Raw genomic sequence first — 230686 nt, forward strand, 5'->3', positions numbered from 1 at the left:
GATCAACTACTCATTAAAACTGACGACCCATGGCATACGATCACGAAGAACAAGAACAACTGGCAACCCTCAAGGCCTGGTGGCAGCGCAATGGCAATCTGACCTCCTGGGTCCTGATCGTGGCGCTGGCAGGCTACAGCGGCTGGGCTGGCTGGCAGTACTACCAGCGCACGCAGGCCGCGCAAGCGGGCCAGTTGTACGACGAACTGCAAAACGCCATCGCCGCCAAGGACACGGCCAAGGTGATGCGCGCGGCCGGGGACATGCAATCGCGTTTCGGCGGCACGGCATATGCGCAGATGAGCTCCCTGTCCGCTGCCAAGGTGGCGTTCGACGCGAATGACCTGAAAACGGCCAAGACCCAGTTGCAATGGGTGGCCGAGCATGGCACGGAAGAGTACAAGGCCATCGCCAAGCTGCGCCTGGCTGGCGTGCTGCTGGACGAAAAAGCCTACGATGAAGCGCTGAAAGTGCTGGCGACGGCTTCCGTGGCGCAATTTGCCGGCGCCGTGGCCGACCGCAAGGGCGACATCCTGGTGGCGCAAAACAAGCTGGCCGATGCGCGCACGGCTTACCTGGCCGCGATAGCCGCGACGGACAAGAACAATCCAGGCCGTCAGCTGATCCAGGTCAAGCTGGAAGCGATCGGCGGTACGGTACCGGAAGACAAGGCCAAGGCTGACAAGGCTGCCGCCTGACAGGAACACTGATGGCGTGGCCGCGCGGCGTTGTGCGCCGCCTGCCTTGCCCTTACAAGTACAAGAAAAAGGTTGGATAACACTTATGCGTGTCACTGAAAAGCTGGTAGCTGCAAGTCTGTTGGCCCTGATGGCCGGTTGCTCGTCCTGGAACCCGTTCGCCTCGAAAGATCCGAAAGTCGAACCGGCCAAGCTGGTCGAGTTAAAATCGAGCATCGCCGTGCGCGACGCGTGGAAGTATTCGATCGGCAAGGCCGGCGTGTACGCGTTTACGCCTGCGCTGGCCGGCAGCAGCCTGTACGTGGTCAATGCCGATGGTGCGCTGGCGCGCCTGGATGCGGCCAGCGGCCGTGAGACGTGGCGCATCAAGGCCGGCAGCGACATCACGTCGAGCGCCGGCAGCGATGGCACGGTCGTCGCAGTGGGCGCCGCCAAGGGCGCCGTGCTGGCGTTCGACGCCGATGGCAAGCAACTGTGGAAAGCGCAGGCGTCCAGCGAAGTATTGACGGCGCCCGTTGTGGGGCAGGGCGTGGTCGTCGTGCGCAGCGTCGACAACCGCATCGTCGGCTTCGACGCCAAGACGGGCGAGCGCAAGTGGACGGTACAGCGCGCCACGCCGGCACTGACCTTGCGCAATGCGCCGGGCATGGTGCTGGGCGGCGCCAACATCTACGTGGCCCAGCCGGGCGGCAAGCTGCTGGCACTGACGGCGGCCACCGGTGTGGTACGCTGGGAGATCGTCGTCAGCGAACCGCGCGGCGCCACCGAACTGGAGCGTGTCTCCGACATCGCCGGTGCGCCGGTGGTGTTCGAAGGCGAAGTATGCGCCGTCACGTACCAGGGCAAGGCGGGCTGCTTCGATGCGGCCACAGGCGTGCCGCGCTGGACCAAGCCGATCTCGTCCGATGTGGGCGTGGCCGTCGACCAGCGTTTCGTGTTTGTTGCCGATGACCAGGGCGGCGTCGTGGCATTCAGCCGCGAAGGCGGCCAGAGCGCCTGGAAGAATGAGGCGCTGGCGCGCCGCCGCCTGTCGACGCCGGCCTCTTACGGCCGCAGCGTCGCCGTCGGTGACTATCAAGGTTACATCCACTTCCTGTCACGGGAAGATGGCGCATTAATAGGTCGTGTCAGCACCGACGGTAGCCCGATTGTTTCGGCTCCCGTTGTTGCCGGTTCGAATTTGATTTTTCAAACCCAATCAGGGACAGTGACCGCTCTCGCGGTCGAGTAATACAATGAAGCCGGTAATTGCACTAGTAGGTCGACCCAATGTTGGGAAATCGACTTTATTCAATCGTCTGACCCGCTCGCGCGATGCGCTGGTGGCGGATTTGCCTGGGTTGACGCGCGATCGTCACTATGGCGAAGGCCGTGTCGGCGAACGTCCCTTCCTGGTCATCGATACGGGTGGTTTCGAACCCGTCGCCAAGGAAGGCATCATGCACCAGATGGCACTGCAGACCAAGCAGGCCGTGGCCGAGGCCGACGTGGTGGTATTCATCGTGGACGGCCGTCAAGGCCTGACCCCGCATGACAAGACCATCGTCGACTTCCTGCGCAAGAGCGGCCGCCCGGTCTTGCTGGTGGTCAACAAAAGCGAAGGCATGCGCTATACGGCCGTCGTGTCCGAATTCTATGAATTGGGCATGGGCGATCCGTATGCGATCTCGTCGGCGCACGGCGACGGCGTCAACGACCTCGTCGAAGTGATGCTGGACCTGGCGTTCGCGCAGCGTCCGGATGAGCCTGAAGAGCTGGAAAAGACCGACCGCGGCATCAAGATCGCCCTCGTCGGCCGTCCGAACGTGGGCAAGTCGACCTTGATCAACACCCTGCTGGGCGAAGAGCGCGTGATCGCCTTCGACATGCCGGGCACGACGCGCGACTCGATCGAAATCCCGTTCGAACGCGATGGCCAGCAATACACCCTGATCGACACGGCCGGTATCCGCCGTCGCGGCAAGGTGTTTGAGGCGATCGAGAAATTCTCGGTGGTGAAAACGCTGCAGTCGATTTCCGAAGCCAACGTGGTCGTGCTGATGCTCGACGCGCAGCAGGATATCTCGGAGCAGGACGCGCACATCGCCGGCTTTATCCTGGAATCGGGCCGCGCGCTGGTCGTGGCAGTGAACAAATGGGATGGCTTGCAATCGCACGAGCGCGATGAAATCAAGATCGATATCGACCGCAAGCTCGATTTCCTGTCGTTCGCGCAGATGCATTTCATTTCGGCGCTGAAGGGCACCAACATCGGTCCATTGATGAAGTCGCTCAACGCCGCGTATGCAGCCGCCATGTGCGACCTGTCGACGCCGAAGCTGACGCGCGCCCTGATCGAGGCCGTGGAGAAGCAGGAGCCGCGCCGCAAGGGTTCGATCCGTCCGAAGCTGCGTTACGCCCACCAGGGCGGCATGAACCCGCCTGTGATCGTTATTCACGGCAATGCGCTCGACGCCGTCGGCGACCCGTACAAACGCTATCTGGAAAAACATTTCCGCGATACGTTTGCCCTGGTCGGCACGCCGCTGCGCATCGAACTGCGCACGGGTAAAAATCCGTTTGCACGCACGCCAAGCAAGTAATGTTTTACATGCTGAATTAAGTGCAGATTAAGGCGCCGCGGAGATAATGCGGCGCCGGCCACCATTTAATGGCTGTTTGCACGGAAATAATAAAGTGTTAATGCGCCATGCGCGACAGCGATCGCGAAAACAGGTTACAGTAGCTATGACGCATCTTTCTTTCTTTGAAAGGTGTGAGAGCACTTGAAATCAAGCGAGTCGCCTCCAATTCTTACACAACAACATAAACAACGGAGCTGTTATGAGCAACAAAGGGCAACTGTTACAAGACCCATTCCTCAATGCATTACGCAAAGAGCATGTTCCTGTCTCGATCTACCTGGTCAATGGCATTAAATTGCAGGGCCATATCGAATCGTTCGATCAATATGTCGTATTGCTGCGCAATACGGTGACACAGATGGTGTACAAGCATGCCATCTCGACAGTGGTGCCGGCCCGTGCCGTCAATCTCAATATTGAATCTGAAGCGGAGTAAAGCGTTGAGCTTGACGGCCCAGCGCCTTTCACCCTCCATCGCCCCCGTCCGCGCCAGCGGCGCTGATGCGTTTGCATCGGCGTCGGCGTCCGCCACAACTCATCAGTTGCCATCATGCGCGCGGCACTAGTCGGGGTTGACTTCGGTCACAGCGACTTCGCCGCCAGCATGGAGGAACTCATGCTGTTGTCGCGTTCGGCTGGCGCCGACCCGATTTCCACCATCACGGCCAAGCGTTCCAGTCCTGATTCCGCGTATTTCGTCGGCAGCGGCAAGGCCGATGAAATTGGCGACGTCGTCGTCAACGATGGCCTGGAAATCGTCATCTTCAACCATGCCCTGTCGCCCGCACAGCAGCGCAATCTGGAAAAGCGCCTGAATGTGCGCGTGCTCGACCGTACCAGCCTGATCCTCGACATCTTCGCGCAGCGCGCCAAGAGCCACGAGGGCAAGCTGCAAGTCGAGCTGGCGCAGCTGCAGCATCTGGCCACGCGCCTGATCCGCGGCTGGACCCACCTTGAGCGGCAAAAGGGCGGTATCGGCTTGCGCGGTCCCGGCGAGACGCAGCTCGAGACCGACCGCCGGCTGATCGGCGACCGCGTCAAGGCCTTGCGCGCCCGTCTGGAAAAGCTGCACAAGCAGCGCGAAACGCAGCGCCGCGCACGCGGCCGCAATCACACATTTTCCGTGTCCCTGGTCGGCTATACCAATGCCGGCAAGTCGACCCTGTTCAATGCCGTGACCAAGGCCGGCGTGTATGTCGCCGACCAGTTGTTCGCCACCCTCGACACCACCTCGCGCCGGGTTTACCTGGGCCAGGAAGTGGGCAATGTGGTGATCTCCGACACGGTCGGCTTCGTGCGCGAATTGCCGCACCAGTTGGTGGCGGCCTTCCGCGCCACGCTCGAAGAAACCATCCATGCCGATTTGCTGCTGCACGTCGTCGACGCCGCGTCGCCGGTGCGCATGGAGCAGATCGAACAGGTCAACCTGGTCTTGAAAGAGATCGGCGCCGATCATATCCCGCAAATCCTCGTGTGGAACAAGATCGATGCGGCCGGGCTGGAGCCTTCGGTGGAACGCGATGAATATGCTACGATCAGTCGCGTGTTCGTCAGTGCGCAGAAGGGCAGCGGGCTCGACCTGCTGCGCGATGCGATTGTCGAGATGGCCAGGAAGGCGCCCGGTTCGGCCCACCTGTACCAGAACGACGCAGCACCGCAGGAAGATCAGTTTGACGGTCAGTACGACCAGCACGATGGCGCCGCCCCGGACCAGGACGAAGAGCCTGGCGAGGACGATAGGATTTCCACCCACTCCCAAGTCGGAACACGATAGTTATGCTTGTCTCCCTACTCAAAAAAACAGGCTTGAAGTTGTCCCTGAACGATCCCCGCTGGGGCAATCGCAAGGACGACGGCAAGAAAGCCCAAGAAGGCAAAAAGCCCGGCGAAGGTCCGCCGGACCTCGATCAGTTGTGGCGCGATTTCAATCAGCGCCTGAACGCCTTTTTCGGACAGAAGAACCGTCCCGACAACGGCGGCAATAACAACGGCGGTGGCGGTGGTCCGCGTCCCGACATGAAGGGCGCCGGCATCACCGCCGGCGTGGTCGGCGTGATCGCCGTCTTCATCTGGCTCGCCAGCGGCGCCTTCATCGTGCAAGAGGGCCAGAGCGGCGTCGTGCTGACGTTTGGCCAATACACGCGCACGGCGCCGGCCGGTCTCAACTGGCGCTGGCCGTATCCGTTCCAGACCGATGAAACCGTCAACGTGTCGCAGGTGCGCACGGTGGAAGTTGGCTATCGCACGTCGCTGCGCAACAAGCAGGCCAGCGAGTCGCTGATGCTGACGGACGATGAAAACATCATCGACATCCAGTTCGCGGTGCAGTACACCTTGAAAGATCCGGTGGAATGGCTGTTCAGCCTGCGCGACCAGGAAGACACCTTGCGCCAGGTCGCCGAAACGGCGATCCGCGAAGTGGTCGGCCGCAGCAAGATGGACTTCGTGCTGTATGAAGGCCGTGAAAAAGTAGCCTTCGACACGCAAAAATTGATGCAGCAGATTCTTGAAGATTACAAGTCAGGCGTGTTGATCAACAACGTGACGATGCAGGCCGTGCAGCCGCCGGAGCAGGTGCAAGCCGCTTTCGACGATGCCGTCAAGGCAGGCCAGGACCGTGAGCGCCAGAAGAATGAAGGCCAGGCTTACGCCAATGACGTCATTCCGAAAGCACGCGGCGCGGCATTCCGCCTGGTGCAGGAAGCCGAGGCCTACCGGGCCATGGTGACCGAGAACTCCGAAGGTAATGCGTCGCGCTTCAAGCAGGTGCTGGTCGAGTACCAGAAGGCGCCGGCCGTCACGCGCGACCGCATGTACCTGGAAACGATGCAGCAAGTGTTCAGCAGTGCCAGCAAGGTCATGGTTGACGCCAAGACCGGCAGCAATCTGCTGTATCTGCCGCTCGACAAGTTGATCGCCCAGCAGGCGGCGTCGGACGCCTCGGCCGCGGCAGCGCGCGCCACAGCGGCCGCACCCGCAGCCAATACCGTAATGCCACAGGAAGCCATGCAGACAGTAGAAGTCAATTCGCGTCGCGACAGCCGCTCTTCGCGTGAACGGGAGAGCCGCTAATGAACCGTATCGTTGCTGCCCTGATCGCGGGCTTTATCGCGATCATGCTCCTTTCCTCGACCGTGTTCGTCGTCGATCAGCGTAAATACGCCATCGTCTTCGCCCTGGGTGAAGTCAAGGACGAGATCAGCAAACCAGGCTTGTACTTCAAGCTGCCGCCGCCGTTCCAGAACGTCATCTACCTGGACAAGCGCATCCTGACGCTCGACACGCCGGAGCCGGAGCGCTTCATCACGGCCGAGAAGAAGAATATTCTCGTCGACGCCTATGTGAAGTGGCGCATCGTCAATCCGAAGACCTATTTCCGCAGCTTTGGCGGTGATGAAAGCCGCGCCCGCAACCGCATGTCGCAAATCGTCAAGGCCGCGCTGAATGATGAAATCACCAAGCGCACGGTGCGCGAAGTGATCTCGGGCGAGCGCGGCAAGGTGATGCAGGCGATCAAGGCCAAGGTGGCGGCCGAGGCCGAGGCCATCGGCGTGGGCATCGTCGACGTGCGCCTGAAGCGCGTCGATTACGTCGAGCAGATCAACAACTCCGTGTACGAGCGTATGAAGTCCGAGCGCGTGCGCGTGGCCAACGAGCTGCGTTCGACCGGTTCGGCCGACTCCGAGAAAATCCGCGCCGACGCCGACAAGCAGCGCACGGTGATCCTGGCCGAAGCGTACCGCGAAGCCGAGAAGATCCGCGGCGAGGGCGATGCCAAGGCGTCGCAAGTGTATGCGGAAGCGTTTGGCCGGAATCCGGAGTTCTACAAGTTTTACCGTAGCCTGGAAGCCTACCGCGCCACGTTCAAGGACAAGGGCGACGTGATGGTGGTCGATCCGAGTTCGGAATTCTTCAAGTACTTCAAGGGTAACGGCACGGCCGCTCCGTCCAAGAAGTAAAACAGCATCGACACTGCCCCCGGCCGCAAGACCGGGTGGCGGCAGCGGGGCCGGCATCGATGCCGGCCCCGTTTTTTTGTGCCCGTCAGGCTGTTGCGGGAAGGCGTAAAATGCGGTGTTTTTAGGGCTGTGCGGCAGCGTTTCGGACAACTTATCCCTAAAGGCCCGTGTTTTCGCGTAAAATATCAGGTTCGGCCTCTTGCCTGGCGCGCCCGCCGCTGCCTCGCATGATGCATTTTTCAACTTTCTTCCGTATCTCGCTCCCTCATGCCGAATTGGCTTTTGCCCGAAAATATTGCCGATGTTTTGCCGTCGGAAGCGCGCAAGATCGAAGAGCTGCGCCGCCTCATGCTGGATAATTTCCGTCTGTACGGATATGAACTGGTGATGCCGCCGCTGCTCGAGTATCTGGAATCGCTGATGACCGGCGCTGGCAAGGATACCGACCTGCGCACGTTCAAACTGGTTGACCAGCTGTCGGGCCGCATGCTCGGCCTGCGCGCCGACATGACGACGCAAGTGGCGCGCATCGACGCGCACCTGCTCAACCGTGCCACCGTCACCCGCCTGTGCTACGCCGGCAGCGTGCTGCATACCCGTCCGTCGGGCCTGCACGCCACCCGCGAGCCGCTGCAGATCGGCGCCGAAATCTATGGCCACGCCGGCCTGGAAGCCGATGCCGAGATCCAGGAACTGGCGCTCGCTTCGCTGGCACTGGCCGGTTTCGACAGCGTCCGCCTGGATTTGTCGCACGTCGGCCTGTTGCGCGCTATCATTGCGCAAGACGCCGCCGCCGAGCGCGACGAAGCTGCGCTGTACGCCTTGCTGCGCGCGAAAGATGCGCCGGGCCTGCGCGCCCTGACCGCATCCTACGATGCCGTCACGCGCGATGCGCTGCTGGCCTTGCCGAACCTGTATGGCGACATCGACGTGCTGGCGCGTGCGCGCGAAGTGCTGCCGCCGCTGCCGGGCGTGCTGAAAGCGCTGGCCGAGCTGGCCGCGCTCGCAGGCTCCGCGCTGGGCCGCGCCGAAGTGGCGATCGACCTGGCCGACCTGCGCGGCTACCAATATGAAAGTGGCGCGATGTTTGCGCTGTATGTACCAGGCTTGCCGAACGCGGTTGCGCGCGGCGGCCGTTATGACCACGTCGGCGAAGCGTTCGGCCGGGCACGTCCCGCGACCGGCTTCTCGCTCGATTTGCGCGAACTGGCGCGCCTGTTGCCGACCGCGGAACGGAAGCATTCGATCCGCGCGCCGTGGGGCAGCGCGCCAGAATTGAAGGAAAAAATCGCCGAGTTGCGCAAGGCGGGCGAGGTCGTGATCCAGAGTATGCCGGGTCACAGTAATGAACAAGACGAGTTCGAGTGCGATCGCGTGCTGGTACTTGCCGATAATGGTAGTAGCTGGATTCTTAAAAACTTAGGTTAAGTGATGTCAAAGAAAATTATGGCAAAGAACGTCGTTGTCATCGGCACCCAATGGGGCGATGAAGGTAAAGGCAAGATCGTCGACTGGTTGACCGATCACGCCCAGGGTGTGGTGCGCTTCCAGGGCGGCCACAATGCAGGTCACACGCTGGTCATCGGCGGCGTCAAAACCGCGCTGCAGCTGATCCCGTCGGGCATCATGCGTCCAGGCGTCGCCTGCTACATCGGCAACGGCGTGGTCGTTTCCGTGCCGGACGTGCTGCGTGAAATCGACAAGCTCGAAGCGGTCGGCGTCGAAGTCGCCTCGCGCCTGAAAGTGTCGGACGCGGCGCCCGTGATCCTGCCGTACCACACCGCGATCGACCTGGCGCGTGAAGCCAAGCGTGGCGATGCGAAGATCGGCACCACCGGCAAGGGCATCGGCCCGGCCTACGAAGACAAAGTGGCGCGCCGCGCGATCCGTATCGCCGACCTGCTGAACGAGAAGCGCTTTGCCGAAAAGCTGGCCGAAAACCTCGATTACCACAACTTCGTGCTGGAAAACTACCTGAAGGCGCCGAAAGTCGACTATCAGAAGACCCTCGACGACGCGCTGGCCTATGTGCCGCGTCTGCGTCCGATGGTCACCGACGTGTCGAGCGCGCTGTACAAGGCGCACAAGGCCGGCGCGAATCTGCTGTTCGAAGGCGCGCAGGGTTCCCTGCTTGACGTCGACCACGGTACGTATCCGTTCGTCACCTCGTCGAACTGCGTGGCCGGCAATGCCGCCGCCGGTTCGGGTGTCGGTCCTGGCATGCTGCACTACATCATGGGCATCACCAAGGCTTACACGACGCGCGTCGGTTCCGGCCCGTTCCCTTCGGAACTGCCAACGGATGCGGGCGTCGGCCACCACCTGGCGCAAGTCGGCCATGAATTCGGCACCGTGACGGGCCGTGCCCGCCGCTGCGGCTGGTTCGACGCCGCCTTGCTGCGCCGCTCCGTGCAGATCAACGGCGTGACGGGCATGTGCCTGACCAAGCTGGACGTGCTGGACGGTATCGAAACGCTGAAACTGTGCACCGGCTACACCATCGACGGCGTCGCCACGGACATCTTCCCATCGGGCGCTGAAGAAGCCGCCCGTTGCGTGCCGGTGTACGAAGAGATGCCAGGCTGGACGGAAAGCACGGTCGGCGCGAAATCGCTGGCAGCCCTGCCAGCAACGGCGCGCGCTTACATCAAGCGCATCGAAGAACTGGTCGGCGTACCGGTGGACATGGTTTCGACCGGTCCGGATCGTGAAGAAACGATCGTGCTGCGTCACCCATTCGAGTAAGCTGCTGGACACAATCCGCCGCAAGGCGGATTTTTTTAATCACGCTAATAATAAGATTCCACTATCATGACTACCCCACAATCGAACGATCAACACCTCTGGGTCAACTGGGAAGAATACCACCGCCTGATCGAGCGCCTGGCGCTCAAGGTCTACGAATCGGGCTGGAAATTCGACCAGGTATTGTGCCTGGCGCGCGGCGGCGTGCGTCCCGGCGACGTGTTCTCGCGCATTTTTGATTTGCCACTGGCCATCCTGTCGACCAGTTCCTACCGCGAAGACGCGGGCACCGTGCGCGGCGACCTCGATATCGCCAAGTACATGACCATGACCAAGGGCCCGCTGGCCGGCCGCATCCTGCTGGTCGACGACCTGGCCGATTCGGGCGTCACCCTGGACAAGGTCACGCGTCACCTGAAGGAAAACTTCCCTGACGTGACCGAAGTCAAATCGGCCGTGATCTGGCTGAAAGGCTGCTCCGTCGTGCGTCCCGACTACTTCCTCGACGAACTGCCGCACAACCCGTGGATCCACCAGCCGTTCGAAGACTACGACGGCCTGCGTCCGCACCAGCTGGCGGCGTGGATCAAGAAGGGCGAAGCAGGCAAGTAATTGCGTGCGCGCTTGCAAAAAAAAGACGATCGTGTATCGTCTTTTTTTTCGTCCAAGGAAATGCGATGACCATACTGACGACGGCGCGCCTGCGCCTGGAACCGATCAACGAGAGCCATTACGAGCGCATGCGCACGCTCAACACCGATCCCGAGGTGATGACCTATTTGAACGCGGGCCAGCCCGAGACGGAAGAGGACACGCGCGCGGCCATCACGCGCACCATGGGCCGCTGGGCAGAGTGGGGCTATTCGTGGTGGGCGATGATACGCCTCGACGATGGTGAACTGGTGGGCATGGCCTGCCTGCAGCACCTCTCCGGCGTCAAGGCCAATCCCCTGGAAATCGGCTGGCGCCTGGCGCGCACCAGCTGGGGCCAGGGCTATGCCAGCGAAGCGGCGGCCGCCATCGTCGCGCATGCGTTCGACGTCGTCGGCGCGCCCGAAGTGGTGGCCGTGGCCCATCCCGACAATGCCGCATCGATCAAGGTCATGACGCGCCTGGGCATGCAGTACGCGGGCATGGAGCGCCATTACGACCTCGATAGCGTCGTCTACCGGCTGCCGCGCCCATGACGGTTACGCGCAAGCCCTTGAAGCTGGGCTGCAGCTACGGCGTGCGCTTTTCGCCCGATGGCACGCGCCTGGCCGTGCTGGGGCGCGACCTGGTGCTGTGGGACGTGGCGGTGCGCCAGAAACTGTGGCGCGGCAAATTCATCGCGCATTGCTCCAGTATGGCATTCTCGCCCGACGGCAGCCGGCTGGCCATCAAGAGCACGACAGGCCAGATGGCCATGGTGGATACCCAGGCGGGGCAGTTGCTGCTGAACTTCCAGAACAAAAAGGATGGCGAAGGCTGCGGCCCTGCGTGGTCGCCATGCGGCCGGTATCTGGCCGACGGCGGCTGGGATGGCTGCTTGCGGGTGCGCGATGCGCAGACGGGCGAAGTACTGTTCAAGCACGAGCACCCCGGCGAAATGCTGCGCGCAACCTACGCCATCGATGGCGCACGGCGTTTGCTGGTCCTGCATGGCGTCAAATCGGTGGAGGAAGGGCAGGCGCAGCCGCCAGACTACTGCAGCGTATGGGACTGGCCCTTGCAGGCGGGAGGCGGGCGCAAGGTGCTGTCGCTGCCCAGCCTGGCGTCGTGCGCGCCATCGCCCGACGGCGAGCGCCTGGCCGTGCTCCATTACGCGGGCGGCGACGAATATCTGTCCGTGCACGCGATGGACGATGGCCGCGTGCTGGCCACGGTGCCCGTGGAGGCGGGCGCTGGCACGGGCGACGCCTTGCGCTGGCTGCCCGACGGCAGCGCGCTGGGACGCATCGGCAAGGGCAAGCTGCTGTTCTACGCCTGGCCCGGGCTTGCCGTCCTGGCGCAGGAAGATGTTACCTATCCCTGCGGGCTGGATTTTGTGCCTGGCTCGCCATTGACCGCCATCGGCTCCTGGGAGTCCGGCATGCTGATGGATCTGAACGTTTACAAGGAAACCGCATGATCACCTGTTACCTGCGTTACATCATCGACCCGTATAAATTGCGGGAATTCGAAGCCTACGGCAAGCTGTGGATACCGCTGGTCGAACGTTTCGGCGGCCAGCACCACGGCTACTTCCTGCCATCCGAGGGCGCCAGCAACGTGGCGCTGGCCATGTTCTCGTTCCCCAGCCTGGCCTTGTACGAGCAGTACCGCAGCGACTCGATGCAGGACACCGAATGCCAGGCCGCCTTCCGCTATGCCGAAGAGACGCGCTGCATCATCAGTTATGAGCGCAGTTTTTTCCGGCCCGTGTTTGCCTGAAACGGCGCGCTTTCCCGCTATCGACCGCTATCGACCGCTATTAAAACCGGATGGGACAAGGCGCCGCCGTCCCTTCGCCGAAACCGGCGTAGCCGGACCGCGCGCTGAGGTTCAGCGACATGCTGCCTTTGTCCGGTAAATAGATGCAGTATTCACCGGTCGCCGTGATGACGCGGTAGATGCGTTTCGGGTCGTTTGGCGCGCTGAACAGCTCGATGCGGGCCGCTTCGAACCACTTCGGCTTGACCGCCGCATGCGCTTCCGCAAATCCCTTTGCCAGGCGCGTCTGCGGCGTATCGGGCGGCGCCACGAACTCCTGCGGATGCTCGGCGCGCAGCTGGCGGTCGATGGCGCCGGCTGCCTGCAGCGCCCGTTGCGCCAGGGGGAGGGCGCCAGTCCTGGGTGCGGCAGGCGCCGGTTCTGCCGGCAGGGCATCGTCTTGCGGCTGGTCCTGCACCGATGCCGTCGCCTCTGGCGGCGACATGCTTGCCGCGCTCGATGGAAGGGCTGGCGCGCGTGCCGGCGCCGGATCGGGCTTGGCGGGTGGAATGAAGCGTTGCATTGGGCGCTGTGGCGGCATCAGCTGCAGCCAGATCCGCTCATCGTGCTCGATTCTCATGTGTGCGGGCCGCGTGGCTACCCAGAACAGCGCCAGGTGCAGCACGATAATCGCGGCGATGTAGCGGCCATGGGAACGCTGGCCGAGAGAAAAATCATGCGCTTGTCCTGCAAGGCCGGTGCGCATCTGTTTCCCGCCTGCCCAGGCCGTCACGCCTCAATCCTCGGCCTGGAATTCGCTGGCAGAGACGAACAGATCCCACGAGGCGATGAACAGCGCTGCCACCACGGGGCCGATGACGAAGCCGTTCAGGCCAAACAGGGCCATGCCGCCCACGGTCGACAGCAGCACCACGTAGTCGGGCATCTTGGTATCCTTGCCGACCAAAATGGGGCGCAGCACGTTGTCGACCAGGCCGATGACGAAGACGCCGAAGGCGGCCAGGCCTGCGCCTTGCCAGATGGCGCCCGTTGCCAGGAAATAGGCGGCCACGGGCGCCCAGACGAGGGCGGCGCCGACGGCCGGCAGCAGCGACAGGAAGGCCATCAGCACGGCCCACAGCAGGGGCGCCGGCACGTCGAGGAACCAGAACGCCAGCCCGCCGAGGGCGCCCTGGGCGATCGCCACGAGGATGTTGCCTTTCACGGTGGCGCGGATCACGGTGGTGAAATTGGTGAACAGGCGCTGCTTGTACTTGCGGCTCAATGGCACGGCGCCCTTGATGCGGGCCGACAGGGTCGAGCCATCGCGCATGAGGAAAAACAGCAGGTACAGCATGATGCACAGGCTGGTGAGAAATTCGAAGGTGTACAGGCCCACGTTGATGGCTTTCACCGCCACCACCTGGCTCACCTGCGTGGCGCCCTCGGCCAGCTTGTCCTGCAGGCTGGCCAGGCTGGTCAGGTTGAAGCGGTCGAGCAAATTGATCAGCCATTGCGGCAGTACCGCCATGATTTTGTTGAAGAACATGGCGACCGTGATCTCGCCCGAGCGCACCATTTCCACGACGCTGGCCGCCTGGTTCACGAGCGACACGGAAATGAGCGACAGCGGCAGGATCACGATGACGATGATCAGCAGCAAGGTCAGCAGCGACGCCAGGCCGGCGCGGCCCTTGGTTTTCCGCAGCAGCCAGCGGTACACGGGGGCGAACAGGATCGCCAGGATGACGCCCCAGAAGATGGCGCCCGCATACGGCGCCAGTATCCAGCCGAAGCCGATGGTGACGATGCTCAGGAGGAGCAGGAACACTTTCTGATGCAGCGTGAGGGTAGGCATGGGCGGTAGCGGAATGATAAGGGTTGAGTTGTCCCATCATAAGCGAGGCGTGGTGCTGCGCGCCATACAATTGTCATGATGCGTGCGCGAGCGCGCCTGGCGCCGGCGGGCTGGCAACGCGGTGGCGGCAATTCCAGTAAGCTGTCGCTCCAGGCGTTCCATCCCGGGCGCCCATGACTTCGATTTCAGGAACGCGCGTGGCCGACAACATTCACTTTTATGAACCTGCACAGGGCCATGGCCTGCCGCATGACCCGTTCAACGCCATCGTGGGGCCGCGGCCCATCGGCTGGATCGCCTCGCGCAGCAGCGGGGGCTTGCTCAATCTGGCGCCGTACAGCTTTTTCAACGCCTTCAATTACCATCCGCCGCTGATCGGTTTTTCCAGCATCGGCCGCAAGGATACCTTGCGCAATATCGAACAGACGGGCGAATTCGTGTGGAACCTGGCGACCCGTCCGCTGGCCGGGGCGATGAATATCAGCTGCGCGCCGGCGCCGCCCGAAGTCGATGAATTCGCGCTGGCCGGCCTGACGCCGGCCGCCTCGCGCATCGTCAACGTGCCGCGCGTGGCGGAAAGTCCCGTCTCTTTCGAATGCCGGCGCACGCAGATCATCGAGCTGCAAGGCGTCAATGGCGACGGTGTCGGCAGCTGGCTGGTGCTGGGGGAAGTGGTGGGCGTGCACATCGCGCGCCACCTGTTGACCGATGGCGTGTACGACACGGCGGCCGCCGCACCGATCTTGCGCGGCGGCGGTCCGGCCGATTATTTCGAGATCGGGCCGGACAGCCTGTTCCACATGCGCCGGCCCGCCTGGCCGTAACATCATGCCGGGAGCGGATGGCGCTCCCTGACGATGCCGCGATAGATCAGCCACGTCGCCACCAGGCTGATGGCGCCGGCGCCGGCCATCCAGTAGCCTGGCGCCGCCTTGTCGCCGGTGCTCTCGATCAGCAAGGTCGATACGAGCGGCGTCATGCCGCCGAACAGCGCGGTGGCCAGGCTGTAGGCCAGCGAAAAGCCCGTTGTCCTGACGCTGGCCGGGATGATTTCCGTCAGCGCGACGATGGTGGCCCCGTTGTAACTGCCGTACAGGAAGGACAGCCACAGCTCCACCATCAGCATGTGGTCGAAGCTGGGATGGGCGACCAGCCAGGACAAGGCCGGATACGCTGTCAATACCGTCAGCGCCGAGCATACGGCCATGATGGGCCAGCGCCCGATGCGGTCGGACAGCGCACCCATGACGGGCAGCCAGATGAAGTTCGACAGGCCGATGCACAAGGTGACGAGCAGGCTTTCCTCGGTGCTCAGTTTGAGCACGTTCTTGCCGAAGGTCGGCGTGTAGACGGTGATCAGGTAGAAGGCGACCGTCGTCAGCACGATCAGCATCGTTCCGGTGACCACCAGCGGCCAGTTGAGGGCGATCGTCCCCAGCATCTGCCGGAACGTCGGATGCGATTTGCGCGTCAGGTAGGCCTCGGTCTCCTGCAGCGAACGGCGGATGTAGAACACCACGGGGATGATCGAGCAGCCGATGAAGAACGGAATGCGCCAGCCCCAGTCCGCGATGAATTCCTTGCTCAAGGTTTCGTTGAGATAGTAGCCGAGCGCGGCGGAAAAAATGATGGCCACCTGCTGGCTGGCCGACTGCCAGCTGACGTAGTATCCCTTGTTGCCGGGCGTCGCCATTTCGGACAGGTAGACGGATACGCCGCCCAGTTCCACGCCGGCGGAAAAGCCTTGCAGCAAACGCCCGATCAGCACGAGGAACGGCGCCAGCAGCCCGATGGTGGCATAGCCAGGCACGAAGGCGATCAGCGCCGTGCCGGATGCCATGATGGCCAGGGTCAGCACCAGGCCCTTGCGGCGGCCGATGCGGTCGATGTAGCTGCCGAGGATGATGGCGCCCAGCGGACGCATGAAAAATCCCGCGCCGAAGGTGGCGAACGTCATCATCAGGGCCGCGTATTCGCTGGTGGCGGGGAAGAAGGCCTTGGCAATGTACGTGGCGTAAAAGCCGAACAGGAAAAAATCGTACATTTCGATGAAGTTCCCGCTCGTCACCCGGATGACGGTGGCGATGCGCGAGGGCGGGCGCACTTGCGCGCGCGGCGGCGCTGCCTCGGCGATGGGTGCGGCGGTGGAGGGAATGGCCATGATTTACCTATTGATGAAAGATGAGTGACGTCGCCTAGTGCGTAGTTGATCCTGACGCCGGTTCCAGCCCGGTCGCTTCGATCGCGCCGGCGTTGGCAGGGGCGGCGAGGAAGCGCAGCAAGGCGCGGCCGGATTCCGGCTCCTTGCCGCCGGGGACCAGCGCCGCCGAAAACTGCGTCATCTTCTGCACTTCCGGCGGCAGCAGGCCGACGATGTCGATGCCTTCGACCGGCAGCAGCTCGCTGCGCTGCTGGCAGCCGAAATCGGCCTGGCCATGGGCGATGATTTCGCCGACGGGGGTGGCGGGAATTTTTGCGGCCTTGCCCTGCATCTGCTCCGAAATATGCAGCTTGTTCATCAGCTGCGTCTCGATGTAGACGCCGCTGGCGCTGTCCGAATAGGCGACCTTGTCCGCCTTCAGGAAGGCGCTGCGCAAGCCTTCGGTGGTGCTGATGTCGGGCTTGGCCGCGCCGCGCCGCACGGCGCAGGCAATCGGCGAATTGGCCAGGACCACCTTGCTGCCGGGGACCAGGCGGCCTTCCTGCATCAGCTTGTCGAGCGCGTCGCCCACCATGATGACGACGTCGATTGGCTCGCCGCGCGCCAGGCGCGCCGGGATCGCATTCTTGGTGGTGCCCATCGACGGTCCCCATTCGGAGACCAGATGGTCGCCGCTGGCGCGCTCGTAGGCGGGCGCCAGATTTTTGTAGGCCTGGGCGAAGCCGCCCGAGCTGACCACGCGGATGTCGGCGGCATGGGCCGCGCCGGCGGCGAGCAGCATGAAGCCGGCCAGTAGGGGGGCGGAGCGCCGCACGAGGGTCTGTTGAAGCATGGTTGTTTCTCCTGTCGTTAAAATTTGTGCATGAGGCCGAGCGTCAGGCCCATGCCTTTGCGGTCGTTGGCCCGCGTTCCCGTGACGCCGGCCGCATCGCCTTGCCACGTGGTGTAGTCCGATTCGAGATACAGGGTCGAGCGCGGCGAGAGCGTTTTTTCCAGGTAGGCGAAAGCGCGCTGGAAGCCGTCGTCGACGTGGCCCGTGGCGCTGCGCCGCACCTTGTAGTAGGCGGTCGTGAGCAGCACGTCCTGCGCCATTTGCCGGCTTACGCCGGCGGACAGCACGCCCTGCCGCACGGATTTGCCGGCGCCCACGTCGGCGCGGTTGACGCCGAGGTTGGCCTTGAACTGCCAGATGTCCACCTTGTAGGCGGCGCCCACGGTGGCGGCGTCGAGGCTGCGGTTGTCGCGATTGCGAAAGCGCATCAGCGCCCCGGAGATGGCCAGCCCCGCCTGCTGGTAGGTCAGGGCGCCGCCCCAGGTCGACAATGGCGACGTGGCGCCCGCCACCTCGCCGAAGGAATAGGCGGCGCGCGCCACCACCGGCCCGAGGCTGGCGCTGGTTTTCACCATGTTGTCGAGCCGGTAGAAGTTGTCGGCATAGCCGCTGCTGCCGTATTGCTGGCCGAACGCATGCCGGCCAAAAGCCGTGTTGCTCAATCCTGTGATGTTGACGTTCGGATTGAATGAGGCATAGCGGATGCCCAGCGGATCCACCGGCGCGATGGCGTCGGCCAGCAAGGTTGCCTGGCGCCCCAGGGTCACGGAGCCCAGCGGCGACTTGAGTCCCACCCACGCTTGCCGGTCGAACAGCTTGTCGGATTTGGCCGCGCTGCCTGTGTCCAGATTCAGCCCGCCCTCGAGACGGTACAGCGCCTGCCAGCCGCCGCCGAGGTCTTCCTGGCCGCGCAGGCCCCAGCGGCTCGTGTTGTTGATGCCGCTGCTGATGGCGGGCGTGGCGCTGCCAGCCGTCGGTGCGTTGGCGGCGGTCAAACCTTTTCCATAACGGATGCCGGCATCCGCGATGCCATACAAAACCGCGCCGCTCTGGCCCAGGCAGGTGCCGCTGGCCGCGAACAATAGCGCGAACGTGGAACAATGTCGCATGGTGTCTCCCTCGGGGTGATGCCTTCTTGGCGAGGCTCAGCATTAAGACCCCATCATCGTTGAAATGGCATAATTTGATAATTGCAATTTTTCCGGGGATTCATGCATGCAGCGCATCAATTACGAACTTCATGATTTGCAGGCCTTCGTGGCCGTGGCCGAGCGCAACAGCTTTCGCCAGGCCGCGGCCGACTTGTTCCTGTCGCAGCCGGCGCTCAGCCGCCGCATTGAAAAACTCGAAGATGCGCTGGGCGTCAAGCTGTTCGAACGCACCACCCGGCGCGTGCAGCTGACCAATGTGGGGCAGGTGTTTTTGGTGAACGTGCGCGATGCGCTCAACGGCCTCGAGGATGCCGTGCTCGGTGTCGCCGACCTGGCCGCGCACCGCACCGGGACGGTGACGTTCGCCTGCGTGCCGTCGGCCGTGTGGCATTTTCTGCCGGACGTGCTCAAGCGCTTCAGCGCGCAGTTTCCAAAAATCCGCGTGCGCGTGCATGACGAAAGCGCGCAGGACGTGCTCAATCTTGTGCTGACAGGCGAGGCGGATTTCGGCATCAGCTTCACGGGCGCGGAAAATCCGGAAATCCATTTCCAGCCTATTTACGTCGAGACCTACGTGCTGGCGATGCGCAACGATCACCGGCTGGCCAAGCGCAAGAAGCTGAGCTGGAAAGACACCGTCGACGAACGCTATATCTCGGTGGCCAAGTCGAGCGGCAACCGCAGCGTGCTCGATGCGGCGCTGGCCGGCGTGGAAAAGCACCCGTGGATCTCGTGCGAGATCAACCACGTGTCAGGCATATTGGCGCTGGTGGAGTCGGGTTTGGGTGTGGCGGCCGTGCCGGGGCTGTCGATTTTGCCGGAGCGGCAAGGCACGGTGGTCGGCGTGCCGCTCGTCAATCCCGCCGTGAAGCGGACGCTGGGCTTGATCAGCCGGCATCAGCACGCGATGCCGCCCGCGTCGCGCACCCTGTTCGACATGATGAGCGCGAGCATCGGCAAGCAGGGACGGCGGGGGTGAGCGCAGTGCTAGGCGTCTGTCTCTCGCTGCGAGCGGCGATAGTCGAGCGGCGTGCTGCCCACCAGTTCCGCAAAGCTGCGGCTGAAATGGGCCTGGTCAAAAAAGCCCAGTTCCTGCGCCAGGCTGGCCAGGTCGGGTGCATCGGGCTGCGCCAGGCGCCAGATCGCTTCCTGCAGGCGGTAGCGCTGGATCACCCACTTCGGCGGCACGCCCACGTAGTTGGCGAACAGGCGCTGCAGCCGGCGTTCGCCGATGCCCATTTTTTCGCACAGCTGCGCCACGCTCGCCGGGCCATTGCGGGCCGCCGCCGCGGCCGTCAGCCTGGCGGCCAGCAGGGCGGCGTCGTCGACTTGCGGCAGCCTGGCCAGCAGCAGCGCCTGTGCCTGCGCCACCATCGCCGTATCGTCGGCTTGCAGCAGCACCAGCGCCTCGGCTTGCGCGGCCGGCATGTCCAGCAGGGCGTCGGCGGCGATGGTCGTGTCGGTGAATGACGACAAGGGCTGGCTGATGAACGGGCGCAGGCCGCCCGGCGAAAAACGCACGCCCAGCACCTTGCCCGCTCCGCTCAATGGCCGGTCGAAGGCGCCGCGCACGACGCCATGGATGGCCGTGCGCCCAAGGTCGAACACCAGGTGGGCGTTCGGGTAGGGCAGCACGCGCTGCGTCTCCGGCGCGCAGTCCCGCCTGTCCCATTCGACCACCCAGAAGTACTCGACGAACGGCGCCAGCGCGCCAGTTGGCGGATAGGTCGCCAGCCGTATGCGGCGCGCCGCCGCCTGCGGGTCGACGATGCCTTTCGGCGCCTGGCCGCGCGTGGCGAGCACATTGCGCGTGCTGTCGGCTTTATCCAATATTTGTCTCCTGCGCGGCACTAGGATGGCTCTCTCGCATCGATTGAAAGGGAATCATGAAATCATACAGTTTGCCGGGCCTGATGCTGGCCGCATGTTGTCTATCGGTGGCGCCGGCCAGCGCCGCCTCATCTGCAGAGGGAGATCATCGCATGCAAGTGCACGCCACGGGAAGTTTCAGCATCACCATGACGCCAGCTGCGGCGCCGCAGCGCGCGGGGCGCACGACTCTGGGCAAGGTGCTGCTCGACAAAGTCTATGCCGGCGATCTGGTCGCCACGGCCAAAGGGGAGATGCTCAGCGCCGTCACCGACACCAAAGGCGCGGCCGGTTATGTCGCCATGGAAGCCATCACGGGCGTCTTGCAGGGCAGGGAAGGCAGCTTCGTGGCGCAGCATGCGGGCACGATGGCCGACGGCCAGCAGACGCTGTCCATCGTCATCGTGCCGCATTCCGGCACGGGGCAGCTGACGGGCATCAGCGGGACGCTGGCCATCCGCATCATCGATGGCCAGCATTTCTACGACATCGACTATTCGCTGCCGGAGTAGGGCGAACCATGGACAGCGGTCCTGTACTCGCTGGTGCGGTCAAGGCTTTTCAAGTAGGTCGGATTAGCGGCAAGGCCGCGTAATCCGACACCGCGACCAGCGCCAACGATGTTGTCGGATTACGGCCCGCAGGGCCTAATCCGACCTACCCAGTATCGATGTCACATTGTCGGTACCCGGTGCGCCGAACAGCTGCTGCTTGAGGATGTGCAGCTGGTCGCGCACTTGCGCCGCCTTTTCGAACTCGAGGTTCTTGGCGTGGTCGACCATCAGTTTTTCCAGGCGCTTGATTTCCTTGCTGACCTGCTTCTCGCTCATGGACTCGAACTTGGCCGCTTCCTGCGCCACTTGCAGGTTTTCGCGCGCTTCCTGCGGGCTGTAGACGCCGTCGATCATTTCGCGGATCGATTTTTTCACGCCGATCGGCACGATGTTGTTGGCTGTGTTGAAGGCGATCTGCTTGTTGCGGCGGCGTTCCGTCTCGTCGATGGCGCGGCGCATGGAGTCCGTGATGCGGTCGCCGTACAGAATCGCCGTGCCGTTCAGGTTACGCGCGGCGCGGCCGATGGTCTGGATCAGGCTGCGCTCGGAGCGCAAAAAGCCTTCCTTGTCCGCGTCGAGGATGGCGACCAGCGATACTTCCGGCAAGTCCAGGCCCTCGCGCAGCAGGTTGATCCCCACCAGCACGTCGAAGGTGCCCAGGCGCAGGTCGCGCAGGATTTCCACGCGCTCCACCGTTTCGATATCGCTGTGCAGGTAGCGCACCTTGATGCCATGGTCGCCCAGGTATTCCGTCAATTGCTCGGACATGCGCTTGGTCAGGGTCGTCACCAGCACGCGCTCGTCCTTCTTGATGCGCTCGACGATTTCCGACATCAGGTCGTCCACCTGGCTGCTGGCCGGGCGCACGATGATCTGCGGGTCGACCAGGCCCGTGGGACGCACGACCTGTTCGACCACCTGGTCGGAATGCGTCTTTTCGTATTCGGCCGGCGTGGCCGAGACGAACACGGTCTGGCGCATCTTCTGCTCGAATTCCTCGAATTTCAAGGGCCGGTTGTCGAGCGCCGACGGTAGGCGGAAGCCATAGTCGACCAGGTTCGTCTTGCGCGAACGGTCGCCGTTGTACATGGCGCTCAGCTGGCCCGTCAGCACGTGCGACTCGTCGAGGAACATCAAGGCGTCGGGCGGCAAATAGTCAACCAGGGTCGGCGGCGGTTCGCCCGGCAGCGCGCCGGACAGGTGGCGCGAGTAGTTCTCGATGCCCTTGGTAAAACCGATTTCGGCCATCATTTCCAGGTCGAAGCGCGTGCGCTGCTCCAGCCGCTGCTCCTCGATCAGCTTATTCTCCTTGCGGAAGAATTCCAGGCGCTCGCGCAGTTCGTCCTTGATGGTTTCCACGGCGCGCAGCACGGTGGAGCGGGGCGTCACATAGTGCGAGCCCGGATACACGGTGAAGCGGGGGATTTTCTGACGCACTCTGCCCGTCAGCGGGTCGAACAGCTGGATCGATTCGATCTCGTCGTCGAACATTTCCAGGCGCACGGCCAGTTCCGCGTGCTCGGCGGGGAAGATGTCGATGGTGTCGCCGCGCACGCGGAAGGTGCCGCGGCCGAAATCGACTTCGTTGCGCGTGTACTGCATCTGGATCAGGCGCGCGATGACGTCGCGCTGGGCGACCCTGTCTTTAACGCGCAACGTCAGGATCATCTGGTGGTATTCGTTCGGGTTACCGATACCGTAGATGGCCGAGACGGTGGCGACGATGATGACGTCGCGCCGCTCCATCAGCGACTTGGTGCACGACAGGCGCATCTGCTCGATATGCTCGTTGATCGACGAGTCCTTTTCGATGAACAGGTCGCGCTGCGGCACGTAGGCTTCGGGCTGGTAGTAATCGTAGTAGCTGACGAAGTATTCGACCGCGTTTTGCGGGAAAAAGTCGCGGAACTCGCTGTACAGCTGCGCGGCCAGGGTCTTGTTGGGCGCGAAGACGATGGCGGGCCGGCCCATGCGCGCGATGACGTTGGCCATGGTGTAGGTCTTGCCCGAACCGGTCACGCCCAGCAGGGTCTGGAAGGCCAGTCCGTCGGCGATCCCCTCGGATAACTGGTCGATCGCCGTGGGCTGATCGCCGGCCGGAGGGAAGGGCTGGTGCAGCTTGAAGGGGGAGTCCGGGAAAGAGATAATTGCGCTTTCCGCCTCGCTGGCGGTAGATAATTCGGGCATGTGAATCAGACCTTTGTTAGAATAGTGCTCTGCTGGCGGCCCTGGCGTTGTATTTTGGGGCGCTGTCTACAACTCCGCTGTGAACCTGCTTCCAATCGAATCCAATCTTATCATGACGAACCCAACTGTTTCTGCCAGTCTGTTTAGCGCCATCGAGATGGCCCCACGCGACCCGATCCTGGGCATCACCGAAGCATTTAACGCGGACCAGAATCCCGCCAAAATCAATCTGGGCGTTGGCGTCTATTATGACGACAACGGTAAAGTGCCTCTGTTAGCTTGCGTACGCAAGGCAGAAGCCATCCTGATCGAACAGGCGGCGCCACGCACCTATCTGCCGATCGAAGGCCTCGCCGCCTACGACAAGGCCGTGCAAGAACTCGTATTTGGCGCCGACAGCGCCGTAATTCAAGAGCGCCGCGCTGTGACCGTGCAAGCCATCGGCGGCACGGGCGCACTGAAGATCGGCGCCGACTTCCTGCAGCGCTTCGCGCCGGGCGCGCAAGTCTACATCAGCGACCCAAGCTGGGAAAACCACCGCGCGCTGTTTGAAAACGCCGGTTTCGTCGTCAATAACTACACCTACTACGATGCCGCCACCCATGGCGTGAACTTCGACGGCATGCTGGCCAGCCTGAACGCCATGCCAGCCGGCTCCATCGTCGTGCTGCACGCCTGCTGCCACAACCCGACCGGCGCCGACCTGAGCGTGGCCCAATGGGATCAGATCATCGCTGTCGTCACTTCGCGCGGCCTGGTGCCGTTCCTGGACATGGCGTATCAAGGCTTCGCCAACGGCATCGCCGAAGACGGCGCCGTGGTGCGCCGCTTCGCCGACGCGGGCGGCCCGCTGCTGGTATCGAACTCGTTCTCGAAATCGTTCTCGCTGTACGGCGAGCGCGTGGGCGCCCTGAGCGTCGTCGCCGCCAGCGCCGACGAAGCGGCCCGTTTGCTGTCGCAGCTGAAGCGCGTCGTGCGCACCAACTACTCGAACCCGCCAGTCCACGGCGGCAAGGTGGTCGCCACCGTCCTGGCCACGCCGGAACTGCGCCAGTTGTGGGAAGAGGAACTGGCGGGCATGCGCGTGCGCATCCGCGAAATGCGCAATGCCTTCGTGGAAAAGCTGAAAGCCAAGGCGCCAGCCCACGACTTCGAATTCGTGCGCCAGCAAATCGGCATGTTCTCGTACTCGGGTCTGACCAAGGAGCAGGTGGCGTCCTTGCGCGAGCAATCGATTTACGCCGTCGACACGGGCCGTATCTGCGTGGCAGCATTGAATTCGCGCAATATCGACATCGTCATTGACGCGATCGCCAAAGTACTTTAATATCTTGCTTCTTCGGCGCTGCATGCAAGTGCGGCGCTGATGGCGGTAGAAAGTCGGCGATGGCCGTGTTTGTGGCGATGCAGTATCAGTCTTGCAAATATGGAACAAGCGACATATAATATTGCCTCTTTTCCCTGATAGCTCAGTTGGTAGAGCGACGGACTGTTAATCCGCAGGTCCCTGGTTCGAGTCCAGGTCGGGGAGCCAGAATTCGAAAGGCCACGTTGAAAAACGTGGCCTTTTTTGTTTTTGCGGCGCCGGCGCGCAGCTTGCGGCAAGATAAGATTTTCCCTATGGAAATCTGGACAGCGCCAGGTTTGGCCTATATAATACGGCCTCTTTTCCCTGATAGCTCAGTTGGTAGAGCGACGGACTGTTAATCCGCAGGTCCCTGGTTCGAGTCCAGGTCGGGGAGCCAGAACACGCAGTAGCAAAAAGCCCAGCCTTTACCGGTTGGGCTTTTTGCATTTCAGGGTCCGTTTATTTACGCATAGTAGGTCACGGTGAGACCGCCCGACATCATTCGACGCGGGCACCTTCGTGATCAGATATTAATACAAGAAATTGCTAGACGACTGGATATCTCACGCAATACTGTCCTGCGCTATCTGTGATCGGAAATCACTGGATCCTCTTGTGCGGGGCGGGATTGGTCAGCGGCTTGGAAAAATACTTGTTACAGCTATCCGATTGACAAGGCTGAGAAGGCTAAGAGCGCCTAACAAAACTTCACCCATAGAAACAAACGGCCCCGAAGCTGGTCAAACCCACCTGACATCGTTTTCGGGAGCCGATCACATGGCCAAAGCACTTCTTCCTGATGGCCTGTGGGCGCTGATCCAGCCTTTACTGCCAGTACATCAGCCTTCCCCAAAGGGAGGACGCCCTCGCATTGACGACCGCGCCGCCTTGACCGGTATCCTGTTCGTCCTCAAGACAGCCTTGCCCTGGGAATATCTTCCTCGTGAATTGGGCTGTGGCAGCGGCATGAGTTGCTGGCGGCGCCTGCATGCATGGCAACAGGCTGGTGTGTGGCAACGCATCCACGAAGCCATGCTGCACCACTTGCGGGAATACGATCAGATTCAATGGGAACGCGCCAGTGTCGACTCGGCCAGCGTGCCATCCCCCCCTCGGCGGACAGCATACCGGCCCCAATCCCACCGACCGCGGCAAGCTCGGATGCAAGCACCATCTGCTCGTCGACCAACGCGGACTGCCTCTGGTAGCGAGCATATCGGGGGCTCAGGTACATGATTCCCGGATGCTGATCCCGCTGCTCGAAACTGTCCCATCCGTATCCGGGCTAGCGGGCCGGCCACGCAAACGTCCGGCCAAACTGCACGCCGACAAGGCATATGCTTCGCGTGCCCATCGGGCCTGGTTGCGCAGCCGTGGCATCGCTCCACGCATAGCCCGCTATGGCATCGAGTCGCGCGAACGCCTGGGTAAATGGCGCTGGGTGGTCGAACGCACACTCGGTTGGCTCCACCGTTTCCGCCGGTTGCGTATCCGCTACGAGCGCCGAGCCGATATCCACCAAGCATTCCTCTCGCTTGCCTGCATACTCATCTGCTGGCGATATATTCAGAGGTTTTGTTAGGCGACCTAAGCCACGTAAATAGCGACGCATTTTGAAGTGGGGCCATGAGAACCTGAAAGAGTTGGGTTGTACAGAGTCATGCGACCGCGTGGTAGCGTTTGCTAGGCAATGAAAGTAGGATCAAACGGATAGGGTTAATTTTGCTAGAAAATCAGCATCGGTGTGACTTGTGCGCAACTTATGGTATTGTTGCGTTACTCTTAGGCAAGGTTCTTGTTAAATGAATTTGTTGCCCTGTGTTACTTAAGCGTCTGGATAATGTGACCATGAATTTTCGCCAAAACACCTCCGAACCATCCGAAATTGTCATTGGTCTCATCGGCCCTATTGGTTGCAATCGCCCCATGATTGCCAAAACGATAGAAAATCTGGCAAAACATTATAGCTACCGAACAGAAGTTGTCTCAATGAGTTCGTTAATAAACGAGCATGTAACAGTCCCGGATCATTGTGGTGATAATTACAAAAGAGTAATTGATCTAATGAATGCAGGAAATGAACTCCGCGGACGCAGTAAGGATAGCTCATTATTGGCAAAGCTTGCGGCCGCAAAGATTGCCGAAAAGAGAGATGGACAGGCCGATAGAAGAGTTATTTACATAATTGATTCGATCAAACGCCCGGAGGAGGTTGAGGAGCTTCGAAATATATATGGGGTAGGTTTTTATTTATTTGCCGCGCATTCGTCAGCTAAGTCGAGACAACTCTATCTTGAAAAGCAATGTTCTGTTCATGAAAGAGAAAAACGAGACGATCTAATAAAGCGGGATAGGGGTGAAGACAATATTGACTACGGGCAAAGCACCAGCGCAGCCTTTCATTTGGCAGACTTTTTCTTCACTGAGAACGGGGATGAGCATAAGGTGTGGAACTCTTTAGAACGTTTCTTCGATATAATTTTTGGAGATCCGTTTAGAACACCAACTTTTCACGAGTATGCAATGTTTATGGCACATGCTGCAGGAATGAAAAGTGCCGATATGTCAAGGCAAGTTGGGGCCGTTATCACTCGGAATAAAGATATTGTTTCTACCGGCGCAAATGAGTGTCCAAGCCCGGAGGGAGGAACCTATTGGCCGACATTTGATGAAAAGACGAATGTAATCGGCGATATTTCAAATGGCCGGGATTATATGAATGGAATAGATCGCAATGCGAAAGAGAAACAAACGATTATTAATTCTTTGAGGAAGGGCCTAAGGGGAGCGGCCCTTGCTCATCTTGAACGAAATATCGAATCTTCCGGCCTAATGGATATAAGTGAATATGGTCGCGTTGTGCATGCTGAAATGGATGCAATTCTAGGATGTGCTCGCCGCGGTATTGGCTGCGACGGGGCAGTAATATTCTGTACAACATTTCCTTGTCATAATTGTGCGAAGCACATCATAGCCAGTGGAATTCGTGATGTAGTTTTTATTGAGCCCTATCCTAAGAGCAAAGCCTATGAGATGCATCCGGATGCTATAAGGAGTCCTGAAGATCAAAAAGATAATAAAGTTTTGTTTCAGCCATTTGTTGGTGTCGGACCAAGGCAGTTCATAAATCTATTTTCTTTAAGTTTAGGTTCTGGACAGAAAATAAAGCGAAAACAAAAGGATGGTTTCGAGAAGGCTGCGTGGCTCAGGAAGAATGCTGTTCCAAGAGTTAAGGCGTTTAGTATTTCATATCTCGAAAAAGAAGAATCGGTAAAGAATGAGGCGGATGAGCTTCTCAAAACGGTGGCGGTGATATAGTTGGCATGACTGTAACCTATATTGAAAAATTACAGAATAATTCAATTTTAAGTTATTGGATTTTATTGTAAACGTGGGACCAGAACACGTAATCGCTAAAAAGCCCAGCCTTCATTGGTTGGGCTTTTAGCATTTCCGGCCCCTGTTTGTTGGCGCGTGGCGCGCCCAGGTCGCCGACTTTTGATTCAGCGCACAGATCGTCAGGCCTCCGGAGCTAATCTTGAGAAATTCAGGCGCCGGCAGGTTGGTCATCGTCTGCACTGCAACTGTATGGGGAGGCTGACATGGATGAGGCTAGAAGTGTTGGGAGGGCAACGATCGTGCTCGTGCACGGCGGTTTTGTCGATGGATCTGGCTGTGAGGGTGTCTACCGGGCATTGTGTGAGGAACGCTGCCACGTTGATATTGTGCAAAATACAACGCTATCGCTGGAGGACTACGTGGTCACGACTCAGCGGGTTATGGCCGCGTCACCGGACCCCGTGGTTTTGATCGGTCATTCGTATGGCGGCGTCGTGGTCACTCAAGCGGGGAGCGATTCCAAGGTCAAGGCATTGGTTTACCTTGCGGCCTTGGTGCCGAATCACGGCGAGGCAGTCGATTCCTTGCTGAAGAATGCCCCGCCTGCTGTGCCGGTGCCGCCAATCTTGCCGCCGCACGATGGCTTTCTGTTGCTCGATCAGAAAAGTTTGCGGCCGCCTTCGCCGCGGATGTGCCCAGGGGCAAGGCCGACTCCATGGCGGCATCGCAAGTGTCCTGGCGAGTGGCCGCCTTGACCGGCGTGGTCGCCACGCCGGCTTGGAGGCACAAGCCAAGCTGATACCTGGTCGCAACCGGGGGACAAGATGATTGCACCGGAGATGCAGCGTGAGATGGCTGAATGCACGGTCTCGAAGGTGGTCGAAGTGGCCGGCAGCCATGCCATTTACATTTCGCAAGCCCATTCGGTGGCGTCGCTGATCCGGAAAGCCGCCGCGAGCATTGCCGGTGTCTAGGCCAGGTTACTGGACCTTGCATCAGGATTTTGTAGTCGCATCCAATGTCTTGATGATGGCTTCTTGAAATTTCACCGGTTCATCCTGGTGTATCTGATGTCCCGACTGTTCAAATACAAACAACCCTTTCCTGGGCGCCTGCAGCTGCTCAAAATAGTCTTGCGTGATGCGGGTGGAGGTCTGGATGTCGTTCTTGCCGACGAAGAAATACACGGGGCAGTCAACGCTCTGCAAGGTCTTGGGCAGATCAGTGTTCATGACCTCGTTCCAGACTGGCGACCAGGTTTTCGACCATTGAAGAAAACCCGTCTTGAAGCCCTCGCTCGTCGCAAATTCCTTGCCATCCTTGTAAAAAAGCCATTTCCTTAGATAAAACATGCTTTCGTCACTTGCAAACGGGAAAGTGATGCTTCCCAGTTCCTGGCTGGCGACGGCATTGTCCTTGAAATGCACTTTCAAGGTTTTCAGCAATTCCTTTTCGCTGGCCAGCTGGCTGATGACGGGATTGACGGCGAAATACGCATGCAGCAGTTCCGGATGCTGTTTGACGATATGAAAGCCGAGCACATTGCCCCAGGAGCTGCCCAGCAAGTATATTTTCTCCTGCTTGAGCTCTTTTTGTAGAAACGTGATGACCTGGTAGGTGTCCTGTTCCATCTGCGCGACGGAAGGCTGGCTAGGCGACGGATTCAGTTTCAGGGTTTTTCCCGCATCGCGCTGATCCCATTGCACCAGCGTAAATCTGTTTTTCAGGATGGCGGTAAAGGCATCCGCATTCTTCATCATCGAACTTCCCGGCCCGCCCGATAAGAAGAGCAGAACAGGTTTTTTTGAGTCATCTGTTTTGATTTCCACAAACTGCTTGATGCCGCCGATGTCCGGTGTCAGCAGCGCGTCGATGGCGAGCGCTTGCGCTTTGCATGCGGAAAATGGCATCAGGGTGAGGAATAGCACTGCCAGTAGCTTAGTCATGGTCTGAGATGGATGGTTGCCTGCGGGTAGGGGGTGTCCATGGACGATATTATCCGAATAACATGTTGCATATATAAAATATGTGCGGCGTGGCGGGCCGCTGCCTGTGTGCTTTTTCGTTTTGCGCTATCCTGAATGCAACCCCATAGGAGAGCTGCCATGTCCTGTTCCATCCCGTTGCGCCATATCGTCCTGTGTGATTTTCTCGAGGACATCACACCGGCCAAGCATGCCGAGCTGGTCTATGAGTTTTCCCAGCTTAAACACCGCATTCCCGGCGTGCTGCAATTCGAATGGGGGCCGAATGTCAGCTCGGAAGGCCTCGATGACGGCTTTACCGATTGCTTTACCTTGACCTTCGATGGCGCCAGCGCGCGCGACGTGTACCTGGCCCATCCGGCCCACCTGGCCTTTGTCGATCTGCTCAAGCCATGGCTGGGACGGGTGCTGGTATTTGACTATCAGCCCAGGGAAAGTCCGGGCTGAGCGGCGTCGCGCATAATTTTTTTGGCGTAAATCTGGACAACTGAAAATTTGCCCTATAGAATGCGGCCTCTTTTCCCTGATAGCTCAGTTGGTAGAGCGACGGACTGTTAATCCGCAGGTCCCTGGTTCGAGTCCAGGTCGGGGAGCCAGAACAAGCAGCAGCACAAAGCCCAGCCTTCACGGTTGGGCTTTTTGCGTTGCTGCCATGGTGTGCGTGACATTTCACGCAGATTTGCCGAAAAGCATCTGCCATACTTGCAGAGTCTGTTTACTGCCTGTGGATGAAAACAACCTTTCCTATGAAGAATCTCTGCGCTCTGGTGCTGATGCTGGCCGCCGGCACGGCCTATGCACCCCTTGCCGGCGGCCAGGGACGCCAGGCGCCAGCCGAAGCGAAGGTCAAACAGCAGATCATCGCCGAGTCGATTGCCGCCTATCCGGGCCGCTGCCCCTGTCCCTACAATGCGGCCAAAAATGGCAGCGCCTGTGGGGCGCGCAGCGCATGGAGTCGGAAGGGCGGTTACGCCCCCATTTGCTATGAACGCGAAATCAGCAACGAGATGGTGCGCAAGTGGCGCGAGGACAATGCCGCTGCGCTGTGACTATTGCCCCGTGCGCAATGCTTCCAGCGCCAGATAACTTGGTTGCACTTGCGCGGCGATGGCGGCCAGGCCGCTTGTCGCGGCCAATGGCGGATCGCCGTGGTAAGCCGTGCCGTATTTCGCATGCACGCCGCCGCGCGCGCGCATCGCTTGCAGCTGTGCCAGCGTGGCGGTGATGCCGAAGCGGGCCAATACATCGCTGAAGAGGATGTCGGGCAATTGCTTGTAGTGAATTAACTGCAGCTGGCCAGCGGCCGCATGGGGCAGGGCGGCGTCGAACAGGCTGGCCAGCACGAGGCCCGTATAGCCATCGAGTTCGCCGGGTTCCAGCTGGTGCGCGGGCAGCGGCAGCTGTGCCGGGTGCAGCATGCCGGGCACCATTTGCGGGCCGCGCTGGCGCTGGTGCGAGGCCAGCACGGCCAGCGGTTCGCGGTAGACGAACAGGCAGGGCGTGCCGGGAAACGCTTGCCGCAGCAAGTCCAGGCTGTGGATGTGCCAGCAGTCGAACTTGATGATGAAATGCGTCTCGTCCCCTGAGCGGCGCTGTCCCAATGCCAGGATGGCCTGGCGCAGCAGGGCGATGCTGTCGCTGCCCGCCATGCCATCGTGATGCAGCCGCAGCAGCGAGTCGATGACGGGCGGTTCGGACATGACGATGCATTGCGGCAGGGACGCCAGCAGCTGGCTCAGCAGGGTTGAGCCGCAGCGCGAGACGTGGAAGATGAAGGCGTCGGGCGCCAGGCCATCGCCCAGCGTGGCCAGCGCCGCCAGCGGCGTGCGGCAGACGCGGCGCTCCTCATGCGGCTGGCACGCCAGGGTATTGACAAAGAAGGCGTCGCTGAAAGCCGTTTCTCCCAAATGGCGCCAGCACATGGCAGCGTCCGCCAATGTTTCGCCGCGCTCCACGTACAGCGGATACCAGCCGCGCAGATCCATGCCTTCGTGCCATGCCACCGGCTCTCCCTTGGCCAGCAAGCGTTCCTGCTGCGCCAGGCCCGGCGCGGCGCTCATGGCGCGCTCCCGTCGGCCAGCGCGGCCAATTCGCTGGCCAGCGCCAGGCTGGCAGGTGAGGGCGACAGTCGCAGCTGGGCGATGACGGCCCGCACATTGCCGTCGTTGATGCTGGGGTCGCCATATTTCGGGGCCGCTTTCGGCACGAAGCCGGCCGAGGCGAACAGCGCTTCGAGCCAGGCATTGGTGACGCAGTCGAGCACGAGGTGGATGCGCGGCGCCGCGCCCTGGTTGTGCACCGCGTGCAGGCAGCTGGCGTCCATGTACCAGGCGTGGCCGGCCGCGAAGTGGACGTTCTCGCCGTCGATGCTGAACACGACCTGCGGCGTAGTGTGGACGGGGGTGTGGATGCGGACCAGGCCATCGGCCAGTGACGTGCCGGCGTCGCGGTGCGCGCGGATGACGGCGCCCGGTGCCAAAGCCATCAGGCGCGCGGCGCGGATCTCGCAGGCGAAGCTGGCCAGCACTTCGCGCAAGCCGGGGCAGCGCGCCAGTTGCGGCGTGTCGGCATAGGCGGCGCCGTCGACGGGCATGATGTCGTCGGCTGCTCCGCCTGCCGAGCGCAGCGGCACGCAGCTCCAGCCGTTTTCATAGGCGCCCGTATTGAAATGGCTGATCCACTCGCCGGCGGCGAACTGGTCGCTGTCGCGCTGCATGCGCGCCACGTCGAAGCGCAGCGGCAGTCGCAGCCAGGTGTTCGGCGGATTCGGCGCCGGCACTATGGCGCGCTCCATTCCAGCTGCTCCTGCACGTCGTTTTCCCCGCGCAATCGAAAGCCCAGCCGCTGGTACAGGGCGCGCGCTGCCGTGTTGCTTTTGTTGACGGCAAGATGGATCCGGCATTGCTGCGCGCCCGCTTGCGTTTGCAGGCCGCGCAGCACGGCGCTGCCGGCACCCTGGCCCTGCGCGGCGGGCAGGATGGCGATGTCGACCAGGTGCAGCACCTGATCCTCGCGGTCGAGGATCAGACGGCCGATGGGCGTGTCGCCGTGCAGCAGCACCAGGTACGCGGCGTGCGGATACGCCTGTCGGTAACCGTGGCTTTGCATGCGCTGCTGCATGGCGATCAGCTGTTCGATGACGGCGGGATCGGCCGGCATCTGGCGCAGGTCGTCGCGCGTGGAACTGTACAGCGCGGCGGCAAAGCCATCGTCGTCGTCGCGCTGGAGGCGCAACTGGTAGGGGGCGGAAAGCGGCAAGTCGTGCATCGGTGCTCCGGCAGGTGGTGGCAAATGCGCAGGCGTATATTTATTTGCTATGCTGCCAATTTTTCCGCGTACTTGCAATCATTTCAAGGAAGCCGCCATGCATTCTGTCTTTATCCTGCCTTATCCGTGGAGTGATGCGTGGAGTTGCGCGTGACTTCGGCGCGTACGGAACTGGCTGCCATCTCGGCCGCGCTGTGCGATCCGCAGCGTTCCCTGGCCAGCCTGGTCGGCGAAACCGTGCAGCTGCGCCAGCTCGTCGAGCGCCATTCGGGCCTGGCCATGGACCGGCAGGATGGCTTGCGCGATGGCGAGAGTTTTCTGCCCAGTGGCTGGGCCATCTCGCCCGTGCAGGCGGGACTGTGCGCGCGCGAGCCCTACCGCAGCGCCGCCTTTATCCAGGGCCTGGCGCTGGCCGTGCGCGAGCGTCTGGCCGTGAGCGGCGGGCGGCCCGTGCGCGTGCTGTATGCAGGCTGCGGCCCGTTTGCGCTGCTGGCCCTGCCGGTGATGGCCGTGCTGGACGCCAGCGAAGTGCAGTTCGCCATCCTCGACGTGCATGCGGAAACCCTGGACTATGCGCGCGAGCTGATCGCCGCCCTGGGCCTCGACAGCCACGTCGCCGAATACCTTTGCGCCGACGCGGCCGCCTATCAAATGCCTGCAGGCGCCATGCCGGACGTGATCGTCAGTGAAACCATGAATACGGCGCTGGGCAAGGAGCCGCAGGTGGCCATCCTGCGCAATCTGCATGCGCAAGCGCCTGCGGCGGCGCTGCTGCCGGCGGCCGTCACGGTGCACCTGGGCCTGGATCGGCGCAGCCCTGGCGAGCCGTGCACGGACTGGGGCCGCGTATTTACCCTTGATGCGGACGCCTTGCGCGCCTGGCAGGGTGAGCCGGGCGACACGCTGCCGGCCGCCAGCATCCGCCTGCCCGACGTGCTGGACGAGGCGCCGCGCTTGCTCACGCGTATCCGCGTGCATGGCGACATCGTTCTGGGCGACCATGCGTGCAGCCTGAACCTGCCACTGGCTTTGCCGGGCAAGCCAAGTCTGGCTGGCGGCAGCGTGCTCGATTTTCAGTACCGCCTGGGCGGCCAGCCGGGACTGGTATTTTCCCTGCGCGAAACGCCCGCATCCACGCAGGCATTGCCCAAGTCAGACTTCCGGTAGTCATACTCCATCAGCAAATAATTCAGTTCTGTAGGATAATTATGGAACCGGTTCCATATATGCGCAAATGCAATGTGGCGCAATCATCGAAGTCAATAAAACAACAAGTCTTGCGGGAGTCTCATGAACCATCCAGGCAGCGAACCATCTGCAACATCCGCTTCACCCCTTCCCCGTATCAGCCGCCGACACGCCCTGATCGGCCTGGCCGCCTTGCTGGCGCAGGCCGGTTTCTGGAGCAATCCCCTGTCGGCCGCCATGCAGGCGCCAGCCAGCGCGCCGGCAACGGGCCTGGCGCCCGCCACCATGCTGTTCTACACCCTGTCGCAAACGATCACGGGCCACCGCGATTTGTCCGCCGCGACGGCGGCGCGCATCGAGCAAGCCATGCGTACGAATGTGCCCGGCTTCGCCGAGCGCTTGCCGCAGCTGGGCGCGCTGCTCGTCACGGGCCAGGAAGCGAAAGCCCTGCTGGCGGCCGCCAGCGCCGCCGATGCCGGCCTGCGCGAACTGGCGCTGGCCATCGTTGCCGCCTGGTACACGGGCACCGTCGCCGGCAACGCGGCGCAGGGCACGAAGTCCATCGTCGTCGCCTACGCCGAGGCCTTGATGTACCGCACGGTGGCCGATGGCCAGGTCGTGCCGACCTATTGCAATTACGGCCCCCTGTGGTGGCTGAAGGCGCCGCCGGCCGTGCGCGTCTCCGCGCCCGTGGAACCGAAACCCGTACCGGCCCCGGCCACCACCGGCACTCCCGAAACTAAAGGCAAGCAAGCAAAATGAAATCACCCCAATTCAAGAGTAATGGCGACGTCGTCGCCGATGTCGTCATCGTCGGCACGGGCGTCGTCGGCGCCATGATGGCCGACCAGCTGGCTGCGCAAGGCCATTCCGTGATCATGCTGGAAGCGGGCCTGCGCATCGAGCGTGGCCAGGCCGTGGAAAACTGGCGCAATATGCCGTTCGAAAACCGCGTCGGTTCCGACTTCCAGGGCCTGTATCCCCAGGCGGAAAACGCGCCCGCACCCCTGTATTTCCCGAAGAATAACTACGTGGAAGTATCCGGCCCCAACGGCAGCAGTTTCCAGCAGGGCTATCTGCGCACGGTGGGCGGCACAACCTGGCACTGGGCCGCGTCGTGCTGGCGCCATTTGCCGTCCGACATGCGCATGAAGAGCGATTACGGGGTAGGGCGCGACTGGTCCATTTCCTACGATGAGCTGGAGCCGTACTATTGCCGCGCCGAGCAGGAAATGGGCGTGGCCGGTCCGAATGACCCGGCGCTGCAATCGCCGAGCGAGCGCAGTGCGCCGTATCCGATGGACATGGTGCCCTGGGGTTATGGCGACAAACGCTTCGCCGAAGTGGTCAACCCGCACGGCTACCGCTCCGTGCCGATTCCGCAAGGCCGTTCGACGCGTCCATGGCAGGGCCGCCCTACCTGCTGCGGCAACAACAATTGCCAGCCGATCTGCCCCATCGGCGCCATGTACAACGGCATCCACCACGTGGAGCGGGCCGAGCTGAAAGGTGCCGGCGTGCTGGCCGAGGCCGTCGTCTACCGCATCGACACGGACCACAACAACAGAGTCACCGCCGTGCACTGGTATGACGCCAAGAAACAGTCGCACATGGCGACCGGCAAGGCTTTCGTGATTGCCTGCAACGGCATCGAAACACCGCGTTTGCTGCTGTTGGCGGCCAATCAGAACAATCCGAACGGCATCGCCAACAGTTCGGATCAAGTGGGCCGCAACATGATGGACCACTCGGGTTTCCACTGTACCTTCCTCGCCAATGAGCCGATCTGGACGGGCCGTGGCCCCGCGCAAAGCAGCTGCCTGGTGGGCCCGCGCGACGGCGCTTTCCGCGCGCAGTATTCGGCAAACAAGATGATCCTGAATAACATCACGCGTGTCGGACCCGCGACGCAGCAATCGTTGAAGCTGGGCCTGGTGGGCAAGGATCTCGATGATGAAATCCGCCGCCGCGCCGCGTTCGGCGTGGACTTGTCGATCAGCCTGGAGCCGCTGCCCGAAGCGCATAACCGCCTGACCCTGAGCAAGACGCGCAAGGATCCGCTGGGCCTGGCCTGTCCCGACATTTACTACGACGTGGGCGACTATGTGCGCGATGGCGCGAAGGCCGCGCATGCGCAGCTCAAGCACATCGGCAAGCTGTTCGGCGCCGTGGAATTCCATATCACCGACAGCCTGAACGCGAATAACCACATCATGGGCGGCGTCATCATGGGTTCGAATCGTCTTGACTCCGTGGTCGACGGCAATTGCCGCGCCCACGATCATGCCAACCTGTGGCTGCCGGGCGGCGGCGCCATGCCGTCGGCCAGCGTCGTCAATACCACCCTCAGCATGGCCGCGCTCGGTTTGCGCGCGGCCGACGACATCGCCCGTACCCTGGCAAGGGAGGCCGCATGATGCGCCGCCTCTTGCTGACGCTGACCCTGGCGGCCGGCTTGCCGCTGGCCGCGCACGCTGTGCCATCTGTTCCGCCCGTCACCCTGACGCCGGACCGCCCGGCCGCCCCCGTGGCCGCCAAGCCCGATGCACGGCTGGAGCGCGGCCGCTATCTGGCCATCGCCGCCGACTGCATGGCGTGCCATACGGCAGCGGGCGGCAAGCCGTATGCGGGCGGCTACGCCATCGACTCGCCGCTGGGCACGATCTACGCGACGAATATTACGCCGTCGAAAACAGGCGGCATCGGCCATTACACGGAAGCCGACTTTGCGCGCGCCCTGCGCGAAGGCGTGCGCGCCGATGGCAGCCACCTGTATCCGGCCATGCCTTACACCAGCTATGCGCAGCTGACGGATGCGGACGTGGGCGACCTGTATTACTACTTCATGCAGGCCGTCAAGCCTGTCGATGCGCCGGCGCGCCAGACAGCGTTGCCGTTCCCGTTCAATGTGCGCCTGTCCATGCTGGGCTGGAACACCTTGTTCCTCGACAATAAGCGCTTCGTGCCGGATCCGGCGAAGAGCGCGCAGATCAACCGGGGCGCTTATTTGGCCGAAGGCCTGGCGCACTGCAGCGCCTGCCACACGCCGCGCAACGCGCTGATGGCGGAAATCGGCAGCCAGACCCTGGCCGGTGCCTCGCTCGGTTCCTGGCATGCGCCGAACATCACGTCCGACAAGGTCAGCGGTATCGGCGCCTGGACGGATGCGGAACTCACGGCTTACCTGAAGACGGGCCACGTGGAAGGCAAGGGGCAGGCGGCGGGCGGCATGGCCGAAGCCATCCAGAACAGCCTGCAGTTTTTGCGTGACGACGACGTGGCCGCCATCGTGGCGTACTTGCGCACGGTGCCGCCCGTGCGCGCGCCGGGCCAGACGAAAGCGGCGTTCAGCCATGGCAGCACCGCCAGCGAAGAGGCCGCATTGCGCGGCATGGCCAGTTCCACCGAGCACCATTCGCTCAACAGCGGCGCCGTGCTGTTTTCCGGCTACTGCGCCAGCTGCCATTCGGCCAGCGGCGCCGGCAGCACGGGACAAAGCTATCCCGCCCTGTTCAACAACACGGCGACGGGCGGCAATACGCCGGCCAACCTGGTGTCGGCCATCTTGTTTGGCGTCGAGCGCAAGATCGAAGGGGAGGAGCACGAAGCGTTCATGCCCCGTTTCGACCAGCGCTCCTACGTGCAACCGTTGACGGACGAGCAGATCGCTTCGATCGCCAATTACGTATTGAAACAGTATGGCAACCCGGATGTGTCCGTCACGCCCGCGTATGTGGCGCAGGCGCGCAGCGGCGGCGAGAAGCCCGTGCTGGCCCGTGCTCAGCCGTTCATGCTGCCGGGCGGCATCGTTGGCATCTTGCTGCTGATCGCGCTCTTCGTGTGGTTGCGCCGGCGCCGCCAACGCAGAGGGTGAACGCTGAAACGGCGGCGAATATGAGCGTTGGGCGCAACTTGCAGTAAAATGCAGGCTGAAAAATGGTTACGAGCAATCGTAGCCATTTTTTATTCTGGCACTATCCTGGCGAGTGTGTTCGCCTTATTTTAAAATTGACAATGTCCCATTCCCTGCATCACCAATTTTTACGTTTCGCCGCCGTTGGCGCTTCCGGCACGGCCGTGCAATACAGCGTGCTGTGGGGCGGCGTGGAATGGGCTGGCATCAGCGCCGCCGCCGCGTCCGGCATCGGCTACATCCTCGGTTCCGTCGTCAACTACCTTCTCAATTACTTTTTCACGTTTAAAAGCGACAAGGGCCATGGCGAGGCGGCCAGCAAGTATTTTGCCTTGCTGGGCATCGGCTGGTGCATTAATACGGGCCTGATGTGGCTGCTCGTGCACCAGCTGGGCTGGTATTACTGGCTGGCGCAGGTGCTGGCGACGGGCATCGGGCTGGTCTGGAATTTCGCGGGCAGCCGCTGGTGGGCCTTCAAGCCGGCCGGCGCAGCGACCAAGTAACTGGTTATTGCAAGAAAAAAAGATGCGTCTTGGCCAAGACCAGGCGCGCGGTTTTACCAAAACAAGGGGTTAATCATGCAGTTCCTGGAACGCTATTTCAAACTGAAGGACAACGGAACCAATGTGCGCACGGAGCTGCTGGCCGGCCTGACCACGTTCCTGACGATGGCCTACATCATCTTCGTCAACCCGTCCATCCTCGGCGACGCGGGCATGCCGAAAGACGCCGTTTTCGTTGCCACCTGCCTGGCGGCCGCCATCGGCACCCTGATCATGGGCCTGTATGCGAACTACCCGATCGCGCTGGCGCCGGGCATGGGCTTGAATGCGTATTTCTCGTACACGGTGGTCAAGGGCATGGGCATGAGCTGGGAAGTGGCGCTGGGCGCCGTTTTCATTTCCGGCTGCCTGTTCATTCTGGTGAGCCTGTTCAAGGTGCGCGAGATGATCATCAACAGCATCCCGCCCGCGCTGCGTACGGCCATCACGGTCGGTATCGGCTTGTTCCTGGCGATCATTTCGCTGAAAAGCGCCGGTATCGTGGTGTCGAACCCGGCCACCATCATCGCCCTGGGCGACTTGCACCAGGCGGCGCCCATCCTGGCCATCCTCGGCTTTTTCATCATCGTCGCGCTGGACCGCCTGAAAGTGCCGGGCGCCATCCTGATCGGCATCCTCGCCATCACCATCGCCAGCTTCTTCTTTGGCGGCAACCAGTTCAACGGCATCGTCTCGGCGCCGCCCGCCATCGAACCGACCCTGTTCAAGCTCGACATCATGGGTGCGCTGTCGATCGGCATCGTCAACGTGGTGCTGGTGTTTTTCCTGGTCGAACTGTTTGACGCGACGGGCACCCTGATGGGCGTGGCCAACCGCGCCGGCCTGCTGAAAGACGGCAAGATGGAGCGCATGAACAAGGCCTTGCTGGCCGATAGCACGGCGATTGCCGCCGGCGCCTGCCTGGGCACGTCGAGCACGACGGCCTTCGTGGAAAGCGCGGCCGGCGTGCAAGCGGGTGGCCGCACGGGCTTGACGGCCGTGGCCGTTGCGCTGCTGTTCCTGGGCAGCCTGTTCTTCGCCCCGCTGGCGCACACGGTGCCGCCGTACGCGACGGCGCCCGCGCTGCTGTACGTGGCCTGCCTGATGCTGCGCGAACTGACCTTCATCGACTGGGATGACAGCACGGAAAGCATTCCCGCCGCCATCACGGCCTTGATGATGCCGTTTACCTATTCCGTGGCCAGCGGCGTCGCCTTCGGTTTCATCACCTATGCCGTCTTGAAGCTGCTGACGGGCAAGGGCAAGCAGGTATCCGTGGTGGCTTACATCATCGCCGCCATCTTCCTGTTCAAGTTTATCTACCTGGGTGAGTAGCGTGGGCGAATAGCGGGTTTGCCGCCGCATCTGACATGTAAAAAGGCAAGGCCGCCCGTGCATCCGCAGGGGCGGCCTTTTTTGATGGCGCCGCCTACATCAGCAGCGCGGCCACCAGATCTTTTTTGGCCTCGCCGGCGCTGCCGTCGAAGCGCAGGGCCGCTTCCACGTGCGCCAGGTGCTCGACCATCAGGCGCGCCGCCAGGTCCGCATCGCCGCTGCGCGCCGCCTCGAGAAAGCGGCCGTGCTCGTCGTACGAGCAGGCGGCGGCATGGCCGGACTGGTACAGCATGGTGATGAGCGAGCTGCGGCCCACCAGTTCGCGCACGATATCGCGCAGCACGGCGTTGCCGGCGATGTCCGCCAGCAAGACGTGGAAATCGCCCAGCAGTTGCGAGCGTAGCGGCGTCGCTTGCGCCAGCGCCAGGCGTTCCGCTTTCAGGTGGCGCTCCAGCATGCGGTAGTCGGCAGGCTTGGCCCGCGCGACGAATTCGCGCGCCAGGGCCGCCTCGATGACGCGCCGCGCGGCAAAGATGTCGCGCGCCTCCGCTTCGGTCGGCTGGCTGACGAAGGCGCCCTTGTCGGGCACCATGCGTATGAGTTTGTCTTTCGAGAGGATGAGCAGGGCGGCGCGGATCTTGGTGCGGCTGACGCCATACAGCCGGCACAGCGCTTCTTCGCGCAGCCGTGTGCCGGGCGGCAATTGGCGCGCCACGATGGCGGCCGCGATATGCTGGGCAATTTCCGCCGAGCTGTCGCCGCTGCCGGGTTTGTCTACCAGGATTGCGCTTGATTCTGTCATGTCGGATGCGAGCAGTAAGCCAGGAGCAAGGTGAGCCTTGCAAGCGCATGTCCGCGCGGCGGCGTGGTGACGCTCCGCTGCCGGCATGCCGTTGTGCGCCTTGCGTGTCGGCAAGGCATGGCTATTCTACTATCTTGCGTGGCGCCGCGCAGACGGGCGCAGCCGCCCGGTGAAGCGTCCTTCCTGGCGGCCTGTTTTGCTGCTCATGCAGATTGAAACTGGACATGAGAAATTTTGACGTATATAATTCGGCCTCCTTTCCCTGATAGCTCAGTTGGTAGAGCGACGGACTGTTAATCCGCAGGTCCCTGGTTCGAGTCCAGGTCGGGGAGCCAGAACAAGCAGCAGCAGAAAGCCCAGCCTTTACCGGTTGGGCTTTTTGCGTTTCGGGACTGGTTTCCGGGGCGTTGGGAGAGCCCTTGTGCGACTGCTATCTCGAGAGTGCGGGAGGCTTTCTATTGGGTCGTTAACCGACCGTTGAACTGTGGAAGGTTAGAAGTCCTTCGCGAAATCTGTGATGATTTTTTGTTGCACTTCAGAACTATCATGTATAGTTTGAAACTTGATTGCTAAACCAACTATTTCCAACATGGATGATAAGAAAGACTTTCTAGTTCTACGCTACTCCTTAGTAGAAGAGCCGCAGCACTCAATTACGGTGGAGCCATTGCCGGGTGTAAAAGGACGAGCTGCGTTGGTAGCACTCCAGGGAGATCGTGAATTTCAACTTAACGGCGTGTATTACGGTTTCTTGGGATTTGCTGATGTCAAATCTAGTCCTAATACATTAATCGAAAGCGAGCGATTCTTTATTGGAAAGGTCGCTAGACTTAAGCAAGCTCACGTTGGAAAGAAAATTCCTGGCGATATCGTGGAAACTCGTGAAGATGATTGGATTCCACTTCTCACGATTTTCGATGTAATTGGTCAGTATATTTTCGTTCGAAAAGACTACCGGTTTGGTACGCCAGAGCAAACCATGCGCGCTTTGCAGGCTGGACTTCGCGAGCCTATTATGGCAAATTTCAACCATCGAGCGTTTGTTGAAGCCTGTACGAGGAAGGAGAAATTTTGGGAGATAGTTGCTGAGCACAAACGTATCTATAAGCTGGAGCTTCGACTAATTTCTCCTAACATCTTAGAAACAAATCTTCGCGCTCGGGACGCACTTGCTGCAATGAAAGACCTTTTCCAACAGGACCAAGTGGTAATCACGCTAAACAATGAATCTGGCGACCTTACGGTACCCAAAATGCCGGTAGCGGATTATTTGGAATACATTGAAGAGGGAGAAGGTGCATGGGCTCTTACAACCGAAGGGCGCCAAGGCGGGAAAAAAACCTATTCGAGTTCTGATAATATTGATACCATTGCGGTAAACGTTCTGGAAGAACGAACGGCATCCGAAGGAAGTCAACTTGGTTTTTCTGAAGTGCCATCGACACGCGACAGCTATGTAAGTGATGCCGAAATGATCGCGGAAATAGTGCAGAAAGTCGGAAAATGAGTCGTGCGGGGTTTTGGAGGCTTCTGCTTGTTTTTTTTGTGATTTATTCTGCAAGTCATGCAGCCATCTATTTTTCCGTTGACCGAATCAATGCTGCAATTGAAGGTGTCTTTATTGCGTTTAACTTCTTGATGCCGACAGTGCTGGCCGCGTCCTGGGGAATATTTACATATGTCGACAATATGTCGAAAGAGTTAACGGACCTCAGGAACGATGTTGACCGTTCGAAATATGTGATCGCGCAGGAAGCGCTTGCCGCTTTAAAGTCAGAAGTGATCTGGAACGCGATGCTAGTTTTTATCTTATTTTTAGCCGATAAAATTATCGCCTCTGCCACGACTGCCCCGAAAATCCTGGAGGTGGTTCCGAACCCATGGCTGGTCGGAACAATTGCCTTGTCAACTCGACTTTCGTTTCTGATTATTGCGGTGGTTGCTGCATTTATTCAAATGCGAGGCTTCGTAACTGCTGTTGAATATCGAACAGTAATTGCGGTCAATCGAAAGTAGTTAGGTAAATATAAGGAAATTTGCTGTTCAGTACTCGACAGTGTAAGCCTTACTTGATTCAGTTTTACAGGAAGCAAAGGGCCACGTGGCAACACGTGGCCCTTTTGTCATGCGCGCATGGTTTCCCATTCACGCCAGTCATCGCTTCAGTGCGTCAGCGACGTGCGCGGTGTTTCCCGGATCAGGGATCGACAAACACGTCGAAACGCACCTTGAGCGGACTGCCCCAGGAAATATCCACCCAGGCGCGGAAGCCGCCGTTATAGGGCGCGATGTTGTACACGGCCATGCGGGCGGCGCCGATGAAACGGTCTTGCGGTGTCGCGGCATACTCGCTGATGTTGACGAAGACGCGCGAATTGGCGTGCACGTTGGCATTGGCGAAGTTGACCGAAGGATTGACGCCATTGGCAGTCCACGTGTAGTAGGTGGTGAAGGCGGCGGCGCTCAGGTTCAAGTCCTGTGCGGCCGCGCCTTTCGCGGCTTGGCCGTCCTGCTCCATTGGCAGGTCGGTGGTTTCCGGGGCCAGGTTGCTGCCGGTGCGGTGTTCTACTTTCATTTCCATGATGTACTCCTGATAGTTTGGACGCCGCGCCTGTCGTCGTGCGGCAAGACGCCCTATCTGTATTGCCGTGACGGCCAGTGTCACGTCCTGGCTGATAAGGTAGCCGCCTGCTCCATGCTGTTGGAGTAATTCATTCTAGGCGTACACAGGAGGCGAAAGCGTGGCGGGCGGCCGGAAAAGCGGCGCTCGCTTGTGCTGGCGCAAACACTTTGCAGACAGGCGGCAATATCTTTTCCAGCAGGCTATTTTTACGGGGCGCCACGCAGGCCGGGCAGGACAATGGCACAATAGGCCCAGCCACCTGCCGATACGCAACCCGTTGCGAGCCTAGCCCATGCCGATACTGAACCTGAGTGCCGAAACCGATATCTATTACGAATTGATCGAGGGCGACCCCGCCAAGCCCTGTCTGGTATTCCTGCACGAGGGACTCGGCTGCTGTGCGATGTGGAAAGATTTTCCCGCGCAGCTATGCCAGGCGACGGGGTGCCGCGGCTTGCTGTATGACCGCCACGGCTATGGGCAGTCGTCGCCGCTGGCGGCGCGCCGCCAGCTCCATTATTTGCACGACTACGCGCTGTGCGAGCTGCCGCAAGTGCTGGCGGCACTGCTGCCGGGACAGGATCATTTTCTCGTCGGCCACTCCGACGGCGGCAGCATCGCACTGATCTATGCGGCGCAGCAGCCGCCGCGCTTGCGCGGCATCATCACCGAAGCGGCGCACGTGTTTGTCGAAGACATCACGCTCGATGGCATCCGCGTGGCGGACGCGGCGTTTGGCGCGGGCAAGCTGCGCGCGCTGGCGAAATACCATGGCGACAAGACGGAATCCATCTTCAAGGCCTGGTCGGACACGTGGCTCAGCTATGGCTTCCAGTTCTGGAACATCGAGTATCTGCTGCCCTCCGTCGAATGCCCGGCGCTGGTGCTGCAGGGCAGCGAGGACCAGTACGGCAGCGCGGCCCAGGTCGACACCATCGTGGCGCAGGCGCTCAACGCCGTGCCTGCCATGGTCGAGCAATGCGGCCATACGCCGCACCAGGAGCAGCCGCAGGCATTGCTGGCGCTGATGGAAGGCTTTTTGCAAGGCCGCATGGACGCGGCCGCGCATCCGAGACACACATGAGTTCCTCAATGGCAGGCGGGATCGCTGTCCCAGCGGCCCGAGCAGATGCGCGAGCGGCACAGCATGCCTTCGATCAGGCCCAGCTGCTTGCAGCGCTGCAAGAGTTCCGCCGTTTCTTCTTCCTGCCTGCGCAGCACCACGTCGCGCGCGGGTGCCGCCGTGCCTTCTTGCCGGTGCGCATGCGCCACCATCGCCGTCAGCAGGGTGACGTCGCTGTCGCCGGGCGCGGCAGCCGGCCTTGTCCCTTGTGGCCGCGCGGCCGTCTGGCGCGCGGGCGGCGGCGTCTTGCGCGGCGCGCTCGCGGCGGCCACCTCGGGCAAGGGCGGTGCCGCCGTATTGACGATGGTGGCCGCCTGCGCCGCCTGCGCCGCCTGCGCCGTCTGTTGCGGCACGGCTGGCGCTGGCATGATGGGCGGAACCATGGCCGTGGCGGGTGCCGGCGGCAGGAGGATGACGTCCGTATCGTAGGCGAGCACGGCCGTGATCAGCACCGTCAGGCACAGCGCGCCAGCGGCCCAGTGCCGCCAGGCGGGGCGCCAGCGCAGCGCTGGCATGGCCGCAGGCGCGGCGACGCCGTGTTCGAGCTGCGACAGGATGCCCTTGCCTTCGATGCGCGCGCCAGCCGCGCCGGCCTTGCTCAACAGGTCGGGACCGCGCGCCTGGCCATCCCCGGTTTTCAGTAAAGACAAAATATCACCTCCGTAGTGGATCAAATTCGACTGACCTTGATGTAAACCGCGCTCATGCGGGCCGCGCACGCCTACGATCTAGCGATACCACCGAGCAATGGATTGCCCGGTCCCGCCGATTTCCGTCACGGAGCGCCCCATGTTCGTCGCCCTGGTCCTGATGTATTTCCTGCTCGCCTGTTTTGCCTGCTGGCTGCTGTTGTTTCCCGGCGGCCGCGCCACCGTGCTGCACACGCTCGTCAACCTGGGCTGGCGCATGCAGCGGCGCGCGCAGCACCTGAAGGGCGGCAGCGGCGCGCAGTGGCAGCGGGTGCAGCGGCACACGGGCTCGGGCATGGCGCGCGCCTGGCAGCTGCTGTGGCGGCACCGTTGGCTGAGCCTGGCAGGCAGCGTGCTGGTGATCGTGCCGCCGCTGCTGGCCTGGCTGTCCAGCGACCGCATCGCCCTGCGCGGCTATGCCGATCAGCAACACGTCATCAACGACCAGGTCAGCGACCTGCTGAAAGGCGAGCAGCTGGTGCCGCCGCCAACCCTGCCGCCGCTGCTGTTTTCCACGGCGGAAGTAACGCAGCTGCGTCCGCTGTTGGGCGGCGCCAGCCGCAACTGGCAATTGCTCGACCACGATTTCGCGCAGCGTTTGCTGCTGGTCTTCAAGATCATGAAAGACGTGCATGGTTATGACATGGTCTTGCTGGAAGGCTATCGCAGCCCCGCGCGCCAGGATCAACTGGCGGCGGCTGGCCCGAACGTGACGAACGCGAAGGCGTTTCAAAGCTATCACCAGTATGGCCTGGCGGCCGATTGCGCATTCATGCATGAAGGAAAGCTCATCATTTCTGAAAAAAATGCCTGGGCCATGCGCGGTTACCGTTTATATGGCGTGACGGCCGAATCGGTGGGCCTGCGCTGGGGCGGACGCTGGACCATGATGGATTTTGGCCACACGGAATTGCCGCAACCGCGCGTGCTGGGCAAGTAAGCCGCGCCAGCCATTCTAGCGCCGCGCGGCGGCTAGATTTTCACCGCTGCAAGCTTGCTTGCGCAGCGTCAAGGGCACACCGGCGCTTGCCGTGCGCTGGCGCCTGGTACTTGTCATATGTCAACAAAGGCGTGCCGCATTGCTGTCAGCATGGGCCGACTCCGCCTCGCTGCGCGGCGGCGTTCCTCCTGCTTTGCGACCTCACCCTGGGCTCATCATGCTGCGAAGAATCTGGCATTTCCTCACCGACAGCCGCAATCTGACCATCCTTGGTTTCGTGGCGCTGGCCGTGTCCCTGTACCTGGGCGCCGAGGTGCTCGAAGTGGCGCTGATCTGGGCGCTGGCCTTGCTGCTGCTGGTATTTCTTACCTGGCTGGGCCTGTGGCTGTGGCGCCGGCGCCGCGCGCGGCGCGATGCGCAGGCGCTGGGCCAGGCCATCCTCAACGAGGCCGAGATCGCCGCCGCGCAAGCGGCCTCGGCGTCCACGGCCAGCGGCACCCAGCAGGGCGAACTTGGCGCCGTGCGCACGGGCATGCTGGCCGCCATCGAGACCATCAAGACATCCAAGCTGGGCCTCAAGTCGGGCGCCGCCGCCCTGTACGAACTGCCGTGGTACATGATCATCGGCAATCCGGCTGCCGGCAAGAGCAGCGCCATCCTGCATTCGGGCCTGCAATTCCCTTTCGCCGACGGCAAGGTCGTGCAAGGCGTGGGCGGCACGCGCAACTGCGACTGGTTTTTCACCACGGACGGCATCGTGCTCGACACGGCAGGGCGCTATTGCGTCGTCGACGAGCACCGCGGCGAGTGGTTCGGCTTTCTCGACCTGCTGAAAAAATACCGGCGCAAGGCGCCCGTCAACGGCATCCTCATCGCCGTCAGCATAGCCGAATTGGGCGGCGATCCTGATGTCGGCATGCAACTGGCGCGCAGCCTGCGCAAGCGCGTGCAGGACGTCATCGAGCGCCTGGAAGTGTTCGCGCCCCTGTACATCGTGTTTACCAAGGCGGACCTGATCGCCGGCTTCACGGAGTTTTTCGCCGATGCCGAACGCAGCGAGCGTGAGCGCGTCTGGGGCGCCACCATGCCCTACCAGCGCAAGCTGCCGACGGCCGATTTGCTGGCGTTTTTCGACCAGAGTTTCGATGAATTGCACGATGGCTTGACGGAGCTGAGCCTGGCCAATATGGCGCACCGGCAACGCAAGACGATGGCGCCGGGCGTGTTCACCTTTCCGCTGGAGTTTGCCGCCATCAAGCCGGCCCTGCGCGCTTTTATTGCCACCCTGTTCGAGGAAAATCCGTTCCAGTTCCAGCCCGTGTTCCGCGGCTTTTACTTTACCAGCGCGCTGCAGGAAGGCGAGCCCGTCAGCGCCTCCTCGCAGCAGGTGGCGCGCCGTTTCGACCTGGCTTTCGCGCCGGCCCCGGCCGTGCTGCCCACAGGCGCGCGCCAGCATGGCTATTTCCTGCTGGAGCTGTTCCGCAAGGTGATTTTTGCCGACAAGCACCTGGTGGCCAACTATGCCAACCGCGCCAGGCTGCGCTTCAAATATGCCGTGTTCTTTGCCGCCACCGTGTCGCTGGGCGCCTGCCTGGGCGGCTGGAGCTGGTCCTACCTGGGCAACCGGCAACTGGTTGCCAACGTCGAGGCCGACTTGAATAAAGTGGTGAAACTGCAGGAGCGGCGCCTGGACTTGCAGTCGCGCCTGGAAGCGCTTGAAATATTGCAGGACCGCATCGAGCAGCTGGAAGCGTACCGCACGCGGCGGCCCTGGTCATTGCGCCTGGGCCTGTACCAGGGAGAGCTGCTTGAACGCAAGCTGCGCGAGGAATATTTCGCCGGCGCGCGCCAGGTCATGCTGACCCCCGTGGCGGGCGCGCTGGAAGCCTTGCTGTTCGAGATGAACGCCAGCGCCGACCAGCTGCAGCCCACGGCGCGCACGCCGCAGACGCCAGCCGCCGCATCCTCTGCGCCACGCAATGTCCAGTACCAGTCGGCCAGCGCGACGAATGTGGAAGACGCATACAACGCGCTGAAAACCTATCTGATGCTGGCCGATAAATCGCATGCGGAAAGCAGTCACCTGAACGACCAGCTGACGCGTTTCTGGCGCGCCTGGCTGGAGGGCAACCGGGGCGCCATGCCGCGCGAACAGATGATACGCAGCGCCGAACGGCTGCTGACGTTTTACCTGGCACAGATCGGCGACCCGTCCTGGCCGCGCATCGAGCAGAAGCTGGCGCTGGTCGACCAGGCGCGCGAGAACCTGCGCCGCGTGGTGCGCGGCATGCCGGCGCGCGAGCGCGTGTATGCCGACGTCAAGGCGCGCGCCTCGACGCGTTTTCCCGGCATGACGGTGGCGCGCATCGTCGGCGAGCAGGATCAGGCGCTGCTGGCGGGCAGTTACGCCGTCTCGGGCGCCTTTACGCGCCAGGCCTGGGAAAAGTTCGTCGAGGGCGCGTTTCGCGACGCCGCCAACCGCGAGCTGCAAAGCGCCGACTGGGTGCTGAAAAGCGCCTCGACCGACGACCTGACCCTGGAGGGCAGTCCGGAGCAGATCGAGAAAAACCTGGTGGCCATGTACAAGGCCGACTATGCGCGCGAGTGGCAGAAATTCGTGCAGGGCGTCGCCGTCGCCGACCTGAAAGGCTTTGACGGCGCCGTGCAGGCGATGAACCGCCTGGGCGACCCGCAGTCGTCGCCGATCGCCAAGCTGCTGACGACGATTTATGAGGAAACCTCGTGGGACAACCCGGCGCTGCAGAACGCCCAATTGCGCAAGGCGGAACGGGGCCTCATCGCCTGGTTCAAGGAAACCGTGCTGCGCCGCGCGCCGTCGCAGCTGACGGCCAATCCCGGCGTCAATGCGCAGCTCGACCCGGCCCGCCTGGACAAGCCCATGGGCCCCGTGGGACGCGAATTTGCCGGCGTGGGCAAGCTGGTGGCGGCCAGGGACAACAATGCCTCGCTGATGCGCGCCTATCTGGAAGCGCTGTCGAAACTGCGCAGCCGTTTGAACCAGTTGAAGAACCAGGGCGACGCGGGACCGGGCGCGCGCCAGTTCATGCAGCAGACCCTGGAGGGCAGCGGTTCGGAGCTGGCCGACGCCCTGAAACTGGTCGACGAGCAGGTGCTCACGGGGATGAGCGACGCGCAAAAGCAGGCGATACGCCCCATCCTCGTGCGCCCGCTGATGCAGACCTTTGCCGTCATCGTCGCGCCGGCCGAACTCGATATCAACAAGACCTGGGCGGCGCAGGTGTATGAACCGTTCCAGAAATCGCTGGCCAACAAATATCCGTTCGCGCCCACGGCGCGCATCGAGGCGAGCAACCTGGAAATCGGCCAGTTCTTCGGCCCGGAAGGACTGGTGGCGAAATTCGTCACGACGTCGATGGGGCCATTGGTGGTGCGGCGCGGCGACGTGCTGGCGCCGCGCACCTGGGCCGACATGGGCATCAGCCTGGCGCCGCAGGTGGTGGCGCGTTTCCCCGGCTGGATCGCGCCGCTGGGCGCGGGCGGCGTGGCGGCCACCTCGACGGCGGCGCAAACCGTCTTCCAGATCCAGCCGTCGCCCGCGCCCGGCACGCTGGAATACACGGTGGAGATCGACGGCCAGCAGCTACGCTACCGCAATACGCCGGCGCAATGGACGAACATGGTGCATCCGGGGCCGCAGGGCGCGGCGGGCGCCCAGGGCGCGCGCATCACGGCCGTCACCTTCGACGGGCGCACGGTGGAACTGTTCAACGAGCCGGGGCAATTCGGCTTGAAGCGCATGATCGACGCGGCGAGCAAGAAGCGCAAGGAGGGCGGCGTGTTCGAACTGCGCTGGGCGCGCGGCGAGGTGGCCGTGGCGGTCGACCTGAAAATCACCAGCAGCGCCGAAACTTCGGGCGCGGGATCCGCCACGGCGCTGCAGGAGCAGGGTTTTCGCGGCATGCAGCTGCCCGAGACCATCGTCGGCATGCCGGGCGCGCCTGTGCCAGTCGTCGCTGCAGTTGCGGCGACCGGAGTGGCGCCATGATGCGCGCGCAACAGCAGGTGCGCCTCGGTTACTTTGGCAAGATCCCCGCGCGCGGCGATTTCATCAAGGCTTGCGACAATCACGCGCTGGTGCAGCTGCTCGACGACTGGCTGGCGCAGGTGATGACGGCCCTGACGGTGGAACCGCGCTGGAAGCTCAATTACGACGCCTTGCCGCCGCTGCGCTTTGCCTTTGTCGGCACGCGCAGCCGGCGCGCCATCGCCGGGCGCCTGGAAGCGAGCAACGACCAGTCGCTGCGGCGCTTTCCCTTCATGGCCATGGGCGCGCTGGAAGTCGATGACGCCGAAGCCTTTGTCGCCTGCAGCCCGCTGGCGCTCGCGCCGCTGTGGCAGCGCGTGGAACAGCTGTCGCACGGCATCGTGGCCAGCGCCGAACCTGGGCCGGCGTTGCTGGCGCTGGCCGGTAACGTGGTCGAAGTCGAACCGGTCGCACCGGATCACGCGGCGCGGCTGGCCGCCTTTTTGCAGGCGCAGACCGTGCATGGCCTGCAAACGCTGCTCGCTTCGCCCGCCTTCCCGGTGACGGTGCGCGAATTGCTGCTGGGCCTGGGCCTGCTGCTGCAGCCGGTGCGCCAGAGCGGCTTGCCGCGTCTGGAAAAAAGCCTGGTGCTGCCGCTGCCGCAGGACGCGCAGCTGCGCGAGCTGGTGGCCAGCTTCTGGCTGCATCTGATCGCGCCTTTCCTGCGCCAGGCCGATTTCGAACTGGCGCTGTTCTTTTCCCACCTCGACGAGGCGCCCGTGCTGGTGATCGGTTTTTGCGGCGCCGACCCGCATGGCTTGCGCGCGCTGATCGATCCGCAGGCCGGCAGCGAACGGCTGATCGTCTTCGACCAGCTGGACTGGGTCGAGGAGCAGCTGGGACACGATGCGGCGCTGCGCCGGTTTTCCGCCTGCCTGCAGCAGGAGCAGCTGTCGCTGCGCTCGGCCTGCGCCATGTTTGCCGATACCTTTGTCTGAAGGATTGCGATGAAGTCACCTATTTTCCTGTTGCTATTCGCTGTGGCCACTGCCTGCCACGCCCAGGCGCAAGCGCCCCAGACGCCGATGCCGGGGCAGATCCTCGTCACGGGTACCCTGGCCGACGAGGCGGGCAAGGCGGCCGTGCTGGCCCGCCTGCGCGAACTGTATGGCGCCGAGCGCGTGGTCGACCAGATCGCCATCGGCAACGTGGCCGTGCCGGCCAACTGGAACGGCTACGTGCACAAGCTGATCGCGCCGAACCTGAAGCTCATTTCACGGGGGCAGATCAGCATCGACGGCAACAACGTCAGCGTGCGCGGCGAAGTGGCGAACGAGGCGCAGCGCCAGCAGATCGCCAGCGACATCGCCACCAGCCTCAATCCCACGTATGTCGTCAACAATGGCTTGCGGGTCAGGGCGGCCGAGGCCGAGCAGGGCTTACTCGATGCGGCGCTGGATAAACGCATCATCGAATTCGACAGCGGCAAGGTTTCCATCACGCCGGCCGGCCTGGCCATTCTCGACGAGATGGCGGCCGCCATGCTCCGGCTGCGGGGCCGCAAGGTGGAGGTGATCGGCCACACGGACGACACGGGCCTGCGCGCCAGCAATGTGGCCCTGAGCCAGGCGCGCGCCGAAGCCGTGCGCGCCTACCTGGCCAGCAAGGGCGTCGCGGCCGATTCGGTGCTGGTGTCGGGCCAGGGACCGGACCGCCCTGTGGCCAGCAACGCCACGGCCGATGGCCGGGCCAGAAACCGGCGCATCGAGTTCAGGATCGCACAGTGATCAGGGTAGTGTGATGGTCAGGTGCGCCGGGCGCGGCGCCAGCTTGACCAGGTCCGCATACGCGGCCAGGGTCGTTTGCGTGCCGCGCGTCAGATGCGTTTTCAGGCCCAGGTAGGCGCAGATGGCCAGCAGGGCGAAAAAGCTCGACAAGGCCCACAGCGGCACGTCGCTGCCGCGTTTGTTGACCACCTGGTCGGGGCGTTCCGCGCGTGGCGCGAAGCCGCGGCTCTTGCCCTTGATGTGGGCGATCTCGTCGCCCAGGCGCGCCGTCAGGTAGCTGAGTTTTTCGCCGCCGTCGATCGCATACTTGCCCTGAAATCCCAGCAATAAACACATGTGGAAGACCTGCAGCGCCTGCACGCGCATGGCGCCCTTGCCGCGCAAGGCGTCGAGGCGATCGAAAAAGTGTTCACCGGCCAGCTGGTCGCCAAAGATCAGCAACTGCAGCGGGCGCCGCTCCCACTGCTTGCGCAGCGTGAAAGGCGAGGCCAGGATGATTTCATCGACGGCCGCGCAGAACGCATACTTGGCCGCCTCGATATCGTCGCCATCGGCGCGGATCTTTTTCGCTTCGCGTTCGAAGTCGTCGAGGAAGGTTGTGATGCGGTCCATGAAGCTTTGCTCGTCGCCGGGCGCCGAGCCGTGCTTCAGCATGAACAGCATATAAAAGCCTTCGTGCATCAGGTCCAGCAGGGCGCTGCCGGCATGCTGGCCGCTGCCTGCGGGAGCGGAACCGCGTTGTCCCAGCAGGGAGGGCGCCGCGCGCCGTTCGATGAGCTGGCTCATGCCGTCACCGCGATCAGTTCCAGCTGCAGGTCGCGTATGCCGGCCGGCACGTAGACGGAAATCGACTGCGCCTTGAGCATCTGTTCATACAGCACGCCGCGGTTTTCAATCGCAAAATAATAGGTGTCGGGGCGCACGGGAATGGCGGCCGGCACTTGCGGCGCATGCGACAGCTTCAGGCCGGGCATGGCCGTGAGCACGCATTTTTCCACGTCGTCGGGCGCGCCCACTTTCACGCGCAGCGGCACCACGTCGACCAGTTCGATGGCGGGCATGGCGGCGCGAATGGCCAGGTACAAGGTGGTGTGCTGGTCGATCTTGCCCGAATCGAGCTTGCCCAGGTAGTACGACGGCTTGTCTTCGAGCAGGGCGATGGAAAAGTATTTCGACGAGATGACGGTGTCGAGCAGTTCGCGGATGATGGCATCGATGGCGTCGAAGCAGGCGCCTGGCTGCGCGTGGTCGTAGGCGGGCAGGCTGGCCAGGGTGTAATGCTTGGAGTAGCTGAGCAGGCCGCCCGCCAGGCCCAGCAGCGCTTCGTACAGGCGCTCCGGATGCAGGGCAGGATGGCGCACATAGTGCATCAGCGCGGCGGCGGCCGTGCTGACCGTGTGCAGCAGCCAGAAAGACGACACGTCGCCCGAGCGGAACTCGATCACGTTGCGGCTCGGCTCGCGGTGGTGGCCGTGCAGCGCGCTCACTTTCGCCTGCAGCGCGTCGAGCAGGTGTTCCAGCACGCCCTGCAGGCGCGGCGCGCCGGCGATCGCCAGGCTGGGCGCCATGAACGAGGGCACGGGCTCGAAGCCGCCCGACACCGTGCGCCGCAGAGCGATCAGCGGCAGGCAGTCGTAGGAGCCGCGCGCCTCGCTGTCGGGAATCAGGCGCACGGTCTTCTTCAGGTAAGCCACGTCGGCCACGGCGGACTCCGTGAACAGGTCGGGCGTGGCGCGCATGGCGTGCGCAAAGCGCGTGGCCGCCGGCGTGCCTGCCGTTGTCGCCTGCGCCGTGTAATTCATGCCTTCGCGGTTGAGGATGGGCAGCGCCGCGTAATACGTCACTTCCTGCACCGCCGGCGGCAGCGCTTCCAGGTCCACCGGCGGGGGCAGGGTATCGCTGCCCGGTGCGCCGTCGCCCAGCGCCTCGAACACTTCGCCATCGCGGAAGATCGCCGACAGGGCGTGCAGGCGCAAGCTGCCCGTCTTCAGCGCCGCCAGGTCCCATTCCATGTGCGCCACGCCCCACAGATAGGGATGCAGCGCGCTGGCCGTGTGATGCAGGCGCGCTTCGTGATATTGATCCTGGCGCTGGAAATGCTGCGGCCGCAGGAACAGGCCCTCTCCCCACAAGACTTTCGCTGCCATGCCCATCTCGTTTCTCCTTATATGTGTGGCGTGTTTGTGTGTGCTACTGGCAGCGCGGGGCCGACAGCGCGGCCATGCCGCTGACGCTCAGCGCGCAGGCGTGCAGGCCGACCGTGATGCCGCCGCGCTCCGCGTCGGCGGCGGCAAAGGTGGCGCGCCAGCGCTGCGCCGCCGGCGCGCGGAACAGGGCCACGACGCCGATGAAATACGCTTCCTTGCTGACCTTCTCCTGGACCTCGTAGCGCTGGCCCGGCACCAGCAGCACTTCCTTCACTTCCATCAGGTCGGCGCCCAGCGCGGCCTTTTCGCGTTGCGCATCGAGAAAGCTGTCGTAGGGCGCCTGTTCGAAGGCGGCATTCTGGCGCAGCTTGTAGATGCGCGCCACCAGCGCCAGCGGCCGTCCGTCCGCATCCGTGTTGAGGCGCTGCGCCGCATGCAGGCGGATGCTGACGTTGCGCGGCGGCTTTTGCGCGTCGGGCAGTTCCGGCGGCGGCTTGGCCACGCCGGCCATCTGCAGCGCCGCGTTGGCGAGGGTGCCGATGGCGCCGCCCGCACAGCCGGCCAGCAGCAGCGGCTGCAGCACCAGCAGCAGTGGCGCGGTGGCGCGGACCAGGCGGCGGAGCGGGGCGTCAGGAGGCATGGGCGATCTTTGCAAGGTGAAGGATGGAAATAAAAGTGTTGCTGTCATTTAATCGCATGCATGGGCGGCCTGCTTGCGTTGGCACAAAGTCCGCCTGCGATCAAGATAAATACTGCGCCAGATCAGGTTTGATGTCGCTGTACGCGGCTGTGATGTGGAACTTCTTCTTTGCTGATTAATCTCAATTTGGCAAAAAAATTGGCGATCAATAATGGCCTCCACCAAGGCGCCGCCCATCTTTCCCAGCGGTAGCGTCCTCCACGTGAAGGAATGCCCCGATGAAGCCAGCCACGATATTGCCCCGTATTGCCTGCCTCGCCAGCGCCTTGCTGCTGTCCGCCTGCGCCACGCCGGACCAGTCGGCACCCAAGAAACCTGCCGCGCCGACCCTGGCGCAAGTGATGAGCGAGGCCGATGCGGCCGCGCGCGCCGGCCAGTACGAACGCGCCATGACCCTGCTTAAGGGCGGCGGTGCCAGCTACCCGGCCGACAAGGCGCCGTGGCTGCAAATGGCGCAGATGAAGTTCGACCGCGCCCAGTACGGCGAGGCCATCGGCCATGCGCTTGAAGCGCTGGAGCGCGACCCGGACGACAAGGTCGCCAACAGCATCGTCGCCGTCAGCGGCTTGCGCCTGTCCGGCAAGGCGCTGGCCGACCTGTCGCGGCAAAACAATCTGAATGGCTCGCTGCGCTCGGAAGCGCAGGACCTGGCCAAGCTGCTGCGCGCGAGCATCGGCGAAGAGGTGCTGGTGCCGCCGGCCAGGCGCCCGCCGGCGGCCGGCAAGCGCGCCGCCAGCGCCAGCTCCGGCACGCCGGCGGCGAAGGGCGCGGCAGCGCCAGCCAGTGCGGCCGACCCGTTCAGCGGCCTGAAATAAGCGAGCATCCCCACCATCCCCTTGCAAAGGAAGCGCCATGCCCAAGTCCGACAGCGTGCAAAAACGCCTGCAAAAGATACGCGCGCCGCGCGTGCAAATGACCTACGACGTCGAGATTGGCGACGCGATTGAAAACAAGGAGCTGCCCTTCGTGGTCGGCGTGCTGGGCGACTTCGGCGGCAATCCGGACAGCGAAAAAAAGCGCCTGAAAGACCGCAAGTTCGTCGCCATCGACCGCGACAATTTCGACGAAGTGCTGGCCGGCGTGGAGCCGGTGGCCCGTTTCGCCGTGCCGAACCGCCTCAGCGAGGCGGGCGGCACGTTCGCCGTCGACCTGCACTTCCGCTCGATGGACGACTTCCGCCCGGAATCGGTGGTGCGCCAGGTCGATCCCTTGCGCAAGCTGCTTGAGGCGCGCACCAAGCTGGCCGACCTGCGCAACAAGCTGGCCGGCAACGACAAGCTGGAAGACTTGCTGACGGAAGTGCTGAACAACACGGACAGCCTGGCCACCCTGAAACCGCAGTTCCCAGCGCAGGAGGATTGAGATGAGCGCCCAGGCAGAAGCCCCAGAAGCCCTTGCGGTATCCACGCCCGACGCGCCGGCTACCACCGACTTGCTCGATCAGATCGTCGAGCAAAGCCGCGTCGCCAAGTCCGGCGCCGAACATGCGCGCGCACGCGATCTGATCTCGGAACTGGTGGCGCAGGTGCTCGACGGCACGGTGCTGATGTCGACCAGCCTGTCGGCGACGCTGGACGGGCGCGTGGCGGAAATCGACCGCCTGATCTCGGCCCAGCTCAGCGAAATCATGCACGCGGCGCCATTCCAGCAGCTCGAACAAAGCTGGACGGGGTTGCGCTACCTGGTCGGCAACTCCGATACGGGCACGCGCCTGCAGATCCGCATGTTCAACGCCACCAAGCGCGAACTGGTGAAGGATTTCCAGGCCGCGCTGGAGTTCGACCAGAGCAGCATGTTCAAGAAAGTGTATGAAGAGGAATTCGGCACCTTCGGCGGCGCGCCATTCGCCGCGCTGCTGGGCGACTTCGCCATCTCGCGCCAGCCGGAAGACATGTATTTCGTCGAGCAGATGTCGCACATCGCCGCCGCCGCGCACGCGCCGTTCATCGCTTCGGCCGCGCCGGAACTGTTTGGCCTGGAAAGCTACGGCGACCTGGGCAAGCCGCGCGACCTGGCCAAGGTGTTCGACACCATCGAGTACGCGAAATGGAAAGCCTTCCGCGAATCCGAGGATGCGCGCTACGTCGGCCTGACCTTGCCCCGTTTCCTGGGCCGGTTGCCCTTCAATCCCGTCGACGGCACCACGGTCGAAGGTTTCAATTTTGTCGAGGACGTCGACGGCAGCGACCATCACAAATACCTGTGGTGTAACGCCGCGTATGCGTTCGGCTGCAAGCTGACGCGCGCCTTTGCCGACTACGGCTGGTGCGCCGCCATCCGTGGCGTGGAGGGCGGCGGTCTGGTGGACGACCTGCCGACCCACACCTTCAAGACGGACGAGGGCGACGTGGCCCTGAAATGCCCGGCCGAAGTGGCGATCACCGACCGCCGCGAAAAGGAATTGTCGGACCTGGGCTTCATCTCGCTGGTGCACTGCAAGAACACGGCGTATGCGGCGTTTTTCGGCGCCCAGTCGGCGCAGAAAAGCCGCAAGTACAACAGCGACGCGGCCAACGCGAACGCGGTACTGTCGTCGCAGCTGCAGTACATCTTCGCCGTTTCGCGCATCGCCCATTACATGAAGGCCATGATGCGCGACAAGATCGGCAGCTTTGCCGCCGCCTCCAACGTGGAAGATTTTTTGAACCGCTGGCTGATGCAGTACGTGCTGCTCGACGATAACGCCAGCCAGGAGCAGAAGGCGCAGTTCCCCCTGCGCGAGGCGTCCGTGCAGGTGCATGAAGTGCCGGGCCGGCCCGGCGTGTACCGCGCCGTGTCGTTCCTGCGGCCGCACTTCCAGCTCGATGAATTATCCGTTTCGCTCCGACTGGTCGCGGAGTTGCCGAAGTCGACCAATTCCTGATTTACCCATCCTTCAACCACAGGAGCACACCATGGCAATCGATGTATATCTGCAGATAGACGGCATCAAGGGCGAGTCCACCGACGACAAGCACAAGGACTGGATCGAGTGCAAATCGGTCAGCTGGAGCGTCGAGCAGCCGAAGTCCGCCACCGCTTCGACGGGCGGCGGCCACACGGCGGAACGCTGCGAGCACAAGGACATCGTCATCTCCAAGCTGGCCGACCTGGCCTCGCCGGTGCTGCTGCAGACCTGCTCGGCCGGCAAGACCATCCCCAAGGCGCGCTTCGAATTCATGCGCGCTGACGGCCAGGGCGAGCGCGTCAAGTACTTTGAAATCGAAATAGAAAATGTCTTGATCGGCGCCGTCACGCCGAACGTGGAAGAGGGCGACATCCTCGGTGAACACGTCGGCTTCAAGTTCTCGAAAGTGAAGTGGAAATACACGCAGCAAAAAGTGACGGGCGGCGCCGGCGGCAATACCTCGGGCGGCTGGGACCTGGCCGCGAACCGCGTGGCCTGATCCATCCTTGCGCGGCGCGCGGCGGACATCCTCCTGCGCGCGCCGCGCCGACTTTTCAGGAGAGCGCATGGACAGTTATGTACCTGGCCTGTTCGACCGCCTGATGGGCGATGGCGGTGCGGCGGGCGGCGTGGCCGTGCGCCTGTCGCTGGAACAATTGAAGGATGCGGTGGCGCGCGACCTGGAAGAGCTGCTCAACACGCGCGTGGCCCTGCCGCCCGGCGCGCTCGACGCCTATCCGGAATGCGCGGCCTCCATCGTCAACTATGGCCTGATCGATTTTGCCGGCATGTGTTTGTCCAGCAGCGATGACCGCGCCCGCATCTGCGCCGCGCTGAAGGCCGCCATCGAACGCCATGAACCGCGATTGCGCAATGTGCGCGCCCGCCTGGAGCGCGAAGCGGGCGCCATCAACCGCGTGGGTTTTGTCATCAGCGGCACGCTGGCCGTGAGATCCGGCGGGGAGACGGTCAATTTCGACGCCGTGCTGCAGCCGTCGTCGCTGCGTTATTCGATCAACCGCAAGGGAGCCGCCGCATGAGCAATAACCTGAAAACCCTGATCGCCAAACTGAATGACACGGCGCGCACGGCCGCCACCCGCGCCGCCGCCATCTGCGTGGGACTGGGCCAGTACGAAGTCGATATCGAACACCTGTTCCTGGCGCTGCTGGAGCGGGAACGCAGCGATTTCGTCACCATCGCGCGCCGCAGTGAAATCAGCCTGACGGCGCTGGAGGCGGACCTGCGGCGCGAGATCGGCGGCTTCCGCACGGGCAGCGCGCGCACGCCCGTCTTCTCTCCCCATTTGCCGCTGCTGTTCGAACATGCCTGGCTGATCGCCTCGCTGGACACGGCGCAGCCGGGACCCATCCGCAGCCGCCACCTGTTATTGGCGCTGCTGACGGAGCCGGAACTGGCGCAGCTTGCGTACCGCGGCTCGAAGCTGTTCGCGCGCTTCAGCGTGGAGCAATTGAAGCACCATCCGGACAAGCTCACGGCCGGCTCCGAAGAGGAAAGCGCGGCAGTGCCGCGGCTTGCCTCCACAGCGGACGACCCGGTGACTGTCCTGGCCAGCAAAACCCCGGCGCTGGACCAGTTCACCACCGACCTGACGCAGCTGGCGCGCGATGGCAAGCTCGATCCCGTGATCGGCCGCGAGGCGGAGATACGCCAGGCCGTCGATATCCTGCTGCGCCGGCGCCAGAACAATCCGATACTCACGGGCGAGGCGGGCGTGGGCAAGACGGCTGTGGTGGAAGGCCTGGCCTTGCGCATCGCCGCCGGCGACGTGCCCGAGGTGCTGCAGGGCGCGCACATCCACGCGCTCGACATGGGCTTGCTGCAAGCCGGCGCCAGCGTAAAAGGCGAATTCGAAAGCCGTCTGAAAAACGTCATCGACGAGGTGACGAAAAGCCCGCACCCGATCATCCTCTTCATCGACGAGGCGCACACGATGATCGGTGCCGGTGGCCAGGCGGGGCAGAACGACGCGGCCAATCTGCTGAAACCGGCGCTGGCGCGCGGCGCCCTGCGCACCATTGCCGCCACCACCTGGAGCGAGTACAAAAAGTATTTTGAAAAGGATGCGGCGCTGGCGCGGCGCTTCCAGGTGGTGAAGGTGGAAGAGCCGAGCGAAGACATCGCCTGCGCCATGCTGCGCGCCATGGCGCCGTTGATGGAGCGCCATTTCGGCATCCGCGTGCGCGACGCCGCCATCGTCGATGCCGTGCGCCTGTCGCACCGCTACATCAGCGGGCGCCAGCTGCCCGACAAGGCCATCAGCGTGCTCGATACGGCGTGCGCCAAGGTGGCGCTGGGCCAGCGCGCCACGCCGGCGCAGCTGGAAAACGCGCACCGGCGCCAGGAACGCATCGGCGCGGAAATCGCCGCGCTGGCCCGCGAGGCGGCCGATGGCGACGTGCCCGACAAAGCCGGCGCCGCGCGTCTGGCGCAGCTGCGGCGCGAGCATGAGGAAGAGCAGGCGGCGGTCGCGGCGCTGGCGCAGCGCTGGGAGCGCGAAAAGGCGCTGGTGGCGCAGATCGGTGACTTGCGCGCGCAGCTGCGCGGCGAGCGGCCGGGCGAGATCGGCGCGGCGCGCCTGCTGGCGCTGAAGGAAGAACTGGCGGCCCTGCAGGGAGAAGCGCCGCTGTCGCCACTGGAAGTCGATGCGCAGGTGGTGGCCGGCATCGTCGCCGGCTGGACCGGCATCCCGCTGGGGAAAATGCTCAAGGATGAAATCCGCACGGTGCTGACCCTCGATGGGGCGCTGCGCGAACGGGTGCTGGGACAGGAGCACGTCATCGAGGCGGTGGCGCAGCGCGTGCGCACGGCGCGCGCCAGCCTGGACGACCCGAACAAGCCGCAAGCCGTGTTCCTGTTCACGGGGCCGTCCGGCACGGGCAAGACGGAAACGGCGCTGGCGCTGGCCGACCTGCTGTATGGCGGCGAGCGCAAGCTCATTACCATCAACATGAGCGAGTACCAGGAGGCGCACAGCGTGGCCGGCCTGAAAGGCTCGCCGCCCGGCTATGTCGGCTACGGCGAAGGCGGCGTGCTGACGGAAGCCGTGCGGCGCCAGCCCTACAGCGTGGTGCTGCTCGATGAAGCGGAAAAAGCCCACCCCGACGTGCTGGAGCTGTTCTTCCAGGTCTTCGACAAGGGCGTGCTCGATGATGCGGAAGGGCGCGAAGTCGATTTTCGCAACACCATCATCATCGCCACCTCGAACCTGGGGTCCGGCGCGATGATGGCCGCCTGCCTGAACCGGGCGGCGCAGGACTTGCCCACGCCGGCCGCGCTGGAAGAACTGGTGCGCCCGCAACTGGTGGCGCACTTCAAGCCGGCCCTGCTGGGGCGCCTGAAGGTGCTGCCTTTCTATCCGCTCAACGACGCGGTGCTGGCCGAGATCATCGCGCTGAAGCTGGCGCGGATAGGCGCGCGCATCGCGCGTAACCACCAGGCGCAGTTCAGCCATGACGCGGGCCTGGTCGACGCCGTGCTGGCGCGCTGCACCGAGGTCGATTCGGGCGCGCGCAATGTCGACCAGATCCTCAACGGCAGCCTGCTGCCGGCGATCGCCGAAGCGGTGCTGGCGCGCATGGCCGCAGGCGAGCCGGTGGCGTCGATACGCGTCAGCGCCAGCAAGCAAGGGCAGTTCAAGTACACGATCCGATAATCCACCTTCCGGAGAGCGCCATGTTCAATCTGGAGCAGTTGCTGCACCCCGTCAGCGCCGTCAGTCCCTGCGGCGAAGACCTCACTTTCAGTCAGGAGCTCGACGCCATCGCGCGCGCGCGCCAGCACGATGATCCCAGCCTGGACCAGGGCGAATGGGTGACGGCGCTGAAGGAAGCCGACTGGCCGTTCGTGGCGACGCGCTGCGAACAGCTGATCGCCACGCGCAGCAAGGATTTGCGCGTGGCCGTGTGGCTGGCCGAGGCGCACGCGAAAACGCGCCACTTCCGTGGCCTGGGCGATGGCTACGCGCTGCTGGCTGGCCTGTGCGAACGTTACTGGGATGGCCTGTACCCGCCGGCGGAAGAGGGCGACCAGGAACAGCGCATCGGCAATGTCTTCTGGCTGCTGTCGCGCACGCCGCAGCTGCTGCGCGAGATCCCGCTGACCGAAGGCACCGACGGCCTGTATTCGCTGCAGGATTTCGATGCGGCGCGCCAGCGCGCGACCGCCAGCCTGGCGCAGGGCGCGGCGGATCAGGGCTGGGGCGATGCGCGTCACGAAGAGGGCACGACCCTGGCGCAGATGGAGGCGGCGCGGCAAAGGAATACGCGCGCCTATTCCGACGGCCTGCTGGCCGATGCGCAGTACTGCATGCAGTCGCTGCTGGCGTTCGAGCGCAGCGTCGATGCGCGTTTTGGCGCCGACGGCCCGAGTTTTCGCGCCGCGCGCGAAGTGCTGGAAAACGCCATCCACTTCATCGCGCCGCTGTCGCCTGGCGCCGACTTTGCCGGCGCGCCGGCCGCCGCTGGCCAGGGCGCCGGCGGCAGCGGGGGCGCCATCGTGCAGCGCCAGCAGGCGCTGGCCCAGCTGCGCCAGGTGGCCGATTTCTTCCGCCGCACGGAGCCGCACAGCCCCGTCGCCTACCTGGCGGACAAGGCGGCCAGCTGGGGCGAGCTGCCGCTGCATCTGTGGTTGCGCGCCGTCGTGAAGGACGCCAGCACCCTGGCGCAGCTCGACGAAATGCTGGGCACGAACAGTGCAAGCGGATGATGGCCTTGGCCCCTTCCATGCTACTCTTCGGGCATGTTCAGAATGCTCATCTTGCCTGCCGCGCTATGCCTGTTCATCGCTGCCAGCGCGCAGGCCGAAGGCGTAACGCCGCTGGTGATTTATGGCGACGACGATTATCCGCCGTACTCCTATGTTGAAAACGGCCAGATGAAAGGCATTTACACGGAGATCGTGCGCGAAGCGATGCAATCGATGCCGCAGTATGCGGTGCAGCTGCGTCCCGTGCCCTGGAAGCGGGGTTTGCTGATGCTGCAGACGGGCGATGCCTTCGCCCTGTATCCGCCGTATTCGTGGCGCAGCGAGCGGCCGTACGTGCGCTATTCCGTGCCGCTGCTGATGGAACAGCTGGTGGTGCTGTGCAACCAGGACGTGCTGGCCAAACGCGCGCTGCGGCAGTGGCCCGCCGATTACGGCGGCCTGCACATCGGCGTGAATGCGGGTTTCCTGCCAGGCGACGCGGGTTTGATGGCATCCTTGCGCGCGGAAAAAATCGTGCTCGACCCTGCCAAGGGCACGCGCACGAATCTGCTCAAGCTGATGCGCGGGCGCATCGATTGCTATGTCAGCGACCGCCTGTCGGCGCAGTGGGAATTGCAGCGCATCCGGCGCGAGGGGGCGCCTGGCACACCGATGCAGGCGATACAGGAAATGGCGCAGCTGGCCAGCCAGCAGGGCCACCTGGGTTTTACGGCGCGCCAGCTTGCCGCCTATCCTTATCGCGATGACTTTATCGAACAATTCAATGCCGCCATCGTGCGCATGCAGCACAGTGGCGCGATCCGCCGCATCGTTGACCGCGCGCTGCAACCCTGATACAACCGGATGGAGAAAAACATGAAAAAACTGTTATTGCTGAGTGTGCTTGTACTGGCCGGCTGCGTGGGCCGTCCCGAGAATATTGTGCCTGTTAGCAACTTCGACACGACCCGCTATCTGGGGAAATGGTATGAGATCGCGCGCCTCGACCATTCGTTCGAACGCGGCCTGAGTCAGGTGACGGCCGATTACAGCCTGCGCCAGGATGGCGGCCTGAAAGTGCTCAACCGCGGCTACAAGGATGCGGACGCCGTCTGGAAGGACGCGGAGGGCAAGGCGTATTTCGTTGACAAGAAAGACGTGGGCTACCTGAAAGTGTCGTTTTTCGGCCCTTTCTATGGTTCCTACATCGTTTTTGATTTGGACCAGCAAGATTACAGCTATTCCATGATCAGCGGTCCCGACAAGTCCTACTTCTGGCTGTTGTCGCGCACGCCAACCATGGATACGGCCTTGCAGCAGCGCCTGATCGGGAAAGCCGCTGGCCTGGGTTTCGATACATCAAAATTGATTTACGTGAAGCAAAACTGACACTGCTTGCCTGCCGCCCGTTCGTGGCGGCATTTCACCTTCCGATTGTTGCTTTTCTGCATGTTATTTCTTGCAATACCATTCTGATTCACTCACAATCTGCTCCAAAGTAGTGCGCTGCGGCGCGCTGCCATTCCGGTGGCGACGTGTCCGTCGCGCCACCGTTCGTGATTGCCGCACGGCAGATGCCTGCTATATTGATACGTAGCAGCAGGTCGGTTTCGTGGCGTCTGTGCATCGTTTTCTTCAGATAGGAATCACGCAATGAAAAACCTCAAAATCGGCGTACGTCTCGGTGGCGGTTTTGCCGCCGTCCTGCTCCTGTTGACCAGCCTGACCGTGGTGGGCATCGTGCAGATGCAAAGCGCCAGCAAGGAAACCGATGCGCTCGTCAACGTCAAGGTGCGCAATGAACGACTGATCGCTGAATGGACCAAGGTCATCGAGGTGAACGCGGCGCGCACGGCGGCCGCCTGGAAAGTGGGCGATCCCGAACACCAGAAGCAGTTTGAAAAGGAAATGGCGGTTTCGTCGGCACGCGCCACGGAAATCCAGAACGATATCGGCAAGAGCGAGCTGAATGCCGAAGAGCAATCGCTGTACCAGGAAGTATTGAGCACGCGCAAGGCCTACACGGAAGTGCGCAAGAATGTGTTCAAGGCCAAGAATGCGGGCGACCTGGAACTGGGCAAGCGCCTGTATGAAGGCGACATGGCCGTCAAGCGCGACATCTACCTGGCGTCGCTGAAGAAGCTGGAACTGCTGGAAGCCAGACTGCTCGATGAAACGGCCGCGCAAATCCGTTCGCGCTACGAAAGCGGCCGTTTGCTGCTGATCTCGCTGGGCGGGGTGGCCATCTTGCTGGGTATCGCCTGCGCGTACTGGATCACGCGCTCGATCACGCGTCCCATCACGCGCGCCGTCGAGGTGGCGGAAGCCGTTTCCGCTGGCGACCTGACCAGCCATATCGTCGTGGAAAGCCGCGATGAGACGGGGCAATTGATGCATGCGCTGAAAAACATGAACGATAAACTGGTCAGTATCGTGGGCCAGGTGCGCGCCGGCACCGAATCGATCAGCACGGCGTCGAGCGAAATCGCCGCCGGCAACCTGGACTTGTCGTCACGCACGGAAGAGCAGGCCAGTTCGCTGGAAGAGACGGCGTCGTCCATGGAAGAGCTGACCTCCACCGTGAAACTCAATGCCGACAATGCGCGCAGCGCCAACCAGCTGGCCATCGACGCTTCGCAGATCGCCAGCAAGGGTGGCGTGGTGGTGTCGGAAGTGGTCAGCACCATGGGTTCGATCAACGATTCCTCGCGCAAGATCGTCGACATCATCAGCGTCATCGACGCCATCGCCTTCCAGACGAATATCCTGGCTCTGAACGCGGCCGTGGAAGCGGCCAGGGCCGGCGAGCAGGGCCGTGGTTTTGCCGTCGTCGCCTCCGAAGTGCGCAACCTGGCGCAGCGCTCCAGCGCGGCGGCCAAAGAAATCAAGGGCTTGATCGACGATTCCGTGCAAAAGGTCGAGGCCGGTTCGCAACTGGTGGACAAGGCTGGCCGCACCATGGATGAAATCGTGCAAAGCATCAGCCACGTGACGCAGATCATGAACCAGATCACGGACGCCAGCGATGAACAGCGCGCCGGCATCGAGCAAGTCAACCAGGCCATTGGCCAGATGGACCAGGTGACGCAGCAAAATGCGGCCCTGGTGGAAGAGGCTGCCGCGGCGGCCGAATCCATGCAGGAACAGGCCGCCAAGCTGGCCGAGGTCGTGGGCGTGTTCAAGCTCGATGCAACGCAACAATATGTATCGGCCAGTGCTGGCCCGTCCGTGACGGCGCCTGCACCAGCTGCGATGCGAGCTGCCATGCGTCCCGCCATTCAGCCTGCCAAGCGACGCGCGCCAGCGCCTGCCGTGACTGCGCCTACGCCGGGCAAGGCGGCGCAAGCGGACGCTACGCGCGCCCGCGCGCCGAAGGCGCCGGTGGCATCGGGCGCCGACGAATGGGAAGAGTTTTAAGCGCAGTTTCCTCCTAGCATGGCGCGGGCGCTACAATCGCGGCTTGAAGACAGCCGTGAACGCGCTCCGCCATGACCACCCGCCGTACCTCCAGCCTTACCCTTAGCTCTACCGCTGCATCGACCTCCCAGGCGGAATCCGCCAAACGCGCGCGCTGCCCAGCCTGCCTGCGCGCCGCATCCAGCTGCATCTGCCGCTGGATCGCCCCCGTTGCCCACGCGGTGGACGTGCTGATCTTGCAGCATCCGCTGGAAGTCCACAATGCCAAGGGCAGCGCCCGCTTGCTGCACCTGAGCTTGCCCAACAGCCGCATGCTGACGGGCGAGCAGTTTGCCCCCGAAACGCTCGCCGGACTGCTGGCCGGCAAGCACAACGTGCTGCTATACCCGGATACGCCCGGCGACCGTTCGCTGGGCATCGCGCCGCCGCCAGCGCTCGACCCCGCCATCTTGCTCGATCCCACCTTATTGCGGCTGGTGGTGCTGGACGCCACCTGGCGCAAGAGCCGCAAGATGCTGTACCTGAATCCCCTGTTGCAACAGCTGCCGCGCCTGCCCCTGCGCGATACGCCCGCTTCCCATTACCTGATCCGCAAGGCGCACGCGCCAGACCAGTTATCGACCCTGGAAGCGACCTGCTATGCCCTGATGCAGTTGGAGCAGGACGCGTGCCGCTTCGTTCCCCTGATCGCGGCATTTGACGGTTTTGTCGCGCAGCAGTTGAGTTATGTCATGCCGCAGGGGGAAAAAGCTTGAAATAGCACCATGGCAGCCCTTGATATTGGCCGCACAGCGGCATAGTATACTGTACGTATATACAGTTGATGGGGCCGTTCATGAAAGCAATCATTCCAGAGCACGATGACAGCTTCGCCGGGCAAGCCATGTTGCCGCCGCAATCGCTGAAAGCGCACAAGGGGCGCGGTGCCGTCTCGAACCTGCAGGGGCGCTACGAGGTGCACGCGCGCGCCGGTTTCGATGATGGCTGGAGCGTGGGCGGCCTGGATGCGGCAGATGGTGAGGCGCCGGCGCCGGCCTGGAAGACGCAGGTCAGCGACGAGCAGGCGCGCAACATCCTGACGCGCAACGCTTCGCCCGATTTGCCATTCAACGTCTCGCTGAATCCATATCGCGGCTGCGAACATGGCTGCATTTATTGCTTTGCCCGCCCCACGCACAGCTATCTGGGCCTGTCGCCGGGCCTGGACTTCGAAAGCCGCATCTACGCCAAGGTGAATGCTCCCGAACTGTTGCGGCGCGAACTGGCCAGGCCGTCGTATGTGCCCGAACCGATCGCCCTGGGCGTCAATACCGACGCGTATCAGCCATGCGAACGCGAACGGCAGCTGACGCGGCGCGTGCTGGAAGTGCTGCACGAGTGCGACCATCCCGTGGCGCTGATCACGAAATCGTCGTTGATCGAGCGCGACATCGACATTCTGGCGCCCATGGCGGCCAAGCGCCTGGCAGCCGTTGCCGTGACTGTCACCACGCTCGACCCGGCCATCGCGCGCACCTTGGAACCGCGCGCGGCCGCCCCGGCGCGGCGGCTGCGCACCATCCGCACCCTGACGGAGGCGGGCATCCCCGTGGGCGTGAGCATCGCGCCCATCATCCCGTTCGTGACGGAGCCGGAAATCGAGCAACTGCTCGAAGCCGTGCGCGATGCGGGCGCCATCCACGCCCATTACGTGGTGCTGCGCCTGCCGTGGGAAGTGAGCCCGCTGTTCCAGCAATGGCTGGAAGCGCATTTCCCGGAACGGGCCCAGCGCGTGATGAACCGGGTGCGCGAAATGCGTGGCGGCAAGGATTACGACAGCGCGTTCGGTGCGCGCATGCGGGGCGAAGGCGTGTGGGCCGACCTCATCCGCCAGCGTTTTGAAAAGGCCGTGCACCGGCTGGGGCTGCACGGCAAGGGCGGCCGCTTCAAGCAGCTCGATTGCACGCAGTTCCGCCGGCCGCTGGTGGTGCCGCCGCTGGGAAACAAGGCAAAAGGCGGGAATGCGGGACAGCTGGATTTGTTCTAGCGCATGGCGTGACCGGACTGCGGTCAATGCAGTTCCCGCTTCCGGCAGAGGGCAGGAGGCGGGAATCTGGCGAGCGGAATCGGTGCTCAGTGGCAGATGGCAAAGGTGCCATTCACGCCTTGCCAATGAATCGCGCCGCGCAGGGCGCAGCAGGCGCTGCAATTATGGGCTGTCGGTCCGCCTATCGGCCCGTGTGTATCGAAGCACTGGCCTTGGCCCGTGTTGGTCGGTCCGCAGGCGGACGGCTGCATGCCGCTGGCTTGTACGTTGGCTTGTGCGTTGATAGGGCCACGCGCGCTGCGCGAAACAGGCGGGCTTTGTAGTGGGAGTCGCATCGCTGTCCTTCCTCAATCGTGGGTGACGCCGGCTGGCTGAACGGGCGACGAGAAACTCATCGCCCGCAGGCATGCCGGGTTTAGCCGGGATGGCTCGATCCTGCTGGCTTGATCAGCAAACGGTGGAGTTGCAAGCCATCAGGCAGAGTTGCTTTGCGGTGCCGCTCAAAGCGCTGCAACCCATTTGGCACAGGGTGCAGGCAATGCCGGAAGGGGCGACACCCTGGCTGATGGCGGAGATGCTGGGGCTGCGTTGTACGGCTTTGGCTTGCAATGGCAGATTGTTCATTTCGAAACTCCTTGTGGTGGCGCCGCCGCGGGCAGCGGCAATGGGTGTGCGTACCGAAGTACGGTGCTGATCGTTTCCCGCCAACGACCGTATGCTGAAGCGCGTGCACGCATCGCTGCGCCCACGTGCCCCGACAATTCAAATGCTGTTGACGTTAGCGTTGCGACCAGTAGCGCACTGCGCCGACGCTGACCGGTATCACGTCGCTGACGTCGACGGCGAAGCGGGCGACCGTGTTGGCTACCTGCAGGTTTTCCGGGTTGAAGAAGGTCATGATGATGTCGTAGCATTCGGAGCCCGGGCGGCAGACAGGGCTCTGTTGCACGACGATGGTATCGAGCTGCATGCCGGTGGTCTTGGCCAGCATTTCCGCCGCTTGCATGGCATTCGTGGCCGAGAAGTTGAGCGCGCGGTCCATGCCCGTGACGCCCAGGTTGCGGAAGTCGTAATAGATGCGGTTCAGGAAGTTTTCCAGGCGCGCACCCGTGTTGCTGCTGTTGATTTCCAGGCTGTCCTGCACCGCCATCAGGCTGTCGATCAGCTGCGGCACATTCCAGCTGAACATGCCCCGGATGGCCGGCTGGATCACGGGCACGACCTGGCCGGACATCAGCCTGGCGGCGCCCGAGATTACGCCGGGAAACGAATTCATGACGACCAGGCCATCGATGGTGCCGACATAGGCCTCGAACAGCAGTTCATAGGTCAGGTCGGCATACGGGCCGACGGGAACGATCGCATAAATCGGCGTGGCGTCCAGGTTGACGGTCCAGGTCAGCGATTGGCGGAAATATGGCTTTGCGCGCAGGAATTCGATCAATTGCTGCGGATCGCCAGGATTGTCCCTGCCTGGTGGCATGGCCTGGACGAAGGAATCGCGGCGCGCTTCACTGCCGAAGTCGATGCCCAGGTTGCCCAGCGCATACACCAGCGTCGGGCCCTTGGCGCTGCCGCCGCCGCAGCCGCAATCGGAGGCATCGATGCCGGAAGCGGCGATGCCTTGTCGCGTCGCGCCGGAAGGGCCCGCGAGGTTGGCCAGGGAGGGGGTTTCCAGCATGGGAATGCTGAGCGGATGCACCTGCGCGGAAGTGTCGGCATTGGCTGGGCTCGCTTCAATCACAGTATCGTCTGACATTTCAATTTTCCCTTTTAATAATAGTTGAGTGGCGCCCGGCACATTCAATGTCCCAGTCAGGAGGCGGCGACAGTCCTGCTCGCCATTGGTGTTGCAACGCGTTGCGCTCTGCAGCAATGCGCTGCAAACTCCACGAGGGTCAGGACGATCCCCATGTTGGTGTTGCCGGCATAGCAGCAAGGCTGCGATGGCCGAGACGATCGGGGTGGCAAAGCTGGTGCCGCTGCTGAGCCGCACGCGCCCTGCGGGAGCGGCGCCGAGGATGTCGGTGCCGGGCGCCATGATGCCGCGCGCGCGATAGGCTTCGCCCCAGTTGCTGTTGGGCATGGGCGCGCCTTGCCGGTCCAGGGCGCCGACCACCAGGGTGTACTCGATGGAGGCGGGAATATGCAGGCAATCGCAGCCGTCATTGCCCGCCGCGGCGATCAGCAGGACGTTGCGTTCATGGCACAGCTGTATGGCTTTTTGCAGCAGGCCATCGGCGCTGCCGCTGTCGGACAGTTCACCGCCGCTGACATTGATGATGTGCGCGCCGTGCTCGACGGCCTGGGTGATGGCGCGGGCCAGGTCGAGCTGCGTGCATTGTGTCAGTGCGCCGTCGGCACGGTCGGCAAAGATGGGCAGGATCAAGCCCCGACAATGGGGGGCCAGGCCCGTGACCGGGCTGCCGGGCTGGCCAAAGATGATGCTGGCGACATGGGTGCCATGTTGCGATGCCCGGCCGCTGCCGCTGGCACCCGTGGCGAGCGTGTCGAGCAGTTGCAGCCTGGCGCCGGCAAAGCAGGGATGGCTGGTATCGACGGGACCGTCGAGCACGGCGATGCAGATGTCGGCACAGCCGGTATTGCCATCTTGCAAGGCAGCCAGGCCGGGCAGCAAGCCATGATTGGCCAGACTGTCGTGGGTGGTGGATACGTCCATAGTCGTTGGCACGGCGGCGCTCCTTGCTGGGTCCTGGAGGGCGTGCGGCTCACCGCTTGAGGTGCTCCGCCCGCCTGCTGCGGCGCCTGTTGCTCTAGCGCCGATAGCATGATCTTTAGCAAGGGGTGTGCCAGAAGGCCAAGTGCTTGATTTTCAAGGTATGGGGCGGATTTGCATTGTCGTGACGCAACAATGATGGCGGATATCGTCCACTCTTTTTGGCCGGGATGGACGAAAACGGCAGGCGGCAAGGACGGGGAGGGGGCGCCCGGGACACAGCACGGCATGGCGTGACGCGGGCGCGTGCGGCGGTTCAGCTATCCTTGCTGTAGCAGGCGCGGCTGGGCCGCAGGCGCATGCGCACGAGGGACACCAGGAAGCTGAAGCCTGCCTGGTTCGGATCGATCACCGGCACATAGGTGTGCAGCGCGTCCTCCAGCAGCGCGCTGACGCGCGCGGCGACGCCGACAAATCCTGTGCAGCCGAGCAGGATGGACTGGGCGCCGTCGTCCTGTATCGCCAGCATGGCGGCCTTGAAAGTTTTTTCGACCACCGTGTCCAGCTTGCCGAGGTCGGCGACGGGACAGTCGATGGAGCGGATCGAGGCGAAGCTGTCCTGCAAGCCGTAAGCCTGCATGTGGCCCCGCTGCATGGCGAGCGTGCTGGGCAGTATCGTCATGATCGACAGGCGCTGGCTGAGGGCCAGCGCCGTAAAGGCGGCGGGCGGGAAGCCGCCGAGGATGGGGATGTCGATCACTTCGCGCGCGGCCTCCACGCCGCACATGTCGAAGTCGCTGAGCCAGATGCCGTCATAGCCTTCGCCTTCGATTTCCCTGGCCAGTTGCACCACCGGATAACCGTTTTGCAGCCAGTCGACGCGGTATTCGATGCAGTCGTGCCCGCTCGAAATATTGCGCACGGACACTTCGACATCGGGCGGCATCACGGGTTCGATGGCGGCGAGCAGGCGCTGGTTGTAGGCGGCCGTGGCCACCGGCGCCACGATACAGATGCGCAGCGGCTTCATGCGGCGCTCCCTGCCGCAGCGCCGGCGTTGCCCGCCAGCGGTACATAGGGTCCCAGGTAGCCGATGGTGTTGAGCAGTTGCATGAAGCTGTCGAGTATCAGGCCGCCCCGTTCCCGCAATGCCGGGTGGGCTTGCAGGCCCAGCAGCGTCACCTTGCGCTGCAGGAGGGCCGGGTTGAGCGTGCCGTCAGGCAGCAGCAAGTCGCCATTCGAATACACGGCCTGGCCATCGCCCTCGACAAAGTAGCTGATGGTGTCGGGCGCCATGCAGAGGGGTGTGCTGCGGCTGCTATCCCAGGCCAGCAGCGATTCGTTCTGGTACAGGACCGTGCATAGCCGTTCACCCGCGCGGATGGTGATCTTGCCCAGGTCGAAGCCATTGCGCGAGTCGACTTCGGCGGCGACGAATGTGCCCTGAGGAAACAATGGCCAGGCACGCATGTCGCATTGCCGCGCAAGATAGTCGACCAGTTCGTCCGCGCTGCGCAAGCGGCCTGCCTGCAGTTCGCGGCCCAGGCGCAGGGCGCGTCCCAGGGTGCCGCGCACGGGCAGCGCCCGGGCCAGTTCCGCCGGCGCCATGATCCACATGGCCAGCCCGCCGAACTGCTTGAAATCGGCCTGCGAGACGATGGGGCGCATCATCTGGTCGATGATCGTTGCCACGTCCTGCTGGTGGGCGCGGGCGCCGTTCACGCCCTGGCTCGGCTGGACGTCGAGTTCCACGCGCAGTCCCGACTGGCTGACGAGGAAGGCCGGGCGCGGATTGATCTGCTCGGCCGCATACGTCAGCTGCGGCAGCGAGGGAACGGCACGGCCGGCGCCATCGGCGTCGATCACCGCCAGCCCCAGGTGGGCGGCGACCAGGCAGGCGACGAGAAACCCCAGCGCCCCGCTCTCGGGCGGCGCCAGGTAGGCCAGGGTGCGGTTTTCCAGCGCCAGGCGCTCCCTGATGGCGATCACGGCATCGACGGGACCTTGCGGAAATTGGGCGCCATTGATCGCCACGGGCGAGCCCAGGTAAGCCACCATGACTGTCTCGCCATCGGTGGCTTCGTCGACGCTGACCACGCGCACTTGGGCGTCCGGATAGTAATCGCCGGCGTGGAATTGGGCCAGCAGGCTGCGCGCGGAAGTGAGCGTGCCGCCACCACCGCTGCCGAAGAAGCAAGCTCCCAGCAGTAGCGATTCAAGGTCATCGTGATTCAGCACATAGCTCATGTTGCGGGTCCTCAGGTTGGCATGGCATGGAAATGGTTTGCGCCAGGGTGGTCTGCAACTGCAGCGCCTGGGCAAACCGGGGGAAAGCCGTGTCACGTTCCACGCCGCGCAAGGCGCGCGTGAGGTGTTCGAGTGCTTCCGGCCGGCGTCCGCGCTGCTGCAGCAGTTGCGCCAGGCGGGTCGCCACCAGCAGGCCGCCGGCCGTCGCGCCCAGCGCCTTGGCGGTCGACAGTGCACTGCCCAGTTCGCGTTCCGCGTTGTCCAGGTCACCCACCGCGATCCACGTCTGCGCATGCATGTCGAGCAGTTCGACCAGGTAGGCCCGTTCGCCATGTTCCAGCGCCAGTTCGATGGCGCCGTGCAGCAGTTGCCGGGCTTGCGATGGCTGGCCTGCCGACAACAGCAGTTCGCCCCGTTTCCAGGCCTGGAATGAATGGAAGAGCATGCCGCCTTCGCACAGCATGTATTGCTGGTAGCCATCGGCGATGCGCTGTTCGGTCTGTACATGGATGTTGCCCGACGCCAATGCGCAGGCATGGAATATCTGGCCCACTCCCAGGTAGAATTGATAGCCATATTCGCTGGCGACGGTTTGCAGGTCCGCCGCCAGGTTTGCCAGCCGGCTCCAGTCCTCGAACATGCAGGCGAGCCATGCGGCGCCCTGCAGTGCGATGGCGCGATGGAAGGGATGCGGGTTGTCGGCGCCGCCGCGCAATGCCAGGTGGTCCATTACCTGGCGCGCGCGCCGGAAGGCGCCGCTCTGGAAGCAGGACAGGCCTTCGAAAGTGCTCGACAGCACGGCGATGTCCAGGCCCTGTCCCCCGGTGTCGGCCGATGCCGCGCCGCATAGCAGGTGTCCGCGCTCCAGGCAGGCCAGCGTTTCGCGGTAATCGCCTAGCCAGAACAGCGTGTTGGCCAGGGCCAGATGGGCCTGCGCCAGCAAGTCCGTGTCACCTATGGCTTGCGCCCGCTGCAGCATGTCTTGCGCCGTAGCCCGGGCCGCCACCAGGTCCAGCGCCATCAGTTGCGAGCTCCAGATGCCGAAGCGCAGGGCGGTGATTTCCACCTCGTCGCCCAGCGCCGCCGCTTCCTGCAATGCCTGCTGGTAGCAGGCGAGCGCTTCGGCGCTTTGCCAGCCGCTGATGCCGCGGTGCGAAATGGCGAGCCAGCGGTGCAGGTCGCAGCTCAGGCGGCGCGCGGTGCAGGGGTGGGCGTCGGCGGCCAGCAAGGTGAGGCCGCGACGCAATACTTCGATGGCCTCCTTGAAACGGGCCGCCTCGATCAGCGCACGTCCCTCCAGCAGGCAGACGCGGGCAAAATTGCTGCGCTCCTCGTCGCCATGCACGCGGCGTTCGATGACCTTGCGGTTGATGCCCAGGTGGCGCGCCGCGATCGTCTTGTTGCCATCGGCAAGGCGCATCGCATAGTCGATCAGCAATTGTTCCGCGGCCTCCAGCTTGTTGTCGCCTTCCAGCCGCATCAGGGCTTCCGCCAGCAGCGTGTGATCCGCGTCTTCCGGCATGCCCGCCGACAGGAAGGCGTCCAGGCTGTGGGCATCGATCAGCGCCGATTCGGCCAGTATCGACAGCCGTTCAACCAGGTTGCGCAGTTCGCGGATATGGCCGGGCCAGGCATGCCGGCCCAGGCGTTCCATGGCGGTGGCGGTAAAGCGGATGGGCCGCTTCTGCAGGCTGGCAAAGTGAGTGGCGAGGGCGGCGACGTCGCCGCGGCGCTGGTCCAGGCCCGGCACGTCGAGTTTCAATACCGCCAGCCGGTAATACAGGTCTTCGCGGAAACGGCCCGCTTGCACCATCGCGGCCAGGTCGCAGTGGGTGGCGGCCACGATGCGGCCGTTGAACGGCTGGATATCACCACCGCCCAGTGGCCGGAAACAGCGTGCTTCGAGTACGCGCAGCAGCTTGCTCTGTACACCTAGCGGCAATTCGCCTATTTCATCGAGAAACAGCGTGCCTTGTCCCGCTTGGGCGAAGAACCCGGTGCGGCTGTTGAGCGCTCCCGTAAATGCGCCCTTGGTATGGCCGAAGAGTTCCGCGTCGATCAGGTGTTCCGGCAGTGCGCCGCAGTTGAGATCGACAAAGGGCGCAGCGGGATCGCCGCTGTGCCGGTGCACGAGCTGGGCGATGATTTCCTTGCCGGAACCGGTTGGGCCACTGATGAGCACCGTGCAGCGGGTCGGCGCCACGGCTTCGACCATGCGCAGCAGGCGTTGGAATATTGGGGAGCTGCCAATGATGTTTAGCCCGCCCCCGGCGTTGCCGCAGTGGACGGGGACATGCACAGGGGCAATAGCGCTTGCTCCGGGAAGCATGCAATGCGGCTGCCTCCCATGCTGTTGCAGCATAGACCTTTCGGACATGGTCGTCTCGCTCCGGTGATTTCGCTCCGATCATGCAGGGCCCTATTTTTTGTTCTGCCCCGCTGCCTGCTGACGCGTACCGTTGCCCCACTCATGCATAAAGGAATCGCGCGTTCCGATTATGGCCGCTAATAAAACGGCGATAGTCGCCAATTGTCACAATGAAAATATATTCATCGCTTGCATCATGCAAGCTGCTTGCCCGCCGTCACTCACTGCGCTGCTGGCGGCGCATCCTTCAATTGCGCCAGATGTTGCTCGATGGCAAAGACGTGCGGGTCGCTCTTGCCCAGCTCGCGCAGGGCGCTGGCCAGGTGCAGCAGGTACTCGCTGTTCGGGCCGCTGGGGCCGGCAGAGCGGGCGATCTGGCGCGCGATGTCCAGTTCCGGGGCGGCGCCGAGGAAAGCGGCGTTTTCCTCGTTGGCGATGTAGACCAAGCCTTCGACCTTGCGGCCATCCTCGAAAGTGATGTCGGTGGCCAGGCGCAAATAGCCGTTCTTTTCGCGGTGGTCGAGGTGGGCGAAGACTTCGGGCGTGATCAGGTAAGCCATGCCGTCGCACACGGCGCCCGCTTGCGGCACAATGGTGGCGACCCGGCCCGGCGCCATCGGCGTGCCCCGGTGGTCGTGCGAGCCTTGCCAGAAGCGCCGCGTCCAGCCGGCGATGCTGGCCGGGCGCCGTTCAATATAGGGAAAGTCCGCCTTGTAGATCAGCGAGCCATAGCCAAACAGCCAGACCTGTGCATGGCCGTCGAATTTGTTCATGCGCTGGTTGATGGCGATGGTGGCGGCGTCGATGGCGGACAGATCGTTCTGGTGAGGCTGGGTCATGGTGCGAGCGGTGAAAGGGCGATGCCCGATTATAAAGCGGCGCCAGCCGTGCCGCCCGCTCCCACGTTCCACTCGTGCGTCTCGACAAAGCGGAACAAAAAGGCCATGAAGCTTTCGGCGGCCGGCGACAGCGACCGCCCCGTCTTCGTGTAGACGAAAAAGCGCCGCGTCAGTTCCGGCTCGTGCAGGGCGCGCATCTGCAATTGATATAGTTTGACCATCGGTTCCGCGTACGGCAGGCAGACCGTGATGCCCAGGTTGGCGCTGACCATGGCCAGCGCCGTTGTCATGAAGGTCACCTCGTTGTAGGGATTGAGCGACAGCTCGCGAAACGCGCCGTGCATGTCGCGCAGCAGGCGTTCCGTGAACTGGCCTTGCAGCGAGATGAACGGATAGTCGCCCACGTCGGCCCAGGTGACGCGCTCTTTCTGCTGCAGCGGGTGCTGCTCGGGGAAGACCAGCACGAAGGGCATTTCGAACAGTACTTGCGCGGCGATTTCCGCCGTCGGGTCGCGCTCGGGGCCGATGCCGAAATCGACTTCGCCACTGAAGACGCGCGCCGACACATTCTCCACGGGGCAGTCGACGAGGCGCAGCTGCACGTCCGGGTGCGCCTGGCGGTAGGCGGCGATCACTTCCGGCAGCAGGGTGCAGGCCATCATCTGCGGCGCGGCGATGCGCACCATGCCGGTCTTCAGGGCCTTGCGCTGGGCGATGCCGGCCATGGCGCCATCGAGATCCTCGATCATCTTTTCAAACAGCGGATACAGCTCGCGGCCTATTTCCGACAACTGCGTCTTGCGCGTGCTGCGCTCGACCACGCGCACGCCCAGCACGCTTTCGAGTTCCTTGATCAAGCCGCTCAAGGCGGACTGCGTCACGTGCAGGTATTCGGCGGCCAGGGTAAAACTGCCGGTCTTGGCCAGCGCCACGAAGGCGCGCATTTGCCGCAGGCTGGGACTCATAAGATAATCCGATAAATCAATGGTTAAAAATTGTTTGTATGATAGCTGGAACTCGATTCTAATGGTGAAAAGCTGAAAAACAGGCCAGCCAACGCGCCCACGGCGCCATCCATTGGAGACAAGCACATGAAGATCAAGCAAATCCACCACGTCGCCTACCGCTGCATCGACGCGAAGAAAACCGTCGAGTGGTACGTCAAGCATTTGAACATGAATTTCGTCCTCGCCATCGCCGAAGACCTGGTGCCGTCGACCAAGGCGCCGGACCCGTACATGCACGTCTTCCTCGACGCGGGGCAGGGCAATGTGCTGGCCTTTTTTGAACTGCCGACGCAGCCGCCGATGGACCGCGACCGCAATACCCCGGCCTGGGTGCAGCACCTGGCGCTGGAAGTGGGCAGCATGGAAGAACTGTTGGCCGCCAAGGAGCGCCTGGTGGCCGGCGGCATCGAGGTGCTGGGCCCCGTCAACCACGCCATCTTCCAGTCGATCTATTTCTTCGACCCGAACGGCCATCGCCTGGAACTGGCGGCCAACGTGGGCACGCCCGAGATGAAGGCCAAACTGGACGCCGTCAAATGGGACATGCTGGAAGAATGGTCGCAGACGCGCCGCGCGCCCAAGCACGCCGCCTGGATGCACGCGCCGGCCGAAGCCTGAGCGCCCCAGACCGGCAACCTCTCTGAAACAACCACCGAACAAGGAACACCATGAAACTCGCAACCCTGAAAAACGGCAGCCGCGACGGCGCCCTGATCCTCGTCAGCCGCGACCTGCGCCAGTACCAGCGCGTGGCCGCCATCGCGCCCACTCTGCAGGCGGCGCTCGACAATTGGGACGCCGTGGCGCCGAAACTGGAGCAGGCGTATGCCGACCTGAACGCGGGCCAGGCGCCGGACGCGCAGCCGTTTGATGCGGCGCTGTGCCACTCGCCGCTGCCGCGCGCCTACCAGTGGGCCGACGGCTCCGCCTACATCAACCACGTGGAACTGGTGCGCAAGGCGCGCAACGCGGAAGTGCCGGCCTCGTTTTATACGGATCCGCTGATGTACCAGGGCGGCTCCGACAGTTTTATTGGCCCGCGCGACCCGATCTTCGCCTTGTCGGAAGAGTGGGGCATCGACCTGGAAGCGGAAGTGGCGGTGATTACGGGCGACGTGGCCATGGGCGCCGGCGTGGACGATGCGGCGCAAGCGATCCGCCTCGTCATGCTGGTCAACGACGTCTCCTTGCGCAACCTGATTCCGGGCGAGCTGGCCAAGGGCTTCGGTTTCTTCCAGTCGAAGGCGGCCAGCGCGTTTTCGCCCGTCGCCGTCACGCCCGATGAACTGGGTGCCGACTGGGCTGGCAGCAAACTGCATTTGCCGCTGCTGGTGGACCTGAACGACAAGCCCTTCGGCAAGCCAAACGCGGGCGAAGACATGACCTTCAACTTTGCCCAGCTGGTCGCGCATGCGGCGAAGACGCGCGAACTGGGCGCCGGCAGCATCATCGGTTCCGGCACCGTATCGAACAAGCAGGGCAACCTGTTTGGTTCCAGCATCGAGAACGGCGGCGTCGGTTACTGCTGCCTGGCCGAAGTGCGCATGTATGAAACCATCGAACACGGCGCGCCGAAAACTGCCTACCTGAAGTTCGGCGACACGGTGCGCATCGAGATGCGCGACGCGGCCGGCGCCAGCATCTTCGGCAGCATCGAGCAGACCGTGGCCCTGTACGCTGGCGCCACACGCGCCTGAGGGGAGGGCGCCCCATGAAGCTGTACACCTACTTTCGCAGTTCGGCCGCCTACCGCGTGCGCATTGCCTTGAATCTCAAAGGCATCGCCTACGACAGCATCCCCGTGCACCTGCTGCAGGATGGCGGCCAGCAGCTGCTGCCAGCCTACCGCGCCGTCAATCCGTCGGCCCTGGTGCCGGCGCTCGATGACGACGGCGCCATCCTGACGCAGTCGCTGGCCATGCTCGAGTATCTGGACGAGACGCGCCCTGACGTGCCACTGCTGCCGCCGGACGCGCTGGGCCGCGCCAGGGTGCGCGCGCTGGCGCTGGCGATCGCCTGCGACGCGCATCCGCTGACGAATCTGCGCGTGCTGAAATACCTGAAAAACACGCTGGGGCTGTCGGACGAGGCCAAGCAGGAGTGGTACCGCCACTGGATGGCCGAGGGACTGGCGGCCGTGGAGGCGCTGCTGGCGCAGGGCGATCCGGCCGGAGCTGGCCTGTTCTGCCATGGCGATAGCCCGACGATGGCCGACTGCTGCCTGGTGCCGCAGGTATTCAATGCGCAGCGCTTCGCCATCGACCTGGCGCCATACCCGCGCGTGGCGCGCATCCATGCCCATTGCGCCGGCTTGCCCGCGTTTGCGGCCGCCCATCCGTCGCAGCAGCCTGACGCCGAATAGATTTTCTAAGCCGCAAGGCAGGAAGCCCCGTCTGGCAACAGGTGGGGCTTTTTTATGCGTGCTTGATTTTTGGTGGCTAATGCCAGCTTGCCGGTAGGCTACAATTTGCGTTTGCCCAAATACTTTACGCGCCATGACTGCAACAACCGTTCCTGCCAGCATCATCGATGCCCTGTCCCTGGCGCATGATTCCTGGCGTCCCATCCTGCTGCGCGGCTTGCACGCCGTGATGGCGGCCGATCCCGCCTACCTGCCGGCACTGGCCATCGACGACTACCTGCCCACGCAGGGCCGGCTGTTCGCCGCCTTTGCCCTGCCGCTGGCGCAGGTGCGCTACGTGCTGGTGGGCGAGGGGCCGTATCCGCGCGCCGACAGCGCCACGGGCGTGTGTTTCATGGATGGCGCCGTCGGCAGTCTGTGGTCGGCCACGGGGCTGTCGAAGCCCGTCAACCGCGCCACTTCGCTGCGCAACTTCATGAAGATGCTGCTGGTGGCCGATGGCCAGCTGCAGGCCGGAGATACTTCCGGCGTGGCCATGGCGCCCGTGGCGGCCGCCGCGCAACTGCCGGGCAGCGGCGTGATCCAGACCTTGCCCGACTTGCAGCGCAAGATGACGGAACAGGGCTTCCTGCTGCTCAACGCGGCGCTGGTGTTCCGTGCCCACGTGCCGCCCGTGCAGGATGCGCGCGGCTGGCTGCCCTTCCTGCAGGTGGTGCTCGAAGCGCTGGCGCGGCAGGGCGGGGCGGCCTTGCCGCAACTGGTGCTGTGGGGCAAGATTGCCGAGCTCATCAAACGTTTGCCGGTGGCGGCGGCCTTGCCGCAGGTGACGGCGGAACATCCGTATAATCTGTCCTTTATCGGCAATCGTGACATGCAGGCCTTGTTTGGCCCGATGCAACTATTGCGTGCTTGAGATTGAATTGACGCCATCTGGCGGAAGTGCGGGGAATATGCAAATCAGTAACGTGGAAGAATTGAAGGCGTGGATCGCGGCGGGCGGCGTGCCCGACTATCTGTATTTCTGGGGACACACGCCGGCGCAGCCGCAGGTGCCCGACAAAAGCTGCTTCAGCCAGTGGTTTCCATCGCCCTTCAGCCTGGCCGGCGTGACGTATGCGACGGCCGAGCACTACATGATGGCGCAAAAGGCGGCCCTGTTTGGCGACACGGCCGTGCAGGCGCGCATCGTGGCGGCCGCGCGGCCGTCGGAAGTGAAAAAACTGGGGCGCGAAGTGGCGAACTTCGATGCCAAAGTATGGGAAGCGGCCCGCGCCGGCATCGTCTTCGATGGCAACTTTGCCAAGTTTTCGCAAAAGGCCGCGCTGCGCAAGTTTCTGCTGGGCACGGGCGAGCGCGTCATCGTCGAAGCCAGTCCCGTCGACCGCATCTGGGGCGTGGGCCTGGCGTCGGACAATCCGCGCATCCTGGACCCCGCCACCTGGGACGGCTTGAACTTGCTCGGTTTTGAACTGATGAAAGTGCGCAGCGCCTTGCGTGCTTGACGAGTACTGTTGTTTTCCTGATGCCGCCGCGCCTGGCGCGGCCGGCCATGCCCCTGCCAGCCCTGTGGTCATCGAGGGGCGCTCTGACAAACCCCGCCGAATTTGTTATACTTGACTAAATCATTCAACTACTCAGGGTTTGAGAAGTTGAAAAGCCGCAATATTTTAAACCAGTTGACCAGAGGATGTATGCGTCTGACTACAAAAGGCCGTTTTGCCGTGACCGCGATGATCGATCTTGCCCTGCGCCAGGGTAAAGGTCCGGTCACCTTGTCCGGCATCAGCCAGCGCCAGTCGATTTCCCTGTCCTACCTGGAACAGCTGTTTGGCAAGCTGCGCCGCCATGAGATCGTCGAATCGATCCGTGGTCCCGGCGGCGGCTACAGCCTGGCGCGCCGTGCCGACAAAGTGACGGTGGCCGACATCATCATCGCCGTCGACGAACCGCTGGACGCCACGCAGTGCGGCGGCAAGGAGCATTGCCACGGCGCCGATGCGGCCACCGGTGCGCGCTGCATGACGCATGAATTGTGGTCCACACTCAACGAAAAAATGGTCGATTATCTGGATTCTGTGTCCTTGCAGGACCTGGTCGACCAGCAGAGACAAAAGATTGCCGAACAAAGCGTGATGGTGATGCACCGTAACCACGCCGCCCTCGGTTGATAATGACAAAAATACCAGTTGCTGATTGCAGGAGTTATTGATGAACGCCCCAGAAAAAAACGTAGGCCAAGTGCACTTTGAAACCGCACCGCATTTCCCGATCTATATGGATTACTCGGCCACGACGCCGATCGATCCACGCGTCGCCGACAAGATGATTCCTTACTTGCGCGAGCAGTTCGGCAATCCGGCATCGCGCAGCCACATGTATGGCTGGACGGCGGAAAAAGCCGTGGAAGAGGCACGCGGCCACGTGGCGGCCCTGGTGAACGCCGATCCGCGCGAAATCATCTGGACTTCCGGCGCGACGGAAAGCAACAACCTGGCCATCAAGGGCGCGGCGCAGTTCTACAAGACCAAGGGCAAGCACATCATCACTGTCAAGACCGAGCACAAATCGGTACTGGACACGGTGCGTGAACTGGAACGCATCGGCTTTGAAGCGACGTATCTGGAACCGCAGGACAACGGCCTGATCACCGTCGAGCAGCTGGCCGCGGCCGTGCGCCCGGACACCATCCTCGTGTCGGTCATGCTGGTGAACAACGAAATCGGCGTGATCCAGCCGATCGACGAGATCGGCGTATTCTGCCGCTCGAAAGGCATCATCTTCCATTGCGACGCCGCGCAAGCGACGGGCAAGGTCGTCATCGACCTGCAAAAGACCAAGGTCGACCTGATGACCTTCACGGCGCACAAAACCTACGGCCCGAAAGGCGTGGGCGCCCTGTACGTCTGCCGCAAGCCGCGCGTGCGCCTGGAAGCGCAGATGCACGGTGGCGGCCATGAGCGCGGCCTGCGCTCGGGCACCCTGCCAACGCACCAGATCGTCGGCATGGGCGAAGCGTTCCGCATCGCCAAGGAAGAAATGGACAGCGAAATTGGCCGCATCCTGGCCTTGCGCGACCGCCTGGCCAAGGGCCTGCAAGAGATCGAAGAAGTCTACATCAACGGCGACATGGATCACCGCGTGCCGCACAACCTGAACGTGAGCTTCAACTACGTCGAAGGCGAGTCGCTGATCATGGCGATCAAGGATATCGCCGTGTCGTCCGGTTCGGCCTGCACCTCGGCCAGCCTGGAACCATCGTACGTGCTGCGCGCCCTGGGCCGCAGCGACGAACTGGCGCACAGCTCGATCCGCTTCACCATCGGCCGCTTCTCGACCGAGGAAGACATCGACTTCGCCGTCAACCTGCTGAAATCGAAAGTACACAAGCTGCGCGAACTGTCGCCGCTGTGGGACATGTTCAAGGATGGAATCGACATCAATTCGATTCAATGGGCAGCCCACTAACCAACACCGTGGCCCCTGTTGACGGGGCCGGCAAGAATATTAAAGGAGCATCAAAATGGCTTACTCGGACAAAGTACTCGATCACTACGAAAACCCGCGCAATGTGGGCGCTTTCGACAAGGGTGATGAAACCATCGGCACCGGCATGGTCGGCGCGCCCGCCTGCGGCGACGTGATGAAACTGCAGATCAAGGTCGGCGCCGATGGCCTGATCGAAGATGCGAAATTCAAGACCTACGGCTGCGGTTCGGCCATCGCGTCGAGCTCGCTGGTGACCGAATGGGTCAAGGGTAAAACCCTGGACCAGGCGCTGGCCATCAAGAACACGCAGATCGCCGAAGAACTGGCCCTGCCGCCAGTGAAGATCCACTGCTCCATCCTGGCGGAAGACGCCATCAAGGCAGCTGTTCTGGATTACCAGACCCGTCACCCGGCAGCAGCTTAAACGTTGGTAGCCCGCCCCAGCCGCAAGGCCGGGGCAGTTACGGAGAAATACATGATCACACTGACCGAAAAAGCGGCGAAACACATCAACCGTTATATCGAACGGCGCGGCAAGGGCATGGGCCTGCGCTTTGGCGTGCGTACCACGGGCTGCTCGGGCCTGGCCTACAAGCTGGAATATGTCGATGAAGTGGCGGCCGAAGACAGCGTTTTTGAGTCGCACGGCGTGAAAGTCTTCGTCGACCCGAAAAGCTTGCCTTACATCGACGGCACGGAACTCGATTTCGCGCGCGAAGGCTTGAACGAAGGTTTCAAGTTCCACAATCCGAACGAAAAAGACGCCTGCGGCTGCGGCGAGTCCTTCAGGATTTAAACAGCTGGCAAGACCCCGGTCGGTGCGCTGTACCCATCGATTGCGGTACAGCGACCACTGACCATTATGCAAAACCACTTCGAATTATTCCAGTTGCCGGCGCAGTTCTCGCTCGACATGAGCGCGCTCGACGCAGCCTACCGCGACGTGCAGGGCAAGGTCCATCCGGACCGCTTCATCAACGCCAGCAGCGCTGAAAAGCGCGTGGCGATGCAATGGGCCACGCGCGCCAATGAAGCCTACCAAACCCTGAAAAGCCCGCAAAAACGCGCGCAATACCTGTGCGAGCTCAATGGCGTCGACCTGCAGACGGAGTCGAACACGGCCATGCCGGTCAGCTTCCTGATGCAGCAGATGGAATGGCGCGAAGAACTGGGCGACGCGCGTGCCGGCAAGGATGCCGACGCGCTCGACGCCCTGGACCGCCAGCTGCGCGGCGAACGCAAGGCCTTGCTGGCCCAGGTGGCGGCCCAGCTCGACGCCGCCGACTATGTGAATGCGGCGCAAAGCGTGCGCGCCCTGATGTTCCTCGACAAATTCGGCGAGGAAGTCCGTTTTACCTATGAGGCGATCGAAGCCTGAGAGTACCTGACATAAGCTACTGCGCGTCGCGCTTTGCGGCCTGCGATGCTCACCGTACTAGAGTACGGTTGCGCTTCTCGGCCACAAATCACTGCCGCTCGCTACGCTTCTGTCAGGTACTCGGGACTGTGGCGAGCGTGTGATTCGCGCGCGTCTTATAATGCGCGACAGGCATCAACCGCATCACGCAAAAAATTAATCGAGGCACGAATACAATGGCACTTCTGCAAATTTCCGAACCAGGCATGTCGACCGCGCCGCACCAGCACCGCCTGGCCGTCGGCATCGATCTGGGCACCACCAATTCCCTGGTCGCCACCGTCCGCAACAGCATCCCCGAGGTGCTCAACGATGAAGACGGGCGCTCCCTGCTGCCGTCCGTCGTGCGCTACCTGCCGAACGGCCACGCCAATATCGGCTACAAGGCCCTGGCCGCGCAAACGACCGACCCGAAGAATACCATCGTGTCCGTGAAACGCTTCATGGGCCGCGGCCTGGCCGACATCGCCTACGCGGAAAACCTGCCCTACGATTTCCAGGATACGCCTGGCATGGTGCAGCTGAAAACCGTGGCCGGCGTGAAAAGCCCCGTCGAAGTGTCGGCGCAAATCCTCGCCACCCTGCGCCAGCGCGCGGAAGACTCGCTCGGCGACGACCTGGTCGGCGCCGTCATCACCGTGCCGGCCTACTTTGACGACGCGCAGCGCCAGGCCACCAAGGATGCGGCGCAGCTGGCCGGCATCAACGTGCTGCGCCTGCTGAGCGAGCCGACGGCCGCCGCCATCGCGTATGGCCTCGATAACGCGTCCGAAGGCGTGTACGCCGTGTACGACCTCGGCGGCGGCACCTTCGACATCTCGATCCTGCGACTGAGCAAGGGTGTCTTCGAAGTGCTGTCCACGGGCGGCGACTCGGCGCTGGGCGGCGACGATTTCGACCGCCGCCTGTTCTGCTGGATCAGCGAGCACGCCAAGCTGGCGCCCCTGTCCGACGAAGACACGGCCATCCTGATGGTGAAAGCGCGCGAGATCAAGGAATTGCTGTCGACCAAGTCGGAAACGACGATCGACGCCAAGCTGAACTCGGACGAAGAGATCCACCTGCGCATCACGGCAGCGGACTTTGCCGCCATGACGCAGCACCTGGTCGCCAAGACCATGAACGCCATCAAGAAAGCCCTGCGCGACGCGAACGTGGATGCGGACGACGTCGACGGCGTGGTGATGGTGGGCGGCGCCACGCGCATGCCGCACGTGCAGCGCGCCGTGAGCGAATTTTTCCACACGACGCCGCACGCGAACATCGACCCGGACAAAGTCGTGGCGCTGGGCGCCGCCATCCAGGCGAACTTGCTGGCCGGCAACCGCGCCGCCGGCGACGACTGGCTGCTGCTGGACGTGATCCCGCTGTCGCTCGGCATCGAAACCATGGGCGGCCTGGTGGAAAAGATCATCCCGCGCAATTCGACGATCCCGTGCGCGCGTGCGCAGGAGTTCACGACGTTTAAAGATGGCCAGACGGCGTTGGCCGTGCACGTGCTGCAGGGCGAACGTGAACTGGTGAGCGACTGCCGCTCGCTGGCGCGTTTTGAATTGCGCGGCATTCCGCCGATGGTGGCGGGCGCCGCGCGCATCCGCATCACGTACCAGGTCGACGCGGACGGCTTGCTGTCCGTCTCGGCGCGCGAGCTGCGCTCGGGCGTGGAAGCGTCGATCAGCGTCAAGCCGGCCTACGGCCTGGGCGACGACGACATCGCGCGCATGCTGCAGGATTCGTACACCTCGGCCGACGTCGACATGGTGGCGCGCGCGCTGCGCGAAGAACAGGTGGAAGCGGAGCGCATCCTGCTGGCCACGCAGTCGGCGTTGGACGAAGACGGCGGCTTGCTCGATGACGCCGAGCGCGTCACCGTCGACGGCTTGATGAACAAGGTGCGCGACGCCATCGTGCAATCGCAAAGCGGCGCCATCGATCACCAGGCCTTGAAGCTGGCGATTGAAGCGTTGGCCGACGGCACCGAGGATTTCGCCTCGCGCCGCATGGACCGCAGCGTGCGCACGGCTCTCACCGGCAAATCGCTGGATCAGGTCGTACAAGACTAATTGAACAGCGCGCCGCCGAAGCTGCGGCCGCGCTCCGAATGACAGACTGAAAGAAGAAACCATGCCACAAATCGTTATCCTGCCGCACGCCAAGCTTTGCCCGGACGGCGCCGTCATCGAAGCCCCTGCCGGCAAGTCCATCTGCGACATCCTGCTGGAAAACGACATCGACATCGAGCACGCCTGCGAAAAATCGTGCGCCTGCACCACTTGCCACGTGCTGGTCCGCGAAGGCATCGAATCGCTGAACGAAGCGACGGAACTGGAAGAAGACATGCTGGACAAGGCCTGGGGCCTGGAAGCCGTGTCGCGCCTGTCGTGCCAGTCCATCGTGGCCGACGCCGACCTCGTCGTCGAAATCCCGAAATACACGATCAACCAGGTCAGCGAAGGCAGTCACTAAGATGAAATGGTCCGACATCACCGCGATTGCCGAAGCCTTGTTCGACACGCATCCGGACATCGATCCCCTGACCGTGCGTTTCACCGACCTGCATAACTGGGTGGTGGAACTGGACGGCTTCGACGATGACCACACGCGCGGCGGCGAAAAAGTGCTCGAAGCGATACAGATGGCGTGGATCGATGAAGCGCGCTAAGGGCGCGGCAGCCGCCGCCACCGCAGTCGCTGCGCCGAAAGACATCATCACGGCCGCCAGCAACATGCCCGAGATCAAGGATGGCCAGTCGGTCGCCTTGCTGCAGGAATTGCACATCCTGACGCGCGACGGCAAGATGAACCAGGACAGCCGCCGCAAGCTCAAGCAGGTGTACCACCTGACGCAGTTCATCGAGCCGTTGCTGCGTGAAGTGCAGCTGGACCACCCTGGCGTCTCGCTGGTCGACCACGGCGCCGGCAAGTCGTATCTGGGCTTTATCCTGTACGACCTGTTCTTCAAGAACGGCAATGACGGTTCGCACATCTACGGCATCGAGACGCGCGAAGAGCTGGTGCAGCGCTCGCAGGAGCTGGCGAAGAAATTCAAATTCCCCGGCATGTCGTTCCTGCCGCTGTCCGTGGCCGAATCGACGGAGTCAAACTTGCTGCCGCAGCAGATCGACATCGTCACGGCCTTGCATGCCTGCAACACGGCCACCGATGACGCGATCCACTTCGCCCTGAAGAAAAAGGCGAAATTCATGGTACTGGTGCCATGCTGCCAGGCGGAAGTCGCGTCCGTGCTGAAGAAGAACAAGGGCAAGAGCCTGGGCAAGAGTGTCTTGACGGAACTGTGGCGCCACCCGCTGCACACGCGCGAATTCGGTAGCCAGATCACCAACGTGCTGCGCTGTTTGCAACTGGAAGCCCATGGCTACCAGGTCAGCGTGACGGAACTGGTGGGCTGGGAGCATTCGATGAAGAATGAACTGATCATCGCCAGCTACAAGAACTTGCCGCGCCAGCGGCCGACGGAGCGCCTGCAGGAAGTGCTGCAGACCTTGGGCCTGGAAGAGATGGGCCACCGTTTCTTTGCCGAGGAATTGGCCAAGGCCACGGCCTGACTTGTTGGATTACGCGTTCCGCTAATCCAGCCTACCATATTCGCCACCGCAGCGCCGGTCGGGTAGGTCGGATTAGCGCGCAAGCGCGTAATCCGACAACTACCAGGCAGTCAGCAACAACGTCAACAAAAGGGGAGGAGCCGGTCGGTTACAATACCGGCTTTCTCCTCCCTTGCTTTTTGCGCCTCCCCATGACCACACCAATCGAAATGCCCACCGTCCGCCTGGCCAAGCGCCTGTCTGAAGACGTACCTTGTTCGCGCCGCGAGGCCGAGCTGTATATCGAGGGCGGCTGGGTGACGGTCGATGGCGTGCTGGTGGAAGAGTCGGGTGCGCGCGTGGCCGACAATCAAACGGTGGTGCTGCTGCCAAATGCAACCCTGGAAGAAATGCCGCCCGTGACGATTCTGCTGCACAAGCCGGCTGGGATCAATGGCGGCGTCGGTAGCGAAGGCAAGCCGGCATTGAGCTGTTTGCGTCCCGAAGAAATTTTCACGCCGGAAAATGTGGCGCCCAGCTCCGTTACGCGCTTTCTCAAGCGTCATCTGATCGGCCTGACCATCACCAATCCGCTCGAGACCATGGCCTCCGGTTTGCTGGTGTTTACGCAGGATTTCCGCGTGGCCCGCAAGCTGGTCGACGAAGCGAAAACGGTGGAGCAGGAATTCATCGTGGAAGTGTCGGGCGCCATCGCCGAGAATGGCCTGGCGCTGCTGAATCACGGCTTGCCCTTCAATGGCAAGCCTTTGCCGCCGATCAAGGTCAGCTGGCAAAATGAAACGCGTTTGCGCTTTGCCCTGAAAAACGTGCAGCCAGGCCAGATCGCCCACATGTGCAAGATGGTGGGACTGGACGTCGTCGCCATGAAACGCTTGCGCATCGGCCGTATTTCGATGGGCGCCATGCCGTCAGGCCAGTGGCGCTATCTGCAAGGCTACGAACGGTTCTAGTAACACCTGAGCAAACCTACTGCGCGTCGCTATTTGCGGCCTGCGATGCTCACTGTACTAGAGTACAGTTGCGCTTCTTAGCCACAACTAGCTTCCGCTCGCTACGGTTTTCTCAGGCGTCGTGAGGCTGGCTGTTTGCTGCGGACTGCATTTGCTCGCGTGGCTTTCTGCAAAGCTTTTCCAGAGCCGTTCGGCGATATTCAGGGCGATGGTATCGGCCTTCTCTTGCAGGGCCGCATTGCCCATGCTTTCCGTCGTGGCGAAGAACAGGGTCAGCCAGCGGCGGAACATGCAGGGCGTCAAATTTTCCATTTGCGCGTGCTGGGCCAGCGGCTTGCCGTGGTAGCGCATAGTGCCGCGCAGCAAACCTGACCAGAAATCGACCAATGTTGCCAGGTGGGCATCCCAATCCTTGACCTCGGCGGCAAAGATGGGGCCCAGCATGGCGTCGTCGCGCGCGGCCGCATAAAAGGTGTGGACGAGGTGTTTGACTTCGTCTTCGCTGCAGACTTCCTCGCGGTAGGGTGCGAAGCGTGTGTGGGGGAAGGGGGCGGTATTATTCATGGCATGCCATGATCGCAGAGCCCCCGTGGCGCTTCAATGACCCAGGTCAAGCCGCATAAAAACTCAGGCGGCGACTTTCTTCGACTTCTTCGCCGGTGCCGGCAATTGCACGATCTGCGTGCCCACCAGCTTGTCGTGCAGGAATTGACCATTGCCCGTGAACAGGGCCGTGCTGGACCAGGCCAGGATGCCCACGCCGATGGCGCCCAGAGCCGTCCAGTGCTGCAGGTCGAAGGCATACGCCGCCACGAGCGCGGGCAGCAGCCACATCCATGACAGGACATAGCGGTAGGCGGCCACGCGCAGCGGCACGTGGGCGTGGCCCGGCAGCACGACTTTCAGGCGCCACGTCTTCATGGCCAGGGTTTGTCCTTCGCGACTCCACTGATGGATGAAATACGCGCCCATGACGAGGAAGGCCAGGCATTGGCGCATGTGTTCCGTCAACGGCGTATGCGCGCCTTGCACGGCCAGTTCAAACAGCAGGAAGGGCAAGAACAGCACGGCCAAGGCCAGCAGCGACTCGTAGACCATGGAAATCAGGCGGCGCTTGATCGTGGGATGGGAAGTGGTGCTGGCGGCAGGCGTACTATTTGACATTGCTTGGCAGTGGGGCAGGCGTGGCAGGTGGCGTGACGGGCACGGCGGCGGCAGGTGGTGTGGTGGCGGCAGGATCGCCTGCCGGCACGGCCGTCGCTGCGGGAGCGGGCGGCAGGACTGGCGCGGCGACGGCAGGCGCTGCCGGCGTGGCAGGCGGCAGTATCACGGGCGGCTTGCTCGTATTTGAATTGATCGCCGGCACTTTGCCCAGCGGTTTTTTCGGCACCAGTTCCGTCGCCAGCTTTTTCTTTTGATCTTCCGGCAATTGCTGGTATTGCTCCCATTGCGCGGTTTTTTGACCCGGATCAATCTTTTTCGTTCGCGTATAGTTTTCGCGCACGAGGCGGCGCTGTTCCGGCGTCAGCTTGACCCATTCGCGCATGCGGTCATGCACGCGCGTTTGCTCGTCTGGTGTCATGGACGCGAAACGGTTGGCGATATCGAGCCATTTCTGCTTGCGCAGCGGTTCCAGCTTGTTCCATTCGCCCGCCAGCGGCTGCAGGGCTTCCTGCTGCGCGCGCGACAGCTTGTTCCACGATGGATTCTCTCCCGCCTTGGGCGTGCCGCCTTTGCCGGTCGTACGGGGCGAGCCGGGCTTGGCGGCCGGGGCCGGCGCCACCACGGGCGCGGCGGCCACGGGAGGGGCGGCGGGAGCGGCATGTTGCTGCGCGCCTACCCAGGCGGCGCCCGCCAGGGCGCAGGCACCCAGGCCGATGCCGCCGGCCAGCCAGCCTTTGCGTACGCTCGTGCGTGCCATTTATTGCTCGCGTTTCGTCAGGTAGGCGTTGAAGCCATGGTCCATATAGGCGGAGAGCGGCAATTCGTCCGACAGCACGGCGGCGTCGATTTCTGCCAGTTCGGCAATATGTTGTTCCTGCTCAAACTGATAGATGCCCACCAGGCCGCCAACGAGCAGCAGCAGCGGGATGATGACGCTCATGCGGCCCAGCCACGACAGCGGTTCGACGAACAGGCTGCTGGCGATGCCGGCGAAGACGTCCTTGCGTACGGCGACGGCGGCGGGCGCGTCCGCCTTCTTGCGCGACAGGGCCAGCTTGCGTGCCGCCGCCAGGCGATCGGTGGCCGATGCGGGCAGGTCGTCGAGTTTTTCGTTCAGTGCATGGCGCACTTTGTAAGCGAAATTGAGATCGTCGGTGTTCATAATTTAATTCCCTTGGCTTTCAGCGATTCGGCGAGCGTGTGGGTAGCTCTAGAGCAATGTGTTTTCACGCTACCTTCGGAGCAACCCATCGCTTCCGCTGTTTCAGCCACATCCATGTCCTGCCAGTAACGCATGAGGAAGGCTTCGCGTTGACGTGAGGGCAGTTTTTGTACCTCTGCATCAATCAAATCAAGCATTTGCGCGCGTTCGACCTGGTCGGCCGACGATTCGGCGGCGCTGGAGCCTTGTTCCGATTCATATGTGTCAAGTATATCAAAATCTTCATGCTCGTCGCCCGAAGGCTTCATGCCGGAAAACAGGCTGACCCAGGTGTTGCGCACTTTTTCTCGGCGGAAATAGTCGAGTATGGTGTTCTGCAGGATGCGCTGGAACAGCATCGGCAGTTCGGCGGCTGGCTTGTCGCCGTACTTTTCGGCCAGCTTGATCATGGCGTCCTGCACGATGTCGAGTGCCGACTCTTCCTTGCGGACCGCGTAGGCGGCCTGCTTGAAGGCGCGCCGCTCGACATTTTCTAGAAAGTCGGATAATTCTTTGTCTGTTGCCATGCGGTATTGGGGATCTTAGCGGCTGCGGGGGCGGTGGGCGAATTGGGGCGGGTATGCTTTTTGCAACCCCGTGCATGCTAGCAAAAAATGTGCGTTTCCGCAGGGTTTTTGCACGGCGTGCGGGCGAAATGGCCTTTCGGCCGACATTTTCCTTGACCATAATGGTGCAACGCGATAACGTATGGGACGCTTTGAACACCCCAAAGCCCTATGGTCAGGTCGCGACCGGCACACAAGGCCATCCGCGGCAAGACGCGCTTTCATTTGTAGGCAGTTTGTTCTAACCCGCGCCACAAGCGCGAGCGGTTCGTACAGGCGCCACAGAAACTCCGGCCAAACGAGTTGCGTTAAGCGTTGTTTTGTAAGGTATCTATGGGTGCCCAAAGAAATGTCGTGACCGCATGAAAAGGGAAGCAGGAGCACTGTCGCGCACGGCGAACTTCGTCAGGAAAGAACATCCGATCAATCTCCAATGGACCTTGAAAGGAATGTTTCATGAATACCGAAGCAGCAGCAGGACCCATTACCGGCGCAGAAATTGTCGTGCGCTGTCTGGCTGAAGAGGGCGTCGAGCACGTCTTTGGATACCCGGGCGGAGCCGTACTCTACATCTACGACGCCATCTTCCAGCAAAACAAATTCCAGCATATCCTGGTACGCCACGAGCAGGCCGCGATCCACGCCGCCGATGCCTATTCGCGCAGCTCGAACAAAGTCGGTGTCGCCATCGTCACGTCCGGTCCGGGCGTCACGAATGCCGTCACGGGCCTGTCCACCGCGTACATGGACTCGATTCCCATGGTGGTGATCTCCGGCCAGGTGCCGAGCCACGCCATCGGACAGGATGCGTTCCAGGAATGCGACACGGTCGGCATCACGCGCCCCGTCGTCAAGCACAACTTCCTCGTCAAGGACGTCAAGGACCTGGCATCGACGATCAAGAAAGCCTTCTTCATCGCCCGTACCGGCCGTCCGGGACCCGTGCTGGTCGATATCCCCAAGGATATCAGCATGCACAAATGCCATTTCGACTATCCGAAGGAAGTCGAAATGCGTTCCTACCGTCCCGTCGACAAGGGCCACTCGGGCCAGATTCGCAAGGCCGTGCAGCTGTTGCTGCAAGCCGAGCGCCCGATGATCTACACGGGCGGCGGCGTCATCCTCGCGCATGCGGCTCCCGAGCTGAACAAGCTGGTCGACCGCCTGGGTTTCCCGTGCACCAACACCTTGATGGGTCTGGGCGGCTACCGCGCCTCGAGCGAGCAGTATGTCGGCATGCCCGGCATGCACGGCACCTATGAAGCGAACATGGCGATGCAGAACTGCGACGTCCTGATCGCCATCGGCGCCCGTTTCGATGACCGCGTGATCGGCAACCCGAAACATTTCGCCTCGCATCCGCGCAAGATCATCCACGTGGACATCGATCCATCGTCGATTTCCAAGCGAGTCAAGGTCGATATCCCCATCGTCGGCAACGTCAAGGACGTGCTGATCGAGTTCCTCGCGCAACTGGACGCGGCCGAAGCCAAGCCGAACGTCAATGCCTTGAGCAACTGGTGGAAGCAGATCGCCGAATGGCGTGGCCGCGAATGCCTGAAATACCCGACTTCCGACCTGGTCATCAAGCCGCAATCGGTGGTGGAAAAGGTATTCCAGATCACCAAGGGCGATGCTTTCATCACATCCGACGTGGGCCAGCACCAGATGTGGGCCGCGCAATACTATGGCTTCGACAAGCCGCGCCGCTGGATCAATTCCGGCGGCCTGGGCACCATGGGTGTCGGCTTGCCATACGCCATGGGCGTGCAGATGGCCAATCCGGACGCCACCGTTGCCTGCATCACGGGTGAAGGTTCGATCCAGATGTGCATCCAGGAATTGGCAACGTGCAAGCAGTATCACCTGACGCCGAAGATCATCATGCTCAACAACCGTTTCCTCGGCATGGTGCGCCAGTGGCAGGAAATCGATTACGGTTCGCGCTATTCCGAGTCATACATGGATTCGCTGCCCGACTTCGAGAAGCTGGCGGAAGCGTACGGCCACGTGGGCATGAAAATTGAAAAACCGGGCGACGTCGACGGCGCCCTGAAAGAGGCGTTTGGCATGAAAGACAGGCTGGTATTCATGAACTTCATTACCGACCAGTCCGAAAACGTGTGGCCCATGGTGAAAGCCGGCAAAGGCCTGTCCGAAATGATGCTCGGCTCGGAGGACCTCTAATCATGCGCCATATTATTTCTGTCTTGCTGGAAAACGAAGCGGGCGCCCTGTCGCGCGTGGTGGGCCTGTTCTCGGCACGCGGGTACAACATCGAAACCTTGACGGTGGCGCCGACGGAAGACTCGACCCTGTCGCGCATGACCATCGTCACCAGCGGCTCGGACGACATCATCGAGCAGATCACCAAGCACCTCAACCGCCTCATCGAAGTGGTGAAAGTGGTGGACCTGACCGAAGGCCAGCATATCGAACGCGAGTTGATGCTGATCAAGGTTCGTGCCGTGGGCAAGGAGCGCGAGGAAATGAAGCGCACCGCCGATATCTTCCGTGGCCGCATCATCGATGTCACCGAAAAGACGTACACGATCGAGCTGACCGGTAACAAGGTCAAGCTCGACGCGTTCATCGATTCGATCGACCGCGCCGCCATCCTGGAAACCGTCCGTACGGGTGGTTCCGGCATCGGCCGCGGCGAACGCATCCTCAAAGTATAAAAATATAAGCAGCTCTACGCGGCCCTGGCGCCGCATTTAAAACAACAACGCATCATCAAATTATAGGAAATACCATGAAAGTTTTTTACGACAAAGACGCTGACCTCTCCTTGATCAAAGGCAAAAACGTTGCCATCATCGGCTACGGTTCGCAAGGCCATGCACACGCCCAAAACCTGAACGATTCGGGCGTCAACGTCACCGTCGGCCTGCGCAAGGGCGGCGCTTCGTGGACCAAGGTCGAGCAAGCCGGCCTGAAAGTAGCGGAAGTCAACGACGCCGTGAAAGCGGCCGACGTCATCATGATCTTGCTGCCAGATGAAAACATCGCCCAGGTCTACAACGAAAACATCGCGCCGTTCGCCAAGCAAGGCGCCGTGCTGGCCTTCGCCCACGGCTTCAACGTGCATTACGGCCAAGTCGTGCCACGCGCCGACCTGGACGTGATCATGGTCGCGCCGAAAGCCCCGGGCCACACCGTGCGCGCCACTTACACCCAGGGTGGCGGCGTGCCCCACCTGATCGCCGTGTACCAGGACAAATCGGGCATCGCCCGCGATATCGCCCTGTCGTACGCTTCGGCCAACGGCGGCGGCCGTGCCGGCATCATCGAAACGAATTTCCGTGAAGAAACCGAAACGGATCTGTTCGGCGAACAGGCCGTGCTGTGCGGCGGCGCCGTGGAACTGATCAAGGCCGGCTTCGAAACCCTGACGGAAGCGGGCTACGCGCCTGAAATGGCGTACTTCGAGTGCTTGCACGAACTGAAGCTGATCGTCGACCTGATCTATGAAGGCGGCATCGCCAACATGAACTACTCGATCTCGAACAACGCTGAATACGGCGAATACGTGACCGGTCCTAAAGTCGTGACGTCGGCCACCAAGGATGCGATGCGTCAATGCCTGAAAGACATTCAGACGGGCGAATACGCGAAGAGCTTCATCCTGGAAAACAAGGCAGGCGCACCGACCCTGATCTCGCGCCGTCGTTTGACGTCCGAGCACCAGATCGAAGAAGTGGGCGCGAAACTGCGCGCCATGATGCCTTGGATCGCCAAGAACAAGATGGTTGACCAGTCGAAAAACTAAGCAGTTATCGTTCCTTGCAAGAAGCCGGCGCAAGCCGGCTTTTTTTATGCGCATCGTTTGGCAGGCAACATCCGTTACAATCAGGCCCATTCAACAATACCGTGCGCATCATGCTTGTTTTTTCTAAAGTTTTTGTCGGGAATCTTCATGTGGTCAAGCGCCCCTTCCTTGTGACCATCAGCTGCTGGTTTCTGATTTTCGGCGCGCTGTCAGCGCTGGTCTCGTCCTACCTCGGCCGCAACGATCCCGCCATGCAGGCTGCAATGGGGCACAGCGTGATTTCCGCCGAGGCGCAATACGCGATTTTGATGTTTAGCATGGGCATTAACCTGGTGGCGGCGCTGGCCATGCTGCAAAGGCAGCGTGGCGCGCGCACCGTGTATCTGGTGTGGGGCGTGATCGACATTGTGATCTGCCTGGCGACCTTGCCGGTCAAAATGCACGTCTTGCCTGGCGCGCTCCTGTTCGCCGTCATCTGCGCCTTGCTGTACAGTCCGAAATCGAATGCCTGGTTTTCGCCACGCAAGGCAGCCAACGATGCCTGCATGACGCCAGCGTGAACACGGAGGTCTTGGCGCGCACGCTTTTCGCCCGCCTCCTGTCTTTTTATATTCCTATATAATCCCGCCCTTCCTTTGCAGTTTCCTGTGGACTGCATCTGTTTCGGTATCTGCCGACCGCAACGCGCATCACCGCTTTTGTAGCACGCCAGGCGCTAAATGATCAGCCGCTTGGCAACCTGAAGGACCCCTATGACTGACCGCATTACCGCCACAGTACCCATGCCGGGCACTGCAGAATCTTCCATTTCCGAACGGCTTCCCGTCCTGGCCTTGCTGGCCCTGGCCATGACGGCGTTTCTCGCCCTCCTGTCGGAAACCTTGCCGGCCGGCTTGCTGCCGCAGATTGCCCGCGACCTGAATATTTCCGAAGTCATGACGGGCCAGCTGGTGACCGTCTACGCCATCGGCTCCATCCTGACGGCGATTCCGCTGACGGCACTGACGAGCGGCTGGCGCCGGCGCAATGTCTTGCTGCTGGCCATCATCGGTTTCTTGATCTTCAATACGGCGACGGCCCTGTCGCCCAACTATATGGTTGCCCTGGCCTCGCGCTTCGTCACCGGCATGGCCGCCGGGCTGGCCTGGGGCTTGATGGCCGGCTACGCGCGCCGCATGGTGAGCGTCGAACAGCAGGGCAGGGCGATGGCCATTGCCATGATCGGCACGCCGCTGGCGCTGTCGCTGGGCGTGCCGCTGGGCACCCTGATGGGCGGCGTGCTGGGCTGGCGCAGCATCTTCGGCATCATGTCGGGCCTGGCTGTGGTGCTGGTCGCGTGGGTGCTGCTGGTCGTACCCGATTATCCGGGGCAAAAGAATGGCGAGCGCCTGTCGATCCGCCAGGTGTTCCTGACGCCGGGCGTGCGGCCGATTCTGGCCGTCATCGTCGCCTGGATGCTGGCGCATAACATTCTGTATACCTATATCGCGCCGTTCCTGGCGCCGTCCGGCTTGCGCCCCCGCGTCGACCTGGTGCTGCTTGTGTATGGCGTGGGTTCCCTGGCAGGCATCTGGCTGGTCAGCCAGCTGATCGACCGCTGGCTGCGCCCGCTCGTGCTGGGCTGCATCGCCGCCTTGGCCCTCGTGATGGTCGCGCTGGGCCTGGCGATGGACTCGCCCACCGTCATCTATGTCAGCATGGCCATCTGGGGCATCACCTTTGGCGGCGCCGGCACCTTGCTGCAGACGGCGTCGGCGGACGCGGCCGGCGACGGCATGGACGTGGCGCAAGCCATGGTGGCCACCATCTGGAACGTGGCCATTGCGGGCGGCGGCCTGGCGGGCGGCTTGCTGCTCGACGGCTATGGCGCGGCTTCGTTCCCGTGGGCCATGCTGGCCTTGCTGATGGTGGCATTGACCATTGCCTGTCGCGCGCATCGCCACAGTTTCAAGCCGGGCCGGCGCAGCGGCGGCACGGTGGTCGGACACTAATAACATTGTTATTTATGATGACAGTGTGTTGAAATGTGAGCAGATGTGACTGGCAAGCGCATTTTGTGACGATTTGTTAATTTGCGCCACGGGAATGAATGAGGCGTTAGAATCTACACAGTTTGACAAGTTTCTCAGGCGAAAGGGATGGCAAAAGCATCCCTTTCGCTGGCTGTCAGCCACATTAACTACTAGGAGTACCCCCATGACCGTGATGAAATCCGTCCTTGTTGCCGCCGCAGCCACCGTTGCCCTGAGCGCGCAAGCCCAATCCTTGCCAACCAACGGCACCCTGGTGGTCGTACCCGCATTTGGCGAAGTCAAGCATGTCAATGACCAGGTGGTCGCTACCCTGGCCGTCGAAGAACAGGACAAGGACAAGGCTGCCGCCGCGTCGCGAGTCAACCAGAAGATGAACAAGGGTATCGCCATCGTCAAGCAGGCCGACCCGTCGGCGGCGCTGAAATCGTACGGCTATTACACCTATCCCGTGTATCCGGAAGAGCGCCCATTGCCGGCTGGCGCCGTGGCCAAGCCGCGCTTGCCTACGGCCTGGCGTGTCGGCCAGTACCTGGAAGTGACGACGGCCAACCTGGCGTCGCTGCCAAAAACCGTGTCGGCGGCGCAAGGCGTGCTGACCCTGAATGGCTTGAATTTCGGCCTGAAGCCGGAAACCATCCGCCTGCTCGATGACCAGCGCATCGCCGCCACGTACAAAAACCTGAACGAGCGCGTGGCCGCCATCGCCAAGGCCATGGGCCGCAACGTCTCCGATGCCGTGCTCGATACGGTGGACTTCGAAGGTTCGGGCAACTACACCACGGAAAACCGTGCTGCCGCCGCACCGATGATGATGCGCAGCGCCAAGATGAGCGAAGACAGTACCGTGGCCGAACCAAGCTTCGAACCAGGCGAAACGACGCTCGACATGCGTGTCGTCGGCAAGGTCAAGTTCAAGTAAGTTCAATAGTGTGGAAGTATTTCCACGTTAGCATGTTTTAAAAATCATGGGGCTGTTGGCCCCATGCTTGTTTTTGCCCCCATATTTTCCAGGAGAACACCATGACCGTCATGAAATCACTGCTGGCCGCAGCCGCCGCTACCATTGCCCTGGGTGTCCAAGCCCAGACCCTGCCCACCTCCGGCACCCTCGTGGTGGTGCCCGCGAATGGCGAAGTGGTGCATGCGAACGACCAGGTGACCATCACCCTGGCCGTCGAAGAGCAGGACAAGGACAAGGCCGCCGCCGCCTCGCGCGTGAACCAGAAGATGAACCAGGGCGCGGCCATCGTCAAGAAGGCCGATCCGCAAGCCGTGCTGAAAACCCAGGGCTACTACACGTACGCCGTGTACCCGGAAACGGCGCCCCTGCCGCCTGGCGTCGCCGCCAAGCCCAGAGTGCCGACCGGCTGGCGAGTGGGCCAGTACCTGCAGGTAACGACGACCAACCTGGCCGCCTTGCCGAAAACTGTTTCCGCGGCGCAAGGCGTGCTGACCCTGAACCGTTTGAACTTCGGCCTGGCGCCCGCCACCATCCGCAAGCTCGACGATCAGCGCATCGCCGCCGCCTACAAAAACCTCAACGAACGCGTGGCCGCCATCGCCGGCGCCATGGGCCGCAACGTCAATGACGCCGTGATCGACACCATCGATTTCGAAGGTTCGGGCAATTACGCGCAGCGCGTCAATGTGACCGGCGCACGCAACATGAGCGCCGACGTTGCAAGCTATGGCGGCAGCCAGGTGGCCGAACCGAGCTTCGAGCCGGGCGAAACGACCCTGAACATGGGCCTGGTGGCGAAGATCAAGTTCAAATAATGCTTGAACAGGCGTCAATATTGCCGGCTTGACGCCGCCGCGCTTTTCTTTGGCGGTGGCTCCTCTATAATGGCAACATCGGCGGGCGCATGCCATGACAGTCATGCACCCGCTATCTGGCACCGATTCCCCCGCAGTACACAAGATATGGAACAACATGGCAAACTTCCCCCGTCGTAGAGGCAAGAACGGCACTCCCGCAACATCCAAAGCGTCCCGCTTCAGCAAATTCGTGCGCCAGCCGGTGAGCGATGGCAGTGGCAAGAAAACCTTGCGCCGCCGCGGCATCTATCTGTTGCCGAATGCCTTCACGACGGCAGCCCTGTTTTGCGGCTTCTACGCCATCGTCATGGCCATGAACCAGAAATTCGAACACGCGGCCTGGGCCATCTTCATCGCCATGATTCTCGATGGCCTCGACGGCCGCATCGCGCGCCTGACGAATACGCAGAGCGAATTTGGCGCCCAGTACGACAGCCTGTCCGACATGGTCTCGTTCGGCGCCGCGCCGGCGCTGGTGATCTATGAATGGTCGCTGCGCGGCATGGGCAAGCTGGGCTGGCTGGCCGCCTTCGTGTATTGCGCCGGCGCCGCCTTGCGCCTGGCCCGCTTCAACACGAACATCGCCGTGGTCGACAAGCGCTTCTTCCAGGGCTTGCCCAGCCCGGCGGCAGCGGCCATGGTGGCCGGCTTCATCTTGCTGATGAACGACCTGGAATTTGCCGGCAACCAGCTGGCCTGGGTCTCGTGGACGATCGCCCTGTTCTCCGGCCTGACGATGGTCACCAACGTGCCGTTCTACAGTTTCAAGGATGTGAATTTCCGCAAGTCCGTGCCTTTCATCGTGGTATTCCTGCTGGCATTGTTCTTTGCGCTCATTTCCATCGACCCGCCGAAAGTGCTGTTCCCGATTTTCGTCGCCTATGGCCTGTCCGGCTACGCCGTGTTTTTCTGGCGCATGGCGAAGGGCAAGCCCGTCAGCATCATCCAGACCGACCCCGAGCATTGATGCGCTGAGTCGGTAGCGTCGCCAGTCTTCAGCCAGCCAGGAGCAGCCATGAACACCAGCAACCGACTCATCATTTTTGACACCACCTTGCGCGACGGCGAGCAATCGCCGGGCGCTTCCATGACGCGCGAGGAAAAGCTGCGCATCGCCAAGCAGCTCGAACGCCTGAAGGTCGACGTGATCGAAGCGGGCTTCGCCGCCGCCTCGCAAGGCGACTTCGAGTCGATACGGGCGATTGCCGGCGCCGTGCGCGAGTCCACCATCTGCTCGCTGTCGCGCGCCAACGACCGCGACATCGCCCGCGCCGCCGAAGCGCTGGCACCTGCCGAGCGCAAGCGCATCCACACGTTTATCGCCACCTCGCCCCTGCACATGCAGATCAAGCTGCGCATGACGCCAGAGCAAGTGCTGACGCAGGCGCAAAACGCCGTGCGCTACGCGCGCCAGTTCACGGACGACATCGAATTCAGCCCCGAAGACGGCAGCCGCTCCGACGAAGATTTTCTGTGCCGCGTGCTGGAAGGCGTGATCGCCGAGGGCGCCACCACCATCAATTTCCCCGATACCGTGGGCTATGCCGTGCCGGAAATCTTTGGCGCCACCATCAAGCGCTTGCGCGAACGCATACCGAACTCCGATAAAGCCATCTGGTCTGTCCATTGTCATAACGACCTGGGCCTGGCGGTGGCCAATTCGCTGGCCGGCGTCATGATCGGCGGCGCGCGGCAGATCGAGTGTACCGTCAATGGCCTCGGCGAGCGGGCCGGCAACACGGCGCTGGAAGAAGTGGTGATGGCGCTGCGCACGCGTGCCGCCTATTACAACCTGACGGTGGGGATCGACACGACGCAGATCGTCGCCGCGTCCAAGATGGTGTCGCAGATCACGGGTTTTGCCGTGCAGCCGAACAAGGCCGTCGTCGGCGCGAACGCCTTTGCGCACGCGTCCGGTATCCACCAGGATGGCATTTTAAAAGCGCGCGAAACGTATGAAATCATGCGCGCCGAAGACGTGGGCTGGACGGCCAACAAGATCGTCCTCGGCAAATTGTCGGGGCGCAATGCCTTCAAGCAGCGCCTGCACGAGCTGGGCATTGCGCTCGAATCCGAGGCGGAAGTCAACGCGGCCTTCCTGCGCTTCAAGGAGCTGGCTGACCGGAAATCCGAGATTTTCGACGAAGACATCATGGCCCTCGTCAGCGAGGAACAGCAGGCGCAGGAGAGTGAGCACTACCGTTTCATTTCCCTGACACAGCAGTCGACGACGGGCGCCGTGCCCCATGCGCGCGTGGAGTTTCTCGTCGGCGGCGTGCAGCGCAGTTGCGAAGGGCAGGGCGACGGCCCCGTCGACGCCACCGTCAACGCCATTGAAAGCGCGGCCGCCAGCGGTGCCGAGCTGGTCTTGTTCTCCGTCAACGCCATCAGCACGGGCACGCAGTCGCAGGGCGAAGTGACGATGCGGCTGTCGCGCGACGGGCGCATCGTCAACGGCGTGGGCGCCGACCCGGATATCATCGTCGCGTCGGCCAAGGCGTATTTCTCGGCATTGAACAAATTACACGCCAAGGATGAGCGGATCGATCCCCAGCCGTGAGGGGGCGCTAACTACCAGAAAAAGCGCCGCTCTTCCTTGGCCGGATCGGGTCCGTTCATCATCATGCGCACGATGCCGTCGTGGTCGAAGTGCACGTGCATCATGGAATCCCACACGCCCGATTCCTTGTAGCGGTAGGACCAGACGTGCAGTTTCGGCAGCGACAGGTAGGAGGTTTCCGTCGGGCGGCCCAGGGTGTGCAGCACGTCTTGCTGCGTCGACACGCCCACCTTGATGCGGGCAAAGCCTGGTGTGTCGAGCACTTGCTCGTAGGAAATCAACTTGTCGTCAGGGCCGAAGCGGGCCATATACGTGTACTGGCCATATGGCCCCGTGGCGTATTCAAGCTCGGGACCGGTGGGCAGTTGATAGATATTGCTTGGCCGCCCCAGGCGCGCTTCCACGGCGGCGCGCGCTTCGCCCGGCTGCGGCGGCGGGACGTTCCAGCTGGCGCAGCCGGCCAGCGCGGCAAACAGCAGCGGTGTTGCTAATTTGAGCAGTTTTTTCATGGTTGACCTCCTGAAATGCAGGAAAACCCTATCATGCACCGAGAAAAGCGCGCACGGCAGGATACAGGCGGGCATTTTTCCGATATACTTGCGCGTCTGGTTGGCAGCATAGGCCAGTATTTTAATAATCGTAGTTCACGGTGGATAGGGTTCAGACTCTGTGCACCGCATGTGAAAGGTTTATCATGACAGTAGAAAACATCAACAAAGCCGCTATCATCGCGGACAACGCACGTGGTCAAAACGACACCGGCTCCCCTGAAGTGCAAGTTGCACTGCTGACAGCTCGCATCAACGAACTGAACGGCCACTTCAAAGCCCACTCGAAAGATCACCACTCCCGCCGCGGCCTGATCATGATGGTCAACCGTCGTAAGAGCCTGTTGTCCTACCTGAAGGCTAAAGACGCTACCCGTTATCGCGACCTGATCGCTAAACTTGGTCTGCGCAAGTAATTTTTGCCGTACAAGGTTTATACAGAAATGCCTGCGCCAGTTCGCTGACGCGGGCATTTTGTCATTTGAATTCCGGATTTATGTCGAGAAGTACAGTATTCTCTACCGATATCATGTTTTAAAAGTAAAGTAGTAAAGGCGGCAACGATGTTTCCGCCGCCTGTGGTGAGGTGAACGACAGCCCCTGAAAATCTGTCGGCAATTAGAAAAGGGATACCCCATGTTTAACAAAGTTACGAAAACCTTCCAGTATGGTCAACACCAAGTGACCCTGGAAACCGGCGAAATCGCACGTCAGGCTTCCGGCGCAGTGCTGGTGTCGATCGAAGATACCGTCGTTCTGGCAACGGTAGTGGCACGCAAAGATGCCAAGCCAGGCCAGGATTTCTTCCCTTTGACGGTTGATTATGTCGAAAAAACCTATGCTGCCGGTAAAATCCCGGGCGGTTTTTTCAAGCGCGAAGGCCGTCCTTCCGAAAAAGAAACACTGACCTCCCGTCTGATCGACCGTCCTATCCGTCCGCTGTTCCCGGAAGGCTACCTGAATGAAGTGCAAGTCATCATTCACGTGCTGTCGGTCAACCCTGAAATCGATCCGGACATCGCCGCCATGATCGGCGCATCGGCCGCCCTGTGCGTATCGGGCGTGCCTTTCAACGGTCCTATCGGCGCCGCGCGCGTCGGTTACGCGAATGGCCAGTACATCCTGAACCCGACCGTTCAGCAACTGAAAACGTCGGAAATGGACCTGGTTGTCGCCGGTACCGAAACGGCCGTGCTGATGGTCGAATCGGAAGCGAAACAGCTGTCCGAAGAAATCATGCTGGGCGCCGTGGTCTTCGGCCACGACCAGATGAAAGTCGTCATCGACGCGATTCACGACCTGGTGCGTGACGGCGGCAAGCCGGAAGTGGAATGGGCGCCTGCGCCGAAAAACGAAGCACTGATCGCCCGCGTCGCGCATTTCGCCAACGCCAAGATCAATGACGCGTATCAAACCAAGGACAAGCAAGAGCGTACGGCCAAGCTGAAAGCAGCGACGTCGGAAGTGATCGCCGACCTGTCGGCCGAAGCGGCTGCCGCCGGCGGCGCGTCCATCGATAGCGCTGAAGTGAACAACATCCTGTTCGACATCGAAGCGAAAATCGTGCGTACGCAAATCCTGGACGGCGAGCCACGCATCGACGGCCGCGACACGCGCACCGTGCGTCCGATCTCGATCCGCACCAGCGTGCTGCCACGCACCCACGGTTCGGCCCTGTTCACGCGCGGCGAAACGCAAGCGCTGGTCGTGGCAACGTTGGGCACCGCCCGCGACAGCCAGAAGATCGATGCGCTGATGGGCGAGTTCACCGATTCGTTCATGCTGCATTACAACATGCCTCCATTCGCCACCGGCGAAACGGGCCGTGTCGGTACGCCTAAACGCCGCGAAATCGGCCACGGCCGCCTGGCCAAGCGCGCGCTGATCGCCGCCCTGCCGGCAGCTGAAGAGTTCAGCTACTCGGTGCGCCTGGTATCGGAAATCACGGAATCGAACGGTTCCTCGTCGATGGCTTCCGTCTGCGGCGGCTGCCTGGCACTGATGGACGCTGGCGTACCGATGAAAGAACACGTGGCAGGTATCGCCATGGGCCTGATCAAGGAAGGCGGCAAGTTTGCCGTGCTGTCCGACATCCTGGGCGACGAAGATCACCTGGGCGACATGGACTTCAAGGTAGCCGGTACCCGCAACGGTATCACGGCGCTGCAGATGGACATCAAGATCATGGGCATCACCAAGGAAATCATGCAAGTGGCACTGGCGCAAGCCAAGGAAGGCCGCGAGCACATCCTGGGCGAAATGCAAAAAGCCATGCCGCACGTCAAAACCGAACTGTCCGATTTCGCACCGCGTCTGATCACCATCAAGATCAACCCGGAAAAAATCCGTGACGTGATCGGCAAGGGCGGCGCCGTGATCCGCGCGCTGACCGAAGAGACGGGCACCCAGATCGACATCAGCGACGAAGGCGTGGTCACCATCGCTTCCGTTGACGCTGCTGCCGGCCAGGAAGCCAAGCGCCGCATCGAAGAACTGACCGCTTCCGTCGAAGTGGGCAAGACCTACGAAGGCACCGTGCTGAAACTGCTGGACTTCGGCGCCATCGTCCAAGTCATGCCAGGCAAGGACGGCCTGCTGCACATCTCGCAGATCGCCAACGAGCGCGTCAACGCCGTGGCCGACTACCTGAAAGAAGGCCAGCTGGTTCGCGTCAAAGTGCTGGAAACGGACGACCGCGGCCGTCTGAAACTGTCGATGAAAGCTGCTGAAGGCAACGAAGCGCCAGCCGCTTAATTTCCTTCAGATTCGCCTGACTGCGGCCTCGGCCGCATGATCAAAACCGCCAGCGCGCAAGCCCTGGCGGTTTTTTTGCGCCTTGTTTGCGCTGTATCGAAGGTGGATGCCGGCGTGTGCATCTGCCTTGATCCAGCGCGTATCGGCCGCCGCCGCGCCTTGTAGATTCGGGAGGGGATATTCCCCTGAACGAGTCTTCCAAGGAGAAGCAGCATGCGCACATTCCGCGGGCTGGCCGCCGCCTTTCTGCTTGCCGTATCGCCCGGTGCCTGGGCGCAGCTGGACAACGCACCGACGCCGGTGCCGCTGCCCATCCCCATCGCAGCCGCGTCCGCGGCCATGCCGGCGCAAGATATCGACGCCTTGCGCGCCGTGCATGCGCGCGAAATCAATGACCTCAGCACCTTCAAGACGGCGGGCTTGCAGCGCGCAGCCATCGATCTCTATCTCGATAGTGGGCCAGGGCAGCAATTCCTGCGCGAGCTGCGCACCGCCGATCCCGCCGCGCCGGCCGAGACGATTTATGCGCGCGCGGTCGAGCAGCTCGCTTCCGGCAGCACCTTGCCCGATGTGCAAGCCATGTCGGCCGCGCTCGTCAAAATCGTGCCGCATGGCCAGAATGTGTCGCCATACTCGCCGTATTTCACCACCAGCGCGCAATTGCAGCTGGCATCCAGCCGCTGCGCCACCCTGGCCGACTGTTTCGGCTTGCCCTTGAAGAGCGAGGCGCCGCTGTATGATGTGTATCAGATCATGCCCAAGGGCACCGTCAACGTGTTTGTCAGTCAGGTGGCGCCGACGCAAGAGTTGGGTGGGCTGGTGCGGCGCAAGGGTGGGGCGCAGCAGTATTTATTACCCAACCGCAGCTTGTGGTCGGCCCCTGTGCTGATCGGTACGATCAAGAATTGAGGAGCGATGATGGATCAACAGAGCCTGCAAGCCCGCGCCGCCGAGCTGGAGCAAGTGCTGGGGCGCCTGGCGGGCGCCGATACGGAAGTGGCCGACCTGCGCAGCGCGCTCGAGCCGCTGCTGGCCCTGGCGGGCAGCGGGGGCTTGAGCGCGCCGCTGCCATGGGGCGATATCCCTGGCGGGCGCTACTTTAACGAAGGCAGTCTGCGCCGCTACCCCGAGCTGGAGCAGGCATTTGCCCGCTTCCGCATTGAGGCCACGGGTGGCGACTCGCCGGCCCTGCGCAAGCTGCGCGGCGAGACTTGATTTATATATGGTATCAATTGTTGTTTATGGGTAATTGACTGTCAGTATTGCTTGACGACAAAATCTTATTCCCCGACCATGGTGCATCCCTCCCGATTTCCCCTTTTTTTTATTGGATGCACCATGTTGTCCTCCCTTAAGGCGCGGCTGATCGCCATCGCCGTTTCCATCGTCGTGCTGGCCATGCTGGCCGTCGCCATCGCCAATTTCTTTACCACGCGCTCCAGCACCCTGGCCGCGCTCGACACGCAGATGCTGCAGTTGTCGCACAGCCACGCGCAAGCCATCGCCGAATGGCTGCGTTCCAAGCAAGCCGTCGTGGGCTCGCTCAAGCAGGGCGCCACGGCGGCCGACCCGCTGCCTGCCCTCAAGGCGGCCGAGCAGGCCGGTACCTTCGACATGGCGTATATCGGCTTTGCCGACAAGCACGCCGTCTTTTCGCAAGAACGCAAGCGCGCCGCCGACTATGATCCCACGGCGCGCCCCTGGTACAAGCTGGCGTCCGAAGTGGGCGGCCCCATCATCACGGCGCCCTACATCGGCGCCAGCACGGGCAAGCTGGTGGTGACGTTTGCCGAGCCGCTGGGCGGCAAGGGCAGCGTGACGGGCGTGATGGCGGCCGACGTGATGATGGATGCGGTGGTGCAAAACGTCGCCTCGATCAAGCCGACGGCGTCCAGCTACGCCTTCCTCGTCGATGGCGGCGGCAAGATCATCGCCCACCCTGACGGCAAGCTGACCTTGAAGCCCCTGGCCGAACTGGACCCTGGCCTGAGCGCGCAGGCGCTGGCCGATATCGAAAAGAGCGGCGATGGCGCCGCCATTCGACTCGGTGAACGTAACGGCATCTTGCATGTAAGTAAAGTGCCGGGCAGCGACTGGCTGCTGGCTACCGTGCTCGACCGCGCTGAAGCGACGCAAGCCCTGAGTTCCATGCTGCGCGCCTCGGCCCTGACGGCCTTGCTGGTGCTGGCCCTGGCCGCCACGGTATTGAGCGTGCTGGTGGCGCGCGCCTTGCGCCGCCTGGGCCTGGTGCGCGATGCGATGGAAGCGATCGCCACGGGCGACGGCGACCTGACCAGCCGCCTCGATGCGGAAGGCTCGGACGAACTGGCGCAGATCGCCAAGGCGTTTAACTTGTTCGTTGAAAAGATCGCCACCGTGCTGGTGCAGATCCGCAGCATCAGCACCCTGGTGCGCAGCGAGTCGGCCGATATTGCCGCCGGTAATGCCGACCTGTCTTCGCGCACGGAAGCGCAGGCGGGCGCGCTGGAAGAAACGGCCAGCTCGATGGATGAGCTGACGTCGACCGTCAAGCAGAATGCGGAAAACGCGCACGCGGCCAATGAGCTGGCTGTGTCTGCCTCGGAAGTGGCGGCCAAGGGCGGCCGCGTGGTGCAGCAGGTGGTGGGCACCATGGCCGGTATCCAGGAAAGCTCGCGCAAGATCGTCGACATCATCGGCGTGATCGACGGCATCGCTTTCCAGACGAATATCCTGGCCTTGAACGCAGCCGTCGAGGCGGCGCGCGCGGGCGAGCAGGGCAGGGGCTTTGCCGTGGTGGCGTCCGAAGTGCGCAACCTGGCGCAACGCTCCGCCGGCGCGGCGAAGGAAATCAAGGAGTTGATTGGCGATTCGGTGGAGAAGGTCGATGCGGGCGGGCGCCTTGTGGATGAGGCGGGCCAGACCATGGATCAGGTGGTGGCGTCGGTGCAGCAATTGACGACCATCATGAGCGAGATCACGGTGGCCAGCCGCGAACAGAGCGCCGGCATCGGCGAGATCAATACGGCCGTCACGCACATGGATACCATGACACAGCAAAACGCTGCCCTCGTCGAGCAAGCGGCCGCCGCCGCGGAAAGCCTGCAGGAGCAGGCCGTGGACCTGGCGCAAGCCGTCGGCATGTTCCGCCTGGGCGATGCGCCTGCTGCGGCATCCTCGCCCGTGACGCGCCTCAAGGCGACGCCAGCCGTTCGTGCCCTTGCGCCGCGTGCGCCGGTCCGCGCGCCGTCGCCGAGCAAGCCTGTCAAGGCGGCCAAGTCCGGCGCCGACGAGTGGGAAGAGTTTTAAGAAGACGGGTAGCGATCTGCGCGTTCATCCGCGTTTTTGTCAGGCCAGCCTGCCAAAAGCGCAGTTCGTCGCAATCGGCGTGTCTGCCGGGGGCGGTATGGCTATAGTCACACCATACCGCAAGCCCACTGCCAGACACCCGAGGAGATTCACATGAACGTCGCTAAAAACATGGAAGTCATCGCCGTTGCCGCCGCCATCCTGCTCGGCGCCAGCTGCTACACCATCGCCCCGGCCCTGCAAGTGGCCAGCTCCACCGTCACCCTGGCCGCGCCAGCGGACAAGGCTGCCATGCACGTGGTGGTGGTCAAGGCCAAGCGCCTGAGCGCTACCGAAAAAGCCCGTTTCGCATAATTGATTGTCAGCAATTTTTGCTGCTGCTACAGTGGTAGCCAATGGCAATGCGCGCGAACCCCACGAGGGTGCCGCGACACATAAAAACAAGATACCGAGGATGCTCTACATGAAAAAGACACTGCAACTGGCGCTGCTGTTCCTGGCGACGTTGGGCCTGGTGCGCGGCGCGGCCGCCGAGACCCGCCTGCTGGAAATGCGCAACGTCGACGCCCGCGTGGTGCGCGTCAAGCTCGATGGCGTGATGGAAGTGCGCATTCGCCAGGGCAACGTGGCGTCCTTGAGCATCACGGCCGACAAGCGCTACATCGCCGATGTCAGCACGGCGCAAAGCGGCGATACCCTGCACATCGAAACGGAAGTGCGTGGCTTCAAGATCGGCCCCTCGTCGATCCGCGCCGACCTGGTCCTGCCGAACTTGCGCGAACTCAGTTCGGAAGGCTTCGGCAGCACGGACATCACGGGTTTCAAGGGCGAGGAACTGACCCTGTCGCTGGAAGGGGCGGGCAGCATCAAGCTGGTGGGCGACTACCGCAAGCTGAATGCCAGCCTGGGCGGCGTGGGCAGCATGCAAATATGGATAGGCAACAATGAGCGGGCCGAACTGGACTTGCAGGGCGCCGGCTCGGTGGTGCTGGGCGGACGCGGGCGCATCCTGAAAGCCAGCCTTGGCGGCCTGGGCAGCCTGAATGCGCAGCAATTCGAAGCCGATGCCGTCAACCTGGAATTGAGCGGCCTCGGCAACGCCACGGTGAACGCCCATACGAATGCCAAGCTGAACTTGAGCGGACTCGGTTCGGTGGTGGTGTATGGCAAGCCGGTCAACCGCGATGTCAGCGTCGAGGGCCTGGGCAAAGTCAGCTGGAAGTAAAAGCATCCTGCCGCAGGCCTTTGGCAGGACAAGAATAAGTAGTCAGACCACATCCCATTCCGATGAAAAAACTGATCATTACATTACTCATGCTGTTGACGATACAGCTACCCGCGCGGGCTGGCTTCGCCGAAGGCGCCAGCGCCTACAACAACAAGAATTACGCGCTAGCCTACAAGGAAATATTGCCGCTGGCCAAGACCGGCAACGCCGATGCCCAGCATTTGCTGGGCTTGATGTATTACATGGGACGGGGCTTGCCGCAGGACTACAAGCAAGCCATGTTCTGGCACCGCAAGGCGGCCGAGCAGGGCAAGGCCGATGCCCAGTATGTCGTGGGCGCCATGTATTACACGGGCAACGCCGTGCTGCAGGACCATAAACAGGCCGTCGGCTGGTTCCGCAAGGCGGCCGAGCAGAACCATGCCGAGGCACAGCAGGTGCTGGGCCTGATGTACCGCTACCACATGGGCGGCGTGCAGCAGGACAACGTCATCGCCTACATGCTGTGGAACCTGGCGGCGGCGAATGGCAACGCGAATGCGGCCGACCAGCGCGCCGCCGTGGTGCGCAAGATGACGCATGAGCAAGTCGAGGAAGGGCAGGCCCTGTCGGCGAAATGGAAGCCCGGCACGCCGCTGCCGCGCCAGTCGAAGACGGGCGGCGCCTAGGGCGGGAGGCTCCCTGCAAGGGTGGACGGCTTGGCGTACAATCGCCGTTTTCCCTTGAAAGAGTCCCGCCATGCGTGCAGTTGCCATCAGCCAGCCAGGTCCCGCCGACGTTTTACAGATCGTCGAGTCTCCCGTTCCCGCCTTCAAAGCCGGAGAGCTGCTGATCAAGGTGCACGCGGCCGGCATCAACCGTCCCGACGTGCTGCAGCGCCTGGGCAAATATGCGCCGCCACCGGGCGCCTCCGACTTGCCGGGCCTGGAAGTGGCGGGCGAAGTCGTCGATGGCGATTTCAGCAACACTGAATTCAAAAAAGGCGACCTCGTCTGCGCGCTGGTACAGGGCGGCGGCTATGCCGAATACTGCGCCGCGCCCGCCGGCCAGTGTCTGCCCTTGCCGCAAGGCTTGACGGCGCTGGAAAGCGCGTCGCTGCCGGAAAACTTCTTTACCGTCTGGAGCAATGTCTTCGACCGCTGCGCGCTGGCCGACGGTGAAACCTTATTGGTGCAGGGCGGCACGTCCGGCATCGGCGTGACGGCCATTCAATTGGCGGCCGCCCTGGGGCATCGCGTCTTCGCCACAGCGGGCAGCGACGAAAAGGCGCGCGCCTGCGAGGCGCTGGGCGCCGAACGGGGCATCAATTACCGCACGGAAGATTTCGTTGCCGTCGTCAAGGAATTGACCGGTGGCAAGGGTGTCGACGTCATCCTCGACATGGTGGGCGGCGACTACCTGCCGCGCGAGATCAGCTGCCTGGCCGACGACGGCCGCATCGGCCTGATCGCCGTGCAGGGCGGCACCAGGGCGGAACTGGACCTGGGCACCTTGCTGCGCCGCCGCCTGACGGTGACGGGTTCCACCTTGCGTCCCCGTTCCGTGGCCTTCAAGGCGGCCATCGCGAACCATTTGCGCACGACCGTCTGGCCGCTGATCGAGGCGGGCAAGATCAAGCCCGTGATCTATAAAACTTTCCCGTTGGAAAAAGCCAACGAGGCGCATGCCCTGATGGAAGCGAGCACGCACGTGGGCAAGATCATGTTGCAAGTTGTTTGAAACGGGGCACTGCCTGTTTGACCGGCATCGGTGCCGGAGTTAGAATGACGGGTTATTAGAATTTAGGCTACTATGCGTCGCAAACTCGTCGTCGGAAATTGGAAAATGAACGGCAGTCGCACCTCGAACGCGGTGTTATTGTCTGAAATAGTTGCTGGCCTGGCTGCCTCTGGCGCCGCCAGCGCCGTCTGTGTGCCTGCGCCGTATCTGGCGCAGTGCCAGGCGCAATTGGCAGGCACGGCTCTCGGCTGGGGTGCGCAGGATGTGTCCGCACATGCCAGCGGCGCCTACACGGGCGAAATCTCGACCGCCATGCTGCAGGATTTCGGCTGCGGCTATGTGGTGATCGGGCATTCCGAACGCCGCGCCTACCATGGCGAGAGCGATGCGCAAGTGGCGGCCAAGACGGTTGCGGCGCTGGCGGCGGGCATCACGCCTATCGTCTGCATCGGCGAAACGCTGGCGCAGCGCGAAGCGGGCCAGACGGACGCCGTCGTGGCGCAGCAGCTGGGCGCCGTGCTGGCGGCGATTTCCGCCGACGACGTGGCGAAACTGGTGCTGGCCTACGAGCCAGTCTGGGCCATCGGCACGGGCAAGACGGCCACGCCGCAAATGGCGCAGGACGTGCATCAGGTATTGCGCGCCCAGCTGGCGGCAAAGAATGCGGTAGCAGCGACCGGCGTGCAAATCCTGTACGGCGGCAGCATGAAGCCGGAGAACGCAAAAGAATTGATGGCGATGCCGGATATCGATGGCGGTCTGATCGGTGGAGCGGCATTGAAGGCGGCGGATTTCCTGGCGATTATTCACGCCGCTGATTGAATTACTTTAAACTAAGAATGGAATTGCAATGAACATGATGTTCAATCTGGTAGTGGTAGTACAGGTTATTTCGGCATTGTCGATTATCGCGCTGGTGTTGTTGCAGCACGGTAAGGGCGCCGACATGGGCGCCGCCTTCGGTTCGGGCGCCTCGGGCAGCCTGTTCGGTGCGACGGGTTCGTCGAACTTCATGTCGAAATCGACGGGCGTTGCCGCCGCGATCTTCTTCGGCGCCACCCTGGCCCTGTCGCTGATGGCGAATCAGCGCGCCACGACGGTCGGTGGCGGCGTGATGGATAAAGTCGTCAAGCCAGTGCCGGTCACCGGCGCGGGCGCGATCCCGACGACGGTGCCTGCGGCTCCGGCCGCCAGTGCTCCGGCAGCGGCGGCACCGGTTGCCAGCACCCCGGCCGGTGCGATTCCTAAGTAATTTTTGTATGAGCTCGATACCTCATCGAGAGTAATTCTCATTACGGGCAGATTATTGCTCAATGTTTCAGCAGCGCGGCAGGAAAAAATCGTGACGCGCTGGAAGATGTAAAAATTTATCGTTTTTATCTGTGTTTTGATGCATTTGTGCATTAACTTTAGCGGCAAAGCAGAGTAGAATACGGGCCTTACCGCCGACGTGGTGAAATTGGTAGACACGCTATCTTGAGGGGGTAGTGGCGCAAGCTGTACGAGTTCGAGTCTCGTCGTCGGCACCAGAAATCAGAAGCCAGCAACGGCGCACGAGCCATGGCTCGTACAAAGTTGCTGGCTTTTTTTACGAGGATGTGTCGTTCGATCCTGGTCTTAGCTTTGATTGGGGTCGTGCGTTAGATACGCTGCAAATGATCGCAGCGTCCTCATTTAACCGATCGTTCAATATAAGCTCATCAATCGTGAACCTCGAAAATTACTTCCCCGTCCTGCTGTTCATTATTATCGGCCTTGGTGTCGGTATCGCTCCCCAGCTCCTGGGGCGCCTGTTAGGCCCTAACAAGCCTGACGCAGCAAAACTCTCCCCGTACGAATGTGGCTTTGAAGCATTCGAAGACGCGCGCATGAAATTTGATGTGCGCTACTATCTGGTCGCAATCCTGTTTATTTTGTTCGATCTGGAAACGGCATTCTTTTTCCCATGGGGCGTTGCAATGCGCGACCTGGGCTGGGCCGGTTTCGTCACGATGATGGTGTTCATCGCTGAATTCGTGGTCGGATTTTGGTACATTTGGAAGAAAGGTGCCCTTGACTGGGAATAAGCCATGGCTATTGAAGGCGTATTAAGCGAAGGTTTCATCACCACCTCGGCCGACAAGCTGATCAACTGGGCGCGCACCGGGTCTATGTTCCCGATGACGTTTGGTCTGGCCTGCTGTGCGGTCGAAATGATGCATGTGGGCGCAGCCCGCTACGATATGGACCGTTTCGGCGTCGTGTTTCGTCCGTCGCCGCGTCAGTCCGACGTCATGATCGTTGCCGGCACCCTGTGCAACAAGATGGCGCCGGCCCTGCGCAAGGTCTACGACCAGATGGCGGAGCCACGCTGGGTCATCTCGATGGGTTCCTGCGCCAATGGCGGCGGGTACTACCATTACTCCTATTCCGTGGTGCGCGGTTGCGACCGCATCGTGCCCGTCGACGTGTATGTGCCTGGCTGTCCTCCGACCGCTGAAGCTTTGCTGTACGGCATCATGCAGTTGCAGAACAAGATCAAGCGTACCAGCACGATCGCACGCTAACCGGGCCGCTTCAGATTATGACAACACATTTAGAAGTATTGCAAAACGCCCTAGGCACTGCCCTGGGCGATCGCGTTAGCACGACGGTTGCACTGGGCGAAGTCACCCTGGTCGTCAAGGCCGAGGATTACCTGGCCGTGATGCTGACCTTGCGCGACGATCCGACCCTGCATTTCGAGCAGCTGCTCGACCTGTGCGGCGTCGACTACTCGACCTATGGCGACGGTAGCTGGGATGGCCTGCGTTTCGCGGCCGTCTCGCACTTGCTGTCGGTTAAGCACAACTGGCGCGTGCGCGTGCGCGTGTTCGCACCGGACGACGACATGCCGCTGCTGCCCTCCGTGGTGAGCATCTGGCGCGCCGTCAACTGGTACGAGCGCGAAGCGTTCGACCTGCTGGGCATCCTCTTCGAAGGCCACAACGACTTGCGCCGCCTGCTGACCGACTACGGTTTCATCGGCCATCCGTTCCGCAAGGATTTCCCCGTCTCCGGCTATGTCGAGATGCGTTACGATCCGGAACAAAAGCGCGTGATTTACCAGCCCGTGACGATCGAGCCGCGGGAAAACGTGCCGCGCGTGATCCGCGAAGAACATTACGGGATGAAATAATGGCTGAGATTAAGAACTACACCCTGAACTTTGGGCCACAGCATCCGGCCGCGCACGGTGTGCTGCGCCTGGTGCTGGAGATGGATGGCGAAGTCATCCAGCGCGCCGACCCGCATATCGGCCTGCTGCACCGCGCCACCGAAAAGCTGGCCGAACAGAAGACCTATTTGCAATCCGTGCCGTACATGGACCGTCTCGACTATGTGTCGATGATGTGCAATGAACATGCGTACGTGATGGCCATCGAAAAGATGCTGGGCCTGGAAGTGCCGCTGCGCGCGCAATACATCCGCGTCATGTTCGACGAGATGACGCGTATCCTGAATCACCTGATGTGGCTCGGTACCCACGCGCTCGACGTTGGCGCCATGGGCCCGTTCCTGTATTGCTTCCGCGACCGCGAAGACTTGTTCGACGCCTACGAGGCAGTGTCGGGCGCGCGCATGCACGCGGCCTACTACCGTCCGGGCGGCGTGTACCGCGACTTGCCGGACGCGATGCCGCAGCACAAGGCCTCGATCATCCGCAACGCCAAGGCGATCGGCAAGCTCAATGAAAACCGCCAGGGTTCTCTGCTGGACTTCATCGAAGACTTCGCGCGCCGTTTCCCGAACTCGGTGGATGAGTACGAAACGCTGTTGACCGATAATCGAATCTGGAAGCAACGGACCGTCGGCATCGGCGTGGTGTCGCCGGAAGATGCGCTGGCCATGGGCTTTACGGGCGCCATGCTGCGCGGCTCGGGCGTGCAGTGGGACTTGCGCAAGAAACAGCCGTACGAAGTGTACGACCTGATGGATTTCGACATTCCTATCGGCACCAACGGCGATTGCTACGACCGCTACCTGGTCCGCGTGGAAGAGCTGCGCCAGTCGAACCGCATCATCAAGCAATGCGTGGAGTGGCTGCGCAACAATGAAGGTCCTGTCATGACCAGCAACCGCAAGGTGGCGCCTCCGGGCCGCGTCGACATGAAGACCAACATGGAGTCCTTGATTCACCACTTCAAGCTGTTTACGGAAGGTTTCCACGTGCCGCCAGGCGAGGCCTACAGCGCCGTGGAACACCCGAAGGGCGAGTTCGGCGTGTACCTGGTGTCCGATGGCGCCAACAAGCCGTACCGCATGAAACTGCGCGCGCCAGACTACGCCCACTTGCAGTCGCTCGACGAAATGGCGCGTGGGCACATGCTTGCCGACGCCGTGACCATCATCGGGACGCAAGACATCGTGTTCGGCAGTATTGACCGCTAAGAGGCAAAAAGTATGTTGTTATCAGAGCAATGCTATAAGAAAATTGACCGCGAGCTGGCCAAGTACCCGGCCGACCAGCGTCAGTCGGCCGTCATGGCCGCGCTGGCCCATGCACAGGATGAACTGGGCTGGCTGGCGCCGGAAACCATGAAGGAACTGGCCGATTACATCGGCATGCCGGCGATTGCCGTGCAGGAAGTGGCCACTTTCTACAATATGTACAACGTGAAACCCGTGGGCAAGCACAAGATCACCGTGTGCACCAACCTGCCATGCGCCCTGTCGGGCGGCGTGCGCGCTGCAGAGTACCTGAAGCAGAAACTGGGCATCGATTTCCGCGAAACCACCGCTGACGGCCAGTTCACCCTGGTTGAAGGCGAGTGCATGGGTGCTTGCGGCGATGCGCCTGTCTTGCTGGTCAGTAATAAAACCATGTGCAGCTGGATGTCGAACGAGAAAATCGACGCCATGCTGGAGGAACTCAAGAAATGACGTCACTCCACAACCGCCATATCGATCCATTGATCCTGAAGGATCTGGATGGCAAGAACTGGCATTTGCAAGATTATGTGAACCGCGGCGGCTACAGCGCCCTGCGGCGTATCCTGGAAGAGAAAATCACGCCGGAACAGATCATCGCCGACCTCAAGGCTTCGTCCTTGCGCGGCCGTGGCGGCGCGGGTTTCCCTACCGGCTTGAAGTGGAGCTTCATGCCGCGCCAGTTCCCGGGCCAGAAATACCTCGTCTGCAATACAGATGAAGGCGAACCGGGCACTTTCAAGGACCGCGACATCATTCGTTACAATCCCCATGCGCTGATCGAAGGCATGGCCATTGGCGCTTATGCGATGGGCATCACCGTGGGCTACAACTATATCCACGGTGAAATCTTCCAGGAATACCTGCGTTTCGAAGAAGCGCTGGAAGAGGCGCGCGCCGCCGGTTTCCTCGGTGACAAGATCATGGGCAGCGAGTTCTCGTTCCAGTTGCACGCGCACCATGGTTATGGCGCCTACATCTGCGGCGAAGAAACGGCCCTGCTCGAATCGCTGGAAGGCAAGAAAGGCCAGCCGCGCTTCAAGCCGCCTTTCCCTGCCTCGTTTGGCCTGTACGGCAAGCCGACGACGATCAACAACACGGAAACCTTCGCGGCCGTGCCATTCGTGCTGAACATCGGTCCAGAGAAATACCTGGCGATGGGCAAGCCGAACAACGGCGGTTCGAAGATCTTCTCGATCTCGGGCGACGTGGAAAAACCGGGCAACTATGAAGTGCCGCTCGGCACCCCGTTTGCGACCCTGCTGGAACTGGCAGGCGGCATGCGCGGTGGCAAAAAGATCAAGGCCGTGATCCCTGGCGGCTCGTCCGCGCCGGTGATCCGCGGCGACATCATGATGCAGACCGACCTGGACTACGACTCGATCGCGAAAGCCGGTTCGATGTTGGGTTCGGGCGCCGTCATCGTGATGGACGAAACACGCTGCATGGTAAAGGCGCTGGAACGCCTGTCCTACTTCTACTTTGAAGAATCGTGCGGCCAGTGTACGCCTTGCCGTGAAGGCACAGGCTGGATGTATCGCATGGTGCACCGCATCGAGCAGGGGCAGGGTCGTCCAGACGACCTGGACATGCTCAACTCGATCGCCGACAACATCCAGGGCCGCACCATTTGCGCGCTGGGCGATGCGGCTGCCATGCCGGTACGGGCCTTCATTAAGAATTTCCGTGAAGAATTTGAATATCATATCGAGCACAAGCATTGCTTAGTGCCCGCATATATCTAAGCTGCGTCAGGTAACGATCACCATGGTTGAAATCGAAATAGACGGCAAAAAAGTCGAAGTCCCTGCTGGTAGCATGGTGATGGACGCCGCCAACAAATTGGGAACCTACATTCCGCACTTCTGCTATCACAAGAAATTGTCGATCGCAGCGAACTGCCGCATGTGCCTGGTCGAAGTGGAAAAGGCGCCCAAGCCTTTGCCCGCTTGTGCGACCCCGGTCAGTGCCGGCATGATCGTGCGCTCCGCCAGCGATAAAGCTGTGCAGGCGCAAAAGTCGGTCATGGAATTCTTGCTGATTAACCACCCGCTCGATTGCCCTATCTGCGATCAGGGCGGCGAATGCCAGTTGCAAGACTTGGCAGTGGGTTACGGCAAGAGCGAATCGCGCTACAAGGAAGACAAGCGCGTCGTCACGCCGAAGGAAGCCGGTCCGCTGGTCTCCATGCAAGAGATGTCGCGTTGCATTCAGTGCACCCGTTGCGTACGCTTTGGCCAGGAAGTGGCCGGCGTGATGGAGCTGGGCATGATCGGCCGCGGCGAACACTCGGAAATCGTGTCCTTCGTCGGCCAGTCCGTCGACTCGGAACTGTCGGGCAACATGATCGACCTGTGCCCGGTTGGCGCACTGACCTCGAAGCCGTTCCGCTACAGCGCCCGTACGTGGGAACTGTCGCGCCGCAAATCGGTCAGCCCGCATGACGGCCTCGGTACGAACCTGATCGTGCAAGTGAAAGCTGGCAAGGTCAAGCGCGTATTGCCGCTGGAAAACGAAGCCGTCAACGAGTGCTGGATCTCGGACAAGGACCGTTTCTCGTACGAAGCGCTGGACAGCGCTGAACGCCTGACTTCCCCGATGCTGAAACAAGGCAACGAGTGGAAAGAAGTCGATTGGCAAACGGCGCTGGAATACGTGGCGCACGGTTTGAAAAACATCAAGCACGAGCATGGCGCTGACGCCATCGCCGCGCTGGCAACACCGCATTCGACCGTCGAAGAGCTGGTACTGCTGCAAAAAGTGGCCAACGGTCTCGGTTCCGAGAACGTCGACTTCCGCCTGCGCCAGACCGACTTCGCGCTGGACGCTGGCGTCAAGCCATGGCTGGGCATGCCGATCAGCGAATTTGGCCAGATCAAGCGCGCCTTCGTCATCGGCTCGTTCCTGCGCAAAGATCACCCATTGCTGGCTACGCGTTTGCGCGCATCCGTCAAGGGCGGCGCCAAGCTGTCGATCCTGCACGCCTCCGACGATGATCAGCTGATCACCATCGCCAACAAGATGATCGTGGCGCCTAGCGATTGGCTGGCGGCCTTGTCGGAAGTGGTCGTCGCTGTTGCTAAAGCGAAAGAAATTACAGCGCCTGCAGGCTTCGAAGCCGTCAATGCTTCGGACGTGGCTGTCGCCATCGCTGCCAGCCTGATGGCTGGCGACAACGGCGCCGTGCTGCTGGGTAACGCGGCAACGCAACACCCGCAAGCGTCGCAACTGCATGCTGCCGCGCAATGGATTGCCGAACAGACGGGCGCCAAGCTCGGTTACCTGACGGAAGCGGCCAACACGGTTGGCGCGCACCTGGTCGCCAAGCCGCGCACCAACGTGCAAGCTGCTTTTGCCGTGCCGAAAAAAGCCTACGTGCTGCTGCACGCCGAGCCGGAACTCGATGCCGCCAATCCACAAGCGGCCCGCGCCGCCTTGGATGGCGCCGACATGGTCGTGGCCATGTCCGCCTTCAAGCACGGCATGGAGTACGCCGATGTCTTGCTGCCGATCGCCCCGTTCGCTGAAACCTCGGGCACCTTCGTGAACTGCGAAGGCCGCGCGCAAAGCTTCAACGGCACCGTGAAACCGCTGGCGGAAACCCGTCCAGCCTGGAAAGTGCTGCGCGTCCTGGGCAACATCCTGGGCCTGGCCGGTTTCGACTATGACACCTCCGAAGCGATCCGCGACGAAGCGTTTGGCGCCGGCGTGACCGATCTGTCGGCACAGCTGAACAACATCGCCAGGAACGCGCCGGAAGCGGCTTCGTACGCACCGGCATCGCCTGCGCTGCAACGCATCGCCGACGTGCCGATCTACTTCGCCGACGCGCTGGTACGCCGCTCCGAACCGCTGCTGCGCACGGTCGATGGCGCCGCGCCGCAAGCGCACCTGTCCCTGACGCTGGCTGAAAAGCTGGGCATCAAGGCGGGCGACAAGGTCAAAGTGGCGCAAGGCTCCGGCAGCGCCATCCTGGTGGCGGCTATTCACGCCGGCCTGCCAGCCAATGTGGTCAAAGTGTCGGCGGCGCATGCCTCGACGGCTGGCCTGGGCGGCATGTTCGGTGACATCACAGTTGAAACAGCAGAGGGGAAAATCTGATGGCTCTGCCTGAATTTGTAAACGTCATCAACAGCAGTGGCCAGGATTTGCTGGGCGGCTCGTGGCCGTTCTTCTGGACCCTGATCAAGATCCTCTGCGTGCTGTTGCCGCTGATGGGCCTGGTTGCCTACCTGACCTTGTGGGAACGCAAGCTGATCGGCTGGATCCAGATCCGCGTCGGCCCGAACCGCGTGGGACCATTGGGCTTGCTGCAGCCGATCGCCGATGCGCTGAAACTCTTGTTCAAAGAGATCATCATCCCGTCCAAGGCCGCCAAAGGCCTGTTCGTCATCGGCCCGATCATGACCATCATGCCGGCCCTGGCCGCCTGGTCGGTCGTGCCGTTCGGTCCGGAAGCCGTGCTGGCCAACGTCAACGCGGGCTTGCTGATGCTGCTGGCGATTACCTCGATGGAAGTCTACGGCATCATCATCGCCGGCTGGGCCTCGAACTCGAAGTACTCGTTCATGGGCGCCATGCGCGCTTCGGCACAGATGATTTCGTATGAAATCCCGATGGGCTTCGTGATGGTCATCGTGCTGATGGTTTCGGGCAGCCTGAACTTCATCGACATCGTCGGCGGCCAGCAAATCGGCTACTTCGCCGACAAGGGCGTGAACTTCCTGTCGTGGAACTGGCTGCCGCTGCTGCCGATGTTCGTCATCTACATGGTGTCGGGCCTGGCTGAAGCCAACCGTCACCCGTTCGACGTCGTCGAAGGCGAGTCGGAAATCGTGGCCGGCCACATGGTCGAGTACTCGGGCATGGCCTACGCCATGTTCATGCTGGCCGAATACGCCAACATGATCCTGATCGGCGCGCTGACTTCGCTCATGTTCCTCGGTGGCTGGTCCGCACCATTTGCTTTCCTCGAGTTCTGGGGTGGTTTCGGCGGCTTCTTCTGGCTGTTCGCGAAAACCTTCTTCATCGTGTCGGTGTTCATCTGGGTGCGCGGTACTTTCCCACGCTACCGTTATGACCAGATCATGCGCCTCGGCTGGAAAGTGTTTATCCCGTTGACGCTGGTCTACCTGGTCTTCGTCGCTGCCTGGATGCAGACATCCTGGAATATTTGGAAGTAAGAGAGTGCATACGAATGGATAAGGTAAAAGATTTCTTCAGCAGCCTCTTATTAGGCGAGCTGATCAAGGGCATGGCGCTGACAGGCAAGTACATGTTTTCGCGCAAGATCACGGTGCAATTCCCGGAAGAGAAGACACCGATCTCGCCGCGTTTCCGTGGCTTGCACGCGCTGCGCCGCTACCCGAACGGCGAGGAACGTTGCATCGCCTGCAAACTGTGCGAAGCGGTTTGCCCGGCGATGGCCATCACGATCGAATCGGAACAGCGTGACGACGGCTCGCGCCGCACCACGCGTTACGATATTGATTTGACCAAGTGCATCTTCTGCGGTTTCTGCGAAGAGTCCTGCCCGGTCGATTCGATCGTCGAGACGCAAATCCTGGAATACCACGGCGAGAAACGCGGGGATTTGTATTACACGAAAGAGATGTTGCTGGCCGTGGGTGATCGTTATGAAAATGACATCGCCGCTGCGCGCGCCGCCGACGCACCTTATCGCTGATGGATGCGCCGTAGCCCTTGGCTGCGGCGCGCCCCTCGTTCATCTGTACGTCTATTGGGTTTTTTATGGACTTTAAAACAATTTTGTTTTACGCCTTCGCGCTGATCTTGATTCTGGCAGCGACGCGCGTCATCACGGCCCGTAATCCGGTCCACGCAGTACTGTTCCTGGTACTGTCCTTCTTCTCCGCAGCGGGCATCTGGATGCTGCTGCAAGCTGAATTCCTGGCCATCGTGCTGGTATTGGTGTACGTCGGCGCCGTGATGGTGCTGTTCCTCTTCGTGGTCATGATGCTCGATATCAATATCGACCGCATGCGCGAAGGCTTCTGGGGCTATCTGCCTTTGTCGGTGACGGTGGGCGTGATCATCGTGCTGGAAATGGCCGCTGTCCTGTGGCACGGTTTCCGCAACTTTGCGCCTAGCATCGCTCCGGTCAACGTCAACCTGGGCGGCACCAAGGAACTGGGTCTGCTGATTTACACGGAATATGTGTTCGCCTTCGAGATCGCCGCCGTCGTGCTGCTGGTGGCCATCGTTGCTGCGGTCGCACTGACCCTGCGCAAACGCAAGGACACCAAGCACTTTGCTCCAGGCGACGCCGTGCGCGTCAAGCGCAACGACCGCCTGAAGATCATCAAGATGGACGCGGTTGTCGAGCGTCCTGCGGCTGAGCCGGAAGTTAAGGAGGCACCATGACATTATCGCTCACACATTTTTTGGTCCTGGGCGCGATCCTGTTCGCAATCTCGATCGTCGGTATTTTCCTGAACCGCAAGAACATCATCGTATTGCTGATGGCAATCGAATTGATGCTGCTGGCGGTGAATATGAATTTCATCGCGTTCTCCCATTTCATGGGCGACGCGGCCGGTCAGATCTTCGTTTTCTTCATCCTGACGGTTGCCGCCGCTGAGTCGGCTATCGGTCTGGCTATTCTGGTGGTGATGTTCCGTAATCTGGATACCATCAACGTCGAAGACCTGGACAGCCTCAAAGGCTGATGTTTTTCAGACTCGATCTCTCGAATAATAACGATTAAGGTTCATCATGGCGGGGCAACTCCTCAACCCTAACCTCCTTCTTGCCGTACCGCTGGCGCCGCTGGCCGGTGCCGCGATTGCAGGTTTGCTTGGCACCCAGTTCCTGGGTAATTTGGTCGGACGCAAGACGTCGCATACCGCGACGATCCTGGGCGTTCTGATTGCACTCATCCTGTCCGTCCACACGCTGCTGGCCGTACTCGATGGCGCGACGTTCAACGGCACCATCTATAACTGGATGACGATCGGCACCCTGAAGATGGAAGTGGGCTTCCAGATCGATTCGCTGTCGGCGATGATGATGTGCGTGGTCACCTTCGTTTCCCTGATGGTGCACATCTACACGATCGGCTACATGAAGGACGACGAAGGCTACAACCGCTTCTTCGCCTACATCTCGCTGTTCACGTTCTCGATGCTGATGCTGGTCATGGCCAACAACTTCCTGCAACTGTTCTTCGGTTGGGAAGCAGTGGGCCTGGTCTCTTACCTCTTGATCGGTTTCTGGTACCAGCGTCCGACGGCCATCGTGGCCAACATGAAGGCGTTCCTGGTCAACCGCGTGGGCGACTTCGGCTTCATCCTGGGCATCGGCCTGCTGCTGGCCTACGCCGGCACCATGAACTACCAGGAAGTGTTCGCCAAGAAAGACGAACTGGCGCTGTTGACGATGCCGGGTACCGACTGGGCCCTGCTGACCGTGGCCTGCATCTGCCTGTTCATCGGCGCGATGGGCAAATCGGCGCAGTTCCCGTTGCACGTGTGGCTGCCTGACTCGATGGAAGGTCCTACCCCGATCTCGGCACTGATTCACGCCGCGACGATGGTGACGGCCGGTATCTTCATGGTCTCGCGCATGTCGCCGCTGTTCGAACTGTCCGACACGGCACTGTCCTTCATCCTGGTGATCGGCTCCATCACGGCGCTGTTCATGGGTTTCCTGGGCATCATCCAGAACGACATCAAGCGCGTCGTCGCTTACTCGACCCTGTCGCAGCTGGGCTACATGACCGTCGCGCTGGGCTCGTCCGCCTACTCCGTGGCCGTGTTCCACCTGATGACGCACGCATTCTTCAAGGCACTGCTGTTCCTGGGCGCCGGTTCCGTCATCATCGGCATGCACCACGACCAGGACATCCGCAACATGGGTGGCCTGCGCAAGTACATGCCTATCACCTGGATCACTTCCCTGATCGGTTCGCTGGCCCTGATCGGCACGCCGCTGTTCTCCGGTTTCTACTCGAAAGACAGCATCATCGAAGCCGTCGAAGCAACGCACATCTGGGGCGCTGGCTTTGCCCAGTTCGCCGTGCTGGCTGGCGTGTTCGTCACCGCCTTCTACTCGTTCCGCATGTACTTCCTCGTCTTCCACGGCAAGGAACGTTTCGGCCAGCCACACGCGCACGGCCACGACGACCATCACGCGCCTGCGGCCAAGCATGATGCCCACGCGCATGACGACCATCACGAAGAGGAAGAGGACGATCACGCGCACCACGGTCTGGAACCTGGCCAGAAGCCGCACGAGTCCCCATTCGTCGTCTGGTTCCCGCTGGTGATGCTGGCGATTCCTTCGCTGATCATCGGTTACCTGACGATCGGCCCGATGCTGCATGGCGATTTCTTCAAGGGCGTGATCTTCGTCGGCGAAAACCATCCAGCAATGGAAGAGTTGTCGCATGAATTCCACGGCGCAATGGCGATGGCGATCCACGGCCTGTCGACGGCACCGTTCTGGCTGGCATTGTCCGGCGTGGTGGCAGCCTACTACTGCTACATGGTCAACCCGCGTGTACCGGCCTGGTTCTTTGCCAAGTTCCACGCGATCCACACCCTGCTGGACAACAAGTACTACATGGACAAGTTCAATGAAGTCGTGTTCGCCGGCGGTGCCCGCTTGCTGGGTAATGGCCTGTGGAACTTCGGTGACAAGAAGCTGATCGATGGCCTGCTGGTCAACGGTAGCGCCAAGGTCGTCGCCTGGCTGTCCTCGCTGTCGCGAGTGCTGCAGACCGGCTACATCTATCACTATGCATTCGTGATGATCCTGGGCGTGCTGGGCTTCCTGATCTATTTCCTGCCATTCTGGCCCGCTAAGTAAGCTGACCTGATAAAAGAATACTGAGAACCATGATGCAGTCTACGATTTCTACACTACCTCCTTACCTGAGTCTGTCGATCTGGGTGCCGATCATTTGCGGCGTCCTGATCCTGGCTCTCGGCCGTGACAGCAAAGCGGGCTTTACCCGCTGGCTGTCGCTGGCTGGCGCCGTGCTCAGCATGCTGTGCACCTTGCCGCTGATCCAGCATTTCGACAACGCCGCACACGGCATGCAATTCGTCGAAAAAGCACCGTGGATAGCAACCTTCAATATCTGGTACTCGCTGGGTATCGACGGCCTGTCCCTGTGGTTCGTGCCACTGACGGCCTTCATCACCGTCATCGTCGTCATTTCGGCGTGGCAAGTGATCGAGAAGCGCATCGCCCAATACATGGGATCGTTTTTGATCCTGTCGGGCCTGATGATCGGCGTGTTCTGCGCGCTGGACGGCTTGCTGTTCTACTTCTTCTTTGAAGCAACCCTGATCCCGATGTTCATCATCATCGGTATCTGGGGCGGCTCGAACCGCGTGTACGCGTCGTTCAAGTTCTTCCTGTACACCTTCTTCGGTTCGCTGCTGACCCTGGTTGCCATCATCTACCTGCGCAATGTGTCGGGCACCTTCGACATCCTGGCCTGGCATGCGTTCAAGCTGACGATGAACGAGCAGATCTTCATCTTCCTGGCCTTCCTGATGGCGTTTGCCGTCAAGGTGCCGATGTTCCCGGTCCACACGTGGTTGCCCGACGTCCACGTGGAAGCGCCTACTGGCGGTTCCGCCGTGCTGGCCGCCATCATGCTGAAACTGGGCGCCTACGGCTTCCTGCGTTTTTCGCTGCCGATCACGCCGGACGCCAGCCACTACCTGTCGGGCTTCATGATCACCCTGTCGCTGATCGCCGTGATCTACATCGGCCTGGTTGCCCTGGTGCAAACCGACATGAAAAAACTGGTCGCCTATTCGTCGATCGCGCACATGGGCTTTGTGACCCTGGGCTTCTTCATGTTCAACGACATCTCGGTGCAGGGCGGTATCGTGCAGATGGTCTCGCACGGCTTCATCTCCGGCGCGATGTTCCTGTGCATCGGCGTGCTGTATGACCGCATGCATACCCGCAACATCGCCGACTACGGCGGCGTGGTGAACCGCATGCCGAAATTTGCCGCCTTCTTCGTGCTGTTCTCGATGGCCAACTGCGGCTTGCCAGCCACGTCCGGCTTCGTCGGCGAATTCATGGTGATCCTGGGCGCGGTGAAATACAACTTCTGGATCGGTCTGCTGGCTGCAACGGCACTGATCTGGGGTGCGGCGTACTCGCTGTGGATGGCCAAGCGCGTGGTGTTCGGCAAGATCAAGAACAAGCATGTGGCCGAACTGACCGACATCAACAAACGTGAATTCTTCATGCTTGCCGTGCTGGCCATCGCCGTGCTCGTGATGGGTCTGTACCCAGCCCCGTTCACCGACACGATGCAAACTTCGGTTGCTGACCTGCTGCAGCATGTCGCCACCAGCAAGTTGCCTTAAATAGAAGACCGATAACATGACTAATGCACCTAATCTGGTACCGCTGTACGCGGAAATCTTTCTGCTGATCGCCACGTCGGCGCTCTTGCTGATCGATATGTTCTTGCCTGCGGCGAAGCGTTCGATCACCTATGCGCTGTCCTTGCTGACCTTGGCCGGCTGCGCCTTGCTGACCGTGGGCGACTTCAACGCGGGCACCACCGTCTACACGTTCCACAACATGTTCGTGTCGGACCCGATGTCGCAGCTGCTGAAACTGTTCTCGTACGCCGCCGTGGCGCTGACCCTGATCTACTCGCGTGCCTATGCCACCGACCGCAACATGCTGTCGGGCAACCTGGGCGGCGAGTTCTACGTGCTGGCCCTGTTTGCACTGCTGGGCCAGATGATCATGATCTCGGCCAACAACTTCCTGATCATCTACCTGGGTCTGGAACTGATGTCGCTGTCGCTGTACGCACTGATCGCTTTGCGCCGTGACAATGCCAAGGCCACGGAAGCGGCCATGAAATACTTCATCCTGGGCGCACTGGCTTCCGGTTTCATGTTGTACGGTATCTCGATGCTGTACGGCGCGTCCGGCACCCTGGACCTGGGCGAACTGCGCGTGGCGCTGGAAAACGGCAAGACCAACGGCACCATCATGGTCTTCGGCCTGGTGTTCCTGGTTGCCGGCCTGGCCTTCAAACTGGGCGTCGTGCCATTCCACATGTGGGTGCCTGACGTGTATCAAGGTTCGCCAACGGCCGTGACCCTGCTGCTGGGCGGCGCGCCGAAACTGGCCGCGTTTGCCATCACCCTGCGTTTGCTGGGCGAGGGCTTGCTGCCAATGGCGCATGACTGGCAGCAAATGCTGCTGGTGCTGGCCGTGATGTCGCTGGCCATCGGTAACTTCACCGCCATCGCGCAGACCAACTTGAAGCGCATGTTGGCGTACTCGACCATCGCGCAAATGGGCTTCGTTCTGCTGGGTCTGCTGTCCGGTACCGTTGACGCACCGAACAACACCCTGAACGCGGCTGGCGCAGCCACCGCCTACGGCGCGTCGATGTACTACGTCATCACCTACGTGTTCACCACGCTGGGTACCTTTGGCGTGATCATGTTGCTGGCACGCAGTGGTTTCGAAGCAGAAGAACTGGCCGACTTCAAGGGCCTGGGCAAACGCAGCCCGATCTTCGCCCTGGTGATGACCCTGTTCATGTTTTCGCTGGCCGGCGTGCCGCCGCTGATGGGCTTCATGGCCAAGTACTCGGTGCTGGCCTCCGTGCTGGCCACGGGCCAGCTGTGGCTGACCATCGCCGCCGTGCTGTTCTCGCTGATCGGTGCCTTCTACTACCTGCGCGTCGTGAAAATGATGTGGTTCGATGAGCCGACGGATACCAATGCACTGGTCGTGCATGGCGACATGCGCGTCGTGCTGGCCCTGAACGGCGTGTTGGTTCTGGCCCTCGGTGCGATGCCTGAAGGCATCCTGGCTGCCTGCGCGACCGCCATCACCAAGACCCTGGCGTCCTGACCGATGGATGTCACCGTCTCGAGCTGGCTGGTGATCGCCCTGGGCATCCTGGGCGCCAACCTGCCTTTCTTGAACGAGAAGCTGTTTGCCGCCGTGCCGCTGAAAAAGGCGGCGCAGGCGGAGCAGGGCTGGCGCAAGCCGCTGGCGCTGCGCCTGCTGGAGATGGTGATTCTGTACTTCATCGTCGGCGCCGTGGCCTTCGCGCTCGAAGCGCGCATCGGCAACGGTTTCCCGCAGACGTGGGAGTTCTATGCCATCACCGGCTGTCTGTTCCTGGTGCTGGCTTTCCCTGGTTTCGTAACACGTTACCTGCGCAAACGCCGCTAGGCAACATCTCCGAAAGCGGCGCCTCTGGCGCCGTTTTTTATTGAATAAAGGAATCCCATGGATACGAATCTGACTGAAACCAAGGTGGACGGCGAGCTCGTCTACCAAGGCGGCTTCCTGCGCGTGCAGCGCGACCGTGTCGCCCTGCCTGACGGCAAGATCACGGCACGCGAATTCGTCCTGCATCCGGGCGCCGTCGTCATCCTGCCGCTGCTCGACGATGGCACGGTGCTGATGGAACGCCAGTACCGCTATCCGCTGGACCGGGTCTTCATTGAATTCCCGGCCGGCAAGATCGACGCGGGCGAATCGCACCTGGCGTGCGCCCAGCGCGAGTTGCTGGAAGAGACGGGCTACACGGCCAGCGACTGGCAATTCGTCTCCACCATCCACAACGCCATCGCGTATTCCGACGAACACCTGGAATTGTTCCTGGCGCGCGGCCTGGTCGCCGGCGAACGCCAGCTCGACGAGGGCGAATTCCTGGAGACATTCACGGCCACCGTGCCGCAGCTGCTGGACTGGGTCAAGGATGGCACGATCACGGACGTGAAAACCGTCATCGGCATCTTCTGGCTCGACAAGATCACCAGCGGCGCCTGGCAAGCGGCTTGATACGGCGCATGCGCACGGTGATTTTTCTGCTGCTGGCGTCGGCCAGCCTGGGCGCGCACGGGGCTGCGCGCACGCCGTTCCAGGTGCGCTGCGAAGACACGATCAGCAAGACGGTGTCCGTGCTGACGGCGCAGCAGAATGGCTATTCCATCGACACGCATCTGCCGTACAAGGCGCTAACGGTGATGAAGGGCACGGCGCGCGCCAATACCTGGGTGCTGGGATTGACGAAGACGGATTCGCGCGTGGCCATCGCCCTGGCTGGCCCCATGCTGCAAGACCCGGGCAGCGGCTATGAATGCGTGGCGCCGCAGATCACCGTGTCCCTGACGTATGCACCCGTGGTGATCTATATCGGCCGCGAGTTTGCGCCCGGCACTTGCGCGTATGATGAGATACTCGCGCACGAGTTGCGGCACATGAAAACCTATATGGAACACTTGCCGCGCGTGGAAAAGACCGTGCGCGCGGCGCTGGCCAAGCGCTTCGAGGCGCGGCCCCTGTATGCGCCCAGCGGCACGGCCAAGGCGGCGCTGGCGCGCGAGATCGACACGGGCTGGTTGCCATACGTCAAGGCTGAAATGCGCAAGGTGGAAGCCTTGCAGGCGGCCATCGATTCTCCGCAAGAATATGCGCGCCTGGGCAAGGCCTGCAAGGGCGAGATCCAGAACATCCTGACGGGCAAGACAGCGTCCGCCAACTAGACAAGGAATGGCATGACAGCAGCACCGAACACCGTCCGCTACTTTGCGCTGATCCCCGCCGCCGGCGTGGGCGCGCGCATGGAAGCGGGCAGTCCCAAGCAATATTTAGCCATCGCCGGCAAACCCATGCTGCGCCACGCGCTCGACGCTTTTCTTGCCAGTCCCCTGATCGCGCACACGTATGTCGTCGTCAGCGCCGACGATGGCGTGATCGACACGGTCGTGCCGGCGCACGGCGTGACTGTACTGCGCTGCGGCGGCGCCACGCGCATGGACAGCATCCTGAATGGCTTGCACGCCATGCACGGCAGCATCGCTGCCCACGACCAGGTGCTGGTGCACGACGCGGCGCGTCCCGGCCTGACGCCGGCGCTGATCGCAAAACTCATCACGGAGGTGGGCGACCACCCGGCCGGCGGCTTGCTGGCCTTGCCCGTGGTCGATACCGTCAAGCGGGCCGGCCCTGCCAGTCTGTCGGCGCAGACGGTGCCGCGCGACGGCCTGTGGCTGGCGCAGACGCCGCAAATGTTCAGCTATGCGCTGCTGCACCAAGCCTTGTCCGAAGCGCCCGATCCGCAAGCGATTACCGATGACGCCAGCGCCGTCGAAGCGCTGGGCCTGGCGCCCAGACTCGTCGAGGGTCATCCGCGCAACCTGAAGGTGACCTTGCCGCGCGACATACACACGGCCGAGCTGTATTTGGCCCATCCTTGAATCCTGAATCGAAAGACCGCATGACGACCATCACCACTCCCGTATTGCCATTTCGCATCGGCCAAGGCTATGACTGCCACGCGCTGGTGGAAAACCGCGACCTGATCATCGGCGGCGTGAAAATCCCCCATCACCTGGGCTTGCTCGGCCACTCCGACGCCGACGTGCTGCTGCACGCGATTACGGACGCCATCTTCGGCGCCGCCGCCCTGGGCGACATCGGCCGTCATTTCCCCGACACGGACGCGCAATTCAAGGGCGCCGATTCGCGCACCCTGCTGCGCGAAGCCGTGCGCCGCGTGCAGGCCACCGGTTATATCATCGGTAATATCGACGCCACCATCATCGCCCAGCGTCCGAAAATGGCGCCGCACATCGCCGCCATGTGCGCCAACGTGGCGGAAGACTTGGGCGTGAGTGTTGGGCAGGTCAACATCAAGGCCAAGACGAATGAAAAACTGGGCTACCTGGGCCGGGAAGAAGGCATCGCGGCAGAAGCCGTGGCCTTGCTGCTGCGGGCCTGATACGCCACCGACCATCGACCACTGACAGGAGAGAGCATGTTCCGGCGACGCCGTATCAGCATTGTGCTTGCATTCGCACTGACCGCCGCGCCATCGGCCTGGGCCGAACTGCAAGCCACGGGCGAGCCGCCCGCCACGAAACAGGGCTGGAAGGCCGAGACCGTCGCGCAGGGCGTGCGCCAGCCGTGGGGTATCGCCTGGCTGGGCGAGGGCCGCGCGCTCGTCACCAGCAAGCAGGGCACTTTGCATCTGCTGAACGGCAAGAAATTCGAGGACGTGGCGCTGGAAGGCATGCCCAAGATATTTACGGGCGGGCAGGGCGGCTTGCTCGATATCGTGATGCACCCGCAAGATGCCAGCAAGCCGAATCCACGTGTCTACATGACGGTGTCGACGGGCACGAATGACGCCAACCGCACGACCCTCGTGCGCGGCGTGTTCGACGGCAAGAAGGTGACGGGCATCCAGACCCTGTTCAAGGTCGCCACGGACAAGAGCGGCGGCCAGCACTTCGGTTCGCGCCTGCTGTGGCTGCCGGACGGCACTTTGCTGATGAGCGTGGCCGATGGCGGTAATCCGCCGCTGCGCATTGGCGACCGCCTGGCGCGCGAACAGGCGCAAAACCTGGCCACGCACCAGGGTTCCATCCTGCGCCTGACGGAAGACGGCAAACCGGCGCCCGGCAATCCGCTGGCGGCCAAGGGCGCCTTGCCGGAGATCTGGTCGTACGGCCACCGCAACGTGCAGGGCATGGCGCTCGATCCCGTTTCCGGCCGCGTGTGGGCCACGGAACACGGTCCGTACGGCGGCGATGAGCTGAACCTGGTGGCCGCGGGCGGCAACTACGGCTGGCCCCTGCAAAGCTATGGCGCCGACTACACGACGCACGAGCCTATCGGCAAGCATGAAGTGGCGGGCATGCTCAATCCGAGCGTGGCCTGGGTGCCATCGCCGGCGCCGTCGGGCCTGGCCGTCTACACGGGCGACAAGATTGCCGCCTGGCGCGGCAGCATCTTCAGCGGCGGCCTGGCGGCCAAGGATATCCGCCGCATCGCCGTCGATGCCAGCGGCAAGGTGACGGGACAGGACCGTCTGGCCATCGGCGCGCGCGTGCGCGACGTGCGCCAGGGGCCGGATGGCTACCTGTATGCGCTGACGGATGAAGACAACGGTCGCCTGTTGCGCATCGTGCCCCAGTAACACGGCAGGCGCCATCTTCGCTTAAGATGGCGCCTTTACTTCCTTCAAGGTGGCGGCATGGCCCGTGATACTTATGCATACCGGCACGTCGCCGTCGAATCGCGCGCGATTCATGGCAAGGTGGAAATCCGCCCCGTGCCGGGCCAGGCCTTCTCTCCCGAACTGGCCGTGCAGTGCTCGCGCCGCCTGATCGACCTGCAACAGTACCCGCTGGGCAGCCGCTTTCTGCTCTTTGCCAAGCTGACGGACCGCCTGGGCGGCACGCCTTTCCTGTATGCGTATCACGGCGATGCGGACGTGGTCATGACGCCAGCCGAAGTGACGAAATTCCTTGGCGAATTCCGTCGCGGCCGCATTTGACATCTACGAGGCCATGCAGGCCGCGCCGGTCTTGACGCTGGCGTGCGGCTTGCCGAAAATGGCGATCGTCAGCGCGCAGCCGAGGGCGAACAGGCCACCGATGACCATTGCGCTGGACACGCCGAGCCGGTCGACGGCCATGCCTCCCAGCAAGGCGCCCGACGCCAGCGACACTTGCACGATGGCGACAAACAGCGCGCTGCTGCCTTCCATCAGTTCCGGCGCGGCCTTGAACATCCACGTCTGCACGGCGATCGGCATGGCGCCGAAACCGAAACCCCACACGGCCACCAGCAGCATGGCGGTGAGCGAGTGGCTGCCGAACGTGGCCAGGGCCAGGGTGGACAAGCCCAGCACGGCGCCCGTCACCATCAGCGCGGCCCGTTCGTAGCGGCCGGCGGCCCAGCCGCCCGCGAGGTTGCCGATGAAGCCGGAAGCGCCGTAGACGAGCAGCATGGCGCTGACCGTGCCGGCCGCCAGGTGCGAGATTTGCGTGAGGAAGGGTGCGATATACGTGTAGGCGGCGAACTGGCCCGTGAAAAGCATGGCCGTGGCGATCAGACCCAGGCGTGCCTTGCGGATGCCGAAAATCATCGGCAACTGGCGCAAGCGGATGGCCTGTGTCGGCGGCAGCTTGGGCAAGAGGAGCAACTGGCCGAGGAAGACCAGCACGGCGATGGCGCTGGCCGCGCCGAAAGCCACTCTCCATCCCACCAGCTCGCCCACCAGTGCACCGGCCGGCACGCCCGCCACCGTGCCCAGCGAGACGCCAGCGAAGATGATGGACATGGCGCGCGATGCATGTTGCGGCGCCACCAGGCGCGGGCCGATGGCGCTGCCGATGGCCCAGAAGCCGCCGACACCGACGCCCAGCATGGCGCGGCCCAGCAGTATCCACGTATACGAGGGGGCCAGCGCCACCAGCAGGTTCGAGGCGACCAGCAGGGCAGTCAGGGCCAGCAGCACGATGCGGCGGTCCAGGCGGCCCGAGCCGACGGTGACGAAGATGGCGGCAAACGCGGCAACGATGCCGGGCGTGGTGATCATCAAGCCCGCCTGGCCCTTGCTGATGGACAGTTCGGCGGCCATGGCCGGCAACAGGCCGACGGGCAGGAATTCGGAGGTAACGAGGGCGAAGGCGCCGATGCCGACCGACAGGACGGCCAGCCATGGCGCCACGGTGGTATCGTCGCCAGTAGCGTGGGAAGGTGTTTGCATGTGAGGTTCCTGAAAAGCCGGAAGGTTTTTAACCGGTCGGTATATAATCAGGGCAGGCAGACATCGTTGTCAATAATTTTTTACCGAACGGTATGAAACAAGATAAAAAAGAGGCGGTAGGCAAGGCAAAAACGGGGCGGCCACGCACCTTCGACGAGGACGCGGCGCTCGATTGCGCCATGAAAGTATTCTGGGAAAAGAGCTATGAAGGCAGTTCCTTGCCGGAATTGACGAAAGCCATGGGTATGAACCGGCCCAGCCTGTATGCCGTCTTTGGCAACAAGGAGCAATTGTTCCACAAGGCGCTCGAGCGCTACAGCGACACGCGCATGCGGTTTTTCGATGCGGCGCTGGAACAGCCGACGGCGCGCCAGGTGGTGGAAGCCTTGCTGACGCAATATGTCGACGCGCAAACCATGCCCGACGGGCCGCACGGCTGCATGGGCGTGAATGCGGCGCTGGCGTGCAGCGACGATGCATTGCCGATCCGCGATGAATTGTTCGCGCGCCGGCTGCGCGGTGAAATCAAACTGCGCGACCGCTTGCGTCGCGCCAGGGAAGAGGGGGATTTGCCGCCCGATTCCTGCCCCGAGCAGCAGGCGCGCTTTGTCGTGACCCTGTCGCAGGGGATGGCCATCCAGGCGGCGGCCGGCGTCTCGCGCGAACAGTTGCAGCAGATGGTGGGTTTGCTTCTGCGCAATTGGCCCTTGTAACTACCCTGTCGGGGCGATGGTCTTGGCCAGGTCGCTGGGCGCCTTGCGCCGCCAGGCGGCCGTCAGGGCGGCGGCCAGCATGTCCAGCTCGGCGTCCGCCAAGCGCACCGTGATGCCGGCCAGGCGTTCGCCCCACCAAAGCTTTTCGCAACCCGATGGCGTGATGACGGTGGCGATATGCGCCGCTTCCGCATCGAGCAGTACATTGATGTGCTCGTCATCGGGCAGGGTGGCGAAGATCTTCCCGCCCACGCGGAAGGCCGGACGGTCGTGGTGTTCTTCCTCGGTGGTGTCGGGAAACGACAGTGCCAGATAGCGTAGTTCTTCCAGGTCGACCATTCCTCTTTCCCCCTGTTCGGATAGATAGCAGCGTGACTACATTTTGCCATGCTGTTTCGCCCCGTGGTGCAGCGGCATGCGAAAAGAAATGCGCAAGATGCGACACGGGTGCGCGCGTTTGTGGTGCTTGCGCGACAGGTCCGGCGACTGCGCCAGAGGCAAATTGCCCTTGCACACAGTCTTGTTCAGCCTGTTGGCGTGTGATTATCATAAAAATATCTTACATGACTAAAAGAAAAATACTTTTCTTCTAGGGAATTTAAGATAGAATAGATTCAACGTTTCACCTGACCCGTCAATTGTCTGGTTTTGTCCCGGGAACCCGAACCCTTTCCAGGACGCTTGCAGTGCCGCCATGGCACGCCGCAAGTCCGCGCTGTTTTGCGGAAGCCACGTCCCCGACCGCTCATCCTTGCAATTCCTGCGCTACGCCGACACGCCTCAATGCAGCGTGTATTCAGCTCAAGCGCCTTCACGCCTGTTGCGCCCGTTGAATACTTACTGACTGGATACTTATCATGAAAAACTTGCCTAAAATCGCCCTGTCCCTGATCGTTGCTGGTGTGTTTGCCCACGCGAACGCCAGCACCATCACCGTGTCCACCGGCTACTCGAACGCCGGCGCGCAAGCTTCCGCCGCCGCTTACCAGTCCGTAGTGAATGCCGCCGTGGCCACGCCGGGCGCCGGCTATGGCACCACGACGATCGCCAGCTATAACAACTTCACGAACAGCAGCCTGTTCGGCAGCGGTTCGAACGTCGCCTTCAAGTCGGTGATCAATTTTGGCGTCAGCGCAGCCGATGCGGGCGCCTGGAGCTTCCGCAGCGGCGTCGATTTCGGCAAGGGCGGGGCCCTTTTCCTCGACGGCGTGGCGCTGGATTTCAAGAGCAGCGACTTGTGGTGGGCTGGTAATTACAATAACAGCAGCCAGTTCCTCGGCGGTTCGGGCACCTTGTCGGCCGGCAACCACACCTTGAGCATCTTTGGCCTGGAAAACTGCTGCGATGGCGGCCAGCAAGTTCAGTTCAAGGCGGGCAACAACAATTTCGCCAGCTTTTCCAGCACCGATGGCCTGGTGTCGGCCGTGCCGGAGCCAAGCACCTATGCCATGCTGCTGATCGGCCTGGGCCTGCTGGGTTTTACGGCGCGCCGCAAGCAGGATGACAAGTTTTAAGCGCACGTTTTAACAGCACTACTCTGCGCGCCTCGCGGCGCACGTAAAAAAGCCCGCCGGTCTGCCAGGACATGGCGGGCTTTTTGCATGGCAGCGTCTCAATCGCCGCTGTCTTCGTCTTCGTCGGCGCCCTTGGCCACCTTGCCCCGCTCGGCGTCGACGGCGCGCTGCAGGCCGACTGCGTCGCGAAAGAAGGCGTCCGTCGTGTGATCCGGGCTGACACGCAGGACCGGAGGGTAAATGACCGACATGTATGTCTCGTCGGCAAGGCGGCCGCTGATCTGCAGGTTGCTCAGCAGGATCAGGGTCGAGCCAATGATCGCCAGCACGACGGCGACGAGGCCGAAGCGGCGCGGATGCTGCGGCTTGATCGTGCGCAAATGGTAGTAGATCATGACGCAGATGATGACGATGAACATGTGCCGTCCGTAGCGCGTCAGCGCTTCCAGCGACAGTGCATACGCCGCCACGTTGCTGCCCAGTTCCCACACTTCCATGGCCAGCAAGCCGCAGCCGATGATGAACAGGTGGCGGCCGAAGCGCGCCACATGGCCGAACAGCCGGTTTGCCACGGCCCAGACCGACGCCCACACGAGGCCGCCGGCCAGCGCGTAGGCGATGATCATCAGGTAGGAAATCGGCTCGAAGGCGTCCGCATCGCTGAGCCAGTTGCTGAAGGCCGCGGAGGCGCCGATCATGGCCAGGCCGGCGACGGCGGGGCGCAAGCCTTCCCAGTCGTGCCGGGTCGTGTCGCCCAGTTCGGGCGCCACCGGATGATCGCTGGCGCGCACGCGCAGGCGCGTGTGGCCGAGGCGCACGATGCTGTTGCCGCTCATGGCCACTTGCAATTGCCGCTGTCCCCGGTGGATCACGCCATTCTGGCTGCCCAGGTCGCGCAGCAGCAGGCCGCCTGCGCCGTCGTCCTCGACGATGGCGTGCGCGGCGGCCGTATGCGCGTCGTCGAGGATGAAGTCGTTGTCGTAGCCACGGCCGATGCGGATCGGCAAGGACTCGATCCGCTGGCGCCGCTGCACTTCGCCATTCTCGGCGAGGATTTCAAGGTAATAGGGCGGCTTCATGGCTTGCGGCTGCTGGTGGTGGAGGGCGCGCGCGACAGCGCTTCGAGGAAGGTGCGCGTGACGCGCATGCCGTTGGCATACGACACGCCGCGCGCGTCGATGCGGCTTTGCAGGCTCATGAGTGGCTCGTCGGTGCTGGTGGCCAGCAGGGCAAAGTCGTACAGCCCCGTAAACTTGCGGTAGGCGCGCACGCACAGCACGGCGCGCAGGGGCAGGGTCTTGTTCTTGACGAATTGTTCGGTGCACTGCGGGCCGGTCAGGTTCACGCTCTTGTAGCTGCCGAAACTTTCATTCTTGAACGAAGCGCTGGCCAGCTCGGAAAAGCGCAGGGCGCCCAGTTCGCTGCTGCGCAAAAATTCGTGGCGCATCGACACTTGCCCCGTCTGCAGGGCGCCGGAAATGAAGATCGCCGATTCCATGGCGCAGCTGGTGTTGTCGAGCATATAGGGCTTGTCGGACTTCACGTTGGAGCGGCCCCAGCAGCGCATCTGGTTGGATTCGCGCACGGGCACGCGGTACGGTCCCATGGCTTTCAGGCTCAAGGGCGTATCGAGCAGGCGCGCCAGCATGACTTCCTGGTGCGCCAGCAGTTGCGCCGTCACCAGGGGCTTGTAGTCTTTCGGCGGCTTGCCTTGCTGCGCCACCTTGGCCAGCAATTGCTGGGCATAGCGGGCGGGCACGAGGAAACTGACGAGTTCGCCATCGAGGCGTTTTGAAACATTGATGCCGGCCACGTCGCCATTCGCCGTGACGCTGGGGCCGCCGCTCATGCCGGAATTGATCGGCCCCGTAAACATCAGCTGGTCGTAGAAGCTGCGCGTGACGACGCCGTTGTACGAGCCTTCCGAAATGGCGAAGCCCAGGTCCAGCGGATTGCCCATCGAATACAGGTACTGGCCCTGGGTCAGCGGCGCCAGCGCTTCCGGCATCTTGAAGAAGCCCGTACCGTGGCGGTTCACGCGCAATACCGCCAGATCGTGCAGCACGTCGACGGCCAGTAATTCCACGTTGCCGCGCTGGCCGCTCGTGTCGACCCACTCGCCCACGTAAGTATCGGGGTCGAGCGCGAACTGGGACACGACATGATAGTTGCTGACCACCAGGTCGCCCGTGCCGATCAAAAAGCCCGAGCCGACGGACGATTGCGTGCGGCCGTTTTTCAGCAGCACGCGCACTTGCAGGATGTCGGCGCGCGCGGCCGTGTACAGCTTTTGCGCGGCCGACGAGGGCGGCGGCAGGGCCGCATGTTCGGTGGCGGCGGGCGCGGCGGTGGCCGGCGGCGGTTTGATGGGGGGAGTCGATGCGGTGGGGGCAGTGGCTGGCGCAGCGGCTGGCGCAGGTACCGGGGCCGCGTGTGCGCCTGCCGCAGCGCACAGGCTGGCCAGCAGGAAGGCGTAGTCAGATAATTTCATGCATCCTTTGTGCGTGAGCCGGAGCGAGGCCGGGCCGGCGCCCGAGTGACACGCCGTTCCGCGCCAGCCCGGGGGACTACAGGGCGCCGTCTTCCAGTGCCGGCGCCGTTTCCGGCGTCATCATGTGACCGAGCTTGCTTTGCTTGGTATTCAGGTAGTGCTGATTGAAGGCGTTGCGGTTGACCAGCAGCGGCACCCGTTCGGCCACCGTGATGCCCAGCGCTTCCATGGCGGCGATTTTGCGCGGATTGTTCGTCATCAGGCGCAGGCTGTGGATGCCGAATTGCGCGAACATGGGTTTGCACAAGGTGTAGTTGCGCGCGTCGGCCTTGAAGCCCAGCTGTTCATTCGCCTGCACCGTGTCGGCGCCCGCTTCCTGCAGGCGGTAGGCGCGGATCTTGTTGATCAGGCCGATGCCGCGTCCTTCCTGACGCAGGTACAGCAAGATGCCGCGGCCTTCCTCGGCGATGCGTTTCAGGGCGCCCTCGAGCTGCGCGCCACAGTCGCAGCGCTGCGAAAACAGCACGTCGCCCGTCAGGCACTCGGAATGCACGCGCGCCAGCACCGGTTCGCCGTTGCCGATATCGCCCAGCACCATGGCCAGGTGTTCCTTGCCCGTCGCGTGCTCGACAAAGGCGTGCAAGGTGAACTGGGCCCACGGCGTCGGCAGTGCGCAGGAAGTCGTGTAATCCAATTCGCCTGTCGCCAGGAGGTCTGCGCCGCTTTGCATGGTTGTGCTCATATAAGTAATTATCAAAAATAAAAGGCGCGCGACACCACTCCGGTGCCGGCGCGCCTTGCCATCATACCAAAAAGCAGGGAAACGTTTTCCCTGGCTGCCATTCGGTCGTTGCAATGTCTGGTGATAAACCTTACTTAGGGGCACTTCCTTCTTTTACAAGGTGAATTGCTGGCTTTGCCTGGCGGATGCCTCCGCCAGGCACGGTCCATCAGCTGCCGATGCGTCCGCCGTCGTTCTTGGTGATCACGATGGTGGCCGAGCGCGGACGCTTGCCGGCGCCATAACCGGCGTTGGCCGGCCACTGGCTCGTGTATTTGGACGGATCGCCGATATTGGCCAGCTTGGTGTTTTCGCCCGGATGCTGGATGTTGATGAACATGGTCTTGCCATCAGGCGTTTCGCTGATGCCCGTGATTTCCGAGCCGACCGGCCCCACCAGGAAGCGCTTGAGCGTGTCGGCCGTGGGTTTCTTGCCGATGAAGGTGTCGACGGCCAGGCTGCCGCCGGCCGCCGTCGCGTAGTTCAGGGTCGACTTGGCGCCGTCGCCGACCTTGCCGGGGATGGCCGCCAGCATCATGCAGTTGGTCACATCCGTGTACGCGCCATCGTCCGTCTGGATCCAGCAGATGCCCGTGTAGGGACTGAAGGCCAGGCCGTCTGGGCTGGAGAAATCCTGGTCGGCCGTCAGGTTCGACAGGTTGATCTTGCTGGCGTCGGCGCCGCTCTCGGCGCCAAACAGGTAGACATCCCACGTAAAGCTGGTGGCCGCGGCCGCGCCCGTGCCTTCCTTGAAGCGGATGATGTGGCCGTTCGGATTGCCGTTTTGCGCGCTGCTGCCCTTCATGTCCGTGTAGGCGCGCGGGTTGGCGCTGTCCGGCGCCAGCTGCGACGAGCCGCTCGGATTGACGGTGCGGTTCGAGTTGTTGGTCAGCGTGTAGTAGATCTCGCCATTGGCCGGGTTGACCGAGCACCATTCCGGGCGGTCCATCTTTGTCGCGCCCACGGCGTCGGCCGCCAGGCGGGCATTGACCAGCACGTCGGCCAGGTCGGCGAACTTGTAGGCGCTGTAGGCCTGGATCTGCGCGTTCGACATGGCCAGCTCGATCCACTGGCCCGTGCCGTCGGCGGCCAGCTTGGCCACGTACAGCTTGCCCGAATCGAGGTATTTGTCGCCGGTGGCGATACGGTCAGCCGGGTTCGCGTCGGCGGCGGCCCAGACGGCCGTCGTGACGAATTTGTAGATGTACTCGTTGCGTGAATCGTCGCCCATGTACACGGCCAGCTGCTGGCCCACGGCCGGCACGCTGAAGGCGGCGCTTTCGTGCGCGTAGCGGCCCAGCGCCGTGCGCTTGCGGATGGCTTTGGTCTTGTCGTACGGGTCCATCTCGACGATGTAGCCCATGCCGTTCAATTCATTGCGGTAGTCGTCGCTGCCGTTGGTCGACGCGCCGATTTTGCTCAGATTCCAGCGCGCGTACTTGTCGTCGCTGCCGCCCGTTTCCCAGCCGTGGCGCGAGGCGCCGCCCTGGCTGCGGCCATAGCGGTTCAGCGACACGACGGATTTGTCGCCGCGCGCCGCATTGTCGGTGGCCGAGCGGGTGAAGTAGCCGGCCCAGTTTTCTTCGCCGGACAGGTAGCTGCCCCAAGGCGACTTGCCCGTGCCGCAATTGTTGATGGTGCCGCGCGTCTTGGTGCCGGTCGGCGAATATTTGGTGACGACGAGGGCGTTGCCGCGCACGGGGCCGGCAAGCTCGATGTCCGTCAGCGGAGTGACGCGGCGGTTGAAGGCGGAATCGTTGACGGTGGCCCAGGCGCTGCCCGTCTTCTTGACTTCCACCACGCTCAGGCCGTGGACGGCCACTTCCTTGTCGACTTCGGCGGCGGGGCGGGGCAGCGAGGTGGTGCCGCCATTGACGTGCAGGAAGTGCGAGGACAGTGTTTCGTCCGTGGTCGCTTCATGGTTCATCGCCAGCAAGCCCCGTTCGGCGCCGGACGCCAGCGGCGCACCGGCGGCGGACAGGCCGTAGTATTCCATGCCGTCGTGGTGGTCGCCGGCGCGGTTGTCGAAATCGGTGTCGCTGCCGTCGTTCTTGTACGCTGGCGTGGCCGCGCGCAGCGAGTCACCCAGCGCGTACAGGGCCGTGGCCGTGTAGCCGGCCGGTACCGACACGACGTCGGCCAGGCTTTTCGGCACGGCCGTGAAGGCCAGCAGTTTTTCGGGTGTTGGGGTTGGCGTTGGCGTCGGCGTGACGGCGATGGCGTCGCTGCCGCCACCGCAGGCGGACAGGCCCATCGAACCCATGACGGCGGTAGCGGCCGTGACGGCGCTGCCGCGCAGCCAGTTACGGCGGCTCAGGCGGGCGTTCAGGATGCTGTTGAAATGGTTGTCGTGGGACGCTTGGCTGTCAATGTCGTTCAGATCGGTGGCGCTGATGGCCAGATCGTTGGGCTTGTTCATGGGCTGCGATGTCCTGTGGTTGCGTGATTTAAAGGCAACCGGATGATAATCAGCTAATGTGACAGCGCCATGTCAGCCTGATGACAAAACAATGACAGGCCGCCGGCCGGCCGGGCGGGCCGCGTCGATGACGGGCCCGTCCGGTCAGGCAGCCTTGGTCTTACCTGGCCTGGCGAAAACCGCGCTCCACCAGCAAGAGCATGCCGCCGAAGATGGACAGGTTCTTCAGGAAGTTCGTCAGCTGGTCCTGGAAGTGGGCCGCATCGGCGCTCCAGAAGGCGTGGAAGATGAGCGTCGTCGGGATCAGGAACAGCGCCAGGGCCAGCGCCGCCCAGCGCGCCTGCCAGCCCGTGATCAAGAGCAAGCCGCCGCCCACTTCCAGCACGATCACGCCCACCAGCAAGATATTGGCGATGGGCAAGCCCTGGCTGGCCATGTAGCCGGCCACACCGGCAAAACCGCCGATTTTCAGCAAGCCCGAGACAAAGAACAGCACGCCAAGGGCGGCACGGCCGAGGGGGAACAATACGTTGCTTCTGTTTTCCATGATTTTCTCTTTCTGTATATTTATTTGTTAATTATTTAGGCAAGTCGAAGACCAGGAACTCTGCGTCCTCTGGTTGGGTAATGATCACAGCCGCTTCCTGCGTCAGTTTCAGCGCATCGCCCGCTTTCAAGGGCGTGCCGTTGACGACCAGGCTGCCGCGGATCAGATGCACATAAGCGAGGCGGCCTTCGTCGAGCGCATGTTCGGCCTGTTCGCCCTCCTGCAGGATGCTGGCGTAGATGGCCGCATCCTGGTGGATCAGCACCGAACCCTGGCGGCCATCGGAAGAGGCGATCAGGCGCAGCTTGCCCCGTTTGCTGTCCGGCGTGAAGTGTTTCTCTTCATAGCTGGGGGGAATGCCCGTCACGTTCGGCTGGATCCAGATCTGCAGGAAGTGCAAGCCATCCGTTGCCGAGTGGTTGAACTCGCTGTGGCGCACGCCGCTGCCGGCGCTCATGCGCTGCACATCGCCGTAGTGCAGGACGGAACCGGTGCCCATGCTGTCCTTGTGTTCCAGCGCGCCGTCGAGCACATACGAAATGATTTCCATGTCGCGGTGGCCGTGCGTGCCGAAACCCTGGCCAGGCGTGACCCGGTCTTCATTGATCACCAGCAGGGGACCAAAGCCCATGTGCAGCGGATCGTGGTAGCTGCCGAAGGAAAAGCTGTGGTGGGAATTGAGCCAGCCGTGGTTGGCGGCGCCGCGTTCTTCGCTATGACGAATCTGTAACATGGTGGACTCCGTTTCTATAAGTTAATGTGCGATAATTTCGAAGGACCGTTGCCTGGCGCTGTGCCGTGGCTTCTTTTCTGCCCTTCGCTGTACGATGAACAAAGTATAGGCCCCCCAGCAGAGAAAGAAAAACGGAAAATCTTGCGACCTATGATCGAAAAAATCGAATGTTAAGACTGAGCCTGGAAGCCCTGCAAATCGTTGACGCCATCGACCGCCGCGGATCGTTCTCGTCGGCCGGCAAGGAATTGCATAAAGTCCCGTCTACCATTTCCTATACGGTGGCCAAGCTGGAAGACGACCTGGGCGTGCAGGTGTTCCAGCGCAATGGCCCGAAAGTCATGCTGACGGCGGCCGGCCAGGAATTGCTGAAAGAAGGCCGTTATCTATTGAAGGCGGCGCAGGACCTCGAGCACCGCGTGCGCAGGGTGGCGTCTGGCTGGGAAACGGAATTGTCCATCGGCATCGATTCCATGTTTTCCGCCGTGGCCCTGGCCGACGACGTGCGCGCCTTTTACGATGTGGCGCAGCAGACGCGTCTGCGCCTGTCGCAAGACACGCTGTCGGGCACGTGGGAAGCGCTGCTGGACCGGCGCGCCGACTTGCTGGTGGGCGCGCCCGGCGACGGGCCGGCCGGCGGCGGCTATATCGCGCAGCCGATCGGCATGCTCGACTTCGTCTTCACCGTGGCGCCCACGCACCCGCTGGCCCAGGTGCAGGAACCGTTGTCGCGCGGCCACCTGCAGCAGCACCGGGCCGTGGTGGTGGCCGATTCGGCGCGCCAGATGGCGCCGCGCACGGTGGGCTTGCTGCTGGGGCAGGATGCCTTGAGCGTGCCGAACATGCAGGTCAAGTTCGATTACCAGGTGCTGGGGCTGGGCTTTGGCTTCCTGCCGGGGCCGTGCGCGCGGGCCGCCATCGCGCGCGGCTTGCTGGTGGAAAAGGCCGTGGAAGAACCGAAACCGTCGGAAACGTTTTATCTGGCCTGGAGAGTGGGCGAGGACGGCGCCGGATTGCGCTGGTGGATGGCGCGCATGCGCGAGCCGGATGTGTTTGCACGCCTGGCGCAGCATCTGCCGGGCCATTCGGCGTAGGTCTTAAAATGTTGACATACGCCAACATTTTTAAGTTACCATATTCGCAGTATTGCAATTGTATTTCTTGCCCGACCTCCACGCCCCACAGTGGGATTTTGATGATTACACACACCGCAGCGCCCCTGATATGTTCCCCTGACCTGGCCCACGAGTGGGGTTGCCATGCTTGAGGCGAAGGTTGCGCTGTGCCTGCGCCTGGCCCAGGATGCCCGTGAACAGGCGGGGCCGCAGCAGGCCGCCACCCTGGCGCGGCTGGAGGAGGAACTGGAGCGGCTGCGCGGCGCCAGCCGCCCCGTGGTGCGCGTGGCGCCCCCCGACGCCTTGCTGGAAATCGATCCCGACGGCTTTTTGATCGGCTGGAACCATGGCGCCGAACAGATGTTCGGCTATTCCGAACTGGAAGCGCTGGGCCAGCACATCCTGTTCCTGTATCCGGAAGACGACGCGGAAGCGAGCGTGCTGGAGTTGCATTTCACCCAGGGCGACGTGGCCACCGATGTGCGCCGGCGCAAGAAGTCGGGCATGGTGACGTGGTTGCGCATGCACCGCCACGTGATCCACGACCAGGCGGGCAAGGCCTGCGGCATGGCCGTGCGCCTGTCGGCCATGAGCGAGCCGCTGTCCGACGTGGACAAGGTGAGGTTGCACGCACGCATCATCGAAGACAGCGAGCAAGCCGTGCTGATCACGGATGCGGAAGAGCGCATCGTCTCGATCAACAGTTCGTTTTCCCGCATCACCGGCTATTCGCCCGCCGAAGCCATCGGCCGCACGCCGGATTTGCTGCGCTCGGGCGTGCACGACCCCGATTTCCGCGCCAAGGTGCGCGCCGCCATGCGCGGGCACGGCTCCTGGCGCGGCGAAATCATCGGCAAGCGCAAGAATGGCGAGCTGTTCCCGCAAGACGTCACCATCAGCGTCGTGCGCGACGAATTTGGCGAAATCAGCCACGTGTTTTCCCTGTTTTCCGATATCTCGGTGCACAAGGATGCGGAAGCGCGCATGCAGCGCATGGCCAATTACGACAGCCTGACGGGCTTGCCCAACCGCTGCTTGCTCAATCAATTGGTCGACCAGGGCCTGGCCGAAGCGAAACGGCAAGGCACGCATGGCGCGCTGATGGTCATCGACATCAGTCGCATCGGTTCCATCAGCGACACCCTGGGCCATGAAGTGGGCGACCAGCTGGTGATCGCCATCGGCCAGCTGTTCCGTGGCGCCCTGCGCGACGCCGACATCCTGGCGCGCGTCGACAACAGCAAGTTCGTCGTGGCGCTCTTGCACATCGAAAAGCGCGAACACGCGGCGAATGTGGCGCAAAAGCTGCTCAACCTGCTCGAGGCGCCGATCAATATCGATGCGCACGCGCTGCACGTGGGCGCCAGCATCGGCATCACCGTGTATCCGGAAGACGGCCTGGAAGCGCCGGCCCTGTTCCGCTTTGCCGACGTGGCCGTGGCCAAGGCGGGGCAGACGATCGAATCGACCTTCCTGTTTTACCGCGAAGACATGAACCGCCGGGCCAAGGAGCATTTGCGCCTGGAAAGCGAAATGCGGCTGGCCCTGGGCGACAAGGAGCTGGAATTGCATTACCAGCCGAAAGTGAGCCTGGCGAGCGGGCGCATCGTCGGCGCGGAAGCCTTGCTGCGCTGGAAGCATCCGATGCGCGGCATGGTCTCGCCCGGCCTTTTCATTCCCGTTGCCGAGGAAACCAGTTTGATCCTGGAGCTGGGCACGTGGGTGCTGGACGAGGCCTGCCGCCAGATCCGCAACTGGGAAGACCGTGGCCTGCACATGCCGGCCATCGCCGTCAACCTGTCGGCGCGCCAGTTCGATGAACAGTTGCCGGCGCGCATAGCGGCCGTGCTGGAACGCTACGGCGTGCGGCCCGACCAGATCATGCTGGAAATCACGGAAAGCCTGCTGATGCGCGGCGCCGACAAGGTGATCGACATCATGAACCAGCTGGTGGCCATGGGCCTGGCGCTGGCGCTGGACGACTTCGGCACCGGCTATTCCAGCCTGGCGTACCTGAAGAAATTCCCCATCAGTACCTTGAAAATCGACCGCTCCTTCGTCATCGGCTTGCCGTTCGAGGAAAACGATTGCGCCATCGCCCGCGCCATCGTCACCATGGCGCAGCAGCTGCGCCAGGAAATCGTCGCCGAAGGGGTGGAAACGGCCGAGCAGATGCGCTTTCTGCGCGAACTCGGCTGCGACCAGCTGCAAGGTTATCTGTTCAGCCCGGCCGTGACGGCGGCCGAGTTCGAGCTGATGCTCGACGAAGGCCGGCAGTTGCGGCTGGAAGAGCTGGCCTGAGCCAGCGATTGTCAGACGGTTAGTCGTCCACGGAAACCCCGGCTCGCATAATACGATTCGGCGCCATTGTGGTAGACGAAGACCTGTTCATAGCGGCGGTCGCAAAACAGGGCGCCGCCCAGCGCGCGGATGCTGTCCGGCGTCGCGATCCAGCTTGACGTTTTCCGGTCGAATGGTTCCAGTTCCTGCAACTGGCGGTACTGCGTTTCCGTCAACAGTGTGACTCCCATCGTTTGCGCCATGGCCATGGCGCTGCCGGCCGGCTTGTTGGCCTTGCGCGCGGCCAGGGCCGCCGCATCGAAACACAGGCTGCGCCGGCCGAGCGGGCTTTCTGCCGAACAATCGCAAAACGTGACGGCGCCCGTGTCGCCGGCGTGCCCGATGACGTCCGGTTCGCCGCCCGTGTCTTCCATTTGCTGCAATACCGCCAGGCTGGCGGGAGCGGCATGCAACCGCGCCAGCACCTTGTCCCACGCCAATCCCGAGTGGCGGTGCATGTGCTGGCTGAAGCGGGTTTGCAAGGTGTGGATCAAGTCATCATGCATGGTGCGCCTCAATGGAAGTTCAATGATATTGCCGATTATAAGACGCGATGTGTGTCGGCGGCGCTCACCCCAGCCTGACCTTTTCCAGCAGATAATCAAGCATCACGCGCACCCTGGCCGGCACTTGCAGGCCCGGTCCCACGAAGACGGCATGCACGAGTTCCCTGTCGCCCGGATTATAATCCTGCAGCACGGGGATCAAATCGCCTCGCTCGATATCGCGCAGCACGTGCTGGCGTGAAAAGCGTCCCAGTCCCATGCCGGCCAGCACCAGCTGGCGCATGCTTTCGCCATCGCTGACACAGGTATTGCCCTGCGGCGCCACCTGCATCGTTCCGCCCGCGCCATCGAGGAAGGGCCAGGTTTCGTTCTGGCAGCGGAAGTTGAAGGCCAGCAGATTGTGCGTGGACAATTCCTGCGGCGTGCGCGGCAGGCCGTGCCGCGCCGCGTAGGCCGGCGAGGCCACGACGACCATCGTGTCTTCGCCCAGTTTGCGCGCCACCAGGTTCGATTCCTTCAGCTTGCCCGTGCGGATGGCGATGTCGGTGCGGTCTTCCAGCAAGTCGACGATGGCGTCGCTGACGACGACGTCGAGCACGATGTCGGGATAGCGCTGCGCGAACTCGGGCAGGATGGGCAGCAGATGGCGCACGCCGAACGGCACGAAACAGTTGATGCGCAAGCGTCCGCGCGGCGCCGCCCCCTGCGATGCTTCGCGCTCGGCGCCATCGATATCGTCGAGGATGCGCTTGCATTGCACGAAGAAAGCGTCGCCCTCGGGCGTCGTGTGCAGCTGGCGCGTGCTGCGCTGGAGCAAGCGGGCGCCGAGCCGCGCTTCCAGGCGGTTGACGAGCTTGCTGACGGCCGATGGCGTCAAGGCCAGGCGGCGCGCGGCGGCGGAAAAGGCGCCCGTTTCCACTACGGCCACAAACACGGCCATCTCGAACGCGCGGTTGATGTCTTGCCTGGCCATTATTGAATCCATTTCACAGGTGTTTCCATTATGAGAGTCTATATCAAAAGCGGAATGCCCGATACACTGGCTGGCTTGAACTCTGCCGGAGAATGTCATGACCACCGCAAGCCCTGTTTCACCTCAAGCCAGCAAGATGCCGCCCGGCGTGCTGGCGCTGGCCGTCGGCGCCTTCGCCATCGGCGTGACCGAATTCATCGTTGTCGGCATCTTGCCCACCATCGCGAAAGATTTGCAGATTTCCATCGAATCGGCCGGCTCGCTGGTCAGCCTGTATGCGCTGGCCTTGGCCATCGGCACGCCGCTGCTGGTGCTGCTGATGTCGCGCCTGCCGCGCAAGGCGGCCTTGCTGGGCCTGATGAGCGTTTTTCTCGCCGGTAACCTGCTGGCCGCCTTTTCGCACACGTTCGAACTGTTGCTGGTGGGGCGAGTCATCACGGCCGTGGCGCACGGCACCTTCTTTGCCATCGGCGCCACCGTGGCGGCCAGCCTGGTCAGCAAGGAACAGGCGGGCAGGGCGATCTCCGTGATGTTTGCCGGCTTGACCCTGGCCATGGTGATCGGCGTGCCGTTCGGCAGTTTTCTGGGCAACCTGATGGGCTGGCGCTTGCCCTTCTTTGCCGTGGTGGTCTTGGCCGCGCTGGGCCTGGGCGCCATGGCGCGCTGGCTGCCGGCCGGTTTGCAGCAGGGCAAGGGCGGCAAGGCCATGACGCAGCTGGCGGCCCTGGGCAGCGGCCCCATTATCACCATGATGGCCGTGACGACGTTTGGCTTTGGCAGCAGCTTTGCCGCCTTCACGTTCATTACGCCCATCCTGACGGATGTGACGGGTTTTTCCGCCACCATGGCCAGCGCCTTGCTGATCGTGTTCGGCATCGCCACCTTTGCCGGCAACATGGCGGGCGGCTACCTGACCAGCCACCTGGGCTGGCAAAAGGCCTTGCGCCTGATGCTGCTGTTGCTGGCCGTCACGCAGGCGGGCGTGGCGCTGAGCATCAGTTCACCCTGGATGATGACGGTGATGCTGTTCGTCTGGGGCGTGTTCGCCTTTGGCCTGTCGCCCGCCCTGCAGGCCGGCATGCTGGCCACGGCCGAGCGCTACACGCCGCAAGCCGTCGATTTCGCCTCTGGCCTGAACATTTCCGCGTTTAACCTGGGCATTTCCTTCGGTTCCATGCTCGGTGCGCTGATGGTGTCGCGCCACATGATGGCGGCGTCACCATGGGCCGGCGTGGCGGCTGCCTTGCTGGCGCTGCTGCCGCTGGCCTGGCTGGCGCGCAAGAATGGCCAGCAGTCAGGCGCGGTAGCGCAGCGCCTCCACGAAGGCTGAAAACGCGGGCGTGGCCTGGCGCCGGTTCGGGTAGTACAGATGGTAGCCCTGGAAGGTGGGGCACCAGTCGGCGAGGATTTCGACCAGGCGGCCATCGGCCAGGTAGGGCGCCAGCAGCGGCTCGGGCACGTAGGCCAGGCCGATGCCGTCGAGCGCCGCATTGAGCACGTGCATGATGCTGTTGAAGACCAGCTGGCCTTCGGCCTTGACGGCAAAGGCTTGCCCATCCTTTTCGAATTCCCACGCGTAGATGGCGCCAGCGGGCCGGTGGCGGATATTCACGCAGGCGAATTCCGTCAGCGCATGCGGCGTCCCGGGCGCTCCATGGCGCGCAAAAAACGCGGGCGAGCCCACCACGGCCAGGCGCCAGTCGGGGCCGATGCGCACGGCGATCATGTCCTTGCTGATGGCTTCGCCCAGGCGGATGCCGGCGTCGAAACGCTGCTCGACAACATTCGTAAAGCCGTAGTCGACCACCAGTTCCAGGGTGATGTCGGGATAGTCGCGCAGGAAGCCTGCCAGCATGGGCCGCAACAGCAATTCGATATGGTCGTCGGTGCAGGTGACGCGGATGGTGCCCCTGGGCTTGTCGCGCAGCGCGCCCAGCGCCTCGACCTCGGCGGCGATCTGCTCGAACAGGGGCGCGATGGCCAGCATGAGCTTTTCACCCGCGTCGGTGGGCGCCACGTTGCGCGTGGTGCGCGCCAGCAGGCGCACGCCCAGCCGTTCTTCCAGGGTGCGGATGGTATGGCTGAGCGCGGACGCGGTGATGCCCAGCCTGGCGGCGGCCCTGGTAAAGCTGCGTTCCCGCGCCACGGCCAGGAAGGCTTGCAGATCGTTGACTTTGTTTTGGCTCATTGCTGAATTTTTCTCATAACTATATCAAGATTGTACCCGCTAATCAAAAGAGCTTGCCTGCGTCAAGATGGTGCCCTGACTTTTAAAGGAGCATGGCATGAAGACAACACGCATGAAAACGACCGCTGGCCGCCGCGAATTCGTCAAGGCCGCCGGCACGGGCATGGCGGCACTGGGCGTCCTGTCCGTCCTGGGCGCACCCATTTTCGCCGTCGCCGCGCCGGCCTTGCCGGCCATGCCCGATGGCGCCGACAATTTCTACCAGAGTAGCAAGGTGACGGTGCAGCCGGTGCGCTTCCGGAACCAGTACCAGATGACGGTTGCCGGCAATCTGTTCCTGCCAGCGCAGCTGGATCGCAGCCATCGGCACGCCGCCATCATCGTTGGCCACCCGATGGGCGCCGTCAAGGAGCAAAGCGCGAACCTGTATGCGACCAAAATGGCCGAGCAGGGCTTCGTCGCCCTGTCGCTGGACCTGTCGTTCTGGGGCGAGAGCGAAGGGCAGCCGCGCAACGCCGTCTCGCCCGACATCTACGCCGAGGATTTCAGCGCGGCCGTCGATTTTCTCGGCGCACAAGCGGTTGTCGACAGCGAACGCATCGCCGCCATCGGCATTTGCGGCAGCGGCAGCTTTGTCATCAGCGCGGCCAAGATCGACCCGCGCATCAAGGCTGTCGCCACGGTGAGCATGTACGACATGGGCAGCGCCAGCCGTCATGGCTTGCGCCGCTCGCAAACGCTGGCGCAGCGCCAGGCGTATATCGCCGCGGCCGCGCGCCAGCGGCAGGTGGAGTTTGCCAGCGGCGCCACCGCGTACACGAGCGGCACCTTGCCCGAGCTGAGCGCCAACCCAAGTGCTATCGAGCGCGAATTCCACGATTTCTACCGCACGCCGCGCGGCGCCTATACCCCGGCCGGCCAGCTGCCCGAGCGCGCCACCCGTCCCACCTTGAGCAGCAACGTGAAATTCATGAATTTCTATCCTTTCATGGATATCGAGACGATCTCGCCCCGTCCGCTGCTGTTCATCACGGGCGACCAGGCGCACTCGAAGGAGTTCAGCGAAGATGCCTACCGGCGCGCCACCGAGCCGAAAGAACTCCATTACGTTGCCGGCGCCGGCCACGTCGACCTGTATGACCGCGTGACCCTGATCCCTTGGGACAAGCTGACGTCGTTCTTCCAGCGCGCCCTGGCGGCATGAGCGCGGTCCGCAGCGAGGCGGCAGAGCCCGCGTTCTGGGGCGGCATCTTTGCCATGACCCTGTGTGTGTTCACCCTGATCGCTTCCGAATTCATGCCCGTCAGCCTGCTCACGCCCATGGCGGCGGATTTGCGCGTCAGCGAAGGCCTGGCCGGCTATGGCATCGCCATCTCGGGCGCTTTCGCCGTGCTGGCCAGCCTGTCCATCGCTACCGTGGCGGCTGCGATGAACCGCAAGACCTTGCTGCTGCTGTTGACGGGCCTGATGTGCGTGTCCGCGCTGGTGGTGGGACTGGCGACGAACTATGCGATGTATATGGCGGGGCGCGCGCTGATCGGCGTGGTGGTGGGCGGCTTCTGGTCGATGTCGGTCGCCGTGGCCATGCGCCTCGTGCCCAGCGATAGCGTGCCCAGGGCGCTGGCCATCTTCAATGGCGGCAATGCGCTGGCGACCGTGGTGGCCGCGCCGCTGGGCAGCTATCTGGGCGCCAGCATCGGCTGGCGCGGCGCCTTCCTGTGCCTGGCGCCGGTGGCGCTGCTGGCGCTGGCCTGGCAGTGGTGCAGCCTGCCATCGATGCCGGCGGCGCCGCGTTCGGCCCGTTCCGGCCAGGTCTTGCGCCTGCTCGAACGCCGCCAGGTCGCCCTGGGCATGCTGGCCGTCGGCGCGTTCTTCATGGGGCAGTTCGTGCTGTTTACCTATGTGCGACCGTTCCTGGAAAACGTCACGCGCGTCGGCGTGCCCACCTTGTCGATGCTGCTGCTGGCGATCGGCGTGGCCGGCTTCATCGGCACGGCGCTGATCGGCGTCGCGCTGCGGCGTGGCCTGTACCGCACGCTGGTCGCCATCCCCTTGCTGATGGCCGCCATCGCGCTGGCCCTGCTGGCGTTCGGCGACGAGCTGGCGCCCGTCTTCGTGCTGCTGGGGCTATGGGGATTGCTGGCGACGGCCGCGCCCACGGGCTGGTGGTCGTGGCTGGCGCAGACCTTGCCTGATGACGCCGAAGCCGGTGGCGGCCTGATGGTGGCCGTCGTCCAGCTGTGCATCGGCTTCGGTTCCACCGTGGGCGGCATCCTGCTCGACGGCTACGGCTTTCGCGCTACCTTCACGGCCAGCGCCGCGCTGCTCGTGCTGGCGGCGCTGCTGGCCTGGCGCACGGCGCGGCTGAGGTGAGCTTATTCCAGCAGCGCGGCAATGGCCAGTGGTGTGGCGCTGGTGAGGACTTGCCCCGCGTCCGGATGCGCGCTGAAACGGTAGGCGAAGACGCGGAAACCGGCCACGGCGTCGCCGGGAAACGCGGGGCCTTCCTGCGCCGCCAGCGGGACCGGCGCGCCATCGCCGCCCTGGTAGCGCACTTGCGCCGCTTCCATCCTCGCATACGAAAACTGCACGCCGGCGCAGCGCTTGCCGTTCGCTCCGCCCGTCGAGCGCAGGTAGGCGAGCAGCTGTTCGCAGGCGGCGCGCAAGTCGGCCGCCGCATACACGCCATCGGGCCGCGTGACGATGGAGACCCAGGCGATTGACGTGATCTGGCCCGGCTTGCGGTTCCAGGCCAGCTCCGCGTTGTCGTCATACGCGGCCCGGGAAAACGGGAAGACGGCCCGGCCCAGCGCATCGAGCGGCAGCGCCAGCTGCGCGCCCTTGCCGTGCAAGGTCAGGCGCAAGCCATCGGTGGACACGCCGGCGTCGCGCGGGCGCAGGCGCAGATGGTTTTGCAGGAATTGCTTGGGCTTGCCGTATTTTTCGAACCAGATCATGTGGCGGTAGGCGTCGCGGTAGGCGATCCAGTCGCCCGCTTCCTGCGCGCAGGCGAACGCGGGCAGCAGTGCCAGGGCGAGAAGCAGGGATCTGAGCATGGAGCTTAAAACCGGTAACCGAGGCCGCTCGACCAGGTGATGACGTTACGGCGTTCGATGAAGGGACTGTGGGCCGGTCCGTTGCCCAGCCGCGTGCCCGTCACGGCGCTGTTGAGCAGCCACTTGCTGCTCAGGGCCCAGTTCCAGTTGACGCCCATGTCGACGGACGCGACACCGCCGGTCGGGCGGTAGTCGCGCGCGCCGCCGGCTGCCGCGCTGACGGCGTACAGCTCGTCCATCACGGCGCCGCTGGCCAGGGACACGCCGGCCGACAAGGTCACAGTGTGATGGGCCGCCAGCGAGGGCAGGGTCTTTTGCAGGCCGAGCTGGCCGCGCCAGCCGTGCGCGCTCGTGTCGTGCATCAGGTTAGCCGTGACGCGCGCCTGGTCGCCCAGGTAATAGCCGTAGAAGCCGCCCACGTCGGGCGAGCCCTTGATCCGCCGCGTGCCGCGCAGGCGCCGGCTGTCTTCCGGAGCGCGCGCATTGCTGGCGGCCAGCAACGGGCCGTATTCCACGCCCGGCGTGGCCGACAGGTGCATGCCCGCCACGCCGCTGGCCGAAACGAACAGGCCGTTGCTCCACTGGACCTGCAGCAGCGGGCGCAGGACGGCGCCGCGCGATGCGCCATCGTCCGCCGCCGAGCTGCCCGTGAGCGCCGCTCCCACGTACATATCCCTGCTCCCATCGGGCATCATCAGCGCGCTGGTGCCGGTGCTCGCTTCCTCGGCCAGCGCCGGGCCGCAGGCGGCCAGCAGCAACAGCAGGGGAGAAAAACAGGGAAAAAAACGGGGAGCGAACTTGTTCATGCCATCCTTTTAAAAGCCGAAGCGCACGCCGAGCGCCAGGCGGTTCATCGTGCTATTGAGTCCTTCGTATCTGACTTTCGGGGCGTGCTCCCATTCGAGCTGCAGCGCCACGTCCTTGCCGATCTGGTAGGCGGCTCCCACGCTCAGGTACAAGCCGGTCTTGCTGGCCGACTCGCCCGGCGGCGCGTTCTTGCCTGCGATGGAGAATTCGGCATGGCTGCGCGCCACGCCAGCCTTGCCGAACAGCGACCAGTCGTCGTTCAGCCGCCACGTGCCGCGCGCCGCCATGTAGGCGGCACTATTGCGTACCTTGAGCTGGTAGCCGGGATCGAGGTCGAAGCTGGTCGCGCCGCCGCTGGCGCGATAGCCGCCTTCCAGCGCCCAGGCCGGCGTCAGTTCGTAGCCGGCAAAGACGCCGAAGGGCACCGCCTTGCTGCTGGGGCCGCGCCGCGCCGTCGCGCCGCCCTCGGCACGCTCGATCTTGCCATCGCTGGAAGGGCTGACGTTGGCGCCCAAGTACAGGCCTTCGGCATGGACCGTCGACGTGGCGGCGATGGCAAACAGGGTGCTGTAGACAATTTTTTTCATGTTCGGATTCCGGTTGAGGTAAGAGCTATCCATGTTAAGCAAACCTCGTGCCGGAATCCGCCCAGGTTTGTCCTTGAATTGTCCTTAATTTGTAGGCCGCATTTGTATAGAAAGTGTACAAATGTGTACCTGATTGTCGAATATGCCACTTGTGCGCCGCGCTCCACTACAATACGCGACAAAATGGCGGCGCGGAGGGGCGATGCAACGTGTAATGCTGGTGGAGGACGATGCGCGGCTTGCCGCGCTGGTCAAGGAATACCTCGATGAATACGACTATGCGGTCGACGTGGTGATGCGCGGCGACCAGGCCGTGGCGCGCTTTCGCGACCTGCAGCCCGACCTGGTCATACTCGACTTGACCTTGCCCGGCGTCGATGGCCTGGTGGTGTGCCGCCAGCTGCGCCAGCTCAGCGCCGTGCCCATCCTGATACTCACCGCGCGCGAAGACACCTTCGACGAAGTATCGGGCCTGGAGCAGGGCGCCGACGACTACGTGAGCAAGCCGGTGCAGCCCCGCGTGCTGCTGGCCCGCCTGCGCGCGCTGCAGCGGCGCGGCAGCGCGGCGGGCGGCAGCGACATCGTCATCGGCCAGTTGCGCGTGTCGCGCGAAAACCGCGCCGTGCACTGGCGCGGGCAGGAAATCGTCATGAACAGCGCTGAATTCAAGTTGTTCGCAATCCTGGCCGACGCCGCTGGCAAGGTCATGTCGCGCAACGAGATCCTCGTGCGCATGCGCGGCATCGAGTTCGATGGCCTCGATCGCAGCATCGACAACTGCATCTCGCGCTTGCGCCGCAAGTTCGATGACGGCGGCGCGGAACGCATCAAGACGGTATGGGGCGAAGGCTATCTGCTCACGCCCTCCGCCTGGGAATGACCCGTCTTTTCTGGCGTTTCGCGCTGCTGGTGGTGCTGGCCATCGCGCTGGCCAGCTGCGTCATTTACTTCACCTTCAGCCGCCTGTTCGGCGATCCGCTCGAACACATCGCGCGCGACCAGGCCGCCGGCCAGATATTCCTGCTGGAGCAGTACATCGACCAGGCGCCCGCCGATGACTGGCTGCCGCGCCTGAACAAGGTGCGCGAAGTATCGGACGTCGCGCTGGAATTGCAGCCCCTGTCCATCGTGCTGCCGGCGCTGCCGACCGAGGCGCGCGCGCAGCTGCTGCGGGGCGCCGTCGTGATGGACGTGGGCGGCAAGGCTTTCTATCGCCGCGTGGACGCCACGGGTGCACGCTATGCCGGCAGCGAGGACGATGTGCTCCACGCGCAAAACCTGCCCATCGACGTTGGCCAGGCGCTGCGCATGGAGGCGATCCGCTTTGCGGTCATCGCGCTGTGCCTGCTGCTGCCGCTGGGCTGGTGGACGCGCGCGCACGGGCGCAGCCTGGCCGCGCTGTCGCGCATGGCCGACGATTTCGGACAGGGCGACCTGGCGGCGCGGGCGCAGGTCAAGCCCGCGTCGAGCATCGCGCCGCTGGCTGGCCGCATCAACGAGATGGCCGAGCGCATCGGCTCGCTGCTGGAAGCGCGCCGGCATTTGCTGCTGTCGGTGTCGCACGAATTGCGCACGCCGATCGCGCGGCTGGAATTCGGCCTGGCGCTGCTGGACGAACGGCATGGGGGACTTGACCCTGCCCTGCGTCGACGCGTCGACGCCATGGGCGCCGATGTCGAGGAATTGAAAACGCTGGTCAACGAATTGCTGGGCCTGATGCAGCTCGATCACGCGCAAGCCTTGCCGCGCCAGCCGTTTGCCGTGGCGCCCTTGCTGCGCGATTGCATGGCGGCCGTCCTGCCGCGGCAAGTGGAAGCGGGCATCGCCGATGACCTGGGCGAATTGCGCGGCGATCCCCGCCTGCTGGCGCGCGCCATCGGCAACCTGCTTGGCAACGCGGCCAAATATGCCACCGCGCGCATCGCGCTGTCGGCCGTGCGCGAAGGCGATGCGCTGCGTATTGTGATCGAGGATGATGGCCCCGGCATTCCCGCCGGCCAGCGCGAACAGGTGTTTGCCCCGTTCTATCGGCTGGCCCGCGAACAGGACCATGCGACCGCCGGCCACGGCCTGGGACTGGCGATTGCCGCCAGGGCCGTCGCGCTGCACGGCGGCGCCATCGCCATCGACGACTCACCGCTGGGCGGCGCCCGCTTCACGATTTATATTCGGGTCTGAGCACCGGCGCAGCGCGTCTCTGGCGCTGCGCCATGTACGAACTGCCCATCGACGCGGCCATGATCATGGCAATCGCCAGCCATTGCCCGGCACCGAGGCGCTCGTCGAGCAGGATGTACGCCAACATGGCGGCCACGGCCGGTTCCATGCTGCTCATGATGCCGAACGCCTGCGGCGTCAGCCGCTTCAGGGCCACCATTTCCAGCGAGATCGGGATGGCGCTGGAAATGAGGGCCACGCCCAGGCCCACGCCCAGCACGACGGGCGAGAGCAGGGCGGCTCCGCTGTGCATCACGCCCACGGGCACGACCACCAGCGCGGCCATGGTCAGGCCCAGCGACACGGAGTGACCCGCATGCAAATGGCTGGCGCGCTTGCCGAAGACGATGTACGAGGCCCAGCAGACGGCCGCGCCCAGGGCGAACAGCACGCCCGTGGGATCGAGGTTGCTGACGTCGTGGCCGAGCGGCAGCAGCAGCGCCAGTCCCGCCACGGCCAGGGCCACCCAGACGAAGTCGAGCGGGCGGCGCGAGGCCAGCAGGGCCACGGCCAGCGGGCCGGAAAATTCGATCGCCACGGCGATGCCGAACGGGATCGTGCGCAAGGCCATGTAGAAGCACAGGTTGGTCAAGCCCAGCGCGGCGCCGTACAGGGCCACCGTGCGCAGGTCGGCGCGGTTCAGCTGCCAGCGCCACGGGCGCCAGAACAGCAACAGCAGCAGGGCGGAAAAGCCCACGCGCACGGCCGTCGTGCCTTGGGCGCCGACCAGCGGAAACAGGCTGTGCTTGGCCCATGAGGTGCCCAGTCCCAGGCAGGTGACGGAGCCGAGGATGGCCAGCAAGGGAATCAGCGAGGAATAGCGGCGTAATGGCATGGTGATAAAAGGCTTGATATCGGAATAGTGAAAGTTTATTGTGTCTGCTCCGAGTTTTGTACTGCAATTTGACCTTCATGACGCAACTTTCGCTCACGCCCTCCATTGCCCTCGACGCCTTCGACCTGGCGATCCTCGACATCCTGCAGCGCGATAACACAACTTCGCAGCGCGAAATCGCCCAGGCCGTGCACTTGTCTGCACCGGCCGTGCAGCGGCGCATCCGCCGCCTGCGCGAGAGCGGCGTGATCCGCAATGAAGTGGCCGTGCTCGACGCGAGCCGCGTGGGCCGCCCACTGATCCTGACGGTGGAAGTGCATTTGCACGACGAGCATCCGCAACGCACGGCCGCCATGCGCGCGCGCATCATGGCCGAGCCTGCCATACAGCAGTGCTACGGCATTACCGGAGAGGCTGATTATTTGTTGATCATTACCGCCAGCAGCATGGCCGAATACGAGGCGCTGACGGAACGCCTGTTCGGCGGCGACGACAATATCCGGCGCTACCGCACGTCGGTGGCCTTGACTTGCCTCAAAATGGGCTTGCACGTGCCGCTGGGCTAGGGGAAGATTTTGCCCAGGCATAAGCGGGACAGGGACGAATGTGGGAGCATGAAAATTGGAAGAACAAGGAATGTCGAATCTGGCCGATCCCGGCCTGCTTGCCGCCTGGCTGGCGGCACGTTCGATAGCGCGCGGCCTGACGCTGCCCGTGCCCGATCACGGCGGATGGCGCGTCGATACGGGCTTGCCGGGCGAAATCCGGCGCCACGTTTTTGCGGGACCTGTTCCAGGCATCAGCGCGCTGGCAGCCGCTATCCACGGTCCGCATATCTTCATCAAGATGTGTGGCGACGGGGAGCAATTGCTGGGGTTGTTACCGCCGCAGTGGCAACTTTGCCCCGGCGGCTATTTCATGACCCATGAAGGCACTCTGCAGGCGCCGGATCTGCCTGCCGGCTACCGCCTGGACGTGGCAACATCACAGGAAATCACGACGGCGCATATTCTGGCCGAAGATGGCGGTATTGCCGCCAGCGGCCATGCCGTCGAATATGCCGGTGTCTTTGTCTTTGACCGCATCGTCACCGAGGCCGGCCACCGGCGCCGGGGTCTGGGGCGGGCGCTGATGGCCGCGCTGGCGGCCAGGCAACGATCGGGCAGCGCGCGCCGGGTGCTGGTGGCAACGGACGATGGGGCGAAATTGTATGCGAGCCTGGGCTGGCATATCGCATCCCCGTATTCGACGGCAACGATCGTTCAGGACGGCATACGGCATCCGCCATCGAGCCGCTAGGGCTGCGCGTCGCGTTCGCGGCAGCTCAATGAGGCGTAATGGCCTTGCGGCAGCCTGGCCTTGATGGCTGCCTCGCTCAATGCATGTTGCATATCGACTGGGTCGGTCAGGGTGCATCGCTGGGCGCTGGCGAACGCTTGCAGCTTCTGCGTGTTGCCGCGCACCTTCACCGTCACGCCGGCGCCGGGGCTGACGCAGCAGCCTATGTATTGCGTGATGTATTCCTCTTCGATGAGCACCAGTTCATGTCCCATGAAGCTGGCCGGCTTCTTCAGCAGGTAGTAATCGGTGTAGTCGAAGCGCTGGTCGGGGCGCTTGCCGATGTAGCCTTCGCGTACGTAAGCCTGGATCGCCTTGCCGGAAGTGCCGGCTCGTTCCGTCGTGCCTTTTTTCAGGTACAGCGCATGCGCCAATTCCGTTTCAAGCGCGGGATCGGCAGCGGCGCTGGCACAGCAGGTCGCCAGCAGAAGAGTGCCCAGCAGGCGGCGGGTGCGGCATTCAGGCATGGGGTGGATTGCTTGCATATATTTGATGCGAATTTGAGGAGAAGGGGAGATGGGGCGCAGTGTAGCCCACGCCGGCCCGTGTGCGTGGCACAATGCGTGATCGGCACGCCACGTGCCACTTATCCCAGGACTTTCATGACCCGCGCCATCCTTGACCAAGCCCAGATTCATTCCGCCGCCCGCCCCTTGATCGGCAGCAAGCACAAGGACATCGTGCGCGAGGTGCAGGCGGCCATCGCCGCGCACCAGGTGGTGGTCGTCGGCATGGCGCTCAATCCGTTTCCCCGCAAGGCGCGCAAGATCCTCGACGTGCTGGGCACGCCCTACCAGTACCTGCAATACGGCAGCTATCTGAACCAGTGGCACCGCCGCAATGCCCTGAAAATGTGGACGGGCTGGCCGACGTTTCCCATGGTCTTTGTCAACGGTGTGCTGATCGGTGGCGCCAGCGAGCTGCACAAGCTCGTGGAAAATGGCGAGTTCAGCGCCATGCTGGCCAAGAAGGTGCGCGAGTTTTAAGACCCGCCTTCTATTCTCCTTACTCGCCCGGCCGCCACGGTGACTTGCGCGTGCGCAGCGGGTCGAGCAAGCTGCGCAAGTCGTTGTGATCGAGTTCGTACATCAGCGCGATTAAACTGCCCAGTTCGCCCGAGGGAAAGCCCTCGCGCGCGAACCAGCCCAGGTAGTGGCCTGGCAAGTCCGCCAGCAAGCGTCCCTGATATTTCCCATATGGCATTTCGCGCGTGACCAGCAGCGCCAGTTTTTCTGAATTCATGGTGGAGACCCCGTGTTGATGCGGCCAGTGTAGCAGAGCATCGCATTGTTGAGTTGTGCGCAATTATATTCTGCCTTGCGAGGTATTTTTCGAAACAAAGAAAACCCCGATACTGGATGCCAACATCTTTTATCGGAGTCTTTCATGCCCATTGCCTTGCTCGCGCTGACCCTCAGCGCATTTGCCATCGGAACCACCGAGTTTGTCATCGTCGGGCTGTTGCCTACCATCGCCGCCGACCTGGGCGTCAACCTGCCGTCGGCAGGCTTGCTGGTCAGCCTGTATGCGCTGGGTGTCGCCGTCGGCGCGCCCGTGCTGACGGCCTTGACGGGCAAGTTTCCCCGCAAGACCTTGCTGCTGTCCCTGATGGTCCTGTTCACCCTGGGTAACTTGCTGGCGTGGAAGTCGCCGGGTTATGAAACCCTCGTCGTTGCCCGCATCCTGACGGGGCTGGCGCATGGCGTATTCTTTTCCATCGGCTCGACCATCGCCACCTCGCTGGTGCCGAAGGACAAGGCTGCCAGCGCGATTGCCATCATGTTTACGGGCTTGACCGTGGCCCTGGTGACGGGCGTGCCGCTGGGTACCTTCATCGGCCAGCATTTCGGCTGGCGCGAAACCTTCCTCGCCGTCTCGGCCCTGGGCCTGGTCGCCTTCATCGGCAGCCTGCTGTACGTGCCGTCGACCATCAAGCACAGCAAGCCTGCATCGTTGCTGCAGCAAGTGCAGGTGCTGGGCCAGCCGCGCCTGTTGCTGGTGTACGCCATGACGGCCGTCGGCTATGGCGGCTCTTTCATCGCCTTTACCTATCTGGCACCTATCCTGCAAGACGTGTCGGGTTTCAGCGCCGGCGCCGTGGGCGTGGTGATGCTGGTGTATGGCGTCTCCGTGGCGTTTGGCAATATCTGGGGCGGCAAGCTGGCCGACAAGAAAGGTCCTGTCAGCGCCCTGAAACTGATCTTCCTGCTGCTGGCGTTGGTTTTGCTGCTGCTGACCTTCACGGCGCCGCATCCCGTGCTCGTCGTCATCACCGTGCTGCTGTGGGGCGCCGTGGCCTTCGGTAACGTGGCTGGCTTGCAAGTGTATGTGGTGCAGCAAGCGGAACACTTCACGCCCCGCGCCGTCGATGTGGCTTCGGGTCTGAACATCGCCGCGTTTAATCTGGGCATCGCCGGCGGCGCCTGGGGCGGCGGCCTGATCGTCGAACACCTGGGCCTCGTGCATACGGGCTGGATCGGCGCGCTCGTCGTGCTCGGTGCGTTCGGCTTGACGGCCTTGAGCGGCCGGCTGGACCGCTTGAATCCCATCCCCGTGCGCACTGGCGGCGAAAAGTCGATCCATGCGGTGGGGCACTAAGCCAGCTTGATCTGCCAGTAAGTTTCTGGCAGAAAACATCAAAACGGGCGAGAATGGCGTTTACTTTCTTCTTGCCCATACTCCCCATGTCCGATACAGCAACGTCACCGCTGCGCCTGCGCGCCGCCATCAATCCGAAACCGCTGGGCGTCGCCCTGTTGCTCATCGTGCTGGGCGCCTGGTATTTGGCGCAAACCGTCGGCGCCACGCTGTCCGCGCTGTATGTGGTGGGCGCCTTGCTCGGCATCACCCTGTATCACGCGGCCTTCGGTTTTACGTCCGCCTGGCGCGTCTTCATCGCCGATGGCCGCGGCGACGGCTTGCGCGCGCAAATGCTGATGCTGGCCGTCGGCGTGGCGCTGTTCTTCCCCGCGCTGTCGGCCGGCACGCTGTTCGGCACGCCCGTCGCGGGCCTGGTCTCTCCCGCCGGCACCTCCGTCATCTTTGGCGCCTTCATCTTCGGCATCGGCATGCAGCTGGGCGGCGGCTGCGCCTCCGGCACCCTGTACACGGTGGGCGGGGGCAGCACGCGCATGCTCATCACCCTGGCCGCCTTCATCGTCGGCTCCGTGATCGGCACGGCGCACATGCCGTTCTGGACGGCGCTGCCGCAGCTCCAGCCCATTTCCCTCGTCACGACCCTGGGCCTGGTGCCCGCGCTGGCGCTGAACTGGATCGTCTTCGCACTGATCGCCGGCATCACGGTCTTGGTTGAAAAGCGCCGCCATGGCAAGCTCGTCGCCACGCCGCTGCGGCCCGCGCAAGCGTCGCCCTGGCTGCATGGCCCGTGGCCGCTGGTGGCGGGCGCCGTTGCTCTCGTCGTGCTGAACTTCGCCACCCTGGCGCTGTCGGGCAAGCCATGGGGCGTGACGTCCGCGTTCGCCCTGTGGGGCGCCAAGGCCGCGTCCGTGGTCGGCATCGACACGGCCAGCTGGGCTTACTGGTCGACCAAGGCCAACGCGGCCGCGCTGGCCGCGCCGTTGACGCAAGACAAGACGTCCGTGATGGACATCGGCATCGTGCTGGGCGCCATGCTGGCGGCGGCGCTGGCCGGCCGCTATGCGCCCGTGTGGCGCATCCCGCGCCGTTCGGTGATCGCCGCCATCGTCGGTGGCTTGCTGCTCGGCTATGGCGCGCGCCTGGCCTACGGCTGCAACATCGGCGCTTATTTCAGCGGCATCGTCTCGGGCAGCTTGCACGGCTGGCTGTGGCTGGTGTGCGCTTTCCTGGGCAACGTCGTCGGCACGCGTTTGCGTCCGTGGTTCGGCCTGGAAGTGGAGCGCGTGAAACGCAGCGGCTGCTGATGCCTGATTGACCGGGGGCATTGCTGTACGCTTTGTTGTATATTGCTGCCCCTGTTCCCCTTTGCCGCCAGCGCAACGCCCATGTCCCCCCTCATCCTGTTTGCCGTCGTCCTCGCGTATTTCCTGATCCTGCTGGGCGTGGCATGGCGCACCTCGCGCCATGCTACCAACGACAGTTTTTTCATCGGCAACAAGGACAGCAACTGGATGCTGGTGGCGTTCGGCATGGTGGGCACGACGCTTACGGGCGTGACTTTCATCAGCGTGCCCGGCGCCGTGGGGAATAACGGTTTCGGCTACATCCAGCTGATGATCGGCTATGTACTCGGTTACCTGGCCATCACCTTCATCTTGCTGCCGCTGTACTACCGGCTGCAGCTGACCTCCATCTACCGCTACCTGGAACTGCGCCTGGGACGGCGTTCCTACCAGAGCGGGGCGGCGTTTTTCATCGTGTCGCGGCTGTTGGGCGCTACGGCGCGGCTGTATCTGGTGGTCAATATCCTGCAGGCGACCATACTCGATAGCCTGGGCGTGCCATTCTGGCTGACGGCCTGCGTCGTGCTGCTGCTGATCCTGCTGTACACGTATGAAGGCGGCGTCAAAACCATCGTCTGGACCGATACCCTGCAGACGGCGTGCATGCTGGCCGGTCTCGTCATTTGCAGCGTGTTTTTGCTGCGCGCCATGGATCTGTCCCTCGTCGACAGCCTCGAACGCATGCGCGCGCAGGGCCTCACGCGCATTTTCACCGTCGACCCGGACAGCCCAGCTTATGTGTGGAAGCACATTCTTGCCGGCATGTTCATCACGATCGCCATGACGGGCATGGACCAGGAAATGATGCAAAAGAATATCTCCGTGCGGACCTTGCGCGACTCGCAAAAGAATATGCTCAGCCTGACCGTGGTGCTGACCGGCGTGCTGCTGCTGTTCCTCTTCCTCGGCGGCTTGCTGCACCTGTATGCGCCGCTGGCCGGCGTGACGGCCACGGGCGATAAATTGTTCCCGGCCGTGGTGCTCGGGCATTTCCCGGCCGTGGTGCAGCTGATTTTCTTCATTGCCCTCATTTCCGCCCTGTTCCCCAGCGTGGATGGGGCGCTCACGGCCTTGACGTCCACCTTCTGCATCGACATCCTCGGCGTGCAGCGCAGGCAGGATTTGACTGCGGCGCAGCAGATGCGCTGGCGCCGCCGCGTGCATCTGGGGTTTGCCGCGCTGTTCCTGATCCTGATCATGGCCTTCAAATGGCTGGACGACCCCAGCATGATCGGCGTGATCCTCAAGCTGGCCAGCTATACCTATGGTCCGCTGCTGGGCTTGTTTGCCTTCGGCTTGCTGAGCCAGCGCGGCGTGCGCGACCGCTGGGTGCCGCTGGTGGCCGTGGCCGGGCCGCTGCTGTGCGCGCTGATCGAGCAGGAGCAGATGCGGCTGTTCGAGCATTACCGCATCGGCCTGGAATTGCTGATCCTGAATGGCGCCCTGGTGCTGGGCGGCCTGTTCCTCATTTCCACGCCGCCAGGGCAGGGCGGCCAAGGCGTGGAATACTTGTCAAAATAAGACGAATCCGAAGACGATCGCGGCCATTTTCAGCTATATTGATTTCCTTTAGGTATATAACCTCACGGAGCATCAATGTCACTCAACCCCTTCCCGCCGCTGCGCCGCGGTTTTGGCGCATTCTGGCGCGCGCTGGACGCCACCCGCCGCGCGGTCATCAATCTGATTTTCCTGCTGATCGTCATCGCCATCCTGATCGCCATTTTCGGCGGCGGCGCCAAGCCCCTGGCGGAAAAGACCACCCTGGTGCTGGACTTGCAAGGCCCGCTGGTCGAGGAAACCCCGGGCGGCGTGCGCGAGGCCGTGCTGGCCAATGTCAGCGGCGAAGTCAAGAAAAACGTGCAGCTGCGCGATGTGCTGGCGGTGCTCGACACGGCGGCCAAGGATAAGAACATCGGCTCCATGGTGATCCTGCTCGACGAATTGCAGGGCGGCGGCCTCGCTTCGCTGCGCGAAGTGGCGGCCGGCGTGGAACGCTTCCGCGCCACGGGCAAGAAAGTCACGGCCTGGGGTTCGAGCTATAACCAGCGCCAGTACCTGGTGGCGGCCAAGGCCGACGAGGTATTCCTGCACCCGATGGGCGGCGTCATGCTGGAAGGCTTTGGCCGCTACCGCAATTACTACCGCGACGCGCTCGATAAAGTGGGCGTGACGGTCAACCTGCTGAAAGTGGGCACGTATAAAAGCGCGGCCGAGCCTTTCATCGCCAACGGCCCGTCCGAAGCGGCGGCCGAAGCGGACCGCTACCTGAACAACGGCCTGTGGACCACCTACACGACCGACGTGGAAAAGGCACGCAAGCTGCCGGCCGGCGCCATCATGCAATCGATCGATGCGCTGCCCGCGCTGCTGACGGCCGCCGGCGGCGACCTGGGCAAGCTGTCGCTGGACGCCAAGCTGGTCGACGGCCTGAAAACGCGTGATGAACTGCGCCAGTTCATGATGGCGCGCGGCGCGAAGAACACGGAAGGCACGAATTTCCGCCAGGTGAACTACACCGATTACCTGGCGCGCTTGCGCCCCGTGCACATCGGCGACGCCGTCGGCGTGGTCATCGCCTCCGGTGAAATCGGCGATGGCATCGCGGCACCGGGCGCCATCGGCGGCCTGTCCACCTCGCGCCTGATCCGCCAGGCACGCGAAGACAAATCGATCAAGGCCATCGTGCTGCGCGTCGATTCGCCGGGCGGCAGCGCCTTCGGCTCGGAACTGATCCGCCGCGAACTGGAACTGACGCGCGCCGCCGGCAAGCCGGTGGTCGTCTCGATGGGTAACGTGGCCGCTTCGGGCGGCTACTGGATCAGCACCTCGTCCGATGAAGTCATCGCCGACGCGGCCACCATCACCGGATCCATCGGCGTGTTCGCGATTCTGCCGACGGCCGACAAGGTGGTGGAAAAGCTGGGCATCCACACGGCCGGCTCGCCGACCACCTGGCTGGCCGACGCGGGCAACCCATTGCGTCCGCTCGACCCGCGCTTTGCGCAAGTGATCCAGGGTTCGATCAACCACGTGTATGGCGACTTCCTGAATCTGGCCGCCAAGGCGCGCAAGACGACGCCGGAAAAGATCAATGAAGTGGCGCAGGGCCGCGTCTGGACGGGCTTGCAGGCGAAAGAGCGCAACCTGGTCGACCGCATCGGCAGCTATGGCGATGCGCTGGCCTCGGCCGCCAAGCGCGCCAATCTGGGCGCCGACTACCGCGTGACGTACCTGGAGCAGGAAACGTCGAACGTGGACCGCCTGATCGGCATGTTCGGCGCCAAGGCCATGGCCTCGCTGGGCCTGGGCGAACACGTGAAGCTGGGCCTGGCCACGACCGGCTTGCCGGCCGACGCGGCGCTGGGCATGGCGCAGGACCTCTCCTGGCTGTCGGGCATCACGCGTGAACATAAACCGTTCATGGCCCTCACGCACTGCCTGTGCGAGGTGCCGTTAGGCGGCAAGTAATCGCAGTAGTGATATGACCTCAAGCCGGCTTCGCCCGGCTTGTTTTCCTTGAGGAGCGCAATATGCCAAGCGACATGAATACACACACTGACAACGCGATCACCATCCGCCCCTGTGCCAAGGGCGATGAGGCAGCGCTGGCGCTGGTGGGACAGGCCACTTTTCTCGAGGCGTTTGCTGGCATCCTCGATGGCGCCGACGTCATCGCCCATTGCCAGCGCCAGCACGACGTGCAGCTGTACCGCGACTGGCTGGCGCTGCCGGCCATGCGGCTCTGGCTGGCCGAGGCCACGCCGGGCGGCGCACCCGTCGGCTATCTGGTGCTCAGCCCCGCCAGCCTGCCGGTGGCAGACCCGCGGCCGAACGACCTGGAAATCAAGCGCATTTACCTGCTGCACCGTTTCCAGGGCCAGCGCGTGGGGCAGCGTTTGATGCAGGCGGCGCTGAACCAAGCGCGCGCCGGCGGAGCGGGGAGGGTGCTGCTGGGCGTGTACGCGGAAAACCACGATGCGCTGGCGTTCTATGCGCGCTGCGGCTTTGCGCAGCTGGGCCGGCGCACCTTCCGTGTGGGCCGCACCGACTACCAGGATGTCATCCTCGGCATGACGCTGTAAGCGCAAACGGCCCGCGTGGCGCCAGGTCAAGCCGGCTGGCGGGAGATTTGTAGCGAGTTTGTATCTGCATGCGAGTCGCCCGCGCGCCGCTGGCGCCGGGGTGCGACGCCCGCCAAGCCTGATTTTTCCACCGTTCCCCCACAGTGACGGCCCACCTGCCGGCCCGCCCGATCCTCCCATGTCTGCCTGGCTGTGTGTAATTGTTTCAAGTAGAAATGAAACAGTTACATGACTATGCTAGAGTCGTTTGACGCTAGGGAGCGATGTTTTTTCAGCTGATTTTCAGCTCTTGACTCCCCCGGCTTTTTACCGAAACAACCCCGAAAAACGGTCGTCCGGCCTGAGTGTGTCCCACCTCGGCCGGCGCCACAGACTCGCCGTGCCAGCGGCCTAGACAAGGATAAGCGATGGATTCGCAGACTACACCCAACACCCCGCGGCGCAGCCGCCGTTCGAAAATCGTCGGCACGGTCATCGCGCTTGCCGTGATGGCGGCGCTGGGGGGCGGTGCCTGGTACCTGACCCACTCGGGCGTCAGCGCGCAGCCTGGCGCCGGTGGCCCTGGCGGACCGGGAGGCCCCGGCGGGCGCCGCGGCGGCCCTTCGACCACCGTCGGCGTGGCCACGGCCGCCAAGTCCGACCTGCCCGTGGTGCTCGATGCGCTGGGTACCGTGACGGCGGCGTCCACGGTGACGGTGCGCCCGCAAGTGTCGGGTATTTTGAAGGAACTGAAATTCAAGGAAGGCGGCATGGTCAAGGCGGGCCAGGTGGTGGCGCAGATCGACCCGGCCCAGTTCGAGATGGCGCTGATGCAGGCCACGGGCCAGCGCCAGCGCGATGAAGCGCAGCTGGAAAACGCGCGCCTGACCCTGAAACGCTATCAGACTTTGCTGGGCCAGGATTCCATCGCGCGCCAGGATGTCGACACGCAGGCCGCCCTGGTGAAGCAGCTGGAAGGCACGGTCATGACGGACCGCGCCGCCGAAGGCACGGCCAAACTCAATCTGGGCTACACCAAGGTGGTCTCGCCGATCAGCGGGCGCGCGGGCCTGAAGGTGGTCGACATCGGCAATCTGGTGAGCACCAGCGACACGGGCGGCGTGGTGGTGGTGACGCAGCTCTCGCCCATCGACGTGGAATTCTCCGTGCCGCAGGATAAAGTGCAAACCATCCAGGAGCGCCTGAACGCGGGTTCGGCCCTGGCGGCGCTGGCGCTGGACCGCACGCGCACGCATACGCTGGACAAGGGCGGCTTGAGCGCGCTGGACAACCAGGTCGACGTGCAGACGGGCACCGTGCGCGCCAAGGCCCGCTACGCGAATGACAAGATGGCGCTGTTCCCCAGCCAGTTCGTCAACGTGCGCCTGGAGCTGGGCAACATCACGGGCGCCGTGCTGGTGCCAGTGACGGCCCTGCGCCACAGTAACAACGGCGACTTCGTCTACGTGCTGAAAGCGGATAAAACCGTCACCGTGCGCATGGTCACGCGCGGCCAGGCCACCACCGACATGGTGGAAATCCGCGCCGGCCTGGAAGCGGGAGAACAGGTCATTACGGAAGGCGCCGACCGCCTGAAGGAAGGCGCGAAAGTCACCTTGGCGGGCGACAAGCCGGCCATGGGCGGCGCCGGTGGCGCCGGAGCGAATGGCGAACGCCGCCACCGCCGCCAGCACGCTGAGGGCGCGGCCAGCGCGCCGGCCGCATCGGCTGCCGCATCGGCACCGGCCAGTGCGCCAGCCGCGGCGCCAGCGAAGGGCGCAGCGCAATGAGTCCATCAACGCCATTCATCCAGCGCCCCGTCGCCACGGCGCTGCTGATGCTGGCCATCGTGCTGGCGGGGCTGGTCGGCTTCAAGTTCCTGCCGCTGGCCGCCTTGCCGCAGGTGGACTTCCCCACCATCCAGGTGCAGACCCTGTACCCGGGCGCCGGTCCCGAAGTCATGGGGCAGACCGTGACGGCGCCGCTGGAGCGCCAGTTCGGGCAGATGTCGGGTTTGCAGCGCATGAGTTCCACCAGCGCGGCCGGCGTTTCCCTCATCACCCTGCAATTCACGCTGGGCCAGACCCTGGACGTGGCTGAGCAGGAAGTGCAGGCGGCCATCAACGCGGGCGGCTCCCTGCTGCCGACCGACTTGCCGGCGCCGCCCGTGTACGCGAAGATCAACCCGGCCGACGCGCCCGTGCTGACCCTGGCCATCACGTCGGACACGATGCCGCTGACGCAGGTGCAAAACATCGTCAACACGCGTCTGGCGCTCAAAATCAGCCAGGTCAACGGCGTGGGCCTCGTCTCGCTGTCGGGCGGCCAGCGTCCGGCCGTGCGCATCCAGGGCGACACCAAATTGCTGGCCTCGTACGGCCTGGGCCTCGACAGCCTGCGCACGGCCATCGCGGCGGCCAACGTCAACAGCGCCAAGGGCAGTTTCGACGGCCCCACGCGTTCGTTCACCATCAACGCCAATGACCAGCTGGTCACGGCGGAAGACTACAAGCGCCTGATCATCACGTATAAAAACGGTGCGCCTGTGCGCCTGTCCGATGTGGCCAATGTTGTCGACAGCGCGGAAAACACGCGCCTGGGCGCCTGGTCGGGCAAGCAGCCGGCCATCATCCTGAACGTGCAGCGCCAGCCCGGCGCCAACGTCATCAAGACGGTCGACGCCATCAAGGCACTGCTGCCCGACCTGCAGGCCAGCCTGCCGGCGGCCATGAAGCTCGACGTGCTGAGCGACCGCACGACGGGCATCCGCGCCTCCGTCGAACACGTGGAACTGGAACTGCTGTTGTCCGTGCTGCTGGTGGTGCTGGTGATCTTCGCCTTTTTGCACAGCGTGCGCGCCACCGTGATCGCCAGCCTGTCCGTGCCGATCTCGCTGATCGGCGCCTGCGGCGTCATGTATTTGCTCGGCTACAGCCTGAACAACCTCTCCTTGATGGCCCTGACGATCGCCACCGGCTTTGTCGTCGATGACGCCATCGTCATGATCGAAAACATCGCCCGCTACATCGAAGAGGGCGAAACGCCGATGGCCGCCGCCCTGAAAGGCGCGTCGCAGATCGGCTTTACCATCATCTCGCTGACCGTGTCACTGATCGCCGTGCTGATTCCCTTGCTGTTCATGGGCGACGTGGTGGGCCGGCTGTTCCGCGAATTTGCCATGACCCTGGCCATCACGATTCTGATTTCCGCCGTGGTGTCCCTGACCCTGGTGCCGATGATGTCGGCGCGCTGGCTGAAAAGCCACGCCGATGAAAAAGTCAGCGCCACGGGCCAGCGCATCCAGGCCTTCCTCGACCGCGTCATCGTGCAGTACGACCATGCGCTGGTGTGGGTATTGAAACGCCAGGGATTGACCCTGCTCGTCGCCCTGGCCACCTTGCTGCTGACGGTGATTTTGTACATCACGATTCCGAAAGGGCTGTTCCCCACGCAGGACACGGGGCAGCTGAAGGCGCGCATCGAAACCTCGCAAGCCGTCTCGTACGAGCGCATGGCCACCTTGCAGCAGGCCGCCGCCAGCGCGCTGCTGGAAGACCCGGCCGTCGATACCCTGAGTTCCCTCGTCGGCGTCGATGCGGCCAACAACACCATGCTGCACACGGGCAGCATGCTGATCAACCTGAAGCGTCCGCGCAGCGGCAGCCAGGACGAGGTCATGGAGCGCCTGCGCAACCGCGTGGCCAAGGTGGCCGGCGTGACCCTGTATCTGCAGCCGACGCAGGATCTCACCATCGATGCGGAATCGGGCCCGACGCAGTACCGCGTCTCGCTCGAAGGGGCCGACACGGCCACCGTCACCGAGTGGGCCGGCAAGCTGGCCGCGCGCATGCGTGAAAAATCGCAGCTGCGCAACGTCGTCACGGATGCGGGCGCCACGGGCGCCGCCGTCACCGTGGCGATTGACCGCGACAGTGCCGCACGCATGTCCGTCACCACGGCCACCGTCGACGACGCGCTGTACAACGCCTTCGGCCAGCGCATCATTTCGACGATTTTCACGGAAACCAACCAGTACCGCGTCATTCTCGAAGCGCAGCCGGGCATCGTCACCACGCCGACCGACCTGTCGGACCTGCAGGTGCGCACGGGGTCCGGCAAGTCGACGCCGCTGTCCGCCTTTGCCAGCGTCAGCGAAAAACAGGCGCCGCTGCAAATCACGCACGTGGCGCAGTATCCGGCCACCACCCTGGGCTTCGATACGACGCAGGGCGTGGCCCTGGGCAGCGCCGTCGACGCCATCCGCCAGGCGGCGAAGGACATCGCCTTGCCGCCATCGGTGACCCTGACCTTCCTCGGCGCGGCCGGCGCGTATGAAAACTCGCTGTCGAACCAGCTGTGGCTCATTCTCGCCGCCGTCGTTTGCGTCTACATCGTGCTGGGCGTGCTGTACGAAAGCTACATCCACCCGCTGACGATTTTGTCGACGCTGCCGTCGGCCGGCGTGGGCGCCTTGCTGGCGCTGATGATCTCGGGGCAGGACCTGGGCGTGATCGGCATCATCGGCATCATCCTGCTGATCGGCATCGTCAAGAAGAACGCCATCATGATGATCGACTTCGCCATCGAGGCCGAACGCGATGAAGGCAAGAGCCCGCAGGAAGCCATCCACCAGGCGGCGCTGCTGCGCTTCCGTCCCATCCTGATGACGACCCTGGCGGCCCTGTTCGCGGCCGTGCCGCTGATGCTGGGCTGGGGCGAGGGCGCCGAGCTGCGCCGTCCGCTGGGCCTGGCCATCTTCGGCGGCCTGATCGTCAGCCAGGTGCTGACCCTGTTTACCACGCCCGTCATCTACCTGGGCTTCGACCGCCTGGGACAGCGTTTCGCGCGCAAGACAGCTGGGGTGAGCCTGGACAAGCCGGCCGATAACGCGGGGAGCGCCGCGTGAACCTGTCCGAACCGTTCGTCAAGCGTCCCATCGCCACCGTGCTGCTGACCATCGGCATCGCGCTGGCCGGTGTCGGCGCCTTCTTCGTGCTGCCCGTCTCGCCGCTGCCGCAGGTCGACTATCCGACCATTTCCGTCAGCGCCAGCCTGCCCGGCGCCAGCCCTGCGACCATGGCCACCTCGGTGGCCACGCCGCTGGAACGGCGCCTCGGCGTGATCTCGGGCGTGAACGAGATGACGTCGTCGTCGGGCACGGGTTCGGCGCGCATCAACCTGCAGTTCGACTTGAACCGCAAGATCGATTCGGCCGCGCGCGAAGTGCAGGCCGCGATTGCCGCCGCGCGTGTGGACTTACCAGCTACCTTGCGCAGCAATCCCACCTACCGCAAGGCCAATCCGTCCGACGCGCCCGTCATCATCCTGGCGCTGACGTCGAAGACGCGCACGCCAGGGCAGATCTACGACGCCGTGTCGAACCTGGTGCAGCAGAAGGTGGCGCAAGTCAAAGGCGTGGGCGACGTGGAACTGGGCGGCGGTTCGCTGCCGGCCGTGCGCGTGGAACTGCTGCCATATCAGCTCAATCACTACAGCGTGTCGATGGAAGACGTGCGCGCGGCCATCCAGGCCAGCAACGCCAACCGCCCGAAAGGGGCGATTTCCGGCGATGAGCGCAGCCTGCAGATCTATTCGGGTGCGACCACCGCTTCGGGCGGGCGCAGCGCCGCCGATTACCGCAGCCTGGTGGTGGCCTGGCGCGACGGCGCCGCCATCCGCCTCGACGACGTGGCCGAGGTGGTCGACGGCGTGGAGAACAACAATACCCTGGGCCTGTTCAATGGCGACCCGGCCGTCATCGTGCTGATCACGCGCCAGCCCGGCGCCAATGTCATCGCCACGGTGGACGGCGTGCGCGCGCTGCTGCCGCAACTGCAGGCGCAGCTGCCGGGCGACATCAAGCTGCAGGTGGCGTCCGACAGCACCAATTCCATCCGCTCCTCGCTGCACGAGATCGAGTTCACCCTGATCCTGTCCATCGTGCTCGTCGTGCTGGTGGTCAGCGCCTTTTTGCGCAGCGTGCGCGCCACCATCATCCCGGCAGTCGCCACCATCGTCTCGCTGTTGGGCACCTTTGGCGTGATGTACATACTGGGCTTTTCCCTGAACAACCTGTCGCTGATGGCGCTCACGGTGGCCACGGGCTTTGTCGTCGACGACGCCATCGTGGTGCTGGAAAACACGCAGCGCCACATCGAGGCGGGCATGGACCGTTTCAAGGCGGCCCTGCTGGGCGCGCGCGAAGTGGGCTTTACGGTGCTGTCGATCAGCCTGTCGCTGGTGGCCGTCTTCATCCCGCTGCTGTTCATGGGCGGGCAGGTGGGGCGGCTGTTCCGCGAGTTTGCCGTGACCCTGTCGGCCGCCGTGATGATTTCGCTGGTCATTTCACTGACCACCACGCCGATGATGTGCGCCTGGCTGCTGAAAAGCGGGCAGCAGCACAAGCCGCCCGGTCTTGTCGCGCGCTGGTTCGAACGCGGTTTCGAGCGCATGCTGAAAGTGTATGAACACTGCCTGGACTGGGCCTTGTCCAGCGCCGCGCTCGTGATGACCATCCTCGTGTTCGTCGTCGGCTTGAACGTGTATTTGTTCGCCGCCGCGCCCAAGGGCTTCTTCCCGCAGCAGGATACGGGCCAGATCAATGGCGGCATGCGCGCCGACCAGAGCATCTCGTTCCAGGCCATGCAGGGCAAATTGCGCCAGCTGGTCGACATCATCAAGGACGATCCCGCCGTCGCCACCGTCGTGGGGTTTACGGGCGGCGGCAGGGCGGGGGGCGGCTTCATGTTCATCGACCTGAAACCGGCCTCGCAGCGCACGGACAAGGGCCAGGCCGTGATCGCGCGCCTGCGCCCGCAACTGGCCAAGGTGACGGGCATCTCGTTGTTCCTCAACCCCGTGCAGGATTTGCGCATGGGCGGGCGCTCCAGCAATTCCACCTACCAGTACACTCTGATCAGCGATAACCAGGCCGATTTGAAGAAATGGGCGGCGAAACTGGCCGACCAGATGAAGCTGCAGCCGGCCCTGATCGACGTGGACACGGACCAGGCGGAAAACGGCGTGGAAACCTTTGTCAGCATCGACAAGGACCGCGCCACGCAGCTGGGCGTGCAAGTCAAGGATATCGACAATGCGCTGTACAACAGCTTTGGCCAGCGCCAGGTGGCGACCATCTACGATGAGCTGAACCAGTACCACGTGATCATGGAAGTGGCGCCGCGCTATGCGCAAAGCCCGGAAGCGCTGCGCTCCGTGTACGTGCCGGCGTCGAATGCGGCGGCCGTCGCGGCCACGGCCATGACAACCACCACCAGCACCGTCACTGCGACGACGTCCAATACGACGGCGGCGCGCGATCCGTCCAGCGGCTCGGCCCTGTCCACGACCCTGGCGCACATGGTGCCGCTGTCGTCGTTCAGCACCTTCGCGGAAAGCTCGACGGCCACCTCGATCAATCACCAGGGCGGCGAACTGGCGACCACCGTGTCGTTCAACCTGGCCGACGGCTATCCGCTCAGCGACGGGCAGGCTGCCGTGGCCCAGGCGGAGTCGGAAATCGGCATGCCCGTCAATGTGCGCGGCAGCTTCCAGGGTTCGGCGAAGAGTGCGCAGGACAGCAACAAGGAGCAGCCGCTGTTGATCCTGGCGGCCATCGTGGTGATCTACATCGTGCTGGGCATTTTGTACGAAAGCCTGATCCACCCGATCACCGTGCTGTCGACTTTGCCCTCGGCAGGCGTGGGCGCCGTGCTGGCCTTGCTGCTGTTCCGCATGGAGTTTTCCATCATCGCCCTGATCGGCGTGTTCCTGTTGATCGGTATCGTCAAGAAAAATGCTATATTGATCATCGACTTCGCGCTGGAGGCCGAGCGTTCGCGCGGCTTGACTGCGGTGGAGGCGGTACGCGAGGCATGTTTGCTGCGTTTCCGCCCCATTCTGATGACCACCCTGGCGGCGGCGCTTGGCGCCTTGCCGCTGGCGATCGGTTTCGGCGAGGGGTCAGAGCTACGCCAGCCCTTGGGGGTCGCCATCATCGGCGGCCTGATTGCCAGCCAGTTACTCACATTGCTGACCACCCCGGTGGTATACATCCTGCTCGACAAGCTGCGCACGCGCAGCGCCGACGAGCAGCAATTGAGCCGCATTCCTGGGCCAGATAACCCGAGCACACAATCATGAAGCAAGTAAAACCTAATCCATCCGCCGTCCCCGTACGCCACTTGCTGTCGCTGGCCACCGCGGCCGCCTTCGTCCTGCTGGCCGGCTGCGCCGTCAGCCCCGCGTATGAAACGCCGACGGCCGCCGCGCCGCAAACGTTCAAGGAGGCGGCCGGCTGGCAGCCTGCCGTACCGGCCGATACCCTGGAGCGGGGGCCGTGGTGGACCCTGTTCGGCGACGCGCAATTGAACCAGCTGGCCGAAGGCATCGACATATCGAACCAGAACGTGGCCGCCGCCATCGCCTCCTACGAGCAGGCGCGCGCGCTGGTGCGCGAACAGCGCGCCTCGCTGTTCCCGACGGTGAACCTGACGGGCAGCGGCGCCCGCTCCGGCGGCGGGGGCGAGCAGCAGACGAACAATAATTTCAAGGCGGCCATCGGCGCCTCGTGGGAACCGGACGTGTGGGGCAAGCTGCGCGCCGGCGTGACGGGGGGCGGACGCCAGTGCCAGCGCCAGCGCGGCGGATCTGGCCGCGGCGCGCCTGTCGGCGCAGGGCGAACTGGCCACCAATTACTTTTCGCTGCGCCAGAGCGATGCGCAGATCGCGCTGCTCACTGCCACGATCGACGGCTACAAGCGCGTGCTCGAGATCACCAGCAACCGCTTCAACTCCGGCATCGCCGCCAAATCCGACCTGCTGCAGGCGCAGACGCAGCTGGCCAATGCGCAGATCGATTTGTCCAGCCAGACGCGTGCGCGCGCGCAGCTCGAACACGCGATCGCGATACTTTTGGGCCGCGCGCCGTCCGACTTCAGCCTGGCCGTGGCGCCATGGACCCTGACCGTGCCCGAGGTGCCGCTGGGCGTGCCATCGACCCTGCTGCAGCGCCGTCCCGACATCGCCGCCGCCGAGCGCCGGGTAGCAGTGGCCAACGAGCAGATCGGCATCGCCCGCTCGGCCTATTACCCGAGCCTGAACCTGACGGGATCGTACGGTTCCGGCGCCAGCCGTGTGGGCGACCTGTTCAATGCATCGTCGAGCCTGTGGTCCTTGGGCGTGTCGGCCGCGCAAACCCTGTTCAATGCGGGCGCCACCACGGCCAGCGTGGATGCGGCCAAGGCGGGGCATGAAGCGGCCGTGGCGCGCTACCGCCAGACGGTATTGAGTGCCTTTGGCGCCGTGGAAGACCAGTTGTCGGCCACGCGCGCGCTGGCCGAACAACTGGCCTTGCGCCAGCAGGCGTCGTCCGCCGCCGACCAGGTCGAGCAGCAGATGCTGAACCGCTACAACGCGGGCCAGGTCGGCTACACGGACGTGGTGACGGCGCAGGTGACGGCCCTGTCGGCGCGCCGTTCGCTGGTGCAGGCGCAGGCGGACCGCCAGACGACGGCCGTGGCCCTGATCCAGTCGCTGGGCGGCGGCTGGCATGCGCCGCAGGCGCAGTAAGGGAGTCGGCAGGCGCAGGAAACTCCCTGCGCCAAATTCGCGTTTTACCGCGCATCTTGAGTGCTAGAATGCAAGATTATCAATTCCCAGCCTGACGCTTTGGCCGTGGCTGGATTCTTGCCGACGATGACACGCAGTAAACACAGCAATGACTCCGTCCCCGAAGTAGCCACCATCGCTTGTCCTGTGGTGGCCATTGGCGCATCCGCCGGCGGGCTCGATCCCATCGTCGCTTTCCTGGCGAACGTGCCGCAGGAAAGCGGGATTGCCTATGTGGTGATTCAGCATCTCGATCCCACGCAAAAGGCCATGCTGCCGGAACTGCTGCAGCGCGCCACCAGCATTCCCGTCACGGAAATCACGCACCAGGCGGAATTGCGGCCGAATCATATCTATGTGATCCCGTCAAATGCCGACCTGGGCTTGTCCAAGGGGCGTTTCGTGCTCAGCGAGCCGGTGCAGCTGCGCGGGCACCGCTTGCCCATCAACACCTTTTTCGAAAACCTTGCCAGCGAACTGGGCGAACTGGCTGTCGGCGTGATCTTTTCCGGCATGGGCAACGACGGCACGCGCGGTTTGCTGGCGATCAAGCAGGCAGGGGGCCTGACCCTGGCCCAGCATCCCGATACGGCCAAGTTCGACATGATGCCGCAAAGCGCGATATCGGCCGAAGTGGTCGACCTCGTCGATTTTCCCGACAAGATGCCGGACAAGATCATCACCTATCTGTTCCGCAGCAGTTTTCTCAGCCTGCCGGGCCATGAGCCGAACGGGCGCAATTCCCTGCAAGAAATTGTCGCCTTGCTGTCCGAACATACGGGCAACAGTTTTACCGATTACAAGATCAACACGGTGCTGCGGCGCATCGAGCGGCGCATGAGCTTGTATCAAATGACGTCGATGGAAGAATACGTGCCGTATTTGCGCGCCAATCCGACCGAGATCGACTTGCTGTTCAAGGAGTTGCTGATCGGCGTGACGAGCTTTTTCCGCGACCCCAAGGTATGGGAATACCTGAAGATGGTGGCCTTGCCGCAAATGCTGGCGGCCCATCCGGACGGACGCGCCTTCAAGGCTTGGGTGCCCGCCTGTTCCACGGGCGAAGAAGCGTATTCGCTGGCCATGGTCTTCCATGAAGTGGTGGCCAGCATCAATCCGCCGTCGAAGTACAGCCTGCAGATCTTTGCCACCGACCTGTCGGCCGACGCCATCGACCGCGCGCGCCAGGGACGTTTTCCGCACAGCATCAGCAGCGATGTGTCGGCCGAGCGCCTCGGACGTTTCTTCTTGCGCGACAAGAATGACTACCACGTCAAAAAAGAGATCCGCAACACCATCATCTTTGCCCAGCAAAACATCATTTCGGACCCGCCGTTCACCAAGCTCGATATCCTGTGCTGCCGCAACTTGTTGATTTATCTCAATGCCAAGTTGCAGCAGCGTTTGATACCCTTGTTTCATTACGCCCTGAACCGCGACGGAATTTTGTTGCTGGGAAGCGCCGACACGCCCGGTCATTTTTCCGACCTGTTTTCGCCCCTGACCACGTCGACCCGGCTGTATCGCCGTCTCGACAACCTGGCGCGCCAGCGCCTGCCCACGTATTTCCCTACCAAGGTATCGTTGGCATCCCCCCCTACACCTAGCGACACGAGAGAAGTCAGCATGACTGGAAAGATTCAATCCCATGTCGAGCAATTATTGCTCCAGAAATATTCGCCTGCCGCCGCGCTGCTGAACCAGGATGGCGACATCCTGTACATCAACGGCCGCACGGGCGCCTTCCTCGAACCGGCGGCCGGCAAGGCCAACTGGAACATCCATGCGATGGCGCGCGAAGGCTTGCGCTATGAGCTGGCCGGTCTCATCAAGCAAGCGCTGCAAAGCGAAAGCGTGGTGCGCCTGAAGGGGCTGGTGGTCAAGGACCATCTGGGGCAGTCGCTGGGCGTGGACTTGAGCGCGGAAGCGCTGAGCCAGCCTGAATCCTTGCGCGGCATGGTCTTCGTCACGTTTTCCAGCGTGCCGCTCGTGGCCGAGGCGCGCCGCGGCCGCTCGCCGAATCCCAAGGTGCTGGAACTGGAGCAGCAACTGGCGCAGGCGCGCAACGAAATTCAGGCCGTGCGCGACGAGATGCAGACGTCGCGCGAGGAACTCAAATCGGCCAACGAGGAGTTGCAGTCAACCAATGAAGAGCTGCAATCGACGAACGAGGAACTGACCACCTCGAAGGAAGAGATGCAGTCGCTCAATGAGGAGCTGTACACGGTCAATGCGGAGCTGCAATCGAAGGTCGATGACTTGTCGCTGGTCAACAGCGACATGAAGAATCTGCTCAACAGTACCGATATCGCCACCATTTTCCTCGACAGCGACCTGCGCATCCGCCGCTTCACGGCGCCGGCCACGCAAATCTACAAGCTGATCCAGACGGACTTGCGCCGTCCGCTCAGCGACATCGTTAACGACCTCGATTATCCGGGCCTGGAAGACGATGCCCTGGAAGTGATCCGCAGCCTCGTATTTTGCGAACGGCAGGTGGAAACCAAGACGGGGCGCTGGTACAACGTGCGCATCATGCCGTACCGCACGATTGAAAATGTGATCGATGGCGTGGTGGTGACCTTCATCAACATCACGGAATCGAAACTGCTGGAAGCCCAGCTGCGCCAGATGCAGTCCGGCGCCGTGGCGGGTGGCCATAGCGGCGAGCACGTGTCATGAACGAACCATTCGACGACGGGAACGTGCCGGCCAGGTTGCGAGAGCAGGCCGAGCAATTGGCGGCGCAGCAGCGCCAGCCCGTGCCGCAGTCGAATGAAGAGGTGATTCGCCAGCTGCATGAGTTGCAGGTCAGCCAGATCGAGCTGGAAATGCAGAGTGCGGCCCTGGCCGAACTGGAGCAGCTGAAGAATGAATATGAAAGCAGCCGCGACCGTTATGCGCAGCTGTATGAGCAGGCGCCCGTCAGCTATTTCTCGCTGGCGCGCGAAGGCGTCATCACGCGTGTCAACGTGGCGGCCTGCGGCTTGTTGCAACGTGACAAGAACCGGCTGCTGGGGCGGCGCTTCGAGCAATTCGTCGCGCCCCAGGCGCAGGGCGGCTTCCGGCTCTTCCTCGACGCCGTCTTCACGGGTGGCGCGCGCCAAGTGCTCGAAGCGCCGCTGTTCGAAGGCGAAGCGGGCGGCATGCGCGGCATGGTGCGCATCGAAGCCAATTACGATGCGGACAGCGCCACGGCGCGCATGCTGGTGACGGACCTGGGCGACGAGCACGTGCGCGAATCGGCCTTGCGGCGCGCGTTTGTGATACTTGACAGCATACGCGAGGGCGTGCTCGTGACGGACAGCGCCAACCGCATCATTTCCGTCAACCCCGCTTTCACCACCATCACCGGCTACCAGGCGGAGGAAGCCATCGGGCGCGATCCGTCCTTCCTCGGCGGCGGCACGCATTTGCCGCATTTTTATGAGGCCATGTGGCGCAGCCTGCACCAGGATGGCAGCTGGTATGGCGAACTGGTGAACCGGCGCAAGAATGGCGAGCGCTTCGTCGAATCGCTGTCGATCACGCCCATGCGCAGCCCGGATGGGGCGATCAGCCATTTTGTCGGCGTGTTTTCCGACATCACCGAGCGCAAGCTGGCCGAGGCGGACTTGCGCGAGCTGCATCGCGAGCTGGACCAGCGGGTGGTCGACCGCACGGCCGAATTGCTGCGCGCCAACCAGCACCTGCAGCTGGAAGTACACCAGCGCGAGCGGGCGCAGGAAGCCTTGCGCGACGCCGAGCGCTTCTTTCACGCCACCATCGATTCCTTGACGGACCGGGTGCTGGTGCTGGACCGGGCGGGGCGCGTCGTGCATGCCAACCAGGCTTGCCTGGCCTTCGTCGGGCAAACGCCGCAGCCGCTGCAATACCTGGAATTTTGCGAGACGGACCCGCGCTGGCAGCGCAGCGCCGGGCGCGAGCTGGCCGCCGGCATCCGTGCCGTGATTGCCGGCAATGCGGACGCGTTTGCGCTCGAGTATGAGTTTGCCACGCGCTCAGGCCCCCGCTGGTCGCAGGCCAGGGTCAGCCGTTTTCTCGGCGAAGGGCCGCTGCGCGTGGTGGTGGCGCACACGGACATTACCGAACGCAAGCTGATGGATGGCGCCCTGCGCCAGTCGCATGCGCAGCTGCGCCAGCTGGCGCTGCACCTGGAAACGGCCAAGGAAGACGAGCGCAAGCGCATCTCGCGCGATATCCACGATGAACTGGGGCAAAACCTGCTGGCGCTGCGCATCGATATTTCCATGCTCAGCGCCCGCACGGAAGGTTCCCATCCGCGCCTGCACCGCCGGGTCGGCGCCGTGCTCAGCAACGTCGACACCACCATCAAGAGCGTGCGCGGCATCATGAACGAGCTGCGCCCGATGGCGCTGGACCTGGGCTTGCAGGCCGCCATCGAGTGGCAGGTGGGCGACTTCCGCAAGCGCAGCGGCGTCGCTTGCCAGTTGCTGATACGCGACGAGGCGCTGTTTTCCGCCATCGGCAGCCAGGTCGAGATCGTGCTGTTCCGCATCGTGCAAGAAGCGCTCAGCAACGTCATGCGCCATGCCCAGGCCAGCCAGGTCGAGATCGAGCTCAGTTCGGATGCCTGCGCCGTGTACGTGGCCATCAGCGACAACGGCATCGGCATCACGCCGCAGCAGCAGCGTAAAAAACAGTGCTTTGGCCTGATCGGCATCGCCGAGCGGGTGACGGCGCTGGGCGGCCAGTTCGAGGTGGGCTTGCCGGCCACGGGCGCCGGTTGCCGGCTGTCCCTGCAGATCCCCTTGCAGGGCACGGGGCGGCCGGCCGGCTGATACAGAAATTGCATCGGGATAATTTTTGCCGGCTCATGCCGCCTGGACAGGCTATACTTTCGCCTGCTTTTTATGGAGGAGCAAATCTTGTTCAAGACAATCGTATTACCAGTCGCCTTGATGGGCGCGTTCGCCGGCGCACACGCTGACGAAGGGCAGTGGCAACCACACCAGCTGCCACAGCTGAAAGCCGAACTGAAACGGGTCGGCATTGAAATTCCTGCGGAAAAACTGGCCGACCTGAGCAAACACCCGATGAGCGCCATCGTGTCGCTGGGCGGCTGCTCGGCTGCTTTCGTTTCCGACGCCGGCCTGGTGGTGACGAACCACCACTGCGCGTATGGCGCCGTGCAGCGCAATTCCACGCCGGAACACAATTACATCACCAACGGCTTCCTGGCCAAGACGCGCGCCGCAGAGCTGCCGGGCGGTCCGAACAGCCTCGTGTATGTGACGGACAAGGTGGAAAACGTCAGCGACCGCGTGCTGAAAGGCTTGACGGCCGACATGAGCGGCCGCGCGCGCCACGAAGCCGTGGAAAAGCGCGTCAAGGACCTGATCGCCGAATGCGAAACGGACAAGATGTACCGCTGCTCCGTGCCCGCCTTCCACCGCGGCCTCGAGTACTACCGCATCCGCCAGATGATGATACGCGACGTGCGCCTGGTCTACGCGCCATCGGACAAGATCGGCAACTTCGGCGGCGACATCGACAACTACGAATGGCCGCGCCACACGGGAGACTACTCGTTCCTGCGCGCCTACGTGGGCAAGGATGGCCGTCCGGCCGACCCGTCGCCCGACAACGTGCCGTACAAATCGAAGGATTTCCTGGTGGTTTCGGCTGAAGGCTTGAAAGCCGGTGACGGCATCTTGCTGGCGGGCTACCCCGGCCGCACCAGCCGCTACAAGCTGCCGGCGGAAATCCGTTTTGCACGCGATACGGCATTCCCCCTGAAAGTGTCCGAACTGCAAGCCGACCTGGCCGTGATGGCCGACGCCACGAATGGCGACGCGGCCGCTGCCGTGCGCTATGCCAGCGTGGTGAAAAGCATCAACAACGTGCTGAAGAAAACCCAGGGCTTGCTCGACGGCTTCGCCCGCAAAGACATCGCCGCCATCAAGGATGTGCAGGATGCCGAGTTCCGCGCCTGGTACGCCAAGCAGCCGAACGTGTCGACTACCCTGCTGGCCGAACTGGACGCGGCCATCGCCAGCGACATGGCCTTGAGCGAAGAAGAGTTCGCCTGGAGCGTGGCCACCAACAGCGACTTGCTGAAAAGCGCGCGCACCCTCTACCGTTTGTCGCTGGAGCGCCAGAAAGCGGACGCCGAGCGCGAATCGGGCTTCCAGCAGCGCGATCTGGCCTTCATCAAGGCCCGCCTGACCCGTCTGGAACAGTCGTACGTCAACAAGGTCGACCAGGCGCGTTTTGAAGCCGGCCTGAAGCGTTACGCGCAACTGGCGGCGAAGAGCCATCCGCAAGGCCTGGACGCGCTGCTGCCGGCCCCAGGCGCCGTGGCGGCCCTGTACCAGCAGACGCAACTGGCTGACACGGCCAAGCGCCTGGCCTGGCTGGAAAAGGACCAGGCCGCCGTTGCCCAGTCCGACGACGCCTTCATGGCGCTGGCCATCAAGCTGCAGCCGGTCGAGGCGGCGCTGGAAGAGCGCCGCAAGGAAATCGACGGCAATCTGGAACGCGTGATTCCGCAATACATGCAAGCCGTGATCGCGTGGAAGAAGTCGCAAGGCAAGCCTGTCTATCCTGACGCGAACTCGACCCTGCGCGTGACGTACGGTACGGTCTCGCCGTACTCGCCGCGCGACGGCCTCAGCAAGGGTCCGTTCACGACCGTGGAAGGCATCGTCGAGAAAGTCACGGGCAAGGCCCCGTTCGAAGCCCCGCAAGCGCTGATCGACGCCGTCAAGCAAAAACGCTACGGCCAGTTCCGCGACCCGGCATTGGGCACGGTTCCCGTCAACTTCCTCACCAGCGCCGACACCACGGGCGGCAATTCCGGCTCGGCCGTGATGAACAAGCGCGGCGAGCTGATCGGCCTGAACTTCGATTCGACGTATGAATCGATCACCAAGGACTGGTACTTCGATACGGCCATCACGCGCGCCATCCACCTCGACATCCGCTACATGCTGTGGGTGATGAAGGAAGTGGACCACGCCGATAATTTGCTCAAGGAAATGACGATCAAGTATCCGAAAGCTGCGAAGAAGTAATCTTTCCCAGCTGGGATAAAAGCCGCATCCGCCGCAGGGCCGATGCGGCTTTTTTACGTTTGGGCAACTAGTTTGAGTTCCATCAAGATGCCAGCGTTCACCATGGTTAGCATGGCTTAGGGGAACTATCCGAAGGAGGCGATATGGATGATGGCGAGCTGGCAGCCGATCTGGCGCGCCTTTTCGGAGCGAACTGGCGAGACCAGGACAGCCGCTTGTTGCGCATGGATTTTCCGCGCGACGATGGCCCGCCCGATACCGCGCTGCTGGTCAACAGTTTGCGCGCACACGAGGAAATGTCACGCGACTTTCGCTTCGACGTCGAACTGCTGTCCGACAATCTCCACGTTCCCCTGACAGCGATGATGGGACGCATGGTCACGATTTCGATGGTGCGCGATGACGGCAGCTTGCGCCATTTTAATGGTTATGTCGGCGAATTTCGCTTGTTGCGCAGCGATGGCGGTTTCGCGTTCTACCAGATGGTGCTGCAACCCTGGCTGGCGTTGTCCAGGCTGCGCATGGACAATGTCTCGTTCCACGAACGCACGGTCATCGACATCAGCGAAACGACCTTCGATCATTATGTGCAGCGCGACTGGCAAAACCGGCTGCATGAGGAAAAAGCGATATTAAGCTGCGCCAACCAGCATAATGAAACCGATTACAACCATCTGCACCGGCGCTGGGAAGACCAGGGACTTCATTATTGGTATGAACATCGCGCCGATGGTCATACGCTATGTCTGGGCGACAATACCTGGCTCAGCGACAGCATCGATCCAGGCGACGGCGATGCCAGTGTCGCCGACGAGATGGTGTTTCGCAGCGGCGCGGGCTCGCTGGAGGGCGACGGCATACGCGATTGGCAGGCAATACGGAAGATCGCTTCAGGCTCGCTCACGCTGGCCAGTTTCAACTACAAGCAGCCGTATGCCAGCCGCGCCAGCGGCCATGCGCTGCACCAGCAGGGCGACGTGTTTGCCCATGAACTGTATCAAAACACCGGCTATGGCTATGCCGACATGGGCGACGGCGAAGCGCTGGCGCAACGCCGCCTGGAGGAACATAACTGCCAGGCGCAATACTTCGAAGCTGGCGGCAATCACCGCTGCGCCCAGGCCGGGCGCAGTTTCACGCTGGGCGGACACTTCAGTGGCGAGCAAGCCATGGCCGCCAGAGGGGAAGCGGCGCGCCCGGACGTCCGCTCGCGCGAATACCTGATCCTGTCGGTCGATCATATCGCCAGCAACAATTACCAGACTGGGACGGGCGCGAAGTCGCAGTATGAAAACCGTTTTAGCTGCATCCGCAAGAGCATCCGCTGGTATCCGGGGCGGCAGTTCAACAGCACGCCTTGTGCCTTGCCCGGCGTGCAGACGGCGATCGTCACCGGGCCGGCAGGCGAAACCATCCATACCGACGCGCTGGGCCGGGTGAAGGTGCAATTCCACTGGGACCGGCTGGGCAAGTTCGACGCGGGCAGTTCGCCATGGATCAGGGTCATGACGCCATGGGCGGGCCAGGCGTTCGGCCAGATCGCGTTGCCGCGCATCGGCCAGGAAGTACTGATCCAGTTTCTCGACGGCAATATCGACCGGCCCGTCATTGTCGGCGCGGTGTACAACGGCAAGCATGCGCCGCCGTGGAATTTGCCGGGGCAATGCGTACTGGGTGGCTGGCGCAGCGCCGAGCTGATGCCTGGCGGCGGCTACGGCGTGCGCGGCAACCAGCTGGTGCTCGACGACACGCACCTGCGCATCCAGGCGCAACTGAAAAGCGATCACCAGCACAGCCAATTGTCGCTCGGCTGTATCAGCCGCATTGAAGACGCCAGCGGGCGCAAGGATGCGCGTGGCGAGGGCTGGGAACTGGCGTCAGACGCCTGGGGCGTGGCGCGCGCCGGCCGCGGCATGTTGCTGACCACCGAAGCGCGCCCTGGCGCCGCCTCGCATATCAAGAGCATGGATGAAACCTTGCGCCGGTTGGCCGAGGCTGCTGAGCGGCACAAGGCGCTTGCCGCCCTGGCGCAGCATTACGGCGCGCAAGAAAGCGCCGCCCAGCAGGGCGCCGCCGCCGATGTGCTGAAAGCCCAGCATGCCGGGATCAAGGGCGGTGCCGGCAGTGGCGAAAGCGCATTTCCCGAATTGTCAAAGCCGCATCTGGTGCTGGCCAGTCCGGCCGGCATCGAAACGACGACCGCGCAATCGACGCACATCGCCAGCGCCGAGCACACCGCACTGACGGCCGGGTGCGACCTGTCGCTGGCGGCCGGCGGCGGCCTGTTCGCCAGCATCGGCGCAGCGCTGCGCCTGTTCGTCCACAAGGCTGGCATGAAACTGATCGCCGCAGCTGGCCCGGTACAGATCGCGGCGCAAACCGATGCGGTCGATATCGTCGCCAACAAGGTGCTGGAATTGATCAGCCAGGCCGACTGGGTGAATATTCGCGGCCGCAAAGGCGTGCGCCTGCATGGCGCCGATTGCATGCTTGAAATTAGCGACAAGGTACAGTTTTTTACCGCGTCGCCGACGCTGTTCCATGGAAACCTGGAAACGCTGGCGCCCAAGAACCGGCCGCAACCGGAGCTGGAACCCCCCATCGCACCGGTAGCGGGGCAATTGCAGCATACGATACAGGCCCATGCGGATGGCGGCCAGTACGCCAATGTGCCGTACACGCTGTACAACGGGGAAGCCGAAGTCGAGCAAGGCCTGACCGACGAATTCGGCCGCATCCTGATCGCGCACCAGGACGGCACGCCGCGCTACCGTGTCGTCCTTGGCAATGGCGAAGAGTTTTCATTGCAAGCGAGCGCACGCTTCGCCCCGAATGCGGCACCCGACGGCGAACACAAGCTGTCGAACCGCGGTTTGCGCGCGTTCGACGACACCGCTGATGGCCGCGGGGTTCAATGATTCACGACACTGACGGGAGAGCACCATGCCGGAATCGACCAGCCGCATCGAAACCACTCACATCGACGAAGTCGGACGCACTGCGACGAGTTCGCTCCAGTGGCTGCTGGAAAACCGCAACCTGAAGGGCAAGGCCAGCCACCCGATCACGCACAACAACAAGCTGACGCTGTTCATTTGCGGACAGGAAGGGTTCGCCGACATCGCCGCCGAGATCGCCAGGGCGGAAGAGTCCATCGACCTGTGCTGCTGGGGCTTCGATCCGGGCATGGAACTGGTGCGCGGCAACAGCGCCACCTGGCCGCGTGGCGACACGTTTGGCGACTTGCTGATCGCCGCCGCACGGCGTCACGTCAGGGTGCGCCTGCTGATCTGGTATGACCGGCTCGGTTCGCCGATGGTGCACAATATGCCGGGCCATTCGCACGGCACCTCGCCATGGAAAACCGGTGGACAGCGCGCCGACGACATCAGCGCCAGAGCCAGCCTGGCGATGTTGCAGGAGGCAGTCAGGAAAAAACTTGTTTTAAGCAGTGCTTTCAGGGGCGATATCGTCCGGCCCGAGGATATCCCGATGCTGGCGCGTGAAGAATATTGCCACAGCTGGTATGCGGCCGCGTTCCATGGCTTGTTGGAGGGCCTGGAGATTCGCTTGCGGCACGGCGACAGCGCCGCGATCAGCAAGAGTATCGCGACCGAAATCAACCAGCCGCACGGCTTGACGATGGGGGAAATTGAAAAGCCCGGCATGCAATACCTGGGCACGCATCACCAGAAGCCGGTCCTGATCGATTTCTCCCACGAAATGGGATCCAAGGCCCTCGGCTATGTAATGGGCCTGAATTCGGTGACCGATTATTGGGATACGACGGCCCATCTGCTCGACGACACGCGCCGCGAACAGGGCGGTGTCAACGAGCGGCGCGAGTGTTTGCAGGGAATGGCCGCGGACGGCGGGTTCGCCACGCTGAAACCGTACCAGGATTATGCCTGTCGCATCGACGGTGGCAAGGCATTGATCGCGCTGTACAACAATTTCGTGAAGGCATGGGACCGCGCGATCGACGACCGCACGCATCAGGCCGCCGGGGAATGCGTGAGTTGGTATTCGTCATGTAAAAACCCGCCGGCCCAGCTGTTGCGCGAGGCCGGGCCGGACGACTCCACCGTGCAGATCGTCCTGACCCAGCCCGAGGAGCAGGACAAGACGATCAAGGAAACCTATTTTCGAGCCGTGACCCAGGCCAGCCTGGCGGCCGGCTACCTGTATGTGGAAAACCAGTATTTCCAGTATGAAGAATGGGCCCGGCATTTGCTGGCCGAGCGCAAGAAGGTGGTCGCCGCTTGGAAGGCCGGCAGTGCCAAGGCGGGCAAGAGTCTTGAAGATATGCCGGTCATGCACGTGTTCATCGTCATCCCCGTGCCAGAACGCGCGCAGATGGTGCCGCGCACCCACGACACGCTGGCGGCGCTGGGGCAGCACGCTGGCATGACGGGTCAAAACACCATGATCGACGACTACAACAAGCAGCCGAAAACCCGGCGTGTCAGAGGCGGATTCGGCATCACCAACGAGGTTGAAGTCAAGTTGCCCGATGTGGTGCGGCACTCCAACGGCATCAACAAACCCGGCGTGATGACGCTCGAGAGCGAATTCGGGCTGAAGGTATCGGTGGCCATGCTCAATGTCAGCGCGTTTGACAATGACCGCTGGCGTTACCGTGAAATCTACATCCATTCCAAATTGATGCTGGTCGACGACGTGTTCATGACCTTGGGCAGCGCCAACCTGAACCAGCGCAGCATGGCCGTCGACAGCGAAATCAATATCGCCACCATCGACCGCCGCGTGGCCCGCGATTTGCGCAAGCGGGTGTGGCGCATGCATAGCGGGGGATTGGTCGATGGAGGGGGCGGGACGAAGGCGGAGATTGTGGATGCTTACGGGAACTGGGTGAAATTAATGAAAGATAATCGCGGGAAAAAAAATTCGTATTCTGAAAATTCTGCAGATAAAAAAATGACTGGCTTTTTGCTGCCATTGGAAGATAAACGCAGCTCCACGATACGTTTGGGATGAGCATGACAAAGTATAAAAATTTCCCACTTCCCCTGCCTTTTTTTATCTTGGCAGTTTTCCTGATTTTCACTTTAGGCGCCTGCAAAATGTCAAACGACACGAAAGAAGTCCTGCCGCGCAACCAAAGCCTGCCACTTTTTAATCCGCATGTCGCGGATTTTATCTGTGAAGCCGAGGCGAGCAAAGTGCCACCCATCGATGCGCAAGCCGAGGACTGGTTCCTCGAAGCGCGCGCCATGGAAGACCCTGAAATTTTCGTGGAAGACCGCGATTACAAAAAAATCGTCGATCTGACGCGTCAGGCGGCAGAGCGATTGCACTGGAAGGCGATGCTCAATCTGGCCAGCTTGTATGTGGAAGGGCGCGATCCCTTGCATGGGGAGGAGGAAGCGGTGCAACTGGTGGAAAAGGGGATGCGGCTCGGCATACCCGCAGCTTATGACCGGATGGGAACCTATTATGCGAATGGCACGGGCGTCAACGGCGACATCACTCGCGCCTATGCATTCTGGCAAAAGGCTGCTGTCATGGGAAATCCTCAGGCGATGGCATTTTTGGCGGAAAAGTTAAATGTTGGACCCGCCAGTGAAGGGGCAGGCTATTGGTCCAATATTCCGGTAGCGACAAAAATGCTGGAATGTGCATTTGGGCAAGGATATGGTCCCGCAGCATTTGATTTGCATTATTTGTATGTGTCTCCACGGGCTTCCAATGGGAAAATAAATGGCTCGCGTAACGCTGAAACAAAAAATCGTGCATTAATGGTATTGCATGAAGGTGTAAAGTTTGGTTGTGAGGATTGTGCAAATGCCTTGGCAATTGAATTTGGTGCTCCTTTTGATCTTGCCGATATGCTGGCGCCATATGTGGACAAAGCCCGTGGAGCGCGATATCGTATGCTTAGTAACGCCCTCGGTTTCAACCCCAATCGCCGCTTCCCCAACCTCGATAAAATCTTGCCATTGCCTCCGGCCGATCTGCCGCCGTGGGATGGTCAACGAAAGAGCCTGCTCGACGCCGCCATGGGCGTGCTTCCGCTGCCAGCCATCCCAAAGCCAAGCGCCGCCTCGCTTTCAAAAGAACCGTATTTCCTGGCAGCCGACTATGCGCTGCATCCCACCGGCTTGCACAGCGACGCGCCAACCGCGCCATTTTCCGCATATTGGCAACCGGCCCAAGGGCAGGGTTTGACGGAGCCGGCCCGGCTGTTCCGTAAAGGCGAAGAGTTCCGCCATTTCAGCGTGTTCGATGCCGCTGGCAAGACCCGTTACGGCCCAGTGACATGGGAACAGTGTCTGACGATACGGCATAACCAAGGGGCAGTGGAACCGCGCGCGGTGCACGGCTTGCTGCGCGAGGTGGTGCCGCCCGAGCCATGGTTGAGCTGTGCTTGCGGGCAAGCGTGTCCGGTCAGCGGCGTCTGGCAACCGTGGGTAGCGGCCGACCATCCGCTGCAGGCCATCGTCAACCAGTACTGGCGCCAGGCGTGGCTGACCCAGGGCGCACCGTTCCCGCGACCGCGCCGCGACTGGTTGCTCGATTTGCTAGACGACCATGTGACGTGGCATTTGATGGATGCGTCACCCCGTGTCCTGCGGGGCGGGGAACTGGCGCACCTCCTGGTGCTCGAACATCAGCCGGTAGGCCAGGCTAAGCACGTATAATTCCTCGCACTATCCACCGCTATTTTTTTCGACAGGCCCCCATGCCCCAGACTCCCGATTTGCAGCCGGATTGGCAAACGTTTGAAACGGCCTACGACGTCGAAGCAACCTGGTTCAAGCTGGCCAGCGCCTCGCTGGCAGTGCTTGGCGCCTCTGCTTTCAAGGATCAGGCATTTTCAGCCTTTGCCTTCAACGCCGTATCGTTCCCGTCCCTTTCGCTGAGCTTTGACACCGATCCCGATAACAGAAAGCGCGGTGATTACCCGCCGGACTGGTCGAACGAGTGCATGGAAGTCGACGTGCCGGAAATCGGGCGATTATGGGAGGAGGGGCATGCAAGGATCGAAGCTGCGCTGCTCGAACTGGTCGACGCGGCCGATGACGGGCAGCTCGATGCCATCGAGGAAGGCTATCTGCACAGCCTCAGGAAAACCATGGTGCGTCTTGAAACGCACGGCGCTTTCGGGCAGATCAGGACCTGCGCGCGATTCTGGACCGTGGTCACGCAAGTCGACGCCGATACCGATGAAGAGGAGCGGCTGCTTGAGCAGGTGCGGCTGGCGGCCGTGACGAATCCGGCATGACGCGGCAATTGCGGACAGGGACAAAGGCAGGGTAGCCTCCGTCCCGCACCCTGCTGGCCAGCCGGCTAAGCGGCGCCGGCGATTTGTCCCCGCAGCGCTGCCGTGCCGCGCACGCCGAGCATGCGCCACAGGCGCGCCGGCAGTGCGCTGATCGGTTCCAGCTGGGCCGGCACATCGATCCAGCACGCGTACAGCAGGTGGCCGTTCACGCGCATCGGCGGTCCGGCGCGCTCCGTTGAAAAGCCGCCTTGCCGCAGCAGGCGCTCGATGCCGACGGGGGAGACGGAAATAATCCGGCGCGCGCCCAAGGTCGCCGCCGTGGCGATGGCCTTGCGCAGCAGGCGGAACGTGTCTTCGAGGGTATTGCGGTTGTCGTGCAGGTCCATCGACGTGAAGCGGGACAATTCCCAGATCTCGTGATGGCGCGGCGGTGCCTTGCCGGCCATTAGCTGGGGAAATATTTCCCCCAACAAATATTGGCGGTCGGTGGGCAAGAGCCGGGCGCAGCCGTTGATGCGGCCCTCGCCATCGCGCGCGATGACATAGTAGGTATCGTCATGGTCGAACTGGTCCGTCTCCCTGCCATCCTGTGATGGCAAATCCCATCCCAGGGTTTCCACAAACACTTTGTAGCGGTAGTGCTCCAATTCGGACTTCAAAATACTGCAAAGCGTATCGGATTTGGCTGAAAGGAGTTTCATGATTATTGACGGCTGTGACGGGATGGCTATTACAGTGTAAATGCGGCCGATACAAAACTGTAGGGAACCACAGGTAGCGGGGCTGATTTATGTTGCTGGCAGTGCGTTTTGGTGAGAATTTGAAGCAGACTTTGCTATACCATACGCCGACTTGCCGACGTGCCTTTTTATCATGCGCGATGAGTCCGCGGCAAATTCTCCCCCCTGACTAAGGACTTCTATGTTCGCTTACAACGCCCCAAAAACGCGTCTTCCGGCAGCAGAATGGAAACAAGGTGTGATCGAAAATCTGGCTGCTACCCGCACGCCGGATGACATATTCGAAGTGCTGGTGGGTGTGGCCGGCGACCTGGGATTCGATTATTGCGCCTATGGCCTGCAAGGCCGTCTGCCGATGTCCAGGCCCAAGGTGTTTACGGTGAATAATTACCCGGTTTCGTGGCAGCGCCGTTACTCCGAGCAGTCGTACATGCGTTCCGACCCGACGGTCAGCCGCGCCAACCGCTCCTTGCTGCCCATCCTGTGGGGCGGCGAAATGCTGGACGAGAATCGCGAGTTCTGGGAGGACGCCCACGCCCACGGCTTGCGCTACGGCTGGGGCCAATCGTCCTGCGACATGAGCGGCCAGGTTGGCCTGCTGAGTTTTTCCCGCTCCTGCAAACCCTTGACGGAGCGGGAAATCGACGTGCTCTCCTTGCGCGTGGCCTGGCTTGCCAATGTCGTGCATGAACATTTTGCCGACGCCATCGCCGTGCCGGCCAAGGATGCACCCAAAATCCAGCTGACCGAGCGCGAGGCGGAAGTGCTGCGCTGGTGCGCCGATGGCAAGACCTCGGCCGACATCAGCGAGATCCTGAACATTACCGAACGCACCGTGACCTTTCACATCAGCAACTCCCTGCAGAAGCTCGATACCGTCAACAAGACGGCCGCCGTCATCAAGGCGATGGCCTTGCGCCTGCTGTAGCTGACGCTGGCTTCAAGGGGCGGCATCCGGCGGCGCGGCAAAAATCAGCGCGGCATTGGTGCCGCCAAAACCGAACGAATTCGACAGTACATGGCGGATCGGCCTGGCGTATGCCTTGCCGGCCACCAGATCGATGCCTTCGCATTCGGCGGCGCGGTTGTCCAGATTCAAGGTGGGCGGCACGATCTGGTCGCGCAAGGCCAGCACCGACAGGATGGCTTCCACGCTGCCGGAAGCGCCCAGCAGGTGGCCCATGGCCGACTTGGTCGAGGATACCGAGACGCCGCCGTGCAGATGGGCGCCGAACACGTGCCGCAAGGCGGCGATTTCCGCCAGGTCGCCGGCGGGGGTCGACGTCGCGTGCGCATTGATGTAATCGATGGATTCGGGCGCCAGGCGGGCGCGCCGCAGCGCCGCCTGCATGGCGCGTGCCGCGCCGTTGCCGTCTTCCGGCGGCGCCACGGCATGGTAGGCGTCGCCCGACATGCCGTAACCGATCACTTCGGCGTACATCCGCGCGCCGCGCGCACGCGCGTGTTCGTACTCTTCCAGCACCATAACGCCGCTGCCTTCACCCATCACGAAGCCGTCGCGGTCACGGTCCCAGGGCCGGGAGGCGCGCTCCGGTGCATCGTTGAACGCTGTGGAGAGGGCGCGGGCGGCGCAAAAACCCGCCACGCCGAGCTCGCAGATCGTGCCTTCGGTGCCGCCGGCAACCATGACATCGGCATCGTCGAGCGCGATCATGCGCGCCGCATCGCCGATGGCGTGCGCACCCGAGGCGCAGGCGGTGACGGTGGCGTGCGCCGGGCCGCGCAGATGGTGCTGGATGGCGATGTGCCCAGTTGCCAGGTTGATCAGGTTGGACGGGATGAAGAACGGTGACAGGCGCCGCTGGCTGCCATTTTCCAGCGCCCTGGCCGCGCCTTCGATGCCGGGCAGGCCGCCGATGCCGGAACCGATCATGACGCCGCTGCGTTCCTGTTCGGCTAGCTCGGCCGGCGCCCAGCCGGCATCGCGCAGCGCTTCGGTGGCTGCGGCGATGGCGTAGACGATGAACGGATCCATTTTCTTCAGTTCCTTGCGTTCGACCCAGTCCTCCGGCCGAAAACCGCCTTCTTCCCCGGCCGCCGGCAGCTGGCCCGCGATGCGCGCCGGCAGGTGGGCGGCCGGAAAGCGGTCCAGCACGCCGATGCCGCTGTGGCCGGCCAGCAGCCGTTGCCAGGTGCGCTCGGCGCCCACCGCCAGCGGGGTCAGCATGCCGATGCCTGTAACGACCACGCGGCGCAGGCCGAGTGGATGGGGGAGGACGTAGGGGGACGAAGACATCGCAGTCCTTTCAGCAGGTTAATTCGGACAAAGCCGCAATGTATCAGCAATCGCCAGCTCGCCACCCCTGTAGGAAATGACAGGTGGCGCGCCGTTCACTTGGCGCCGCCCGCTTGCAGCTGGCGCTGGCGCGCGAGCAGCATGCACGCCACGCCAGCGAGCAAGACCAGCGCGGCCACCATGATCGGCAGCAAGGTCGACAGGGGCTGCAGGGCCGCCGTGATCAGCGGCGCGACACCCCAGGCCAGGGCATTGATCGAAGAGATCAAGCCCATCAGCTGTCCCTGGCGCTCCGTCAGCGTGCGGTTGGAAGCAATGCTGAGCAGGCAGACATAGGTCGTGGCGACGGCGATCGCCAGCGGGCCGGTCAGCAGCCATAGCACGGCAGGCGCATCGCCCAGGGCCACGGCAGCGACCAGCGGCGGCTGGATGGACAGGCTGATGGGCAGGATGCGCTCCAGCGCAAAGCGGCGGGTGGCCCAGGGCACGATAAACAGCATGGCAAGGGCAAAGCAGGTGGAGTAATACGCCAGCAACTGGGCTTCCTGCCAGGCGTCAAAGCTGTAATGCAGCAGCGCAAACGCGGCCATGTAGTTGAAATACATGTAGTAGCCGAGTAAAAAGATGGCCAGCAGCAGCAAGGGATGGCGCAGCTCGGGACGGCACAGCATCTGCCACAGATTGCGCCACGGATGGGTGTTGTCGGTCGACAAAGCACGGGTATCCGTGTAGCACAGCAGGACAAGCACGGCGCTGGCCAGCGGCAGCAGCGCCGCCCAGAGATAGGGCAGCCACAGCGCCGCGCCCTGCTGGTGCATGATGCCGCCCAGCAGCGGCCCGGCAACGAAGCCGATGCCGTTGGCGGCCGTCACCAGCGCGAGGTTGGCGGCCTTGCTGTCGGTCGTGCTCAGGTCGATGATGGCCGCTTGCGCCACCGGCAGGCTGGCGGCCGTGATGCCGGCCAGCGCCCGCCCGCAGCAGATCAGTACCAGGCTGCCTTGCCAGACGCCAAAGGCGGTCAGCGCCATGCCGCCGGCATTGCCGAGCAAGCACAGCAGAAGTACGGGCTTGCGGCCCTTGCGGTCCGACAGGGCGCCCAGCCAGGGCGAGCCGAGGCACATCATCAGCGGATAGATGGCCAGCAGCAGGCCGTAGACGGCCGAGCGGAAGGCCGGCCCCTGGCTGGCGTCGAACAGCGGCGACGCATCGCCCAGCAGCAGCGGGGTCAGGGTCGGATAGACGATGCCGATGCCGGCGGCATCGGCGAAAATGGTACTGAACAGGGCGAGATAAACCAGTCTGGATTTCATCATGAACTCATCAAAAATGGGCCGGGGTGCGGCTGCACCCCGGCCGGCAAGGCGTTAATCTGTTGCCTGGGCCAGGCGGCGCAGGCTGCTGACGGCAAAGTTGTGCAGCGTGGCGGCGTCGCGTACCTCGCGCAGTTCGAGTTGCGCCAGTTCGCGCAGGAACTCGTCATTGGCGACCTGCCGCGACGCCGCCTGCGCGGGCTGCGGCTCGCCCAGGTCGGCATACAGCGGCAGCAGGCGGAAGAAGGGATCGTCTTCCGCCGTCTCCTGCCTGCTGCGCTCGACCCAGCGCGCGGCAGGCGTGGCCTGCAGCGTGGGGCGCAGGGCCACGGCGAGCGTGTCGAACGCCAAGGGCCCGAGGCTGAGGTTGCGTACCCCCGACGCCGTGCACAACTTGCTGCGCCTTGCCACGTAACTGGCCACCAGCGCCGTGGGCAGCAGCGTGACGGGCATCGGCAGATCCGGGTAGGCGTCCATCTGCAGGCATTTGACGGCCAGCGCGACAAAGTGGTTTTGCGTGTACAGGCGCGTGTCGCTGTCGTCGAACATCAGGGGCAGGCGGTACACCGTGGCCGGATAGCCCAGTGCCATCGCCTGCGTCACTTGCAGCTCGGCCGCCAGCTTGGACTGCTCGTAGCCGGAAGCGATTGCTTCCAGGCTGGAGGCGGCCAGCGGCGCTTCCGGCAAGTCGGCCAGCTCGGTGAACTGGGTCGACATATGATGCACGTGCGCGGCGCCGGCCTGCGCCGCGAACAGCAGCACATTGCGGGTGGCGCCCACGTTGCCGTCGCGCATGGAGCCATAGTCGGCGGCGTGATTCACGTGCGCCGCCGCGTGGATCACCTGGCCGACGCTGGCGCGGCAGGCGGCATAATCGGCGGCCGACATGCCCAGCGACGGCAAGGCCAGGTCGGCCTGCAGCACGCTCAGCCGTTGCGACGGCAAGTCCGCATGGAACAGGCGGCGATAGCGGGCCGCCAGGCGCGCCATGCCGTCGTCGCCACGCAGCGGCAGGACGATGCTGGCCGAACTTTCGTTCAGCAGCGCGTGCAGCAGATGCATGCCGAGGTGGCCGCTGGCGCCGGTCAGCATCACGGCCTTGCCCGGCGTCGCGCCGGCGGGGAACGGCGGCAGATCGCCCATGCGTTCCAGGTCGGCCGCGTAGGCGCGCCGGGGCGGTGCCGTGCCCTCGGCCGCATCGGCCGCCAGCAAGCCGTTGATGGTGGGATTGTTGACGAAACGGCCGAACTGGATGCGCAGTCCCAGCGTGCGTTCCACGGCCAGCACCATGCGCGTGAGCACCAGCGAATCGCCGCCCAGCTGGAAAAAGTTCTCGTCGACGTCCACCACCGGCACTTGCAGCAATTCCTGCCACAGCGCACAGATGCGCTGTTGCAGCGGCGTCAGGGCCGCCGCCGTGGCGGGCAGGCGCTGCTCGCGCTGCTGTGCCAGCCGCTGCGTCAACAGGGCGCTCAGTGCCGCGCGGTCGACCTTGCCGCTGCTGTTGAGCGGGAAGGCGTCGAACTGGAACAGCTGCGATGGCAGCATGTACTCGGGCAGCCGCTGGCGCAGCCGTTGCAGCAGCGCCGCATCGGCTTGCGTGCGGGCGATCACGGCCGCCATGATCTGGCGTGTCGTCGCACCGGGCTGGCCGATTTCCATCACCAGCGCGCACGCATGCTGGACGCCGGGCTGCGCCAGCAGCGCGTGCTCGATCTCGCCCAGTTCGATCAGCTGGCCGCGCAGCTTGACGCGGAAATCATTGCGGCCGATGTAGTCCAGTTCGCCCTCGGCGGTCCATCTGACGATGTCGCCCGTGCGGTAGATGCGCCGCTGCGGCGTCTGCTGCGGATTGCCGTAGAACGGATCGGGCTGGCGCACCGTGCCGATGTAGCCGCGCGCGACGCCGCTGTCGCCCAGGTACAGTTCACCTGCCACGCCAGCCGGCACCGGCCGTCCCAGCTTGTCCAGCACCCAGCAATTGACACCGGGACAGGGTTTGCCGATGAGTGCGCCGCTGCCGTGCGGCAAGGCGCGGCAGGCATGGAAGGTGGCGTAGATGGTGGCTTCGGTCGGGCCATATAGGTTGTGCAGCACCGTTGCCGTGCCCGAGGCCAGCCATTGTTCCACCACGGGCCGCATCAGCGCCTCACCCACGGAGATGACGTGGCGCAGGCTGTGGCAAACGGCCAGCTCGGTGACCAGCAGGTTGAGCAGCGACGGTACCGTGCTCATCATCGTCACGCCGTGCGCCTGGCAGGCGGCCACGTGCGCGCTGCCAGCGGCGCCATGCGGCAGCAGCACCACGGTGCCGCCGCAGATCAGCGGCAGGCAGTACTCCGGGATGGAAATGTCGAACGTCAGCACCGTGCCTTGCAGGAACTTGTCGCCGGGGCCAAAGCTGAAATATTCCGCCATCCACGCCAGGCGCTCGCTCAGGCCCGCATGCTCGACCAGCACGCCCTTGGGCATGCCGGTACTGCCGGAGGTGTACAGCACATACGCCAGGTCGCCGCCGCCGTCCGCATACGGGCTGTTCGGCTCCAGCCGTTCGGCCGGCGGCACCACGACCGCTTGCAGCACCTGCACCGACAGCGCTTGCCCGAGGACGATTTCCAGCACGCCCAGTTGCGCCTGCGCCCGCAGCAGCGCCTGCATCTGCGTGCCGGGGCGTTCGCCAGCCGTCAGCAGCAAGGCGCAGCGCGCCGTCTGCAGCATGTACAGCGAGCGTTGCGGCGGATGCTGGAGGTCCAGCGCGACATAGGCGGCACCGCATTGCCACAGCGCCAGAATCGCGATCACCGATTCCGGGCAGGCCGCGCGCGGCATCATCAGGCCGACCGTGTGCTCCTTGCCGATGCCCAGCGCCGCCAGTTGCGAGGCCAGCTGCTGGACATGGTGCCGCAATTGCGCATAGCTGAGGCTATGCGCGTCCCATTCCAGCGCCACCGCCGCGGGATGGCGTTCGGCCTGCAGCAGGAATTGCTGGTATACCGGCAATGCCCGCGTGCCGGCCGGCGTGGCGGTGGCGAGCGGCGCCGTGCCTGGGCCCTGGCCGCCCAGCAGGCAGTGCTGCTCGGCGACCGACAGCATGGACAGGTGCGCCACGGCGTCGTCGCTGCCGGCCGCCAGCTGCGCCAGCAGCGCCGCATAGTGTGCCGCCATGCGCGCCATGGCGGGCTGGCTGAAGGCGCTGCAGCGGAACTTCAGCAGCATGTCCCAATGCCCCTGGTATTGCGTGATCCAGAGGCTCAGGTCAAACTGCGCCAGCTGTTGCGGGATCGTCAGCGGCGTCAGTCTGGCGGCGCCTGCCTCCAGATGCATTTCCGTGGCGTCGAAGAAATTGAAATAGCTTTGCAGGGGATCGTGGCCCTGCACGGCCGCCTTCAGCCGTTCGTCGCGCATCAGCTGGGCCAGCGGAATATCCTGGAACTCGAGCAGGTCGAACAGGGCGCCCGAGACGCTGCGTTCCAGCGCCGTGCTGTTGCCGTTTTCGTCGATGTCGAGCACCAGCGGCAGCACATTGACGAAGTGGCCGACCGTGTGGCGCCAGCGTTGCTGGGTGCGGCCGTTGAACGCCACGCCGGTGAGCACGCGCTGCTGGCCGCTGTAGCGCGCCAGCAGCAGCAGCCAGGCCGCCAGGCAGACGCTGGCGCGGCGGCTGGCGGGCAGGGCGCGCAGCCGCTGCATCGCTTCGGCGGACAGGGGGATCGCCACGCTGTCGCCCGCGGCCGACGGCGCCGGCGTGCGCTCATACGGCAAATCGAGACGCAGCAGGCTGCCGTCTTGCGCCAGCAGCTGTGGCGCGATGTGGTCTACCGCCCGTGCCACGGCGTCGGCGCCGAGCTGGCGCTGGCTGGCGGCAAAGTCGCGGTACTGCGTCACGGGGCCGGGGCTGTCGGCCGGCGCCAGTCCGCACAGGGCGCCGGCGAGTTGCTGGCCGACGTAAAACATGGCGCTGGCGTCCATCAGCACATGGTTGGAACTCAGTACCAGGTAGCCGGTGCCGTCGTGCGCGCGCAGTAGCGTCACGCGCGTGGCAAAGCTGTCGTGCAGCGAAGGAGACATCGCCAGCATGTCGGCGATGTGCGCCAGCGCCGCCGCCTCATCCTGCACCGGCTGTTGCCGGATGGCGTTGGCCGCCTGGACCGTGGCGGGCGCATGCACGACATAGGCGGGACCCGTCTCCTGGTCGTCGCCATCGACGGTCGCGCGCAGCAATTCGTGCGCGGCGATCAGTGCCTCCCAGCGGGCCTGCAGGGCCGCCATGTCCAGGCCGGTGCCGTCGATGCGCCAGCCGATGGCGCATTGATAGGCGTTGCCCGCATCCTGGCGCTGCTGTTCATACCACAGCGAAAACTGCCCGGGCGACAGGGGAATGCGCGGCGTGGCCGGCCCGGCGTCCGGGACGGTCTCGGGGGCCTGCGCGGCGGCCGCCGGCTGCAGGCCGGCCAGGCGTTGCCGCAGTTCCGCCAGCGTGCCGCCCGCCAGCAGCAGTGCCACGGGGATGCTGTGGCCCAGCTGGCTTTGCAGTTCGCTGCGAATGCGGATCAGGCCCACCGAATCAAGGCCCAGCTGTTCCAGCGTCGCCTGCTCGTCGAGCGTGCTGGCGGCATGTCCTGTTTCGCTGGCGATCAGCTGGGCCAGCAGGTCGCCGTCCGCGTTCGTGCCGGCGCTGGCGCATGGCTGCTCCTGGCTTGCCGCGGCGGCGGGCGCCAGCGCGTACACGGCGTAATGGCCGTCGCGTTCCGGGCCGGCCAGCAGCGCGGCGAGCGTGGCGCAGCCGCGTGCCGGCGCCATCGGTGCCAGCTGGCGCAGCGCGCGCGAACGTTTGCCCTGCGCCAGGCCGCGCATCATGCCCGCGCCGTCCCACGGTCCCCAGTCGATCACGGTGGCGGGCAGGCCATCGTGCCGGCGTTGCGCCGCCAGCAGCTGCAATCCCGCATTCGCGGCCGTATAAGCGAGCTGGCCTGGCGATTCCAGCAGCGCGGCCAGCGACGAGAACAGGACAAAATAGTCGAGTTCCGCATGCCGCGCGGCGTGCCGGTGCAGCAGCCATGCGCCGCCCAGCTTGGCGCCGAGTACTTGCTGCAATTGCGCCGCGTCGATGTCGCCGATGGGGCGGTCATCCAGGCTGCCGGCCAGGTGGAACAGGCCGTGCATGGGCGCGCCGCACGCTTCCAGCGCGGCGCTGGCCGACGCCGTATCGTTCAGGTCCGCCAGCAGCAGTTGCAGCGCCACGCCCTGCGTGGCCAGTTGCGTGAGCCAGGCCTGTTGTTCCTCCGTTGGCGCCGCTCGGATCACGAGGACGAGGCTGCGGCAGCCTGCATGGCGCACCAGGTGCTCGGCCAGATGGCGGCCTATGCCGCCGAAAACGCCGCTGATCCAGTAGGTGCCGTCGGCGCGGCAGCAAGGCTGATCCGGCGCCGTGGGTTGCGCCACGCGCAGCGTGCGCCGTTGCGCCAGGATGCCGGCGCGCAGACGCCACAGGCTGGCGGCGATGCCGCCGTCGGCCAGTCCCGCCGGCTGCGCCCGCACGGCGCAGGCCGCCGCGGCGATGGCTGCGCCATCGGCGTCGCTGTCCAGCCAACTGACGTCAAGCGCCGGCAGTTCGCTGCGCAAATTCGTTGCCAGCGCTTGCGCCAGGGCGCGGCGGGTGTGCGCGGCCTCGCCATCGACGTGCGCGGCCACGTCGGCCAGGCACAGCTGCAAAGGCTGGCCAGGCTGCCGGTCCAGCAGCACTTGCAGCGTTTCGCGCCAGTTGCGTACCCAGTGCGCCAGTGCGGCCGCATCCGCCGGCTGCGGGTGGGCCGGGTCGAGCAATACCAGGATGGTGCGCAGCGGTGCCGTGGCCGATTCCGCGCCATGCAGCTTGCCGTCGGCGTCCCACAGCGCATGGCGGGTATGCACGTCGGCCTCCGCCAGCCATTGCACGCATGCCGCCGGCAAGCTGCTGTTGGCGGCCGCTGCCAGCAGCCATTGCTCGCCGGCGGCGGGCCGGGCCGGCAAGCCTGCGGGCGCCGTGTACGCCACCCAGTCGACCGCGTGCAGCGGCAGGGCGGCAGGCATGGCCGCGGCGCCCAGGGCCGCGCAGCTCACTTCGCTCAAGACGCCGATGCAGCGGCCCTGTCCGGAATACAGCCGCAGTTCGCCATCGAGGAAACCGGCGGGCGCCGGCCGCAGCACGGCCTGGCAAAGGATGCTGGCGTTCCAGGCGGCGCTGGCGTCGAACCAGGCGCTGCCCACCGACACCGGCACGTAGGCCTGCTGCGGGTCGCCGGCGCAGATGCCCAGGGTATGCAGGCAGTTGTCGAGCAGGGCCGCATGCCACAGCGGCAGGCTGGCCGTGGGCGCCTCCGGCGGCAGGATGCGTCCCCACAGTTCGCTATCCGATACCCGGTGGCTGGCCTGCACCCGCTGGAACAGGGGGCCATAGCTGACGCCGCGGGCACGGTAATGGTCATAGAAGGGCGCGGCATCGTCCCACTGCGCCGCCGCTCCCGGGGCGTCCGCGTTGTCGGGCTGTGGCATTGCGTTCCAGCCGGCGCGCACTTCGGCGTGCAGCGCCCGCGCATGGCCGGGCGCGCTGTAGCGCAGCTGATACGACTGCCGTGTATCCGGGCCGCCGATGTCCACCGTCAGCGCGGCAGGGGCGTCGGCCGCCAGCGCCAGCGGCTGATGGATCAGCAGGTCGCGCAGTGTCAATTGCTGCGCAGCGGCATCCGCCGCCTGCGGCAGCCAGCGCTGCGCCAGGCTGAAGGCGCTGGACAGGTAGTACATGCCGGGCAGGACGGCGGCGCCATCGATGACGTGCTGCTGCAGCCAGCTGTCGCCGGCCTGCGGGTCGAGGCTCAGTTCATGGCGTATCGCCAGCGCCGCGACCGGCGGCACTGGCGCCATGGCGGCGTTGCCCCGGGCCGGCAGGCTGGCTTGCCACGACGCCGGCTGGACGTGCTCGCGCTGGAACGGGTACAGCGGCAGTCCGGCTTGCATAGGGTGTTCTGCCTGGACGGCGAATTGCCGCATCGCCTGGCGTGGATCGAGCGCGCCATGTTCGCTCAGGCTGCCCAGCGCGCGCAGCACGGTGGGCACGTCGTCGTGGCGCATGTCCAGGCTGGGCAGGCAGACGATGGCGCGGCCGGCCAGGCGCGCGGCGCTGGCCGTCAACGGGGTCAGCACGGCGCGCGGGCCGATTTCCAGCACCAGGTCCGGCCCGTCCGCCAGCAGGCGGGCAATGGCGTCGGCAAAATTGACGGGCGTCTGAATCTGCTCGCTCCAGTAGCGCAGCTGATCGACGCCTTGCTCCAGCGCGGCCGGGTCGTCGCTGTCGACCGAGCTATAAAAGCGCACGGCGGCGGCCGGCGCGCGCAGCGCTGGCGCGATCGCCGCGCAGGCGGCGGCGAATTGCGCGGCGGCCGGCGCCATCAGCGGCGTGTGGAAGGCGCCCCGCGTGGCCAGCGGCGTGCAAACCAGGCCGGCGTCCGCGGCGGCCTGGGACAGTTGCGCGAGCGCCGTGGCGCAGCCCGCCACCACCACCGATTGCGCGCTATTGCGCACGGCGATCCAGAGCGCCGGTTCGTCGGCGCAGATGCGCGCCAGCAGCGGCGCCAGCTGCTGCGGCGTGGCGGCCACGGCCAGCATGGCCGAGTCGCTGGCGGCGCAGGCCGCTTCCATGGCGTCGGCCCTGGCCAGCAGCATGCGCACGGCCACGTCGAAGTCCATCACGCCGGCCACGCAGGCAGCGGCGTATTCGCCAACGCTGTGGCCCAGCACCGCCACCGGCCGCAAGCCCAGCGCGCGCCAGAATTCGGCCAGCGCATATTCGATCAGGAAGAGCGACAGCTGGGCGCTGCGTTGACGCTCGCGTCCGCTCGGCTGGCGCAGCCCGGCGTCGCCGGCAAACAGGGTGTCGAGGATGTGCGTATCCTCGCCCGCCAGAAGGTCGAGGCGGGCGGCCAGCGGTTCCAGCAGCGAGCGGAACAGGGTATTTTGCTGGTACAGCTGGCGCGCCATGTTGGTGTACTGGCTGCCCTGGCCGGTAAATACCAGTGCGACCCGCGCCGAGGCCGGGCGGGGGCGCAAGGGCGTGTCCAGGCGCCGGAGCAGTTGCGCTGCCAGCTCGGATGCGTTGTTGCCCGCGACTGACAGCCGGGCCTGGTTCCACTGTTGCCGCTGGAACAGCGCAGCGTGGCAGACGGCCGCGGCGGCGGGAGCGTCCGGCTGCGCCAGCCAGCCGGCATAGCCTTGCGCCAGGGCCTGCAGTGCCCCGGTGCTGCGGGCCGACAGCTGCAGCAGCTGCGGGCCGTCGGCCGCGACCTCCGGCCCTGCCAGCGGCGCGTCGGCCGCTTCGCCCAGCAGCACGTGGGCATTGCTGCCGCTCATGCCGAAGGAGCTGACGCCGCCGATGCGGCGGCTGTCGCCGGGCCAGGCCAGCGCTTGCGCGGGCAGCACCGCCTGCGGCAGGGCGCTGGCGACGGCCGCATCGATATCGTGCGCAAAGCAGTGCGGCGCGATGCGGCGCCGATGCAGGCTCAGCGCCATCTTGATGATGCCGGCAATGCCGGCAGCCCCCTCGCAGTGGGCGATGTTGGCCTTGGCGGCGCCGAGGAACAGCGGCGTGTCGCGCCGGCCGAATACCTCGCCCAGCGCGTCCAGTTCGATGCGGTCGCCCAGCGCGGTGCCGGTGCCGTGGGTTTCAATGTGCGACACCTGTGCCGGCGTCAGGCTGGCGCTGTGCAGCGCCTGTTCCATCAGGCGGCGCTGGGCGCTTTTCGATGGCGCAGTGATGCCGTTGCTGCGGCCATCGCTGTTGATGGCGCTACCGAGCACGTGGGCGTACGCGCGCATGCCGCGCGCCGCCGCGTCGGCGGCCGGCAGCAGCACGATGGCGCCGACGCCTTCGCCGCGCGAGAAACCGTCGGCATGGCGGGTGAAGGGCTTGCAGCGGCCGTCGGCCGCCAGCATGCCGGCAGCGGCGAGGTCGGCGCTGTAGTCGTGCGCCAGGATCAGCGACACGCCCGCCACGATGGCCATGCCGCAACGCCCTTCGCGCAGCGCTGAAACGGCCTGGTGCAGCGCCACCAGCGACGACGAGCAGGCCGTGTCGACCACCAGGCTGGGGCCTTCCAGGCCGAAATGGTAGGACAGCCGGCCGGCCGCCATGCTGCCCAGCGCACCGCGGCTGAGGTAGCCGTTGTAGTCGCCGCTGGCCGCCATGCGCCGGCCGAAATCGCTGGTGCTGACGCCGACAAACACCCCGCACGGGTTGCCGCGCAGCGCCGCCGGATCGAGGCCGGCATCCTCGAGCGCGTGGTAGGCGCATTCGAGCAGCAGGCGGTGCTGCGGATCCATGTAGGCGGCCTCCTTGGGCGCGATGCCGAAGCAGCCGGCGTCGAACATCCATGGCGAGCGTTGCAGATAGCCGCCATGGCGGGCGGCGGCGGCCAGGCCGTCGCGGGTGGCGCTGTCGAAGCGCTCGGCTGGCAAGGCGCTGGTGGCGTCGATGCCGTGCATCAGCACATGTTCGAAACCGGCCAGGGTATCGGCCTGGCCGGGCAGTTCGCAAGCCATGCCGACGATGGCGATGTCGCTCGGGGCGGGGAGATTAGTGGCATTCATGGTCTGATCCTTGATGGGAGGAAGTCGCGTTCGCCGGCAGCGCCTGCAGCACGCGCTGGGCCGAGCGCAGCGCGCCTTCGAAAAAGCCCTGGAAGTCGGAATAGGCCTCGCCGCAGATATGCACCTGCGGCGCGCGGCCGTCGTCGCCGAGGGCGAATGCGGCCAGGGTGCGCATCACCTGTTCCGAATCGCGTCCGGGTTTCCAGAAATGCACACCGGCGCCGAACGGCGCCGCGCTCCAGTCGCACAAGCCCCATTCGAGCAGCTGCGGCTCGTCGTCGCGGCCAAAGGTCTGCTGCAAGGTGCGCACCAGGGCTTGCCGCAGGCGCTCGTCGCTGCTGTGCACCGACCGGCCCTTGTGCGGGAAGCGCGCGCCTGGCGTGTCGGTCAGGTTGGCCCAGTAGTGGCACCAGGGGTCGTCGTTGTAGAACATCGCCAGGCCGTAGGCTTCGGGCTGCTCGGGATGCGACTCGAAATGGGCGGCGCGGGTGGTGGCGCCTTCGCCGCTGCCGGGCGGGGTACCGGGCGCCCACCAGGGATCGGCCATCACGCACGAGGCCCAGACGATGGGGAAGCACAGCACGGCGTCCAGGCTGGCCTGCACCGGCGCGGGCAGCGACGGCGCCAGCGCTTCCAGGGCGCTGCGCGGCAGGGCAAGGATCAGGCGCCGCGTGCGCAGCGTCACGCGTTCGCCGTCATGCAGCAACTGCAGATCGAGTGCGCCATCGGCGCGTTCGCCAAAGGCCAGCAACTGGTGGCGCACATGGATCTCGACGCCGGCCGCGCGCACGGCCTGTTCGGCGGCGTCGATCAGCGCCTGCATGCCGCCCTGCGGAATGTACGAGGGGCGCTGCATCAGGCGCATGTCGAGCAGCTGGCAGATCCAGTCGGCGGCGTTGGGATTCTGGTTCTTGAAATTGTAGAACGCGCCTTTTTCGCGGGTGAATTCGACGGCTTCATGGCTCAGCACCTCGCTCAGCACGTTCCACATGCCCTGCTGGTACAGCGGGCGTCCGCCAAACTGCGCCAGGCGCCGGAAGCTGGCCTTTTCCTCAGCGCGGGCCGGACGTTCCAGATGGTCGCTGGCGAGCGGCCATTGCGTGCCGATGACCTGCGCGATGCCATGCCACAGCAGCGCCCAGGCGACGTCGCCGCCGGCGGCCTGCTCGGCCACGGCCCGTTCGGCCGGCGTCAGGCGCGTCAGGTCGGGCCGGATCGCCGAGCAAGCTTCATGCGAGGTGATGGCGCTGGTGGCGATGCCCAGTTGCTGCACAAACTGGTCCATCAAGGGCTGCAGGTCCGGTTCGATGCGCACGGCGCCGAATTCGGCGCGGAACTGGCCGCTCAACATGGGTTCGGTCTGCACGCGGCCACCGACCGCCTCCAGCGCCTCGAACAGCTGGATGCGCAATTGCGGCGCGCTGCGCTTGAGCCGCAGCGCCAGATACAGGCCGCTGATGCCGCCGCCGATGATGCAGATATCGCTGCTGGTTTGCATGCTCATCCTTATGCCCCGGCGTGGGCCAGGGAGGCGGCACTGCTGTCCTGCCGCGCGGCGATGGCTTGCGCCAGCAGTTCCAGCGTGAAGAATTCAAATAGCTCCTCGGCACGCAGGCGCACGCCGAAGTCCGTGCTCACGCGCAGCGCATACACTTGCACGCCGAGCGAATCGAGTCCCAGTTCGGCAAACGGCAGGTCGTGCTCCAGCGCGGCGCCAGGCATGCCCAGAGTGTCGGCCAGGGCCGCCGCCAGCCGCTCTATGCAGGCGCCCGCCTGCGCGGTGTCGCGCGCGGCGTGCGGCAGGGGCGCCGCCACGTTGTCGCTGGCGAACATCGCCTGCAAGGCTTTGCGGTCCGCCTTGCCGCTCAGTGCCTGGCGCGGGATTTCGCGTAGCGGGAGGTATTGCCTGGGCAACCAGGCGGGCGGCAGGGCACGGGCGGCGTGGGCGGCAAGGCGCTCGAGCCAGCGGGCGTCGTCGTCGGCGCCCGCGCCAGGCACCAGCGCCGCGACCAGGCGTGTGCCCGCCAGCAGGGCGGTGACGTCATCCAGCAGGCCGGAATCGAGCAGCGTGGCCTCGATTTCCGCCAGTTCGACGCGCTGGCCGTTGACCTTGACCTGGTCATCGACGCGGCCGATGCAATGCAGCTCGCCGTCGGCGTCGACGCGGCAGACGTCGCCGGTCAGGTAGAGGCGCTGGTACAGCAGCGGCGCTTCCGGCTCCGGCAGCGGATTGGCGATGAATTTGCGCGCCGTTTCGGCCGCATCGTTGACATAGCCGTTGGCCAGCGCGGCGCCACTGATGCACAGCTCGCCTTCGAGGAAGGGACTGAGCCGATGCACCCGGCCTTCCCCGTCGCGCAGGTAAAAGCGCGTGTGCGGCACCGGCTCGCCTATCGGCAGCGAATCGGCGGGCTGGCCGTCGTAGCGCCAGGCGCTGGCCATGATGGTCGCTTCCGTGGGGCCGTAGACGTTGTAGATGCCGGCCGCTGGCAGCAGCGCGCTGGCGCGTGCCGCCAGCGCCGGCCGGAAGACCTCGCCGCCGACGCACATCGCGCGCATCGAGGTGCAGCGCTCCACGCCCGGCGTTTGCAGGATCAGGGTGAGCATGGTGGGCACCGTGGTCATGTGGGTCGCCTGGTGGCGCTCGATGGCGTCGACGATGCGGTCGCCGTCGATGTTGCGCTCGCCGCCGAGGAAGGCGATGCGGGCGCCGACCATCAGCGGGGCCATCAATTCATGCATCGATGGATCGAAGCACGGATGTATGCTTTGCAGCCAGCAGTCGCCGGCCGTGACGTTCAGGTAGCGCACGATCCAGCTGAAATGGTTGTAGGCGGCGGCGTGCGAGACGGCGACGCCCTTGGGCTGGCCCGTCGAGCCGGAGGTGAAGATGATGTACAGCGGCGCCGTCACCGGCACCAGCGGTGCCATGTCGGCGTCGGACAGGTCGCGGGCAGCGAGCTCGGCTTGCGCGCACGGCAGCACGTTCAGCGTGGTCTCGGCCGCCATGCGGCGCTCGCTCAGCGCCGTCAGCAGCAGACGCACGCCGGCCTGTTGCGCGATGCGCTGCAGGCGCTCGGTGGGGCATTCGATATCCACGGGCACGTACACGGCGCCGCACTTGGCTAGCGCCAGCAACAGCAGCGAACGGCTTGGCTCATGCGCGCTGCAGACGGCGACACTGTCCATCGGCCGCACCTGATGCACCGTTTGCAGCAGCCGCGCCAGGCGGTTGGCGCGTGCATTGAGTTCGCCATACGACACGCTGCCGGCGGCCGAGCACAGGGCTGGCAGCGCGGGTGTCAGGCGGGCCTGGCGCTCGACCAGCTGATGGGGATATTCAGGAGTGTAAGGAGTGGTCATGGTTGGATTCTCGGTGCGTTTGTATCAGTTGGGCCAGGCTGCCGGCATGGGGCTCGGCCAGCATGGAAAAATGGTTGCCTGGCACTTCGATGCCGGGCTGGCGGTGCGCCATGGCCGCCGCGTTCCAGCTGGCGATGAAAGGCTGGCGGGCATGCAGGCGCAGGCAACTGGCACCGTCGGCGCCGCCCGGCGTCGGCCGGTAGCGCTGCAGCAGGGCCAGGCAGGCGTGGCGGTTGCTTAACACTTCGTCGATGCGGCCCTTGGGCATGCGCTGCGCGATGCGCGCGGCCAGTTCATCGGCATCCATGTGTCCTGTGACCTGCTGCTCGGTCATCTCGGGATGCAGGGCCAGATACAGGGTCAGCATTTCGTTGCCGGCGTCGCTCTGGCGGTCGCGCGCGGCCATGGCCAGCGACGGATCCAGCAGCACCACCTGGTCGACCTGCTTGCCGACGCTGCGCAATATCGTCGCCATTTCGGCAGCGACGATGGCGCCGAAGGAATGGCCGCCGATGCGGTAGGTCGCCGCGGGCGGGCCGCTCAGCATGCGCCTGACGTAGTGCGCCGCCAGGGCCTGTATGCTTGGCTGGCGGCGCCCGGCCTGGCGCAGGTTGAACGCGAACACGCGGCAATCCAGGCGGGCGGCTAGGGCGGCGAAGGGCGCCGCGCTGCCGTCGGCGCCATGCACCAGGTACAGCGCCGGCTGCGGCTTGGCGGCAGGCGGCAGGCCCAGCGCGCGCGACAGTTCGACCAGCGATTCGGCCTCCAGCGTCTGCGCCAGCGTGGCGGCGGCCTGTTGCCAGGCCTGTTGCAGCGCCTCTCCGCCGGGCGCGCCGCGGATGCTCCAGTCGTCGGAGGGCATCGGATCGCACGGCGCCAGTATCACGCTGCGCTGGGGCGTGCGCACTTCGATCCTGGCCAGCGTCAATGCCTGCGCGGGACGGCCGGGGGCGCTGCCCGCCGCCGGCGCTTCGCAGGCGTCCAGCAGTTGCCGCAGCCAGGCCGACGCGTCGTCGCCGGCCGGCGTCAAGGGCAGTCCCGCCCAGTGCAGCAATATTTGCGTGCGTTGTCCGTAGATGTGCTGGCAGGCGTGCAGCAGGGCCGCCAGCAGGCTGAGTTGCACCGGCAGGCCGTACAGCCGCGCCATGTGCTGGCGCAGTTGTTGCAGGGTGTCGCGTGAAGATGGAGGACTCATGCGGGGATCCAGTGTAGTAGGGGCGGTTGGAGCGGGCCATTGGACTACAGATGGGTTCCCCGTATAACTGGAGGAAATGACAGTTTCGGCGCAGGGGAGAGATTTCTATACTTGTCCGCGATTCGCCCGCCGGCTGCTGCCTGCAGCCCTGACCTTGTCGCCCTATGAGGAATTTAATGGAAACCCCAACCGTCTCCGCCACGCAAGCCATTCTGGACGATGTGCGCGCGTATTTGCAGAGCAAAAGTAATTTGCCGGTCACCGAGGAACACGCCACCACCAAGCTGCTGGCCAAATCCTTTGACGAAGAGGAAATCCGCCATCGCCGTGCCGCATTCGCCACGAATGGCGAGATCGACTGTACTGCCGTGCTGGCCAACTACGAGTTATTGCATGGCATTAAGTACCTGGACCGCCTGATCAACAATAGCGGCCATGCAGTGCCGGCCCGCGCGGCCATCGCCATCTTTCGTGGCGCCGAGATTTGCCTGAATAATCTGGTGGTGCTGGCGCGCCGCATCACGGACGACGTCAAGCGCGGCCACATCGCCGACGCGTCGCTGAAGATCGGCTGGGCCAATCGTTTCCACGAAACCCTGTACAGCCTGTCCCAGTTGCTGGTGCAGGTGGACCAGGGCGGCCAGCAGGGCGACAGCATCAGTATCCGCGATTCGGCCGTCTTCCAGGATTATCTGGTGCAGGCTGCGCGCATGCACGCCATCCTGCGGGCCGAGGCCACCGAGCAGTACAGCGATCTGGGCGACAAGGATCTCGACGATCCGCAGCGTTTTGTCTTCTTCCACAGCTTCGTCAACAGCAATTACGAGTCGATCTGGCTCAGCGCCATGGAGCAGGTGCGCTTGCCCGGCGTGCGGCGCGAGGCGGGCGAGGACGCTGGCGTGTTCTATCAGCGCCTGATTCAAAATGATGAAGTGCGCGAAGCGGTCAACTGCGTCGACCTCAAGGATCCGACCTGCCTGATGCAATTTCGCGCCTATCACCAGATCAGCGAAGTGCTGGTGGGCCTGGTCAATGAAGTGTCCAGCGAGATCATCGTTGCCTTGCTGGGCAACGAGCAAGCCACGTTCGGCACGCATGCGCGCTCGCTGGCGCTGTGCAGCAAGCTGCTGCAAGTGGTGACCGACAACATCCGTCCCATCGTCCGCACGCTCAGCCCGAAAGCGTATTTCGCCATCCGTCCGGCGCTCGGCATCACCAGCGGCTCGCATTCGCACAACTTGCGCAAGGGCTTGTTCCTGACGATTTATCCGTCGCTGGTCAAAGCCCTGCGCCTGCAACTGGCGGCGATGGATGAACAGCTGGCAGGCGACGACGAGCGGCTGCAGCAGATCGTGCTGGCGTTGCTGCAGCAGCACGGCGACCCGCGCGCCGACATACTGCGCCAGGTGGTGTATATGCATCAATACGTGCGCACCTGGCGCGACGAGCACATGCAGTTCGTCAAGACGCAGATCGGCGTCAGCCCCGAGGACATGACGCCTACCGCGTCGATTTCGGGCGCCGAGAACGCCGCGGTGACGGCCAACGGTTTCCGCCAGGCGCACAAGAACGATCCGATTGCCCCGCTGTACCAGGCCCTGCTCGGCAAGCTGCCCGTGCCGCCGCTGCCTATCGTGCAAAAAGGCGGTTTCGACGAATACATGGCGCATTTCACCGCCAATGCGGTCAAGGAAATGTATGCCGACGTGCAGGATCGCGCCCAGCGCAAACGTCCGGCCAGGATGGCCAGTTGAGCCGCCCGCTCGTCGTGGTGAGCGGCGCCGGATCCGGGATCGGCGCGGCGGTGGCGCGGCAGTTCAGCGCCGCCGGCCATCCGCTGCTGCTGATCGGCCGCCGCAAGGCGGCACTGGAGGCGCTGGACTTGCCGCAGTCCATCTGTGCCGCGCTGGACGTGGGCGATGCGCAGGCAGTCCAGGAAGCCGTGCGCCAGGCGGAGCAGCGCCATGGCGCCGTCGACTGCCTGGTCAACAGCGCGGGCATCATGCGGCTGGCCGCGGCCGCCGGGCAGGACGCGGCGGAGTTTGCCGAGATGCTCAATACCAACGTCGTCGGCAGCGTCAACCTGGTTCAGAGTGTGTTGCCAGGCATGCTGCGCCAGCGGCGCGGCACGGTCTTCAATGTCAGCTCGATTGCCGGCCGCCAGGCGTTTCCCATGCATGCCGGCTATTGCGCTTCCAAATTTGCCGTCCACGGCTATACGGCGGCGCTGGGGCTGGATATGGCTGAGCACAACATCCGCGTCAGCACCGTCTCGCCCGGCGTGGTCGATACGCCCCTGTTGCGCAGCACGACCTCGGCGTCCGCCCGCGCCATGTTCGAGGAGTGGCTGGGCACGCTCGACTCCCTGCTGGCTCCGGAAGATGTGGCCGGCATCATCGCGTTTGCCTACCAGCTGCCGCAGAGCGTGTGCATGCGCGAAATATTCGTCACGTCCACGTCGCAGGGATCCTAGCCAGGAATCACACCCATCCGCGCCAGCCGCAGTGCGTGATGACGGTGTGCGCATCGAGCAAGTCGTAATGTACGGAAAACCGGGCGCTGGCGTGCAGGCGCGGCGACAGCGTCTGGTTGATCCGAAACGTCAGGGTGCGCCTGGCCTCGTCGAATGTGGTCAGTGTCACGGCGGTAAAGTCGAAATAGTAGCCGACCATGGGAAAGGCGGCCTTGAAAAAACTTTCCTTGGCGGAAAACACCACCGTCATCAAAAACTCCAGGGCGTTCACACTGTTGATCTGATGCAGCAGGGCCAGCTCGGGCAGGCCGATCGCCGTGCTCAGCAAGGCTTCGCGCATCTCCGCGCCGACCACCGCTTCAATGTCGATGCCGATGGCTTCGTGCCGCTGCGCCGGCAAGGCCACCGCAGCGGCATAGCCGCCGCCGTGGCTGATGCTGCCGACCACGCCGGCTGGCCACAAGGGCTGGCGCGAGGCGCCGGTGCCGATCTGCGCGTCGGCGATGCCGAGGCGCGCCAGCGCGGCGCGCGCTGCCAGCCGGCCGAAAAAATACTCCGCTTGCCGTTTTGGCACGCTGCGCGCGATGGCGGCGGGCAGGGCGATGTCATGCGCATGGAAGGCGGCGCTCTGGAATGGATAGGGCTGGAAATGCAGGACGGTGATCTGCAGCGCAGGCACCATGCCGTCCTCTGCCTGGTGGATGAATGGCAGGGGCAGGGGAACGAGCCCTTGCCGCTGCGCTTCATCGCTGGCCGGCAAGCGCCCGGACAGCATGTCAACGCTCGCTTCTGCACGCTTCATCGTCGCCGTTCTATACATTGAGATGGGCATAGATTACCCGATTCCTGCCATCGTGCAAGGTCATTGCTCACGATGGACGACCCGCTTGCCGCAGCGCGTCGCTGGCAGTGCTGGGCGCCTCCCCCTTCAAGGGTCAGGCATTGTCAGCCTTTGCCTTCAACGCCGGTCCCTTTCGCTGAGCTTTGACACGAACGCGTGCATGGAAGCCGATGTGCCGGCAATTGGCCAGCTGTGCCATGCTTTCGAGCAAATCAGGACTTGCGCGCGATTCCCGACCGTGGTCAAGCAAGTCGATGCCGGTACGCATGAAGAGGAGCGGCTGCTCGATCAGGTGCCTGCCGCAGGCTATATCAGGGCTTGCCAGGCTCTGACTTCCGCGTCCGTCAGCACCGGCCCCCAGCCGCCGCGCAGCGCCGCATCGTGCTGCGCATAGTGCGCAAGCTGCGGCACGGCCACGTCATGCCTGGCACAGATGGCAAGGACGGCTTCCAGCTGCCGCCGGCTGGCCGCAAGATCGTCGCCATACCAGCTACAGGCGCTCGTTTCCAGCACATGCTGAACAAGTTCCTCCAGCGTGCCGAGCAGATGCCCGGGGATGGCCATGCGGATGTCATCGGGCCAGGGATCGCCCATGCCGTTCACGGCCAGTGAAGCAAAGCCGCGTTCCCAGGCCGCAAAATCCCCGGGCGCGAGCTGCGCCACTTTCCACACGTGGCCGGTGAACGCGGACAGGGCGGGATGGTGAAGGGCGTGCTGCTGGCAAAAGCGTTGCAAACAGGTGAGCGCAATGCATTGTCTTGCAATCACGGAGAGCGTGTCTAACGATAAATTGTGCATATATTGTGCATAAATTGACGGCGTTTCAAAAATAATGGCTAGATTCGGCTGACTGCGCGCCGTGCCAACTCCCTGGCGCATGCTGCTTCAGCTTGAATCATTTCTCAAAAACAAGCCAGGACCAGCTCACCCCCGCCTGACGATTCTGCAGTTGCACGGATGGCGCCTGCGTATTCAGCATCACTTTGAGCTGATGCCGCATTGCGAGCTCTGCCGTTTCACTGGCGGATACATCAAAGATGCGACGGCCTTCTGGGGCTGGTCCATGCCTCAGGGACATGACGAGCATTGCGCCGGGCTTGAGTAATATGCTGATATTGCCCATCGCCTCCATTCTTTCTTCCGCTGCCAGATGCATCCAGACGGCCGCGACGACAATCAGGTCATACCTGGTTTGGCGCGCGCCTATCGCAGACAGGGCGGGCAGGCTATCGTTCACCCATTCGATGTTGGCCGGGGCGTGCGCCTTCATGCCCGCTGCGCGGAATGCGGCAACGGGCTCAAGCGCGACCACTGTGTGCCCCAGGCTTGCCAGGCACGCCGCGTCGCCGCCTGTCCCGGCGCCGATGTCGAGCACGCTGCTTGCTCGCGTCGGCAAGAGATGAGCAACGGGGCGGTATTTCTCCAGGAAGGCAACGCTGTCGTATCGGGCGATGAGCTGCCCTGCATTGTCTGCATAGCCTTCGGTGCCCGGGACAGTGGATGGTTCCATGGGATGTTGCATGATCAGCCGGCGCATCTGGCGATGGCCGTCATTGCTGTTCTCCCGCTTGCTGATGCGCCTGCCGCAACGCCTCCACCGGCAACTGGAAAAAGCGCGGCACCATCGCGGGCGATAAATCGTCGCCGCCGTCCGCCATGGCCAGGCGGCCGCTCAGCAGCAGCATCACGTAGCCGTGGCCCAGCGACCAGCCGGCGCTGGCGGCGGCCTTGTCCCAGCGCGCATCGAGGCCTGCTTCGCGCACGGCCGCGCCTGCCGTCTGCAGCACGTACTGGAAGCACGCCTGCGCCGCTTCCAGCAGGGCGGGGAACTGGCGCACGTCCTGGTGCTCGAACATCAGCCTGTAGTGGGCCGGTGCGGCCAGGGCGAATTCGATGTATTGCTGGCCCAGCAGCTGAAAACGCTGTTCGGAGGGCAGGCTGCCCTGCGGCGGCAGTTCTGCTTCCCACTTGGCGATCAGGCTGGCGAAACCGGCTGCCGCCACGTCGGCCAGCAAGGCTTCCTTGCTGGGGAAGTGGCGGTACACGGCGGCGATCGACACGCCCACCGTGCGCGCCAGTTCACGCAGCGAGAGGGTGGCGTCGTGCTGCTGCGCCAGTTGCGCGATGGTGGCGGCGACCAGGGTGTCGCGCAAGTTGCCGTGATGGTAAGTACTTGGACTTGTCATTCTATGTTATCGCTGTTCACATTGTCGTGTATGATGCTCATGTTATCACTGAACACATGGAGAGCATATGCAAGAGATGAACAACGCTGTACGCGCCGTGGCCTTGCCGCCCGGCGCCAGCATCGCCCCCTTGTACCCGGGCAGCCACCTGGCCGACGCGTATGCCGTCGACCTGCCGACCGCGCAGGCGCGCCAGATGGACATGGAAAGCCTGGCGCGCATCCTGCTGGGCAGCCAGCCGGGCTGGGCGCGCAAGCTGATGGTGGTGCGCGACGCCATCGTGGCGCGCTTCGGCATCCGTACGGCCAGGCAGATGGAAGCGCGGCCAGGCAAGCGCATCGGCATCTTCCGCATCTTTGCCGTCAGCGACGATGAAATCATCGTGGGCGAGGATGACAGCCACCTGGACTTCCGCCTGTCGGTGCTGCGCCACCGCGACGCGGGGCCGCATGGCAGCATCACCATGTCCAGCGTCGTGCATTGCCATAATGCGGTGGGGCGCGCCTACATCCTGGTGATCCGGCCTTTCCACAAGCTGATCGTGCAGCGTTCGCTGGCGCGCGCCGTCAAGGGCGGCTTCGCCTAAGCGCACTGAGCAGGCAATCTTGCTTATTCAGGGCTGGTATTGCATACTGCACCACCAGCCTCATCACGATTCCCATGAACGATACGCTTCTCCTGCTGGGTTTTGCCACCACGCCGCTTGAACTGATTTCCTTTGTCCTGGCATTGACAACCGTTGCGCTGAACATCCGCCAGAATCACTGGGCGTGGCTGTTCGCCATCATTTCCTCGGCCGCCTACGGTTTTGTGTTTTTCGAGTCGCGCCTGTATGGCGACATGGCCTTGCAACTGCTGTTCATCAGCGTCTCGTTCTGGGGCTGGTACCAGTGGCTGCATCCGGCCAGCGGCGGCAAGACCTTGCCCGTCACGCGCCTCGATGGCCGCGGCTGGATGGCCTGCGCCATGGGCTGGCTGGTCGGCTTTCTGCTGATCGCCTGGCTGCTGACGACGACGGACACGGACGTGCCCCATGCGGACGGTTTCCTCACGGCAGGCAGCCTGGTGGGGCAATTCCTGCTGTCGCGCAAGAAGCTGGAAAACTGGATCGCCTGGATCATCGTCGACGTGCTGTACGTGTGGCTGTACCTGCACAAGGGCCTGACCCTGACGGCCGTGCTGTATGCCTTCTTTGTCGTGATGGCCATCATTGGCTTGCTGGCGTGGAGAAAGTCGGCACCGGCCGCGCCGAGCGCGATGGTCCTCAAGTGATGGGCCACTGCGTGCGCGTCGCCATCCTGGGCGCGGAATCGTCGGGCAAGTCGACCCTGGCGGCCGCCCTGGCCGAACGCCACGGCAGCGTCTGGGTGCCCGAGTATTTGCGCGAATTTGTCGAGACCGAGGGCAGGGTGCCCGTCGCGGCTGACCAGTTTGGCATTGCGCGAACGCAAGTCGAACGCGAAGCGGCAGCCACTGCGCAAGCGCATAATTTCCTGTTTTGCGACACGACGCCCTTGATGACGGTAGTCTACAGCCGCCATTATTTCCATGGCGCCGATGCGCCGCTGGCGGCGCTGGCCGATGCCACGCAGTACGATCTGACACTGGTGACGGCGCCCGACAGCCCGTGGGTGGCCGATGGCTTGCAGCGCGAGTCGGAAGCCGTGCGCCAGCTGATCTACCGCTACCTGCTCGACGAGCTCGACGCGCGCGGCATCGCCTACCACGTGCTGCACGACAGCCTGGATGCGCGCCTGGAACAGGCAACGCCTTTGCTGCAGCAGGCGCTAGCTGCAGCGCCTGCCATTTCCTTCAATTAAAAGTCGAACTGCGCCGAGACCTTGAATGTGCGGCTGGCGCCCGGATACAGATAGCCGTCCGATTCCGGCGTCACGTCGCGCCAGTAGAACTTGTCGGCCACGTTGTTGACGCTGGCGCGCAGCACGGCGCGCGTGCCGGCGATGCGCGTGGCGTACGCGGCGCCCAGGTTGAACACGTTGTACGACGGCACGAAGGTCGTGTTGCTGTACTCAAACGCTTTCTTGCCCGCATATTCCCAGCTGCCATTCACGCTCAAGCCCGCCACCTGTTGCACGGCGTAGTCCGCATGCACGGCTGCCTTGAAGGCCGGCACGTTGGGCACGCGCTTGCCATCGAGGTCCGCATTGCCCGTGCCTGACTGCTGGCTGTTCAGGGCCGTCACGGACGCGCCCAGGCTCAGGCTGGACGATGCCTTGCCCTGGGCCGACAATTCCAGGCCACGGTGCTGGGCCTGGCCTTCGCGCACGAAGTTGTAGCTGGTCTTGCTGCTGTCGACGTACTGGTTGAATTCCAGGCCCTTGCGGATCTGGAACAGGCTGGCCGCCACCATGAAGTCCGGCGTCACATCCATTTTCACGCCGAGTTCGATCTGCTTCGAACGGCTGGGCGACAATTCCACGTTGGCGTTCTCCGCCTTGCGGTCGGCCGTGCCGCCATGTTCCATGCCCTGCGAATAGGCCGCATACACGGACAGATTGTCGAGCGGGGTGTAGACGAGCGAGACGTTCGGCAGCAGGAAATCGTGCTTGGCGCGGATTTCCGTGTCGGCTTTCAGCACATACTGGTAGCCGTCGACATTGATATGGCGCAATCCGCCATGCAGCTTCCAGTTTTGGGCCAGGCTGACGATATCCTGCACGAAGACGGAGTTTTCCGTATCCTTGCGCACCAGGCGCACGGGGCCTTGCACACCGGTCGACATATCGACGATCTGCGGGCGGTAGATATTGCTCACGCCAGCCCAGTCGTACACGTACAGGCCGGCGCGGTCCTTGCGGCGGAAGGTCGAGACGCCGGCCGTGAATTCATGGCGCAGCGAGCCGGTGGCGAATTTGCCCTGGATCATGGCTTGCGCGCTCAGCGGCTTTTTCGTCTCGCCCAGGCTGCGGTAGTCATACACGTCGTAGTCGCCATTGCCGCAGAAGCCCGGGTACAGGTCTTGCGCGCTGCAGCCGTACGGGAAGGCCGTGTAGTCGTCGCGCTTGAACGAGTGCTGGTTGGCCGACACGGTGGCGTGCCAGTCCTCATTGAAGGCGTACTGGAAGCGCAGGCCCAGGTTGCTGGTGACGGTTTCCACCGGGTGCGTCCACGGTTGCTTGTTGAGCATGGCGTCGGCGCTGATGCCAGTTGGCAAAGTTGTATTGTTCAGCAGCTGGAAGCCGGGCGCCGTCGCCTGCGCCTTGTCCTGGTAGTCGGCATCGAGTTGCAGCAGGGCCTGCGACGAAATCTGCCAGTCGAAGGCGCCGGAAATGAATTTACGGTTGCCGTCCGCGCCCTTGATGTAGGAGCGCAGGCGTTCGGCCGCCACGTTGACCCGGTAGCCGAAGCGCGTGTCTTCCAGGCGTCCGCCCAGGTCGACGGCGCCGTACAGGGTACCCCGTTCGCGCGTTTCCACGGTGACGGTGCGCAATGGCGCGGCGGTCGGGCGTTTGACGATGAAGTCGATCACGCCGCCCGGCGCGGCCACGCCTGCCTGCAAGCCGGCCAGGCCTTTCAGTACTTCGATGCGTTCCTTGTTTTCCAGCGGAATTTGCGTGTCGCCGGGAATGGCCACGCCTTCCTTGCGGTAGCTGGAATTGTTGTCGAGCTTGAAGCCGCGGATGGAAAACTGTTCCGCATAGCCGACGGCGTTGTAGGCGTCATTGATGCTGGTGTCGAGCTTGACGGCATCGCTCAGATTGCGAATTTGCAAGTCCTGCATGTCTTTTTGCGAAATGACGGTGACGGACGCCGGCGTCTGCAGCAGCGGCGCGTCGGAAAAACCGCCGACGGAGGCGCGCCTGGCGGCCGGCGCCTTGCTGGCCGTGACGACGACTTCGGCCATGCTTTGCGCCTGCGGGTCGACGGCTTCGGCGGTGTCATTCGCGGCCAGGGCGGGCGTGGCAAACGCATGCAGGATCGCCAGGGTCAAAACAGAAACGGATAAATTCGGTGTGGACATAGATTGCTCGTGGTTCAAGCCGACTCGGTAAAGAGCACGGCAGGCTGCTTGTTCGGCTGGCGCCAACGCAGGAGCTATCAAAGGAGGGAGGTACTTTGCGCTTTCCTTCGCTGGCATTATCCAGATCAGGTACGAAGGGTATCTCTCACCCGGATGACTGCTCCAGGACCCCTAGCGAAATGACAGCTTAGCATGAACCACGGCCAGCTGTCCCACCCGGCTGACCGTTTTACAACAGTGTGTATGGAATCTACAGGCTCAGTTCCAGCACCTTGCGGCTGACGGCGGGCGTCACTTCACGCTGTTCGCCCAGCGCCGTCATGCCGTGCGCGTCGAGGGCGGAGACGACGGCGTCCACGCTGGCATGGTTCAGGCCGTAGTCGGCCAGGCGCGTCTTGACGCCCATGTGGCGGAAGAAAAATTCCGTACGCGCGATGGCGGCCTCGATGCGGCCATCCTCGTCGCCGCCGTCGAGGCCCCACACGCGGGCCGCATATTGCAGCAGCTTGGCGCGCTTGGCTTGCTTGCGCACGCGCAGCATGCTGGGCAGGATAATGGCCAGGGTCTGCGCATGGTCGAGCTCGTACAAGGCCGTCAATTCGTGGCCGATGGCGTGCGTAGACCAGTCCTGCGGCACGCCCACGCCGATCAGGCCGTTCAAGGCCAGGGTGGCGCTCCACATCACGTTGGCGCGCACGTCGTAGTCGTCCGGGTGCGACAGCGCCTTCGGGCCTTCCTCGATCAGGGTCAATAAAATGCCTTCGGCAAAGCGGTCTTGCACGGACGCGTTCACAGGGTAAGTCAGGTATTGCTCCATCACATGCGCAAACGCATCGACGACGCCATTGCCCACCTGGCGCAGCGGTAATGTAAAGGTCTTCGACGGATCCAGCACGGAGAATTTCGGATACACCTTGCGGCTCATGAACGAGCGCTTTTCCTGCGTCGCCTTGCGCGTGATCACGGCCGAACCATTCATTTCGGACCCCGTGGCCGGTAACGTCAATACGGTGCCGAAGGGCAGGGCGGCCTCGACGATCTTGCCGCCCTTGGCCAGGATGTCCCACGCCTCGCCTTCGTGCAGGGCGGCCGCGGCGATGAATTTGGTGCCATCGACCACGGAGCCGCCGCCGACGGCCAGCAGGAAATCGATGCGCTCGCTTTTCACCATGGACACGGCCTGCATCAGGGTTTCATAGCTGGGATTGGGTTCGATGCCGGCAAATTCCAGCACCGTATGGCCGGCCAGCGCCGCCCTGACTTCATCGTAGACGCCATTTTGCCGGATGCTGCCGCCGCCATATGTCATGAGCACTCTGGCCTGCGGCGGGATCAGCGCCGTGATGGCGGCGATCTGGCCCTGGCCGAAAAGGATTTGCGTCGGATTGTAAAAGTCGAAATTGAACATGGGACTCCTGCCGCTGGGGTTTAGGCTGTTGCTGAGCCATGATTATGGCCGAACGGGTGGAAACGTGTCGTGGACGCTTGAGCTTTTCGTCCGCGCGGTGGAGAATGCAGCCGATGTCACCACTACGCGAAAAGGAATGCGCATGACCAACGTCCCACTGGAAGAATCCGGCTTGCCGGCCACCGCGCTCGACATGCACCGCGCCATCGGCGCCACCATCGCCGCGCTGCAGGCGCTGGACCTGAACAGCCAGCGCTTCGAGGCGTGCACGGACCCGGAACTGCGCCGCGTGCTCGCGCATGCGGGCGACACCAGCCGCAAGGAAGCGGCCATGCTGCTCGAATGGATGCGCCGCCGCGACGCGCGCCTGGACACGGCCATGAAGGAAGCGCTGTTCAAGGCGGGGCCAATTGTTGCCCAGTATCACTATGACGAGAAAATATTGTAACTATTGGTTTGTTGTCGTGGCGTACCATGCGCCACTTTCGTATCGCTTCGCGTAGACTGTGCCCCGAACACGATTTTGGGGGAGTTTGCAGAAATGAAATCATTACCATACCGAGAAGGCAGCTGGTTTGCCGTGCCCCTGCCGGGCGGCGGTTATGCCGTCGGCGTGGTGGCGCGCAGGGCGCCTGCCGGGCGCATCATGCTGGCGTATATGTTCGGGCCGAAGCGCGACTGCTTGCCCACGCTGGACGAGCTGGAAGGCTTGCGGCCGGAACAGGCCGTGCGCCGCCTGCGTACGGGCGACATGGCCCTGCTCAACGAGCGCTGGCCCCTGCTGGGCGACAGTCCCCACTGGAACCGTGACGACTGGCCCATGCCGGCCTTTATCCGCCGCAACGAATCCCTGCAGCGTGCCTGGCGTGCCAGTTATGCGGACGCCGACCCTGCCAAGCTGAATCGCGAGGAATCGATTCCCTTCGATACGCCGGGCATGGAAAGCGATTCCCTGTACGGCTACGGGGCGACGGAATTGCTGATGAATAAATTGCTGGCGCAGGAGCAGGCGTCGGCTTGAAAGCAGGGGGCGGCACATTTGCGCCGTCCCCGTTCGTTCCGGTTACGCCGCCGGCAAGCTGATCTGAAACGCCAGGCCGCCGCCTTCGCGGTTGCGCACCTGTAATTCAGCGCCATGGCGCAGCAGCACGCGGTCGACGATGGCCAGGCCCAGGCCGGCGCCATTCGCCTGTCCGCGCGCCGTGTCGAGGCGGGTGAACGGCTTCATCAGCTGCTCGATCTTTTCCGCCGGCACGCCCGTGCCGTGGTCCTGCACTTCGATGATCACCTTTTTCGCGCCGTGGCTGGTGCGTACCTGGCAGGCGATGTCGATTTCCGTCACGTCGCTGCCGGGCGTCTTGCCATAGCGGCGCGCATTCTCGATCAGGTTGTTCAATACGCGGCGCAGGTCCGTGGGGTTGCCCATCGCATGCGCGCCGTCGGCGATGCTGGCGTTGATCTTCACGTCCGGCAGGCGCATCGCTTCGCGCGTCATGTCGCTGAGCAAACCACTGAGGTCGACGTCCGTAAAGCTCGACGCTTCCGTCGGCTTGGCATAGTCGAGGAACTGGCCGATGATGGCGTCCATCTGTCCGATATCGGACTGGATGCCTTCGCGCGCCTCGTCCGACAGGTTCGCCATTTCCACTTCCAGCTGCATGCGCGCCAGCGGCGTGCGCAAATCGTGCGAAATGCCGGCCAGAATCACGGCGCGATCCGATTCCACCTGTTTTAAATCATCGACCATCTGGTTGAAGCTGCGGTTCGCCTCGATGATTTCAATCGGGCCCTTTTCCGGCAGCGGCGCCGGTTGCTTGCCCTTGGCGATGTCGCGCGCGGCCGCCGTCAGGCGCGACAGCGGCAGATTGATCAGGCTGGAAATGATGGCCGCGCCCAGCAGGGACAGCAGGGACACCAGGCTGGCCCAGCCCAGCCACTGGAAGCCCGTCAGGCCGCGCAGGCGCTCGCGGTCCAGCATCAGCCAGTACTCGTCGTCGTCGATCTTGAAGCTGACCCAGAAGCCGGCCACCCCGTTGACGCGCGCAGAAAAGCGCGTGTCCTTGCCCAGCTTGGCCTTCACCTGCGCCTCGATCTCGGGCATCAGGTAATTGTCGGGCGGCGGCTCGATGCGGTCGTCCTCTTCCAGCGAGAAGATGCGGATGCCTTCATTGCTGACGAGGTCGAACAGCAGCTCGCGGCGCAGCTCGGGCGCCGAGTGCGTCAATGCCGCATGCGTGATGGTGACGACGGAAATGATCTGGGCGGAAATCTGCTGCGCCTGCGGCTCGCGCTGGATGACGGAAATCATGCCGATCCAGGTGATCATGCTGACGGTGGTCAAAGTACCCAGCAGCAAAAAGGTGCGCCAGAACAGGCCGCTTTTCAGCCGCGCCAGGCTGATATCGGGAACAAGCTTCATCATGCCTCGCCTGCGATCAGCGCGGCTGTCCGTCCGGAATGAAAACGTAGCCGAGGCCCCACACGGTCTGGATGAACAGCGGACTCGACGGGTCGGGTTCGATCAGTTTGCGCAGGCGCGAGATTTGCACGTCCAGGCTGCGGTCGAACACTTCGTATTCGCGGCCGCGCGCCAGTTCCATCAATTTTTCGCGCGACAGCGGCTGGCGCGCATGGCGGGCAAACACTTTCAGCACAGAAAACTCGCCCGTCGTCAGCGGCACCGTTTCGCCATTCTTTTTCAGGGTACGCGTGCCCAGGTCCAGCACGAAGTCGCCGAACTCGAAGGTTTGCGGCGTTTCCGACGGCGCGCCGGGGATTTCATCGGGACCCTTGCGGCGCAGCACGGCGCCGATGCGGGCCACCAGCTCGCGCGGATTGAACGGTTTCGGCAGGTAATCGTCGGCACCCATTTCCAGGCCCACGATACGATCCACGTCTTCGCCCTTGGCCGTCAGCATGATGATTGGCGTCTGGTCGCCCGCGCCGCGCAGGCGGCGGCAGATCGACAGGCCGTCTTCGCCCGGCAGCATCAGGTCGAGCACCAGCAGATCGTAGCGTTCGCGCAGCCACAGTTTGTTCATGGCCGTTGCGCTCTCTGCCGTGAAGACATTGAAGCCCTGTTCGGTCAGGTAGCGGCGCAGCAGGTCGCGCAGGCGCACATCGTCATCGACCACCATGATTTTTGCCTGGTGGCCGTGAATCGATTGCGTTGTTGTGTTGCTGCCGGAAGTGGAGGTTGTGGTCATTTAGGGTGTCGTGTTATCTTATATTAGTTGCTATAGTAACGCCTCGCGCGGCGTCGGCAAGGGGCTGTGGCGACCCATTACAAAGTGTTACAAACTTTACCCAATTACTCTTACTGCACCGTGTAAAGCATCATACACTGGGGCCACAGTGGAAATCAGCTTTAGTTTATACGGCATCGCGGAAGAGGAACTCAATGAATATCTTTACTAAAAAAATTCACGCCGCTCCCAGCGCAGCTATCGCCGCACGTACGACTGTGCTGTCCGCATTTGCCATTTGTTCCGTGTTTGCCGCCAGCCTGGCGTCGGCGCAAAACCAGCCGCCGCCACGCCGTGACGACCAGCAGCAAATGCAGGCCCAGCGGTATGAGCAGGTACAGCGCAGCAACAGCAATGATACGCGACTGCGCGAACAGCGTGACGCACGCAGTTTCGACACGCGCGCCGAAGAGCAGCGCCGCGCCAACGAAGGCGCCGACGCTTCGCGCCGCACGGGCCGCATGACGCCCGACGAACGGCGCGACCTGCGCCGCCAGATCAACGAAGTGGGCCAGGACATTTACTCGAATCCGCCGCGCCGCTAGGCATCCATCCCCCTCCGACAGGGCCATCTCGCAAGAGGTGGCCCTGTTTGCATTTGGCCGCCAACATTGTTGCTCAGTCAGGCACACGGCCCCGCCCCGTGATATTGTTCTAACGCAATGAGGCAATTCTCTGACATTGTTGCTGGGGGAGGCAAGTGGTGAGCGACGACGACACACGCGTTCCGGATGCGGCCCCCGCAGGCGGCTTGCCGCACGGCCTGCTCCAACGCGACGACGGCGTGTTCCTTGACCTGTCGCTGGCGCCGGCGCAGCTGCGCGCCGCCGTCGACCAGCTGTTCCAGTCGGGCCAGCTGCTGGCCGGCCTCGATTACGGCTTGTTCCTGCTGACCCTGTTCCATGCCCCCGCTCCCCGCGCCGCGCCCAAGGGCGACGCCTTGCTGCGCATCGCCGTGCGCGTGGCGCCGTTCCCGCCTCCGCGCCGCGCGCTGTACCAACAGGTCAAGATCCGTGGCGACAGCGCCGAGTTTTACTTTGAAACCTTGCTTGCGGACGCGGATGGCCAGGTGGCGGCGCGCCGCGAGTTTGACGAGCTGGTGGCCGATCTGTGGTGCAAGGGCGTGCACTACGGTATCGATAGCGTGGCCGTGCGCGCCATGCTCGCCAGCGGCAAGGCCGAGCGCATCACGGTGGCACGGGTGCTGCCGCCGCAGCCGGGGCGCGACGCCCAGCTGGTGGAAGTGTCGCAAGGCATCCACCGCGACGATGCGCCGCGCGAACGCTCCGATGGCCGCCTCGATTTGCTCAGTTTCAAGAACCGCTTTCCGCAAGTGAAAAAACACGCGCGCCTGCTGCGTCTGCTGCCTGGTACGCCCGGCTTGCCCGGCTACGACCTGGCCGGCAAGGCGCTGCCGCCGCCCGCGCCGCTGGAACTGGACCTGGCCACGGTGGCGGGGCCAGGCACGGCGGTCGAGCATTTCAGCGATGGCGCTTTCCTCGTCGCCACCCAGGATGGCTACGTGAATGTGGATGAGCACGGCAAGATGGCGATCGAAAACAAGATCGTCAGCCGCGAAGGCGTCAGCAGCCGCACCACGGGCAATCTGAAGCTGCGCGCCGCCTACGAGGAGTATGGCGAAGTGCAGGAGCAGCGCCAGCTCGACGGCAGCGACATCACCATCCATGGCGACGTGTATGGCCATTTGCACTCGCTTGGCGGCTTGATCTTGTTACACCGTAACCTGGTGGGCGGCACGGCTTTTAATGAACACGGCGACGTGCGGGTCGAGGGCGTCGCTTCCGGTTCCGTGCTGCAGGCGCTGAGCGGTGAGGTGCATGTAAAACGCGCGGAAAGCTGCGTCATCGCCGGCACGCGCGTGGTGATCGACAGCGCCAGCAATTGCGAAATCATCGCCGACGAGGTCGTCATCGAACTGGCCGAAGGCTGCGCCGTGGCGGCGCGCACCATCCGCATCGGCAGCGCCGGCCCTCGCAGGCAGGTGGAGATGCTGCTCTTTCCCCTCGTACCCGACCTGAGCGCCCTCGATCAAAAGATTGCCGAGAGCCTGGCGAAGGCAACGCAGTACCAGCAGGTGCAGCACAAGCGCCAGCAGGAGATCGATTCCATTGCGCAATTGCCCGAGGTGCGCAACTACCTGACCCTGGCCGGCCAGCTGCGGCGCGGCGAATTGCAACTGCAAGCAACGCAGCAGGTGCAGTACGACAAGCTGGCCGCGCGTATCGCTCCCGTCCTGAAAGAGGTGGCGCGCCTGCGCGTGGAAGTAAAACAGTCGGAAATCCTGCACGCGCAGATGCTGGCGCTGGTGGCGCAGCTGCGCCAGGAACGGCAGGCAACGGCCGGCCAGTCGCGCTGCAACCTGGGCCTGATCGATGGCGAGACGACGGTGCGCGCCCTGGTCGTGCCGCCCGGACCGGCCAAGGTCTACGACCGGCCGCCGAAAGAAATCAAGGCCTTGCTGCGCAGCGCCACGCCGGCCACGCAGCCCGTGTTTGCGGACAGCACGGGCAGCCTGGACTGGACTTACCAGCCACCGCCTTAGTCAATCCGTGACTTTGCCGCGTGATTGCTTCAGCACGCTGTGCGTGCTCTTGCTGTCGAGGCGGCGCCGCTGTGAGCTGCGCGTGGGCTTGGTGGCGCGGCGCACGGCGGGCAAGAAGGTCACGCTGTCGATGATTTCCTGCAAGCGCCGCAACGCTTCTTCCTTGTTCTGCTCCTGGCTGCGCGACTGCTGCGCCTTGAGCACCAGCACGCCATCCTTGCTGATGCGGCTGTCGCGCAGGGCCAGCAGCCGTTCCTTGTACGCTTCCGGCAGCGACGAGGCGGCGATGGGGAAGCGCAAATGGATGGCGCTGGACACCTTGTTGACGTTCTGCCCGCCCGGCCCCTGGGCGCGGATGGCGGAAAATTCAACTTCAGCGGGATTGACGAGGTGTTGCATGGCCTGCCTGTGGGGAAACGATGGGGGTATTGTAAGGGAAGATGGCTGCGCCGGCGCAATGCCGGGGCGGCCAGCCGATGATGTCTTCCGGGAAAGTTGATGTTTCTCAACGCCGCTTGCGGCGATGCTGGTTAGCATGGGGCCAACATTGCGCCACTGCGCATCCTGGCAGCGCTTACCGGACGAAAGGAACACCATGCAGCCCACGACCACGCCTGGCGCCGCAACCGCGCAATACCTGACGCAGTACTTGAGCTTCCGGCTGGGCGGCCTGGAATACGGCCTCGATTACCGCCGCGTGCGGGAATTGCGTCCGCTGAAGGAACTCGACCGTTTTTCCTCGGAAGGGGAAGTGCTGCACAGCGTGGCCGTCTCGCGCGGCGTGATCATCCCCATCGTCGACATGCGCGCCGCGTTCGGCAGCGCCCAAGGCGCGCCCGATCCGGCCACCGACGTGATCATCTTGCAGCTGAGCAATGGCGTGATGGGCATGGTGGTCGATGGCGTCACCGATATCGTCAGCCTGGCGCCCGCCGACATCGCCGCCGTGCCTGGCCTGGGCGAGGCGGAAGCCGATTACCTGCTGGGCCTGGGCACGGTGGCGGGGCGCCGATTGATCCTCGTCGACATCGACCGCCTGATGGCGATCCGCAGTCCCAGCCCCATGCAGGCAGCCTAAAAAAAAGACGACCCGGAAGTCGTCTTTTGTCAGCGTTGAATTAGCCGAGTTTCTCTAACTGATCCTGCAGATCCAGCCATTCCGCTTCCAGCTGCGCCAGGTCCTTGGTAAAGAAGGTCTGGTCGGCCAGCAATTGCTTCAATTTCGCCTTGTTGGCGGCGTCATAGATGGTCGGCTCGCCCAGCTTGGCGTCGGTTTCCGCCTTTTGCGCATTGCGCTTGGCGATCTGCTCTTCCTGGCGCTTGATCTTGTTTTCGATCGGCTTGCGAAGGGCGGCCGTTTTCTGACGCTCTTCCGCTTCCTTGCGCTTGTCGCGTACGGGCGCGGCAGGGGCTGCTGCGGCAACGACGGGCGAGACCACGGGGAAATCGGTCTTGTTGGCCTTGCCGGCGGCCGGCAGCACATCGGTACCTTTGCCCAGTTTGGTCTTGAACAGCCAATCCTTGTAGTCGTCCAGGTCGCCGTCGAACGGCTGCAGCTTGCCGTCGGCAACGATGATGAATTCGTCCGTGGTGGCGCGCAGCAAATGGCGATCATGGGAAACGACGACCAGCGTGCCTTCGAACTGGGCCAGCGCTTCCGTCAGCGCTTCGCGCGTTTCCAGATCCAGGTGATTGGTCGGTTCATCGAGCAGCAGCAGGTTCGGGCGCTGCCAGACGATCAGGGCCAGCGCCAGGCGGGCTTTTTCGCCGCCCGAGAACGGCGCGATCGAGGCGGTGACCATGTTGCCGGGGAAGTTGAAGCCGCCGAGGAAGTTGCGCAGTTCCTGCTCGCGCACGGTCGGGGCGATCTTCGCCAGATGCCACAGCGGCGATTCGTCGTGGCGCAGCATTTCCACCTGGTGCTGGGCGAAGTAGCCGATGTTGAGGCCCTTGCCCATGGTGGCGTCGCCCGTCAGCGGCATCAGTTCGCCGGCGATGGTCTTGATCAGCGTCGATTTGCCGGCGCCGTTCTGGCCCAGCAAGCCGATACGCTGGCCAATCTGCAGCGAAAACTTGATGCCGTTGACGATGGTTTTATGCGTGATTTCCCCCGTCGCTTCGTTCTCGATCTTGTAGCCCGCATCGACGTCTTCCATCACCAGCAGCGGATTTGGTGCCGACAGCGGCTCGCGGAATTCGAACGAGAATTCGGCCGCGGCGCGCAATGGCGCCAGCTCTTCCATCTTCGCCAGCGCCTTCATGCGGCTTTGCGCCTGGCGGGCCTTCGACGCTTGCGCCTTGAAGCGGTTGACGAACGATTCCAGGTGGGCGCGCTTGCGCTGCTGCTTTTCCAGCGCGCCGGCGGCCAGTATCATCTGCGCCGCGCGTTGGCGCTCGAAGCTCGAATAGTTGCCCGAATAGCGTTTCAGCTTGCGCTCGTCGATGTGCACGACCACGTTGACCACTTCATCGAGGAAGTCGCGGTCATGGGAAATGATCAGCAAGGTGCCGGCGTAGCGCTTGAGCCAGTCTTCAAGCCAGATGATGGCGTCCAGATCCAAATGGTTGGTCGGTTCATCGAGCAGCAGCAGGTCGGACGGACACATCAGCGCTTGCGCCAGATTCAAACGCATGCGCCAGCCGCCGGAGAAACTCGCTACTGGTTGCTGCATCTGGTCCAGGGTAAAGCCCAGTCCCAGCAGCAATTGCTCGCCGCGCGACTGCACCGTGTACGCGTCGGCATCGGCCATGGCGCTGTAGATTTCGCCGATGGCGATGCCGTTTTCCGACGTGGCCGGCTCCGATTCCAGGCGCGCCAGTTCCGCTTCCAGTTTGCGCAGGGTGATGTCGCCATCGATCGCGTAGTCGAGCGCGGCACGGTCCAGCGGCGGCGTTTCCTGCGCCACGTAAGCCACGCGCCACTTGGCCGGGAAATCGATCTCGCCCTGGTCAGGGTGCAATTCGCCACGCATCATGGCGAACAGGCTCGATTTGCCCGCGCCATTGGCGCCGATCAGGCCGATCTTGTCGCCCGGATTGAGGGTGACATCGACTTGTTCGAGCAACGGTTTGATGCCGCGCATCAGGCTTACTTGTAGGAAACGTATCATTTTTTTCTTTGTAAAGGCTGGGAATGAACCCGCGCCGTAAAATTCAGGTAGGTCGGATTAGCGTAGCGTAATCCGACAAGTGGCGCCGTGCCCGTCGGATTACGCCCTTCGGGCTAATCCGACCTACCAAGTCGATCAAACCAGCTTCAACTGCTCGGCCGTCAGCAGGAACACCATGTCGTCGCCGGCGCTTGTCGTCAGCCAGGTCAGGCCCAGCTCGCCAAAGGCCGCTTCCGCGTACTCGCGTTCGTTGCCGATTTCAATCATCAGGATGCCGTCGTCCGTCAGGCGTTCGGCCGCGCCGGCGATGATCTTGCGCACCAGGTCCATGCCGTCGCTGCCGCCGTCGAGGGCGATTTGCGGTTCAGCCAGGTATTCCTGGGGCAGGGCGCCCATCGACGCGGAATTTACGTACGGCGGGTTGCTGATGATCAAATCATATTTCTTGGCCGGCACGTTCGTGTACAGGTCCGATTCGATCAGGGTGACGCGGTCCTGCAATTTGTAGGTGTCGACGTTGCGCTTGGCCACGGCCAGCGCGTCGGCCGAAATATCCACGGCGTCGACGGCGGCGTTCGGGAAGGCGTCAGCCATCATGATCGACAGGCAGCCCGAACCGGTGCACAGTTCCAGGATGTTTTCCACGGCTTCCGGCTCCGCCACCCATGGCGAGAAGTATTCAGGAATCAGCTCGGCGATGAAGGAGCGGGGCACGATCACGCGCTCGTCGACGTAGAAGTTATACGTACCCAGCCAGCCTTCCTTGGTGATGTAGGCGGCTGGCACGCGGTCGATGCTGCGGCGGTCGATGACGCTCATGACGCTGGCCACTTCCGACGGCAGCAGCTTGGCGTCGAGGAACGGTTCGAGCTTGTCGAGCGGCAACTTCAAGGTGTGCAGGATCAGATAGGCCGCTTCGTCGAACGCTTCGGCGCTGCCGTGGCCGAAAAACAGCTTGGCGGTATTGAAACGGGTAACGGCGTAGCGCAGCAGGTCGCGTGGCGTGGAAAACGGGTTCGGGGTCATGGCATTCTCGAAAAGACGGTGTTCTGGCCCGCCGTGACGGGCCTCGGTATTCTGGTTCAGACGGGCAGCAAATGCTCCAGCGTGCGCCGGTAAATATTCTTCAGGGGATCGATGTGGCGCAGTTCGATGTGCTCGTCGATCTTGTGAATACTGGCATTGGGCGGCCCGAATTCTATCACTTGGGGGCAGATTTGCGCGATAAACCGGCCATCCGAGGTGCCGCCCGTGGTCGACAGCTCCGTCGCGAGGCCCGTTTCTTCCAGGATGGCGGCGGACAGCGCATCGCTCAAGGTGCCGCGCGGCGTGAGGAAGGGCAGGCCGCTCAGGGTCCACTGCAAATCGTACTGCAAGTCATGTTTGTCGAGGATGGCGTGGACCCGCTCTTGCAGGTTTTCCGCCGTGCTGGCCGTGGAAAAGCGGAAGTTAAAGTCGATCACCATGTCGCCGGGAATCACGTTATTCGCGCCCGTGCCCGCGTTGATGTTGGACATTTGCCACGAGGTCGGCAGGTAATACTCGTTGCCGGCATCCCATTTCTCTTCGACCAGGTCGGCCAGCGCCTGCGCCGCTTCGTGGATCGGGTTTTTTGCCAGGTGCGGGTAGGCGATATGGCCTTGCACACCCTTGATGGTCAAACGCCCCGACAGCGAACCGCGGCGACCGTTCTTGATCATGTCGCCCAGCTGCGCGCTCGACGTCGGCTCGCCCACCAGGCAATAGTCGATCTGCTCGCCGCGCTCTTTCAATTTGTCGCAGACGATGACGGTGCCGTCCGTGGCCGGGCCTTCCTCGTCGCTGGTGATCAGAAAGGCGATCGAACCCGTGTGCCCGGGCGTGGCGGCAATGAACTCCTCGCAGGCGACCACCATGGCGGCGATCGAGGTCTTCATGTCGGCCGCGCCACGGCCGTACAGCTTGCCGTCGCGGTGCGTGGGAATGAAGGGCAGCGAGCGC

At 63.3% G+C, this 230686-nt stretch carries 207 protein-coding genes, 5 tRNA genes, 2 pseudogenes and 1 riboswitch (1 of these 215 cut by a window edge); of the genes and pseudogenes, 149 read left to right on the forward strand and 65 right to left on the reverse strand.

Annotated elements, in window-relative coordinates:
- The first annotated feature begins 29 nt into the window (after positions 1–29).
- From ACPJXG_RS07830 to ACPJXG_RS07890, 13 genes are all read left to right on the forward strand, one after another.
- Positions 30–698, forward strand: a complete 669-nt coding sequence (locus tag ACPJXG_RS07830) for a tetratricopeptide repeat protein (protein WP_425253873.1) — start codon at positions 30–32, stop codon at positions 696–698.
- Positions 699–783: 85 nt separating this feature from the next.
- Positions 784–1929 carry an outer membrane protein assembly factor BamB gene (bamB, locus tag ACPJXG_RS07835; RefSeq protein WP_176390304.1) on the forward strand — a complete coding sequence of 382 codons (1146 nt, stop codon included), beginning with the start codon at positions 784–786 and terminating at the stop codon, positions 1927–1929.
- Positions 1930–1933: 4 nt separating this feature from the next.
- A complete protein-coding gene (gene der, locus ACPJXG_RS07840; protein ID WP_034752028.1) occupies positions 1934–3280 on the forward strand; it encodes a ribosome biogenesis GTPase Der in 1347 nt (448 codons plus the stop codon).
- Between the two features lie 241 nt (positions 3281–3521).
- Positions 3522–3758, forward strand: a complete 237-nt coding sequence (hfq, locus tag ACPJXG_RS07845) for an RNA chaperone Hfq (RefSeq protein ID WP_008450615.1) — start codon at positions 3522–3524, stop codon at positions 3756–3758.
- Positions 3759–3872: 114 nt separating this feature from the next.
- Positions 3873–5096, forward strand: coding sequence for a GTPase HflX (gene hflX, locus ACPJXG_RS07850; protein ID WP_219307227.1), 1224 nt, complete (start codon positions 3873–3875; stop codon positions 5094–5096).
- Positions 5097–5098: 2 nt separating this feature from the next.
- Complete coding sequence (hflK, locus tag ACPJXG_RS07855) at positions 5099–6394, forward strand: FtsH protease activity modulator HflK (protein WP_035820706.1); 1296 nt, start codon at positions 5099–5101, stop codon at positions 6392–6394.
- Entirely contained in the window at positions 6394–7281 is an 888-nt protein-coding gene (gene hflC / locus ACPJXG_RS07860) for a protease modulator HflC (RefSeq protein WP_046685707.1), read from the forward strand. Before hflK ends, hflC begins: the two co-directional genes overlap by 1 nt.
- A 267-nt stretch (positions 7282–7548) precedes the next feature.
- Positions 7549–8709, forward strand: coding sequence for an ATP phosphoribosyltransferase regulatory subunit (locus ACPJXG_RS07865; protein WP_034752022.1), 1161 nt, complete (start codon positions 7549–7551; stop codon positions 8707–8709).
- Positions 8710–8712: 3 nt separating this feature from the next.
- Entirely contained in the window at positions 8713–10026 is a 1314-nt protein-coding gene (locus ACPJXG_RS07870) for an adenylosuccinate synthase (protein ID WP_034752021.1), read from the forward strand.
- A gap of 66 nt (positions 10027–10092) precedes the next feature.
- Positions 10093–10638, forward strand: coding sequence for a phosphoribosyltransferase (locus ACPJXG_RS07875; RefSeq protein WP_034752020.1), 546 nt, complete (start codon positions 10093–10095; stop codon positions 10636–10638).
- A gap of 65 nt (positions 10639–10703) precedes the next feature.
- On the forward strand, positions 10704–11213 hold the full coding sequence (locus ACPJXG_RS07880; protein ID WP_278316590.1) for a GNAT family N-acetyltransferase: 510 nt from the start codon (positions 10704–10706) through the stop codon (positions 11211–11213).
- On the forward strand, positions 11210–12136 hold the full coding sequence (locus ACPJXG_RS07885) for a WD40 repeat domain-containing protein (protein WP_425253874.1): 927 nt from the start codon (positions 11210–11212) through the stop codon (positions 12134–12136). Before ACPJXG_RS07880 ends, ACPJXG_RS07885 begins: the two co-directional genes overlap by 4 nt.
- The gene (locus ACPJXG_RS07890; RefSeq protein ID WP_425253875.1) at positions 12133–12438 is read left to right on the forward strand and encodes an NIPSNAP family protein; all 306 of its coding nucleotides are present in this window, start codon (positions 12133–12135) and stop codon (positions 12436–12438) included. The genes ACPJXG_RS07885 and ACPJXG_RS07890 overlap by 4 nt, the downstream gene beginning before the upstream one ends.
- 40 nt (positions 12439–12478) lie before the next feature.
- Here ACPJXG_RS07890 and ACPJXG_RS07895 read toward each other — a convergent pair whose 3' ends face one another.
- Positions 12479–13210, reverse strand: a complete 732-nt coding sequence (locus tag ACPJXG_RS07895; protein WP_425253876.1) for a hypothetical protein — start codon at positions 13208–13210, stop codon at positions 12479–12481.
- 3 nt (positions 13211–13213) lie between these two features.
- Positions 13214–14275, reverse strand: a complete 1062-nt coding sequence (locus ACPJXG_RS07900) for an AI-2E family transporter (protein WP_099400319.1) — start codon at positions 14273–14275, stop codon at positions 13214–13216.
- Between the two features lie 173 nt (positions 14276–14448).
- Here ACPJXG_RS07900 and ACPJXG_RS07905 point away from each other — a divergent pair, with 173 nt between their 5' ends.
- The gene (locus ACPJXG_RS07905; RefSeq protein ID WP_425253877.1) at positions 14449–15099 is read left to right on the forward strand and encodes a flavin reductase family protein; all 651 of its coding nucleotides are present in this window, start codon (positions 14449–14451) and stop codon (positions 15097–15099) included.
- 2 nt (positions 15100–15101) lie between these two features.
- On the opposite strand, the gene ACPJXG_RS07910 is transcribed toward ACPJXG_RS07905, so the two are convergent.
- The 3 genes from ACPJXG_RS07910 to ACPJXG_RS07920 are packed head-to-tail and all read right to left on the reverse strand — an operon-like array spanning position 15102 to position 18377.
- Complete coding sequence (locus ACPJXG_RS07910; protein WP_425253878.1) at positions 15102–16436, reverse strand: MFS transporter; 1335 nt, start codon at positions 16434–16436, stop codon at positions 15102–15104.
- A gap of 34 nt (positions 16437–16470) precedes the next feature.
- Positions 16471–17268, reverse strand: a complete 798-nt coding sequence (locus ACPJXG_RS07915) for a substrate-binding domain-containing protein (RefSeq protein ID WP_425253879.1) — start codon at positions 17266–17268, stop codon at positions 16471–16473.
- A gap of 17 nt (positions 17269–17285) precedes the next feature.
- Positions 17286–18377, reverse strand: coding sequence for a porin (locus ACPJXG_RS07920; RefSeq protein WP_425253880.1), 1092 nt, complete (start codon positions 18375–18377; stop codon positions 17286–17288).
- Positions 18378–18483: 106 nt separating this feature from the next.
- Here ACPJXG_RS07920 and ACPJXG_RS07925 point away from each other — a divergent pair, with 106 nt between their 5' ends.
- Positions 18484–19398: a LysR family transcriptional regulator gene (locus ACPJXG_RS07925; RefSeq protein WP_035820677.1), complete on the forward strand. Its 915-nt coding sequence runs from the start codon at positions 18484–18486 to the stop codon at positions 19396–19398.
- An 8-nt stretch (positions 19399–19406) separates the two neighbouring features.
- Here the strand turns inward: ACPJXG_RS07925 and ACPJXG_RS07930 are convergent, their stop codons facing one another.
- A complete protein-coding gene (locus ACPJXG_RS07930; protein WP_425253881.1) occupies positions 19407–20249 on the reverse strand; it encodes an AraC family transcriptional regulator in 843 nt (280 codons plus the stop codon).
- A gap of 56 nt (positions 20250–20305) precedes the next feature.
- Here ACPJXG_RS07930 and ACPJXG_RS07935 point away from each other — a divergent pair, with 56 nt between their 5' ends.
- Positions 20306–20800 carry a DUF3224 domain-containing protein gene (locus tag ACPJXG_RS07935; RefSeq protein WP_425253882.1) on the forward strand — a complete coding sequence of 165 codons (495 nt, stop codon included), beginning with the start codon at positions 20306–20308 and terminating at the stop codon, positions 20798–20800.
- Positions 20801–20935: 135 nt separating this feature from the next.
- Here the strand turns inward: ACPJXG_RS07935 and uvrB are convergent, their stop codons facing one another.
- The gene (gene uvrB, locus ACPJXG_RS07940; protein WP_278316580.1) at positions 20936–23029 is read right to left on the reverse strand and encodes an excinuclease ABC subunit UvrB; all 2094 of its coding nucleotides are present in this window, start codon (positions 23027–23029) and stop codon (positions 20936–20938) included.
- 112 nt (positions 23030–23141) lie between these two features.
- On the opposite strand from uvrB, the gene ACPJXG_RS07945 reads away from it, so the two are divergent.
- From ACPJXG_RS07945 to ACPJXG_RS07980, 8 genes and pseudogenes are all read left to right on the forward strand, one after another.
- Positions 23142–24356 (forward strand): aromatic amino acid transaminase, encoded by a 1215-nt coding sequence (locus ACPJXG_RS07945; protein WP_425253883.1) that lies wholly within the window; start codon positions 23142–23144, stop codon positions 24354–24356.
- 131 nt (positions 24357–24487) lie between these two features.
- Positions 24488–24563: transfer RNA gene (locus tag ACPJXG_RS07950), tRNA-Asn, on the forward strand.
- 135 nt (positions 24564–24698) lie between these two features.
- Positions 24699–24774, forward strand: a tRNA-Asn gene (locus ACPJXG_RS07955).
- A gap of 85 nt (positions 24775–24859) precedes the next feature.
- A pseudogene (locus ACPJXG_RS07960) lies at positions 24860–24967 on the forward strand (helix-turn-helix domain-containing protein); the annotation flags it as partial.
- Positions 24968–25154: 187 nt separating this feature from the next.
- Positions 25155–25959 (forward strand): IS5 family transposase gene (locus tag ACPJXG_RS07965; RefSeq protein ID WP_425252064.1). Its coding sequence is split into 2 segments (ribosomal slippage): positions 25155–25490 and positions 25492–25959, totalling 804 coding nucleotides; the frame shifts between segments, so codons are not numbered across the junction.
- A 266-nt stretch (positions 25960–26225) separates the two neighbouring features.
- A complete protein-coding gene (locus tag ACPJXG_RS07970; protein WP_425253884.1) occupies positions 26226–27695 on the forward strand; it encodes an anti-phage dCTP deaminase in 1470 nt (489 codons plus the stop codon).
- 284 nt (positions 27696–27979) lie between these two features.
- Positions 27980–28471 (forward strand): alpha/beta fold hydrolase, encoded by a 492-nt coding sequence (locus ACPJXG_RS07975; protein WP_425253885.1) that lies wholly within the window; start codon positions 27980–27982, stop codon positions 28469–28471.
- 96 nt (positions 28472–28567) lie between these two features.
- Positions 28568–28690, forward strand: coding sequence for a hypothetical protein (locus tag ACPJXG_RS07980; RefSeq protein ID WP_425253886.1), 123 nt, complete (start codon positions 28568–28570; stop codon positions 28688–28690).
- 21 nt (positions 28691–28711) lie between these two features.
- Here the strand turns inward: ACPJXG_RS07980 and ACPJXG_RS07985 are convergent, their stop codons facing one another.
- On the reverse strand, positions 28712–29662 hold the full coding sequence (locus tag ACPJXG_RS07985) for an alpha/beta fold hydrolase (protein ID WP_425253887.1): 951 nt from the start codon (positions 29660–29662) through the stop codon (positions 28712–28714).
- A gap of 159 nt (positions 29663–29821) precedes the next feature.
- Here ACPJXG_RS07985 and ACPJXG_RS07990 point away from each other — a divergent pair, with 159 nt between their 5' ends.
- The 3 genes from ACPJXG_RS07990 (at position 29822) to ACPJXG_RS08000 (ending at position 30750) form a co-directional block, all read left to right on the forward strand.
- A complete protein-coding gene (locus tag ACPJXG_RS07990; RefSeq protein ID WP_425253888.1) occupies positions 29822–30148 on the forward strand; it encodes a Dabb family protein in 327 nt (108 codons plus the stop codon).
- Between the two features lie 73 nt (positions 30149–30221).
- Positions 30222–30297: transfer RNA gene (locus tag ACPJXG_RS07995), tRNA-Asn, on the forward strand.
- Positions 30298–30447: 150 nt separating this feature from the next.
- Entirely contained in the window at positions 30448–30750 is a 303-nt protein-coding gene (locus ACPJXG_RS08000) for a hypothetical protein (protein WP_425253889.1), read from the forward strand.
- Here the strand turns inward: ACPJXG_RS08000 and ACPJXG_RS08005 are convergent, their stop codons facing one another.
- Genes ACPJXG_RS08005 through ACPJXG_RS08015 form a run of 3 tightly spaced genes read right to left on the reverse strand, consistent with a single transcriptional unit; the run spans position 30751 to position 32968 of the window.
- Positions 30751–31761 (reverse strand): hypothetical protein, encoded by a 1011-nt coding sequence (locus ACPJXG_RS08005; protein ID WP_425253890.1) that lies wholly within the window; start codon positions 31759–31761, stop codon positions 30751–30753.
- Positions 31758–32495 (reverse strand): aspartyl/asparaginyl beta-hydroxylase domain-containing protein, encoded by a 738-nt coding sequence (locus tag ACPJXG_RS08010; protein ID WP_425253891.1) that lies wholly within the window; start codon positions 32493–32495, stop codon positions 31758–31760. The genes ACPJXG_RS08005 and ACPJXG_RS08010 overlap by 4 nt, the downstream gene beginning before the upstream one ends.
- A complete protein-coding gene (locus ACPJXG_RS08015; RefSeq protein ID WP_425253892.1) occupies positions 32480–32968 on the reverse strand; it encodes a GNAT family N-acetyltransferase in 489 nt (162 codons plus the stop codon). Before ACPJXG_RS08015 ends, ACPJXG_RS08010 begins: the two co-directional genes overlap by 16 nt.
- 150 nt (positions 32969–33118) lie before the next feature.
- Between ACPJXG_RS08015 and ACPJXG_RS08020 the strand changes: the two genes are divergently transcribed.
- From ACPJXG_RS08020 to ACPJXG_RS08045, 6 genes are all read left to right on the forward strand, one after another.
- A complete protein-coding gene (locus ACPJXG_RS08020; protein WP_425253893.1) occupies positions 33119–34135 on the forward strand; it encodes a hypothetical protein in 1017 nt (338 codons plus the stop codon).
- Between the two features lie 123 nt (positions 34136–34258).
- On the forward strand, positions 34259–34918 hold the full coding sequence (locus ACPJXG_RS08025) for a sugar dehydrogenase complex small subunit (protein ID WP_425253894.1): 660 nt from the start codon (positions 34259–34261) through the stop codon (positions 34916–34918).
- Positions 34915–36573, forward strand: a complete 1659-nt coding sequence (locus ACPJXG_RS08030) for a GMC family oxidoreductase (RefSeq protein ID WP_425253895.1) — start codon at positions 34915–34917, stop codon at positions 36571–36573. Before ACPJXG_RS08025 ends, ACPJXG_RS08030 begins: the two co-directional genes overlap by 4 nt.
- The gene (locus ACPJXG_RS08035) at positions 36570–38030 is read left to right on the forward strand and encodes a c-type cytochrome (protein ID WP_425253896.1); all 1461 of its coding nucleotides are present in this window, start codon (positions 36570–36572) and stop codon (positions 38028–38030) included. Before ACPJXG_RS08030 ends, ACPJXG_RS08035 begins: the two co-directional genes overlap by 4 nt.
- 140 nt (positions 38031–38170) lie before the next feature.
- Positions 38171–38572 (forward strand): GtrA family protein, encoded by a 402-nt coding sequence (locus ACPJXG_RS08040; RefSeq protein WP_099400336.1) that lies wholly within the window; start codon positions 38171–38173, stop codon positions 38570–38572.
- A 75-nt stretch (positions 38573–38647) separates the two neighbouring features.
- Positions 38648–39946, forward strand: a complete 1299-nt coding sequence (locus tag ACPJXG_RS08045; RefSeq protein WP_225241996.1) for an NCS2 family permease — start codon at positions 38648–38650, stop codon at positions 39944–39946.
- Positions 39947–40040: 94 nt separating this feature from the next.
- On the opposite strand, the gene ACPJXG_RS08050 is transcribed toward ACPJXG_RS08045, so the two are convergent.
- The gene (locus ACPJXG_RS08050; protein ID WP_425253897.1) at positions 40041–40748 is read right to left on the reverse strand and encodes a GntR family transcriptional regulator; all 708 of its coding nucleotides are present in this window, start codon (positions 40746–40748) and stop codon (positions 40041–40043) included.
- Between the two features lie 259 nt (positions 40749–41007).
- On the opposite strand from ACPJXG_RS08050, the gene ACPJXG_RS08055 reads away from it, so the two are divergent.
- The 3 genes from ACPJXG_RS08055 (at position 41008) to ACPJXG_RS08065 (ending at position 42764) form a co-directional block, all read left to right on the forward strand.
- Positions 41008–41083: transfer RNA gene (locus ACPJXG_RS08055), tRNA-Asn, on the forward strand.
- A 254-nt stretch (positions 41084–41337) separates the two neighbouring features.
- The gene (locus ACPJXG_RS08060; protein WP_425253898.1) at positions 41338–42255 is read left to right on the forward strand and encodes a hypothetical protein; all 918 of its coding nucleotides are present in this window, start codon (positions 41338–41340) and stop codon (positions 42253–42255) included.
- Positions 42252–42764, forward strand: coding sequence for a hypothetical protein (locus tag ACPJXG_RS08065; RefSeq protein ID WP_425253899.1), 513 nt, complete (start codon positions 42252–42254; stop codon positions 42762–42764). The genes ACPJXG_RS08060 and ACPJXG_RS08065 overlap by 4 nt, the downstream gene beginning before the upstream one ends.
- 181 nt (positions 42765–42945) lie before the next feature.
- Here the strand turns inward: ACPJXG_RS08065 and ACPJXG_RS08070 are convergent, their stop codons facing one another.
- Positions 42946–43329: a hypothetical protein gene (locus ACPJXG_RS08070; RefSeq protein ID WP_255206351.1), complete on the reverse strand. Its 384-nt coding sequence runs from the start codon at positions 43327–43329 to the stop codon at positions 42946–42948.
- Positions 43330–43663: 334 nt separating this feature from the next.
- On the opposite strand from ACPJXG_RS08070, the gene ACPJXG_RS08075 reads away from it, so the two are divergent.
- Positions 43664–44455, forward strand: coding sequence for an alpha/beta fold hydrolase (locus ACPJXG_RS08075; protein WP_425253900.1), 792 nt, complete (start codon positions 43664–43666; stop codon positions 44453–44455).
- A gap of 5 nt (positions 44456–44460) precedes the next feature.
- On the opposite strand, the gene ACPJXG_RS08080 is transcribed toward ACPJXG_RS08075, so the two are convergent.
- Positions 44461–45144, reverse strand: a complete 684-nt coding sequence (locus tag ACPJXG_RS08080) for a hypothetical protein (protein ID WP_425253901.1) — start codon at positions 45142–45144, stop codon at positions 44461–44463.
- Between the two features lie 139 nt (positions 45145–45283).
- Between ACPJXG_RS08080 and ACPJXG_RS08085 the strand changes: the two genes are divergently transcribed.
- The 4 genes from ACPJXG_RS08085 (at position 45284) to ACPJXG_RS08100 (ending at position 51916) form a co-directional block, all read left to right on the forward strand.
- Entirely contained in the window at positions 45284–46123 is an 840-nt protein-coding gene (locus tag ACPJXG_RS08085) for a M15 family metallopeptidase (protein ID WP_219307187.1), read from the forward strand.
- 217 nt (positions 46124–46340) lie between these two features.
- Entirely contained in the window at positions 46341–50150 is a 3810-nt protein-coding gene (tssM, locus tag ACPJXG_RS08090) for a type VI secretion system membrane subunit TssM (RefSeq protein WP_425253902.1), read from the forward strand.
- Positions 50147–51127, forward strand: coding sequence for a type VI secretion system-associated protein TagF (tagF, locus tag ACPJXG_RS08095; RefSeq protein ID WP_425253903.1), 981 nt, complete (start codon positions 50147–50149; stop codon positions 51125–51127). Before tssM ends, tagF begins: the two co-directional genes overlap by 4 nt.
- 9 nt (positions 51128–51136) lie before the next feature.
- Positions 51137–51916 carry an OmpA family protein gene (locus ACPJXG_RS08100; protein ID WP_099400344.1) on the forward strand — a complete coding sequence of 260 codons (780 nt, stop codon included), beginning with the start codon at positions 51137–51139 and terminating at the stop codon, positions 51914–51916.
- Here the strand turns inward: ACPJXG_RS08100 and icmH are convergent, their stop codons facing one another.
- Genes icmH through tssJ form a run of 3 tightly spaced genes read right to left on the reverse strand, consistent with a single transcriptional unit; the run spans position 51917 to position 54703 of the window.
- Positions 51917–52702 (reverse strand): type IVB secretion system protein IcmH/DotU, encoded by a 786-nt coding sequence (gene icmH / locus ACPJXG_RS08105; protein WP_425253904.1) that lies wholly within the window; start codon positions 52700–52702, stop codon positions 51917–51919. It abuts the gene before it with no gap.
- Entirely contained in the window at positions 52699–54069 is a 1371-nt protein-coding gene (gene tssK / locus ACPJXG_RS08110) for a type VI secretion system baseplate subunit TssK (protein WP_425253905.1), read from the reverse strand. The genes icmH and tssK overlap by 4 nt, the downstream gene beginning before the upstream one ends.
- 37 nt (positions 54070–54106) lie before the next feature.
- The gene (tssJ, locus tag ACPJXG_RS08115) at positions 54107–54703 is read right to left on the reverse strand and encodes a type VI secretion system lipoprotein TssJ (protein ID WP_425253906.1); all 597 of its coding nucleotides are present in this window, start codon (positions 54701–54703) and stop codon (positions 54107–54109) included.
- 278 nt (positions 54704–54981) lie between these two features.
- Between tssJ and ACPJXG_RS08120 the strand changes: the two genes are divergently transcribed.
- From ACPJXG_RS08120 to ACPJXG_RS08175, 12 genes are all read left to right on the forward strand, one after another.
- The gene (locus ACPJXG_RS08120; RefSeq protein ID WP_425253907.1) at positions 54982–55578 is read left to right on the forward strand and encodes a hypothetical protein; all 597 of its coding nucleotides are present in this window, start codon (positions 54982–54984) and stop codon (positions 55576–55578) included.
- A 37-nt stretch (positions 55579–55615) separates the two neighbouring features.
- Positions 55616–56125 carry a type VI secretion system contractile sheath small subunit gene (tssB, locus tag ACPJXG_RS08125; RefSeq protein ID WP_035820626.1) on the forward strand — a complete coding sequence of 170 codons (510 nt, stop codon included), beginning with the start codon at positions 55616–55618 and terminating at the stop codon, positions 56123–56125.
- Between the two features lies 1 nt (position 56126).
- Positions 56127–57626 (forward strand): type VI secretion system contractile sheath large subunit, encoded by a 1500-nt coding sequence (tssC, locus tag ACPJXG_RS08130; RefSeq protein WP_035820623.1) that lies wholly within the window; start codon positions 56127–56129, stop codon positions 57624–57626.
- Positions 57627–57657: 31 nt separating this feature from the next.
- Positions 57658–58149, forward strand: coding sequence for an Hcp family type VI secretion system effector (locus ACPJXG_RS08135; protein ID WP_034750126.1), 492 nt, complete (start codon positions 57658–57660; stop codon positions 58147–58149).
- 67 nt (positions 58150–58216) lie between these two features.
- Positions 58217–58690 (forward strand): type VI secretion system baseplate subunit TssE, encoded by a 474-nt coding sequence (tssE, locus tag ACPJXG_RS08140; RefSeq protein WP_035820620.1) that lies wholly within the window; start codon positions 58217–58219, stop codon positions 58688–58690.
- Positions 58687–61326 carry a type VI secretion system ATPase TssH gene (gene tssH / locus ACPJXG_RS08145; protein ID WP_425253908.1) on the forward strand — a complete coding sequence of 880 codons (2640 nt, stop codon included), beginning with the start codon at positions 58687–58689 and terminating at the stop codon, positions 61324–61326. The genes tssE and tssH overlap by 4 nt, the downstream gene beginning before the upstream one ends.
- Before the next feature lie 20 nt (positions 61327–61346).
- Positions 61347–62378, forward strand: a complete 1032-nt coding sequence (tssA, locus tag ACPJXG_RS08150) for a type VI secretion system protein TssA (RefSeq protein WP_425253909.1) — start codon at positions 61347–61349, stop codon at positions 62376–62378.
- 33 nt (positions 62379–62411) lie between these two features.
- Positions 62412–63212 (forward strand): substrate-binding periplasmic protein, encoded by an 801-nt coding sequence (locus ACPJXG_RS08155; RefSeq protein ID WP_425253910.1) that lies wholly within the window; start codon positions 62412–62414, stop codon positions 63210–63212.
- A 21-nt stretch (positions 63213–63233) separates the two neighbouring features.
- On the forward strand, positions 63234–63746 hold the full coding sequence (locus tag ACPJXG_RS08160; RefSeq protein ID WP_425253911.1) for a lipocalin family protein: 513 nt from the start codon (positions 63234–63236) through the stop codon (positions 63744–63746).
- A 264-nt stretch (positions 63747–64010) separates the two neighbouring features.
- Positions 64011–65774 (forward strand): methyl-accepting chemotaxis protein, encoded by a 1764-nt coding sequence (locus ACPJXG_RS08165; RefSeq protein ID WP_425253912.1) that lies wholly within the window; start codon positions 64011–64013, stop codon positions 65772–65774.
- Between the two features lie 71 nt (positions 65775–65845).
- Positions 65846–66529 (forward strand): tRNA-uridine aminocarboxypropyltransferase, encoded by a 684-nt coding sequence (locus ACPJXG_RS08170; RefSeq protein ID WP_425253913.1) that lies wholly within the window; start codon positions 65846–65848, stop codon positions 66527–66529.
- A gap of 80 nt (positions 66530–66609) precedes the next feature.
- The gene (locus ACPJXG_RS08175) at positions 66610–67800 is read left to right on the forward strand and encodes a PA0069 family radical SAM protein (protein ID WP_425253914.1); all 1191 of its coding nucleotides are present in this window, start codon (positions 66610–66612) and stop codon (positions 67798–67800) included.
- Positions 67801–68578: 778 nt separating this feature from the next.
- Here ACPJXG_RS08175 and ACPJXG_RS08180 read toward each other — a convergent pair.
- The 6 genes from ACPJXG_RS08180 to ACPJXG_RS08205 form a co-directional block, all read right to left on the reverse strand.
- The gene (locus ACPJXG_RS08180; protein ID WP_425253915.1) at positions 68579–70492 is read right to left on the reverse strand and encodes a S8 family serine peptidase; all 1914 of its coding nucleotides are present in this window, start codon (positions 70490–70492) and stop codon (positions 68579–68581) included.
- A gap of 301 nt (positions 70493–70793) precedes the next feature.
- Positions 70794–71507 (reverse strand): aspartate/glutamate racemase family protein, encoded by a 714-nt coding sequence (locus tag ACPJXG_RS08185; RefSeq protein WP_278316563.1) that lies wholly within the window; start codon positions 71505–71507, stop codon positions 70794–70796.
- Positions 71504–72724, reverse strand: coding sequence for a DUF917 family protein (locus tag ACPJXG_RS08190; protein ID WP_425253916.1), 1221 nt, complete (start codon positions 72722–72724; stop codon positions 71504–71506). Before ACPJXG_RS08190 ends, ACPJXG_RS08185 begins: the two co-directional genes overlap by 4 nt.
- Positions 72699–75053: a sigma 54-interacting transcriptional regulator gene (locus ACPJXG_RS08195; protein WP_425253917.1), complete on the reverse strand. Its 2355-nt coding sequence runs from the start codon at positions 75051–75053 to the stop codon at positions 72699–72701. The genes ACPJXG_RS08190 and ACPJXG_RS08195 overlap by 26 nt, the downstream gene beginning before the upstream one ends.
- A 260-nt stretch (positions 75054–75313) precedes the next feature.
- Complete coding sequence (locus tag ACPJXG_RS08200) at positions 75314–75931, reverse strand: gamma-glutamylcyclotransferase (RefSeq protein ID WP_425253918.1); 618 nt, start codon at positions 75929–75931, stop codon at positions 75314–75316.
- 29 nt (positions 75932–75960) lie between these two features.
- On the reverse strand, positions 75961–76896 hold the full coding sequence (locus ACPJXG_RS08205) for a LysR family transcriptional regulator (RefSeq protein ID WP_099400359.1): 936 nt from the start codon (positions 76894–76896) through the stop codon (positions 75961–75963).
- Positions 76897–77022: 126 nt separating this feature from the next.
- Here ACPJXG_RS08205 and ACPJXG_RS08210 point away from each other — a divergent pair, with 126 nt between their 5' ends.
- From ACPJXG_RS08210 to ACPJXG_RS08280, 15 genes are all read left to right on the forward strand, one after another.
- Positions 77023–77556, forward strand: a complete 534-nt coding sequence (locus tag ACPJXG_RS08210; RefSeq protein ID WP_425253919.1) for a VOC family protein — start codon at positions 77023–77025, stop codon at positions 77554–77556.
- A gap of 50 nt (positions 77557–77606) precedes the next feature.
- Positions 77607–78635, forward strand: a complete 1029-nt coding sequence (locus ACPJXG_RS08215; protein ID WP_425253920.1) for a fumarylacetoacetate hydrolase family protein — start codon at positions 77607–77609, stop codon at positions 78633–78635.
- A 14-nt stretch (positions 78636–78649) separates the two neighbouring features.
- Positions 78650–79300, forward strand: coding sequence for a maleylacetoacetate isomerase (gene maiA, locus ACPJXG_RS08220; protein WP_425253921.1), 651 nt, complete (start codon positions 78650–78652; stop codon positions 79298–79300).
- A 133-nt stretch (positions 79301–79433) separates the two neighbouring features.
- Complete coding sequence (locus ACPJXG_RS08225; RefSeq protein WP_425253922.1) at positions 79434–80213, forward strand: uracil-DNA glycosylase; 780 nt, start codon at positions 79434–79436, stop codon at positions 80211–80213.
- A 37-nt stretch (positions 80214–80250) separates the two neighbouring features.
- Positions 80251–80802 carry an NADAR family protein gene (locus tag ACPJXG_RS08230; protein WP_035820578.1) on the forward strand — a complete coding sequence of 184 codons (552 nt, stop codon included), beginning with the start codon at positions 80251–80253 and terminating at the stop codon, positions 80800–80802.
- Positions 80803–80991: 189 nt separating this feature from the next.
- Complete coding sequence (gene iscR / locus ACPJXG_RS08235; RefSeq protein WP_034779566.1) at positions 80992–81468, forward strand: Fe-S cluster assembly transcriptional regulator IscR; 477 nt, start codon at positions 80992–80994, stop codon at positions 81466–81468.
- A gap of 40 nt (positions 81469–81508) precedes the next feature.
- Entirely contained in the window at positions 81509–82765 is a 1257-nt protein-coding gene (locus ACPJXG_RS08240) for an IscS subfamily cysteine desulfurase (protein WP_035820576.1), read from the forward strand.
- Between the two features lie 55 nt (positions 82766–82820).
- Positions 82821–83210, forward strand: a complete 390-nt coding sequence (gene iscU / locus ACPJXG_RS08245) for a Fe-S cluster assembly scaffold IscU (RefSeq protein ID WP_034779562.1) — start codon at positions 82821–82823, stop codon at positions 83208–83210.
- Positions 83211–83261: 51 nt separating this feature from the next.
- Entirely contained in the window at positions 83262–83582 is a 321-nt protein-coding gene (gene iscA / locus ACPJXG_RS08250; protein ID WP_010399774.1) for an iron-sulfur cluster assembly protein IscA, read from the forward strand.
- A 66-nt stretch (positions 83583–83648) separates the two neighbouring features.
- A complete protein-coding gene (hscB, locus tag ACPJXG_RS08255) occupies positions 83649–84164 on the forward strand; it encodes a Fe-S protein assembly co-chaperone HscB (RefSeq protein ID WP_425253923.1) in 516 nt (171 codons plus the stop codon).
- A 215-nt stretch (positions 84165–84379) separates the two neighbouring features.
- Positions 84380–86266, forward strand: coding sequence for a Fe-S protein assembly chaperone HscA (gene hscA / locus ACPJXG_RS08260; protein WP_035820572.1), 1887 nt, complete (start codon positions 84380–84382; stop codon positions 86264–86266).
- A 61-nt stretch (positions 86267–86327) separates the two neighbouring features.
- Positions 86328–86669, forward strand: coding sequence for an ISC system 2Fe-2S type ferredoxin (gene fdx, locus ACPJXG_RS08265; protein ID WP_035820570.1), 342 nt, complete (start codon positions 86328–86330; stop codon positions 86667–86669).
- A gap of 1 nt (position 86670) precedes the next feature.
- The gene (gene iscX / locus ACPJXG_RS08270; RefSeq protein WP_034750067.1) at positions 86671–86865 is read left to right on the forward strand and encodes a Fe-S cluster assembly protein IscX; all 195 of its coding nucleotides are present in this window, start codon (positions 86671–86673) and stop codon (positions 86863–86865) included.
- The gene (locus ACPJXG_RS08275) at positions 86852–87769 is read left to right on the forward strand and encodes a class I SAM-dependent methyltransferase (RefSeq protein WP_034750064.1); all 918 of its coding nucleotides are present in this window, start codon (positions 86852–86854) and stop codon (positions 87767–87769) included. The genes iscX and ACPJXG_RS08275 overlap by 14 nt, the downstream gene beginning before the upstream one ends.
- 191 nt (positions 87770–87960) lie before the next feature.
- Positions 87961–88719 (forward strand): rRNA pseudouridine synthase, encoded by a 759-nt coding sequence (locus ACPJXG_RS08280; protein ID WP_035820567.1) that lies wholly within the window; start codon positions 87961–87963, stop codon positions 88717–88719.
- 87 nt (positions 88720–88806) lie between these two features.
- Here the strand turns inward: ACPJXG_RS08280 and ACPJXG_RS08285 are convergent, their stop codons facing one another.
- The 5 genes from ACPJXG_RS08285 to ACPJXG_RS08305 form a co-directional block, all read right to left on the reverse strand.
- Positions 88807–89283 (reverse strand): group III truncated hemoglobin, encoded by a 477-nt coding sequence (locus ACPJXG_RS08285; RefSeq protein WP_425253924.1) that lies wholly within the window; start codon positions 89281–89283, stop codon positions 88807–88809.
- Positions 89284–89346: 63 nt separating this feature from the next.
- Positions 89347–89883: an RDD family protein gene (locus ACPJXG_RS08290; protein ID WP_425253925.1), complete on the reverse strand. Its 537-nt coding sequence runs from the start codon at positions 89881–89883 to the stop codon at positions 89347–89349.
- Positions 89873–90640, reverse strand: coding sequence for a DUF3106 domain-containing protein (locus ACPJXG_RS08295; RefSeq protein WP_425253926.1), 768 nt, complete (start codon positions 90638–90640; stop codon positions 89873–89875). Before ACPJXG_RS08295 ends, ACPJXG_RS08290 begins: the two co-directional genes overlap by 11 nt.
- On the reverse strand, positions 90641–91045 hold the full coding sequence (locus tag ACPJXG_RS08300; protein ID WP_035820561.1) for a DUF3619 family protein: 405 nt from the start codon (positions 91043–91045) through the stop codon (positions 90641–90643). It abuts the gene before it with no gap.
- Positions 91042–91611 carry an RNA polymerase sigma factor gene (locus ACPJXG_RS08305; RefSeq protein ID WP_034750048.1) on the reverse strand — a complete coding sequence of 190 codons (570 nt, stop codon included), beginning with the start codon at positions 91609–91611 and terminating at the stop codon, positions 91042–91044. The genes ACPJXG_RS08300 and ACPJXG_RS08305 overlap by 4 nt, the downstream gene beginning before the upstream one ends.
- A 495-nt stretch (positions 91612–92106) precedes the next feature.
- On the opposite strand from ACPJXG_RS08305, the gene ACPJXG_RS08310 reads away from it, so the two are divergent.
- From ACPJXG_RS08310 to ACPJXG_RS08350, 9 genes are all read left to right on the forward strand, one after another.
- Positions 92107–93837: an acetolactate synthase 3 catalytic subunit gene (locus tag ACPJXG_RS08310; protein WP_051958867.1), complete on the forward strand. Its 1731-nt coding sequence runs from the start codon at positions 92107–92109 to the stop codon at positions 93835–93837.
- A gap of 2 nt (positions 93838–93839) precedes the next feature.
- The gene (gene ilvN / locus ACPJXG_RS08315) at positions 93840–94331 is read left to right on the forward strand and encodes an acetolactate synthase small subunit (protein ID WP_010399754.1); all 492 of its coding nucleotides are present in this window, start codon (positions 93840–93842) and stop codon (positions 94329–94331) included.
- Positions 94332–94405: 74 nt separating this feature from the next.
- Positions 94406–95422 carry a ketol-acid reductoisomerase gene (ilvC, locus tag ACPJXG_RS08320; RefSeq protein ID WP_034750044.1) on the forward strand — a complete coding sequence of 339 codons (1017 nt, stop codon included), beginning with the start codon at positions 94406–94408 and terminating at the stop codon, positions 95420–95422.
- Positions 95423–95436: 14 nt separating this feature from the next.
- Positions 95437–95982: a hypothetical protein gene (locus ACPJXG_RS08325; RefSeq protein WP_425253927.1), complete on the forward strand. Its 546-nt coding sequence runs from the start codon at positions 95437–95439 to the stop codon at positions 95980–95982.
- A 192-nt stretch (positions 95983–96174) separates the two neighbouring features.
- Entirely contained in the window at positions 96175–97413 is a 1239-nt protein-coding gene (locus tag ACPJXG_RS08330; RefSeq protein ID WP_425253928.1) for an MFS transporter, read from the forward strand.
- Between the two features lie 205 nt (positions 97414–97618).
- Positions 97619–98374 carry an SIMPL domain-containing protein gene (locus ACPJXG_RS08335; RefSeq protein ID WP_425253929.1) on the forward strand — a complete coding sequence of 252 codons (756 nt, stop codon included), beginning with the start codon at positions 97619–97621 and terminating at the stop codon, positions 98372–98374.
- A 101-nt stretch (positions 98375–98475) separates the two neighbouring features.
- Positions 98476–99231 (forward strand): SIMPL domain-containing protein, encoded by a 756-nt coding sequence (locus ACPJXG_RS08340; RefSeq protein ID WP_425253930.1) that lies wholly within the window; start codon positions 98476–98478, stop codon positions 99229–99231.
- A 157-nt stretch (positions 99232–99388) separates the two neighbouring features.
- Positions 99389–100240 carry a CDP-diacylglycerol--serine O-phosphatidyltransferase gene (gene pssA / locus ACPJXG_RS08345; protein WP_176388397.1) on the forward strand — a complete coding sequence of 284 codons (852 nt, stop codon included), beginning with the start codon at positions 99389–99391 and terminating at the stop codon, positions 100238–100240.
- Positions 100241–100288: 48 nt separating this feature from the next.
- Positions 100289–101833, forward strand: coding sequence for a 2-isopropylmalate synthase (locus ACPJXG_RS08350; protein ID WP_176388396.1), 1545 nt, complete (start codon positions 100289–100291; stop codon positions 101831–101833).
- An 11-nt stretch (positions 101834–101844) separates the two neighbouring features.
- Here the strand turns inward: ACPJXG_RS08350 and bamE are convergent, their stop codons facing one another.
- Positions 101845–102342: an outer membrane protein assembly factor BamE domain-containing protein gene (gene bamE / locus ACPJXG_RS08355; RefSeq protein WP_425253931.1), complete on the reverse strand. Its 498-nt coding sequence runs from the start codon at positions 102340–102342 to the stop codon at positions 101845–101847.
- Positions 102343–102527: 185 nt separating this feature from the next.
- On the opposite strand from bamE, the gene rpsO reads away from it, so the two are divergent.
- The 33 genes from rpsO (at position 102528) to ACPJXG_RS08520 (ending at position 132140) form a co-directional block, all read left to right on the forward strand.
- A complete protein-coding gene (gene rpsO / locus ACPJXG_RS08360) occupies positions 102528–102797 on the forward strand; it encodes a 30S ribosomal protein S15 (RefSeq protein WP_010399743.1) in 270 nt (89 codons plus the stop codon).
- A 220-nt stretch (positions 102798–103017) separates the two neighbouring features.
- On the forward strand, positions 103018–105135 hold the full coding sequence (gene pnp / locus ACPJXG_RS08365) for a polyribonucleotide nucleotidyltransferase (protein ID WP_010399742.1): 2118 nt from the start codon (positions 103018–103020) through the stop codon (positions 105133–105135).
- A gap of 213 nt (positions 105136–105348) precedes the next feature.
- Positions 105349–106044, forward strand: coding sequence for a hypothetical protein (locus ACPJXG_RS08370; protein ID WP_051958864.1), 696 nt, complete (start codon positions 105349–105351; stop codon positions 106042–106044).
- 9 nt (positions 106045–106053) lie between these two features.
- A complete protein-coding gene (locus ACPJXG_RS08375; protein ID WP_035827827.1) occupies positions 106054–106350 on the forward strand; it encodes a hypothetical protein in 297 nt (98 codons plus the stop codon).
- Between the two features lie 123 nt (positions 106351–106473).
- Positions 106474–108423, forward strand: a complete 1950-nt coding sequence (locus ACPJXG_RS08380) for a methyl-accepting chemotaxis protein (protein ID WP_425253932.1) — start codon at positions 106474–106476, stop codon at positions 108421–108423.
- A 153-nt stretch (positions 108424–108576) separates the two neighbouring features.
- Positions 108577–108777: a hypothetical protein gene (locus ACPJXG_RS08385; RefSeq protein WP_425253933.1), complete on the forward strand. Its 201-nt coding sequence runs from the start codon at positions 108577–108579 to the stop codon at positions 108775–108777.
- Positions 108778–108886: 109 nt separating this feature from the next.
- Positions 108887–109648, forward strand: coding sequence for a GIN domain-containing protein (locus ACPJXG_RS08390; RefSeq protein ID WP_278316545.1), 762 nt, complete (start codon positions 108887–108889; stop codon positions 109646–109648).
- 62 nt (positions 109649–109710) lie between these two features.
- Positions 109711–110319, forward strand: coding sequence for a tetratricopeptide repeat protein (locus tag ACPJXG_RS08395; protein ID WP_035820533.1), 609 nt, complete (start codon positions 109711–109713; stop codon positions 110317–110319).
- A gap of 70 nt (positions 110320–110389) precedes the next feature.
- Positions 110390–111370 (forward strand): NAD(P)H-quinone oxidoreductase, encoded by a 981-nt coding sequence (locus ACPJXG_RS08400; protein WP_176388390.1) that lies wholly within the window; start codon positions 110390–110392, stop codon positions 111368–111370.
- A gap of 72 nt (positions 111371–111442) precedes the next feature.
- Complete coding sequence (gene tpiA / locus ACPJXG_RS08405; RefSeq protein ID WP_081922519.1) at positions 111443–112192, forward strand: triose-phosphate isomerase; 750 nt, start codon at positions 111443–111445, stop codon at positions 112190–112192.
- A gap of 28 nt (positions 112193–112220) precedes the next feature.
- A complete protein-coding gene (gene secG / locus ACPJXG_RS08410) occupies positions 112221–112622 on the forward strand; it encodes a preprotein translocase subunit SecG (protein ID WP_035820525.1) in 402 nt (133 codons plus the stop codon).
- A 192-nt stretch (positions 112623–112814) separates the two neighbouring features.
- Positions 112815–112899: transfer RNA gene (locus tag ACPJXG_RS08415), tRNA-Leu, on the forward strand.
- A 177-nt stretch (positions 112900–113076) separates the two neighbouring features.
- The gene (locus ACPJXG_RS08420) at positions 113077–113436 is read left to right on the forward strand and encodes an NADH-quinone oxidoreductase subunit A (RefSeq protein WP_010399734.1); all 360 of its coding nucleotides are present in this window, start codon (positions 113077–113079) and stop codon (positions 113434–113436) included.
- 3 nt (positions 113437–113439) lie between these two features.
- A complete protein-coding gene (locus ACPJXG_RS08425) occupies positions 113440–113916 on the forward strand; it encodes a NuoB/complex I 20 kDa subunit family protein (RefSeq protein ID WP_010399733.1) in 477 nt (158 codons plus the stop codon).
- 17 nt (positions 113917–113933) lie between these two features.
- Positions 113934–114527, forward strand: coding sequence for an NADH-quinone oxidoreductase subunit C (locus ACPJXG_RS08430; protein ID WP_425253934.1), 594 nt, complete (start codon positions 113934–113936; stop codon positions 114525–114527).
- Positions 114527–115780 (forward strand): NADH-quinone oxidoreductase subunit D, encoded by a 1254-nt coding sequence (locus tag ACPJXG_RS08435; RefSeq protein WP_034749992.1) that lies wholly within the window; start codon positions 114527–114529, stop codon positions 115778–115780. Before ACPJXG_RS08430 ends, ACPJXG_RS08435 begins: the two co-directional genes overlap by 1 nt.
- A gap of 12 nt (positions 115781–115792) precedes the next feature.
- Complete coding sequence (gene nuoE / locus ACPJXG_RS08440; RefSeq protein WP_035820520.1) at positions 115793–116272, forward strand: NADH-quinone oxidoreductase subunit NuoE; 480 nt, start codon at positions 115793–115795, stop codon at positions 116270–116272.
- Positions 116269–117564, forward strand: coding sequence for an NADH-quinone oxidoreductase subunit NuoF (gene nuoF / locus ACPJXG_RS08445; protein ID WP_010399729.1), 1296 nt, complete (start codon positions 116269–116271; stop codon positions 117562–117564). Before nuoE ends, nuoF begins: the two co-directional genes overlap by 4 nt.
- Positions 117565–117586: 22 nt before the next feature.
- The gene (gene nuoG / locus ACPJXG_RS08450) at positions 117587–119920 is read left to right on the forward strand and encodes an NADH-quinone oxidoreductase subunit NuoG (RefSeq protein WP_425253935.1); all 2334 of its coding nucleotides are present in this window, start codon (positions 117587–117589) and stop codon (positions 119918–119920) included.
- A complete protein-coding gene (nuoH, locus tag ACPJXG_RS08455) occupies positions 119920–121002 on the forward strand; it encodes an NADH-quinone oxidoreductase subunit NuoH (protein ID WP_035820515.1) in 1083 nt (360 codons plus the stop codon). Before nuoG ends, nuoH begins: the two co-directional genes overlap by 1 nt.
- 14 nt (positions 121003–121016) lie before the next feature.
- Positions 121017–121505, forward strand: a complete 489-nt coding sequence (gene nuoI / locus ACPJXG_RS08460) for an NADH-quinone oxidoreductase subunit NuoI (protein WP_010399726.1) — start codon at positions 121017–121019, stop codon at positions 121503–121505.
- Positions 121506–121570: 65 nt separating this feature from the next.
- On the forward strand, positions 121571–122203 hold the full coding sequence (locus ACPJXG_RS08465; RefSeq protein WP_034749981.1) for an NADH-quinone oxidoreductase subunit J: 633 nt from the start codon (positions 121571–121573) through the stop codon (positions 122201–122203).
- The gene (nuoK, locus tag ACPJXG_RS08470) at positions 122200–122508 is read left to right on the forward strand and encodes an NADH-quinone oxidoreductase subunit NuoK (RefSeq protein ID WP_010399724.1); all 309 of its coding nucleotides are present in this window, start codon (positions 122200–122202) and stop codon (positions 122506–122508) included. Before ACPJXG_RS08465 ends, nuoK begins: the two co-directional genes overlap by 4 nt.
- A 46-nt stretch (positions 122509–122554) precedes the next feature.
- Complete coding sequence (gene nuoL / locus ACPJXG_RS08475) at positions 122555–124648, forward strand: NADH-quinone oxidoreductase subunit L (RefSeq protein WP_425253936.1); 2094 nt, start codon at positions 122555–122557, stop codon at positions 124646–124648.
- 29 nt (positions 124649–124677) lie between these two features.
- On the forward strand, positions 124678–126177 hold the full coding sequence (locus ACPJXG_RS08480; protein ID WP_035820511.1) for an NADH-quinone oxidoreductase subunit M: 1500 nt from the start codon (positions 124678–124680) through the stop codon (positions 126175–126177).
- 16 nt (positions 126178–126193) lie between these two features.
- Complete coding sequence (gene nuoN, locus ACPJXG_RS08485; RefSeq protein WP_425253937.1) at positions 126194–127696, forward strand: NADH-quinone oxidoreductase subunit NuoN; 1503 nt, start codon at positions 126194–126196, stop codon at positions 127694–127696.
- Positions 127697–127699: 3 nt separating this feature from the next.
- A complete protein-coding gene (locus ACPJXG_RS08490; RefSeq protein WP_035820507.1) occupies positions 127700–128023 on the forward strand; it encodes a DUF2818 family protein in 324 nt (107 codons plus the stop codon).
- 57 nt (positions 128024–128080) lie between these two features.
- A complete protein-coding gene (locus ACPJXG_RS08495; protein WP_425253938.1) occupies positions 128081–128638 on the forward strand; it encodes an NUDIX domain-containing protein in 558 nt (185 codons plus the stop codon).
- An 8-nt stretch (positions 128639–128646) separates the two neighbouring features.
- Complete coding sequence (locus ACPJXG_RS08500; RefSeq protein WP_425253939.1) at positions 128647–129342, forward strand: hypothetical protein; 696 nt, start codon at positions 128647–128649, stop codon at positions 129340–129342.
- Between the two features lie 12 nt (positions 129343–129354).
- Positions 129355–130056, forward strand: coding sequence for a 2-C-methyl-D-erythritol 4-phosphate cytidylyltransferase (ispD, locus tag ACPJXG_RS08505; RefSeq protein ID WP_425253940.1), 702 nt, complete (start codon positions 129355–129357; stop codon positions 130054–130056).
- Between the two features lie 20 nt (positions 130057–130076).
- Positions 130077–130580 carry a 2-C-methyl-D-erythritol 2,4-cyclodiphosphate synthase gene (gene ispF, locus ACPJXG_RS08510; protein WP_099378302.1) on the forward strand — a complete coding sequence of 168 codons (504 nt, stop codon included), beginning with the start codon at positions 130077–130079 and terminating at the stop codon, positions 130578–130580.
- Between the two features lie 63 nt (positions 130581–130643).
- Positions 130644–131780: a PQQ-dependent sugar dehydrogenase gene (locus ACPJXG_RS08515; protein ID WP_425253941.1), complete on the forward strand. Its 1137-nt coding sequence runs from the start codon at positions 130644–130646 to the stop codon at positions 131778–131780.
- Positions 131781–131837: 57 nt separating this feature from the next.
- Positions 131838–132140 carry a hypothetical protein gene (locus tag ACPJXG_RS08520; protein ID WP_425253942.1) on the forward strand — a complete coding sequence of 101 codons (303 nt, stop codon included), beginning with the start codon at positions 131838–131840 and terminating at the stop codon, positions 132138–132140.
- A gap of 3 nt (positions 132141–132143) precedes the next feature.
- Here ACPJXG_RS08520 and ACPJXG_RS08525 read toward each other — a convergent pair whose 3' ends face one another.
- Positions 132144–133358 (reverse strand): MFS transporter, encoded by a 1215-nt coding sequence (locus ACPJXG_RS08525; protein ID WP_425253943.1) that lies wholly within the window; start codon positions 133356–133358, stop codon positions 132144–132146.
- A gap of 92 nt (positions 133359–133450) precedes the next feature.
- On the opposite strand from ACPJXG_RS08525, the gene ACPJXG_RS08530 reads away from it, so the two are divergent.
- Positions 133451–134071, forward strand: a complete 621-nt coding sequence (locus tag ACPJXG_RS08530) for a TetR/AcrR family transcriptional regulator (protein ID WP_035820491.1) — start codon at positions 133451–133453, stop codon at positions 134069–134071.
- Here ACPJXG_RS08530 and ACPJXG_RS08535 read toward each other — a convergent pair whose 3' ends face one another.
- Positions 134072–134410, reverse strand: coding sequence for an MmcQ/YjbR family DNA-binding protein (locus tag ACPJXG_RS08535; protein ID WP_034779482.1), 339 nt, complete (start codon positions 134408–134410; stop codon positions 134072–134074).
- A gap of 518 nt (positions 134411–134928) precedes the next feature.
- On the opposite strand from ACPJXG_RS08535, the gene ACPJXG_RS08540 reads away from it, so the two are divergent.
- Positions 134929–135585: a CCXG family PEP-CTERM protein gene (locus ACPJXG_RS08540; RefSeq protein WP_425253944.1), complete on the forward strand. Its 657-nt coding sequence runs from the start codon at positions 134929–134931 to the stop codon at positions 135583–135585.
- A 98-nt stretch (positions 135586–135683) separates the two neighbouring features.
- Here ACPJXG_RS08540 and ACPJXG_RS08545 read toward each other — a convergent pair whose 3' ends face one another.
- The 6 genes from ACPJXG_RS08545 to ACPJXG_RS08570 form a co-directional block, all read right to left on the reverse strand.
- Positions 135684–136664, reverse strand: coding sequence for an FHA domain-containing protein (locus ACPJXG_RS08545; protein ID WP_425253945.1), 981 nt, complete (start codon positions 136662–136664; stop codon positions 135684–135686).
- Positions 136661–138076, reverse strand: coding sequence for a S1 family peptidase (locus ACPJXG_RS08550; protein ID WP_425253946.1), 1416 nt, complete (start codon positions 138074–138076; stop codon positions 136661–136663). Before ACPJXG_RS08550 ends, ACPJXG_RS08545 begins: the two co-directional genes overlap by 4 nt.
- A gap of 76 nt (positions 138077–138152) precedes the next feature.
- Entirely contained in the window at positions 138153–138806 is a 654-nt protein-coding gene (gene ribA, locus ACPJXG_RS08555; protein ID WP_070224093.1) for a GTP cyclohydrolase II, read from the reverse strand.
- Between the two features lie 220 nt (positions 138807–139026).
- Positions 139027–141276 (reverse strand): PhoX family protein, encoded by a 2250-nt coding sequence (locus ACPJXG_RS08560; protein ID WP_425253947.1) that lies wholly within the window; start codon positions 141274–141276, stop codon positions 139027–139029.
- Between the two features lie 160 nt (positions 141277–141436).
- Positions 141437–141823: a DoxX family protein gene (locus ACPJXG_RS08565; RefSeq protein WP_099400387.1), complete on the reverse strand. Its 387-nt coding sequence runs from the start codon at positions 141821–141823 to the stop codon at positions 141437–141439.
- Positions 141824–141854: 31 nt separating this feature from the next.
- The gene (locus ACPJXG_RS08570; RefSeq protein ID WP_425253948.1) at positions 141855–142556 is read right to left on the reverse strand and encodes a pirin family protein; all 702 of its coding nucleotides are present in this window, start codon (positions 142554–142556) and stop codon (positions 141855–141857) included.
- Between the two features lie 167 nt (positions 142557–142723).
- Here ACPJXG_RS08570 and ACPJXG_RS08575 point away from each other — a divergent pair, with 167 nt between their 5' ends.
- Both ACPJXG_RS08575 and ACPJXG_RS08580 read left to right on the forward strand, forming a co-directional pair.
- Positions 142724–143650, forward strand: a complete 927-nt coding sequence (locus tag ACPJXG_RS08575) for a LysR family transcriptional regulator (RefSeq protein WP_425253949.1) — start codon at positions 142724–142726, stop codon at positions 143648–143650.
- A gap of 165 nt (positions 143651–143815) precedes the next feature.
- Positions 143816–145972, forward strand: coding sequence for a putative bifunctional diguanylate cyclase/phosphodiesterase (locus ACPJXG_RS08580; protein WP_035820474.1), 2157 nt, complete (start codon positions 143816–143818; stop codon positions 145970–145972).
- A gap of 11 nt (positions 145973–145983) precedes the next feature.
- Here ACPJXG_RS08580 and ACPJXG_RS08585 read toward each other — a convergent pair whose 3' ends face one another.
- The gene (locus ACPJXG_RS08585) at positions 145984–146517 is read right to left on the reverse strand and encodes a DUF4256 domain-containing protein (RefSeq protein WP_425253950.1); all 534 of its coding nucleotides are present in this window, start codon (positions 146515–146517) and stop codon (positions 145984–145986) included.
- 64 nt (positions 146518–146581) lie between these two features.
- Entirely contained in the window at positions 146582–147502 is a 921-nt protein-coding gene (locus ACPJXG_RS08590; RefSeq protein ID WP_425253951.1) for a LysR family transcriptional regulator, read from the reverse strand.
- 85 nt (positions 147503–147587) lie between these two features.
- Here ACPJXG_RS08590 and ACPJXG_RS08595 point away from each other — a divergent pair, with 85 nt between their 5' ends.
- A complete protein-coding gene (locus tag ACPJXG_RS08595; protein ID WP_425253952.1) occupies positions 147588–148820 on the forward strand; it encodes an MFS transporter in 1233 nt (410 codons plus the stop codon).
- Here the strand turns inward: ACPJXG_RS08595 and ACPJXG_RS08600 are convergent.
- A complete protein-coding gene (locus ACPJXG_RS08600; protein ID WP_425253953.1) occupies positions 148785–149678 on the reverse strand; it encodes a LysR family transcriptional regulator in 894 nt (297 codons plus the stop codon). The genes ACPJXG_RS08595 and ACPJXG_RS08600 overlap by 36 nt on opposite strands.
- 97 nt (positions 149679–149775) lie before the next feature.
- On the opposite strand from ACPJXG_RS08600, the gene ACPJXG_RS08605 reads away from it, so the two are divergent.
- Together ACPJXG_RS08605 and ACPJXG_RS08610 are read left to right on the forward strand one after the other, a co-directional pair.
- A complete protein-coding gene (locus tag ACPJXG_RS08605) occupies positions 149776–150882 on the forward strand; it encodes an alpha/beta hydrolase (protein WP_425253954.1) in 1107 nt (368 codons plus the stop codon).
- A complete protein-coding gene (locus ACPJXG_RS08610) occupies positions 150879–152051 on the forward strand; it encodes an MFS transporter (RefSeq protein ID WP_425253955.1) in 1173 nt (390 codons plus the stop codon). Before ACPJXG_RS08605 ends, ACPJXG_RS08610 begins: the two co-directional genes overlap by 4 nt.
- A 2-nt stretch (positions 152052–152053) precedes the next feature.
- On the opposite strand, the gene ACPJXG_RS08615 is transcribed toward ACPJXG_RS08610, so the two are convergent.
- From ACPJXG_RS08615 to ACPJXG_RS08625, 3 genes are read right to left on the reverse strand one after another with little or no spacing between them, the layout of a single operon-like run.
- Positions 152054–152734, reverse strand: a complete 681-nt coding sequence (locus ACPJXG_RS08615) for a hypothetical protein (RefSeq protein ID WP_035820463.1) — start codon at positions 152732–152734, stop codon at positions 152054–152056.
- 5 nt (positions 152735–152739) lie between these two features.
- Entirely contained in the window at positions 152740–153540 is an 801-nt protein-coding gene (locus ACPJXG_RS08620; RefSeq protein ID WP_099400394.1) for a MipA/OmpV family protein, read from the reverse strand.
- A 9-nt stretch (positions 153541–153549) separates the two neighbouring features.
- The gene (locus tag ACPJXG_RS08625; RefSeq protein WP_035820461.1) at positions 153550–154128 is read right to left on the reverse strand and encodes a porin family protein; all 579 of its coding nucleotides are present in this window, start codon (positions 154126–154128) and stop codon (positions 153550–153552) included.
- 202 nt (positions 154129–154330) lie between these two features.
- On the opposite strand from ACPJXG_RS08625, the gene ACPJXG_RS08630 reads away from it, so the two are divergent.
- Positions 154331–155008, forward strand: coding sequence for a response regulator (locus ACPJXG_RS08630; protein WP_425253956.1), 678 nt, complete (start codon positions 154331–154333; stop codon positions 155006–155008).
- Positions 155005–156306 carry an ATP-binding protein gene (locus tag ACPJXG_RS08635; RefSeq protein ID WP_035820457.1) on the forward strand — a complete coding sequence of 434 codons (1302 nt, stop codon included), beginning with the start codon at positions 155005–155007 and terminating at the stop codon, positions 156304–156306. Before ACPJXG_RS08630 ends, ACPJXG_RS08635 begins: the two co-directional genes overlap by 4 nt.
- Here the strand turns inward: ACPJXG_RS08635 and ACPJXG_RS08640 are convergent.
- Positions 156284–157180 (reverse strand): EamA family transporter, encoded by an 897-nt coding sequence (locus tag ACPJXG_RS08640; RefSeq protein WP_099400395.1) that lies wholly within the window; start codon positions 157178–157180, stop codon positions 156284–156286. The genes ACPJXG_RS08635 and ACPJXG_RS08640 overlap by 23 nt on opposite strands.
- 77 nt (positions 157181–157257) lie before the next feature.
- Here ACPJXG_RS08640 and ACPJXG_RS08645 point away from each other — a divergent pair, with 77 nt between their 5' ends.
- Together ACPJXG_RS08645 and ACPJXG_RS08650 are read left to right on the forward strand one after the other, a co-directional pair.
- Positions 157258–157746 carry an Lrp/AsnC family transcriptional regulator gene (locus tag ACPJXG_RS08645; RefSeq protein ID WP_425253957.1) on the forward strand — a complete coding sequence of 163 codons (489 nt, stop codon included), beginning with the start codon at positions 157258–157260 and terminating at the stop codon, positions 157744–157746.
- Positions 157747–157801: 55 nt separating this feature from the next.
- Positions 157802–158479 (forward strand): GNAT family N-acetyltransferase, encoded by a 678-nt coding sequence (locus ACPJXG_RS08650; RefSeq protein ID WP_425253958.1) that lies wholly within the window; start codon positions 157802–157804, stop codon positions 158477–158479.
- On the opposite strand, the gene ACPJXG_RS08655 is transcribed toward ACPJXG_RS08650, so the two are convergent.
- Complete coding sequence (locus ACPJXG_RS08655; protein ID WP_425253959.1) at positions 158476–158985, reverse strand: hypothetical protein; 510 nt, start codon at positions 158983–158985, stop codon at positions 158476–158478. The genes ACPJXG_RS08650 and ACPJXG_RS08655 overlap by 4 nt on opposite strands.
- Positions 158986–159120: 135 nt before the next feature.
- On the opposite strand from ACPJXG_RS08655, the gene ACPJXG_RS08660 reads away from it, so the two are divergent.
- On the forward strand, positions 159121–159504 hold the full coding sequence (locus ACPJXG_RS08660) for a glutaredoxin (protein ID WP_305062399.1): 384 nt from the start codon (positions 159121–159123) through the stop codon (positions 159502–159504).
- 19 nt (positions 159505–159523) lie between these two features.
- Here ACPJXG_RS08660 and ACPJXG_RS08665 read toward each other — a convergent pair whose 3' ends face one another.
- A complete protein-coding gene (locus ACPJXG_RS08665; protein WP_034749909.1) occupies positions 159524–159760 on the reverse strand; it encodes a DUF3820 family protein in 237 nt (78 codons plus the stop codon).
- Between the two features lie 144 nt (positions 159761–159904).
- Between ACPJXG_RS08665 and ACPJXG_RS08670 the strand changes: the two genes are divergently transcribed.
- The 16 genes and pseudogenes from ACPJXG_RS08670 to ACPJXG_RS08745 all read left to right on the forward strand — a co-directional run bounded on the left by ACPJXG_RS08670 (position 159905) and on the right by ACPJXG_RS08745 (position 190415).
- Positions 159905–161116 carry an MFS transporter gene (locus ACPJXG_RS08670; protein ID WP_425253960.1) on the forward strand — a complete coding sequence of 404 codons (1212 nt, stop codon included), beginning with the start codon at positions 159905–159907 and terminating at the stop codon, positions 161114–161116.
- Between the two features lie 86 nt (positions 161117–161202).
- Entirely contained in the window at positions 161203–162420 is a 1218-nt protein-coding gene (locus ACPJXG_RS08675; protein WP_278316526.1) for a YeeE/YedE family protein, read from the forward strand.
- Between the two features lie 81 nt (positions 162421–162501).
- Complete coding sequence (locus ACPJXG_RS08680) at positions 162502–163980, forward strand: sodium:solute symporter (RefSeq protein WP_425253961.1); 1479 nt, start codon at positions 162502–162504, stop codon at positions 163978–163980.
- A gap of 75 nt (positions 163981–164055) precedes the next feature.
- Complete coding sequence (sppA, locus tag ACPJXG_RS08685; protein WP_425253962.1) at positions 164056–165930, forward strand: signal peptide peptidase SppA; 1875 nt, start codon at positions 164056–164058, stop codon at positions 165928–165930.
- Positions 165931–166004: 74 nt separating this feature from the next.
- Positions 166005–166544, forward strand: coding sequence for an N-acetyltransferase family protein (locus tag ACPJXG_RS08690; protein ID WP_425253963.1), 540 nt, complete (start codon positions 166005–166007; stop codon positions 166542–166544).
- Positions 166545–166951: 407 nt separating this feature from the next.
- Entirely contained in the window at positions 166952–168313 is a 1362-nt protein-coding gene (locus ACPJXG_RS08695; protein WP_425253964.1) for an efflux RND transporter periplasmic adaptor subunit, read from the forward strand.
- Entirely contained in the window at positions 168310–171429 is a 3120-nt protein-coding gene (locus tag ACPJXG_RS08700; RefSeq protein WP_425253965.1) for an efflux RND transporter permease subunit, read from the forward strand. Before ACPJXG_RS08695 ends, ACPJXG_RS08700 begins: the two co-directional genes overlap by 4 nt.
- Positions 171426–174665, forward strand: a complete 3240-nt coding sequence (locus ACPJXG_RS08705) for an efflux RND transporter permease subunit (protein ID WP_425253966.1) — start codon at positions 171426–171428, stop codon at positions 174663–174665. Before ACPJXG_RS08700 ends, ACPJXG_RS08705 begins: the two co-directional genes overlap by 4 nt.
- Positions 174662–176093, forward strand: a pseudogene (locus tag ACPJXG_RS08710) (efflux transporter outer membrane subunit). The gene ACPJXG_RS08705 and the pseudogene ACPJXG_RS08710 overlap by 4 nt, the downstream one beginning before the upstream one ends.
- A gap of 126 nt (positions 176094–176219) precedes the next feature.
- Entirely contained in the window at positions 176220–178814 is a 2595-nt protein-coding gene (locus ACPJXG_RS08715) for a chemotaxis protein CheB (RefSeq protein WP_425253967.1), read from the forward strand.
- Positions 178811–180934: a PAS domain S-box protein gene (locus tag ACPJXG_RS08720; RefSeq protein WP_425253968.1), complete on the forward strand. Its 2124-nt coding sequence runs from the start codon at positions 178811–178813 to the stop codon at positions 180932–180934. Before ACPJXG_RS08715 ends, ACPJXG_RS08720 begins: the two co-directional genes overlap by 4 nt.
- An 87-nt stretch (positions 180935–181021) precedes the next feature.
- Positions 181022–183169, forward strand: a complete 2148-nt coding sequence (locus ACPJXG_RS08725) for a S46 family peptidase (RefSeq protein ID WP_374106311.1) — start codon at positions 181022–181024, stop codon at positions 183167–183169.
- A 143-nt stretch (positions 183170–183312) separates the two neighbouring features.
- Complete coding sequence (locus ACPJXG_RS08730; RefSeq protein WP_425253969.1) at positions 183313–186087, forward strand: type VI secretion system Vgr family protein; 2775 nt, start codon at positions 183313–183315, stop codon at positions 186085–186087.
- A gap of 25 nt (positions 186088–186112) precedes the next feature.
- A complete protein-coding gene (locus ACPJXG_RS08735; protein WP_425253970.1) occupies positions 186113–188167 on the forward strand; it encodes a phospholipase D-like domain-containing protein in 2055 nt (684 codons plus the stop codon).
- A 2-nt stretch (positions 188168–188169) separates the two neighbouring features.
- Entirely contained in the window at positions 188170–189831 is a 1662-nt protein-coding gene (locus ACPJXG_RS08740; protein WP_425253971.1) for a tetratricopeptide repeat protein, read from the forward strand.
- A gap of 41 nt (positions 189832–189872) precedes the next feature.
- On the forward strand, positions 189873–190415 hold the full coding sequence (locus tag ACPJXG_RS08745) for a hypothetical protein (protein WP_425253972.1): 543 nt from the start codon (positions 189873–189875) through the stop codon (positions 190413–190415).
- A gap of 65 nt (positions 190416–190480) precedes the next feature.
- Here the strand turns inward: ACPJXG_RS08745 and ACPJXG_RS08750 are convergent, their stop codons facing one another.
- Positions 190481–191074 (reverse strand): acyl-homoserine-lactone synthase, encoded by a 594-nt coding sequence (locus ACPJXG_RS08750; protein ID WP_425253973.1) that lies wholly within the window; start codon positions 191072–191074, stop codon positions 190481–190483.
- A gap of 319 nt (positions 191075–191393) precedes the next feature.
- Here ACPJXG_RS08750 and ACPJXG_RS08755 point away from each other — a divergent pair, with 319 nt between their 5' ends.
- Positions 191394–192083 carry a LuxR family transcriptional regulator gene (locus tag ACPJXG_RS08755; protein ID WP_425253974.1) on the forward strand — a complete coding sequence of 230 codons (690 nt, stop codon included), beginning with the start codon at positions 191394–191396 and terminating at the stop codon, positions 192081–192083.
- Between the two features lie 12 nt (positions 192084–192095).
- Here the strand turns inward: ACPJXG_RS08755 and fabF are convergent, their stop codons facing one another.
- From fabF to ACPJXG_RS08785, 6 genes are all read right to left on the reverse strand, one after another.
- Positions 192096–193412: a beta-ketoacyl-ACP synthase II gene (gene fabF, locus ACPJXG_RS08760; protein ID WP_225241928.1), complete on the reverse strand. Its 1317-nt coding sequence runs from the start codon at positions 193410–193412 to the stop codon at positions 192096–192098.
- A 95-nt stretch (positions 193413–193507) separates the two neighbouring features.
- Positions 193508–194725, reverse strand: coding sequence for an MFS transporter (locus ACPJXG_RS08765; RefSeq protein WP_081922513.1), 1218 nt, complete (start codon positions 194723–194725; stop codon positions 193508–193510).
- Positions 194726–194776: 51 nt separating this feature from the next.
- The gene (locus tag ACPJXG_RS08770; protein WP_425253975.1) at positions 194777–204340 is read right to left on the reverse strand and encodes an amino acid adenylation domain-containing protein; all 9564 of its coding nucleotides are present in this window, start codon (positions 204338–204340) and stop codon (positions 194777–194779) included.
- Positions 204327–205838: a flavin monoamine oxidase family protein gene (locus ACPJXG_RS08775; RefSeq protein ID WP_425253976.1), complete on the reverse strand. Its 1512-nt coding sequence runs from the start codon at positions 205836–205838 to the stop codon at positions 204327–204329. The genes ACPJXG_RS08770 and ACPJXG_RS08775 overlap by 14 nt, the downstream gene beginning before the upstream one ends.
- Before the next feature lie 8 nt (positions 205839–205846).
- Positions 205847–207703: a non-ribosomal peptide synthetase gene (locus tag ACPJXG_RS08780; protein ID WP_278316508.1), complete on the reverse strand. Its 1857-nt coding sequence runs from the start codon at positions 207701–207703 to the stop codon at positions 205847–205849.
- Positions 207681–208898 carry an alpha/beta fold hydrolase gene (locus tag ACPJXG_RS08785; protein WP_176389978.1) on the reverse strand — a complete coding sequence of 406 codons (1218 nt, stop codon included), beginning with the start codon at positions 208896–208898 and terminating at the stop codon, positions 207681–207683. The genes ACPJXG_RS08780 and ACPJXG_RS08785 overlap by 23 nt, the downstream gene beginning before the upstream one ends.
- A 176-nt stretch (positions 208899–209074) precedes the next feature.
- Here ACPJXG_RS08785 and ACPJXG_RS08790 point away from each other — a divergent pair, with 176 nt between their 5' ends.
- Both ACPJXG_RS08790 and ACPJXG_RS08795 read left to right on the forward strand, forming a co-directional pair.
- Entirely contained in the window at positions 209075–210652 is a 1578-nt protein-coding gene (locus ACPJXG_RS08790; protein ID WP_278316506.1) for a hypothetical protein, read from the forward strand.
- On the forward strand, positions 210649–211371 hold the full coding sequence (locus ACPJXG_RS08795; RefSeq protein WP_425253977.1) for an SDR family oxidoreductase: 723 nt from the start codon (positions 210649–210651) through the stop codon (positions 211369–211371). Before ACPJXG_RS08790 ends, ACPJXG_RS08795 begins: the two co-directional genes overlap by 4 nt.
- Positions 211372–211378: 7 nt before the next feature.
- Here the strand turns inward: ACPJXG_RS08795 and ACPJXG_RS08800 are convergent, their stop codons facing one another.
- The 4 genes from ACPJXG_RS08800 to ACPJXG_RS08815 all read right to left on the reverse strand — a co-directional run bounded on the left by ACPJXG_RS08800 (position 211379) and on the right by ACPJXG_RS08815 (position 214398).
- Complete coding sequence (locus ACPJXG_RS08800; RefSeq protein ID WP_425253978.1) at positions 211379–212173, reverse strand: 4'-phosphopantetheinyl transferase family protein; 795 nt, start codon at positions 212171–212173, stop codon at positions 211379–211381.
- 345 nt (positions 212174–212518) lie between these two features.
- Positions 212519–213091, reverse strand: a complete 573-nt coding sequence (locus tag ACPJXG_RS08805) for a hypothetical protein (protein ID WP_425253979.1) — start codon at positions 213089–213091, stop codon at positions 212519–212521.
- Between the two features lie 16 nt (positions 213092–213107).
- Positions 213108–213722 carry a class I SAM-dependent methyltransferase gene (locus tag ACPJXG_RS08810; RefSeq protein ID WP_425253980.1) on the reverse strand — a complete coding sequence of 205 codons (615 nt, stop codon included), beginning with the start codon at positions 213720–213722 and terminating at the stop codon, positions 213108–213110.
- Positions 213723–213762: 40 nt separating this feature from the next.
- Positions 213763–214398: a TetR/AcrR family transcriptional regulator gene (locus tag ACPJXG_RS08815; RefSeq protein WP_176389984.1), complete on the reverse strand. Its 636-nt coding sequence runs from the start codon at positions 214396–214398 to the stop codon at positions 213763–213765.
- Between the two features lie 67 nt (positions 214399–214465).
- Between ACPJXG_RS08815 and ACPJXG_RS08820 the strand changes: the two genes are divergently transcribed.
- From ACPJXG_RS08820 to ACPJXG_RS08830, 3 genes are all read left to right on the forward strand, one after another.
- Entirely contained in the window at positions 214466–214984 is a 519-nt protein-coding gene (locus ACPJXG_RS08820) for a DUF2867 domain-containing protein (RefSeq protein ID WP_425253981.1), read from the forward strand.
- A 74-nt stretch (positions 214985–215058) separates the two neighbouring features.
- Positions 215059–215670 (forward strand): nicotinamide riboside transporter PnuC, encoded by a 612-nt coding sequence (gene pnuC, locus ACPJXG_RS08825; protein WP_425253982.1) that lies wholly within the window; start codon positions 215059–215061, stop codon positions 215668–215670.
- The gene (locus tag ACPJXG_RS08830; protein WP_425254726.1) at positions 215670–216218 is read left to right on the forward strand and encodes an AAA family ATPase; all 549 of its coding nucleotides are present in this window, start codon (positions 215670–215672) and stop codon (positions 216216–216218) included. The genes pnuC and ACPJXG_RS08830 overlap by 1 nt, the downstream gene beginning before the upstream one ends.
- Here the strand turns inward: ACPJXG_RS08830 and ACPJXG_RS08835 are convergent.
- Positions 216215–218380 (reverse strand): TonB-dependent siderophore receptor, encoded by a 2166-nt coding sequence (locus tag ACPJXG_RS08835; protein WP_425253983.1) that lies wholly within the window; start codon positions 218378–218380, stop codon positions 216215–216217. The genes ACPJXG_RS08830 and ACPJXG_RS08835 overlap by 4 nt on opposite strands.
- Positions 218381–218465: 85 nt before the next feature.
- Positions 218466–218563: riboswitch (TPP riboswitch) on the reverse strand.
- A 67-nt stretch (positions 218564–218630) separates the two neighbouring features.
- Complete coding sequence (locus tag ACPJXG_RS08840) at positions 218631–219788, reverse strand: iron-containing alcohol dehydrogenase (protein ID WP_425253984.1); 1158 nt, start codon at positions 219786–219788, stop codon at positions 218631–218633.
- 142 nt (positions 219789–219930) lie between these two features.
- Between ACPJXG_RS08840 and ACPJXG_RS08845 the strand changes: the two genes are divergently transcribed.
- Both ACPJXG_RS08845 and ACPJXG_RS08850 read left to right on the forward strand, forming a co-directional pair.
- Positions 219931–220236, forward strand: a complete 306-nt coding sequence (locus tag ACPJXG_RS08845) for a hypothetical protein (RefSeq protein ID WP_035827789.1) — start codon at positions 219931–219933, stop codon at positions 220234–220236.
- A gap of 93 nt (positions 220237–220329) precedes the next feature.
- Positions 220330–220809 (forward strand): Imm26 family immunity protein, encoded by a 480-nt coding sequence (locus ACPJXG_RS08850; protein WP_425253985.1) that lies wholly within the window; start codon positions 220330–220332, stop codon positions 220807–220809.
- A gap of 42 nt (positions 220810–220851) precedes the next feature.
- On the opposite strand, the gene ACPJXG_RS08855 is transcribed toward ACPJXG_RS08850, so the two are convergent.
- Together ACPJXG_RS08855 and ompR are read right to left on the reverse strand one after the other, a co-directional pair.
- Positions 220852–222210: a sensor histidine kinase gene (locus tag ACPJXG_RS08855; protein ID WP_225241913.1), complete on the reverse strand. Its 1359-nt coding sequence runs from the start codon at positions 222208–222210 to the stop codon at positions 220852–220854.
- A gap of 13 nt (positions 222211–222223) precedes the next feature.
- Positions 222224–222925, reverse strand: a complete 702-nt coding sequence (gene ompR / locus ACPJXG_RS08860; protein WP_223278807.1) for a two-component system response regulator OmpR — start codon at positions 222923–222925, stop codon at positions 222224–222226.
- Between the two features lie 263 nt (positions 222926–223188).
- Here ompR and ACPJXG_RS08865 point away from each other — a divergent pair, with 263 nt between their 5' ends.
- Both ACPJXG_RS08865 and ACPJXG_RS08870 read left to right on the forward strand, forming a co-directional pair.
- The gene (locus ACPJXG_RS08865) at positions 223189–223578 is read left to right on the forward strand and encodes a hypothetical protein (protein ID WP_099400429.1); all 390 of its coding nucleotides are present in this window, start codon (positions 223189–223191) and stop codon (positions 223576–223578) included.
- A 158-nt stretch (positions 223579–223736) separates the two neighbouring features.
- Complete coding sequence (locus tag ACPJXG_RS08870) at positions 223737–225596, forward strand: flagellar assembly protein A (protein ID WP_425253986.1); 1860 nt, start codon at positions 223737–223739, stop codon at positions 225594–225596.
- On the opposite strand, the gene arfB is transcribed toward ACPJXG_RS08870, so the two are convergent.
- Entirely contained in the window at positions 225597–225995 is a 399-nt protein-coding gene (arfB, locus tag ACPJXG_RS08875) for an alternative ribosome rescue aminoacyl-tRNA hydrolase ArfB (RefSeq protein WP_034749850.1), read from the reverse strand.
- A 196-nt stretch (positions 225996–226191) separates the two neighbouring features.
- Here arfB and ACPJXG_RS08880 point away from each other — a divergent pair, with 196 nt between their 5' ends.
- The gene (locus ACPJXG_RS08880; protein WP_099400431.1) at positions 226192–226674 is read left to right on the forward strand and encodes a chemotaxis protein CheW; all 483 of its coding nucleotides are present in this window, start codon (positions 226192–226194) and stop codon (positions 226672–226674) included.
- Positions 226675–226714: 40 nt separating this feature from the next.
- Here the strand turns inward: ACPJXG_RS08880 and ACPJXG_RS08885 are convergent, their stop codons facing one another.
- The 3 genes from ACPJXG_RS08885 to dapE form a co-directional block, all read right to left on the reverse strand.
- A complete protein-coding gene (locus ACPJXG_RS08885) occupies positions 226715–228706 on the reverse strand; it encodes an ATP-binding cassette domain-containing protein (protein ID WP_035820391.1) in 1992 nt (663 codons plus the stop codon).
- Between the two features lie 135 nt (positions 228707–228841).
- Positions 228842–229732, reverse strand: coding sequence for a 50S ribosomal protein L3 N(5)-glutamine methyltransferase (prmB, locus tag ACPJXG_RS08890; protein WP_219307053.1), 891 nt, complete (start codon positions 229730–229732; stop codon positions 228842–228844).
- A 56-nt stretch (positions 229733–229788) separates the two neighbouring features.
- Positions 229789–230686 carry the 3' portion of a succinyl-diaminopimelate desuccinylase gene (gene dapE, locus ACPJXG_RS08895; protein ID WP_425253987.1) on the reverse strand. The gene runs 239 nt beyond the window's last position, so the window shows 898 of its 1137 coding nt (coding positions 240–1137); its start codon lies beyond the right edge, outside the window — the gene reads right to left on this strand; it ends in the stop codon at positions 229789–229791.

The organism is Janthinobacterium sp. NFX145, from assembly GCF_049810325.1.
Classification (GTDB): Bacteria; Pseudomonadota; Gammaproteobacteria; order Burkholderiales; family Burkholderiaceae_D; genus Janthinobacterium; species Janthinobacterium rivuli.

Coding starts and splice junctions, on each gene's coding strand:
- ACPJXG_RS08610 (WP_425253955.1), top strand. CDS start 150,879: ATGAGCGCGGTCCGCAGCGAGGCGGCAGAGCCCGCGTTCTGGGGCGGC.
- ACPJXG_RS08300 (WP_035820561.1), bottom strand. CDS start 91,045: ATGAACACCGACGATCTCAATTTCGCTTACAAAGTGCGCCATGCACTG.
- ACPJXG_RS07875 (WP_034752020.1), top strand. CDS start 10,093: ATGACTACCCCACAATCGAACGATCAACACCTCTGGGTCAACTGGGAA.
- ACPJXG_RS08815 (WP_176389984.1), bottom strand. CDS start 214,398: ATGACAAGTCCAAGTACTTACCATCACGGCAACTTGCGCGACACCCTG.
- ACPJXG_RS08165 (WP_425253912.1), top strand. CDS start 64,011: ATGAAAAACCTCAAAATCGGCGTACGTCTCGGTGGCGGTTTTGCCGCC.
- tssJ (WP_425253906.1), bottom strand. CDS start 54,703: ATGCCTCCTGACGCCCCGCTCCGCCGCCTGGTCCGCGCCACCGCGCCA.
- ACPJXG_RS08490 (WP_035820507.1), top strand. CDS start 127,700: ATGGATGTCACCGTCTCGAGCTGGCTGGTGATCGCCCTGGGCATCCTG.
- ACPJXG_RS08280 (WP_035820567.1), top strand. CDS start 87,961: ATGACCACACCAATCGAAATGCCCACCGTCCGCCTGGCCAAGCGCCTG.
- iscU (WP_034779562.1), top strand. CDS start 82,821: ATGGCTTACTCGGACAAAGTACTCGATCACTACGAAAACCCGCGCAAT.
- ACPJXG_RS08720 (WP_425253968.1), top strand. CDS start 178,811: ATGAACGAACCATTCGACGACGGGAACGTGCCGGCCAGGTTGCGAGAG.
- ilvN (WP_010399754.1), top strand. CDS start 93,840: ATGCGCCATATTATTTCTGTCTTGCTGGAAAACGAAGCGGGCGCCCTG.
- nuoI (WP_010399726.1), top strand. CDS start 121,017: ATGGATAAGGTAAAAGATTTCTTCAGCAGCCTCTTATTAGGCGAGCTG.
- ACPJXG_RS08675 (WP_278316526.1), top strand. CDS start 161,203: ATGTCCGATACAGCAACGTCACCGCTGCGCCTGCGCGCCGCCATCAAT.
- ACPJXG_RS08340 (WP_425253930.1), top strand. CDS start 98,476: ATGACCGTCATGAAATCACTGCTGGCCGCAGCCGCCGCTACCATTGCC.
- ACPJXG_RS08680 (WP_425253961.1), top strand. CDS start 162,502: ATGTCCCCCCTCATCCTGTTTGCCGTCGTCCTCGCGTATTTCCTGATC.
- tssC (WP_035820623.1), top strand. CDS start 56,127: ATGAGCGCCCAGGCAGAAGCCCCAGAAGCCCTTGCGGTATCCACGCCC.
- ACPJXG_RS08335 (WP_425253929.1), top strand. CDS start 97,619: ATGACCGTGATGAAATCCGTCCTTGTTGCCGCCGCAGCCACCGTTGCC.
- ACPJXG_RS08000 (WP_425253889.1), top strand. CDS start 30,448: ATGAAGAATCTCTGCGCTCTGGTGCTGATGCTGGCCGCCGGCACGGCC.
- iscA (WP_010399774.1), top strand. CDS start 83,262: ATGATCACACTGACCGAAAAAGCGGCGAAACACATCAACCGTTATATC.
- ACPJXG_RS08835 (WP_425253983.1), bottom strand. CDS start 218,380: ATGTCCACACCGAATTTATCCGTTTCTGTTTTGACCCTGGCGATCCTG.
- bamE (WP_425253931.1), bottom strand. CDS start 102,342: ATGAAAAAACTGCTCAAATTAGCAACACCGCTGCTGTTTGCCGCGCTG.
- pssA (WP_176388397.1), top strand. CDS start 99,389: ATGGCAAACTTCCCCCGTCGTAGAGGCAAGAACGGCACTCCCGCAACA.
- ACPJXG_RS08190 (WP_425253916.1), bottom strand. CDS start 72,724: ATGAGCTATGTGCTGAATCACGATGACCTTGAATCGCTACTGCTGGGA.
- ACPJXG_RS08040 (WP_099400336.1), top strand. CDS start 38,171: ATGTCCCATTCCCTGCATCACCAATTTTTACGTTTCGCCGCCGTTGGC.
- ACPJXG_RS07925 (WP_035820677.1), top strand. CDS start 18,484: ATGCAGCGCATCAATTACGAACTTCATGATTTGCAGGCCTTCGTGGCC.
- ACPJXG_RS08100 (WP_099400344.1), top strand. CDS start 51,137: ATGAAGTCACCTATTTTCCTGTTGCTATTCGCTGTGGCCACTGCCTGC.
- ACPJXG_RS08175 (WP_425253914.1), top strand. CDS start 66,610: ATGAAAGCAATCATTCCAGAGCACGATGACAGCTTCGCCGGGCAAGCC.
- icmH (WP_425253904.1), bottom strand. CDS start 52,702: ATGAGCCAGCTCATCGAACGGCGCGCGGCGCCCTCCCTGCTGGGACAA.
- ACPJXG_RS08185 (WP_278316563.1), bottom strand. CDS start 71,507: ATGAAGCCGCTGCGCATCTGTATCGTGGCGCCGGTGGCCACGGCCGCC.
- ACPJXG_RS08575 (WP_425253949.1), top strand. CDS start 142,724: ATGTTAAGACTGAGCCTGGAAGCCCTGCAAATCGTTGACGCCATCGAC.
- nuoF (WP_010399729.1), top strand. CDS start 116,269: ATGACGTCACTCCACAACCGCCATATCGATCCATTGATCCTGAAGGAT.
- ACPJXG_RS07830 (WP_425253873.1), top strand. CDS start 30: ATGGCATACGATCACGAAGAACAAGAACAACTGGCAACCCTCAAGGCC.
- ACPJXG_RS07865 (WP_034752022.1), top strand. CDS start 7,549: ATGCCGAATTGGCTTTTGCCCGAAAATATTGCCGATGTTTTGCCGTCG.
- maiA (WP_425253921.1), top strand. CDS start 78,650: ATGAAGCTGTACACCTACTTTCGCAGTTCGGCCGCCTACCGCGTGCGC.
- ACPJXG_RS08500 (WP_425253939.1), top strand. CDS start 128,647: ATGCGCACGGTGATTTTTCTGCTGCTGGCGTCGGCCAGCCTGGGCGCG.
- ACPJXG_RS07870 (WP_034752021.1), top strand. CDS start 8,713: ATGTCAAAGAAAATTATGGCAAAGAACGTCGTTGTCATCGGCACCCAA.
- hfq (WP_008450615.1), top strand. CDS start 3,522: ATGAGCAACAAAGGGCAACTGTTACAAGACCCATTCCTCAATGCATTA.
- iscX (WP_034750067.1), top strand. CDS start 86,671: ATGAAATGGTCCGACATCACCGCGATTGCCGAAGCCTTGTTCGACACG.
- ACPJXG_RS08600 (WP_425253953.1), bottom strand. CDS start 149,678: ATGAGCCAAAACAAAGTCAACGATCTGCAAGCCTTCCTGGCCGTGGCG.
- ACPJXG_RS08565 (WP_099400387.1), bottom strand. CDS start 141,823: ATGGAAAACAGAAGCAACGTATTGTTCCCCCTCGGCCGTGCCGCCCTT.
- ACPJXG_RS08520 (WP_425253942.1), top strand. CDS start 131,838: ATGGCCCGTGATACTTATGCATACCGGCACGTCGCCGTCGAATCGCGC.
- ACPJXG_RS08160 (WP_425253911.1), top strand. CDS start 63,234: ATGAAAAAACTGTTATTGCTGAGTGTGCTTGTACTGGCCGGCTGCGTG.
- ACPJXG_RS08400 (WP_176388390.1), top strand. CDS start 110,390: ATGCGTGCAGTTGCCATCAGCCAGCCAGGTCCCGCCGACGTTTTACAG.
- ACPJXG_RS08155 (WP_425253910.1), top strand. CDS start 62,412: ATGTTCAGAATGCTCATCTTGCCTGCCGCGCTATGCCTGTTCATCGCT.
- ACPJXG_RS08805 (WP_425253979.1), bottom strand. CDS start 213,091: ATGCGCCAGGGAGTTGGCACGGCGCGCAGTCAGCCGAATCTAGCCATT.
- ACPJXG_RS08375 (WP_035827827.1), top strand. CDS start 106,054: ATGGATCAACAGAGCCTGCAAGCCCGCGCCGCCGAGCTGGAGCAAGTG.
- ACPJXG_RS08530 (WP_035820491.1), top strand. CDS start 133,451: ATGAAACAAGATAAAAAAGAGGCGGTAGGCAAGGCAAAAACGGGGCGG.
- ACPJXG_RS08625 (WP_035820461.1), bottom strand. CDS start 154,128: ATGAAAAAAATTGTCTACAGCACCCTGTTTGCCATCGCCGCCACGTCG.
- ACPJXG_RS07915 (WP_425253879.1), bottom strand. CDS start 17,268: ATGCTTCAACAGACCCTCGTGCGGCGCTCCGCCCCCCTACTGGCCGGC.
- ACPJXG_RS08545 (WP_425253945.1), bottom strand. CDS start 136,664: ATGAAGCCGCCCTATTACCTTGAAATCCTCGCCGAGAATGGCGAAGTG.
- ACPJXG_RS08780 (WP_278316508.1), bottom strand. CDS start 207,703: ATGACCACTCCTTACACTCCTGAATATCCCCATCAGCTGGTCGAGCGC.
- ACPJXG_RS08615 (WP_035820463.1), bottom strand. CDS start 152,734: ATGCTCAGATCCCTGCTTCTCGCCCTGGCACTGCTGCCCGCGTTCGCC.
- ACPJXG_RS08305 (WP_034750048.1), bottom strand. CDS start 91,611: ATGGCAACAGACAAAGAATTATCCGACTTTCTAGAAAATGTCGAGCGG.
- ACPJXG_RS08640 (WP_099400395.1), bottom strand. CDS start 157,180: ATGCCATTACGCCGCTATTCCTCGCTGATTCCCTTGCTGGCCATCCTC.
- ACPJXG_RS07910 (WP_425253878.1), bottom strand. CDS start 16,436: ATGGCCATTCCCTCCACCGCCGCACCCATCGCCGAGGCAGCGCCGCCG.
- ispF (WP_099378302.1), top strand. CDS start 130,077: ATGACGACCATCACCACTCCCGTATTGCCATTTCGCATCGGCCAAGGC.
- ACPJXG_RS08645 (WP_425253957.1), top strand. CDS start 157,258: ATGACGCAACTTTCGCTCACGCCCTCCATTGCCCTCGACGCCTTCGAC.
- ACPJXG_RS08770 (WP_425253975.1), bottom strand. CDS start 204,340: ATGAATGCCACTAATCTCCCCGCCCCGAGCGACATCGCCATCGTCGGC.
- ACPJXG_RS08590 (WP_425253951.1), bottom strand. CDS start 147,502: ATGGATTCAATAATGGCCAGGCAAGACATCAACCGCGCGTTCGAGATG.
- ACPJXG_RS07920 (WP_425253880.1), bottom strand. CDS start 18,377: ATGCGACATTGTTCCACGTTCGCGCTATTGTTCGCGGCCAGCGGCACC.
- ACPJXG_RS08435 (WP_034749992.1), top strand. CDS start 114,527: ATGGCTGAGATTAAGAACTACACCCTGAACTTTGGGCCACAGCATCCG.
- nuoL (WP_425253936.1), top strand. CDS start 122,555: ATGGCGGGGCAACTCCTCAACCCTAACCTCCTTCTTGCCGTACCGCTG.
- bamB (WP_176390304.1), top strand. CDS start 784: ATGCGTGTCACTGAAAAGCTGGTAGCTGCAAGTCTGTTGGCCCTGATG.
- ACPJXG_RS08655 (WP_425253959.1), bottom strand. CDS start 158,985: ATGCCTGAATGCCGCACCCGCCGCCTGCTGGGCACTCTTCTGCTGGCG.
- prmB (WP_219307053.1), bottom strand. CDS start 229,732: ATGACCCCGAACCCGTTTTCCACGCCACGCGACCTGCTGCGCTACGCC.
- ACPJXG_RS08240 (WP_035820576.1), top strand. CDS start 81,509: ATGAACGCCCCAGAAAAAAACGTAGGCCAAGTGCACTTTGAAACCGCA.
- ACPJXG_RS08015 (WP_425253892.1), bottom strand. CDS start 32,968: ATGCACGACTTGCCGCTTTCCGCCCCCTACCAGTTGCGCCTCCAGCGC.
- nuoH (WP_035820515.1), top strand. CDS start 119,920: ATGGCTCTGCCTGAATTTGTAAACGTCATCAACAGCAGTGGCCAGGAT.
- ACPJXG_RS08390 (WP_278316545.1), top strand. CDS start 108,887: ATGAAAAAGACACTGCAACTGGCGCTGCTGTTCCTGGCGACGTTGGGC.
- ACPJXG_RS08010 (WP_425253891.1), bottom strand. CDS start 32,495: ATGGAGCGCGCCATAGTGCCGGCGCCGAATCCGCCGAACACCTGGCTG.
- ACPJXG_RS08665 (WP_034749909.1), bottom strand. CDS start 159,760: ATGAATTCAGAAAAACTGGCGCTGCTGGTCACGCGCGAAATGCCATAT.
- ACPJXG_RS08480 (WP_035820511.1), top strand. CDS start 124,678: ATGATGCAGTCTACGATTTCTACACTACCTCCTTACCTGAGTCTGTCG.
- ACPJXG_RS08045 (WP_225241996.1), top strand. CDS start 38,648: ATGCAGTTCCTGGAACGCTATTTCAAACTGAAGGACAACGGAACCAAT.
- ACPJXG_RS07935 (WP_425253882.1), top strand. CDS start 20,306: ATGAAATCATACAGTTTGCCGGGCCTGATGCTGGCCGCATGTTGTCTA.
- iscR (WP_034779566.1), top strand. CDS start 80,992: ATGCGTCTGACTACAAAAGGCCGTTTTGCCGTGACCGCGATGATCGAT.
- uvrB (WP_278316580.1), bottom strand. CDS start 23,029: ATGCCCGAATTATCTACCGCCAGCGAGGCGGAAAGCGCAATTATCTCT.
- hflC (WP_046685707.1), top strand. CDS start 6,394: ATGAACCGTATCGTTGCTGCCCTGATCGCGGGCTTTATCGCGATCATG.
- ACPJXG_RS08820 (WP_425253981.1), top strand. CDS start 214,466: ATGCAAGAGATGAACAACGCTGTACGCGCCGTGGCCTTGCCGCCCGGC.
- tssE (WP_035820620.1), top strand. CDS start 58,217: ATGGACAGTTATGTACCTGGCCTGTTCGACCGCCTGATGGGCGATGGC.
- ACPJXG_RS08630 (WP_425253956.1), top strand. CDS start 154,331: ATGCAACGTGTAATGCTGGTGGAGGACGATGCGCGGCTTGCCGCGCTG.
- ACPJXG_RS08700 (WP_425253965.1), top strand. CDS start 168,310: ATGAGTCCATCAACGCCATTCATCCAGCGCCCCGTCGCCACGGCGCTG.
- ACPJXG_RS08540 (WP_425253944.1), top strand. CDS start 134,929: ATGAAAAACTTGCCTAAAATCGCCCTGTCCCTGATCGTTGCTGGTGTG.
- ACPJXG_RS08585 (WP_425253950.1), bottom strand. CDS start 146,517: ATGCATGATGACTTGATCCACACCTTGCAAACCCGCTTCAGCCAGCAC.
- ACPJXG_RS08205 (WP_099400359.1), bottom strand. CDS start 76,896: ATGAGTCCCAGCCTGCGGCAAATGCGCGCCTTCGTGGCGCTGGCCAAG.
- ACPJXG_RS08550 (WP_425253946.1), bottom strand. CDS start 138,076: ATGAAATTATCTGACTACGCCTTCCTGCTGGCCAGCCTGTGCGCTGCG.
- ACPJXG_RS08350 (WP_176388396.1), top strand. CDS start 100,289: ATGAACACCAGCAACCGACTCATCATTTTTGACACCACCTTGCGCGAC.
- ACPJXG_RS08285 (WP_425253924.1), bottom strand. CDS start 89,283: ATGAATAATACCGCCCCCTTCCCCCACACACGCTTCGCACCCTACCGC.
- ACPJXG_RS08120 (WP_425253907.1), top strand. CDS start 54,982: ATGAAGCCAGCCACGATATTGCCCCGTATTGCCTGCCTCGCCAGCGCC.
- ACPJXG_RS08170 (WP_425253913.1), top strand. CDS start 65,846: ATGACCACCCGCCGTACCTCCAGCCTTACCCTTAGCTCTACCGCTGCA.
- ACPJXG_RS08395 (WP_035820533.1), top strand. CDS start 109,711: ATGAAAAAACTGATCATTACATTACTCATGCTGTTGACGATACAGCTA.
- ACPJXG_RS08885 (WP_035820391.1), bottom strand. CDS start 228,706: ATGATACGTTTCCTACAAGTAAGCCTGATGCGCGGCATCAAACCGTTG.
- pnp (WP_010399742.1), top strand. CDS start 103,018: ATGTTTAACAAAGTTACGAAAACCTTCCAGTATGGTCAACACCAAGTG.
- ACPJXG_RS07990 (WP_425253888.1), top strand. CDS start 29,822: ATGTCCTGTTCCATCCCGTTGCGCCATATCGTCCTGTGTGATTTTCTC.
- tssM (WP_425253902.1), top strand. CDS start 46,341: ATGCTGCGAAGAATCTGGCATTTCCTCACCGACAGCCGCAATCTGACC.
- nuoE (WP_035820520.1), top strand. CDS start 115,793: ATGTTGTTATCAGAGCAATGCTATAAGAAAATTGACCGCGAGCTGGCC.
- ACPJXG_RS08035 (WP_425253896.1), top strand. CDS start 36,570: ATGATGCGCCGCCTCTTGCTGACGCTGACCCTGGCGGCCGGCTTGCCG.
- ACPJXG_RS08005 (WP_425253890.1), bottom strand. CDS start 31,761: ATGAGCGCCGCGCCGGGCCTGGCGCAGCAGGAACGCTTGCTGGCCAAG.
- ACPJXG_RS07890 (WP_425253875.1), top strand. CDS start 12,133: ATGATCACCTGTTACCTGCGTTACATCATCGACCCGTATAAATTGCGG.
- fabF (WP_225241928.1), bottom strand. CDS start 193,412: ATGTCTTCGTCCCCCTACGTCCTCCCCCATCCACTCGGCCTGCGCCGC.
- ompR (WP_223278807.1), bottom strand. CDS start 222,925: ATGGTGGTCGATGACGATGTGCGCCTGCGCGACCTGCTGCGCCGCTAC.
- ACPJXG_RS08310 (WP_051958867.1), top strand. CDS start 92,107: ATGAATACCGAAGCAGCAGCAGGACCCATTACCGGCGCAGAAATTGTC.
- ACPJXG_RS08840 (WP_425253984.1), bottom strand. CDS start 219,788: ATGTTCAATTTCGACTTTTACAATCCGACGCAAATCCTTTTCGGCCAG.
- ACPJXG_RS07985 (WP_425253887.1), bottom strand. CDS start 29,662: ATGACTAAGCTACTGGCAGTGCTATTCCTCACCCTGATGCCATTTTCC.
- secG (WP_035820525.1), top strand. CDS start 112,221: ATGAACATGATGTTCAATCTGGTAGTGGTAGTACAGGTTATTTCGGCA.
- ACPJXG_RS07945 (WP_425253883.1), top strand. CDS start 23,142: ATGACGAACCCAACTGTTTCTGCCAGTCTGTTTAGCGCCATCGAGATG.
- ACPJXG_RS08660 (WP_305062399.1), top strand. CDS start 159,121: ATGACCCGCGCCATCCTTGACCAAGCCCAGATTCATTCCGCCGCCCGC.
- ACPJXG_RS08595 (WP_425253952.1), top strand. CDS start 147,588: ATGACCACCGCAAGCCCTGTTTCACCTCAAGCCAGCAAGATGCCGCCC.
- fdx (WP_035820570.1), top strand. CDS start 86,328: ATGCCACAAATCGTTATCCTGCCGCACGCCAAGCTTTGCCCGGACGGC.
- ribA (WP_070224093.1), bottom strand. CDS start 138,806: ATGCAAAGCGGCGCAGACCTCCTGGCGACAGGCGAATTGGATTACACG.
- ACPJXG_RS08200 (WP_425253918.1), bottom strand. CDS start 75,931: ATGACCCAGCCTCACCAGAACGATCTGTCCGCCATCGACGCCGCCACC.
- hflX (WP_219307227.1), top strand. CDS start 3,873: ATGCGCGCGGCACTAGTCGGGGTTGACTTCGGTCACAGCGACTTCGCC.
- ACPJXG_RS08495 (WP_425253938.1), top strand. CDS start 128,081: ATGGATACGAATCTGACTGAAACCAAGGTGGACGGCGAGCTCGTCTAC.
- ACPJXG_RS07975 (WP_425253885.1), top strand. CDS start 27,980: ATGGATGAGGCTAGAAGTGTTGGGAGGGCAACGATCGTGCTCGTGCAC.
- ACPJXG_RS08690 (WP_425253963.1), top strand. CDS start 166,005: ATGAATACACACACTGACAACGCGATCACCATCCGCCCCTGTGCCAAG.
- ACPJXG_RS08050 (WP_425253897.1), bottom strand. CDS start 40,748: ATGACAGAATCAAGCGCAATCCTGGTAGACAAACCCGGCAGCGGCGAC.
- ACPJXG_RS08075 (WP_425253900.1), top strand. CDS start 43,664: ATGCCGATACTGAACCTGAGTGCCGAAACCGATATCTATTACGAATTG.
- ACPJXG_RS08070 (WP_255206351.1), bottom strand. CDS start 43,329: ATGGAAATGAAAGTAGAACACCGCACCGGCAGCAACCTGGCCCCGGAA.
- hscB (WP_425253923.1), top strand. CDS start 83,649: ATGCAAAACCACTTCGAATTATTCCAGTTGCCGGCGCAGTTCTCGCTC.
- ACPJXG_RS08230 (WP_035820578.1), top strand. CDS start 80,251: ATGCAAATCAGTAACGTGGAAGAATTGAAGGCGTGGATCGCGGCGGGC.
- tagF (WP_425253903.1), top strand. CDS start 50,147: ATGATGCGCGCGCAACAGCAGGTGCGCCTCGGTTACTTTGGCAAGATC.
- sppA (WP_425253962.1), top strand. CDS start 164,056: ATGTCACTCAACCCCTTCCCGCCGCTGCGCCGCGGTTTTGGCGCATTC.
- ACPJXG_RS08085 (WP_219307187.1), top strand. CDS start 45,284: ATGTTCGTCGCCCTGGTCCTGATGTATTTCCTGCTCGCCTGTTTTGCC.
- ACPJXG_RS08695 (WP_425253964.1), top strand. CDS start 166,952: ATGGATTCGCAGACTACACCCAACACCCCGCGGCGCAGCCGCCGTTCG.
- der (WP_034752028.1), top strand. CDS start 1,934: ATGAAGCCGGTAATTGCACTAGTAGGTCGACCCAATGTTGGGAAATCG.
- tssB (WP_035820626.1), top strand. CDS start 55,616: ATGCCCAAGTCCGACAGCGTGCAAAAACGCCTGCAAAAGATACGCGCG.
- ACPJXG_RS08290 (WP_425253925.1), bottom strand. CDS start 89,883: ATGTCAAATAGTACGCCTGCCGCCAGCACCACTTCCCATCCCACGATC.
- ACPJXG_RS08430 (WP_425253934.1), top strand. CDS start 113,934: ATGACAACACATTTAGAAGTATTGCAAAACGCCCTAGGCACTGCCCTG.
- ACPJXG_RS08580 (WP_035820474.1), top strand. CDS start 143,816: ATGCTTGAGGCGAAGGTTGCGCTGTGCCTGCGCCTGGCCCAGGATGCC.
- ACPJXG_RS08830 (WP_425254726.1), top strand. CDS start 215,670: ATGGGCCACTGCGTGCGCGTCGCCATCCTGGGCGCGGAATCGTCGGGC.
- ispD (WP_425253940.1), top strand. CDS start 129,355: ATGACAGCAGCACCGAACACCGTCCGCTACTTTGCGCTGATCCCCGCC.
- ACPJXG_RS08465 (WP_034749981.1), top strand. CDS start 121,571: ATGGACTTTAAAACAATTTTGTTTTACGCCTTCGCGCTGATCTTGATT.
- ACPJXG_RS08385 (WP_425253933.1), top strand. CDS start 108,577: ATGAACGTCGCTAAAAACATGGAAGTCATCGCCGTTGCCGCCGCCATC.
- tssA (WP_425253909.1), top strand. CDS start 61,347: ATGTTCAATCTGGAGCAGTTGCTGCACCCCGTCAGCGCCGTCAGTCCC.
- ACPJXG_RS08525 (WP_425253943.1), bottom strand. CDS start 133,358: ATGCAAACACCTTCCCACGCTACTGGCGACGATACCACCGTGGCGCCA.
- ACPJXG_RS07880 (WP_278316590.1), top strand. CDS start 10,704: ATGACCATACTGACGACGGCGCGCCTGCGCCTGGAACCGATCAACGAG.
- ACPJXG_RS08880 (WP_099400431.1), top strand. CDS start 226,192: ATGCAGCCCACGACCACGCCTGGCGCCGCAACCGCGCAATACCTGACG.
- ACPJXG_RS08570 (WP_425253948.1), bottom strand. CDS start 142,556: ATGTTACAGATTCGTCATAGCGAAGAACGCGGCGCCGCCAACCACGGC.
- ACPJXG_RS07905 (WP_425253877.1), top strand. CDS start 14,449: ATGACTTCGATTTCAGGAACGCGCGTGGCCGACAACATTCACTTTTAT.
- ACPJXG_RS08370 (WP_051958864.1), top strand. CDS start 105,349: ATGCGCACATTCCGCGGGCTGGCCGCCGCCTTTCTGCTTGCCGTATCG.
- ACPJXG_RS07900 (WP_099400319.1), bottom strand. CDS start 14,275: ATGCCTACCCTCACGCTGCATCAGAAAGTGTTCCTGCTCCTCCTGAGC.
- tssK (WP_425253905.1), bottom strand. CDS start 54,069: ATGGGCATGGCAGCGAAAGTCTTGTGGGGAGAGGGCCTGTTCCTGCGG.
- ACPJXG_RS08730 (WP_425253969.1), top strand. CDS start 183,313: ATGGATGATGGCGAGCTGGCAGCCGATCTGGCGCGCCTTTTCGGAGCG.
- ACPJXG_RS08775 (WP_425253976.1), bottom strand. CDS start 205,838: ATGCAAACCAGCAGCGATATCTGCATCATCGGCGGCGGCATCAGCGGC.
- ACPJXG_RS08225 (WP_425253922.1), top strand. CDS start 79,434: ATGACTGCAACAACCGTTCCTGCCAGCATCATCGATGCCCTGTCCCTG.
- ACPJXG_RS08330 (WP_425253928.1), top strand. CDS start 96,175: ATGACTGACCGCATTACCGCCACAGTACCCATGCCGGGCACTGCAGAA.
- ACPJXG_RS08025 (WP_425253894.1), top strand. CDS start 34,259: ATGAACCATCCAGGCAGCGAACCATCTGCAACATCCGCTTCACCCCTT.
- ACPJXG_RS08735 (WP_425253970.1), top strand. CDS start 186,113: ATGCCGGAATCGACCAGCCGCATCGAAACCACTCACATCGACGAAGTC.
- ACPJXG_RS08845 (WP_035827789.1), top strand. CDS start 219,931: ATGACCAACGTCCCACTGGAAGAATCCGGCTTGCCGGCCACCGCGCTC.
- ACPJXG_RS08560 (WP_425253947.1), bottom strand. CDS start 141,276: ATGAACAAGCCCAACGATCTGGCCATCAGCGCCACCGATCTGAACGAC.
- ACPJXG_RS08620 (WP_099400394.1), bottom strand. CDS start 153,540: ATGAACAAGTTCGCTCCCCGTTTTTTTCCCTGTTTTTCTCCCCTGCTG.
- rpsO (WP_010399743.1), top strand. CDS start 102,528: ATGACAGTAGAAAACATCAACAAAGCCGCTATCATCGCGGACAACGCA.
- ACPJXG_RS08855 (WP_225241913.1), bottom strand. CDS start 222,210: ATGATGAAGCTTGTTCCCGATATCAGCCTGGCGCGGCTGAAAAGCGGC.
- hflK (WP_035820706.1), top strand. CDS start 5,099: ATGCTTGTCTCCCTACTCAAAAAAACAGGCTTGAAGTTGTCCCTGAAC.
- nuoN (WP_425253937.1), top strand. CDS start 126,194: ATGACTAATGCACCTAATCTGGTACCGCTGTACGCGGAAATCTTTCTG.
- ACPJXG_RS08790 (WP_278316506.1), top strand. CDS start 209,075: ATGGAAACCCCAACCGTCTCCGCCACGCAAGCCATTCTGGACGATGTG.
- ACPJXG_RS08535 (WP_034779482.1), bottom strand. CDS start 134,410: ATGGTCGACCTGGAAGAACTACGCTATCTGGCACTGTCGTTTCCCGAC.
- ACPJXG_RS08740 (WP_425253971.1), top strand. CDS start 188,170: ATGACAAAGTATAAAAATTTCCCACTTCCCCTGCCTTTTTTTATCTTG.
- hscA (WP_035820572.1), top strand. CDS start 84,380: ATGGCACTTCTGCAAATTTCCGAACCAGGCATGTCGACCGCGCCGCAC.
- ACPJXG_RS08800 (WP_425253978.1), bottom strand. CDS start 212,173: ATGAAGCGTGCAGAAGCGAGCGTTGACATGCTGTCCGGGCGCTTGCCG.
- ACPJXG_RS08135 (WP_034750126.1), top strand. CDS start 57,658: ATGGCAATCGATGTATATCTGCAGATAGACGGCATCAAGGGCGAGTCC.
- ACPJXG_RS08785 (WP_176389978.1), bottom strand. CDS start 208,898: ATGAGTCCTCCATCTTCACGCGACACCCTGCAACAACTGCGCCAGCAC.
- ACPJXG_RS08865 (WP_099400429.1), top strand. CDS start 223,189: ATGAATATCTTTACTAAAAAAATTCACGCCGCTCCCAGCGCAGCTATC.
- ACPJXG_RS08745 (WP_425253972.1), top strand. CDS start 189,873: ATGCCCCAGACTCCCGATTTGCAGCCGGATTGGCAAACGTTTGAAACG.
- nuoG (WP_425253935.1), top strand. CDS start 117,587: ATGGTTGAAATCGAAATAGACGGCAAAAAAGTCGAAGTCCCTGCTGGT.
- arfB (WP_034749850.1), bottom strand. CDS start 225,995: ATGCAACACCTCGTCAATCCCGCTGAAGTTGAATTTTCCGCCATCCGC.
- ACPJXG_RS08030 (WP_425253895.1), top strand. CDS start 34,915: ATGAAATCACCCCAATTCAAGAGTAATGGCGACGTCGTCGCCGATGTC.
- nuoK (WP_010399724.1), top strand. CDS start 122,200: ATGACATTATCGCTCACACATTTTTTGGTCCTGGGCGCGATCCTGTTC.
- ACPJXG_RS08195 (WP_425253917.1), bottom strand. CDS start 75,053: ATGCTTCCCGGAGCAAGCGCTATTGCCCCTGTGCATGTCCCCGTCCAC.
- ACPJXG_RS08850 (WP_425253985.1), top strand. CDS start 220,330: ATGAAATCATTACCATACCGAGAAGGCAGCTGGTTTGCCGTGCCCCTG.
- ACPJXG_RS08810 (WP_425253980.1), bottom strand. CDS start 213,722: ATGGAACCATCCACTGTCCCGGGCACCGAAGGCTATGCAGACAATGCA.
- ACPJXG_RS08215 (WP_425253920.1), top strand. CDS start 77,607: ATGAAACTCGCAACCCTGAAAAACGGCAGCCGCGACGGCGCCCTGATC.
- ACPJXG_RS08380 (WP_425253932.1), top strand. CDS start 106,474: ATGTTGTCCTCCCTTAAGGCGCGGCTGATCGCCATCGCCGTTTCCATC.
- ACPJXG_RS08210 (WP_425253919.1), top strand. CDS start 77,023: ATGAAGATCAAGCAAATCCACCACGTCGCCTACCGCTGCATCGACGCG.
- ACPJXG_RS08060 (WP_425253898.1), top strand. CDS start 41,338: ATGGATGATAAGAAAGACTTTCTAGTTCTACGCTACTCCTTAGTAGAA.
- ACPJXG_RS07980 (WP_425253886.1), top strand. CDS start 28,568: ATGGCTGAATGCACGGTCTCGAAGGTGGTCGAAGTGGCCGGCAGCCAT.
- pnuC (WP_425253982.1), top strand. CDS start 215,059: ATGAACGATACGCTTCTCCTGCTGGGTTTTGCCACCACGCCGCTTGAA.
- ilvC (WP_034750044.1), top strand. CDS start 94,406: ATGAAAGTTTTTTACGACAAAGACGCTGACCTCTCCTTGATCAAAGGC.
- ACPJXG_RS07885 (WP_425253874.1), top strand. CDS start 11,210: ATGACGGTTACGCGCAAGCCCTTGAAGCTGGGCTGCAGCTACGGCGTG.
- ACPJXG_RS08635 (WP_035820457.1), top strand. CDS start 155,005: ATGACCCGTCTTTTCTGGCGTTTCGCGCTGCTGGTGGTGCTGGCCATC.
- ACPJXG_RS08065 (WP_425253899.1), top strand. CDS start 42,252: ATGAGTCGTGCGGGGTTTTGGAGGCTTCTGCTTGTTTTTTTTGTGATT.
- ACPJXG_RS08275 (WP_034750064.1), top strand. CDS start 86,852: ATGAAGCGCGCTAAGGGCGCGGCAGCCGCCGCCACCGCAGTCGCTGCG.
- tpiA (WP_081922519.1), top strand. CDS start 111,443: ATGCGTCGCAAACTCGTCGTCGGAAATTGGAAAATGAACGGCAGTCGC.
- tssH (WP_425253908.1), top strand. CDS start 58,687: ATGAGCAATAACCTGAAAACCCTGATCGCCAAACTGAATGACACGGCG.
- ACPJXG_RS08670 (WP_425253960.1), top strand. CDS start 159,905: ATGCCCATTGCCTTGCTCGCGCTGACCCTCAGCGCATTTGCCATCGGA.
- ACPJXG_RS08605 (WP_425253954.1), top strand. CDS start 149,776: ATGAAGACAACACGCATGAAAACGACCGCTGGCCGCCGCGAATTCGTC.
- ACPJXG_RS07970 (WP_425253884.1), top strand. CDS start 26,226: ATGAATTTTCGCCAAAACACCTCCGAACCATCCGAAATTGTCATTGGT.
- ACPJXG_RS08425 (WP_010399733.1), top strand. CDS start 113,440: ATGGCTATTGAAGGCGTATTAAGCGAAGGTTTCATCACCACCTCGGCC.
- ACPJXG_RS08295 (WP_425253926.1), bottom strand. CDS start 90,640: ATGGCACGCACGAGCGTACGCAAAGGCTGGCTGGCCGGCGGCATCGGC.
- ACPJXG_RS08765 (WP_081922513.1), bottom strand. CDS start 194,725: ATGATGAAATCCAGACTGGTTTATCTCGCCCTGTTCAGTACCATTTTC.
- ACPJXG_RS08715 (WP_425253967.1), top strand. CDS start 176,220: ATGACACGCAGTAAACACAGCAATGACTCCGTCCCCGAAGTAGCCACC.